This is a genomic window from Phocaeicola massiliensis B84634 = Timone 84634 = DSM 17679 = JCM 13223 (genome assembly GCF_000382445.1).
In the GTDB taxonomy this organism is placed as follows: domain Bacteria; phylum Bacteroidota; class Bacteroidia; order Bacteroidales; family Bacteroidaceae; genus Phocaeicola; species Phocaeicola massiliensis.
Map to the genome: position 1 here is coordinate 2,333,944 of NZ_KB905472.1, position 224,658 is coordinate 2,558,601.

The following is a 224,658-nucleotide window of genomic DNA, read 5'->3' on the forward strand; positions in this document are numbered from 1 at the left end:
TTTATTAGTGATAAGTACTCCATCGTGTGAAATATAACCAGCAGATAAACGATAACGTAGTTTATTGGTTCCACCTGTCATAGAAATATTATGTGTCTGCTGGAAACTTGTTTCAAGCATATTCTTTACCAAATCTTTTTCATTCATATAATATATCCCCCCATCTGCATCTTTATAAATGCCATCACCTACAGTCGGAATAGAAGACGGATTATTACGATATTGTTCCAAATATCCTAACCATTTGGTTACACTTGGTGAGCCCATTGTCCAAAATTGATCTCCTGCAGCATCTGAATAGGCCTTCAAGTACTCTGTCAAAGGCGCCTGTTCGGGCAAATTCATAGCTGAAGCAAATGCAAAATTATTGTTATAATTCAATTGGAAGGTAGTCTCACCTTTCGGGCGTTTGGTTGTTACCAAAATTACACCACCGGCAGCGCGCGCACCATAGATGGCTCCCGAGGCAGCATCTTTCAATACGGTAATAGTCTCAATGTCTTCTGGATTTATCATATCCAAATCTCCCTCCACATTATCAATCAAAACCAAAGGTTTAATTGTTGCACCATAAGAGCCATCATCATTTTTAATACCCACCGAATATGCGCCACGAATCTGAAAAGATTTACTCTTTCCGGGAGCATTACCGTTACTGGAAACCAACAATCCGGGAACAGTTCCCTGCAATGCATCTGCAGCTTTGGAAAGGGGGCGATTAGCAATCACTTCATCCATCTTTACAGAAGCAACAGCACCGGTCAGGTTGGCTTTTTTCTGAGAGCCATAACCGACAACAACTACCTCATCCAATGTTTCGGTATCTTCCTGAAGAACAACCTGAACAGTTTTAGCATCACTGACAGTCACTACCTGCGATTTATAACCGATATAAGTGATTTGTACCTTTACCGGCAATTGTGAAACCTCCAAAGAAAATTTTCCGTCAAAATCCGTGATACAGCCGTTGGTTGTGTTTACCACTACGACAGAAGCCCCGATAATCGGTTCCTGAGCGGCATCCACAACAATTCCGGAAATTGTAGTCTGTCTGGTCTGTTGAGGCTTATAAACAGAAATACGTTCCCCTTCTACTTCATAACGTATATTCTTACCGGCAAATAAAATCTCCAAGACTTCCTTGACACTCTTGTTCTTCACATCAATGGAAATCTTCTGATTCGTATTTATATCATTATTACGAACCAAAAAAGAATACCCCGTTTGTCTTTCAATTTCACTGAAGACTTGATTCAAGGATACCGAACGATGCTGCATGGAAAGTCTTGCCTCCTGAATAGGCAATGCAGCGAAAGCAACATTTCCCCATAAAAGGAATGAAGCTGCCCATGCCAGAGGGACCCAATGTCCCCTGCGAGTCTTGCAAAAAGTTTTTTTCATACTTAGAATTATTAGTTAACAAAAATATTTAAGGTATATCCATAGGGATACGGTTTTACATCCTATCTGTCAGCAATAACCACGGTTTTTCCCTTCCTTCTCCAAACAAACTTATTATCTACATCCAGATAAGAAAGAATCTCATCCAAAGTCAGGTCTGCATCTATACTACCGGAAAAATATTCAGTATTCATCTTCCGGGATTGGATTAAAATCTGAACATCATATTTTTTCCCAATCGTTTTCAGAATATGAAATAAGGTTTCGTTGACAAAAACAAGACGTCCTGTTGTCCAGGCTACTTGAGAGCCTGCGTCTACAGCCCTTACAGACAAAGTCTTTTTTGCCTTGTCATACACAGCCTGCTCATTGGGAGACAGATAAAATTTATCAACTCCATCCGAAGCCGCGGACACTTTGACCCGCCCTTCCACAAGGCTGACTTTTATGTTTGGCTCGTCCGGATAAGACGATACATTGAATTTGGTACCAAGTACCTTGACATTCAAATCAGCCGCATGAACAATAAAAGGCTTTTCCGCATTTTTAGCCACTTCAAAGTAAGCTTCCCCATTAAGATAAACCTCGCGTTCAGCCTTATTCTGAAATGACGCATCATACTTTATAATGGTACCTCCGTTGAGGTAAACCGATGTGCTGTCCGGCAATATCAATTTGGATTGCGCACCCTGAGGAATTTCTATCCGGCAATAGGAAACAGGTGGAACAATCACTTCTGCCGGATGGTTATTCAAATAAATAAAACGAATGCCAAGGCCAATCAATAATGCTACCATTGCCGCAAAGCTCCCAACTCTCACCCTTCTAACCAAGGTGCGTCCGGGCGAGGAACGGAGGTCTAACTTCTCTCGCAGAAAATCAAGGTTCTGCTTCTTTCTCCGTTCAAACCAAGGCACAGAAGCAATGGCATAAGCACGTGACATCTCACGATACTTCTCCCGGCAGGAAGCATCCTTATGTAATAATTCGGTCATTCTCTGCCTATCTTCAGGTGTTATATCACCTTTCAGATAATCCAGCATCAACCTGTCAAACTCATGTATTGAATTACTCATTCTGTCGGTCTTGTATTATTAAACTAATAATAATACACGCACAACCTTAAAAGCATTTAATAAAAAAGGGACTTTTTTTATTATTCATTTAAAAAAGAAAAAATAAGAGAATTCCGATTCGTGAACCCAGCTTCTCCTTCATCTTGTCCATCGCATTTTTAATATGCACACGCACGGTGTTGACAGAGATTCCATTCTTCTCGGCAATTTCCTGCGGAGTAAGTTCAGAATAAAGATATTGTTCAAAAACAGTTCTGCACTTATCGGGCAGGGAAGTAATTACGGTCTGTACCTGACGCTCCAAATCAGCCTGTTCCATTTCTTTTAAAGGATTGCATTCACTCATGCAATATTCTTCCTGATATTCAAGCAATGTTTCGCGATATTCATCTGCCACACGCTCCCGGCTATGAAGTGAACGCAAATAATTCAAACATCCGTTTTGCACACTGCGCACCAGATAAGGATGAATAGGAAAAAATAAATCACCACGTTTATACCACAATTTCATAAAGACTTCATTCACTATGTCCTGAGCTTCCTCGGCATTGAAGATATAAGAATTGGCACAAGCACATAAATAAACGAAATAGTCATTATAAAGGCACTCGAATGCCTTTACATCACCCTGATTTATTCTGTCAATTACTGCTTGATCTATCATTTTTCGTTCTTCATTTTCTATCACAAAGTACAAATATACAGCTTTTTTAATGACTTTTAATTATATACGATAATTATTTTCCGAGAAGAAGAAGCGAATGAACAGCAATTGCAAGAAATTTGAAATTAACCGGAAGAAAGAAGTTGGAAATCAAAAGCAAAAGATTACATTTGCATACAAACCAAGGCTTAAACACCATGAAAGAAATCAAACTGGAAATCAATATTGAGGCACGCAAGTATAACGAACTCACGGAAGAAGACCGTAAATTGGTGGATGCTGCGTGCAAGGCAACACAAAGAAGTTATGCACCTTATTCGCATTTCTCGGTAGGAGCTGCTGCCCTGCTGGAGAACGGTGTTGTGGTAACAGGAAGCAATCAGGAAAATGCAGCTTATCCCTCCGGACTATGCGCCGAACGCACTACCCTATTTTATGCCAATTCCCAATATCCCGACCAAGCGGTAAAAACACTTGCCATTGCTGCACGAACCGAACAAGACTTCCTTGACACTCCCATCCCACCCTGTGGTGCCTGCCGACAAGTGTTGCTGGAAACTGAAAAGCGGTTTGGAAAACCAATGCGTATCTTACTTTACAGCAAATCGGATATTTATATCATGGAAGGTGTAAGTGCTTTGTTGCCTTTGTCTTTCGATGGAGATTATTTAACAACGAATTAATCCCCTCATTTTCCATATAAAGTAACATACGTACGTACAGGCATATGCGTACGTATGTATAGCTTCATACGTACGTATGCGTAGGGCTACGCATACGTACGTGTAGTTCTATGAGGACATACGTGTAAAAGCATGCTTTCTGTCAGGCTGAGTCTGTTTTGGATATACAGACAAAGGAACGTACTAAGCTTAATCTGTAACCTTTTTATTATAATACTCCAAAAACACCACTTCCTTTGCCATCAAAAAATTAGTGAGAGAAAGCTGATTCGCCTTGCGCTTTTGTTCTTTTTCTACTACATAACCTTTTTTTTCAAAGAAAGGGCGGGCAGTCAAGCTCACTTCGGATGTAATCCGCGTAATCCCGGCTGTAATTGCGTAGCGTTCTATTTCTTCCAAAAGCATCGTAGCAATACCTTCACCTTGAAAATCCTTGTGGACAAACATAGAATGTAAATAGCCTTGAGGCGTAATAGATGAAAAACCAACGATTTGTGACTGTTGATTAACGGCTACAACAAAATAGTGGGTCTCTATCCTCTCTTTAATGTTAGAAAGGTTATTTCCGCAGGATGCCCAATCCTCAACTTCTGCCTGTGAGTAATCACGTCTGTTTATCACAAGAACAGTATTTTGAAATAACTCTTTTAGCGCAACCGCATCCGATTGTTGAGCTTGCCTGATTGTAAAGTTCGTTTTCATATCTATTTATAATGTTTTTTTCTATCCTTCTTATCTTACACCGGTTATTTCATCTCACTCTTTCTCTTTTTCCACAGTTGATAACTATTAAAAATATTTTGCCACACCACATAGCTACCGGGACCGACAGACGATAAAGGATTGAGATAAGTCACTGCCATCCAAATGGCAAGCACCGTATTCTTCTGTCCCAAAGCCTGCCCCGCGCTGATTCGGTCATGATAAGCACTGCCAATTCTTTTACCAAAATAAAATTGCAGACAGCAAGTGGCAAGTCCTGCCAAAGCAATCATTATCTCGATGGAAACATCGGCAGCAGCGGTAACCAGTGAGCGCACGGTTTGTCCTGTCACAATAGTCAGTGCAACCGCCCACAAATAAAAAGCGACCCCATGATATTTCGACAACAGTCGATGTACAGATGGGATATAATAACGAAACAACAATGCAATAAAAAAAGGAGCCAGTAACAGAGGAAACACTTTACTCAGTATTTTAAGAAAAGCCACCACAAAGGTGATGTTGGCATGAGGCTCCACAAGCGGAAACACAAGCGGCACCGCTATTGCCGCCAATACATTCGAAAGTAAGGTATAAGTAGTAAGCGTGGAAGCACTTCCTCCCAGTTTTCCTGTAATGACAGCCGCTGCCGTGGCCGTGGGACAAATCAGGCAAACCATCGCCCCTTCAAAAATATCCCTGTAAGCCTCCTCCATGGGGCAGAAAATCAGCAACAAAGCAATAATGCCGCTTGATACAGCCTGAATGGACAATAGCCATACGTGCCATGCCTTGGGTAGTAATTCCTTGGGCTCAATCTTACAAAAAGTAAGCAGCAACTGTGCGAAGATAAGAAAAGGAGTCAAAACGGCAATCAGCCAATTCACAAAAGGTTTTGCCGGCTCCAAAATAGTGACGTTGGCCAACAGGAAATATCCGATAGCTCCGGCAAACATTGCCAAAGGCAGCGTCCAATTCTTCAGAAATTTAAGCATATTATAGATTTTTTGGGGATGCAAAGTAATAGAAAATCAACCAAATACTCGTCTGTTTTTCGGGTTTTATGGCATCTTTCTACTAAAAAACACAAAACTTGAAGGTAAAAGCCGAGTTTTCATTAAAAATCGCTACATTTGCACCTTAATTAATATGAGAACCGATAGACTTAAAATAATAATTCTGTTGTGTAGCCTTGCGCTAGTCTTGCCCTTTCTTTGTCTTACAGCCGAAGGAAAGGACTTCACTGTTGTCATTGACCCCGGTCACGGAGGCCATGACCCCGGTGCCATCGGCAGACGCGGAAAAGAAAAGAATATCAATCTGAATGTGGCATTGAAAGTAGGACGCCTGATACAGAACAACTGTAAAGACGTAAAAGTCATATTCACACGCCGCAGCGATGTGTTTATTCCTTTGGACCGCCGGGCACAAATAGCCAATAACGCCAAAGCAGACTTATTCATCTCCATCCATACCAATTCGGTAGCCCGCGGACGCAATGTCAGAGGTACGGAAACCTACACCCTCGGTCTCCATCGGACAGAAGAAAACCTGGAAGTCGCCAAAAAGGAAAACTCTGTTATTTTAATAGAGGACAATTATCAGCAACGTTATGCCGGTTTCAATCCGAACTCTTCGGAAAGTTACATCATCTTTGAATTCCTGCAGGACAAAAACATGGAGAAGAGTGTCAAACTGGCAACTCTGATACAAAAACAATTCAAGACTTCGGCACGCCGCATAGACAAAGGCGTGCATCAGGCAGGATTTCTCGTACTTCGTGAAACATCCATGCCCGGTGTATTGGTAGAGCTCGGCTATATCTCTACTCCCGATGAAGAACAGTATCTTCTGTCCGACACAGGCAGTGAAGCATTGGCAAACAGTATTTACAAAGCTTTCTTAAACTATAAACGCGAACACGACGCACCAATAGACCGTAGCAAAGTGCAGCAACCGGAAGTGCCCGAACCGGAGGAATCTGTAGCGGAAACACCGACCGATGAACCCGACAGTGCACCCGAACCGGTAAGAAGCAACAGAAAGCCGGGTACACCTAACATCAAGACAAATAAGAGCAACCCTGAAGTTGTACATAAACCGATATTCAAAATACAAATATTGGCATCCGATAGGGTATTGCCCAAAAACAGCAGACAATTAAAAGGACTTTCTCCGGTAAGTTATTATAAAGAAAAAGGGCTATATAAATATACCTATGGAGAAAGCACCGACTATAATAAAGTATTACGCATGAAGCGCGAAGTTACCGCTAAATTTAAAGATGCATTCATCATTGCCTTTAAAAACGGAGAAAAGATGAATGTAAACGAAGCCATCAAAGAATTTAAGAAAAACAGATAATTATATAAAAGAAATAACAGAAATGACGAAAGAGGTAAAAATAGGATTAATAGGCATCGCTGCTTTAGCCATGCTAATTTATGGTATCAATTACCTGAAAGGAATCAACATGTTCCAATCAGCAAACTATTATTATGTAGAATATACCAACATAAACGGTCTGGCCGGCTCCAGCCCCGTATTTGCCAATGGTTTTAAAGTGGGTACTGTGAGAAGTATCAACTATAATTACAAGAAACCGGGGCATGTGACGGTAGAGGTAGAGGTAGACAAAGAAATGCGCATCCCCAAAGGAAGTAAAGGAGAATTGGTTACCGAAATGCTGGGAACGGTAAAAATGAACTTACTCTTGAATGATAAAACCAACGAATTTTTCCAGCCGGGAGATACTTTGCCCGGAATAACCAACAATGGTTTGATGGGGGTAGCTGAAGAAAAGTTGGTTCCCCAAGTGGAACAGCTTCTTCCCAAAATGGATTCCATTCTTCAATCATTGAACAAACTCCTGGCAGACCCGGCACTGACGGCAACCATACACAATGCTGAGAGACTGACAGCCAACTTGGACGTTACTACACGCCAGCTGAATTCATTAATGAATAATGAATTACCGCAGATCACCGGCCGATTGGTGACCATTACCGATAACTTCTCTGTCATCAGTGAAAACTTAAAAGGCATTGACTATGCAAGCACTTTCAGCAAAGTAGACTCTACATTATATAATGTACAATTGCTGACCGAAAAACTCACCCGCAAAGATAATACCATTGGCTTATTGTTCAACGACCCGACATTCTACCAGAACTTAAGTACAACAACAGCCAATGCAGCTTCCCTGCTGGAAGACCTGAAGGCACATCCCAAACGGTATGTACACTTCTCGCTGTTCGGCAAGAAAGATAAGTAAGGCTTCCGCTTAAAATAGAAATATTCTAAATAAAGCCATATTTCCTTTTTTTCCCTGTTGGCTAGTAAAAGGCTGTCAACAGGGAAGAAAGGCTTAAAGAAGCGGAGTTAATCACCAATATAGCGACACAAGAAAAGCTCAATAGAAAGCTAAGAATCAAGAGCTTACAAATATGCAACTTTCATTCCGGACTGACCTCAGAGTGCTTTTTATAAGTCACTGAAACTAAAGAGATTACTTTTAAAATATAAAAAGCAAGAAAAAAGCGATTTGTTTTTTCAGATTTTCATTTCGAAATTTGCATTGTAGAAGTTTCGCTTTTTATAATAAATGTCTTATATGATTGAAAACGATCACGTCGTTTTATGGAATCGATGTCTCAATATCATTAGAGACAATGTTCCTGATACGACTTATAAAACTTGGTTTGAGCCTATCGTACCTCTGAAGTACGAAGACCACGCCTTGACCATTGGAGTCCCGAGTCCTTTCTTCTATGAATTTTTGGAAGAAAAGTTCGTGGATTTATTGCGTGCAGCCCTTTATAAAGAAATCGGGGAAGGTACGCAGTTGATGTATTGCATATTAACAGACAAGACCAATCATATAACTGTAAATATAGAGGGTACCAAGCGTTCTTCGGCATTACCCGCACAAACAGTTATAAAAGATGGCAATAAGGCTCCCAACCCGATGCAGGCTCCGGCTCCGCAGGATTTGGATCCGCACTTGAACCCGAACTACAATTTCGAGAACTTTATCAAAGGAAACAGTAACGAGTTTTCGCGTACTGTAGGAGAAACCGTGGCAAAGAACCCTGCCCGGACATTCAATCCGTTGTTTTTATACGGACCGTCAGGTGTGGGAAAAACCCACTTAATCAATGCCATAGGTACACGCATCAAGGAACTTTATCCGGAAAAACGAGTATTATATGTATCGGCACATTTGTTTCAGGTACAATATACCGACTCTGTACGTACAAACCATTTCAATGATTTCATCAGTTTCTACCAGACAATAGATGTGCTGATTATCGATGATATCCAGGAATTTGCCGGTGTTACCAAAACTCAGAATACCTTCTTCCATATCTTTAACCACCTGCACCAAAACGGTAAGCAACTTATCCTGACTTCCGACCGCGCACCGGTGATGCTGCAAGGTATGGAAGAACGCCTCCTGACCCGTTTTAAATGGGGTTTGGTAGCCGAACTGGAAAAGCCTGATGTGGAACTGAGAAAGAATATTCTCCGCAACAAGATTCGCCGTGACGGACTGAATATTCCTGAATCTGTAATAAACTACATTGCCGAAAACGTCAACGAAAGCGTACGTGAACTGGAAGGTATCATCAACTCTCTGTTGGCACAGTCCATTATCTTTAAGCGTGACGTGGACATCGATTTGGCAGAACGGATTGTTCGCAAAGCGGTTCGTTGCGAAAGCAAACCGATTACCATCGAGGACATTATCGCCAAAGTATGCAGTCATTATGAGATAGAAGAATCGGCAATCCACACTAAAACGCGCAAAAGAGAAGTCGTGCAGGTACGTCAGGTTGCCATGTTCCTTGCAAAAAAGCATACAGACGCCTCCTCTTCCAAGATTGGTCAGTTAATTGGAAATAAAGACCACGCTACCGTATTGCATGCTTGCAAAATAGTGAAAGATCAGGTAGAGGTAGATAAATCATTCAAAGCTGATATAGAAGAAATTGAAGCATTACTAAGAAGAAAATAAAAAGTCTCATTCTGTAGAGACTGCTTTTTAGGCACAAATAACACAGATAAACACGGATTTTTCATCTTTTCCGTAAATCGTGTGTTATTCATGCCTAAAAATAAATACAAACGGATTATTTTTCAAACCCCTGTTTCTTTAATGTCGCCTTCAGGATACCCGACATATACTCGTTATCAGCCTTCTTATAACGTACGTCAGTAAACACCTGAGCCAATGTCTCCTTCTGATTCTCCTCTATAAATCGATGATTCTCCGGCAATGATTCTTTATAAGCATAAATACGGTCGATGTCTTCAACCGAATAATCATGATAAACCTCATCATGCAACAGCCCCTGAACAGGAAGACGGTCGACCTGTGAAGGACATTCGTCAGGATATCCTACCGTTATGGTAGCTACCGGCATCACCAGTTCCGGCAACTGGAGAATCTCAACTATCTGGTCCGGGTTATAGATAGTAGTACCCAAATAGCAAATACCCAACCCATGTTCTTCCGCCAATGTGCAAAAATTTTGTGTAACCAGCAATGCATCTGTCGCCGCATTCAAAAAAGAGATAGGATTATCATATCCCGGTTCCGCTTTGCGTGCCCGACACCATTTACTAAAGCGGTTAAAGTCGGCACAAAAAGTAAGCACCACCGGTGCACCCGTTACCATAGGCTGATTAAAATGAGCCGGTGCCAATTTTTCCTTCATCTGTTTATCACGAGTGACTACCACACTATATAGTTGCATATTCCCCATAGTAGAAGCACGAAAAGCCTCTTCAAGCAAATCATTTAACAAAGAAGCGGGAATTTCATCCTGCTTGTATTTACGGATAGACCGTCTGTTCTTTATTGAATCCATATTCTTTTTCTTGCAAAGATAAGAAAAGAAAAGCGTATTCAATAACCTTTTTTGCAAAATAATCCACCCCAAACATTTGGAGTTTTCAATTATTTCATTACTTCACATTTTACTCAAATTTTCCAAATAGAAAACTTTAGCAGCTCACGCATCAACAACCTATATTGAAAATCAAATAATTAACAGACCGTTTTGGATAACTTTTAAATTGTTGAAAACTTATTCGATATTTATTTTGTTTATTCAGAAAACATATATAGCTTTGCCGACGCTTTTGTTATAAATGAGTTAGGACTTCTACATCTTAAGCTTATTAATAATTATAGTAAATCTGAACAGAAAAGTGGAAAAACGAATTTACTCCTACGACGAAGCCTTTGAAGCATCTTTACAATACTTTAAGGGCGATGAACTTGCTGCCAGGGTTTGGGTAAACAAATACGCAGTAAAGGACTCTTTCGGCAATATTTACGAAAAGTCACCGGAAGACATGCATTGGCGTATTGCCAATGAGGTGGCCCGCATTGAAAGCAAATACCAAAACGGGCTGGACGCACAACAACTTTACGAGTTATTGGACCATTTTAAGTACATCGTTCCACAAGGAAGTCCGATGACAGGCATCGGCAATGATTACCAAGTAGCATCATTGTCCAACTGTTTTGTTATCGGAATGGAAGGTGCAGCCGATTCCTATGGTGCCATTATCCGCATTGATGAAGAACAGGTTCAGCTGATGAAACGTCGTGGAGGAGTAGGACATGATTTGTCTCATATCCGTCCGAAAGGTTCACCTGTCAAGAACTCAGCACTGACTTCTACAGGATTGGTTCCTTTTATGGAGCGTTATTCAAATTCCACCCGTGAAGTAGCTCAAGACGGCCGCCGTGGTGCATTGATGCTGAGCGTATCTATCAAGCACCCCGATTCTGAAGCATTTATCGATGCTAAAATGACAGAAGGCAAAGTTACAGGAGCCAATGTCTCTGTAAAACTTGACGATGCATTCATGCAGGCAGCTGTTGACGGTACTCCATATACACAACAATATCCCATCGATGCTGCCACACCTTCGACAACCAAAGAAATAGACGCTTCGGCTTTATGGAAGAAGATTGTACACAATGCGTGGAAGTCGGCAGAACCGGGTGTTCTGTTCTGGGATACCATCATACGCGAATCCGTACCCGACTGTTATGCAGATTTAGGTTACCGCACAGTATCTACCAACCCTTGCGGTGAGATTCCCTTATGCCCTTACGACTCCTGCCGTTTGCTGGCTATCAATCTATATTCTTATGTAGTCAATCCCTTCACCAAGGATGCCTATTTCGATTTTGAGCTGTTCAAAAAACATGTTGCTTTAGCTCAACGCATCATGGATGACATTATCGACTTGGAGCTGGAGAAAATCGAAAGAATTATGACCAAGATTGACTCCGACCCTGAAAGTGAAGAAGTAAAAGGGGCAGAAAGACATCTGTGGGAAAAAATATACAAGAAAAGCGGTCAGGGACGCCGTACCGGTGTAGGTATCACTGCCGAAGGAGATATGCTCGCCGCCATGGGACTACGCTACGGAACTGAAGAAGCAACCGAATTTTCGGAAAAAGTGCATAAAACGATTGCCTTGGAAGCATATCGTTCTTCTGTAGAAATGGCAAAAGAACGCGGTGCATTCGCTATCTATGACAGCGAAAGAGAAAAAGACAACCCCTTCATCAACCGCTTGAAAGAAGCTGATCCGAAATTGTATGAAGACATGCTCAAATACGGACGCCGTAACATTGCCTGTCTGACAATTGCTCCGACGGGAACCACCAGTTTGATGACTCAGACCACTTCGGGCATTGAACCCGTATTTATGCCGGTTTACAAGCGCAGAAGAAAAGTCAACCCGAATGATCCGCAAGTACATGTTGACTTTGTGGATGAAACAGGTGACGCCTTCGAAGAATATGTGGTATTCCACCATAAGTTTGTAACATGGATGGAAATAAACGGCTACGACCCCGCCAAGCGTTATACACAGGAAGAAATAGACGAATTGGTAAAAAAATCACCTTATTATAAGGCAACATCAAATGATGTAGACTGGCTGATGAAAGTAAAGATGCAAGGACGTATCCAAAAATGGGTTGACCATTCCATCAGTGTCACCATCAACTTGCCAAACGATGTGGATGAAGACCTCGTAAACCGTCTTTACGTAGAAGCATGGCGTTCGGGCTGCAAAGGTTGTACCGTATATCGTGACGGGTCACGTTCCGGTGTATTGATTTCCAACAAGAAGAAGGATAAGAAAGAAGAAATGCCACCTTGCAAACCGCCTACGGTAGTCGAAGTCCGCCCGAAAGTATTAGAAGCCGATGTCATCCGTTTCCAGAACAACAAGGAAAAATGGGTAGCCTTTGTCGGTCTGCTGGACGGTCACCCATACGAGATATTTACCGGTCTGCAAGACGATGAAGAGGGCATCTTATTGCCGAAGTCTGTCACTAGCGGACGAATCATTAAAAATGTAGACGAAGACGGCAACAAACACTACGACTTCCAGTTTGAAAACAAGCGCGGATACAAGACCACCATCGAAGGTCTGTCCGAGAAGTTTAATAAAGAATACTGGAACTATGCCAAACTGATTTCGGGCGTCCTCCGCTGGCGCATGCCTATCGACCGCGTCATTAAGTTGGTGGACTCACTGCAATTGGACAGCGAAAGCATCAACACATGGAAAAACGGTGTAGAACGTGCTCTGAAAAAATATGTTACCGACGGAACGAAAGCCGACGGTCAGAAGTGTCCGAATTGCGGACATGAAACTCTCGTTTATCAGGAGGGATGCCTTATCTGCAAAACCTGTGGAGCGTCAAGATGCGGATAATGGTTTATTATATAATGTAATCACAAAAGAGAAGAAAAGAGGAACTGCCTGTATCGAATGGCAATTCCTCTTTCTTTTAGCATTTTTTCTGCTTCTCTTTCCCATAAGGAAAAAGTACCTTATATTTGTCCGTCCAATAAAAACAAAAACATGAAAGCAACATCAATGTATATATGCCTGGAAGGTCTTAAATTCTTTGCCCGTCATGGAGTAGCTCCACAAGAAACGGTTGTGGGAGCCAACTTTACCATTGACTTGAAATTAAAAACAAATTTTATCCATGCAGCCCAGACAGACAGACTGGAGGGAACCGTAAGCTATGCCGACGTACATATCGCGGTAAAAGAAGTTATGAAAACGCCTTCCAGGTTATTGGAACACGTATGTGAACGCATAGCGGAACGGCTGTTCCATGATTTCCCTGTCATCGAAGAAATAGATATTCGTCTATACAAAGAAAATCCGCCTATGGGGGCGGATTGTCAAAAAGTAGGAGTCGCAGTACACTACGACCGATAAAATACACTTTACGCCATTGGATAAAATAATTATTTATTCTTTCTGCCTTTACGTTTATTGACCCGTTCCACTGCCTCAGATACTACCGGCTTATTGGCAAAGCGCTGTGTATATCCGGTATAATCCGGATGAGTGCGCTCATATTCCGGGTCAACAAACAGAGGGCTGGTTATGATATGATCAGCCGTAGAGCGGTTACAGCAAAAAACAATATTCTCCACACCCGCCAAACGAGTCAATGCTTTTACATCCGTATCATGCGGCTGGAGAGTCATCGGGTCGGTAAAGAAAAAAAGATAATCGATTTCTCCTTCCACAATGCGCGAACCAATCTGCTGGTCACCACCCAGCGGACCTGATTTCAGAATAGTAATATCCCATTCCACATCAGGATGTTTCTCTTTCAAAGCTTCCCGGATAAGTGTTCCTGTGGTTCCCGTGCAATAAAACTTGTGACCTATCAACCGTTCCGAGTTCCAAAGAACCCATTCTATCAAGTCCTTCTTCATGGCATCATGTGCCACCAAGCCAATTTTTCTAACCAATTTGCTCATAGTCGTTTTTTTTAATATACTAAATTTAGTTTACCCACATCAGGCAGTCAGCCCTTTCACAAAATTACGCAATTGTGAAAACCTTTTCTTGCCCAACGCATGATATTTCCACAAAATACTATACTCCACTCTTTCGGGAATAGGCTCATCGGTAGCTTTCATCATATTCTCCACGCGGGCAGAAGCAAAGCTATAACGGGTACGCTCAAAATCTCTCCTTGCCTGAAAGACAGCTTTGGCACTCTCCTTATCCTTCTTAAGATAGAAAACCATAGCAGCAATCCTATCCAAAAAACTACGCACACAAAGCACCTTATTCAGTTCCTTTTCAGGCAAATTCTTATAAAGCATCAATAAATTATTCCGAAAGTTCAGATATATTTTCCGCGGACTTTCTTTTTTCAATGTAGCCGCACCTACATGATACACCACACTTTGCGGAATACATACCAATCCTCTTCCACGACTGCGAAAACGCCAGCAAAGATCAATTTCCTCCATGTGAGCAAAGAAACGCCCATCCAGACCTCCTGCCTCACGATAATCTTTCAAGCGGACAAAAAAGGCAGCTCCACTAACCCAAAAAACAGGCATCACCGTATCATACTGCCCATCATCCTTCTCTACCGTTTCAAAAATCCGTCCGCGGCAAAAAGGATACCCATAACGGTCGATATACCCCCCCGCAGCACCCGCATATTCAAAAAACTCCTTATTGCGCTGACTCAGAAGTTTGGGTTGACAAGCAGCCACTTCGGGATGAACTTCCATAAAATCCCGCAAAGGCTCCAACCAATGAGGTGTCACCTCGATATCACTGTTCAAAAGAACCACATATTCCGCATCCACCTGCTGCAAGGCACGGTTATACCCTTCGGCAAAGCCATAATTTTCCTCCAGTTCAATAAGGCGCACAGCAGGAAACTCTTTCCTCACCACGTCACACGATGCATCCGAAGAAGCATTGTCAGCCACACATACCTCCACTCCTTCCGCCTCAGAATATGCTATCACCGAAGGAAGAAATTGCCGCAACATAGCTTCCCCATTCCAATTCAATATGACAACTGATATCTTTTTCATATAATTGTACCTTTCAAGGCAGTACCGTCTTCATTAAAATCACCCAATTTTACGCGCACCAACTTATTGTCAAGCGCATCATCATGTTCCAGTTCCACCCGGATATAATTGTCCGTAAAGCCATGCATCGGCATTCCCGCCTTCGATTTTTCGGCAAGCACGATAGCCTCTTTGCCAATATGTCTGGCATAAAAAGCCTTTGTCTTTTCGTCCGAAAGCGCCAACAAACGCTGGCTCCGCCGATGTTTCTCCTCGGGAGAAACCACATGATCTATTTTCAACGCCTGAGTACCGGGACGTTCAGAATAACTGAACACATGAAGTTGAGTCACCTCAAGCCCTTCGATAAAACGATATGCATCTTCAAAATACAGTTCTGTCTCCCCCCTGGTTCCCACAATCACATCCACACCGATAAAAGCATCGGGCATCATTTCTTTTATCTTGCGAATCTTAGAAGCGAACAATGCCGTATCATAACGACGGCGCATCAACTTCAACACATCGTCACTGCCACTCTGCAAAGGAATATGGAAATGAGGCATAAAAGCACGCGAACGAGAAACATATTCAATAATCTCATCCGTCAGCAAATTGGGCTCGATGGAAGAGATACGATAACGTTCGATACCCTCCACTTTATCCAGTTCCTTCACCAAATCAAAAAATGTTTCGCCTGTCGTCTTTCCGAAATCCCCGATATTCACCCCGGTAATAACTATTTCCTTTCCGCCTTCCCCGGCTGCCCGACGAGCTTGCGCCACTATGTCCTCAATCCGTCCGTTACGGCTGCGTCCACGGGCAAACGGAATCGTACAATAAGAGCAAAAATAGTCACACCCATCCTGCACCTTCAAGAAATAACGGGTACGGTCACCCCGCGAACACGAAGGAGAAAAACTGCGAATATCTTTGGTAGCCGTCGTAATGGCTTCTCCCTTCTCATGCTTCTCCAGATTTCCAAGGTAATTCATCAGCTCCCCTTTCTGCTCCGCACCGAGAACAAGGTCTACCCCTTCAATATTCGCTACCTGTTCCGGCTTCAGCTGAGCATAACATCCGGTGACAACAACAAAGGCACCCGGATGCTGTTTAGTCAACCGATGGATGGCCTGCCTGCACTTTTTATCGGCAACCTCGGTAACCGAACAAGTATTTACAACACAAATATCGGCTTTCTCTCCTTTACGCGCAGTACGGATACCGGCTTCTTTCAGAATTCTGCCAATTGTTGAGGTTTCTGAGAAATTCAATTTACAGCCCAATGTATAATAAACGGCCGTTTTATTTTGGAATATTGTCGTATCAATCATACCTATTTATCTATATTAGGCAACAAAGTTACACATAATTCTCCTTAATTCTTTTAGAATACCAATAATTATGCTTATTTTTGCACATTACATCAAAAATTGTGCAATGATAAAAGAGAACTTTATTAAGCTATACGAGAATAGCTTTAAGGAGAACTGGGATTTACCGTGTTACACAGATTATGGTGAAGACAACGCTTTTACGTATGGACAAGTGGCAGAAGAAATAGCCAAGTTACACCTGCTGTTTCAACATTGCAGTCTCCGACGCGGTGATAAAATTTCAATCATAGGTAAGAATACTTCTCGCTGGTGCATAGCATATATGGCAACAATTACCTATGGCGCCATCGTTGTACCTATTCTTCAAGACTTTAAGCCGAATGACGTTCATCATATCGTCAATCATTCCGAATCCACATTCCTGTTTGTCAGCGATAATATCTGGGAAAACCTGGAAGAAGAAGCATTGGGCAACTTACGTGCTGTCTTTTCTTTGACAGATTACCGTTGTCTGCACCAGCGTGATGGAGAGACTATTCAGAAATTCATGCGCAACATAGATACGGCCATGAAAAAAGCCTATCCCAAAGGTTTCCAAAAGGAGAACATCATCTATACCGAATTGTCTAATGATAAAGTGATGTTGTTTAACTATACCTCGGGCACCACCGGCTTCAGCAAAGGAGTGATGCTGACAGGCAACAATCTGGCAGGCAATGTCACCTTCGGTATCCGAACAGGACTGTTGAAAAAAGGAGAAAAAGTACTTTCTTTCCTACCCTTGGCCCATGCTTATGGTTGTGCTTTCGATTTTCTGACCGCAACGGCCGTGGGAACCCATGTCACGCTGTTAGGCAAGACACCTTCTCCAAAAATTCTGATGAAAGCCTTCGAAGAAGTGAAGCCCAACCTGATTATCACAGTCCCCCTGGTAATAGAAAAGATATACAAGAATGTCATTCAGCCACTTATCAATAAGCGCAGCATGAAATGGGCATTGAATATCCCTTTGCTGGACAATCAGATATATGCGCAAATCCGTAAAAAACTGATTGACGCCCTGGGCGGACGGTTCAAGGAAGTCATTATTGGCGGTGCAGCCATGAACCCGGAAGTAACAGATTTCTTCTACAAAATAAAATTCCCCTTTACCATCGGATACGGTATGACAGAATGCGGCCCGCTCATCAGTTATGCCCCCTGGAATACCTTCATCCCCGGTTCTGCAGGAAAAATTCTCGACATCATGGAAGTGCGTATCGACTCGGATGATCCCTACAATACGACAGGCGAAATTCAGGTGCGCGGAGAAAACGTAATGAAAGGATATTATAAAAACGAAGAAGCAACCCGCGAAGTATTTACCGAAGACGGTTGGCTGAAGACCGGTGACCTGGGAACCATTGACGCAAACGGCTTCATATATATCCGCGGCCGCAGCAAAACCATGCTGTTAAGCTCCAACGGACAAAATATCTTTCCGGAGGAAATTGAAGCGAAGTTAAATAATATGCCCTTCGTTCTGGAAAGTCTGATTATAGAACGCAATAAAAAACTTGTGGCTTTGGTTTATCCCGATTACGACAGTCTTGACTCTCTGGGATTGAACACCCCCGACAATATAAAAACGGTAATGGACGAGAACCTGAAAAATCTGAATAAACTGGTAGGCAATTACGAACAAGTAAGTACTATTCAGCTTTATCCTACCGAATTTGAAAAGACTCCCAAAAAGAGTATAAAACGCTTCCTCTACAACAGCATTGCAGAGGAATAACAATATGTTTTAAAACATACTATAAATCAGTAAATTAAGTTGCACAACATAAAAATGTGGAAAAAAAGTCGGTTTCAGGAGTACAACATATTGAAAAAGTGTATACCTTTGCAACGTTTTAATAAAGCAACTATTTAGTATTACAGATTTAAAAAGCAAAGAAAATGAAAAAATTAGTATTTTTGTTCGTAGCATTTGCAGCTGTTTCTTTCGCATCTTGCGGAAACAAAGCTGCTAACAACGGAGCTGAAAACGCAGATTCTACTACAGTTGAAACAGTTGAAGCAGCTGTTGTTGAAACAGTTGACACTGTAGCTGCTGTTGATAGCACAGCTGCTGACTCTGCAGCCGTAGCTGAATAATATTCAGAACGAACATTAGAGAGAATTGAAAGTCTGCCGTGCGAAAGCACAACAGACTTTTTTTTATTTATACACCTCGTCAATGGCAGCCAACGTCTCGTCTATCTGTTCCATATACCGTCCATACATTTTTCTTGGATAACTATGTATATAAGAAATTTGCTGCACAGCCTGCACCCCTTCCGGGATAGTGAAATAAAAGTCCCACTCCTGCATTTTAGTCCTGAGCTTATTCTTTGCCAATGCTTCTCGCACTTCCGCCTTATCAGTCAATTTCTCAATACATTTCAGCTTTATATCCATAAAAGCCCCAAAACTGCCATAAGCGGTTTTTATCGTGTTGTATGTTTGAATAATCCGGGTAGCAAGTTTTTTATTTTCAATAGCAGAGATAAGCGATGAACTTTTGAGCATCTCCATTGCATCATCAATATAAATAGGATTGAATGACTGGAATGGCGAATAGCCATATTTCTCAATTGAATCCGGCGATGCCTTATCTATGGAGTCTTTATATTGAAGCAGATAACACGCCCCCCGCTGTTCAAACAGCTCCTGCTCCATCAATTCTTCTATAGTCTCCCTGTTGAGTAATATTTCATCTTTGACCAATGACAGAGCATCTTTCACTTCATTTCTTATCTTACGTTCTTCTATCAGGTCACTGCCGGCAAAGGTAATAACAATACCCAGCACCACAGCAATGAAGTTGCGAAAGAAGTCACCGAATCTATACTCTGTGCTCATGCGCTTCACTTTCTCTATCAGGTTTGTTTTCATAGTAGTTCATTCGTGTATGAAAAATTATCATGCTAAAGATAGACAAAATTTATATACCGGCAAGCCAAAAACGATTTAATATAGTCCCTTTCCACAAAAAAGAGGAATCTCAAGAAAAAGAAGAAGCCCGGCTCTAGCGAACCGGGCTTCTTCAGCATATACTTTAAAGTATTTACAGATTATTCAGCAACTACTTCGAACGGAATTTCTACAGAAACTTCCTTGTGCAGTTTAACGATAGCCTTGTAAGAACCAACTTCTTTCACAGTATCCTTCACAACGATAATCTTTCTGTCAACCTTGTGGCCTAATTTTTCCAATTCTTCAGCAATCTGGATGTTGGTAACAGAACCAAAGATAGTACCTGTAGCACTCACTTTGGTAGCGATAGTCAAAGTTACACCCTTCAACTGTTCTGCCATAGCTTCAGCATCCTTCTTAATTTTTTCCAGTTTGTGAGCGCGTTGTTTCAATTCTTCTGCCAACATTTTCTTTGCAGAAGGTGAAGCAATCACAGCTTTACCGGTCGGAATAAGATAGTTACGACCGTAACCAGACTTTACAGTTACAATATCATTCTTGTAGCCTAAGTTTACTACGTCTTCTTTCAAAATTATTTCCATACTTATTCCTCCTTATTATTTCATCATATCAGTTACAAATGGAAGTAACGCCAAGTGACGTGCTCTCTTAACAGCCTGCGCGATACGACGTTGGAACTTCAAAGAAGTACCTGTAATACGGCGAGGAAGGATTTTGCCCTGTTCGTTCAAGAATTTCTTCAAGAATTCAGGATCTTTGTAATCGATGTACTTAATACCGCTTTTTTTGAAACGGCAATATTTTTTCTTTTTAACGTCTACTGAGGGCGGAGTTAAATATCTGATTTCTGATTGTTGCTGTGCCATGATTAATCCTCCTTTTTAGTTGATTTAACATTTCTTCTCTTAGCAGCGTATTCAGCAGCGTATTTATCCATTCTGAAAGTCAGGAAACGGATAACACGTTCGTCACGACGGTAGTTTATTTCCAATTTTTCAATTACCTTCGGTTCTACTTTAAACTCAATCAGCTGATAGAAACCAGTTGATTTTTTCTGGATGGGGTAAGCCAATTTCTTCAAGCCCCAGTTTTCTTCATTGATAATCTCTGCACCCTCTGCAGTCAGAATACCTTTGAATTTCTCTACCGCTTCCTTCATCTGAACATCAGACAAAACGGGAGTCAAAATGAAAACGGTTTCGTATTGATTCATACTACGTTAATTAAATTATTAAATTAAAATTTTAAATTGCGAGCGCAAAGGTAGATATTTTCTCTTAATCTACAAAGACTTACAGGCATTTTCTTTCAAAAATATAGTTTCATTTCGCAATTAATCTTGCCTTTTAGTATTTTTTCATCCTTAAAATCTGCGTTATTCCCACAAGAATCGTATCTTTGCAAAGTTGTTTAAACAATAATTATATGATAGAACAATTTAGTTTTGATATCCAGCTGATATTCGCTATTTTGAACGGTAAAGTGTCGGCAGCCATCAATAGGAAACTGAGCCGCAACTTCCGTCAGAACGGAGTAGACATTACTCCTGAACAATGGACAGTGCTTTTGTTTCTGTGGGAACGGGACGGAGTAACCCAGCAAGAACTGTGTAATGCCACTTTCAAGGACAAGCCCAGCATGACTCGTCTGATAGACAACATGGAGCGTCAGCACTTGGTAGTCCGTATCTCGGACAAGAAAGACCGTCGCACGAATCTGGTTCATTTAACCAAAACAGGACGTGAACTGGAAGAAAAAGCACGGTTTATCGCCAATAAGACATTAAAAGAAGCTTTGCAAGGATTAACATTAGAAGAGCTGAAAGTTAGTCAGGATGTACTAAGGAAGATATTTACGAACACCAAAGATTAAAGAATTTCTGCTATTTCATCTTTTTTTCCTAAAATAATTTCCTTCATAACAGAATTATGCTTTAATTTGTGCACAAGAAAAATAATCTATTAATAAAATACACACATGAAAAGCTTACTTAAGAATTTAGGTCTGATACTTATGATCATTGGTGCCGCTATTTTGGTTGGTATCTTCTGCGCAGGAAGTTCTGCTATTAATGATAACGCAGTTTTAGGTGGTTCAGCTGCTCTTATCATTGTTGGACTGGTTGTTTATATCATAATGAACAAGCGCATAGTCGATTAAAGTATACAAGAAAAAGAATGAATAAGGTTGTGTCAAAAATATTGGCACAACTTTTTTTTATGTTTCAACATAACCAAGGCAACCACCGTCTTTCAACTCCGCCAATAGTCAAAAAACGAAGAAAAAGCACAAGCTATCCCAAAAAGAAACAAACCGGTAAACAAATAAACTTCATCCGAACTTTTAAGATTAACTTAAAGAATGCACATCTAAACAGAGAATATACATTATTTAATTAATAAAGAAAGAACGATGAAAGAAAGACCTAACCTAACCCAATTTATGGAACAGCTCATTCGGGCATTAAAAGAAGAAGAACGCTTCAGCACCGCCCACATTTACCAAAGTACACTGAATGCCCTCAGGCTCTTCTGTAAGGCCGATGTCATCCGGTTCAACCAAATGGACCGTTCCAGACTGAAACAATTTGAAAGCCATCTGCGCAACAAGGGATGTGCCTGGAATACCGTTTCCACTTACATGCGTACTTTGCGGAGCACGTACAACAAAGCTGTAGACGAAGGCCTGGCAGAAGAAAAGCCCCGCCTCTTCCGCCACGTATATACCGGAGTAAAAGCCAACACCAAACGCGCCCTCGATGCCGGAGACATGAATAAGTTACTGAAAGCACCTCTTCCACAATCCTTATCGCAAAGCCTGGAAAAAAGCCGGGCATGGCTCACCTTAATGTTCCTGCTACGCGGAATGCCCTTTGTGGACTTGGCATATCTGCACAAAAAAGACCTGCAAGATTCCGTTATCTCCTATCGCCGGCACAAAACGGGGACCCTGCTCACCGTAGAAGTACCTCCCACAGCCATGAAGCTTATTCAACAATATAAAAGCATGGATGCCGACTCTCCTTACCTGTTCCCCATCCTCAGTGGAAACCGAGAAAACAAAGAAGAATACATCGAATACCAACATGCCCTGCGGAAACTGAACTACGACCTGAAGCAGCTGGCTGTTTATTGCAGCATCAAGTTCAACGTCAGTTCCTACACAGCCCGACACACCTGGGCTACTTTAGCCAAATATTGCCATTTCTCAGAACAACTGATTTGTGACGCTCTCGGACATTCCTCCACGAAAGTGACCGAAACCTATTTGAAAAGCTTTAAGAATGATGAATTAAACAAAGCCAATAAGGTAATAATTAAATACATTAACTTTTCTATATAAGCAGTTTTAAAACTTCACATTATATTATAAAACAAAGAATTACAATACAGTTACTTTAGAAGTAACGGAAGATATTTTGGAAGCAAAAGTATACAAACTTTAGATATGATGCAAGATTTATACACTTTTTTTTCGTTTCTAGTTTAAAAAATCTTTTTCCTACACATACACCTCTCCCTCCCCACATACTAATCGTTAACATGGGTTAATACTTATTTTAAGCGCTTTCCTTCTCCTAACATCCACAAAATCCACACTTTACCTCTGTAGCTATGGATTTTTCCCTTCCTCCGCCTCTTCCGTTACTTCTAAAGTAACAGAAAAATCATAAAATAAAAATATTGACAATGCGACATTCTTATTTATTGATAATAGCAATCATGTTGACAGTTATTTCTTCGCGTACAGCCTCGGCCCAAAGTATTGCTGTAAAAAGCAATATTCTTTATGACCTTACCGGCACCCTCAATTTGGGAGGAGAAATAAGATGCGACGACACTCACTCATTCAGTCTGAGTGTCAATTACAACCCCTGGAATCTGGGCGAAAACAAAAAGATGAAACATATTCTGGTCCAGCCCGAATATCGTTGGTGGCTCAATGAAACCTTCATCGGAAGTTTTTTCGGAGTGCAAGCCCACTTCGCCCAATACAATTTCAGCGGAACCACCCCTTTCACCACAGTCAAGAACAACCGTTACCAAGGTAATCTGATAGGCTGCGGAGTGACCTATGGACACCAATGGCTGCTCAGCACATTCTGGAGTCTCGAAGCAAGCATATCCGTCGGATATGCCCACCTCACCTATGATAAATACGGCCCTGCCAAAGGAGATGCACTCATCAAGCAATCACACTCCAATTACTTCGGGCCAACCCAAATAGGCATTTCATTCATTTATTTCATTCAATAAATATATAAAAGCAACATACACCCCAATTAGTCATGAAACTTAAAACAAACATACTATTCAGTCTTTTATTATGCGGCACATTCGCCACTGCACAAAATCTGAGACTTGACATTTTACCTCCGTCTGTCACTCTCCGGCAAGACTCTGCCGTAATATCCATGAAAATGACATTCGGTGCTTCCCAAATGGATTCCAAAAGTCATATCTGCCTCACCCCTATCCTTACAGATGGAGAGCACAGTGAGGAGCTTCCCCGGATTCTGCTCAATGGAGAACGTGCACACCGGTTGTACCGCCGCACTTCGGCGCTCAACAAACGGAGAGGCAAAACAGATGTCCCTCCCGTATTCACTGCCATCGCCCTCGACGAGGGCAATCAAAGCATCGATTACCGTGCTTCACTTCCTATGGCGGAATGGGTACAGCAAGCCAGCCTGAATATAAAAAAAGAAGTTATCAACGGCAATGGGAAAAAGACACAAAGTGAAAATATCCCTATCCCGGATAAAGCAATAAAAATAATAAGAGCAACAAAAACAGAAAGTGTTTTCGTTCCCCGACAGGACAGGACCCGGGAGGGAGATTTTGCAGCATCCCCTTCTGCATCTGTCATCTCGGAATCCCGTCCTGTTTCTTCCGGCAGACAGCACTTCAAGGGAAGCTATGTATCTCCCGAAAGCGATGCCACCGATGAACGCAACCAGAAAGAGTTGAACTTCAGTCTGGACGAAGCACGTGTCATAGCCGAAATCAATCCGCAGATGCTTTCGTTACGCGAGCTTTACACCGTAGCCATCAGCTACAAGAACACTCCGGAACAGTTCTACAAAATCATAGACATCAGTGTCAAGATATATCCGGCAAGCCCCGTTGCCAACCTCAACGCCGCTGCCGCCGCCATCGAACGGGGCAACACACAGGCAGCCGGCCGCTATCTGCAAATGGCTTCCCATGAAACGCTTGCCTACAAGAACTGCCGTGGAGCCTACGAGCTGTTGTGCAACAACACCTACGAAGGCATCCGCCTGCTGAAAGCCGCCAAAGCCGAAGGCTCGGAAGAAGCCACCTATAACCTGAAAATATTCTTTGAATCCAATCAAACCAATATACAATAAAACATGAAAACCCGGTATATCCTTTCTTGTCTTCTGCTCGGCAGCGCCCTTTCCGTTTCCGCACAGAAAATGGCTGTCAAAAGCAACCTGCTTTCCGCCGCCAACGGTGCGCTGAATGCCGGTGTGGAATATGCCTTCGGTCCCAAATCCACATTCGATTTGTCCGGCAGCATACGCCCATGGAAACGCACGGAAGGATATGTCAACAAATATTGGCTCATACAACCGGAATACCGCTACTGGACTTGCCAGAAATTCAACGGCAGTTTTTGGGGAGCCTATCTCAACGGAGCGCAGTTCAACGTAGGAGGGAAAAAGATGCCTTTCGGACTCTTCCCCTGGCTGAAAGAGCACCGGTATGCAGGCTGGCTGGCAGGTGGAGGCATAAGCTACGGATATCACATCATGCTCAACCGCCACTGGAATATAGAAGTTTCCGTCGGTGTAGGGTATGAATATATCGACTATAAGAAATATAAATGCCCCGACGTGTGTGCCGAGCTACTGGAAAAAGGCCATTATCACTATTTCGGCCCCTCCAGAGCATCCCTGAGTATAGTTTACATATTTAACTAAAGAGCCATGAAATACTTATTCTATTTTATATCATTTATTTTTCCTGCGCTTTGCTCATCGGCGCAGCCGGCAGAACGGGACAGTTCGATTTACATCGCCTCCTCCCGGCTCTACCGGATGGGAGAAAGTCTGGTAGTGTCCATGCAAGTAGACATTACCAGACAGATTCCCTCCAACGAATCAGTCATACTGATTCCCCGGCTCAGCGACAGCCTGGACAACTTCATCCAGCTTCCCGCCATCTATGTGAACGGTCGTAAACAGCATATTTTCTTCCAGCGTGAAACCGGCAGACAGGAAAAAGACTATGAAGAGTTACGCCGCCGCAATGACCGCAAACAAAGCGTACACTACTTGCGCAGCATCCCCTTCACCCACTGGATGAAGCATGCCTCCTTGCATCTCATCGAAAAAGAATGCGGATGCGGAGTCCCCCATCATACAGACTCCACCTATCTGACCCGCCTGAACATCCTTCCCGATATCCATCCGCACGTAGCGTTCATCACTCCGCAGATGGAAGAAAGGAAAGTGCGCGAAGAAAGCGGACGTGCCTATCTGGACTTCCCGCTCAACGAAACAACCATCTATCCCGAATACAGAAACAATCCGGCCGAACTGGCAAAGATAAAGCGCAGTATCGACCTGATAAAAAACGATACCAATGTAGTCATTTCGCATATTGACATTCATGGATACGCCTCTCCCGAAGGTCCCTACTCCAACAACGAGCGTCTGGCGCGGGAACGGACCCGGACCTTGAAAGACTATGTATGCAGCCAATATGCTTTCAATGATACATTGTTCACCACCCATTACACTCCCGAAGACTGGGACGGATTTGTCAAGTTGCTGACCGACACCGTTATCACCCATCGCGAGGAACTGCTACATATTGCAGAAAGCAAAAGCAGCCCCGACGAGAAAGAACGGAAAATACGGAAACGTTATCCCGAAGAGTTTCGTTTCATCCTGCAACATTGGTTCCCCGGCCTCCGCCATTCAGACTACACCATCCACTATGTGGTACGTCCGTTTACGGTAGAGCAGGCCAAGCAGGTATTCCAAAGCAACCCCAAGAATCTGAGTATTGAAGAGATGTTCCGCATAGCCCGGACCTACCCTGCCGGCAGTCCGGAATACAATAAGATTTTCATGACGGCCGTTCTGCTTAATCCGGAACACCCCGTTGCCAATCTCAATGCAGCCTGCATCCTGCTCTCGCAGGGAGATACCAAAGGCGCCTCGCTCTATCTGGACAAAGCCGATGAGACTCCCGAAAAGACCCTTTTGCAAGGCATCATGCAAATGCTGAACGGGAATTATACCGAAGCGGAAACCCTGCTGCGCAAAGCAGAAGAAGCAGGACTGCCCCAAGCAGGCGAAAACCTGAAGATATTACATGAGATTTATTAATCACATTTTTTACTAAAACTATTTTACATTATGAACAAAAAATTATTATTATCCTTCGTTCTTGCAGCCGCAATGACAGGATGTATCAATGATTCAGATGTTCCCTCAGAAAACGGAGACAATCCCGCTCCCGAAGTCAAAGGAGGAAACATGGAGATTTCATTTGTAGTTCCCAACTCTTCCAACGGCAGCCGTGCCGCTTCTGCCGAAGATTCCGGAATCTATGACCAAGGTACCGCCGAAGAATACAAGGTGAGCAATGTAACCCTCTATCTGTTTGACTCTTCCAGCAAGAATCTGGTTACTACCATCAATGTAGCTCAAAGCGATCTGGGTGCAGGCACTTCCAGCGGAGAGAGCAACAAAGAAGGACAAACCATTGTCTATCCTTGCAACAAGGAAATCACAGTAAAACCGGGCAACTATGACATCCTTGCCGTAGCCAACGGTTCACAGACCTTCGAAATAGGTCAGGAATCCACATTATTGGGACAGATTGATGCCTCCACTTATGGAAACGGTATGATAACCAGCGTACCCGGAAGCGGTTTCATCATGTCCAACCGCGGCTCTGCCAATATGAACATCACCGTAGAGTCTCCCGAAGAAAGCGACACCAAAACACACGTCAGAATCAATCTGGAACGTGCCGTTGCCAAACTGATGGTCAGAAATGACAGCAAGGAAATCTACACGCTGAAGAATCCTGCCGGAGTGACTTACGCCACAATCCGTCTGAACAACTACAAATTCATCAACCTGGCAAACAAGTTCTACACCTTCCGCCATGTCGCTACACTGGATAACGCTCCCGAGACTCCGTCGGCTCCATCATCTTACAGCGTAGAAGCAGGAAACTTCGGTAACATCGCCGACAACAACGGTTACCTTATCGACCCCTATTTCTTCGACAAGACCGTAGCCGGAGCCACTACCGGTTTCACAGGCGGTTCATTCTACACCAACCACCTGTCAAAACAGACAGACAGCAACTGGTCGGGCCTGGCCGATGCAGGAAAGTACGTTTCCATGTACTGTCTTGAAAACTGTATGTTCCGTCCGGCACAGAACACAGTATACACCACCGGCATCATGCTGAAAGGTACATTTACCCCCGAAGCTTCACAGACCATCGGTGACAACGGTAATCCGGTAGAAGACCCGCTTGTGTTCGACAAACTGTATTATTTCAACTATAAGTTCTACACCACAGTGGCTGCCGTGGGTAAATATGGCGATGCCAATATTGATGGTTTGACAGAAGAATCCGATGATGCAGCACTGGCTGCCAAGCAGATTACCCGTTTCACCAAGAACGGAGGTAATTTCTCTACCTTCTACAATTACTGGATCAAACACCTTGACAACAACAACCCCACCGTCATGGGCGTCATGGAGTTCGGTATTGTACGCAACAACATCTACTCTGTCAACATAACCAGCATCAAGAACCTGGGTCCCGGCACCCCGGACACCAAACCCGACCCGGATGAAAACAAAGCATTCTTGGACGTAGAATTCGGAGTATATCCGTGGATTGTCCGTGACCAAGACGCCGACCTTGAATAAAACAGTCTCAAAATAGAAAAACAATGAGTAAAACTGCTACTATCCTCTTCGCCCTATGTACTCTTCTCTGTAGTGCATGCTCCTGGGTAGACGATGACCGGTCTGATTGTCCCACAGGCTGTTGGCTAAAGTTATCCTATACCTACAATATGCTGAATGTAGATGCCGTGACCACTCAGGTAAAAGATGTCACGCTATTTATTCTCGACCAGGAAGGCAACTATATAGCCCGGGAGGAAGTAGACAGTCTTACATTCCATCAAAATGAATGTACAATCCAAGTCCCCTCCCTGCCTCAGGGAGATTACACCTTTCTGGTCTGGGCAGGATTGGCGGACTCACTTTACCGGCACACTCCCACCTCACTGACATTATTGCGCAATGAGGCGGGAGAACAGTCCGGACGGCTTTCATCTCTATTCCACGGGCGGCTGGACAATGTGCATATCAGTGGCGAATATCAGTTTTTGGCTCTCTCTCTTACCAAAAACACAAATGTTCTGAGCTGCATATTGCAAAGTCAGTCGGCCGCTCCGCTGGAAAAAGATGATTTTCGCCTGGAGCTGACAGCCCGCAACGGATGCATGGATCACCGGAACACTCCGACAGACTCCGTTTTCACCTGTTATCTCCCCTTCATGCAAGAGAGCGCCAACTTGGAAGACATACAGGTAGTGCATGCCGGAATGAATACATTACGACTGATGGAAAATGATGACACCCGCTTACGTTTGATTTATCAGCCTAGCGGAGAAACGTTGTTCAACATTCCACTGACACAGTACTTACTTTTATCAAGCAATGTAGAGGCAGCAGCCATGTTCCCACAAGAGTATCTGGACAGACAAGACCGATATAATCTGATATTTTTCCTTGAGCCTACAAATAATCCGTCAAAGCCTTACATGTGCTTGCAAATGCAAGTAAACGGCTGGATAATACGCATAAACAATGCAGAATTAGACAAATAATTTTTCTAATTCAAACATTTCGATTTATATTCGATTCCGTTATGAGAATTACTTATTTTGTAAAATCTATAAAAAACGGAATCTCTATGAGAAAGAAGAAAAAATTCAACGAGTTTATAAACAAAACTATTGAAGAGCTGAAAGAAGAGAAGCGTTACAGCACGGCACACATCTATCAAAGTGCCTTAAACGCTTTCTGCGAATTCTGCGGATGCAAGGTTGTTTACTTCCACCAACTCAACAGAAGCACGCTGAAAGAATTTGAGACCTACCTGCGCAACAAGCAACTGAGCTGGAACACAGTCTCCACCTATATGAGAACGCTGCGCGGAGCTTACAACAAGGCAGTGGACCAAAGAATAACAGCAGAAAACTCCCGCTTGTTCAATCACGTCTACACCGGAGTGAAAAACAACATCAAACGTGCGCTGGAAGTGGAGGAGATAAACAAGCTGCTGAATGAAATTCCCTTGAAGAAATTATCGAAAGAGCTGATACAGTGCAGAGTGTGGGCAAACCTGATGTTCCGGCTGCACGGAATACCTTTTGTCGATTTAGCCCATCTACATAAAAGCGACCTGAAAGGCAATATACTTTCCTACCGCCGGCATAAGACAGGCAGACAAATGATAGTGGAAGTGTCGGAAACCACAATGACACTGATAAACAAGTATCAGAATACCAATCAGAACTCTCCCTACCTTTTCCCTATCCTCAGCGGAAGCAAAACCGGAGAAGAGCTGTATACAGAGTACCAACAGGCACTACGAACCATGAATTATAATTTAGACAGGCTGGCGAAAAAATGCGGCGTATCAGCCAAAGTCAGTTCATACACCCTGCGCCACACCTGGGCCACCCTTGCCAAATATTGTAATTTCTCCGAACAACTAATATGTGAAGCCCTTGGTCATTCGTCAGTAAAAGTGACAGAGATATATTTAAAAGGATTTAAGAACGAGGTTATAAAAAAAGCGAATGACGCAATCATGTCATACATTTCAAAAAACAGCAGGAAAAGGGTATAAAAAAATATTAGGAAGATAACTGCCATTACCTCCCTAATATATAACTGACCGGCTTATGCTTACTTCCCGACCGGTCACAAAAATTAATACAAACTACAGTTTACTCACCACCACCTGTGTGCTCACGATTGGAAGTAGCAACCTCAATTGATACATTACCATGGCGTGTACCTGAAGCCGACTTACCGAGTGCACTTGCCGATACACCCCATTCTTCCTGCACACCACTGATTTCCAACATAGTACCTACCGGCAATGTAACATTGATAGGATAAGAGCCGTTGAGTGTAGTCGCCGTTGCACCGAAACGCTGTGCCAACTCTTCTATCAAAAGAGCAGTCAGTTTGTCTGCATTACCTTCAGTGCTGATTTCAGTACCTGCCTTATAGGTATAAGCAGCCTCACCCACAGACATATCCTTAGAACCATACAGGTTGTCCCATTTGCTTTGTTCAAACTCTACAGCTTTCGTACTCTTCTTCTCAGAGAATTCCACACCGAGGAACAGACCATAAGAAGCGAACTCACTTGCAGCAACGATTACATGGCTGTCTTCGACACGGCTGTCCGCCTTCACCCATTCACCGTTCTTATACTGCTTGACTTCCACCTTACCTGCCAGTTCGGTATCCAGTTCGAAACTCAGCTCGATAGCCTTTTTCAAAGAAACACCCTCCTTGTTACAAGAAAGAACGGCACCGACCAACATGGTCTCATCGGTAGCACGCGCAGCACGTGCCACTACATCTTCCTCCTTATAAAGCGGAGAGATGATAACCTTCACATCTGCATCTGTATCCACGGCACCGGCAGCGATTTCAGCCTTCACTTCCACCTTGGCTTCCTCATTGCCTTTCAATGTTTCCGTTTCCACTTTTCCCTCACTTGGTGCATCAGCCGATACACTCACTTCCTTCTTCACGTCAGAAGCAAGTGCCGCATTCCACACCAGATTCTGAGTCTTCTTCACATCCGCAACAGTCAATGTTCCTGTATGTGACAACTTACCTTCGGCTTCCGCTTTCAGTTGGTAAGTACCCGCCTTGACATCCTTAAACAGATAAACACCGTTGGCATCGGTCGTGGCAGAATTACCCTCTCCCAATGAAACCTTCGCACCCGAGATTCCCTCACCGTTCAGACTTGTGATAACTCCGGTCAACGTATTGGAAGCAACCTCAACCACAGGCGGAGTCACATGGTCATAATCAGGATCATCGTCACTACAACCGGCAACCCCCATGGTCAAACCGGCAATCAGAAGCATATAAGCTCCTCTTCTTACAAAATTGTACATAGTAAAATAATTAAATTTAAAAATTATGTTTAGTTATATCATTTACAACAGATTGATGCAAAAGCACACCCCTCCGGAAAAATATTTGCCGTTTTGCAGCGAAGACTGTACCAGCAAGTGCTTCCACAATTTCCAGTCAAAGCCCACGTTCACATCATCGCCCGTATACTCCGCTATCAACCGGAAATTCTTCTGAAACGAAGGGCTGAACGTAATACCGCCCACCGGTCCGTTCCATTTCGAGTTCAGACTCCACCGCCAGTGCCGGTAAGCCATGTGCACACCCAGCACATTCCCTTTCAGCCGGAAATGCTTGGACAATGCCACATAATAATTGGAAAAATAGCTGTTTACCACACGCGATACATCCGTCTCATGCTGCGTTTTCAGCCAGTTTACACGGAAATCCAGGTCATTGACCCCTATCGCCACACTCGGCCACCACTTACCCGGCTTCTCACGAACCGGCTGTAGCTTGAGCGAAAAATAACGGTCCTTGCGGTGCAGCCCCGGATGTTCCTTATCTTCCACACCGTCAACAATCTTCGTCGATTTCAAAAGCGTACAAGTATACGCAATCTCCATCCACCTGAACGGCGTGATACTCAGGTAATAACTCATCGTATGATATTTATCGCCTTTATACGTCAGCACATTCGGAGTAAACTCCCGATTCAGGAAATGCACCCCTGCGCGTGCCTCCCCCTCTTCACCCATGTCCGCCGAAGGAACATGTATCAAACCGCTCATGCCCGTATACTGCTGTGCCACGGCCGGCACCGAAAACAGCAATGCCATGAAGCACCCCATTATATATCTCATTTTCATTCAGTGCCTCCTTTCTGCCGAACAGTAAAATCAGGCGTCATGCCATTCGCACCCCAGTCCGACTGGCTGCGGTCAAACCATCCTTCCCGTTCATTCTCTTCGGGGTCGGTCGTATACATTTTACCCGCATAAGCATCCGCCTCCTGATTATACGTCAAGCGGAAATTGGATGCCGGGCGGAAACGTACCCTCCTGTTACTCCGTTTATAAGGAGGAATCATCATAACCACCTTAAAACCGAAATTCTCTTTTCCTTTATCGGTATATTGGGCAAACACCCCCACCGTGCAATGCCGGAAATGCCTCATCGCTTCTCCCTGCACACCGCAGTCTTCATACAGAAAACGGCCGCCGCGCACCCGGAATTCCGTATTCACCCCATTCAGATAAGCACGTACCCCGGCAAGAGCCGTCAAACGCTCCATCGGACTACATTCCCATCCTGCCGCCATGGAACAAAAACCCGTCCATCCCGCCTGTGCGTCCAAGGCAAGCCAGTCCGTAGCCGCATACATCCACTTCACATCCAGTCCGTAGCGTTCCATCGCAAACAGTCCTCCGCTCACTTTCAGAAAATGCTTCCGGTGCCAGTCCCATTCCTTGCTAAGCACAGCCATGTTCAGACGGACTTTCTTATAACGATCGCCATAATCATTATAAACAGGCACAATGACCTGTCCCGCCAACTGCCAGCGGTTTCCCATATACCACTTCACTCCGGGTGTCAGGTTCACCAGCACCTCATATACCTTATTGTGAAAAATATCACGATAATGCAATTCGGCTCCCATAAACACATCCACCCGCGTGTTCTCTGCCGATTGCGCCCTTCCGGTACAAACAAACAATACCGACAGGCATAACGGCAAAAAACATCGATACCCAATTCTACTTATCCAAAACTTCATACACCGAATGTTTACTCTTGAACTCGGGAACCATTTCCTTCATACGTTTTACAATCTCCATATCATCCTCTTCCACACTGGAAGCCACCAGCTCATCCACCTGCCGGCACACATCGGCATAATCATACTCACGCACCTGCGCAATCTTGATTTTAGGATGAAAAGTAGGCTTGGTCGTCTCTTCTTCATTCAATACCTCCTCATACAGTTTCTCACCGTCGCGCAATCCTGTAAACTTAATCTCCACATTCTTGGCTCCGCTTAACTGAATCATACGCCGGGCAAGATCCACAATCTTCACCGGCTTACCCATATCAAACACGAAAATCTCACCGCCATTGCCCATCGTTCCCGCCTCAAGCACCAGCTTACAAGCTTCGGGAATCAACATAAAGAAACGGATAATATCGGGATGCGTCACCGTTATCGGTCCGCCCTGCTTGATTTGTTCCTTAAACAGCGGAATAACCGAACCGTTCGAGCCCAGCACATTACCGAAACGCGTAGTGACAAACTGAGTGACTCCCTCCACTTTGCCATCCTTCTCCGCCTTATCCAGACTCTGCACATAAATTTCGCAGATACGCTTGGAGCACCCCATCACATTGGTGGGATTCACCGCCTTGTCCGTAGACACCATCACAAACTTCTTTGCCCGATACTTCACAGCCAAGTCTGCAATGATACGCGTACCCTCCACATTATTACGCACACTCTCTCCCGGATTATTCTCCATCATAGGCACATGCTTATACGCCGCCGCATGAAACACATAATCGGGACGATATATACCGAAAATCTCCTCCATGCGTTCCTTCATGCAAATATCACTCACGATGGTTTCCGCCTCGATGTCGGGCCGTTTGCGTGCCATCATCAGACGCACATCATGCAAAGGCGTCTCCGCCTGATCTATCAGAATAAGCTTTTGCGGAGTAAATTTGGCAATCTGGCGCACCATCTCGCTTCCGATGCTGCCGGCAGCTCCCGTTATCAGAATACTCTTTCCGGTAAGCAATTCCTCCACCGCTTTCAAGTCGATTTCTATCTTGTCGCGAGGCAGCAAATCTTCAATATCCACCTCCTTAAGCTGACGATGGTCAAGATCACTCTTACCGTCCCACTCCTGCGCGGCAGAAATCATATAGATTCGTATACCTGCCTTTATCAGCCTCTCCACCATTTCGGGGTTATTCCGAATCGCCTCATTCTTCAAGGGAGAAACCAGCAAAGTATGCACTCCGAAGTCCTCCATCTTCTCCACCAAATGCTCATCGTTGGAATAAACCCGCTTCCCCATCAGGAAGCGGCCCTGCATATCCTGCCTGTCCGAAACGAAACCGCTCACGACATATCGGGAGTCAACCTGGTTGCGGATACTCTTCGCCAGTCCCACTCCGCCGGCTTTCACCCCGTAGATAAACACACGTTTTCCGCGTCGTCTGTTAAAAGTAGAGTCATACAGATATTTCACAAAAACCCGCACGCTCCACATCATCAGAACAGCCAGCAATGCGGCAATTCCGATATCCTTCATACCGACTGCCATCAACCAACAATCCTCATTCAGCAGATACCTGACGCCTATAATCATCAGCAAGCCCGTAATCATGGCAAAACCCATCCGCTGCAAATCGATAAACGAAGAATAACGAATCACCCCCGAATACGTATGAAACATCCGAAAGCTCACAACATAGAACAACAAATAAAAGCAGAAAGCCCCTGTCAGTTGTACAAAGTTCTGCAAAAAAGAAAGTGTTCCGTTATTCAAAGCATAAACCAACACATCCGCGCCCAGCACTATCAGGCAATCCAAAACGAATATACACCAATACGGCAGTGCATCTTTCGAAAAATACCAGTTTGATAATTTCCAAATCATATCCAAATACCGATAATAATCCATTATCCTTTTATACAATCCTTTATTGTCTGCACAATGTATGCCACATCCTCGTCACTTACACAAGGGCCCGCAGGAAGACACAGTCCGGTCCTGAAGATTTCCTCTTCCACCCCGTTGGTATAAACAGGCGCATCCGCATACACCGGCTGCTTGTGCATCGGCTTCCACACAGGTCGTACTTCAATCTTTCCGGCGAGCATGAAAACACGCATTGCTTCCACATTCTCATTAGGCTGGCAATCCGTGGTGGCACTGTCCACCGCCTTAATCACCCCGGCAGCTCCTCCCACCGCAGTCTTGACCACTTCCTTATACGCATTCTCCTGACCGACAATCTTCACATCAGGATTGATGGTAGCCGTACACAGCCAGAAGTTGGCATCATAACGCGCATCCTCAGGCTGCTTATGCATACGGATGCCCTTCACATCCTTCAACAGTTCTTCATACAAAGCCTGCACATGCTTATGATGAGCAATGTGCGCCTCCGCCACGGTCATCTGTCCGCGACCGATACCGGCACAAATATTACTCATACGATAATTGTAGCCGATTGCCGTATGCTGATAATAAGGATAAGCATCGCGTGCCTGAGTAGCATACCACATAATGGTATTTTTATCTTCGGCATTCCGGCAAATCAAAGCACCGCCGCCCGAAGTGGTAATCATCTTATTGCCGTTGAATGACAACACGCCAAACTTGCCGAAAGTGCCCAGCACCCTGCCGTCGAACTTGGAACCGAACCCTTCCGCCGCATCCTCCACCACAGGAATGTCATAGCGGTTTGCAATCTCCATAATTCTCTCACAGTCGTATGGCATACCATAGAGCGCCACCGGAACAATCGCCTTGGGCTTCTTTCCCGTTTTCTCCATACGGTCTTTGATAGCTTCCTCCAGCAACACCGGGTCCATATTCCACGTATCTTTTTCAGAGCCGACAAACACAGGCTTTGCACCCAGATAAGTAACCGGATGCGACGAAGCACAAAAGGTAAAGCTTTGTACCAAAACTTCATCACCCGCCTGAACGCCACAGCCAATCAATGCAAGATGCACCGCTGCCGTTCCCGCCGAAAGTGCGACAACTTCATTCTTTCCTCCGACAAAGTTCTTGAGGTCTTCCTCAAAAGCATTTACATTGGGACCCAAAGGCACTACCCAGTTGGTATCGAATGCTTCCTTCACATATTTCTGCTCTATTCCATCTTCACTCATGTGAGCAAGACAGAGGTAAATTGTTTTTTCAGGAATGTAACTCATAATTTTTATTTAATCTATTTATATAATAGTTTACCATACTTTTTCCAATAATAGCAGAATTACTAATGAACACTCCTATTATATCGTGAGGGAAAAAGAATAGACATTACAGTATAGAGAAATCATCATTAACCAAGTCCGATTTCTTTCGTATCACCACATCATCATACATCAACATCAGTACATCTTCATCATACTGTCCTATCTGCGAGTTATTTTCTATCCCATTCATATTGTTCCAGATCAGAGGGAAGAAATCGACACCCGCACCATATGCATGCAGATAGGCACCACCGAAACGCGGATTCACTTCTGATAAATAATACTGACCGTCTTTTATGAAAAAGTCCATATCAAGCGGACCACAGAATTTGAACACCGATGCTATTTTCTCAATAAAAGCAAACAATTTCTGGTCTTTATAGGAAATTGTCTTACTTGCTCCACCAATGCGGGTTTCAATCTTACGTTTAGAAAAAGCTGCGACAGCTTTATGACTGATAGCATCTACATACACATCTGCATCACAATCTCCCCCGGTCATCAGTTCCTGAATGATATAATCATGTTCACCGGAAAACCAATCAGCCTCAGCTTGCTCCATTGTATTCACTTTATGAGCCCCTACACTGCCACTGCCACACACGGGTTTCATAAACACAGGAAAAGAGATTTTACCCTCATCCACCCCCTTCTTAAACTCATCAAAATCATGATAAGTCAGTGGAGTAGGAATACCTTTCTCTGTAAGATATTTAAACATTTCATACTTATCAAAACAGCAACGGGCAGTAATCTCGTCAGCAGGACAAAGAGGCAGTACACCCTCCTTCAGAAATCTCTCACGGTTTGCAGAGAGAATCTCAATCTCGGGATCAATGAGCGTGGTTATAGCCTTTACATTGGCTTTTTTACAGATGTCGATTACCGTGTCAACATACTCGAGAGCATTAATGCGCGGAACAACATATTCATTTGTCGCAAAATAAAGTGCGGGGGCTGTTGCATTATTATCGGTTGCATTGATATCACATTTTGAGCCGATTGATTCTTGTGCATTACGAAGCAAGCGACCACGCCGCCCTGCACTACAAAACAAAATACTAGGTTTCATTGAATTTATATATTTGATTTTTGCATATATTCTTTTGCTGTCCATTTATCACGAATCAGCTTCATACCATCGGAAGAAAGTGAATACACCCTTGGGAAATAGTTGATAAACATCGGTGTCAGCGTTAAGGTATAGGCACCCACATTCTTATATTCAATCATATCGCCTACACACAGCTCCGGTTGGTTTTCCAATCGGAACAATTGGTCGTACTCCAAGCAGGTCGCACCCGCCACTATTTGTAACGGCACAACTTCCGCTTCCTCTTTTTCCCTGTGTATTTCTGTCATATACCGTTCTTTTCGAAAAAAAGGATCTACATCATTGCGACTGCCATCTGTCGTAAGTAGAATACAATCGGGCAAATGCTTTGTGTCAATTACCCTCGAATAATAGCTGAAAGCAGCAGCAGTCAGCGCATTACCCGGCTCTACGATAATAGTCAGTTTCTCCAATCCTTGCTTCTGTAGAGATTCATAGATAGCTTCTGCGTACTCATCGAAGGTGGGAGCATTGTGAAAAATACCATAATAGCCACCGCCTACATCAAGATAATCAAGCTCCAATTGATACTTCTTGATTACACTTGCAGCATAGGCAACAATGTTTTGATAAAATCGGACACTTCTGCTATGACTGGTTCGATGAATATGCAATCCTGCCAATCTTACCTGAGGAATACTTCTTATTGCTTCAAGAGCATTAGAAAACTCTTCCGTTACATCATTAAAACCAAAACGACTAAAATCATTCTCACCTTCAGCATCTTCAGGGGAAATATCCGAAATATTCACACTGAGCCGGATACCAACCTTATAATGTCCATCAGCCGGCAGTTCCTTCAGCCAAGCTATTTCTCGATGAGTTTCAACATTAACCACCGCACCGTTCATTACAGCTTCAAGAAACCGGGATTTCGATTTCATCGGTCCATTAAAGATAATCTCTTTCATCCCATAGCCGCACGCCAAAGCAAGTTCCAATTCATCATCCGAAACGACCTCAGCAAAGCAACCGAAATCCTTTGCCTTCGCTACAGCATACGGCAGAGAATTTGTCTTTACTGAATAACTAATAATATGATGAAGAAAATGATGGCTCAATGCTGCGTCAAACTCATGAACTCCCTGCTTAAATTCTTGTTCATTTAGGACGAAACAAGGGGATTGTATTCTTAGCAAATTTAAACCTTCAGACATTAGTATATTGTTTTAACGATATTTTTTAGGAGCATATTTAGTCATAGCTGTAGGGTCATAATTAAGATAACGTCCTTGATTCATAGTATCTATTATCGTCATTTCCTCGGTTGTCAGTTCAAAATCAAAGACAGATATATTCTCTTTCATGTGTTGAGAATACCATGTTTTGGGAATCACAATGATATTCTGCTGTATCAGCCATCTAAGGACAACTTGAACAATAGACTTATTGTACTTCTGCGCAATAGGTTTAATCAGTTCACTTTCTGTTATTTCCTTACGAGGTTCGTTAGATCTAAAGTGGCTGAAGGTAGACATTGCCTCAACAGCTACACCATTATCTTGACAGTATTTTATCAGTTCCTTTTGGGTATTTAAGGGGCTGATTTCAAACTGATTTACAGCAGGAACAACATCTGAAACTTCATGCAGAGCCTTAAGATGACAAGGCAAAAATGAACTAACACCAATTGCCCTTATTCTTCCCTGCTTGTAGAAGTCCGTCAGAACCTCATACATTTCCATGAAGTTATGGTATGGATGATGAATTAGGAACAAATCTATATAATCCATTCGCAGATTATCAAAAGACTCCTGAACAGCCTTCTTTATTGACTTAAAATTACGCCAATTCTTCAGTCTATCAATACCATAATGATAACCCCAAAAATAGAGAGAGTCCAAATTAATCTTTGTCGTAATAAAAACATCTTCTCTTTTGACATTATAATCGCGCAACCAATCGGCAATAACAGATTCATTACCATATTTCCAAGCAGTATCAAACTGTCTGTATCCCAATTGATATGCCTCATTTAATACTCGAGGAAGAATTTTATTATCTATGCGATAGGTACCAAAACCAACTTGTGGCATTTGCACGCCATTATTTAATTCTATATATTTCATTGTTAGATAAGATTAAAGCCAATTACCTAAGAAGTCTGTAAATCTAAGATTGCTGTAGTATTTTTGAGCGTAAGCTAACACTTCGTCTGCTCTACCATTAAAGATAGAACGTCCGGATGATAGCTGTTCTGAAACAAGTCCAGGCCATCCTAAATTTACCTCAATAAAAACCGGAGTATTCGTTTCAGACAGTGCAAAATCCCATGCGGCATGACCTATCATTGGTAAATACCGCCGATGTGCCCTTATTGCGTAATCAACAATCATGGACGTTTCCGGAATAACAATGTCGCAATAGGAAACTCCAAAAGGAGATTTATCATAATTATTTAAAGATGCATCTATTGCCCGACCTATAAAAGTTCCATCGTTATTGACACCACAGCAAACTCCGCCCAAACCAAAATTATCTACAATCGAATTATTACGACCGTGACGAAACATAATGTTCTCTACAGTAATCTTACCATTAAGATTCAGCGTATTAATTCTAAATGTATTCAAGGAAGTCTTATTAAATTGAGCTGTCAGTTTACTCTGCTCCAATACTTCTTGACAGATATAAGAATGCCCATAATCTTTCAAGATCTTGGAAATATCCTCCATGGAGCAACTATAAGGAGAAATTATTTTTATGCCATCTCCGCCACAGCTTCCACTCGTTGGTTTGATAATTAGTTTGTCGACTGATTTAATAATATTCAGAGCTTCTTTCTCGGATAATATATTTTGTTCACTATCATATAAAACTCCTCTTATTCTATTTATCAACACTTTAGGTTGCCTTAATTCTGTAAATAATATTGGATATATATTCTTTACATGCAAGCTTTGAGAGTAACATAAAGGGTTCAATACTCGCAATATAAACCTTGTATAAAGATCATCCGGCACTAAATCCGCACTAAAGAAACCTGCCTTTTTATAGAATTTCCAATAACTCCAATTTATAGGGTAACCTTTCCAAAATGTACTAACAGCTTCTTTCTCGGATGCAGTCAATTCTGGCAATTCCATACCTTTTGACTTACTATACAACTCAGCTCGAGTTGCAGCCTCTCCCATACGTTTCGAGAGAATCTGATGCAAAGCGTCCTTTGACTTATATATAAAGCTATGTATCATATCTACAAATACTTTTTAAGATTACCATACCAACCAATTTCCCCGAAATACTCCATACTCACATATCCCGGATTATGATTACCTTCAATTAACTCCACTCCATCCTTTGTAATCGCAATATCCCAACCAACGAAACGACATAATGGAAGTTGTTTCGATGCTTCTGTTATACAGAAGACTACCTTATCCCAATAAGGAATATTAAATCCCGGCATTACTTTATCTGACAATGGATGATATATACACTGTAGTTTATTATCATGGAAGCCCAAGGATGAAATAATACCAGTCTCAATATCTATCGGATATTCGACACCACCCGCATTATAATTATCTACAACAGAGTCTCCAATACCTACTCTTAATACAGCTTTAAAAAGATGTACATTACCTTCCTTATCCAATAAAGAATTAACGCGAATCGTATTTACCGACACATTCGAGAAAAATAAAGCAGGATGCTGTACTAAGCACTCTTCAATCAATAAATCTTGTTTTAAAATTCTTCATAGACCTGATTACATTCTTCCTCTGTATGCTTTAAATCTAAGGCATATATTCCCTTACCTTCGCATTTGTCTAAGGGCTTTACAATCAATCTATCACAGTGATTATACAAATTTTCAAACTGGTTACGACTCATTTCGGTTGAATGAAGCCATTTACGACTGATCCATTTTGAGAATTTCCGATTAAATTCAGTTTTATTATTCAGCAATTTCACCTCTTCGGGCTTATTGCATATACGGATGAATTCACATAAACGACGATAAGTCATTATCCGCTTACGAACATTTCTCCTATACATATAGAATCTCCCATCTACATAATGATCTATTAAACAGCCATGACTCACAAATGCACTTATATAATCAAACCATATTGAGAAATATCCCTCCCTATTAGCTTTTGCTAACTCTTTTATTCTTCTATTACACTTGGACAAATAATTGAATACTTGTTTTGCTCTCATTGTTAGTATTATTTAGTTATCACCATTAAATTCCGGAATTGTCACCTGCTGGTTTTCATCGTTAACATTCTGACCATCAGATTTGATATCCTCTTTCAAAAGCACTTTCTTAATAGTAGTAAAGATTACCACCAAATCTGTTTTCAGACTTATATGATCCACATACCACACATCCAATTCAAACTTCTTTGTCCATGACAAATTATTACGTCCGTGGCACTGCGCCCAACCGGAAATGCCGGGACGAACATCGTGACGACGCATCTGCTCTTTACTGTAAAGAGGGAGATATTTTACCAACAACGGACGTGGACCAATCAATGCCATGTCGCCTTTCAGCACATTGAACAGCTGTGGAAGCTCATCGATAGAAGTATTACGTACAAACCGACCAAATTTCGTGATACGCTGCACATCCGGAAGAAGTCTGCCCGATGCATCCTTGCGCTCGTTCATCGTCTTGAATTTTATAATCTTAAATATCTTTCCATGCAAACCGGGACGTTCCTGTAAGAAAAATGCTCCGGCTCCCTCATTGAAAACATAAAGAAGAATGGTGATTACCAACAAGACAGGACTAATGGCCAAAAGAACCATCAATGCTATCGAAAAATCTATAATACGTTTAAAAAAATGCGCATACATCTCATCTATTTTTTACAGTTCTTGGGATAATCGGTCTTTACACCCCACAATTGAGCCATAGGCTCCTCTTCCATTTCTTTCTTAAAGTCGCGAAGTTGGTCAATATAGCTGAACTCTGGCTTATAATCAAGTTCGCTGAACGTTTTGCTCACATCGAAAGCATTCTCCAAAGGGTCGGATTTCTCAGGGCAATAAATCATCTGGGAAGGTTTGTCTTTGGGAGAAAATACCTCGATGATACCCTTTATCTGTTCCTCAAGCGATACCTGCCATCCATTACCCACATTGTACATACCGCCTTCAAGCGGAGATGACACACACTTTTCTACCACCCGTACAAAGTCTTTGATATAAACCATCTCTTTGGCCTTTTTGCAGTTTCCCCACACTTCAATCGGAAGACTTTTTGAAGCCCTGTCCATAAGCATACGATAGGGCATTAGATGAAACTGGAAATCACGATAGTGGTAAGCGTTGGGATGATACTGATAGATGGTGAAAAAACGCAATATGAAACGGCTGAATCCATACTCGGCATGATAATGCTCGATGAGATCCACCGCTGCATTTTTAGCAATAGTATATACACTATGATCACCGGTAAGCGGAAAATGACGAGGAGCATCCACCGGTATCACAGAACCATTATTATGATATTTGCACATATCCGAAGGTGTTTGCGGAAAAATGATTTTCTTGCAACCACACGAACGCATATATTCGAGTACATTAAGCGTTCCAATGGTGATTGATTTCACTAATCCGGCTGCATCGAAAGAGTAACGAGAAGGCAATTCTCCCGCGAAATGAGCCACACAATCAATGTGTTCTGAAGGCAATTGCTTAAACTCTTCCGGATTCATTATATCCACCGAATAATATTTCATACCTTTTGAAGCGAAAAAGCCATTATCATTCTTACGATGACCCACAGCAATTACGTCATATCCTACAGCTTTCAGGTGGAGCGCAACATAAGCACCCAAGTTACCAGTCGCTCCAAAAACTATTACTGTTTTCATTCTTTAATATGTTATTTATTATTTTTATACCACACAAGGTGACTAAAACCAATATCGAACAAATGACAGCCGGCACACAATACAATAACAAAATCAAGCCAACGCTTTAAATACTTACGATACATGGTCTTTCTTCTTTTTTATCTACTTTTATCTACCGTTTTTAACTCCCATTCATTCTCCATTACCACATTCCACCATTCACGTTTCACCGCTTCCATCTGAGTCTCCACACCGCAATCACGGCAGTTGATAATCAGAAAATGAATAATAACAGCATAAAAACTCAAATCATCAGTTTACCTTTAAGAGTCCTGTAGTAACAAGAGGGACTCATACGAACGTCTTTACAAACCTCTGAATTACGCAATCCGGCAGCTTTAACAAGCACTTTGATGCTTGCTGCCAACTTCTCTGTATCGAACTGTCTGTTCTTCATCTTACTTTCTTTTATTAATTGTTAATTATATACAACAAACGTGTCTTTACTTCTCCCTAGCGGGAAGTAATACCAACTTATTCTTTCCTAACTTCGCAAGAATTAACTTAAAACAATATCTCTTATGGCTATAAAAGCACTGAAACAAAACGTATCCATCCGTGAAATACAGAAAATGATTCACCAATGGAAGGCATGGGGAGTCAGCGACTCTGCCTGTCTGAAATTACTGGATCTCTATCTGGGTATGCCCCATTTCATGAATGAAGATGGAGTATACCCCATCAACAACCTCTATCAAATTTGTCTGGCACTAAAAACCATACATACTTCGGACATATTGGAATACATCAAAAAATGCAAATCATTCGAACTGGTATGGAATGAAAACCGAACTGAGATTCTCGCATTCTTCACTCCCTTATGGCATCATCAATCGACGAATTCTATTTCTGCTCCGGTTTCTCCGGCGGTTTCTCCCGCAGTTTCTCCCGCAGAAACAAATTCAAAAACTAATATTAATATATTATATAATATAAATAATAATATATCTCCTTCGGAGAATTCTTCTGAAAATCCTGCCGGAACGCCTCACGGCGATGAAGCTCCAAAAGCTTCTTCATCTGCCAAAGAGTTCTTTCACAAACTCAATGCCACTCCTGAAGAGAAGCAGGCAGTACTGGTGCCGATTATCGACCGTATCGTTGCCGGTTACCGCTACACCCGACCGCGCGCACTGGATGCGCTGGTCGTTCTGGTGAACGAATTCCTGATTCCTCACTTCGATGCCCAGTCCAATTTTGCCAAAACACCGCACAACGGACGCATCATCTGGCTGCAAAACCTTATCAAGACCCGCCACGGGGAGAACCTGATACAGCAAGCCACACAAAAACTGGGCGAAACACTGCTGAAGGAACTGGAAGAACAACGCAAAAAACTCCGTGAATTCCGTCCCGTCTCGCCATTCGAATGGAAGGATGCCGACAAAGATATCCGATACTATGACGACCCCATAGACGGAAAAGTGGAAATACCGGCGGATGCACCGCCACGGTCCTCCGATGAAGCCATCTGGAACGTCCTCTCACAAAAATGGGTGGACATCGACGGTCAACACTCCGGGTCCTGAAGCAGTTCCCTGTCAACCATGATTTTTTATTTTTTACATTCTAATTTTAAAATTGATATGAAGCCTTATTATTCTCTTTCAGACTTCCCCGACCGCAAAAGCGCGGGAAAGAATTTTGTTGCCGTATGCCCCAAATGCGGAACACCCCATCTGTCCATCTCCAAAGCAAAAGGTGTGTACCACTGCTTCTACGCAGGATGTAACTTCAACGGCATACTGACCGACTTCTGCAAGGCAGACCGCCCCATGTTTCCGCAATATGCCGCGGGAGCTGCCGGATATGCCCCGACCCGCAGCGGCAACAGATACAAGACCGCCCGAAACGACGCTCAAAGCACGTTGGGCGAAGTGCCCATGCTGCCCTCGGACTACAAGCCCCTGACCGCCGAAGTAATGCAGAAAATCAAACCCCTCACCGACTCGCCCGACTGTACCGACCCCGACCAGCTCGCCGCGCGCCGCTACCTCCTGGACCAAGGCATCTCCCTCGCCACCGCCATCACAGCCCGGATAGGCTGCCTGCGCCATTACTGCATCACCAAGGACAGCGAGAACAAGAGCGAACAGGCATCCAACGTGTTCCCCTGCATCGCCTACGTGAACTATGTGGACGGACACCCCGTCAACGCCAAGTACCGCTCGTGCAGTCCATCGCCCTCGGCCAGGCAGGAAGAGGGAAAACCCACCGCCTACAGCAAGTTCTGGGGACAGGACTCACCCACCACGCCTTGCGCCCCTTACAACATCGACTGCCTCAATCCGCTGCTCGTGGAGGAAGAAACCATTCCGCGGGTCATCGTGGTGGAAGGCGAAAAAGACACGCTGGTGCTGGCAGAAGCCGGCTACCGATATGTCATCAGCGTACCGTCGGGAGCCGCAAGCGACTTGGGCAAATCCTTCGAAGCGTTTCTCCCATGGCTGGAACAGGTGGACCACATCGTGGTCTGCGGTGACACCGACCTGCCCGGCCGCATACTCACCAAGCGGCTGTCGGACTACTTCAACGCCCGCTGCCTCTTCGTCACCCTGCCCGGCGGATGCAAGGACATAGGCGACGTGATGCTGCAATACGGCATCGAAGTGGTGCGCAGTGTCATCGATGGAGCAAGCGTACGCCACACCACCGATATCATCACCGTGGCGGAGCGAAGGGATGAAGTCATCCGTGTGCTCCACGGCGAATACGACCACGGTTACAGCGTGGGCTACGGCCCGCTGACCGACCGCATCTTCCATCCCACCGACATCGGCGGGCTCATCATCGTAACCGGCATGCCCAACAGCGGCAAGACCGATTTTCTAAACGACCTGACCTGCCGCATCATGCAGCAGACCGACCGGTTTGTATGCTATCTTTCCTTTGAGGTTCCCGACAAGAACAAGCACATCGCCCGGCTGGTGAGCCTGATGCTGGGCAAAGCCAACACCACCGCCTATACCGACGGACAACTGACGCCCTATCTTGACTTTCTGGATACCCACATGATTCATCTGGATATGCACGAAGTACCGCCCACGCCCGAAAACATCCTGAACCGTGCCGACCGGGTGCGCCGCACACATCCGTTGAAATATCTGGTGGTAGACCCCTATCTTTTCATCGAAACACAAAGCGGCAACGGCGAAACCGAAACGCAAAGCATCAAGGCGATGCTCACCAAGTTTCAGACATGGGGACGTGTAAACCACATCTGGGTGGTCATCGTGGCGCATCCGCGCGGACTGAAGACCGTGAACGGCCGGAACGAACTGGAAGCCATCAATATGTACACCATATCGGGCAGTGCGAACTGGGCAAACCTGGCAGATTTCATTCTCACCGTCTCGCGTATATCGGAGCCCGACCGCGCCTTTACGCGCATAGACATGCTGAAGGTACGCGACCAGGAGCTTTGCCGCACAGGAACCGTGTATTACACCCGCCGTCCCTGCGGACGCTATGAAGAGCACGAAAGCGAAGAGGAATGCCGCGCGGAATAAAGGCCGTCCACACGAACGTATGCATCGCCTCATGCGAACGTATGTGTGGGGCTGCGCATATATATGTGTGAGGCTGCACGTATATACGTGTAAGCTCATGCATACGTCCGCGTTGCCAACATACGGAAAACCGACATGCGGACAGACACCGGGTCTGTCCCTACGGCCTTCCCAAATACCGGAAAATCAGCTCCACCTGTACCGAATTGAACATCCGCTGCCGGTCGGTATACCCCGAATCCGCCAAAGCACGGTAAAGCACCTTGTGGTGATGCACCCATGACGACAGACGGTTAAGTGCAGCCACCGGAGTGATATCGGGAGCGTATGCCACCGCCAAGTCTCGTTTGTAATAAGGTTTCACCGGCCATCCTTCCCTCTCGTCTTCTCTCTGATTCATATCATTTTTCTATTTGATTAATAGAACAAATGTAATGAAAATCAACCGTATAGCCAACTATATAAAGTGCTTTAATTCATCTTAATTCATACTCTGTCATACTTTGCCACAGCACTTCACAGGCATTCATAGCTTTTCATTTTTCCGTTCCTCCGCAATGCTATCTTTGTCATGTTCAATTAATATTAATCTTTAAAAAACAGTAACATTATGGCATTAAATTACAGTGTTTCATTACGCCCCAATCCGTTGGAAAGGGAAGCATCTCCAAAGGCTTACGCCACAGCTCAGATGAACGGTGAACTTTCGTTGAAACAGCTCAGCAGACGTGTGTCCTCACAGACCACCGTGAGCCGCGCCGATGTAGTGGCTGTTCTTACCGCCACCGTAGACAATCTGCTGGAAGCCCTGAAAGAAGGCAAACAGGTAGACTTCGGCGATTTAGGCAAGTTCCGTCTTCAAATCACCAGTCGCGGAGCCGACAGTCTGGAGAAGTTTACCGCCTCGTGCATCACCGGCATCAACATCCAGTACGTCCCCGGAGAAGACCTGAAGACCATTTTCGGCAATCTGGAATTCCAGCCCGTTGCCAGCCGTTCCGCACAAGCAGCCGCACTGCGTGCCGAGAAAGAAGGCAAAGTGGTGGAAGACCTGCTCAAGTCCAAGGAAGAACCGGCTGTCTAGACCGTAGGGGGCGGACCCGTGTGTCCGCCCTAATACAAAAAATTATGTATCATTTTAAACCCCACTGTTATGGAAAAACCAAAAGGAAAATCAACCTGGAGCATCATTATCAAAGTAATTATTGCAGTAGCCACCGCCATAGGCGGTGTGCTGGGTATTCAAAGTTGTATCTGATTTTTAATCCTTACTAAAAATGACTTACGACAACATCAGTTCACAGTATCAAAACTACCGGCGCATTGCCTTGATAGTAGTTCACTGTTCTGCCACGCGCGCCGACCGCAGCTTCCCGGTGGAAGCTCTCCGCCGTTGTCACGTGCAGGAGCGTGGATTTGCCGATATCGGCTATCACTTCTACATCACCCGCGACGGTATCACCCATGTCTGCCGCCCGATAGACCATATCGGCGCCCATGCCCGCTGTTTCAACGACCACAGCATCGGAGTGTGTTACGAAGGCGGTCTGGACGAACAGGGACAACCTGCCGACACACGGACCATGGAACAGAAAATCGCGCTGATAGCACTGTTGCGGCAACTTCGGTTGGATTATCCCGAAGCCCGCATTGCGGGACACAACGAACTCTCTACGAATGTTCACAAGGCATGCCCTTGTTTCAAGGCAAGCCGGGAATATAAGGATTTATAAAATTGTTTCTATTAGTGGAAGGCTTCCGGTGTATGCCGGGAGCCTTTATTTTTTAAAGGCAAGTGATGTTCCCGGTGCATGCATCATTCCAAATTCCAGCAGAAGTTCATCTGCCAAATATTCGTCACTCATACAATGCATATCCGCCACTCCCTCACTGATAATCGTATATGTATCAGAGTTGTAAAACTTATCCATGGCATCCTCATAAGTAAGATGCCCCTTTTCGGCAAAGAGTTTTATTATCCTTGCGTATTTCATTTGGAGTATCGTTTTATTTGCCAACATTTTATAGAGATAATTTAATAGCTTCTTTAAAAAGCAAATTTTCAGTAAGCAGTTTTGAACTGGTTATACAAATTTGTTGATTAGGTTTTTCATATACCAATCGATGTAAAGCCTCATCTTTGCTTATCATATTCGCAAAATACAAATCTATCGTATTAAAGACTTTATCATCAGCAATTCCGCCGGATATCCAATCAAAAGATTCCACTTGATGACCTTGACGGCACTTCATAACGTAGTCTAACCACTCTTCATTATAAGCCGTAAACTCTTTTTTCTTGAAACCGGATAAATCACCGCAAACTTCATATATATTGATGTAAGCCTCATTTCCCCTACGAAGAAAACGCTCGGCATACTTTTCAGCCTGTTCACGAAATATAGTCAAATAGAATCCTCTGCCAAAATCTAAACAATCACGAGAATGCAGTATGTCCGGCAATTCAATGACGGAAGTAGAAGCATGATACAATATCATGGCAACACCCCTTTCTCTTTCATCAAAGAAACAACATCCTCAACTAGATATTCTTTACTGAATGTATGTAAAACATCATAGCTTGGAATAATATAATTATTTAGAATACCAGAAGTTTTCAACAACTGATGTACCTTTCGTGCATTCATTTTTAATGCATCAGCAACACTACCAATACAATATACAACAAAATTCAATTGTTCAAAGCTCATATCCATTATTCCCGATTTTATCTGAATATACAAAGAAACGAATTCCTTTTCAGATTTCCTATCACAACAACATTTTTTAATCAAAAGAGCTTCACAGTCAGCATCTAAATAACTGTCTCTATCCTTATAAGCTTATGAATAGACTGCCATCCATTTCTTACTTGTAGTGCCCATACACCGATAATACGAGGACTGTCACTACCTCATCTTTAATACGATAGACAAGCCTATGCTCATCGTTTATTCTCCGCGACCAGGTTTCCTCCTTATAGTGTTTTAGGAGCTCAATCTGTCCGGTGCCCGTTGTGGGATGCTGCTTTAGTTCCCCCAGCAGTTTCTCCAATTTCTTGAGCAGGGGTTTGTTCCCGCTCTTCTTATGCCTTTGAATATCATCCAACGCATCTTGAGTAAACTCCAGCTCATACTCAATCATAAAGCAACTTTTTAAGGTCATCATCTGATGATACTCTTAATACTTTGCCTTCTTTTGCCTGCCGGATAGAACGGTCTATCTTTTCGTAGAACTCTTCCTCAGTCATACAGACATCACTATCCGTGACAGGAACAAGTTTGTACGAACGGTCTTTCCCTCTCTGGACAATCACCTGCTCACCATTATCAACCAAATCGAAATACTTCTTCTGGTTGTCTCTGAATTCTCTACTGCTTATAATCAACATAGCATTATGTATTTTAATTTAAAACAAAGATAGTGAACAACACAATCGCGTACAAATTTGGTATATATCATTATTGATATTTAAGAGAATGGTGCGCATGCCCTTGTTTCAAGGAAAGCCGGGAATATAAGGATTTATAAAATTGTTTCTATTAGTGGAAGACTTCCGGTGTATGCCGGGAGCCTTTATTTTTTATAAGCAAGTGTCGTAAAAGAACGATAATATTCCATATAGGCCTTTAACACCTTAGGATGATCAAAACGATCAATAGCATAAGCCCTGCATTGCTCTTTTATGGAAAGATAGAATTTCTTGTCATCTAAGAGTCGAGACACACATTCATAAAGGGACTTCTCGTCACGCGGATTACATAGCAGACCATTCACTCCTTCCGACACTACATTTTTGCAACCGACAATACGCGAGGCTACCACCGGAACTCCCAAAGAGTTTGCTTCTACCAAAACCTGTCCAAACCCTTCCCGGTAGGAAGGCAACAGCAGTAACTTTGATGCTTTTATAAACGGACGTACATCCTTTTGTTTACCACATTCCACAATATAGTCCGATTCCTTAATCAATTGCTCGGTATAATCAGGCAATGCATCCAAATTATCTTCGCGACCACCTACCAACAGCAACTTCACCGGAAAACCCTCCTTGTGTAACCGCACTACTGTATTAACCATCTCTACCACTCCCTTATCACGAACCATACGTCCAATAAAGAGACAAGTCCAATCCTCATTTCCTATTCCGTATTGCATCCTTACAGCAGATTCATCCACAATATCAGGATTAAACCATTCTGTATCTATACCGTTAGCACTGCCATGCAAAATCACCTTCGACTTATTCAGTGAACAAATGCCATCCTCTGCCAACTGCTCCCGTACTCCATTGCTCACACATATCACCCTGTTGGCACAGAAACAAGAAATACGCTCCATTGTCATTAATAGTTTCCGCTTCATGCCCATACAACCCTGATAACGCAATCCGTGACACATATATATGCGTATGGGACGAAACGTAATCCACGCAGCAACCATTGCCAGCAACGATGCCTTGGGAGTATTGGCATGTACTATATAAGGGCGCTCTCTACTTAGTAGAAAAATCCACTTTAATAGCGACAGTAAGTCACTGAAAAGTGAAATTTCTCTTTCCATCTTCAATGCAGTACATCGAATGCCTTCCTGCTCGGCAAAAGCCGTCAGTCTTTTGTCCGGCGACGACACTGCACATACATCATACAACTCGTTCAATGCACTACACTGCCCTCTGAAAAATCCTAATGTAGCAGGAATAGTGGTAGTGATAAAGAAAGATTTCTTTCGATTGCACCAATCTTGTCGAATCGTCTTATTCATTTCTTTCTCTTATGCAAATATTCATACAATCTATGGGGCATCGCAGCCAATACCAAAGGACGCAAGCAGTACACATATGTCCACACAGGTAAACCTAACATTTTATAACCGATGTAACGCACATAAGCTTCATTCCTTCGCGTCAACCAATTTCTTCTGACGGTAGCATTCCTGTCATCACGCATTTCATAAATAGGTTCCTTGAGCATATATCCCTTATATCCGGCAGCGTACATCTTAAACCATAAATGGTAGTCCTCTACTCTTAAAAGCTTCTTATCCTCCGAATATCCCCCTACCGCTTCATAGGCTTCGCGTCGCACCAAGCAGGGCGCATGACAGAAAGGCGAACCCGCTATAAAACTCCGTTTGGTCACCTCACCATGACCTCTCCCCTTCATAAATACGCCATTCTCATCAAAGTAGAGCATCGGACCACTTACAATAGCGAACTCCGGATGTTCATCAAGGAAATTCACCTCCTGCTCAAAGCGGTGTGGAAGTGACCGATCATCTCCGTCCATACGAGCCACAAACTCAGTATCGGCATACTCCAAACAACGGTTTAATGTGGCATTCAATCCCATATTTTTCTCGTTCCGTATCACCTTATAACCAGGATGCGTTTCCGCCCACTTTTTTGCAACCTCTAACGTATTATCTTTTGACCCATCATCGCAAAGAATTACCTTAAACTTTTTATAAGTTTGAGCTTCTAAAGACTCCAACGCCTCTACCAAAGTATCTGCACAATTGTAGATGCCCATGATGATCGTGATGCGTGGTATATCATTCATTATATATGTCTTTTTAATATACGACTTATTTTCATTATCCATTTCTCACCAAATAAACCTATCAGCTTGTTTTTAAGTATATGTAAACGCCAACTGAAAGTATTATGGTCTATCCAAGAGCAGGAATAATGATGAATAGAAACTGTATTGTCTGTCAGAGTGATAATCCCCGTAGTTGAATCCATCGGGCAAAAGTAATCTACAGGATATATCGTCACGCCCGCCACCTGTTGCAACCGATGTTCTTCCACTAATCCATGTTTCCGAAGCAGAGCTGTGGTGTAATCCACCACCGTGCCGTCTTCCACCGCAAAATGCTCTTTCGCCTGATAAAACTCGAGCAATTCATGCAGCAGGCCAAGGCCCGGGGCAACCCCGAGGCCAAGGCCCGGAGCAACCCCAAGAGCAAGACCCGATTTTACACCTACTGCTTTTACAGTCGATACAGAACCTTCTTCCTGCAACTTAGTAGCCAAACTCTTCTCAAATGCCATAAAGTTTCCGGCAGCTACGATATGATCCATATTTCGGATAACTTCCACATCCGTATCAAAGTATAATCCTCCTTCGCGATAAAGCACCTCAAAACGTGCATAGTCACTTACAAATGCATATTTCTTTGCTTGATACGCCTCACTCACATAAGGACAACAATTCACATCGAAATTACTCTCATTCCACTCTTTTATCTCATATCCGGGCAAATACTTTTTCCATGATGCAATACATTTTTGTGCATCTTCGGGAAGGGGATTACCGCCAAACCAACAATAATGAATTATTTTAGGTATCATATTAAGCATAATAAATAAAAGCCATAAACAAGGTGAAAGCCAAATGTAGCAATACCACTTTTTTTCGTACCAACACCAATGGATGAGTTTCATCTCCAATGGCATAGCAAGGATAAACCAACAAAATCGGATATATGAACCACGACAAATAGGCAATACGATTAGTGAACTGCGCATACATGCAAAGCATCCATATTCCATTACAAGTTAAATATATATTTAGCATTGTATCATATAGTTTATCCTCCAGTTGATATTTAAACTTCACATAGTAACCCATAATAACAGGCATTGCACTATATATCACAAAGTCTAAACGGAAACCACTTTTTCCTCCCCAATCCTCGTTAGGATTCCAATTGAGATAAGCTGCACCCGACTCATCTGTCATCCCGGCAAACAGATTCTGAAAGAAAGAGACATGCCCGACAGCCATTAACAGACAGAACAGCCACCCATAGAAATACCATTTCTCGTTCTTAAAAATCAATGTCAGCAAATAAGCAGCTACCGGCATTTGCATGGAATGGTGAAAACCCAACGACAAAAGCAAAAACAAAATAGAAACCACAAGCTGTTTCCGATATGCCAATGCTACCAAAAATAAAGAAGCAGCTGCCCCTGCCTTAATACCATTCGTACCATACGAAAAGGTAGAAAATGCAGCCAAACAAACCAAGAATACAATTAATGTATTGGATGGAAACAACTTACGACAGGCAACAAACATACCTATAAAATAAATGGCAGCTATCAAGCCAAAGAAAAAGGTTGCATCAGGAAAAACACTTCCCATGTATTGATAGAGATTATCAAATAACAGATTTTCCGTATTCCAATCAAAGCCTTGCCAATCTCCTCCCCACCAATGGGCATAATTAACCATATCCACAAAAAGCCCTGATACAGGACGGAATCCTATAAAAAACACCATAAATAAGCATAGGAACAAGCTACCCAAACTCCCCTCTTTTTCGTTTAAACTTCTTAAACGCTGCACTTCCGACAGTGTCAAAACAGTAATAATCAGAAAGTAGATATATTTATATAAAAATGCGGGAATCATAATTTTCACTTATCATGTATCAACGAATAAATTTTCTCCACCTCTATTTCATTACCGAAATCATGTGTGTGAAGATGCGACACTATCTTATTTCTCAGCTCGCCGTTGTTTATAAAATCCACTATCCCCATAGCCGTCTGTACCTCATCAAGCGGCACAATCACTCCATCCACACCGTGTGTTATCTGGCTTTTGGCAGTGGGATAGTCAGTGATGACCACCGGCTTGCAAAGTATTTGCGCTTCACGAACAGTAACACTCTTTCCCTCATAGATACTGGGCTGCGCATAAATGTCGCATGCCTTGATATAGGGATAGGGATTGCTCTTCTTCCCCAACAGTTTCATGCGGTGGCGCATACCATACTTGTCAAGAGCTTCCTGAATTTCTCTGTCGGGGCCATAGCCAATCACGTACCACCGAAAATCTGCTCCCAACCGTTCCATCTCAGCGCAAATGTGTGGAATACCCTCTATTTTTTTGGGGGGAGAAAAGCGACCTATCGTGAGTATCTTCACCACGTCCGGTTCGTCGGGCATTTCTGCTTTCACCTCGTACAAATCTGCCTGCTGACGCACAAACAATGGCGAGAGAATATTTTCTATCAACACTATCTTATCCTTCAATTCAGGAAATGTCTGTACAAAAGCACGAATGCAATCATTACTGATGGAAACCACATAATCGAAAGCATTCCACACAGGTAACTCCAAATCATGATTTATATGGATGGTAGAATAATCAGTATGTATCCAGCATATCTTCTTTTTAGCCTTTACTTTATTGAGAACAATGTTGTGAGGCTGCAAAAAGCTTATCGCCAAATCATATTCACCCAAATGAGCCAAAGAAGGCAAAGCCCCTTCCACCGCATCTGCCACATACTGGAATACACTGGCATCATGTTGCCGCTGTTCGACAGTCAAAGTGTTAAGATATTGTTTGTGCTTATGCTTTGCCCATATACGGCGCAAAGCAATCCCCACATGTCCTTCCTTGACAATGGTAGTAATAGGACGCTCAATACAAGTATATTCCGAAATTTCGGGCAGCAAATTCACCCATTCAGGAATAAGTGGCATAAACTCACCGGTATGCTGATTGACAAACAGGTCTATATCTACTTTATCAGGATTGAGAGACGAGAGTAAACCCAGCAGAGCACGTTCTGCTCCTCCAATCTCCAAATAGTGAATATTAATAAATATTCGTTTCTTCATTTATGTTTTATTATTCTTTTCTTCGTACAGTATAACCAATGATGTATTGCGACAGTGGCAACCGGGATAGTAAATAAACAATTACAAACGACCCCATAAATGTGAGTACTATTATGATAAAAGTCTGTAAATAATAATTCTTTATCGAGTATATGAATGACCAGTTCCACAACAACGTGCGCATCACAAAGATATGAACCAAATAGATACCGAAAGACAGGTTACTGACCACCGTTAACGCTTTTGTTAATGAACTCAATCTCATACCAACAGTTGAAAAGAAACGTTTAATACAGCAAAACCAAGACGCTGTCAGAATAGCAACAGGAGCAGACAAATACCAAAAAGCAGTGTAAAAGTCAAGTCCCCATCCCAACAGTTTATTGAATAAAGGTAATGGCAATACGAACAAAGACACAGGAAGCAAGACTTTCAAAGGCAACATGTTTCTACTCAAATAATGCCCCAGTAGGAAATATCCCACATAACCTGAAAAATAGTACAACACTCCGGTATTGCCTGTATTACATTGTAACAGAAGCCCGATGTAAGGATACAGCAGCGTAACAAACCATAAGACTAAATAGAGTTCTATTTCATGCTTAGACGCCCGTCTTATCCAAGGAGAAAGAATAGGCACAAGCAAATACAATCCCATCAATGTATACATAAACCAAAGGATACCATGCCCCTGTGCGCTAAATGGTATTGACAATAAATTTAGTAAAATTGTTTTACCCCCCCCTATTTCCATTTGTCTGATATTCAACACTATATAAAACAACGAAAAGCACACCGTAGGACCTACTATCTTCCCTATCCGTTTAGCCAAATACGCTCTTGCCGTTATCCCTTCTCTACATGGTAGCAGTAAAGCTCCGCTTACCATAAAGAACAAAGGTACACAAGGGGCTGTCAAATAACTAGTGAACACAAGAAAGGACCCGTGAGTCATCGCTCCATCTCCGGATATAGGGGCATGCATGACAATAACCATCAAACAAGCTACTACACGAATAATATCAAGATACTCTAATCTCTTATTTATCATGTTATTTTCTAATTTTATTCAACACTTTAGCCACTGCTACTTTCCAATTGATAAATGTTACATTTTTAAAATAAAATACTTTTTCATTCAATGTCTCACATAGGTGAACAATAAAGCTGTTACTTGGTTGATTCCATTTTTCAAGTTCTTCAGCGTCAAATATTACTTTAGCTATTTCCCTGGATTCGCCCGCATTGTCTGTGATATGAATAGAATGTTTCTCACTTTGAAAACGTTGTCGTACCTTCTCTTTAAAAGCTATTATCTCAGCCAAACTATCAGCCTCAAAAAGGGCAAAAACGATCTGTTTGTTGGAAGCAAAGCAGTTTAAAGCCTTGTCGCGCGCACCGGCATACTGATTAGCTTCGTTACCCACCCATGACTGCTGTTCATAAACCTTGGCAATAAAATGTACAAATGATTCTAGACTAGTAGAAATAGCCTTGACATAACACAATGGATATTGCCTGGTTATCATTTCTAACGTTTCCTTCTTGGCTTCCATTCCACCCATACGAGGCCATAAACAAGCTATCAATACATTCGGCAACCAAAGCACCATTTCACCAGCTATGATGTCAGCGGTTTTCCGACTCAACCCTCGTTTCAAGAAATACTCATAATCAAAGCGTCCATTACTAGTCACTTGCTTAAACTTTACTATGCGCACTTGCTTATCAGCAAAAGCCAACGCGCAGAGGCGGTGTGCCCCATCAAGAATAATTCCGTTTTCATCAATAGGAATCAATGACTTATCCGGGTCGAATCCATTGACAGTTAAATCATCTATAAGCGCATCAAACGCATCAATAAAATCGTCATAACCATTTTTATCTTCACGTCCAGGTTCTTTCAAATCAGGATTAAAGGCTTTAATGTGTTGGTTGTAAACTTCACGTGCCATCACATTATCTGTTTGACGATGACGAATGTAGTAAAGTTTTGCAAAAAGATCAAACCGGCTGCCCACTAACAGTGACCTTGCCGGAACATCCTGCACTTCGTACTCTTTACATTCAAGATTATACAACTTTACAGTATGAGGCTGTAACAAACTGAAATTTATCTTCTGCATATCGTATGCTTTATTTTTACCAATAACGCTATCAAATTCACATACATTTCAAACTTCAAATGTGGTAATCGGTCAGCCCATGTGTAACAGCAAAGCGACTTATCGTGCATACAAAGACGCAACGGCACATAAAAATCCTTGCAATAAACATATTTATAACCCTGTCGGACCATGTAATTCTCCAATATATCTATCAATTTTTCTTCTGTTTGCAAACCTTTTCCCCACATTTCAGACAAACGCAACCGATATTCATCGCTCAATGCAGACTTCTGAAAGATAGCATGATATATTAACGAATAGAAATGATTTTCCTCATTCATCACATAAAAACATTCATGTGGAACACGCTGCTTCAATATCGCATCTTCCCACTCTTCGCAATAATACCCATCACCTACACTGCGTATATCCACACTCACTTGTCTGCCTTGATAAATAATGTAAAAATGTACATTATCCCCCATCTCTCCATACTGAGGTCTATATGGCTTAGCATGAATAGCTGATACAACTTTTTTTACATCACGGCAAAGCATATCAATATCACCATGACCAGCCATATAGATCTCATCCTCCAGCAGGTTATCATAGTTCCTCAATACCACATATTCACACCCTGCTTTATTCAAGCGGTCGAACATGTCGGCAATATGTGTATATTCCATTTTTTATTTCAGTATTTTCCTTATAATTTTATCAAGAATTGTACTACATTTATACATCAGCATACTTTTCATTATCATTTGTAACTTCCTTTTCTGCATACTATTCAGCAGAGCGTTTTCTTGTAAGTTACAGTCCGCTACGACGCAACGCAATCGAGCTATAGCTGTCTTTTTTTCGTCATTTTTCAAATAGCGGCATATCATCCACGAGTGATCAATGCAGGTCTGAGCCATTAGACGTTTATGACTATCTGCTAACACCGGATAGTACGTCAGCAAAAAATCAAGACGTTCGGCATATCCATCCAGTATATCAAGGTTCTTTAGCTTATACTGAAATGAAATGCTACCATCCCTTTGTTCGTAATACACCACCGGGGCATTTACAACAGTCACCTTACGAGCACTGTGCAAAATACGATGAAACCAATAGGTATCTTCAAACAACCGTCCTTTGGGAAAGAGATACTTCTGCGCCAACTCGCGCCTTATCAGTTTGCCCCAAGCGAAGTTTTGATAATATTTACCCTCGATAAGCAGTCGTAAAGCCTCTTCGCCCCCTTCTACGGTAAATGTCTGATAGGGCTGGTCATTAAATAATGTAACATGATCGGAATAGTTGTAATAAAAGTTACCACACACCACATCGCTCCCAAGCTCTTTCGCTGCTTCCATTTCCGCTCGCAAACCATCTTTTACCAAATAGTCATCACTGTCGAGATAGAATACATATTCACCGACAGCATGTGCCACGCCGTAGTTGCGGGCATCTGATAATCCTCCATTGGGCTTATGTAAAACCATCACATGAGATAACCTCTCGGCTATCTCATCGCACAAACGTCCACTACCATCGGTGCTACCGTCATCTACCAACAATACTTCATAGGTAATATTGTCACACTCAGCAATTACGCTGTCTATACAACGAACAAGGTAATCACGAACGTTATAAACGGGAATTACTACTGAAAGAAAGGTCATACTAACTGTATTTATTGTTTCAGATTAAATAAGTCGACTAAAACATATTCGCAACTAATACTTTGCAGTTTGCATTCAAGGTCTGTTATATACTCCCCTATTAATATGAAGCTTATATACGCTCAAACATCCATCAAACACTTAGATATAATCAAGTTACGAATTATATTTCGTTTAAGCCGTGATGCTACATACGCTGCATAACCTACACCAAATCAATATCTAAACAACATTATAACTAATTTTCTAAGCCAGTATCATCTCCATCACTTTCTTCGCTTCGGTGACGGATGTGGTATTCACCTCGCTACCAGCAGCTTGCGCCAAACGTTGTGCAAGAGCCTTATCCTTTATGAGACGCTCCACCCCATCGGCAATCTGCTGTGCTGTCATCTCTACGATAAGTCCGTTTTTTTCATTTTCCAACTGATTGAAAGCCGTAGGAAAATTAGTACACACAATGGCACGCCCCAATATTTTAGCCTCAGTAACAGTCAGACCAAACCCTTCATAACGTGAAGATTGAACATAAACATCCGCTGCTTGAATATAAGGATAAGGATTAGGTTGCATACCTACCAAACGTATTTCTTTATCTACTCCGCGCTCTTTTGCCAACCGTTCAATTTCCTGCCGGCTAGGACCGTCTCCCACAAAAAACCACTGGAATCTGTAACCTTTATTTTGTAGTATTTTCGATGCTTCAATACAAAGGTCTTGACCTTTATTTTGAAGCATCAAACGTGCCACTGTCACAATGGTCACCACATGTTTGTCGGGCACCTCACCCCCGAAAGGCTCACTACCTTGCCTGCGAATTAAATCTTGATTTAATATGTCATACACGCAATGAAGACGTTTTTTATCAACAAGCCCTATCTTGAGTATAATTTCATACAATGCATTGCTCACGGCAATCACTCCATCGTAACGGTCATAAAACCGTTTTACATAACCTAACCGAAACTTGGTTTTCGTTATATCTACATTAATCCAAGCATACTTCTTATCTGCACTCACCTTTTCCAACACATACCAACATGGAAATCCCTGCTGATAAGCAATAGCTACATCATAATGCTCTTTGTGCGGACGGATGGCAGTACTACAAGTCATCCACTCCATAGTAGGAGAGTTTAGCGGTTGATGGCGATACTTGTTCACCCGCAACAAGATTGAGAATGCCATGCGACAAAGACGCAACCATGCTTTTTGCAGCAATGTCTCTGCACCCGGTGTATAAGTTATCACCCTCACCTGTCTTGGCACGTAGCTCTCAAACACTCCGCCACGCCCCACAAGCATCAGTGTAACATCCACCTTGTCGTAGTTGAGCAACGGAAGCAGGCTGACTAAACTTTTCTCTGCCCCACCACATGTGAGGCTATCTATCATGAACAGAACTTTCTTTTTCATTTGGAATATATCGTTGCTTTCAATAATCGGTGATAAGCATAAGCCAGCAAGATACCCACTGGTAAATTGAGCAAAGCACATATCACTGCTTGCGCATCTAAGAGATAGGTGATAAACATTTAAGCAATCCCTTTACCCCTCCTGCTATTTCTCGAGCATTATATTCAACAACAGCATGCAAAGGAAGATAATCTTGTAACTGCTCAAATGCTCCTGTAAATGAAGTTGAAACAATGGGAAGATTAAAGATTTTCGCTTCAGCTAAAGTAATGCAAAATCCTTCGTGAGCAGAAGGTTGTACATAAATATCACAATGTTTCATCCAAGGATAAGGATTGGTTTGCAATCCGGCAAAGGTAACACGACTTTCCAATCCTAGTTTCATTACCTCCTCTTTACATCTCTTTACATCTGTACCCGTTCCGACAAAGCACCAATGTACATCTGCTCCACCATCCACCAGTTCTTTCAACGCATGGATAGCAGTTAACTGCCCTTTTTCGCTACTTATACGCCCCACCGTACAGATGATAATCTTTGCTTTTATATCTTGATAAGGATTGGGTATAGCATTAGCTAAAGACTCTATACTTTCCCTATCAATAATATTATAGACAATAGAAGTACGCTGAGCAAACATTGGAAATTGCAAATCAAAGTGACGCTTACCTTCTGCCGAAACCACATTTATTTTATGGAAAGCAGAATAAATATTTTTTACTACCTTTCGGTCAACCGGAAACCTATCTACATCAAAATGAACCCACGTCCATTTTTCTTTTGCCTTCACTTTCTTCGCTACAAAATTAGCGGTAAACGCTGTAGGTCCGGCATAATCAATGGCAAGATCGTATTCACCGGGATAATCACTCAGTAATGTTTGCACATAATTATGGAGAGGCTGATATGATCTCCGCACTTTAGTCTGTATAAATATCAACAGCAAACGTAAAGCCTGCAAAAATCGTCCTGATTTCATAGCATTTAAAGCGGATATATGAACAGGATTACGCACTAAGTTGCACACTCTCTTCCATTCTTCATGTTCCACTACCTTGACGTGCTTAGGCAAAAAAGCCAAATAGTCACCACACTTCTCCTGTAACAACAATGTCACATCACAACTTTCAGGCGGATATTGGGTCAGTTGTCCCAACAAAGCTTTTTCTACTCCGCCTACAGTCATCTTCAAAGCATATATAAAAATTTTCATTTAGGCATTTTACTTTTCAACACTGACTGCATCTTATTCCAAAAGAAAAGCCGTTCGTCCTGCGAAAGACCAAAAATGATACAACACCCCCCTGTCCACAAAACAGAGACAGGAACCATGATAAAGAATCGCACTCCTCCTTGCTCCATGAACTGCGCCAGAATAACAGGCAGAATAAATGAGGTAACAGAGACTATCAGGCAAGGATAAATGCAATCACGCAGATGTTGCTTCACTGAAAATGTCATCAAGCATTTGAGATCGTAAAAACGGACAAAATTAAGCAGAAAAAAAATAACAATATAGAAAAGGTAACCCGACCACACCGGAGCCCCCATACGATAGGCAATCCATGTCAACGGAAAAATCACTCCCATAAACAGCGTGACATGAATATTATATTGTTTCACTCTACCATCTGCCTGCACCAACTTAAATAGATTTTGTCCGGACGAGAAAGCTAAAGACTCAAACATAGCAAACCGTAGAAACAACGGAGCAAGCACAGGTACCTGCCCCAACCAAAGTTGCAATAAGGTTTCGGCTTCCATACAAACCGGAACGATGAAAATATACATCATCAGCCAAGTAAACTTGGTGCCTCTGTTTGCCAAAAGAATGGCATAAGCTTTATCACCCGCTGCATAGCTTTTGGTAATTTGTGGCGAAAATGCCATAGTAAAATTACCCACAAAACCCTGTACAACTCCGTTCACCGTCAATGCTACCGAACGGGAAGCATTATAAACTACGCCAAAAAATACATTGACCAGCATACTAACCCCTTGCGTAGAAAACACATAAGCACCATGGTTAAGCAGATTCCAACCGCTAAACACAGTGAGTTCGCGCAATAATCCCTTGTCAAACATCGTAGGACTGTAATGAGCCTCCTCGAAATGGCGCGCACAATACCATCCGTAGAACACACGCATCAGCAAAGCTACCGCCACTTGCAACAGTGCAAGCAATATCAATCTGTCACCACCATACATCATAATCAGAAAGCAGATAGCGAGTTTGAACGTAACATTCACAATGCTCATATATGCATAGATAGTCATATGCTCATGAGCCACTATTAAAGCACTAAAAGGAGTGCTGACAAGCGAAATCATCAGACTGATAATGGAGCAATGGAGCACCCAATTAGCCGCTATCATACGTCCTTCGGGAATGTTGGCTTCACTATTGAGAAACCAGACCCCTGCCACTTCAAGCACCACAGCTGCCAAGACTGCCATCACGATTTGCGCATTGATAGAAGTGGAGAACATCACTTGCAGCCGAGCACGATCGCCCTTACCCAGTGCATAAGTGATATACCGTCCGATAGCTGCCGACATAGTAGAAGTAATGAGTGAACTCATTGCCACTATCCCCCCTACCACTGCATTAATACCATAATTATCAACACCCAATGCCTGAAGCATCACACGACCGGTGTACAGTCCCACAATCATCGTTATGAATGTGCGAAAATACAAAGCAAGAGTATTTTTAGCTATACGTTTATTATTTTGAGATATATCGCTTGACATTTACTTCAATTATTGTTATTTTCTGATTTTCTCATTCAATAAATTCTGAAAGAAAATCAACGAATGAGTGTCGTTACCACGCAAAGTATACATGCCTGCCTCTTGCAGGGCTTCCGCTTTTCTCTGCACATGCTTACCATACATGCCTGCCAACGAAGGTATATTCAACTGAAATGCTACTCCTGCCTGCTGTAAAGCTTTATAATCTGCCATCTGCATATATTCGTAGCGTTCGGGATGTGCCAGCAACGGATGATAACCTTTCTCCTGAATATGCTTCAACATAGAAAGCAATCTCATAGGAGGATTGAAATAGGAGGTTTCCACCAACAGATAACGTTTTTCTTCGTGTAGAGGAAGAATATCGTCTGCCTCCAAACGCCGGACAAAAAGATTGTCCAGCATATATTCCGCTGCCAGTTCCAGCCGGATATTTCCCCGATAACTTTCGCACAACGTTCTGAAACGGGTCTTTAAAGCATCGGTGGTATTGGGAATATCTTCCATGATATGGGGGGTGAGCCATAGCTTACGAATGCCCTGCCGTTCCATCTCTTCCAAAATACGGAGAGACTCTTCGGCAGTGCGCACACCGTCGTCCACCCCCGGAAGGAGGTGGCTGTGACAATCGGTCATACCCTGCAGGATACCTTTAGAAGATACGGATATGTATCTGGAGAACGGCCACATAAAAAACTATTTACCGCTATGATAGTAAGAACCGTAGTGATAGCCGTAACGGTAACTGTAACGACCGTGGCTGCGTTCGGTTCCATTCAGAATCATGGCAAGATTCTTGAAACGCTTTTCGCGATAAATATTTTCCAGTTCGGAAAGCATGGAGCGTTCCAGTAAGCCGGCACGAACCACAAAGAGAGTACGGTCTGTCGCTTTCTCGATAATCTGTGTATCTGCCACAATGTCTATGGGAGGACAGTCCACAAAGATATAGTCATAGCTGGTGCGGAGCTGTGCAAGCAGTCCGGCAAACTTTCCGTTTTCCAACAACTCTGTGGGATTGGGAGGCACGGTACCTACCGGAATCATCTTCAGATTGGCATATTTATCGTGTGACACCAAAGTTTCTTCCCAATTGCCGATACGTCCGCTCAGGTAGTCACTCAGTCCCAGTTGGGGAGAGTTGATATAGGCAGAAAGGGAGCCGTGACGCAAATCGCCGTCAATAAGCAGTACTTTTTTCCCTTTGAGGGCAAAGCTGATTGCCATATTTGCCGACAGATAAGACTTTCCGCTGCCCGGATTGAACGATGTGACAGCAAATGCTGTAGCTTCCGGAGTATTGGATACCATAAAATCAAGATTGGAACGCAACACACGGAAGGCTTCGTTAATGACGTTCCGATTTCCTTCTTCCACCACAACGACACGCTTATTACGAAGCGGTTTCCGTCCGAAAATACTCTTCTTTTCACAACCGTACAAAGGAATTTCACCGACCAGCGGAAGACTCAGATGCTCCAAGTCCTTTCGTCCGCGCACCTTGCTGTTCATATTTTCTTTCAGAAAGATGACACCTGCAGGCACTGCCAGTCCAAGCGCAAAAGCCATCAGCAATATGTTCATTTTCTGCGGAGAAACCGGTGCCATGCTACCGCGGGGAGCAGTGATGACACGGGTGTTGTAAGCAGTGAATGCCTGTGAAAGTTCGTTTTCCTCACGTTTTTGAAGCAGGTAAAGATAAAGCTCCTCTTTTACTTTTTGCTGACGTTCCACACTGAGCAGGTATTTCGCCTGACTCGGATTGGAAGCCAACTGGCTGGTAGTGGTTACTTCCTGCTGACGGATGCTGCGTATCTGGGTATTCAGAGAAACTATCAGATTGTCTACCGACTGAATGATGGTGCGCTGCATACTCTGCAAAGAATTGGCAAGGTCTTTCACCAACGGATTCTTCTCGCTACTGTTGGCTATCAACCGGTTGCGGTTCAACACCATATTGTTATACTCGCTTATCTGATTCTCAATATTGGAATTGGCGATGCCCGAATTGGTAGGCAACGGCTGACTCAGACTCTTTTCTTTCAGCTCTTTCAGAATATACCGAGCAGTGGAAAGCTGGGTATTCAGCGTAAGCAGTTCTTTTTTGTTCTCTGCCGACTGAGCCATGTAAAGGCTGGATGCCGCCTGAACATCGGGTAACAAGTGTTCGCTTTTGAAGCTGGAAATATTCTCGTCCACATGTCCCAACTCGCTTTCGATTACACTCAGGCGGTCACCTATGAATTGAGAGGTACTGACGGCAATCTGGTTCTTGTCTTGTATCCATTTTTCGTTGTACACCTCTATCAGGGTATTCAGTATGTCTTCTGCCCTGGCTATGGATGTATCGTTGATGCTCAGATTAATGATGGTGGCTTCCTTGCTGCCCAATTCGACACGCAATGCATTAAGATAACGGTCGGCGGCACCATCTGCTTTGCCTATGGCATAACGGATGGAAGTGCCGATGCAGGCATCGCTATAGAATTTAGTAGGAGAAATGAACAAAGTTCCCGCTGCAGTCTGTATGGAGTCGCCCATCCTGCCGGCAAAGCTATTTTCCGATTCCACTCCGGCAACCTTCAGACCGGAAATGGTGAAGGCGTCCTTGGAATCAATCCGAATGGTGAAGCTGACCGGTTTTTCCATCACCTCACCAAATGTCACCGCCACGGGATTTGCCTTATATAAATCTACATTTTTAAGTCCTTTGCGCACAGTGTAAGTTTCGTTCAGCCTCAACCGGCGAACCACTTCGGTCATCAATGCGGGAGACTTTAACGTAAACAGCTCGTTATTGATATTGGTATTTGACCTGAATATACCCATATCGGAAAACTCGCTCATGGCTCCACCCGAAGAACCGCTTTTAGAATCGTCTTTTACCAAAATTGCCGCACTGCGGGTATAGATGGAAGGAGTGCTCATCAGACGTAGCACTGCCACAGACATGGTGACAAAGAGAGAAAGAACAAACCAGCGCCATTTGGGAACAAACAGTCCCCACAGGTCTTGTATCCGTATAAAATCGTCGGCAGGCTTGCCGGCGGCAGCTTTTTTTTCTATCATATATAATACAATGTAAAAGATTACTTAAATATCAACACGCCCAATGAAGTGAGGAAAGAAGCAATGGAAATCCACATCGAAACAGACTTCACACTGTTCTCGTTCAGAGTAGACTGTCCGGCACGCACCTTGTTGGGCTGTACATAAATCACATCATTCTGTTTCAGATAATAAACGGGAGAATTAAACACCTCTTTCGAACGAAGATCTGCCCAATGAGTGACACGCTCTCCGTTTTCTTCACGGATAACGAACACTGCATCACGCTTTCCGTAAATACTTAAATCACCTGCCATACTGATGGCTTCAAGCAAAGTGATTTGGTCTTTGGTAATGCTATATTTACCCGGTGACTTGACTTCGCCCAACACCGAGAAATAAAGGTTCATAAATTCAACCGTCACAACAGGGTCTTTTACCAAATTCTCGTCTATCAATTTCTGCTTCACCAAAGCGGCAATCTGACTCTTGGTCATACCGGCAATATGAAGTGTGCCCAATACGGGAAAGTCAATGTTTCCTTTGTCATCCAGCGTATAACCAGATACCTCTCCCCCACTGCTTACCCCTCCTGTTCCCACACGTGCCTGAGCCCTTGTCAGATTGAACAATGCCGCCAACTGCGGGTCCTTACTTGACACAAGAATGGAAATCTGGTCTTTGGGCTGCACGGTAATGTCTCGTGCGCCACTGATAACCTCAGGCTGATTTACATTGATGTCTTGAAAATAGAGAATCTCCTTGGAAGTGTTGCAGGACATCAACAACACTGCCATAAGAAGCATGCTTAAAAAATGTTTTTTCATAAATTATATATTCTGTACAGTTTTATTTCCTAGATAAAATTTAATTATCATTCAAAAAATGATAGTTCTATGATTTAATTAAAAAAGTTCAATGAAAAATTATATTCTTTCCAGATAGGATCCCGGAATGTAAGTAGTAGCTAAAGAAAATGCCCCTTCCAGACGCACCACAACCCGCTTATGCCCTTTGATGCGAATCAATTCGCCTTCTATACCCGCAAATTCGCCTTTTATAACGCGCACCCGGTCACCCTGACGAAGGTTTTCATTAAGCACTTGAACTGCATCTTCCGAAAAATCAAGCAAAAACATAAAATCCTGCATCTGCTTGTCGGGGACCACCAACAGTTGGCGGGTCTCCAAGTTCAGGAGATAATTCATGGATAATTTATATTCATTAACCAATGAAAGACAAGTGTTATAATCTGAATGGATAAATATTAAATTGGGTATAACGGGCTTTTCTACTTTGACTTTCTTCCCTCCTTTTTCTTTTATAACGGTTCGGAAAGGTATATAATGCTCTATACCCAACCGCTCCAAGAATTGCTTGATTTTCTTTTCTGCAGAAAATTTTGTTTTCGCTGCGAACCATTTGATCAGCTGCACTTTTTCTTTGTTTGTCGTCATGTTCAAGTACGCTTCGCGTCATCACCCCTTTGGAAGGCAATTTTATAAAAGATTCAATAAAATGAATCAAACTTTTTGTATCACCTCTTACACAGAGGAAGTACAATAAGGTTTAAAATTCGCTGCAAAGTTAATATTTATTTCTATAAAAGAAAGAATGAAACCAGATGTTTTTTCTAAATAAAGTGAGTTTTCTTTATTGAAAAGCCATTTATAAAGTAAAGATAATTTAATCTACAGCTTTAAGTTAAAAATTGAATAAAATCTATATTTTCTCTATATAAGGAGCTTAGAAAGGCTTTTCATGCCCCTCAGAAGGTGTTCTGAGGCCCGTATCACCTCTGTGTAAGAGGTGATACAAAGTCCATAAGTTTCAAATCGATGATAAAACCTTATGGTTAGCTTCATCCATCACTACTTGACTCAAAGAAGCTAAATAAATACGTGTTGTTTTTTCTGAAGTATGTCCCATGCCCTCACTTATTACAGATAGTGAAACACCATTTTCACGAGCGATGGAAGCCCAGGCGTGGCGCGGCACATAAGTCGTGAGATGCAGATGAGGAATATCCAACAACTTTTCTATTTTTTTAAGCTGTATATTCTGATAGCGTAATGCATTATAATATTGCACCTGTATGTTTCTAGGATTATCCGAATGAAGAATCGGTAATACATAATCGGAATCTTTAGTGAACGAACTGTATCTTTCTATAATTTCTGCCATGCAAGATTCAAGTCCGATAACCAGCTTCTGCCCCGTTTTTTTACGGTGATAAGTGATGGTACCTTCTTTTATATTCTCTTTACACAGATGGGCCATATCTACGAAAGCCATGCCACGTGTATAGAAGCTGAACATAAATAAATCACGGGCGTAAGCCAGCTTCTTCTTGTGACTTAAATCCAGGTTTCTGAGCAGGCGTAATGCTTCTATCGTCAAAGCACGTTTTTGAGTCTTATCAATTCCTGTATATACCTCTTCAAAAGGACGTTGCTGCACTGTCAAGTTTTTCTTAACAGCCTTATTATATACAGCACGCAATACACGCATATAAAAAGAAGAGGTGTTTGCCACCACACCACGCTGTTTCAGCCAAGACTGATAACTCTGTATCAGTTCTGAAGTAACCTCTTCGATGCCGAGGTCTTTCCCTCTACGGAAGTTGAAAAAACTGTTTAAGGTACATGAATAGGAAACGGCGGTCTTAAACTGCCCGTTTTGCAGCAGAAGCTCTTTCTGCTCATTCATAAAAGAAAAAAATGAATTGTTACACATAAAATTATTGATTTTAATAAACAACACCGACATGGTGCTGCGGAATTAAATGTATAACAACGATTGCGGTAAAAAAAAGATTCGTTTATTTAAATTCTTAACAATCAAAAAAGTCCGAAACAAGTGTTTCGGACTTTTTATATGTATGACCTCATTACTCAACTTCCGGGGTTATCAGTTTATAACCTTTGCCGTGAATATTGATAATTTCGATAGAGTCGTCTTCCTTCAAATGCTTACGCAATTTAGTGATATATACATCCATGCTTCGGGCATTGAAGTAATTATCATCAATCCAAATAGTTTTCAAAGCAAAGTCACGTTGCAGAATTTCATTGGCATGCGCACAAAGCAAGCCCAACAATTCGGATTCCTTAGTGGTAAGCTTGGTATTCTTGCCATCAATAGACAGAATTTGTTTCTGAGTATCGAAAGTAAAACGGCCAATCTTATAAATGTTACTCTCCTTATTTCTCTTACCACGCACACGACGCAGGATAGCTTCAATACGGAAAGTTAATTCTTCCATACTAAACGGTTTGGTGATATAATCATCAGCACCGATTTTAAAACCTTCCAGAATATCTTCTTTCAATGTCTTTGCAGTTAAGAAGATAATAGGAATTTCAGCATTTGCAGCACGAATTTCCTGTGCCAGAGTGAAACCATCCTTTTTAGGCATCATCACATCCAGTACACACAAATCATACTTGTTCTTCAGGAAAGCCTTGTAGCCGGCATCACCATCCGGGCAAAGTTCGGCCGAGTAGCCTTTTGCCTGCAAATATTCTCTCAAAAGCATGCCAAGATTCTCATCATCTTCGCATAACAAGATACGCAATTTCTCGTCCATATTATTCATTTTTTAATAAAGGTAATACAATTATAAATTTTGTTCCTACATTCAGTTCACTTTCAGCACGTATAACGCCCTTGTGGTCCTGAATTATTTTCTTCACGTATGCCAAGCCCAAACCGAAGCCTTTCACATCGTGCAAATTACCGGTATGTACCCGATAAAACTTATCAAATATCTTTTTCAGGTTTTCTTTCTTGATGCCGATACCGTTATCCTGTATCGAAATGTAAAGTTTACCCGATTCGTTCCATGTACGGATGTTCAGCAGCAATTCTCCTTCCGGTTTCTTATACTTCACTGCATTGTCAAGCAGGTTGAAGATTACATTCGTAAAGTGCATTTCGTCCACAAATATATCAGGATTCTCTGCATCCAAACTGGAAGTTATTTTTCCGTTATACTTTTCTACTTTCAACGTAAAAGTATTAACGACTCCCGCTATCAGCTCATTTGCATTCACTTCCTTCATCTTGAGTGTTGCCTTCTGTCTTTCGAACATTGACATCTGCAATACTTTCTCTACCTGAAAACGCAAACGTTTCGTCTCGTCATTGATAACTCCCGAAATATGCTGGAACATAGCCGGAGACTTACCCACCGCCGGATCTTTCAACATCTGTGCTGCCAACGAAATGGTAGAGATAGGTGTCTTAAACTCATGTGTCATATTGTTGATGAAGTCATTCTTTATCTCTGTCAGCTTCTTCTGGCGGAAGATGATGTAGATAGTAAAGATGAATGTCACAAGCAATACAAACGTAAAAATGAGTGACGGTATCATAAATTTAACAGAACTGAATATGTAACTGTTCAAATCAGGGAAGTGAACATTTACCATTCCCATTCGTGCAGGCGGATCATTTTGGAATATGACCTTGCGGTACATGCTCTCGCTACCCTCGTTCGTATAGTCGGGGCAATGATAAGCCTCTGTTCCCTCACGATCTGTCACTGTAAAATGATACGGAATATCAATGCCGTTATTTAACAGTTCCGTCTTTATAAACAAATCCAACTGCTTAAAGTTAACACGCTCTTTAAGCGGTTTATCACTGGCTGTGCGCAAAATAGTATAAACCACTTCGTCCAACAATGCCCGTTGGTATACATATCTCTCCTTTATGATTTCCTGCAATGCCCTGGCTGTTTGCGGGATATTTTTACCGGTAGAGATAATTGCCTTGGGAACATTGGCCGGACGGTTTGTACTAATCTTCATCTTGAGTTCGAAAGTGGAATACCCGTCCAACCCGTCCGAAGATACAGCATAATGCTGTGTATGTGCGACCAATTCGTTTTCCTCTTTTCCTTCTTTGGCGGCCTGCTGCCGGTATAATTGGGCAGCTCTTTCGGTAGCAACAACATCATCCTCCAGATATTTCTTTGTTTCCACCAACTCAATATTCCTGCACGCCTGATCCAAACTGCGCCGAACCGATTCATCAAATTGTTCCCTGCGCATCTTCACCATTTCCTCAATATAGCTCACTTGCAAGTAAAGCAAACTCAGAAATGAGAGCCCCATTACAATTCCTAATATCCAAATAGTAGACTTTTTCATGCCAGCAAAATTAAAAGCGTTAAACCTTATTACATAACGGATTAACCAAATTTAAACGGCAATTCTCTATAATTAACCGAAAAAGTCATTTAAACTAATAATCTGACTACTATAACAAAATTAACGCCGCTTGGTTTGCAAAAATAATAAAAAATTAAGTTCAAAACCAAATAATAAACCTAAAAGTTTAAGGTTACTTAAATAAAAAGGAACGCTTTTTTAACGAAAAGCGTTCCTTCTAGATATCATTTCTTACAGTTTACGTTATTCATCCTTATTTTCATTCGCCTCAAATTCTTTCATTAATTTATCCTGAACATCGCCCGGAACAAGTTCGTAGCTGGCAAATTTCATGATGAATGAAGCGCGCCCGCCGGTAAGTGAGCTCAAGGAAGTGGAATAAGAAGACATTTCCTTCAAAGGTACTTTGGCAACCAATTTCTCATAACCGTTTTCGCTGCTCATACCCATAATCATACCGCGACGACCTTGCAAATCGCTCATTACATCGCCCATCTTATCACTTGGAACGAATACTTCAACATCATAAATAGGTTCCAGAATCTTCGGACCTGCATTCTTGAATGCTTCACTGAAGGCATTACGTCCGGCAAGCATAAAGGAGATTTCGTTGGAATCTACCGGGTGCATCTTGCCATCGTAAACAATCACACGGACATCACGTGCATAAGAGCCGGTCAACGGTCCTTGCTCCATACGGCTCATAATACCTTTCAAAATAGCCGGCATGAAACGGGTATCAATGGCACCTCCCACTACACTGTTAATGAATACTAATTTACCGCCCCATTCCAATGGAACTTCTTCGGTACCCTTCACATTTATCTTGAATTCCTGTCCGTTGAACTTATACGTATCGGGAACAGGCATGCCTTCATAATAAGGTTCTACGATAAGATGAACTTCACCAAACTGTCCGGCACCACCCGATTGTTTTTTATGGCGATAATCGGCACGGGCTGCTTTGGTAATTGTTTCACGATAAGGAATCTTCGGCTCTTCAAATTTAATCTGCAACTTTTCGTTGTTCTCCAAACGCCATTTCAGCGTACGCAGGTGGAATTCACCCTGTCCGTGAACGATAGTCTGTTTTAACTCCTTAGACTGTTCGATTTCCCAGGTGGGATCTTCTTCACGCATACGGTTCAGTACGACCATCATCTTTTCCACATCCGCCTCATTCAGCGGCTTGATAGCGCGAGAATATTTAGCATTGGGATATTTAATGAAATTGAAACGGTTATCGCAATCTTTACCGTTCAGTGTGTTACCGGTTTTTACATCTTTCAGCTTCACCGTACAACCGATATCACCGGCACGCAGTTCTTCAACGGGGATACGGTTTGCACCGGCGCATACAAAGAGCTGTGCCATACGTTCCTTTGAGCCACGATCCGCATTTGTCAAATCATCACCTTCATGCACGGTTCCGCTCATCACCTTGAAATATTGAACTCCTCCAATATGCGGTTCAACGGCTGTTTTAAAGAAATAAAGTGAAGTAGGACCTTCAGCATCCGGTTCTACCACCTCACCTCTGGTATTATGTACTTTGGGCATTTCATCTACAAACGGTACAACATTTCCCAAAAACTCCATCAGTCGGCGAACACCCATATCTTTACCTGCACACACACAGAATACGGGGAACATGCCACGTGCCGCCAATCCTTTACGGATGCCTTCACGCATTTCATCTTCAGTCAGTGATTCCGATTCAAAGAATTTCTCCATCAACGTTTCATCGTGTTCGGCAGCAGCCTCAACCAATGCTTTGTGCAGCTCCATCGCCTTTTCTTTTTCCGAATCCGGAATTTCTTCGATGGTGGGTGCACCACCTTCAGGACCCCATGAATATTTCTTCATCAGCAGCACGTCAATCAGCTCGTGGAAATTAGGTCCGGTCTCAATCGGATATTGTACAGGAACTACTTTAGAACCATAGATGGTTTGCAACTGTTCCAATACATTATCATAATCACACTTTTCATTATCGAGTTGGTTCACCAGGAAGATGACGGGTTTACCCAGTTTTTCTGTGTAGCGGAAATGGTTTTGTGTACCTACTTCAGGACCGTATTGTCCGTTCAGCAAAAGAATAGCAGTATCTGTTACATTCAATGCAGTAAGTGCGGCACCTACAAAGTCGTCACTTCCCGGACAGTCAATTATATTAAGTTTCTTTCCGTTCCATTCTACATGATAAACGGTAGAGAACACTGAATAACCATATTCTTGCTCTACCGGAAAATAATCACTAACCGTGTTTTTGGCAGTAATTCTGCCGCGACGTTTTATAATACCACTCTCAAAGAGTAATGACTCTGTGAGGGTGGTTTTACCTGATCCATCATTGCCAAGGAGTGCAATGTTCTTAATTTCGTTAGTCTGATATACTTTCATGATATCTAAGATTTAATTATTAACAAACGGATATGTGTCTCATATCTCCTTAAAAGTGGAGCGCAAATTAGGAAATAAAGACAAAAAAAACAACCTCAAGGCAGGTGTTACTAAACTATGTTTTACGGCAGAGTTATCAGGTCCTTAAACGTTATGTCCTCTTATTCTTGGCCTTAATTCCATATATTCTTCCGATAATCCCTCAAATAAATATAAATATCAGTTCGATACCGCAAAAAGCAATGATAGTTTTCGTAGTTTTGCACATTATTTTAATATATGGCCGGACTCTATTTACATATTCCCTTTTGCAAACGACGTTGCATCTACTGCGATTTCTTTTCCACCACCCAAAACGAAAAGAAAACAGCTTATGTATCTTCCCTGTGCCGGGAACTGGAAATGCGCAAAGATTATATCGGAGGAGAAACAATAGAAACCATCTACTTCGGTGGGGGGACTCCTTCACAACTGTCACAAGAGGACTTTATCAGCATATTTTCCCATATATATAAGGTATACAATGTGGAGCCCGATGCCGAAATCACACTCGAAGCAAATCCTGACGATCTGACTCCGGAATATATCACCATGCTCCGCAGCCTGCCATTCAACCGCCTGAGTATGGGAATCCAGACTTTTAACGAGGATATGTTGAAACTATTACAGCGTCGTCACACTGCAGACCGGGCTATCCATGCTTTTAACAACTGCCGCCGGGCAGGATTTCATAACATCAGTATCGACCTGATGTACGGACTCCCCGGTGAAACACTCGATTCGTGGCAAAAAGACTTGGAGCAGGCAGTAAAGCTGCATCCCGAACACATCTCCGCTTATCATTTGATATACGAAGAAAATACTGCTTTGTGGAAACTCCGCGAACAACACAAAGTAGCCGAAGCAGATGAAGACTTAAGCGTTTCTTTGTTCGGTACACTCATCGACAGCCTGAGTGCCGCCGGATATGACCATTATGAAATATCCAACTTCTGCCTGCCCGGATTGCATTCCCGCCATAATTCCAGTTACTGGACCGGAAAGAAATACCTGGGTTGCGGACCGTCGGCACATTCCTACAACGGCATCTCGCGCCAATGGAATATTGCTTCGCTGAATGAATACATCAAAGGGATAGACGGCGGGATACCGGCATTCGAGATTGAAGAGCTCGATTTGTACACCCGCTATAATGACTTTGTAATCACCGGTATCCGCACCAAATGGGGAATGCCGCTATCCAAGCTTCGCAGAGAATATGGTGAAGAACTGTACGCCTATTGTCTGCGCATGGCACAGCCTTATCTGAAACAAGGAACACTGGAAATAGTCAATGATACGCTAAAACTGACACGCCCGGGTATTTTCATTTCAGATGGCATAATGAGTGACATGCTCCGTGTAGAAGACTAGATGTAAGGTATCATTCTTTTTCATAATATCTCACCCAATCGACCAGCATCTCCACCGGCAAATCCTTCGGGTCCACGCCTCCTACCCATGAACCACCCAGCTGCATATCTATCAGCAAATAATAAGGCTGATAAAAGGGATACTGCCCTTCTTTGTCAGTACTTATCCGCGGATAGGTGAACGTGTAATCATGGTTAATGGCAAAGACCAAGCTGTCAGGATAAATATCTACCGAGTAAATGTTATATTCATCAGGATTTATCTTATTGATACCACCATGAGGAGGAGTGTCCTTAAACCCCAATTTATAGGTATAATAGGAATGTACGGTTTGATAAGCGATGGTGTCGCTATTCAAGCGCTCCATGATATCTATCTCACCTCCATCGGGCCATTTTGCATTTTCGGGCAGCATCCAGATAGCGGGCCATGCACCGCGAGCTCCCTGCAACTTGGCTTTTATCTCTACCCTTCCACCGGTAAAAAGCTTTTTACCTTTGGTATAAATGCCACCGGTAAGATAGGGTGCGGTATCATTCTTTTGCGTATAATTCACAATGCCGCGCAAGACCATATTTCCATCTCTCATGGCGTAGCATGAATCAAAATCAGACATATAGTTATTCCAGTCTGCCGTTCCACGAGGTATCTTGCTCCATGATGTGGTGTCAAATCCGGCTTTGTTGTCAAATTCTTCCTGCCAAACCAGCTTCCATGTTCCTTTCTTCCCCGAAGTCTGACCGACAGTGGTCAATGCCATCAGTCCCAGGCATACCAATGCCATAAATGTTCCTTTTTTCATCGTATTTCTTTTAATGGTAAAAAAACATTTGCCATATCAAGAAGACAACAAGAGTTGCCGCCCGATATGGCAAATAAAAAATTAAAGTATTTAATATCTTATTTTGCTAAGCTGTAAACAACATCCATGATTTTCTGTCCGATTTCATCAGCAGCTTCCATAGTAGACGCCTCTGAATACACACGGATAATCGGTTCTGTGTTACTCTTGCGCAAATGAACCCATTTATCGGGGAAATCAATCTTCACACCGTCAATGTCATTGATTTCTTCATCTTTATAAAGTTCTTTCACCTTTGCCAGAATTGCGTCGACATCGGTTTCGGGAGTCAGGTCAATGCGGTTCTTTGCAATAAAATAAGAAGGATAAGAAGCACGCAACTCACTTACTTTCTTACCTTCATGTGCCAAATGACTCAAGAACAAAGCAATGCCCACCAAAGCATCACGTCCGCAATGGCTTTCCGGGTAGATGACTCCACCATTACCTTCACCACCGATGACTGCATTTGTTGCTTTCATCTTTGTCACCACATTTACTTCACCTACGGCAGAAGCATTATATTCGCAACCATATTTGCGTGTTACATCACGCAAAGCACGGGTAGAACTCAAATTGGAAACTGTATTTCCCGGAGTATGTTTCAATACATAATCAGCAACAGTTACCAATGTATATTCCTCACCGTACATCTTACCATCTTCACAAATCATAGCCAGACGGTCAACGTCAGGGTCAACAACAAAAGCCACATCACAGCCGCCTTTTGCCATCAATCCCATGATATCACCCAAGTTCTTTTCAAGAGGTTCGGGGTTGTGCTGGAAATTTCCGGTAGGTTCACAATATAGCTTTTCTACATGTTTCACACCAAGACGTTCCAGTAATTCGGGAAGGATAATTCCTCCCACAGAATTCACACAGTCGATAGCTACATGGAAATCAGCTTTGCGGATAGCCTCCACATCAACCAACTTCAATGCCAATACACTGTCAATATGCTTTTGATTGTAAGTATTGTCTTCACGATAGCTGCCCAAATGGTCTACATCAGCAAATTCAAACTCTTCAGCTTCAGCGATACGAAGAACTTCATTTCCTTCTTCCTTATTCAGAAACTCTCCCTTTTCATTCAGCAGCTTCAGGGCATTCCATTGTTTAGGGTTATGGCTTGCAGTCAGAATAATACCGCCACATGCGCCTTCCATAGTAACAGCCAGTTCGGTGGTCGGAGTAGAAGCCAAGCCGATGTTCACCACATCAAACCCCATCCCCATCAGGGTTCCGCATACCACGTTCTTTACCATCTCACCGGAGATGCGGGCATCGCGTCCTACTACAATTTTATTACTCTTTACAGTTGTTGTTTTACGTATCAGCGTTGCATAAGCTGATGTGAATTTTACAATATCCAGCGGGTTCAAACCTTCCCCCGCATGGCCACCAATAGTGCCACGGATACCTGAGATTGATTTAATCAGTGTCATCGTCCTAATTGATAAGTTATTTCATAGTAACAAGGATAAACGTAAGCAGAGGCATTCTTTTGTCCCTCGCTATGAGGAACAATCAATCTAACCTTTGCCCGACCGGAAATCTCGCGGCCCGTTCTGATATAATTAAACGGAATCAACCAACCACTGGGAACAAACGTGCTGCCGTATACAGAAGCCATTTGCCCTGTAGTGAAAGAAGCCGAAAAATTCTTTCCCGACTTAGTTAACATAAATTCATCGGGATGTGGTGCAAGATTACCAATAGTATTCAAAGACAGAGTATCCCCTGTGCCATCTGCCGTTATCTGCTCTTCTACATAACGGGCCAGCACTTCATAACGTCCGTCTTTCAGTACATTCCCGTTTCCTTTTTCTACAATTTGCATATACACACCATTGTCCGAGAAAAGAACAAACTCATTATCCTTCACATTCGTAGTTGAGTCTTGTTCCTGAAACTGCTCAAAGCTAATTACCTTGATATCTTCTTTCTCAATAAACCGCTTAATAGCTTCTCTTTCCTCTTCCTTCATCTCAGCATAGGATTTTTCATTGTTACATGACTGGAAAAACAATCCTAATAGAAACACTGATGTGAACAGTATACTTAATTTCTTCATTCTGATTCTGTTATAATTTCGGGCAAAAGTAATAAATCACCCGCAAACTTTTATATTGTTTTTAGGCAATTATACTAAAATAACTATTTTTTTGCCAACAATAGCTCTTCGTACTTCAATAAAGCTTGTTTAAACAAGCCGATAGCTTCTTCCATTGTGCCATAAAACTCACCTCCCGAAGCGTTCAGATGCCCGCCTCCGTTGAAAAAATCAGCAGCAACTTTATTACAAGGGAAGGTTCCGACCGAACGCAAGGAAACTTTAATCATGTTTTTCTCCGTATCCTCGCGCAAGAAAACAGAGAAACGGACATTCTTGATAGAAAGGGGAATGTTCACAAAGCCTTCCGTATCTCCTTTCACATATTGAAATTTGCCTTGTTCCTCTTTGGTCAACCAAATTAACGCCGAATTGAATTCGGGAAAAACCTGCATCTTATCATACAGCACATACCCCATCAGGCGCAAGCGTCCTTCGGAATACGTATTATATACATTGCGGTAAATCTCATCCTTGTCTATGCCTTTCGAAAGAAGCTCACTGATGATGAAATAAATTTCCCGGTTATTCGAATTATAAGTGAAACCGCCTGTATCTGTCATCATTCCCGTATAGATGCATTCCGCTCCTTCTTTGGTGATATCTTCAAAATACCCCAAACGGCAAATCAAACGGAATACGAGTTCGGAAGTGGAGGAGATTTCGGGATGAGAAATGACAATCCGGCAGAAATCACCGGGGTAAAGATGATGGTCTACCATCATCTTACGTCCTTTTGACGCAGCAACAGCATCTGCCATGGCATCAATACGCGACAGGGCATTGAAATCCAAACAGCAAATAACATCCGCCTCAGCTATCAACTTATCGGCAAACTCTTTATATTTGTCATAACGGATGATATCTTTCGCCCCGGGCATCCAACGTAAAAAATCGGGGAAAGCATTGGGAACAATCACGTTCACATTCTTCTCTTGAGATTCCAGAAAATGCCATAGTCCCAATGAAGAACCTATCGCATCTCCGTCGGGAGATACATGGGTGACAATTACTATTTTTTCAGCTCTCTCAAACCATTTCTCCACATGGTCAATATTAGCTTGCGAAATTACTTTTGATAACATATATATATCTTTTCTTTTGAAATGGCAAAAATACAAATTTATTCTTTATTCACAGAAGAATACGGAAAGAACCTTTCTCCGAAATATCAATATAATCCAAACCCAAGGTTTTACACTCCTCTTTATAGGCTTTTAACTTATAATCACCGAGCGATGCATCCAAGACTATTCTCTTTATATGAAACAGTTTTTGCAACGGAGCAATCTCTCCTTTATATCCTTTACACAAATACATATAATCGATATCCAACAGATTTGTGGCGGATTTGTTGCGCCAATACCCATCAGTCACCATACAAATATTCATGCCCCTCCAATGGACAATTCCTTTATGGCTCCATACATTTCTACCTTCATAATCGGATAACAGCAAATGGGGGATCGGCATCTTCTTCCGTTTCCAATAGGTTTCAGCTATGTTTTTCATATAAATATAGGTGCTGTCTTTCCTGTCTGAACATAAATAAGAAGAATTATCAGCCTCTATAAAATGAACGGCAGCACAATTATGCAGATTATAAAACACTATCGAAGGAACGGTTGCCCGGGGAAAATGAATGTAGAGCAAAAGTACCAGAATCATATTTATTCCTGCAAATACCTTTATCAACGCTTTTCTGCTCCCGGTACTCCAATAATACAGTCCCAACATAAAAAAAGCATAAAGCAAGCATACTTCCAAGGAAGATAAATACAACGAGTCTATAAAAGCCGAAGGCAATCGGCTGATAGTCCATGTACCCCAATTCAAACATTTAATGACTTCTTCCAGCATGAACAGAATGCAATGATGAAGTTCTGCGACCGGTGCAAAGACAAAAGCCAGCAATGCCAGATAAATAATAACAGGAATCAATGGTGCCACCAGCAGATTTGCCAATAAAAAGTAAAGAGAGAAACCGGAAAAATAATACATTACCAATGGGGCCGTACCTAATTGTGCCACCACAGACACAATCGTTGTTCCCCATATATATCTCAAGAAACGATTACGGATAAAACGGATACGGTAGAATTCTTTATAACACAGAGAAATGGCTAAAACTGCCATAAAAGAGAGTTGAAAACTTACATCAAACAAATAAAAAGGAGAATACAACAACATAGAGAATGCCGCTATTGCCAATATATTCAGAGGTTTCCCTCGTTTCCCTCCCAGTGTTCCGAGCTCAACCAACATACACATGATGACGGCACGCACCACCGAGGGCATCAGCCCTGCCACAAAAGCAAAACTCCACAGCAACAGCGTAACGACTATCCATTTCAGGATACGCATTGCCCGATTACGGCAAAACGGCCGCAACATATACCCCAACAGAAACCAAAGTATTCCGACATGAAGTCCCGACAATGCCAGCACATGGCTAATCCCCGCCACCGAATAAGACTCCCGCAACTCATCGCTCAACTCTTCTTTATATCCCACCGTCAATGCGGAAAGTACGGCAAATTCCTCTCCTTTAAATCCCCATTGCCGATAACACCCGACAATCTTATCTCTGCAAGCCAAAGCCTGTTGCTTGATACTGAGCACACGCGGTTTGTCCATAACACGCCAATATCCGGCATACACATAAGCAGTCCCGCTAATCTGTTTCCGCAACAAATAAGAAGCATAATCAAACTCATACGGATTACCTGCATTGTGCGGAGAACGAATTTTACCATAGAACAAGATATTATCTCCGCTTTGCAAGGTTTGAGACAAACTGTCCTTATAAACAGAAAGCAGCACCTGTCTGTCCTCTGTCTTTACTTTGCATACCATGACTTTCTCCTTTTCAACAGGAGTTTCCTGAACGACACCTCGGTACACTTTCTTTTCCGATGACCAATCGCAGTTTATTTTATCCCACTGTATTTGCGTCACCGTACTTCCCAAAACCAGCAGAAACAGGCTGACCGCTCCTCCAAAAAGCCACCGATAACGGTAAGCGCATGTTCTCAGCATCCACAGAAGAGCAACAAAAAGCACAGCCATCACTCCAAAGTGCACAGACAACAAATTCAAAGACCGAAAGCAGGTATCGGATAAAAAAATTCCGGCTACCAATGGGATGGTCAGCCGGAGTATAGAGTAAGGCTTCAAAGCCGAAAATAATTGCACTGCCGAATAATCAAAGATTCTTCAACTTATGAATCATTTCTCCCATATCGGGAGCTTTGAATACCGCATTTCCCGCCACGAGGACATCGGCTCCGGCTTCCACCAACAGCTTACCGGTTTCCAGATTCACACCTCCGTCTACTTCTATCAAAGCCTGCGAACCGGTACGGGCTATGAGCTCGCGCAATTCCCGCACTTTATCCAATGTGTGTGTTATAAACTTCTGCCCTCCGAATCCCGGATTTACACTCATCAACAAAACCATATCCACATCACGGATAATGTCTGTCAACATGGCAACAGGAGTAGAAGGATTGAGCGTTACAGCTGCTTTCATGCCCGCATCCTTTATCTGTTGCACTACCCTGTGCAAGTGTATGCATGCTTCATAATGCACATTCATCATCATAGTGCCCAAGTCTTTTACTTCCTTTATAAACTTCTCAGGGTTGACAATCATCAAATGTACATCCAAAGGTTTTTCTGTCAGTTCCGCTACATATTTCAATACGGGAAACCCAAAAGAAATATTAGGAACAAACACACCGTCCATCACGTCAATATGCAACCAATCGGCTTCACTGCGATTGATTTGCTGTATGTCTGCCTGCAAGTTAGCAAAATTGGCAGACAGTAAAGAAGGAGATATTAGAGGTTTAGCCATAATTCACTGTTCTTATTTCTTAGCATATAGGTTACAAAAGTAGTACAAAAAAATGGTTTATTTGCGAATACTCGGTAAAATTGCAAACAGAAGTCATTTATTTCAAAGTAAACCGCACTCCCAATTGAATATTAAAATTAAAAGGATGCTCTTTGCGAATAGTCTGCCATTGACTACCATCATCAAAATAATAAACCACACCGGGTTCGGCGTAAATACCGACTTTCTCTGTAATCTTGAACTGTGCACCGGCAGCAGCCGACAACGACCATTGCAATGGCTTCACATTTATCTTTTCATCTGTTGCATCTTTGTCTTGCTTATTCACAATGCCCACCTTGTGCATCGTGCCCGAAACACACTTTTCGACCATTCCCCCTGCCGAAGCATAGATTTCAAAACGTTTATTACTCCACAAACGACGATCTACCTTCAAAGGAATTCCGACATAATGCAAGCGTTGCTCTTCTTCAAAATAAGAATCCTGAGAACCTGAACGTAAATCAGTGGAAAGCAACGTATAGGTTACTCCCGTCTCGATACCCCATTTCTCATTCAACTCAAAACGGAGAGACGCACCGAATGTGACAGGCATGTGATGTTCCACCTTCGTATTATTATCCTCATTCAGATTAGCAAAATAAATAGGCTCGTTCAGTTCATTCCTTGCCTCCAAAGAAGCATAAGGTGAATTTTTCTTCGGTTCTTTATTCAATGGAGCCAGACTTCCATATCCCGAATAATTCATATTGGAAGAAAAAGGAACGTTACCGGTAGAAACACCAACCGACCACTTCCTTTCTTTTGTCTTCCGGGGGGTGGCGTATGCATAATAATTATTACGCCGGGCAGTTCTTGCAGCCGGTTTCTGCACAGGCTCTCCAGTCTTCACCTGTTCCGTTTCTTTGCTCTTTTTATCCGTCTTATCTGTTTCCTCCATCGGCTTCTCTTCTGCTGTTTTTTCTGTCATCACCTCATTATAAAATGCAGATACAGCTTTCTGCATAACAGCTTCCACATTGTTCACTTTCTTTTTTACTGACGTAATTTCGGGAGCGATATGTGCCACTGACGGATGGGTAGGAATTATCTCATTCATATCCGCCGAAGGAGAAAGAGATGCTATTTCAACAGATTTTCTTTCTACATATTCTGCCGAAGGAGAATGCCAGAACCATACGGTCACTGTCGATATGACCACCAGCAAGGCAATTGCTGCTACTGCCTGCCAGCGACGCCACAACGGAATAATTTTGGGAGTACTATTAAGCTCCTTCTCCAACTGATTCCAAAGATCAGCAGGAGCCGGTTCGGAATAGTCCTCCATCCGATGGCGTAAATTCTTTATCCATTTATCTTTCTCTTCCATTCCTATATCCTCTTTCTATAATCATTAATCTTCTTTATAAGTAAACTTTTGGCACGATATAATTGCGATGAAGAGGTATGCTCGGTGATTCCTAACATCTGAGCTATTTCCTTGTGTCCTTTCTCTTCAAATACATATAGATTAAAAACGGTGCGATAGCCTTCCGGCAATTCTTTTATAAACTGCATCAATACAGACTGAGGAATCTGTTCCATCGTATCATCATCTCCATCCACCATATCCGGCAATTCTTCCACTACTATTTCCTGATTGGCTGAAGACTGTTTGCGCAAATAACCCAAAGCTTCATTTACCATCACACGCGCAAGCCATGCTTTGAGTGACCCTTCTCCTTTGTAAGTAAACTTGTCGAAAGAACGAAAGATATTCAAAAAGCCATCATGCAAAACATCTTGTGCCGTCTCTCTGTCACCAATATAACGAATACAGATAGCCATCAATTGTCCGGCATAACGCTCATACAACTGCTTGCGGGCAAGGTTATCTCCCTTGCCGCATCGTTCGGCCAACTCTGCTTCATTCATTGTTTGTGACACTATTTTATTCTATAAATGATGAGATTGCAAAAATACTGCATTAACGAAGCAGATTTTTTTTGCTTAAGCAGATTTAACACTTTTAGAAGCAGTAAACATCCTGTCTGTACATTTACGTCATAGAAACATTCAAAAAGAGATAATGAAATGAAGCATATAAAGAATATAGTACTCCTACTCTTTCTGTCGGTCGTGACCTGCATGACGCAAGCATGCAGTCACGATGAAGACATAGATGACCTCCAAAGCAGTATGGATAATTATAATGCAGACATGGCCATCATTGTCAATCCCATTACGCTATCGGGGGCTACTTTGATAGATACTGACTTAAACGGATATACTTATATAGCCAACCCGCAAATCTTGTCTGACAATAAAATAAACCAAAAAGGGCAACGCATATTTTATACTTACACTGCCATTCCTCAGAGTACAGGTGCTGACAGTATTCCTTATATCACTATTATGCAAGTGAATAAAGTGCTGACCAAAGAACCTGTCTTCGTGGAAGACAATGATGCAAAAGACTATGGCACAGACCCGATTGAGATTAGCGGGCAAAGTATAAGCAAAGCGCATCTCAACTTACGCTACACCTTTTTAAACGGAGGGAACCATCTTATACCACATTCTATCAGCTTACTCATAGCGAAAGATGCCCAACCGGACGCACGCGGATATTTAAGTGCCGAGTTGCGTCATGATGCGGCCGATGACCTGCAACTCAATGCCAACAGTGGTTATGTCTCATTTACATTGGAAAATATGCCGGGATTTAAAGAAGGTACATTGAAAGGATTTAAGATAAAAACAAAAACAATTAAAAATGAAACCGATATCGTAGAAGTCACGATGAACAATAACAGAAAAAGCATGAATTTCAATATCTAAACCATAACTCAACCCAAAAACTAAACGACCGTTATAATATAATGTCTCATTTATTATAACGAAAGGCGCAGGACGGCATTCACCGGCTGCGCCTTTTTACTTTGTTTCTGTTCTTTGTGTGATTACTCTACACGGTTATCATTAGCTGTCCTATAACCTCTCAAGAAATCCGCAACATGCATACGTTTCTTTCCTGCCAGCTGCAAAGACAATATATTAATGAAACCATCTTTTACCGCTATCCGGAAGTCAGTCTTTAAATCTGTACGAATCTCCCCTATCTGCATATCATGCTGACAGAAGATTTTCTCAGCTTCATAAATCTTCATCATCTGCTTACCGGCTCCCCCCATATACAATTCTGTCCATGCAGCCGGATAGGGAGATAAGCCGCGAATAAAATCATAAATCTGTTTCACTCCCTTATTCCAGTCAATGCGACACGTTTCCTTAAAAATCTTAGGAGCCGGACGCAATTCTGCTTCCGACTGAATCAGTTTTTCCTGCGGAACAGGCTTCACCGTACCGGCCAAAATAGCATCTACCGTTTCAAGCACCAGCTCTCCTCCCAACATCATCAGTTTATCGTGCACAATTCCCACATTGTCTGTATCGGCAATAGGCACACGCACCTGCTGTATGATTTCTCCGGTATCAATTTCATGCTTCAAAAAGAAGGTGGTGATACCCGTTTCTGTATCTCCATTGATGACTGCCCAATTGATGGGGGCTGCTCCTCTGTACTGAGGCAACAAAGAGGCATGAAGATTGAACGTTCCCAGGCGAGGCATATTCCAAACCACTTCGGGTAACATTCGAAATGCCACCACAATCTGTAAATCCGCCTGCAAAGAACGAAGCTCTTCAACAAAAGATTCATCTTTCAATCTTTCCGGTTGAAGCACGCGCAATCCCTGCGACACAGCATACTGCTTTACAGGACTGGGCTGCAACACACTTCCATGACGCCCCATCGGTTTGTCGGGCATCGTTATCACACCTACTACATTATAACCTCCTTCAACCAGACATTTGAGACTCTCTACCGCAAAATCAGGAGTACCCATATATACAATTCTCAAATCTTTCTTTTCCATACTTATAACTATTAATCTGCTGAAAAATCTACCAATACCTGACGGTATGAGTTGAATATCTTCGACTTGGAAACAAATCCCTTATATTTGCCGAGCTCATCTATCACAGGAAGATTCCAAGCTTTCGTATCATCAAACTTCCTCATAACCTCTTCCATCGAATCGTTGACATAAATTCTGGCGGCAGGAGACACCATAAACTTTTCCACTTTGAAACGATGATACAGCTCCTGACGGAACATAATGTTCCTGATATCGTCCAATGCCACAATGCCCAGTAACTCTCCATTCACATCCACAACAGGAAATAAATTACGTTTTGCCTGGGAAATGACTTTTACCATTTCGCCCAAATCCATATCGGGACGAACTTTCTCAAAGTCGGTTTCCACCACGCTTTCGATATTCATCAAGGTCAATACCGCCTTGTCCTTATGATGAGTCAACAATTCTCCTTTTTTAGCCAAGCGCATGGAGTAAATGCTATGCGGTTCAAACACCATGATAGTGAGGTAAGAGCTGACAGACACCATCATCAAAGGCAAGAACAAGTCATAGCCTCCGGTCAGTTCCGCAATAAGGAAGATACCTGTCAAAGGTGCATGCATCACCCCCGACATCAATCCCGCCATTCCCAATAAGGCGAAATTCTTTTCAGGAATATACGGACCGAGATGAAATTCGTTACAGAAATGGGCAAAGATAAATCCGGTGATACACCCTAAAAACAAACTGGGTGCAAAGATACCGCCACAACCGCCACCGCCATTGGTGGCACTGGATGCAAAGACCTTAAATAACACAATCAATGCCAGATAAACAAGCAGCAAACCGCCATATCCATAGAAGATAGAGTTGTTCATCACCGTATCCCAATCCTGATTGGATACCCCATTGAGCAATAAATTTATCGTATCGTACCCTTCACCGTAAAGAGGCGGAAAGAGGAAAATCAAAACACTCAGCATGATGCCGCCAATGGTCAACTTCACATACGGATTATTATAACGACGAAATACATTTTCTACAGAATTCATAGCACGGGTAAAATACAAAGAGACCAATCCGCAAGCAATCCCCAACAAGATAGCCGATGGGATACGCTCCATCAAAAACGGCTCATCCATGTGAAACTTGAACATAGCCTCCGAACCGGTGAGAATATAAGAAACCGTAGCAGCCGTCACACACGACACCAGCAATGGCAAAAGAGAAGCCATCGTCAGGTCTATCATCAAAACTTCCAAAGTAAATACCAATCCGGCAATAGGAGCTTTGAAAATACCTGCCACTGCTCCCGCTGCACCACATCCCACCAAAAGCATCAGCGTCTTATGTTCCATCTTAAAGGCACTGCCCAAATTAGAACCGATAGCAGAACCGGTCAGCACGATAGGCGCCTCAGCTCCCACCGAACCACCAAAACCGATAGTAATGGCACTCGCAATCACCGATGACCAGGTATTATGCCGTTTGATACGGCTCTGACGCCGCGAAATAGCATAAAGAATCTTTGTCACACCATGGCTGATATCATCCTTCACAATATGACGTATGAATAAGCCTGTCAAAAAGATACCCACCACAGGATACACCAAATATAACCAGTTCACCCCTGTTGAGTCAAAATTCTCTGTCAGGAATTCCTTAATCCATTCTACCAAAAACTTCAGGAACCATGCTGCCAGTGCAGTAAAAATACCTACCAGAAAGCTCAGTATCAGAATGAAATGTTTTTCCTTTATCCTTTTTTCGCGCCACAGAATAAAGCGCTGCAATAAGCTCTTCTTATCTTCTATTAAAGCATCCATTCTCTCTTTCTTATTCTCTTATAATCTTCACTTCTCCTCCTTTACCCAACTTAATAATACCGGAAGGTTTCGGATGTCCGACTTCATCTTGCCTATAACCGACAATATAGTCTACCGCTTGTTTTATTTCCTCGCTTATTTCACTGAAATTAGCAGGTGAAGGCTGACCGCTGATGTTTGCGGAAGTAGATACGATTGCTTTGCGAAAACGGAAACAAAGCTCTTTTGAGAATGCCTCACCTGTTACACGAATGCCAACGCTGCCATCTTCCGCCAACAGATTTTCGGCCAAATTACGAGCACCGTCATAGATAATAGTCAGCGGTTTGGTAGCATAATCTATCAAATCCCACGCAACTGCCGGTACATCCCGTACATAAAAATCGACTTTCACCGAACTGTCTACCAGTACCAGCATTGCCTTGCTGTCTGCTCGTTTCTTGATATCATACACACGCTTCACAGCTTCTGCATTGGTTGCATCGCAACCTATTCCCCAGATGGTATCCGTAGGATAAAGAATTATCCCGCCTTTCTGCATTACCTCACAGGCTTTCTTCACGTCTTGTCTAATCGCTTCGTTCATATCGATTTTATTGTTTGAGTTTTCAATTCTACAAATTGCAAATGTAGTAATTTTCCCATTGATTATGACTACTAAAACTAAAAAAGATGCCTAAACAATTACTTCGAACTGTTTAGACATCTTCCCTAAAGTATTTAAAAAGTATATTCAGAACAATGTATTCGTTCCTTCTATCAAATTGCCCATTGCCCATGCAGCACGGATATTCAAATCACGGTCTAGAACCAACAAATCGGCATCCTTGTCTTTTTGCAATGTTCCCTTTCTATCATCTACTCCCATGATGCGTGCCGGCGTTTCCGAAACCATATTGATGGCATCACCCAAAGGAATGCCTGCTTTGACCATCGTACGTACCAATACATCCATTGTAGCAATACTTCCGGCAAGCGAAGAACGGTCTGCCATCTTGCATACACCATCCTCAATAATCACATTCGGGTCAGTTATTTCAACTCCTTCGGCAGCAGCATAAGCCAGCGCATCGGTTACCAGGCAGGTATGGCTCACTCCTTTCAGCTTATAAGCCAACCGCAAGATAGTAGATGGTAAATGAATTCCGTCAGCAATAAGTTCGATAGTCATTCCATCTGTCAGATAGACACTTTCCACCGTTCCTTCATACTTATATTCACGGCGTTTATGAAATCCCGGCATTGCATTGTAAAAATGAGCCGCATGAGTATATCCGGCTTCATAAGCAGCTTTGATACCGTCATATTCGGCTTCGGTATGAGAAATGGCAGCCACTATCCCTTTGGATCTCAGGTAGCCGGCAAATTCCAAAGCACCCGGCAACTCAGGAGATGAATCCCAGCGCTTGATACAATTTGTTTCATCCAACAATGAAGTATATTCTTCTTTATCCGGATTTTTCACCTTACCGGAAAACTGCCCACCTGCCATCTTAGGATTCAGGTAAGGTCCTTCCACATGAAGTCCCAATACCGGACTGTCTTTTTCTTTCATCAGCTTTTCGCATATACTTACAGCTTTACGAATCTCTGAAAAAGGAGAAGATGACAATGTCGGGAAAATACTGGTGGCACCGTGTCTCTGATGTGCTTTAACAGCTGTGCGGAATGCCTCTTCCGTACACTCTGTAAAATCGTGACCACCGCCCCCATGAGCGTGCATACATACAAATCCGGGGACAATATACATGCCTTTGGCATCAATCAGATTGGCGCCAATCAGCGCTAAATCACAGTTGGTAACTTCCAGTATTTTATTATCCCGCATCAACACCGAACCTTCGTCCAGCCAACCCTGCGGGGTAAATATCTTACCATTGATAATTTGAGTTAACATGATATGTAAGTATTAGAATGTTTATTGACCTGCAAAATAAAACATTTTATTTTATTCCTCTTTATAAAATTGAGATTTCTTTCTACTTTTTCCATAAATGTATGGCATCAATCTCCTGAATAGTACAAATAAAACAGGAAGGGAAAGCATCGGCTTTCCCTTCCCACACTTTAACCAAACGTGTATTCTTCCCCTTTTCAGCCTCTTTACAAGTAAAAAGAAGACAGAAAAACATGAAGAGAAGTAATGATGAGCTTACATGCTTCACTTTGTGGTTATTCAATTCTGAATAAGCCACTTAAATACGTACCTCGCGGTGTCGTTATAGTTATAATACTCAAGTTTCGCAAGTACTCAAATAATGTAATAAAAAAAGGCTAAAGAGTTTGATAATTCAATGATTATCACTATATTAATGTCGCCAAACAAACATATAGCACCCTTTAGCCATGAACAAAAATAGACATATTATCGGTGAACTCCAAGAGTTTTTTGCAAACAATGACTCCAGCAAGGCAATAAACAGCATATCAACCATTATGAACAGCATAAGGATACAAAGCAAAGTTATCGGGTCAGTTAAGAATCCGAATTGCAAATTCACCTGTCTTCAGGTGTTACAACTGCTTGTTCTGTTCCCGTTCTTTTCAATTAAGAATGCTGCCAACTATTCGTCTTCTGCCCTGGGTAAGATATTTGTCTGCCACAAAGATATGTTCTATCGTTTCATGAACGACGGCAACATCAATTGGCGACGTATAATCTACTCGGTTTTCAGGCAGTTGTATTCACGTGTGAAACGCAGAACGACATTGAAGTCGGACATCAGATGCGTCATCATCGATGATACAGACCTTCCGAAGACCGGATTCAAGACCGAGAAGATTGGCAAGGTATTCTCTCATACCCAAATGAAGCCTATACTTGGATTCAAGGCAATGTTCCTCTGCTTTACGGATGGTGTATCCCAGTTTCTCCTTGACTTTTCTCTCCATGGAGAGGAGGGAAAACGAAGCGATAAGCCACAGGGGTTATTCAAGAAACAGACGGAGGCTCGCTATTGTAAGGAACACTCAGGGGATGAGCGTATTGCCAGGCGTAGCGCTGAGTATTTTGCAAGTAAGATTGAGACGGCCATCAGCATGCTCAAGCGCTCAATCATAGAGGGTGTACGTTTCGATTATCTTCTTGTTGACAGTTGGTTTACCTGCTCTGAACTTTTGAAGTTCGTGGTCTCAAGGCACTTTGGATGCCACCTTATCGGAATGATAAAGATGGGCAAGACAAAGTATGAGACAGATCTTGGAAACAAGACAGCGCCTGAACTTATCAAGGCTCTCCAAAAATCCAAGAACGTAAAGTATAGCCGCTCAATCGGTTACTACACAGCAACTGTCTCTGCTAAAATCTCCAGCATTAAGGTCTGCCTGTTCTTCTACAGAAGAGGCAAGAACGGCAATTGGAATGCTCTGCTTACCTCGGATTTGAAACTTGATGCGAAAGAAGCCTTCAGACTTTACTCAAGAAGATGGGTTATCGAAGTGGCTCACAAAGAGATGAAGCAAAATCTTAAACTCGGAAAGAACCAGTGCAGAGACTTCGCCGGACAGATTGCAGGCATATCATTGTGCGTACTGCAATACAATATTCTCAGTTATGTCAAACGCTATGAGTCATACGAAACTATCGGAGGACTCTTTGCTGAAATTTCAAAGAACTCTGTTGAACTTTCAGTAGCAGAAAAAATCTGGCTGCTGATTGTAGAAGTTATAAACGTCATTGCCGAGGTACTTAACTGTGATGCAATGGTTCTGACTGAACAAGTAATATCAAACGATAAACAAATCAAAGCTGTGAAGCAGGCTTTCGACAGGCTGACACCAGCCGCCTGAGGAGCTACACTTTACTTGCGAAACTTAAGTTATAATATAAGTACCTTTTGAGTAACCACTTATATTAAAAACCTCCGGAGCGGAATCAATAAATGAAATAGTACGTTCTTCCATTTCCTGATTATTTTCTTCTGATGCAATCGTCACCGTGGCATCGGAAAGGTCCACATAAAAAGTAATGACAACTTGTGTATCTTGAAGATAAGCCTCTATCGGCAGAGAAGCAGATCTGGCATCGTCCATAATAAAACTTCCCTCAAAATCAATTTCCTTTTCAGGAACTGTTTGCGCAAACATAGGTGCAAAAGACAAGATAAAAAAGATAGTTATCAATACGTTTTTCATAACAAATGTTTTTATTACATTGCGAATTTAGAAAGAGCCCCACAATAATCCAAACAATCGTCCAACTGATTTGCGACATTTACTTTCACTGATTATCAGCATTATATTTCAATGCAGCACTCTTTTTTGCGACAAAACCTGAATAAAACACCTATCTTCTTTTCTTAAAATCTGCAATATAAGCAGCGAAATCATCTTTACTACCTTTGGGAAACCCGAATTTCTCACATATACGATAAATCCATCGTTCTTCCGAACGCAATTGTATCTTTAATAATTCAGAGATTTCATCATCGGAAAAATCCAAAGCTTTCAAATAACACACATCCCTTTCCCGCCCGGTCAACTGATACTTTTCCAGCAAACGGCCGGCAAAATCATCATAAACCAAATCCAACCAAATATGCAATTTCTCCCTATCCACTGCCGGATTATAGGAAGCCTGTTCTTTAGACTTCAGTTTCATTATCATTTCCAAAGCTTCAATATACTCCAACGGAATATCCTTATCTTTCGATTTGCAAATGATTTCCAACCGACGAATACTAATATCTTTTTGCTCTTTTTCCGCTTCCAATTGAGTGATCTGCATCTGCAATTTTTCTTTTTCCTCATTGTGCATCGTTTCATCCTCCGCTATCTTAGTTTGACAGGCATCAATCTTTTCTTGCAGCTCCACTTTTTCCTGTTTGCTTTTCAATAATAACTTTTCTTTTTTCTTTCTATTTATAGACAACACCAAATAATGTATTCCAATCAGCGCAACAATTATAACGGTCGATATTATAATAGTAAGATACCAATGATTATGTATCTCTACATTCTTATTCAATAATACTACTTGATCATATTTCTTTTGTATTTCCAAATATTCAGACCGATTTATTTGAGAACGCAAAGTATCCGACAATAATACATAATGCGATAAATAGGTAACAGCATCTTCGTATTCCTTTCTTGCCACATTTTCCTCATACAAGAAATAATAAATGCGAGCCTTTACTGCCGGCTCCGATGTTTTTAATGCATACTGACACAAGCTATCAACTTCCCCGTCACGTCCTGTCCGGCTATATAAATTGGCTAATAAAAGCATAGCTCTATATGATACGTCTCCCGACGCATTATCTAACGCCTTACGCACATACTTCTCAGCTTCCGCCCATTCTTTTTCCTTACTTTTATAGATTCCATAATTATAATATATTTTTGTCTGAAGCATAGAATCGACCAAAGGTACCATATCCAATAATTGAGAATAATACAAATCAGCATCATCTCTATTTCCCCAATAATATGATATATTAGCAAGATTCATTATACTGCTTACTTTCCATGACAATACCTGCTTTGGAACAATGTTAACCGCTACAGACTTCTTAAAATAATCGATTGATAAAGCATAGTTTCTATTCTTTTGATTCAAATACCCCAATCCCATGTAAATTAATGTCACAATCCTATTATCTTTTATTCTTGGAATATAACTTTCCGCTTCTTTATAGACCAACATAGCCTCTTCATCTTTACCCATATCTTTTAATACTCCTCCTTTATATAATAATGAGGCCGTTCTTTTTTCCACATCTTTATCCTGATAATACCCGACAGCGATATTAATCAATGAATCCGAAGTAGCGACAATATTGGAACGATATTGCGCTTGTGTCAACAACAATGCATAATCTGCCAGCTCTTTTCCCTCCAAATCTTCCGGCATAACGATAGACTCCAATACTTTTAAAGCAGAATCCGGTTCATCCCACATTCGTTTTTCTGCCATATCCAATGCATATCTTGCCTCTTTATGACCACAAGATGCACAAAAACACAGGACGAACAACAACATAATAAGAACTATACGACATAACAACTTGCCGCTCTTCTCTACCATATACATAACTTTTGTTTTTTTATAATAAGCTTAAACGCATACAATATTACAACTACCCGATAATACCACCAAATAATTTCATACTAATCTTCTTTCCGATTCGTTGTGCCACACGGACGTATGCATAACTCCATGCATACGTATGTATAGCCCTACACATACGTATGTGTAGCCCCATGCGAACGTATGTATAGTTCCGTGCAGACGTATGTGTTTGAAATGGGTAAAATTTATTAACACTAAATATAAGAAGAAGGCATTACGTCTCTTATTCTACAATAAGTAATGAATTGCAACAACCATACAATATTATTTTTATTTCTTCATTTTATTCAGACTTCATTCTTTTTTTCTGTTTCTTCAAAGAGAATATAGGCAAAAACATGAAAATGCCCAATATAGAAGCAATCAATCCTCCAATCGTTCCGGCTGCTAACGGAAACCAAAAGGCCTCTTTTCCCTGACCTATCATGAAAGGAATAAATCCCAAAATAGTAGACACAACAGTCAGGAAAATAGGAATAATCTTTGAATTCCATGCTTTAGTATACGCTTGCACATCCGAAAGCAGCGGATAACGTTTGCGGATGGAGTTATACTCATTCAATATATAAATACTTGCATTCACCGTTATACCGCATAACAATACGAAAGATGCAAAACCACCCTGGTCGAAGTTTAAGCCAAAAAGATAGAAAGTCAAGAACACACCAATATACGAAATAGGAATCACAAAAATAATAGCCAACGGTTGTTTGAGCGAATTAAACAAAATGCCGGTGGTAAAGAAAATGATTGCAATCACAATCAAGAGCAATGCATATTGTGCATTGTCCTTCTTCCCCCATGACCACCGTTCCTGCTCATCCTCTGCCGTATATCCCATCGGCAATATCTTATTAAAGGCTTCCAAATCCTTCTTCAACAACTTTCTTCCCTGCTCGGAAGAACCTATATACTCATATTGCAGACACAAACGATACTGCTGATTTTCTTTTGCCACCTTCTGCGGAGACTGTCCTTTCTCTACCGTTGCAAAATCAGCTAATTTATAAGAGTGTCCGTTTATCATCAAAGGAACATTTACCAGCCCCCACACATCATATTGCTGCCCTTGCATGGAAGACAGCTTCAGCCATTCAGCCTGATTTTCAAACAAAACACTTCCGCAATAAATATCACGCCCGAACACAGGTCCCAAAGCATTGAATAACTGTGTAGCCGTAATATTCTCCTTGGCCATCCTTTCCCTGTTTAAGTCAAGGTAGAATTCGCTGTAATCATCCTTCCACCATGAGAATTCAGAATTGATAATAACCTCTTTTATTCGACGATGCTCCAAAAGTTTCTCTTTCAAACGGTCTCCCCAATAAGCCAACTCATCATAATTATAACCATACATCTTCACCCGGAAACTTCCGGCACTCTCGCGCACATCATTGTTGAAGCCCTGGTCTTGCAAACCATATACTCCCCAGCTTCCTCCTCCCAGCGTCAAAGCTTTACTGATAATATTAGACTTCAATGTATAAGGGAAGCCACTGTGTTCCACTTCTTTCGTAAAGTAAATCTGTAAGTTTGCCTGCCGTGCGCTATATATAGCTGTCTGGAACTGCCTGATTTCCTTAAAATCGCTCAAGTAAGTTTCCATCTTCTTGACCAATGCATTCATTTGCTCCAATGTACTTCCGTTAGGCAGATTGGCATTTACATACAATACCACTTCTCCCTCGTCACGATTAAAGTAACTGCCTTCGTATACTTTCTCGACAAACAGACGCAAACTGCCTCCCAATGCCTTGTCGACTATCGGTTTTACTTTCTCTTTATAAGTGGAGTTGCCGAATACCTTATTATAATATTCCGCAAATGTCCCCTCCCCTTCCATCTTATCGGGCAACATAAAGACAGGCAGGCCAAAGCCCAATACCAATAAAATACAGGCCGGCACCCTAAAGCGGCACAAGTAATAAATAAATCCCTGATAGAAGCGAGTAAAATAAACCGCAAAACGCTTCATCCAAGTGCGTCTGTGCTTCTTCGTCTTTTTCTTCTCCAACTTAATCTTGTCAATCATGGAAGGAACAAAGAACAAGGCTACAAACAATGAAACAGCCAGATTTATAATTACCACAGCCGCAAAATCCTGCAAGTTCAACCGAATCTTTTCATCAAGGAAGAAAATAATAACCAATGCTCCGATGGTAGTTAAAGTAGCAGCCAGCACAGAGACAAATGCTTTCAGATTCCTACGATGCAAAATATGATCGGTCATGACAATAGTATTGTCTATCACCAAGTTGAGAGAAATGGTAATACCGGCCAAAGAATAAAGCTGCATTTCCAGTCCGAAGATATAATAGAAAATAGCAGCTACGGCTATGTTGATAGTCAAGCTGGTTACTATCAGAAACAGATAACGCAAATTGCGGGTAATCAATGCAACAAACAGCAATAAAATCAGCACAGTCAGTCCGGTACGGAAATAAATTTTATCCAATTCCTTTTGAATATACTCCGTGGCATCATAACCGATATGTACCTCATATCCGGCCGGCATCTTTGCCTGCAATTCCGCCATACGGTCTTTTACCTGACGGCTCAGTTCCAGCTGATTTGCCGTTTCCTCAGCCGTAATATAAAGATAGATGGAATTCAGTCCGTTGATGCGGTAATAGCTCTGTGGCTGTTCTTCCACATGCTTTACTTTTATCAACTTATCCAATGTGACCACCGTTCCATCTCCTGTCTCCAGTTTGATGGCATCGGGCTCAAACTCCGTTTCCTTGCCTGTAGCAGTGCGCACCACCCGAATCCAGTCCTTATCATCCGGCCCCTTCTCTATAGAACAAATACCCAGAAATTCTTTCTCGTAATGGCGGTTGATGGCAACCTGCACGTCTCCCAGTGTTATTCCCAAGCGAGACAACTGTTCACTGTCATATTCCAATTGCCACTCCATCGGAGTAGCCCCATTCAATTCTACTTTATATACACCCGCCAATTGTCCCAGCACCGGTTTTATGTTCTCTTCGGCATAGTTTTGAATCAAGATAGGGTTAGAGGGCGCATTGAGAGTATATGTCATAAATGGCCTCGATGCTTTATCATCCGAACGGCGGGTACTAATCTGAGGATAGCTGACTCCGTCAGGCAACTGCGCCCACGTTTGGCGGATAATGGTTGACACCTCAAAACGGGCAGCATCAATATCCGCATGCTTATCCAGTTCCAGCGTTATACTTCCTCCTCCATTATCAGAAGTAGATATTACATTTTTTATTCCGTTTACCCTTGCCAGCATCGATTCCAGTTTGCTGGTCACCTCAGCCTCTATCACCCGCGATGAATTACCCGGCATTCTAAATGAAATAGTGAGCCCCGGCAAAACACGCGACGGTGCCAGTTTGACCGGCAATAACGGAACCAAAGCCAAACCTATCAACGCCAAACAGACAAAAGTGACTATCAGCGTAAACGAAGATAAAGTACGAGAGTTGCTCATCGATACATACCTACATTAAAATCAAACTTATCAGATAATGAAAATCCCGAAGCAAAGTCGTGCAATGTCAGTTTCCGTATCTTATAATAATTCAACCAATAATTCTGTAAAGCCGAAATATAATTCTTCTGTGCTTCTTGTTGGCGATTTAATGAAAGAGTCAGACTGTTTACATCCGCTTTGCCGATAATGAATCGTTGGCGTGTCTGTTCATACGCCATCACCGCCAAGTCCAATGCTTCTTCGGCACTGGCAATCAGGCGCTGCTGGATATTGAAATCACTTACGGTCATTATCACCTCTTCTTCCACACTAAGCTCTTCCTGACGTGCGGCAATCTTTACCACATTCAGGTTATTCTTTGCCATATTGTATTTTCCTTTTCTTACTCCCCAGTCCACCAATGGAATAGAAACACTCACCGACACCAAATCCTGTTGCAAAGGGTGGCGGTAGGCATCTCCGAACTTATCTGCTACCTGATTGAATCCGACACTGGCATTCAGGCTGGCATTAAAACGAGATTCCACCTTGGTCTTATTCACATTCTGTTCTGCTTCCAAAATATTCTGGCGTTGCTCCAAGAAAGACGGATTGTTCTCTTTTGCTTTAGCCAGAGCCACATCTACCGGAATCTCCATGGCGGCGGGGCGACCGGGTAAAGACAATTCGATAGTCGTATTCTTATCCAGATTTAGAAAAGAAGCCAATGAGAACATAGCACGTTTCAGCGCTATCTGTGCATTTTCCAAAGTGTTATGCGCATTCACTTTATCCAATTCAAGGGTCAATAAATCCGCACGTGAAATGGCTGCTATTTTATGGCGTTGCAGTCCGATACTATACAAGGTATCACTGGAAGACACATTCTCTTTAGCCAATTGATAGTCGGCTTGAGCCATTGCCAATGCAAAGAAGTAAGTGACAGCCTCCTCTGACACGGTCTCCGTATTATAAATGAATTGTTTCTTTACCTTTTCATATTTCAGCGGTTCAATCTTACGGTCCCAACGAAATGCATTATACCCCAACAAGCTCTGCTGATAGCCCACCCGGATAGGCACACTGGAATATTGGGTAGATTTCGTATCACCGAAGTTGCGCATAAAGTCAAGTTGCGAATCTATATAGAAAGTACCGCCTGTCCAATCCAGATTCTGCCTGATGCTCAGTCCGCCACCGGCACTGAACATCTGCTGTTCACGATATACGTCCATATCCTCATTAGAGTCATAACGCTGAGTGATATACCGGTAATACTTTGCCGGAGTCAGGTCGAGTGTCAAACTGGGAAGGCGATTTGCTTTATAGGTTCTGAATTCCCAATAACCCGATAAATACATATTTTGATATCTGAATGCCGACAACGAACTGTCATTCGCAATCTCTATCGTATGCTGCAAATCCAATTTCACCGTCTGCTGTGCCTTTACGCCAACCGATAAAAGACAGCCTATGATCCATATACTAACGTACTTCATTTTTATCATGTTTTCTATAAATAAACCAATATATCAAAGGAATAATGAACAAACTGACCAATGTTCCCACTACCATCGAGCCAATCATGGCAATAGACAATGGCTTTTGCAATTCCGATCCCATATCCGAAGTAAACAACAATGGCACCATTGCAAAAATAGTAGTCAACGACGTCATGATAATAGCTCTCAAACGTCTCTTACCGGCAATATGGATAGCCTCAACCAAAGGTATTCCGGTTTTACGCAACTCGTTAATAGTATCCAGTTTCAGAATAGAGTCATTCACCACAATACCGCAAGTTACAATAATACCGATAGCCGACATCAAATTCAGCGTATGTCCAAACACCCATAAGGTAATCAATGCAAAAGCTGTATCTACCGGTATCTCCAACAGCACGATGAACGGCTGCAAGAAACTCTCGAACTGTGCACACAAGATAAAGTACATCAACAAGAGCGACACAAACAGAATAACAGTCAGTTCTCCCATCATCTTTTCATTCGAAAAGAAACTGCCTGAGAAATCCACTTCCCACTCATTCTTTTCTTTAACCGTTTCCTTCACTTCCTTCATAAGTCGTGTAGGGTTTTCAACATCATAAAAACTCAACGGAATATACTCTCCGTTCTTACCGGCCGTAATACTCTTCAAATCCTCAGCCGGAACAATCGATACCAGCTCACTCAGCGGAATATAATTCACCTGTCTGTTCTTATCAGGCTGAGTTTGAACCAAAGTTTCATTCAGAATACGGTTCACGCTTTTTTCTTCTCCGGCAATGCCGATAGGCAAATATTGCTGGTAAGAACGCAAGGTAGACACTTTGTTTTCTTTAAAAGCAGTGCGCAACACCCTGGTCAGTTCCTCGTAAGCAATGTTATACAACAGCAACTTTTCCCGGTTCACCACCAAATTCAACTGATTACGGAAAGCAATACCCGTCGGAGTCATTCCCGTTGCCTGAATAACGTTCTTTTCCAACTGCTGTAATTGCTCGGCTTCGGGAGCTTTTGATTTATTGGCAGCATGAAGCTCTGCCACGATATCTGCCTCCCCTGTCACAAACAACTTCTCAAAAATAGTTTCGGGAGGAGAAAAAGATATCACAGCCAAAGGATATTTCTCTTCTACTTCCTTCGTCAACAAATCCTGCAATGGAAGTATCTCTGTGGGTGTCCCGGTCTTAAAATAAAGTTCCGCTTCGGTTGAAGACAACTCACTTCCTCCATTCAATATGTAATCCTGCATACCCACATAAGCCGTATGTTCAGTCACCTTATCATCTGTCAGTTTCATCAGCTCATCCACCCGCCGATTATTCTCGTCCACGTGAATATTTTCATTCCATTCGATACGCATTATCAGTTCGTTCTGGTCTATCTCCGGCATCCTTTCCTTTTCCATAAAATAAAAGAAGAACACACAAACAGGCAAAGTGGCCAAAGTGCCCAACAGACTAATTTTCTTATGAGAAAACACCCAATCGATACCTTTATCATAAAAACCCTCCAGCCATTCGTTTTTCAACAGATTATCAAATCTCTTGGACAAGAAGCTTTTGCTCCGTATGCCTAATCTATAGAATAACAGATAAAGCACAGGTAAAAGCATAATACCGGTGACATACGAAATCATCAATCCCACTGTGATGGAAAAAGCCTGGTCCATAAAGATAGCACCTGCAATCCCGCTCATAAATATCAACGGCAGGAAGACAGCAATGGTAGTCAGTGACGAACTCAACATCGGAGTAATCATTTCCGTAGTTCCCACAGCACATGACCGCTTCAATGAATATCCCCGTTCCCGATATTGAGAAATATTCTCCGTCACAATGATAGAGCTGTCAATCATCATACCCACAGCCAAAATCAAGCCCGACAATGAGATAACATTCAATGAAACATGGCAGAAATAGAAAAAGAAAAAAGTAATGACAATAGAGGTCACCATACTGATACCGATAACCAACGGCGAGCGGATATCTCCCAAGAACAATATGGCAACAATGAAAATAAACAAGAATCCTAAAGACAAATTCTGTTGCAAATTGGAAATGGTATAATCCAACAATTCCGTCTGGTTACGGCTTATACTGAACTCAATATCAGGATAAAGAGAAGCAAAATAATCGGTCGTTTCTTTCAACTTCTCCTTCATTTCATCCATATTCTCGTCACTCTGCTTTATGATAGCCAGAGTAACCGCTTTTTTACCTCCGGCAACGGATAGCCCGCTTTCTTTTTGTGATACGACATCCACTTTGCAAAGTTCCTTCAATTGCAAAATACGGTCTCCCTTACGGATATATATATTCTTCACATCTTCGGTGGTACGGAGCAACGTAGCAATACGGATATTATATTCATAATACCCATCCCTTACCAACATACTTCCCGGCTCCACATTATTGGAAGCCAATGCATTCTCGATATCCTCCACCGTGATACCCGTCATGGCCAGTTTATCTTTATCGGGAACTATCTGAAGTAATTTTCCGGGGACACCGGTAATATCAGCCATCGCTACCTCAGGCAACTGTTCGATGCGGCGTTTGACCACATTTTCCGCCAGTTCGCACATATCCAGAAACTGTTGCTCATTCGTGCCCTCATAAGGCCGGTCATTCTTCAGTGTCATGTTCAGATAGAAAACCGGAATATCCGTTGCACTTGCCTTTATTGCTTTAGGACGCGCCACCTCTTTGGGCAGGCTGTTCATGGCAGCATCAATCTTTTCATTGACCTCTATAAACGCCAAATCCGTATTGACACCAAACTCGAACTCCATGCGGATAACACCTGCACCGTCACGAGTCTCACTTTTTATTTCTCTCAATCCCGCCACCTGCAATAATTGTCTGCGCACCGGTGTAACGACTGTATTCTCCAACTCACGCGCCGAAGAGTTTTCTCCCGACACCTGAATGGTAATTTGGGGAATAGCGATGTCAGGCAACAAAGACACCGGCAATGAGAAATACGTCACCAGCCCGATAATAAAACAGGCAGTGAACGCCATCAGCACGGCTATAGGGCGTTGTAATAAGAACTTTACCATTTGCTAATTCTTTTCAGATTCTTCAATTCATTCAGAATGACAATTCTCAATTCTTAATTACCTTGACAGGAGCTTCATGAGCCAAATTTACATTACCGGTGACTATCACTTCCATTCCTTCCTCCAGACCGTCTGTGATGGTATACTCTTCCATATTTTCCAGCCCTGTATGCACATAATTCCACATAGCCTTACCGTCTTTCAGCGTAAATACCACCTGCTTGCCCGAACGCAGAACAACAGCCGTTTTAGGAATCACCAACTGCTCTCCTACCGAACGCTTCACACTGACTCTGACATTCATCCCGTCAAAGAGTTTATTGCCTCCATTCACCCGCGCCTTTACACGCACCATACCATTTTCATCCACCAGCGGATTGATTTCACTGATACTTCCCTGACGTACACCGGCAGCGGAAGCATAAGGAGTCACTTCCACTTTATCCCCTACCTTAATCAGAGGCAACTCACTTTCAAGCACAGTAAAATCAACTTCCATCGTACCGGCGTTAATTACCCGGCAAAAAGCTTCTGACGTTTTTGGAATGTTATGTTCTTTTTCGAAGAGATTGGCAACAACACCATCGAAAGGTGCCACCAGTGTAGCTTGTTCCACATCATATTTGGCAGACTCATATTGGGCTTTACTTTGCTCATAACCACTTTTTACTTTTGCCAATTCCAATACATCGGCCGGCACAGCTTTCAAATTATCGGGTGCATACCCCTGTCCTATCAATACATCCTGCATCTCCAGTGTGGACTGGGCCAATCCATTTTTCTGCTGTGCCAACGTATTATTCAACTTAAACAAATCAAGTTCTGCTATTTTCTGCCCTTTACGCACCACATCTCCATTTTTCACCCAAACATGGGCCACTACTTCTGCAGTGCGAAAATACAAGTCGGCATAATCCTTTGCCGTAACCTTCCCATTACTGATCAGTTCATGATTGAATACTCGTTTTTCCAGCGGCACCACCGTCACCTCATTGGGCAATGAGGGCAATACAGTTTCCACACCTTCTTTTTCCTTAGAATCTTTTTTTTCATCAGAACAAGCTGCCACTGTAGTGGCCAGCACCAGCCCATAAGCCAATATGTGTAATTTCATAGTCATGTTATTCTTGTTTAAAAGACAAATAAAAATATTATATTTGAATAAAACTCATTTTCCCTCTTCTTTTTTTGTTAAATTTTCTTTTTTAGGCATTTATACAATTCAGTACAAATAGGAATATCAAAGTAATTTCTTTATTTCCTCCCTCATTTGCCTGATGGCCGTGGATTGCACCTTCGGCTCTTTCTCCATTACCATCCTTGCGGCCTGTTCCAGTTTTTGCCGTTGATAAAACCCCGGTTCCGCATATAGCTTTGCCAACAGAAAATAAGGATAGATTCTGCCCGGCAGCCGATGGGTGGAACGAATCAGCCAATATTCCGCCTCTGCATAATTACCCGCCTCCTGCTCGTTCTTGCCTATTATGTTCAGTATCATCGGGTCGCCGCTCACCTTCAACGCCTCCTTCATAACCACATTCGATTCCTCATTTCTGTGCAGTTTGTGCAGGGCATGACCGTATTCAAACAGATAGCGGGCATTCCATTTCATGTCTTCGTATATCTCCGCATAGACTTCCGCCGCCTGTTCATAAGCCCCCGAACGGTAAAACATCTGTTTCCGGTGCCATGCCGACGAAGCCGTCTCACGCACCTCCTTCCACCGATACACCTGGTAACACCCATAGCCCGCCGACAACAATAAGAACACGGTTCCCGCCATGCAAACCAATGGGCGTCGGGAGGAAAGGGTCTTTATTGCGCACCCTGTTACCAGCAATGCCAGGGCAACGACAAACAGAAGGAACTGGAACGGATAGGAAGAAAAGGAGAACACGGCCAAAGACAGCAGTGCACCGCACAGCCCGTACTCCTTCTGCCTGTGCCCGGCATAACCGCTTCCGCCCACCACCAGCAACGCCATCAGGAGCACGGGAACTCCCCATGCCATCGCCACCTGAAGATATTCATTGAACACATATTCGGGTGACCCCGCCACCCGTTCCTCGGTTTCCGTGTAGTTGCCCGCCGAGAAATAATCTTCCTGCGCCTGCCCATAGGCACCGGGGACGCCGTCCCATCCGTATCCGCGCCACGGTTGTCCGGCTATGGCGTGCACGGACACCTTCCACATCAGCAGCCTTCCGTCTGCCGAGTCCTTCTTCATCAGGTAAACACCGGCAAGTATCCCTCCTGCGAGCAATATCAGCAGAATTGTTCCCGCTTTCGTCCGTCTCGGGTGACAACGGATGTAGGCGTGAATCTCCTTCCGGTAATGCATATATGCGATGTATGCCGACGAGACCGCCCCGGCCATCCATGCCGAGCGGCTCATTCCGGCCGGCAACACACAAATAAGGAGTAACAGCACGGATAAGGCTACATAATAGGCCGTCGTTTTCTTTTCCTTCCTGCGCTTCAGCCATTCATACAGACAGACCGGAAGCGTCATGGCAAGGAAACCGGAGTAAGGCCCCGGATTGTAGAAAGAGCCGGTAAGGGCATAGAGCGAGTGGTTGGAGGCGGTAAAGCCATATACCTGTGCAAGCCCCCATACCGCTTCTACCGCACCGGCAAGGATGAAGAGCCAGGTGATAAATAGACAAATCCCACTTGCCATTATTTTATTTATATGTTTCATTTTATTCCTTTCCACACCCTGTCCCAACGGATATGTCCGTCGGCGGGATCTTCCGATTTCCATATTCTTGTTGCCTTTCCCACTATGTAGCTTTCGGGCAGCAGTCCCCAATACCGCGAATCGCGGGAGTTTTCCATGTTGTCGCCCGATACGAAGTAATAGTTCTCCCTAAACCGGTATTCCCTTATCAGGCTGTCGCCCAAGTAAACAAGTTTATCCCTCAATGAAAGTTTCTTTTTTTGTTCGTACCTTATGATATGTTGATAAAATAATATTGAGGTGCTATCCAATGATACCACCTGCCCTTCTGCCGGGACAGGCAGGGGACCGAATTCCTTTATCGTCCATCCCAACCGTTTGCTCCACGGAAAACTCTCCATGACCACTCCCCGTAAATTGTTTTCCGTCAGGCCGGAGATGCGTCTTTGGGCGGCTATATTTCCCAATTCTTCCTCTGTCCCACGTATCCGATAGAATCCGTTCCTTATTTCCAGCGTATCTCCCGGCAGGGCGATACAGCGTTTTACATAATACAGCATGACATCCATCGCCAGGGAGTCTTGCTTGGCAGGATAAGGGAAATTGAAGACCAGCACATCATTGCGCTTAACCTTTCCGACTCCCGGCAGCCGGTGAATCTTCACCTCCTTGTCTTCCAATGCATCCCAGATATTGAAGATGCGGGCTCCCATTATCCATTTGTTCACCAATATGCGGTCGCCTGCCTGCAGGGTGGGAGCCATTGAATCAGACGGGATGGTAAAAGTCGTGAAACAGGTTGTTTGTAATACCAGCCATCCTATTATCAATATGCATATATAGAAAGCGACCGACAGCAAGCAGTCCGTTATTTTTTTCAGCCTTTTCACCTTTCCTACCATTTGTTTAAGAATATTTGTTGCCCGTTTTGCATATAGAACACCTGTTCCTCCTTGCCGGCAGATAGGTTATGCAGCCAAAGCAGCGCGTTTTTGGGAACATTGTTGTAAACCAACCGGGGTTCCGTTGCCGTTTTCCTGCCTAAAGACACCCAGCCGTCAGGTCCGTTTTGGTAGAACAGTTCATATTCATGTCCCATACTGATAAAATTCTCATCATTGCGTGGCACATAAACTATCTTTTTTATCCATTCATCTTTGCCGAGGTCTAAAGTTACATAGCCTCCTTTTTCATCTGAAAGGAAATAGGTCAGATAGTTTCCGTCACAAATATTCTCTTTTACTTCTTTCTCATTTCCTTTACACGGCTCACTTCCGTTTATAATCTTAAAAGGCAGATTTACCGTGTCCTCTTCTGAACGAAATAACATTAGCTCTGCAATGCGTGCAGGTTTATCTGCAGCTGCTTGATATCGCACATACCTGTATTTTTTTTGAGGATGGCATATCACTTGATTATAATTCACTCTCGGTGTGTCAGCAACCATATAGAGTAACTCACTCTGTCGAAAATCCAAAGAATTTGAAACATCCAAGTGGCTTCCTATGATTTCACTGATATGGAAACGCGTCCATTTTCGTAGCGGATATTTTCGGAATAATTCAACGGTTTCTACTTCTTTCTCAGGCTGGAAATATTTTAATCCTTTATCTGTCAGCCAAAAAGGAAATCCTATTGTATGAAACAGACTTCCATTATGATTAGAAGCCAAAGGTACATAAATGACACCAGGCTCTATATTTTTCATATTGGCTTTACCATTTTGGTGTAACGCCATATCTATAGCCTTCCAGCCCGGAAAAGAAAAGACTCCCAAATAGGCATATTGTCCACATTCAGTCTCATCTATTTCTACTTCCACACTGTTTTCGCCAAAATATTCACCGGTGACATCCTTTATGTAGGGAGACTTTAAGACAGCGGGTACCTCCGGCTTGTCCATTATTCCCGTTATATCCTTTTTCTGCTTGCCAAAACATTGTCTGTATATTTTGCCTTTTAAACGTTTGTCATCATATCCTTGAGTAACCTTTCCCTCATCATATTCAAAAGGGATTATTCCGGTCCCATCCTTTATGACATTCCAGGAATGGCCGCCTTGGGCTTCGGGAGCACTTATAATGAAATCCGTGGCAACAGGTATGCCTACCGAACGGAGGACATATACAGACAAGTCACAACTCTCCCGACAATATCCGACACAGTTCTTTTGCAAAAACAGGGCTCCCAGATGAGGCAGGCTTAATTCATCAGAATATACATAGCCGCTTTCTCGTTTTACAAACCTGATTAACGAGTCTGCTGCTACCATCATATCATTGCCTTTATATAAAGAATCAAGTACAGCCGAATATTTTTGATAAAAAACCTTTCGCCAGTTTTCCAACGGCTCGTCCCCTATGCGATAAGGCAATATCCATTCACAGAACTCGTCAAATGAAAGAGAGTGCCGCCACGGTCTCTTCTGCCAGGCAGCAAAGGCCAAGTCTATATTTTCAATTAAATACTCAGCCTTTATAACGTGGCAGTCATACACCTTGGGCGTGCTCTTGTAGGAGAACTTACTCCATTTGTCTTGCAAATCACGAGGAAAATGTTTTTTATGGAATATGACGGATTGTATTTTTCTCAAACTGTCCAGACCGGAACTTTTTGCATACGAATAATATCCCGGCATATTCTTTATGAGAAAACATGCAGCATCATATTTAGGACCACTATCTTTATAATGTTCCAGTACTTTCTCCAGCTCTATTCGGTTCTTGCCTGCGGCATTCAGGGAATACTTTAAATCCTTTTCCCGGCAGCACGAATAAATGCTCAACAATATCATTAAATAGAAATATATTTTTATATTAAAATGTAACATATTTAAAACTAATTATTGAAGATTATCTAATCATACTATTGTTTGATTAGAAAAGTACGATGTGAGTTTTGGAGTAAGTTATAGCTATTTTTGCATACTACATTTATATCTTATTTAGTATTTTCTTCTATTAAATTATTTAGTCCAACAAGATCTGGAGCCTGAAATTCAATATGAGTTATTAATCCCTGATTTAAATGAATAATAGAAGGATAAATAAACTTCTCATAAAAAAAGGGAGGAGTGAATTTATTCAAAGAATCAATGAATACATTTGGACTATAAAAGATGCTATCTCCTATTTTTTGTTTCAAAATTTTTTTTGAAACTATTTTAGTTAAAATGAATTTAACAGAATCTAATTCTGAATAGTACATTTTTAGAAAACCTTCGCTTTCACTTATACATCCAGCACATCCCTGATTGGGTATAATTACAATTGCTTTAAATGAGCACATAGTATTTTTAAAGTTCTCAGATAATGTATTCTGCATAAAATCTTTATAATTATCACTACCGCATGATATTAACAAAATGGGAATAACCAACAAAATTATTAGATTCCTTTTCATATCTTTTTTAGTTTAAAAATGCCAAATTTAATTTCATCTTCATTATCATTATGTTCTCTAAGTAATAGTCCTTCTTCTGTTACAAGAAAAGCATTTGATGATAATCTGTATTTGAAATCAACTAATGTTTCTCCTATTCTATTCATATTTTTATCAAAAATAATAATGGACAAGGGTTTTTCCCATGGTTTTCTTTTGATTTGGGGATTAATCCATGGATGTTTAACAAATCTATAATACACATTACGATATTTGTCATATACAATTGTAGAGTAAAAGTAAGATTCCAAATAGTGTAAAATACGTTTTTCTTTTGGCATCGGGAAGGCACTAGGGTGGTCTATGGATTTTATGACATCCGCATATTTACTTCCTCCAGGTTTAGATTCTGTTTTATTTAAATCTGTTAAGTATATGTTATGGTCATTAGGAAAACTCAGTATAAATCTTTTGATAGAATCGTTATAACACCAAAACAGTTCTCTATAATAAACTTCACCCCAATTGCCTCGTCTGTAAGACTCTGGATAACCAAGTTTTAGATTAGAACTTTTTGTTTTCATATCATAGATAATTGATAAAGGTAATTTTATGCTATCTTCTCGGATAAATTCTCCATGAATATATCCTGATATATATAATTTATCATTAATTAAATAAAGAGGTCTTCCTGTTCCCAGCCTCATTGTTGGACGATAAATATCAGATGGAACATTTGCTAGTAAATCATATGTTTCTTTTATATTGCCATCTCTGTTAAGGAGAAATATTTTATCCACATACATAGAATAAAAATAAATAGAATCTAAAGTTTTAATATGATATCCTGATGCATATGGATAAACTCCATTGGGTCCTTCTTTTTCTAAATGAATAATTTGATAATTTTCTGGTTTATGATAATTATATAGATAAATAGAATTATTGTATTCATTATAAAATGTGAAAAGGATAGAGTCGGAATGAGGTTTGTGGTATATTTGCATACACTCATTTAAGGGTTGAGATTCCGCATCTAATGGGAAGCTAATACTATCTATAAGTGTTAGTTTGTAGGTTTCATGAAATTCCTTATTTGTGTTGATGTTTTCCACAACACTGTTGCATGCAGACAAGGTAATAATAATAATGTAACAAATAATATTTCTCATTTTTTTTAATTTAGAAAGAGAGCGGCAATACCGCTCTCTAATTTAAACACTAATGATTAACGATAACAATCATGCCAAAAAGTAGATTGATCGCATCTTGTAACTCCATCATTTTCAACACAATCACCATTGTTCTTGCTCGGTATGTTTTCACACGCGGCATTGGCAGAAGTCATAGACTCCAAATCGGTTATAGACAGACATCCTTTGTTCGCTAACACTGTCTGTATATTTGTTATACAAACATAAGCGAAAGCTAGTGCAGCTGGCACTTTGAAAAATAAACTTCTTTTTTTCATCGTTCTTGTTTTTTAATTAATAATATATCAATAATTATTGACTTGTGCGCTTGTGTGCAAGGCAACCTCCGGTACAATAAGTATCAAAGAACTGACAATCTATACATTTATTCTTTAAATTGAATATTTTTTTGTTCAGATTTGCTATCTTTAATAAATTATTTAGCCTTATAAATGATATAGTTTTATCGTTTATGAATATAGGAGTAATTACCTCTTGAAATTGATTGCAATGCAATAAATTGAATTTTGAATCAACTAATCCAAAATCAGTGCCTCGGCATGTAGCTTTGTAATAACTTAAATTGTATTTGTTCATTAAATTAATAGATTCTTCTTCCCAAAAGCATAAGGGAATTGTATGATCAAATGATAGATGGTTAGGGTATTTACTCAATATAAAAGAGATAATTTCCCTAAATTTTCGATTAATATCTTCTTTCTTTATGAAAATTTGCTCAATACAATTTAAAGTAATTTGAAAATAGTACTGTTGTATTCTTTTTTTTGATAATTCTTGTTGCGTATGTTGTATCTCATTTTTTAGTTTTTGTATATCTGTATTTCCATCAATAACGATTTCAAAGATTCTAGCGAAATTTGATGAAGGAAGATACTTATTAGAATCAAACTGTCTGTTGATAAACAAGAAATTATATATTATCGCATCTGTATTTCTTGGAGTTATTTTAGTTATTTCTGCATTCAAACCATTGGTAAATAGTGCTACAGAATCGAATTTTTGCTGAGATAAATTATATAATGTTAGAAAATCAGGATGAACTGTTGGTTCACCTCCCATTATCTTTAGATTTTTAATGCCATTGCTTGCAAAGTAATTAAATAACATTTCAGCCTTAGCTGTATCCATATGTCTATCTTCTCTAATTCCTTTATTAAAACAATGATTGCAGTTTGCATTACATGATTCTGTTAAATATATACGTATAGAATTAATTAAACCATTATTTTGATTCACGGTTTGTAACTTCTCTTTTAATATTTTGAAGTCGTCAAATGACTTGATTATATTTTTAATTAATCTCATAGCGAATTATTTTTTAATTACTGTACCTTGTATTCTAAATAAAATAGGAGACTGCTTTGAATTACAAGTTATCTTTATATTTTTATTAAAATATCCTATTTCAAAACGTCTTATTTTTAGCCTTATTTTCGTTTCTTTATTAGGGCTTATTGGTTGCTTCTCCCATGAAGCAACAGTACAACCGCAAGACGATTCGATGTTATAAATTATCAAAGGTTCATTTCCTGCATTTTTCAGGTTAATAAAAGTATCTTTGGAAGCCCCTAGATGCATTTCTTCTATTTGAATTATAGAGTCTAAATAATCAACATAGGTTCTTCTATCCTTCAAGCCATTTGTCTTATTTTGGGGAACGCATGCATGAATGATTAGCATTAATATGACATATAATAGTTGCTTCATAACAATGTGTTAATAGTTTGCTTTTTAGATTTAGCTAATTAGACCGTAATATTGAATATATACCTTATCATTATTTATTTTGCATTTCCTGCTATCATTAACCGAAGCGGGGATGCCTTTGTGTTGCAATACACGGTTATCATCTTATTGAAATGACCTTTTTCTTCTGCCTCATACGTCACTGTCAGTTCCAATGGCGCGCCGGGACGGACAGGTTCCTTGCTGTAACTCACCTTGGTGCAGCCGCAAGATGTAGTGACATCCTGAATGACCAGCAGATTGTTGCCTTCATTGGTCAATACAAACTTGTATTCCTGCTTTTCCGATTGTGGGAAAGTCCCGAAATCCATATTGGCCGTATTGACGGAAACGTCTGTCATGGCAACTGACGAAGAAGGCATTTTGCCATTGGTCAATCTCTGCAGATAGAGCTCTTTCACCTTCGGGTTATGAACCGGGTTGCCTATCGCTATCACTTTATTTTCCCGGTTTAATAAAAAAGATTGAAATGTCATTTCACCGGGAAAACGGTTTAATGCATTAAAATCGTCCTTTTCATCGAAACAAACCGGATAAGTGAAGGCATCCCTCCGGGTAATGTAACGCAACTCTTTTACATCCTTGGGGTGGAAATAGAACACAAAGGGCACTTTCCCCTGAGCCAATGAATCTACTTCGTGCATGAATTCCTTCCAACGAGGTAATTGCAACTTGCAACTGGTGCAACCTACAGAGTCTATATAAGTAATTATCTTATACTCAGCATCTGCGAAAGAAAAATCAACCGTGTCTTTCCCTTGAATGGTGAAAACTGAATGGGAAGGAAAGGAAATCTCTTTCCCATCCCATTCCCTCACCAAACGAGCGATTTTCTCTTTCGCTGATTCCTTGCAAGAACATAGTAAACAGAGAAAAAACAGTAAATAAATGTGTTTCATGTGCTATTCTAAACCATAAAATCTGATTACTGCTTCTACTTTGATACCAATAGGGCAATCTACTGTTCCTTCTCCTATGCATTTTATACCATTTTCCTGTTCTCCATTTGCCAATGCTTCTATATTATCTAATAGTAAATCATTAGTATTATTATTAGAATAGGAAGAACCTATAAAACTCATTACTGTTGCTACAACAATAAATGAAAAAATCATTTTCTTTTTCATACTTTCTATCTTATTAGTTAGAGGTAAAATTAGGTTTTTATTTTTAAATTTAAAGCATAGAATACCTCACATTTACCTTACGAAAGCCTTATATTTATCTTGCCGAAACCTTATGGAAACCTCACCGATGCTATGAATAGATATATTACATCTACAATCATCTCTTTTTTATTATGTTTTTATCCATATTTTTATTTTTGTTATCTTTGCAGAAAAAAGTATGGCTGCAAGATTCAAAAGTACAATTGGATTAATTATTCTAATCGTGATTGGAATAATTGGCATTTTCTATTTTTTAGTTCCGTCTGCAGAAGAGGATATCCACATGTTGGCTGAACGCGTTTTGCAAGAAACTATAATAGAGGATTATCATGTCAGAAGCAATACGAAATCAATCTATTCTCGACCAGGAGGAAGGAAGATTAAAAATTATCAAATAGAGACAGAAAAAGGAATAGAGACTTTTTCTTTTAAAGATAGTATAGATGAACATAGGGCTAATCAATTAGTGACCCAATACCTCTTGGCGGAGTACTCTCCTATAAATCCGGATACGTTTATGGCTATCTTTAATGAAAAGATGAAAAAGAATGGCATAACGGATTCAATGGGAATTATTTATCGATATAAGGGACAGACCCAGTATAGTAATAATGATTCTCTTTCTCCCCGAACGGCATATTGCACAACGATACAATTTCTGGATGCAAGAGAAACTGTCAGTGTGCAGGCATGGGTGAATTACAATATTTGGACAATAATAAAATATATACCCCTATTGATTATATTCTATGTAGTTTGTGTATTAGGATTAGGGGCCTTATTAATACTCATATATACCTACTATAAGAACAAGAAATTTAATGCAAAAGATAATTTTATTGCTGCCGAAGTTAAAGCGTCGGAGAGTGAAGGAGAAGCGGCAGAAGGGAATATTCGATTGGAAGATATAATTTTGGATACGAATAAGACAAAAGCATATATGGGCTCAAAAGAGTTGGATATTTCCAAGCAAGCTTTTCAACTGTTACTGCTTTTTCAGAAAGGAACTGAACATTTTGTTTCTAGGGACGAAATAAAAAAAGGACTGTGGACAAATGAGTACGAGACATTGGGCGAAATGAATTTGGATAGAAGAGTTGACTCAAGTATTAATAGGTTAAGGAAAGTATTACAAGATTATCCGCAATATAAAATAAAAAGAATAAGAGGTGCCGGCTATCAATTGGTTGTCAATTCCAATCTATGTAAAAACGGTTCCGTTGGTCAAGTTGACCATTATAAGATTATTGTTGAGAAAATTTTGAATAGGCTTAGAAACTGCTTCAAATGTTTGTAGCGTGTGTTCCCATACAAACATCTTATTTAAACGATGGGTAGCCATCGACTTTATATAAGCATCCGGCTTCTTTGCTTTGAAATAATACCAAGCGAAGAAACGGTGGCCGGTTTCCAATGGTATATAACTCAAGGAGTCAACCTCCTTTTGACTAAAGTTGATATCGAGTTTTCTATTTTATGAAAATACAATGTGTATTTTATCGGATGCTTACCACACATCAAGCACATCCGTGAAGCTTTAAGAAATTCTCCTTACGACATTGCGACAGTAAGAGGCAAGGGTTTTAAACTGTTCTTAAAACCCATCGACTCCAAAGCAACCCAACCATAGCTAATCAAATATATACTTCACTATCTGAGTATCCGTATTTACATCCGTTGCCCATAAACAATGGCCGGCTTCGTCTACATAGATACCCGTAACCGGACGGTCCAGCATGTATTCCTTACGCAGCTTTCCATCAAAGTCAAACACCCGAAGCTGTTTTGCACCCTGCTTATATTCCTTTTCCTTCATGATATCACTAAACTTGCGTCCATCATAAATGGCATAAATATAATGCTCTGTCACTTGAACATCATAATAACACATCCGTCCGGCCGGAATGCCATATCCTTCTGAAGTGACATGAAACTCCGGTTCACCATCTTCTCCCTTATAGTTGATGTGTCGGCCGTTCTCCATATTATAAATATCAAGCACATCTCCCAATTGAGTTACTGTCACCAAAAGTTTCTTATCCGGGCTAAACGAAATAAAGCTACGCCAGCCTTGTGCCACAGCAGGTGCGCTTTCTTTCAATTGTTTCTCGTCAGTTATTGGTATACAGTCGGACTTATGCAATAAGTTCCCCGACATGTCTGCCCAACTAAAGCGGTTTTCTCCCGAATAATCGGGAATAACAAAGGAATCCGCACCCGATAAATCAAAGTCTAAAGGACGCATGAACGCCTTGTCCAACGAAATGTTTTCCTCCAGTTTCGGTTCTTGTCCCGGTGCAATGCCGCCATATCGAAACAAACGATTCTTTGAGCCATCCAACACCCATGCTGTATTATCTCCTCCCCAACGAATATTTTCAGCCGAAATCATCTCCTCAGGACCCTCACCCCGTTTACCGAAAGATGAAATATACTTAAAGCCGGGATATGTGAAAGCATGATAATAATAATCCACATTATGAAGGTCAAAGACTACGGCTTTATCTCCTTGTACCCTAATTCGGTATGCATATCGGAACAGGGCTGTATCAACAGGCATCTCTTCTCCCTTTAACTGAACATTCCGGACTTCCTTTTCTTCCTGTTTCTTTTGTCCGCCACATGAAGTTATTAACACTAGAGCGAACAACAATATAACCACATTCTTCATTTCTTTATTTTTTAATTTTATCATCCCTGTACAATATCAAAGACAACGACTTTGGTATTCTAAGCCTTTTCGTCCTTTAGATCAAGCCTTTCTGTAAGTTTGTTTATTACGTCCTACTGCAATGGGACGTATATCCTACTGCAATGGGACGTATATCCTGCTGCAATGGAACGTACGTCCTACTGCAATGGGACGTACGTCCTGTTACAGTAGGACGTAGCACTCTTCCGCTCAGGAGCTCTTAACCGATAGTAAGCAACGACTTAACCCTCCCTTTCTTACAGTAAGCAGCGATGAGGGATTTATCTTCCACATCGGCTGTTGCATCCGAAAACACGAAGGTGTATCAACATGAAAACAAGCCATCATCCTGACACACCCTCGGCATTTCGGTTCATTAAAGCAATATCCTTTACTTATAAATAGCTTTTTTACCGGCTAACAATGTGTTTTTCATTAACGAAACGATGGTCATCGGCCCTACCCCTCCCGGCACGGGAGTAATATAAGAACATTTCGGAGCCACTTCGTCAAACTTCACATCTCCTGTGAGCTTAAAGCCCGACTTCTTACTTGCATCCGGCACACGCGTAGTACCCACATCGATTATCACAGCCCCCTCTTTCACCATGTCGGCTTTTACAAAGTTGGGCTGACCGAGAGCAGCAATGATGATATCCGCTTCCTGACATTCTTTAACCAAATCCTTGCTACGGCTATGGCAAACCGTTACTGTAGCATCACCCGGATAAGATTTCTGCATCATCAGGGCTGCCATCGGCTTGCCTACAATGTTGCTACGGCCCAACACTACGCACTTTTTACCTTGCGTTTCGATGTGATAGCGTTTCAGCAGTTCGAGGATTCCGTTCGGGGTAGCCGATACATAACAAGGAAGTCCGATTGACATACGTCCCACATTGATGGGATGAAAACCGTCCACGTCTTTACGATAGTCGATGGTCTCAATCACCTTTTGTTCCGATATGTGCTTTGGCAATGGAAGTTGAACGATAAAGCCGTCTACATCGGCATCTTCATTCAGTTCTCTGACTTTAGCCAACAACTCTTCTTCCGTCACATCAGCCTCATAGCGAATGAGGCTCGATTTAAAACCGCATACTTCGCAAGCCTTTACCTTGGCTGCCACGTATGTTTCACTTCCTCCGTCATGGCCGACGAGGATAGCTGCCAAGTGAGGACGCTTGCCTCCTTTGGCTACGATTTCGGCAACTTCAGCAGCTATTTCCTGCTTCACCTGTTCCGAAATGGCTTTTCCGTCAATTAATTGCATAATCTCTTTGTTAAATGATTCTTTCCAACAAATGTAGTATAAATCAGTCAGTCGGCATAATAAAAAAAGGAGAAAGTTTTGCACTTCCTCCTTTCCTTATATATAAGGTATTACTTCTTCATCTTCGGCATCATCTTACCCATCTTGCTGCTTGTGACCATCTTCATCATCTTGCGCGTCTGGTCGAACTGTTTCAGCAGACGGTTTACTTCCTGAATAGTGGTACCGCTACCCTTGGCAATACGTGTACGGCGTGTTCCGTTCAGAACCTCGGGATGTGTACGTTCCTCCGGAGTCATGGAATAGATAATAGCCTCGATACTCTTGAAAGCATTGTCATCGATGTCGATATCCTTGATTGCCTTGCCCACACCCGGAATCATAGAAGCCAGTTCTTTCAGGTTACCCATCTTCTTTATCTGGTGAATCTGAGCCAGGAAGTCGTTGAAGTCGAACTGGTTCTTCTGAATCTTCTTCTGAAGACGCTTGGCTTCTTCTTCATCGTATTGCTCCTGTGCACGTTCTACCAATGATACGATATCACCCATACCGAGGATACGGTCTGCCATACGTGCCGGATGGAACTGGTCAATAGCATCCAGCTTTTCACCTGTACCGACAAACTTAATCGGCTTGTTTACTACCGTACGAATAGAGAGGGCAGCACCGCCACGGGTATCACCATCCAACTTAGTGAGTACGACACCATTGAAATCAAGACGTTCATTGAACTCGCGGGCAGTATTTACGGCATCCTGACCGGTCATTGAATCAACAACAAATAACGTTTCATCGGGATTGATAGCTTTCTTAATGGCTTCAATTTCGTTCATCATCTGTTCGTCGATAGCCAAACGTCCGGCTGTATCGACAATCACCAGGTCATAACCTTTTGCCTTTGCCTCGTGAATAGCGTTCAGTGCAATCTGCACCGGGTCTTTGCTGCCCGGTTCGCTATATACGGGGACTTCGATTTGTTCTCCCAAAACAGTCAACTGATCGACAGCAGCAGGACGATAGACGTCGCAGGCCACCAACAAAGGTTTACGGTTCTTCTTCGCCTTGAGCATACGTGCCAGCTTACCGGAGAAAGTTGTCTTACCCGAACCTTGCAAACCCGACATCAAGATGATTGCAGGACGACCGTTCAATTCCAGTTCGGCTGTTTCGCCACCCATCAACGCAGTCAGCTCATCATGCACTATCTTTACCATCAACTGGCTAGGCTTGACAGCTGTCAACACATTCTGTCCCAGCGCTTTCTCTTTCACCGTATCTGTAAAACTCTTGGCTACCTTATAGTTGACGTCGGCATCAAGCAACGCTTTACGAACATCTTTCAGAGTCTCTGCGACATTGATTTCGGTGATTTTTCCTTCACCTTTCAGGATTTTAAAAGACCGTTCCAGTCTCTCACTTAAATTATCGAACATATATCTTTAATTATAAATTACGGATTATGAATTATAAGTTACTGAACTTTAATCACTAACCTTAAACAGCTTTTGAGGTGCAAAAATACAAAAAAGTTAATTACCTCATATCTTTTTATTCTGCCATTTTGCTTTTTTCAAGTAAATAACGCTGCAAATCAATAACAGAGCATAGTAAATTACTTCGGTGGAGAAACAGACAGATACGGGAGCTTTCACAATATATCCTATCCAAAAGATATAGGAAGTATAAATGACAAGAGTCACAGTCTCAAGTATCAAGGCAGCCTGTGTGTTGCCCGTGCCCGAAATTCCATTGAAATAAATATTGGCAACCGATGCAATCAGCATGGCACCTCCTATGACATAAAGAGAAGGTACAGACTCTATCAGCAAAGCCTCCTCATTGGTATAAACAGAAAGCATTGCCTGCGGAAACACAACCAGAACAGCAACACATACCACCATAATAATAAAAGACATACGGGCAATACGCCCCATCAGTTGCATGACGTGACTCACCCCTCCGGCACCAATCAAGTTACTTACTAACGAATTGGCGGTGGTAGACAAGGACTGGACAGGTATCAGCATTACCACATAAATGCTTCTCACTATATTTGCAATGGCCAGTTGACGCTGTCCTAATCTCTCTACAGCCACAAAAAAAACAAACCAGGTCGCCATTGCCAAAAAATACTGTACCATCGTAAAACAAGAAATGCTCAAGATGCGTCCCAGCAAAGTGAAATCAAAACGCGGCCAATGATTCAGCCCATATTTTCGGAAGTCGATTCTTGCCCAAGTATATAGAAGGAAAAAGACCAATGAAGAGGCCTCAGCAATAACCGAAGCAATGGCAGCCCCTTTCAACCCCAAGGCAGGCAAACCGAAATGACCGAAAATCAGGGCATAATCCAACACGACATTCACCATAGCCATGACAATGGCATTCAAGGTCAGTACCTTCGTACGCGTGATACCTATATAAAGAGCACGGAACATGACATTGACAAACGCAAAAAAGAAACCGAAAATACGCCAGTTCAAAAATTCTTTGGTAGCATCGAATATGGCATCCGAAGAAATAAGCAAGCGTATCAGCGAAGGAGCAGCCGCATGAGTCAGCCCAAAAAGACCGACCGCCAATATCAACAGAAAAGCACACCCCTGCATCATAACAGGCCCTACATCTCTGAATCTGCCTTCTCCATTGCGCCGGGCTATCATAATCTGCGAACCTGTACTAAAGCCAAAGGCTATCGTAAAAACGCAAATGTAAAACAATCCACCCATGGCCGAAGCACCGAGTTCCACTTCACCCACTCTCCCCAAAAAGGCGGTATCTGTCACATTAATAATGTTTTGTGCCAATAATCCGAGGAATATCGGATAACTGACGTTCCATATTTCTTTGTTAGTATACATACTTACTTTTTGATTGCTTAAAAGAGTTACAAAGGTAGGAATATTTATTCTGTTTTACATTGTTTCGTGACTTAATAACTGTTATACCATTTATTGCAAGTTCAAATAGTTTCTTCTGAAACAGTTGAAATATTCATCTAAAAGCGCAATTAATTGCACAATTCCTTTGCTTGTGTGTTATTTTATCCTACCTTTGCGCCCGAAAATCAAAAAACAAAATAATTAATGAAGAAAATTCTACTGATTGGCGCAGCGACGCTAATGGTTTCAAATCCAACTTTTGCAGGAGGTATCCTGACTAACACAAATCAACATGCTTCTTTTCTGAGAATGATTGCCCGTGGTGCTTCAATCGATATCGACGGTGTTTATTCCAACCCGGCAGGTTTGTCTTTTCTGACCGAAGACGGATTTTATCTTTCTTTGACCGGACAGAGTGCTTACCAAACCCGTGAGATAACTTCCACTTTCCCATTATTTCAGGCTGTCGACGGTGAAGGCACATCACGTCTTTACAAAGGTACGGCTTCTGCTCCTTTCATCCCCAGTTTCCACGGAGCTTACAAGAAAGGCGATTGGACTATCTCTGCCAGTTTTGCCATCACCGGCGGTGGCGGCAAGGCTTCTTTTGATGACGGTTTGCCCATGTTCAGTGCTGCTGCAATGGGGTTGCTTGCAACCAAAGGACTGACTCCCGATAAGTATATTATTAACAGTGCCATGGACGGACGCCAATATATTTATGGTGCGCAATTAGGATTAAGTTATAAAATCAATGACTGGCTGTCAGTATTTGCCGGAGGGCGTATGAACTATTTCAGCGGAGGTTATGAAGGTTTTCTGGATGCCAAACTGATTCCCGAACGGGGTGGTTCTCAGCTTGCCAATATTGAGCTGGACTGCGACCAGACAGGTTGGGGACTGACTCCCATTATCGGAGCAGACGTTAAGTTCGGAAAATGGAACTTTGCTGCCAAGTATGAGTTTAAAACCAACATGAATATCGAAAACAAAACACACAAGATAGATGTAAACCCGGTAGAAGCCGAGCCGCTGCTTGCTCCTTACAAAGACGGCGTAAATACTCCCAGTGATATTCCTTCTTTATTAACAATTGCTGCCGGATATGAAATCCTGCCCACTCTGCGCGCTTCCGTAGAATATCATTTCTATGATGATAAATCGGCAGGCATGGCAGAGGGAAGACAGAAATACTTGACTAAAGGCGCGAATGAATACTTGGCCGGCATCGAATGGGATGCTACCAAACAACTGACAATCAGTGGCGGTTACCAGAACACAGACTATGGATTGTCCAACAACTTCCAGACTGATACAAGTTTCTATTGCGATTCTTATTCTCTGGGCTTTGGCGCCAAAATCAAAATGAATTCGCATTTGAACCTGAACATCGCTTATTTCTGGACAACATACGATGATTACACCAAAACTTCAGAGAACTACAATAACACAACCATAAAAGGAACAGATGTCTATGCCCGTACCAATAAAGTATTCGGCTTAAGTGTAGATTATCATTTCTAAAAAGAATCTTACTCTTTAAGGTAGAGGCGGGCTTAAAACCTGCCTCTATTCATTATACATAAGTACTCCTTATTTTGAAAAGTGATGGGTAGTAACGACACGAATCAGATAAAACTTATCCTTTCCCGCTTTCGTAACTCTCTTTGCGCCAATAAACTGAAAAGAATAGAAAACACCCTCTTTATCACATAAATAGCGTGTATCCGAATCATGTGTTATTTCCAGCTCTTCTTGGTTCCTGGCTTCTATTTTCTCATTCAAATCAATCAATCTGTCACCATTAAACCGGTCTCTAATTGCTTTGGCTTCCTGTTCCGTAGGAAAACGCCAGTTCTTTATATTATGAACAGAATAGCCTTCGGGAACAGACCGGGCAGTTGCTATTTGACTTTCCCATTCTTCCAAACTCATCAGTAACAAATCTGTTCCACTTCCATCGCTACTTTTACTGGAAGCGGCTACAATACAATCATTCCAAATGCTTCCAACCTCGGGAACTCCCGATATATCCTCATCCACATCTTCATCATTGGAGTTGTCTTCATCCGTTTCAAATTTAAACTCGACATCTATCGCATCCTCCCAACCTTTGGCTATCAGGCTTCCATCGATAGAAATATCTCCTGTATAGCTGCCACCTATATTATAAGGATGATTGGCTTGAGGAACAACTTTACTGACATATCCATACGTGTGGCTTCCTTTTGAATCGTCCAGCGTGATGGACAAAGTGGTTTGAGAGCCGGAACCGGGAAAGATATAAACAGGTCCCGCAGTCCATCTCCCATCTGTCCCTAACGCACACTCTATTTCCAGTTTCTTTTCCTCACCTCCATATTTTCCTTCAAAATTAAGAGAAGAATGCAAAGGCGATATGCCTACTTTCACCTGTTTAACCTTATCCGCTTTTGTCAGAACAACATTAAGAGAAGCCACCATGTAAGTAAGCAGAAGATTCACCGTTTTATTCTTTCCTTCCAATGAAACGTCAGCCATTCCCATCATCATTGCTTTTGAAGCACAACCACCTTCTTGCATAGTGATTACATCGCTGATTTTGGGATTATCGGACATCACATATCCTTTAGATACTCCCGAAAGAGCCACCACCTTAAAATTTCCCGAAGGTAACTGCAGATTCATTTCCACCTCTTCCGAAGTTATCTTCTGCTTTGCCGCACAGTCTCCTTTCTCATTAAAAGCATACAGATAAACCGGATATTCAATAGATGTATTTCCGCCGGAACGGGCCATTATTTTCAATGCTGTCCCATCAGAAGACGACACATCGTCTTCTTCTCCATCATCCATTACACGCTGACACGAGAAAGAGAGTGTCAGAAACAATGACAAAAACAATATAAAACGAAACTGACCTTTATTTATTTTCTTCATCTCCGGTCTTTACATCAAGGTTAATATCCCCCATTTCTCCGCCGTCATTCCAGCTGCCAATCTCCCCTCCCGTTATTTGTATTTCTTTTCCATTGACCGCAATATTATACTTTTGATGAGTACCTTCCTTAAATGCATTATCTTTGGCAAAAGTAGAAATGGAAGCGGCATAAGACTTACCTGCAACCGAATATTCCAACGTCAATGAAACGGGAGTATCGGATGTTTTCTGATTCAATATGAAATAATAAGAAACACCTTCCTTTTCATCCGCCATTGAATGGTTATTCAGGGAAACGCTCAACAAATCGGAATCACCTTCCTGCGTAAGAGTAACCTTCTCTGTCTCAAACGAATAAGTAGCAGAAGAAATAATATTACCACCTTCCAGCGACAAGTTAGTCAGAACCGCATCAGATAATGTACCGGCAGCTTTTATATCAAATTGCACCAAACAAGAAATATGGCGAAAAGAGTTATTGCCGGTAAAAGCAACGGTTCCATCCTCTCCATAAGCCTGAGTCACCTCTGCCACCATAAAATCATACTTCTGGATATTTTCCCAACTACCATCCTGTCCCTTCAAAGATGGCAGACATACTTTTGTTCTATCAGTAGTCGCATCATTATATGGATAAAAGGCAGAGAATGTACTTTCAGTCACCAAATCATCCCAATAAGCTTTTGGAGAAGTCCATTTCAAGGAATAAGTCCATTCCGTGACCGGATTATCATCTACGAACATACCGATTTTATCACCTTCTGCAAAAATAGCACTCCCCACTTCTCCCGAATAACGGGGAGTCGGCTCATTATGTATAACCCCTATTTGAGCTATAACAGACATTGGTAACTGTTGACCCTCCTGCCTTTCAGAGTCTTCTTCAAATTGCTCTTGACAAGACAAAAATAGAATACTGCCCAAACAACAGACAGCAACACCGTTCAAATACTTCATTGTATCTAATTTATATTTAAAGACATAAGATATGCATTATCACATATCCCTTAATAATACCAAAAACAGGTCAAGCTGATTAGTCGTCGATACAGAAGTTTTTAATTAGTGCATTAATGGCTATTATTCAGTTGTACACTCATGTGAAAGTACTTTTTATCTCTTTACAGTCAAACATTTAATTAACTTTTGTTCATAAGCTTTCGTTAATAAACTATTTATGAGAATCTTAACACGGGAAAAATATTTCACCCTTTATAACAGGGCTATCAAGGACACATTATTATATTTAGAAATATGCTTTCTGCAAAAAAGAAGAAAAATATTATGTCTCTAACACTCTGCGAACAAAAAATATTAGTAACTTTGCCACACCCTTAATAAACGAGATTATAATTATACACTATAAACAAATTAAGAGATTATGCAAACAATTGACAATTTCAACTTTGCCGGTAAAAAGGCGATTGTCCGCGTGGACTTCAATGTACCTTTGGATGAAAATGGTAAAATCACTGACGATACCCGTATCCGTGGTGCTCTTCCTACACTGAAGAAAGTTTTGGCTGATGGTGGTAGTTTGATTATCATGTCACACATGGGTAAACCCAAAGGAAAAGTCAATGCTAAATTCTCATTGAGCCAGATTACAGACGCTGTTTCTGAAAAATTGGGCGTACCTGTTCAATTTGCTCCGGACTGTGCTAAAGCAAGTGATGCTGCAGCAGCTTTGAAAGCGGGAGAAGTCCTGTTATTGGAAAACTTGCGTTTCTATCCTGAAGAAGAAGGAAAACCTGTCGGAATTGATAAAGAAGATCCTGCATACGAAGATGCAAAAAAAGCGATGAAAGCTTCTCAAAAAGAGTTTGCCAAGACATTGGCTTCATACGCCGACTGTTATATAAATGACGCATTCGGTACTGCACACCGCAAACATGCTTCTACTGCCGTTATCGCTGATTACTTCGATGCTGACCACAAGATGTTAGGCTATCTGATGGAGAAAGAAGTAAAGGCCGTTGATAATATTCTGAAAGACATCAAACGTCCTTTTACTGCTATCATGGGTGGCTCTAAAGTTTCTACCAAAATCGGTATTATTGAAAACTTGATGGACAAAGTTGACAACCTGATTCTTTGCGGTGGTATGACTTACACTTTCGCCAAAGCACAGGGTGGAAAAATCGGTAACTCTATCGTTGAAGACGATAAACTGGAATTGGCACTTGACATCATTGCCAAAGCAAAAGCCAAAGGTGTAAATCTGGTATTGGGTACTGACTGTGTAGCAGCCGATGCATTCTCTAACGATGCTAATACTCAGATTGTTCCTTCCAACAACATTCCTGACGGATGGGAAGGTCTTGACGCAGGTCCTGAAACTCAAAAATCATTTGCTGCCGCCATCGAAAATGCCAAGACTATCCTTTGGAACGGTCCTGCAGGTGTATTTGAATTTGACAACTTTACTGCCGGTTCACGTGCTATCGCTGAAGCCATTGCAAAAGCAACTAAAAACGGAGCATTCTCATTAATCGGTGGTGGTGACTCTGTAGCTTGTATCAACAAGTTCGGTATGGCTGACCAAGTATCTTACATCTCTACAGGTGGTGGTGCTTTGCTGGAAGCAATCGAAGGAAAAGTTCTTCCGGGAGTTGCAGCTATCAAAGGTGAATAATCAGTATATATCCCCTGATACAAAATAAAGAAAAGGAGTTGTGTCAAACCGCGGATAATGCTGTCGTTTAGTTCGTAGGGGCGAGGTTCGCCCGCCCGAAAGCAGTTTGCTTTGTGTATTCGGGCAGACCCTGCCCCTACAGCTGACGATGGGATAGCCCGGTTGAGTTTTGACATAGCCCTTTTTGAGTTTTCATTCCTACACTCCCATATCTCTTCTTTCCAAGACAAGCACAGGTACAAAGTTTGAGTGGTAGCAAAAAAATTTTCAAGGAATAAGTATAATCAAAGCCACACGTAACACAAAGGTTCAACGACATTTCCTTCTCTTTCATTCGCGTTTTTCTCAGTTTTTATATAATTTTGCAGGCTATTAAAACAAACTCGATAAATTATGAGAAGATATTCACTACTATTCACAATTTTGCTGCTATCGTCAACAACAAGTTTTGCACAACTAAAAGATTTTAGTTATAAATTCTATGGCCAAATCCGCACCGACTTATTTTACAACAGCCGGGCAAACGAAGAAACGGTAGACGGGCTTTTCTATATGTATCCCAAGGACAAAGTATATGATGCCGACGGCAAAGACTTGAACGCGACAGCCAATGGTAGTTTCTATGCTTTATATACCCGGATGGGATTGGACGTGCAAGGTCCTAAATTAGGCAATGCAAAAACTTCCGCCAAAGTAGAACTGGACTTTCGTGGTTCGGGCACTACATTTTCGGTGGTTCGCCTGCGCCATGCTTATCTGAATTTGGATTGGGGCACATCTGCTCTATTACTGGGACAAACATGGCATCCCCTGTATGGTGATGTTGCTCCCCAAATATTAAATCTGAATATGGGAGCTCCTTTTCAGCCCTTCAGCCGTGCACCGCAAATCCGCTACCGCTACAAAACCGGAGATATACAAATAACAGGTGCAGCCCTTTGGCAGTCACAATACCTGTCTCAAGGTCCTGAAGGCAAAAGTCAGAAGTACATCAAAAACAGTTGCGTACCCGAAATATATGCCGGTATTGACTATAAACACAAAGGTTTATTGATAGGAGCAGGTATCGAAATGGTATCTTTGACTCCCCGTACACAAGCCACTGTGGAAGACAAGATATACAAAGTGAGCGAACGTATCACCAGTCTGTCATACGAAGTGCACATGAAATACAATTCTGAAAAATGGTTGGTTGCCGCCAAAAGCGTATTAGGTTCCAATCTTACACAAACCTCTATGTTGGGAGGTTATGGTATAAAATCAATTGACCCACGTACAGGCGAACAGGAATATTCACCTAACCGCAACAGTAGTTCATGGATTAATATCGTATATGGCAAGACATGGAAACCGGCTATTTTCTTCGGTTATATGAAAAATCTCGGAACAAGTGATGCCGTGACCAATATGTATGGAACGGGAACAAACGTAGACCAACTGCTCAGCGGAACAGCCGAACTGACTTACAATGTTCCTCATTGGAAATTAGGAGTAGAATACAATCTGACTTCTGCATGGTATGGTTCTCTGAACCACTCCAATGGAAAAGTGGTTGATACTCATTCTGTATCTAACAACCGTTTGGTGGCAACTGCATTATTCATGTTTTAAGAGAGCATGAGTACAGCTTCGTGCTATCTTTTCCCATATTAATGGCGGTCAAAAGAAAGCTGATAAATTGCTTTCACAAAAAATGCCCATGAATAAAAGGTTTCAAGTCCTGTTATGCGTGAAAGGAGATTGTGTCTGTCTCCTCAGTGGATATTACCCCATTGCACCACGTTACTTCTGCTACCACCCAAGGCATTGACCACCGAAAATTTGCAGGATTATGATTGCAACGATTTTTTGCCGATAAAAAGAAGCGTCAAGGCGGAAAGCAATATTGTTTTTCCGTCTCTTTTATTTATTCCATGGAGATATTTCACAGGATTTATAGAAACTCATTTGGATATTAACTCTCACTACGTTACCTTTGCATGCAGAAACAAATAATCACAACCTATGAAAAAACTCATTATTCTAGGCGCTTTTTTATTTTCAATAAACAGCCTAAATGCTCAGACTTCAACAAACTACGAAGAAGCAAGTAATCCAATTTCAACCAACCCGTCTTTATGGGTTAAGGTAAGTGCTCCGCAAGTCAGTTGGGGCAGCACAGACATCAGATACAAAAAAGAAGAACCTGCTCCGATTGCCCGACTAAAAAAAGACATTAACCTCACTGCGTGGAAAGGTGAAAGAGTTTCGGCACAGCTTGTTGTATGGACTCCCGAAGCACTCGACAACTTATCTTTTATAGTCAGTGACTTAACCTCCGGCAAAGAAACAATTTCAAAAGATAATGTCCGTACCGGTTTTGTACGTTATGTCATGACCGACGAATTGAATAAAGACGGAAAAGGCGGATGTGGCTACCGTAAAAGTTCGGATTATGACTCTACACTTGTAGCAGACCCTATCGACCATATCGCCTCCACTTTGACAGTACCCGCCAATGCAACACAAGGCGGCTGGATCAGTGTCCGTGTACCCCAACAGGTAAAAGCCGGAAAATATACCGGTACCGTTACTGTAAAAGATGGGGATAAAGTTTTATCGGAACTGAAATTAGCAGTAAATGTAAAGAACCGCACTTTACCGGCTTCCACAGAGTGGGCTTTCCACCTTGATTTATGGCAAAATCCGTATGCCGAAGCACGTTACTATAATGTAGAGCCATTCAGCAAAGAACATTTTGACCGTATGCGTCCCGATATGCAAAACTATGTAGACGCAGGCGGAAAAGTCATCACTGCCTCTATCATGCACAAGCCTTGGAACGGACAGACTTATGATCCTTTTGAAAGTATGGTGACTTGGTTAAAGAAAGCGGACGGAACCTGGTATTTCGATTATACCGTATTCGACAAATGGGTGGAATATATGATGTCATTGGGAGTGAAGAAACAAATCAATTGCTATTCAATGGTGCCTTGGAGACTTTCTTTCCAATATTTCGACCAGGCAAGCAATTCATTCAAATACCTGGATGCCAAACCGGGCGAAGCTGCTTATGATGAATTCTGGGGCAACATGCTGACCTCTTTCGCCAAACATCTGAAAGAAAAAGGATGGTTCGACATTACACATATCTCTATGGACGAACGTCCGATGAAAGATATGCTGGCCACATTAAAAGTAATTCGCAAAGCCGATAAAGACTTTAAAGTTTCTTTAGCAGGAACCTATCATGATGAATTAGTGAAAGAATTACATGACTATTGTATCGCCATAGGCGAGAAATTCCCTGCCGAAGTGATTAAATCACGCAAAGAAGCCGGACAGGTTACTACATATTATACTTGTTGTACCGAACCCCGCCCGAATACTTTCACTTTCAGTGCACCGGCTGAAGCAGAATGGTTAGGTTGGTTTGCTGCCAAAGAGAATTTGGACGGTTATCTCCGTTGGGCTTTAAACAGTTGGGTTAAAAATCCTTTGCAAGACAGCCGTTTCACAGCATGGGCTGCCGGAGACACTTATATGATTTATCCCGAAGGACGTTCATCCATCCGTTTCGAACGTTTGATTGAAGGTATCCAATCTTACGAAAAAATCCGCATCTTAAAGGAAGAGTTCGAAAAGAAAGGAAATAAATCAGCAATCAAGAAGATTGACAAAATATTAAAGGCATTCGATGAATTCAGTCTGGAAGAGATTCCGGCTGCTACGGTTGTCACTAAGGCTAAAGAGGCTATCAACAAATATTAAAAAAACATTTAGTGGGAGGATGTATCAGAACTTTTCAGAGGTTTTGACACATCCTCCCTTATTTAATGTAATCTGACACTTTCAGAATAAATGAAACTCATTGATGAAGAAAAGCATTATAATTAATATAATAAGTTGGCTAGGTATAAGTCTGCTTTTATTTTTTTATTTAGAACGGCAACTTGCATTCCACTATTTTTATATCGAACAATTTCGTCTGTTCCGTTTTAACCAAGACTACGCCCTCCAACTCTTTTCCCATCCCGGAGGAATTTCAGAATACATCGCTTCTTTTCTTATTCAATATTTCATCCATCCGCATATCGGACCGCTGATTATGACCTGTCTGTTTCTCTGCATCGGCATCGGTGTGCAGAACATCTGGCGAAAGCTGTCTCCCAACCTGGAAATGCCATTGGCTTATCTGATGCCGGGCATCCTGCTATTATTGGCCGATATGGATTTCAATCATCATCTGGAAGGTATTCTTGCTTACGCATCAGTAGTGTGGATACTCAATTTATACATCCGCATCCGTTCCCCCTTTATTCGGATTCCATTCATGGCCATCGCCTCATGGCTGCTGTTCTACTTTGCAGGTCCGGCATTCGAAGCGGTCATACTCTGTGCTATTTTCTATGAATTCTACACTAAATCATCTTTCAAATGGTACTCCCTCCTATTACTTCCTTTGGGTATTTTTCCCGCTTGTTGGTGGTATCAGACAGGATTGGGAGGAGAAGCGCGCATTGTATTCTCGCCTGATGCTTATTTCAATCCCCGATTGGTATTGCAACCTATCATTTATTATGCATGGGGAGCATTATTACTCATATTCATACTAGCCTGCCTATGCGGAAAATTCAAAGGATTTAAAAAGAAATGGATGACCTATACCTCTCCTATTCTTCAGATTATCCTGGCAGGATGGTTCCTGCACAACGAAACAAAGACATACAACTCCCCCACATTGTACTTAGTAAAAGAGCTCGATTATTACGCCAGAACCGAACAATGGGACAAACTCCTTTCTGCTCCCCTTCGTTCCGATAAAAACGCCATGCACGCCTGTTTCCAAAATCTGGCATTGGCACAAAAAGGTATTTTGGCCGACAAAGCATTATCGCTCAAACAAGTAGGAGCAGACGGTTTATGGATTGCATGGAATCGTTCCACCACAGCTTCCACCTTATTAAGTGATGTTTATTATGCAATGGGAAATGTGGCCCTTGCCCAACGAATGGCTTTCGAAGGAATGATTTCTTCCGAATGGACTGTAAATCCCCGTCTGCTAACCAGACTGGTGAAGACAAATTTGATTTATGGCAATCATGCCGTTGCCGGAAAATACATCAGCATGCTGGAAGACACGCATGCTTATAAAGAACAGGCAGTTGCTTTAAAACGATTCCTGAACAATGATGAAGCCATTGACAAGGACCCTGAATTGGGATTCAAACGACGCTGCATTGCCAAGACCGACGGCTTGGCCCAGATAGAAGGAGTTCCCTACGATTTGCTCCAAATCATCGCTTCTAACCCCGAATGTAAAACAGCATTCGAATACTTGGGCATATTCTGTCTAATGAATAAAGACATTATTCCGTTTAACCAACTTATAGAGACTTATCATAATGCCAAAGGACTGTCGCCTATGCCGGTAAGTTTCCAAGAAGCCATCATTCTTGCCCACGAAGGAGACACAGCAGCGTGGACTCGATTGGGAGTGACTCCACAAGTGGCAGAACGTTTCCGTACCTTCAAGCAAACGGTACTTCAGAATAGAGGAAGTGCTGCATTGCCCAACAAACTACATACCGGTTTCGGTAATACATACTGGTATTATTATATGTTCAAAAAATGAAACAACCATGAAGAACGCTATCTTATTCCACATATTTTTGCTTTGTATCTGTTGCATGGCTTGCACCGGCACAACTAAAGAACCGGTTGCCGATGTAACACTGGACGAACTGCCGTCTATCTTTCCCGATTACGCCGATGTCACCATTCCCCCACATATCGCTCCCTTACGCTTCCGATTGTCGGAGCCGGGAGACGAAGCAATAGCCGTGCTCAGCTGCGGCAATGAAAAGATGATAACGGCAGCTTCCACCGACGGGCAATTTCTCTTTCCGGAAAAAGAATGGAACAAATTACTGGACAAAGCCGTTGGAAAAGATATTGATGTAAAAGTCTATCGAAGAGAAAAGAACGAATGGCAAAGCTATCCCACTTTTCTGTGGCATGTATCTGCCGACCCGATAGACGAATATCTGGTCTACCGATTGATAGAACCGGGATATGAACTGTGGAATAAAATGGGAATCTACCAACGTCATATCACCGATTATGAACAAACCCCTATCATCGAAAACAGCCTGACCAACCATAACTGTATGAACTGCCATTCCTTCTGCCGGCAAGACCCGGAAAAAATGCTGTTCCACATGCGTGCCGAACTGCCGGGTACTTACATTATAAATGGAAAAAGCGTAGAAAAACTGGATACAAAAGCCGGTGAAAAGGTACAATCATTGGTTTATCCGTCATGGCATCCTTCGGGCAATTTTGTGGCTTTCTCCGTCAACAATACCCGCCAGGCTTTCCACATGAACGATAAAAACCGGATTGAAGTCTATGATTTATCTTCAGACGTGGTGGTATACGATGTAAATAAGCATGAAGTAGTGACCGACTCACTGATATTCTCCGATAAAGCTTTTGAAACTTTCCCCACTTTCTCACCGGACGGAAAAACACTTTATTTTTGCTCGGCACAAGCCAAGGAAATTCCCAAAGACTTCAAATCAGTGAAATACAGTCTTTGTTCTATCAGCTTCGACCCTGAAACCCGACGTTTCGGTCATCAGGTAGATACACTTTACAGCAGCGAACAAGCCACCGTCCAGATAACCGGAGCAGAACACAAAAGTGCCTCCTTCCCCCGGGTCTCTCCCGATGGAAAACAGCTCGTTTTCACGTTATCCGAATATGGAAACTTTTCCATTTGGCACAAAGATGCAGATTTATATAGAATAGATTTGGATTCGGGTGTCATGCACCGTATGGATGAAGTAAACAGTGATGATGTGGAAAGCTATCATTCATGGAGCAGCAACAGCCGTTGGCTTGTTTTCAGCAGCCGGCGCATTGACGGTCTTTATACACGTCCATATCTGGTACATATTGATGAAAACGGAAAAACAGGAAAACCTTTTGTCCTCCCGCAAGAAGACCCTGATTTCTACTCACACTTCATGTTCTCATATAATATTCCTGAATTTGTAAAAGGTAAAGTAGAAGCCGAAGTACATACTATCGCAGACACTGCACGCAAGCCGGGAAACAGAATCAGAATGGGGGAATAATACTGACCGTCAGAAAGCATGTGTGAACAGATACTCCTCCTATTCACAGAAGCATTCTCATTACAGGCGTTTCTGCGAGATAGGAGGAGTTGCAATAGTCCCAATTGCAGACTATTACTTTTAGAACTAAGATTGTATTATAAAAACTCTAAAAAAGGATCAGAAATTAAAAGGGGTACTCTTTACATAAGCCTTATACTTCTTTATCATACCCGGATACGACTCTTCAGCACGCGGCAGATAACGGAAACCGGATACTTTTACGTCTTCTCCCAAGTTTATTACAAACCGGTGAGGATATTTATCCCCATCACGAGTACTCCAATAGGTAGATTCCTGCAAGTCATATATTTTATCGGCAGTAAAGTTGCCCCAACTTGTGCTTTCACTATCGGCATATTCAATCTTCCAATGCTGACGGGGAAGCGGCTTGCCATTTTCATCCAACAAATAGAACTCGGCTACGGCAGCATTGTCTTTTCCATCTTGTGCACTCAATGCCTCCAGACAGAAATAACGTCCTGCAACAGTTTTTCCGAATTTAACTTCCTGCCAACCGTTGCCTGCTGTCAATTCGCCAATAGCAACCGACTTCTCACCCTTTAGATTAAGATTTTGCCCTTTAGTGCGATGGGTGGCGGGAGCCTCAGCACGTAACATATCAAGAATAGGTTTCTTTAATCCCGATACCGTCGCTTTCTCAGGTCCCAGCAAATCAAGAACAATAATTTCATTCTTACCTTTCTTCAGCCAACAGCCGGGCATGAACAAAGTTTGTTGCGGTCCGATTTTCCAAAAACGTCCCATTGCCTTTCCATTAACCCAAACCATTCCTTTTCCCCACGTTTGCATATCCAGAAAGACATCCCCTACCCGGTCTAACTCAAATGTTGCACGATAGTAGGCAGGTGCATCAAGTTTTTCACCTTCCGCATATTTCTTTGACTCTGCAAAGTCATAATCAACCGGGAAACTATAAACTTCCCAATTCTTTAATTCCTTCTTATCAGTCTCGGTCAGCAATTCGACCTTGTTCGTAATTCCTTTACGGTCATGGATAGCCACATCAAAATTAACACGCCCCATCGCTTCAACCAGAATATCAAGTCGGGTACCTTTCTGCAACGAAGGAAGCACCAATGAATTCTGTCCTCGTCTGCGATCCAGACGTCCCAACAATTTACCATCGGCATATACTTGTGCCCAATCGTGTACTTCGTCTATTAACAGAGTAGTGCCTTCTTTCACTTCCGGCAAAGAAGTGCGATATAAAATCGTTCCCCAACCTTGGTCGAACTGTTCCATCGGTTTGATATCCTCTGAAAGCTTCGGCTCGGGCAGATTGTCAAATAACGGAGCCACTTCCTTCAGTTCAAATTCGGGAATCTCAATTACCGGATAGGCAGCCGGAACATCGGGTATCACTTGTGCAGAGTCGGCATACTGCATCATCATCTCCCGCAACTTATAATATTTAGGAGTCGCCCAACCCGCTTCACTGATGGGAGCATCATAATCATAAGAACTGCACATGGCAGAATAAGCAGGACTATTTGCTCCTCCCCAATGTCCAAAAGTAGTTCCTCCATGCGTCATATACAGAGAAAAAGAGATATGGCGGTCAAGCATATCTTTAATACCCGAAACCATTGTTTCGGCATCACGGGTTTCGTGTTTGCGCCCCCAATGGTCGAACCATCCGCTCCAAAACTCGCTACACATCAAAGGTGCATTCGGACGAGCTTCTTGCAACTTCTTAAACTGTGCATCAATATTGGCTCCTGTTCCGAAATTAATTGTCCAAACCAAATCATCCAATCCGTTACGCTGAAAAGTAGAACTCCAGTCACACTGAAACAGAGGTACATCGGTAAAACCGGCTCCTTTGACTATATCACGTATATTGGCTATATATTCTTTGTCGGTAGCATAAGCTCCGTATTCATTTTCCACCTGTACCATAATGATATTTCCTCCGCGGCTCACCTGCAAATCCGCCAATTCCTTACCAATCTCATTCATAAAGAGTTTTGTCCTTTCAAGGAAATAGGCATCATTGGTGCGGAGCTTGATATCTTTCTTTTTCAACAACCACCAAGGCAATCCGCCCATTTCCCATTCCGAACAGACATAAGGACCGGGACGCAACATGATGTACATTCCATGTTTCTGTGCCAAACGGCAAAATGCAGCAATGTCATTCTGCCCTTTAAAATCAAACTCGCCCTCTTTTTGTTCGTGTATGTTCCAAAAAGCATAAATACAAATGGTATTCATGCCAAGTGCCTTACACATCTGTATACGATGTTCCCAATACTCGGCAGGAATACGGGTATAATGCATCTCGGCTGCTTTTATCAGAAAGGGCTTGCCATCCAACAAAAATGTTTTATCACCAATAGAAAAAGTATGTTTCTCCTTTTGTATAGGACTACACCCCATAAACATCAAAGAACAAAGGAAGAAAAACAAGACAAAGAGTTTACTTGATTCTTTCATAATACGACATTAATAAGCTGATTATTGTAAAGTACAAAGATAAAAACAACTCTTCTTTCCAAATTCAACTTGCCGGAAAGAAGAGTTGTACAAAACGGAACTAATAAATAAAACTCTATCAATATAAGGTAGTAAATATACTGTTTTATTCCACTCTTAATTTCACTTTACCTTTTATTATATCATTGCTTTTAATCGGTTTACGATAAGGAGCATAATATCCATCCAAAAACATTTCGTTGCCGGCAGTCACAAAGTCGGCAACAAGAAAACAGATTTTATCTTTTCCCAGCCAAGAACGCCAATGCTGCTCGCCATTTGAACAAGCCGTTACTTTATGCCCGCTTCCGTCACACAATCCTGCATACCAAATATTTCGGCGGGTAGCCCGAAAGTCATTGCTGCCCAATTCATTAAAATCCTTGCTCCACGACCACGAAGGTTGTATTCGCGGATTTGTTTGTACAGGAAGACCCTGATAGAATAAATCGGCAGTACCTGTCGGGCGGCTAATGTGGTCATCAGGATACACACTCCACATTCCCTTACGACGCCAAAACGTCCGGTCATAGTCTTGCGGTGCTTCGAAGACCAAGCCCCATTGTCTCGGATTGACGTTCTGCAAAGCTTTAAATTGATACTCAACTGCCAATTCACCATTCGCATTAACCGTCAAACGATAACTGCCTTCAAACTCCTTATAGCTTCCTGTTACAGTTACTATCACATTACTTTCTTCCTTATGCGCCTTTACTTCCACTGCCTTCCAGTCTGAACATAAATCGTTATAAACAGGTGTATTGGCATTATGATTGGGATAGCATCCACCTCCGGTCAACGGAAGTGCCATCAACCACGGACCTCCTTTCAATACTTCTTTTCCTGCCTTCTTCAGAGACAAAATCTGCCCATTCAATCTGCTGATTTCACAGCTGAAGTTCTTTCCACTGATTACATAAGCTTTTTTACCGACTTTCAGCTTAGTCGGCTGCGACAACCATTGAGGCAACTCATTTTGTTTTTGTTCTCCTACCGGTATCAGATATTCATCAACAACAAATCCACGAGGATCAGTAAACGACAAATAAAGCTCGTTTGCCTTATCGGGGTTGGCTATTGGAATCCGTATCTTCCCATCTCCCGAAGGAGGAATGGAAGCAGAAACCGTTCCCTTCTCCTTGCCATATTGCCAAGCAATCTTTATCTCATCCATATTCAGATAAGTATATCTGTTCTCCACATCCACAACCAATTCATTGGCTGGGGAAAGAGCTTCGGTAAGTACTTTGACCGGACTATAAATTTTCTTCATATCCCAGTATTCCGGTTTGGGACGACGCCAGCCGTCGATAGGTCCCCAAGCTCCATACCCGACAGCATTCCCGTCAGGCAATTGAAAGATATCATCAATGCCCGACCAAATAGAACCGCCCAACACGCCTCGGGTCTGATACATATTTTCCCATGTGGGAGCCAAGGCCAATGCCCAATCACTGCGTATGCCCGGGTCGGTCACCAGTTCACTACGATTATAAACATTCAAGTGGCAATACTCTCCATAAACCATGGGGCGATTGCTCTTTGCAGCTACCTTATAGCCATCAGGTCCGGGATAATGAATATTTGCAATAGGAGCCGTACTTCCCTGATTATTAAAGCCTCCATACGCCTGGTCGTGAAACGTATGCGGACGAGTAGAATCAGCTTTATACACATATTCTTGTATTTGGGCAAATTCTTTATTCCAATAAGACTCATTGGCCATAGACCAAAACAAGACAGAAGGATGATTACGATAAAAATGAATCGTCTCCATATTCGCCTGGAGTATATAAGGATAGTATTGGCTATCCTGATAATTGAGTGTTTTCCAATTTTCATTGGCATGATGTCCCACCCAGCAAACCGGAGATTCTACTTCGACAAACATTCCCAGTTCATCACAGATATCCAGCATTTCCTCACAAGGAGGATAATGTGAAGTACGGACAAAATTACAATTGGCGGCACGATAAAGTTCAATATCCTTTCGTTGCCACATTGCATCCACGACACGTCCCGTCAAAGGGTGCATCTCATGCCGGCATACCCCCCGCAACTTAACGGCGCGTCCGTTTACAAACAACTCGTTTCCACGGACTTCTATCTCACGAAAGCCAAAACGTTTCTCCACGGTTTCTATCACTTCGTCATTTAAACAAAGTTCCATTCTCAACGTATAAAGATGAGGCTGTTCATTATTCCATAACAGCGGAGCGGTAACGGTATCCGAAAGAATCCCCTTCCAAACCTCTCCGACAGCCAGTTTCGGAAGACGCTGCTCTATGACATTAGGCAAACCATTGACAGACAATCGCAATGTCAATCCATTCTGTGCGTAAGTTGCCTTATTCACTACAGCAGTCTCTATCTTCAGAGCCGCATTCCGATACTCACTGTCCAAATCTGTCACAATACGCACATCCGACACATGAGTTTGAGGAACAGCCATCAGTGTCACCTTTCTGGTAATACCTCCCAACTGATGAGCGGCATACTGAGTCAGACTGCCCAGCATATCAGCCAAAGACTCACTTCTCACAGCAAGTGCCAACTCATTAACACCCGGTTTTAAATGCTTGGTCACATCTATTTCATATACAGTCATCCCCCCTAAATGATAACCTGCTTTTACCCCATTTAGATAAACATAGTATTCACTATGCACTCCGTCAAAACGTAATTTGACATTCTTATCTTTCCAATCTTCCGGCAAAACAAACGACTTACGATAACCTGCATACGCCATCGAGTCTACCTTAAATCCTTGCATCGACCACTGACCGGGAACAATAACAGACTTCCAGCCGGAAGAATCCGAGTGTTTATAAAACTCTTTTTCAGGCTGAGGATTAAACTGCCATGTTCCATTCAAAGACAAAACAGGCCGGTAAGTACCCGTAACACTTTTGGGAAGAACCGTATAAACCGGCAATACTTTTTCCACATCCACATCCGTATCAATATGATAAGTCAGCACATTTCCCAATGCCTCTTTCTCTGTACCTTCAAAAGGAACCGGAGCTTTAGAATTGGAGGAATAAAGATTCAATTCGGATACAATGGCATTTGCACCTTTCCCGGCAACTTCAAACACCAATACCAACTGGCTGTAAGCATAAGCTTTACGTGGTAAGTCCAACAAATATCTTTGCTCCTTTCCGGCTTCCAACGTTACATTTTGGATTTCATTTCCATCTACGACAATGCGTTGTTTACGTTCATGGTCAGCCAGATAAACCACTTCCAACTGATAGTCGGCATGAATATCCAACTGATTAAAAGCATAAATCACTTTTCCACCGAAATTGCAGGTTATAGCTTCCTTACTGCCTTTCACCTCCGAAGGCATCGTATAATTCTCTCCTTTTACCAAAAAAGGCTGTGCACCGGGTACACCACAATCATTGGCTGCGACCCTTGTCAATGAACTTTCCTGGGCAAGTGCCGGCAATGCCCCTATAAGCATTGCTCCGGCTACTGCCAGGAAACGGTTCAATCTTTTTGTTATATTAATCTTCATCATAGAATGACACACACTTCTTTTATTTGATTATTTCATTCTCAGATTTATCTGTCCATAGCAGGGCAGAGCTTCCAATGTCTTACAATAATTTCCCCATGCTATCTCAGGATAATCCCAACGATTATTTGTGTATAAAATCAATTGCTCGTCGGCACGTTTGTTTATCCGGCAAGCCACAGAAGCATCTTCTGAAACAACCGATACCCGATGTTTGGAATCTGTTTCCGTAGAAAGTGAATAATAGTAAATATTCTCTTTCATACCTTTTGCCATTTGTGTAAGCGGCTGCTTACAATTGGCACCGGCATCTGCCCAATAATAATAGTTGTGCGTATCAGCCTGCCAAGCTTGAACCGGTTGTTCGCCGTATGCAGCCTGTCTGGACTGATAAAGGGACGTACGACCTTCATTTCCGGCAAACTCACCTTCCGGATAATAATTCCAATACCCTTTACGCTTCCAATCCAAGTGCTGGATAGCATCCGACAAATAGAAAGACAAACCTGTCTCACGTAAGAAACCATTGGGTACACCGGAAGTTTGATAATTAACCGACAACTCTCCTTTAGGAGATATCAATATATCAAACTCTGCTACAACGCCCCGGTAACTGCCGACAAGCGCTACTTTGACTGTTCCGTTTTCTTTCTCAGTGTAACTGAATGATGTTTTTTTCCAGTCCGAATCTGAAATCGTAAAATGATTGGCCATTTTACGAACCTCTGCACCCGTCAAATGATTCAGGTTCACATAAAGATTAAGGAACGGACCTTTTTCTATGATCACTTGTTCGCCGGCTTTAGCATTGACAATCAATCCTGTAGCCTTATCGAAAGGAATTTCAAAACCCTCTCCTCTTATCATCAGTTTATCACCATTATCGGTTACAATCAGTTTTTCTCCGTCAATCACAGCAGGATAGTCCACCTTTTCCACTCCCAACACAGGACGATAAGCATCAATCAAATCTCCTTCTGAAGTAAAGAACTCTACCAATAATTTCTCACCCTCTTCCCATTGCTCGGCAGGAATAGTCAAAAGTCCTTTCTGATGCGGTTCTACAAATCCTAGCCTTAAAGCTTTTTTCATACCTTTATAAGTATAAAAAGCTTTTATCTCATTCAAGTTGGTATGATCAAAACGATTGTATACAGTCAACATCAGTGGTTGTCCGGCAGTAAAAGAAAGATTGTCATCTGCCAGTAAACGCACAGGTGAATACGCTTTCTTGGTAGACCAAAATTCCGGTTTCGGACGTCTCCATACATCTACAATTCCCCATTCTCCGTATCCGACACAGTTCCCTTGATAATTTTCAGGTTTGGCAGTACGGGCAAACTCTTTCCAGAATGCGGTTCCAACCTTGGGCTGAGGCAATGCAAACACTTCATCCACATACCCCCAGATAGCTCCTCCCAATCCGCCCGGCGCATTGTACAAGCCATCCCACATCATATCAATAGATTTCCCCCAGAATTCACGGATATTAGGATCGGTCTGCAGAGTGGCATAGGTGTAACACGCCGGATGAGCCCACTCATCATATAATGCAGGTATACCATGCCCCTGAAAATTACGGGTAGACATCCCCCATTGATTGATATTGCCATATACATTCTGATAGTGCATACTGAGGATATCAAATATTTTAGCTTTCTTTTCCACTGCCGAACCGGGATAACTGAAAATAACAGGACGCGTGGTATCCGTAGCCTTCACCCAATCCCAGCAAAGTTGGAAATTTGTACCATAAACACTTTCGTTACCGATACTCCAAAACAAGACAGAAGGATGAGAACGGAAAGCTTTCACCATTTCCTGACATTGTCCCAAGTAACGGTCGGTATAAGCCGAATCACTCTGTGTATTACCCGGAGCATAATTCTTCTGCCGATAAGTATCAACAAAGCAAACAGCCGTCTCACTTTCCACATAGATGCCATAACGGTTACAAAACTCCAAGAAGCGTTCCGAAGGAGGATAATGGGAAGTACGGACAAAGTTCATATTAGATTGCTTAAAGAGCAATACATCCAGACTATCCAAGTCGGCAGTAGTGGTTCGTCCTAATGTAGGATGTATATCATGACGACAAGCTCCACGCAATTTCACCTGACGACCGTTTACCAACATACGATCCTTCACAATCTCCACTTCCCGGAAACCGATGCGGCGGTCAAAACGGGAAAGTTCCTTGTTATCTCTGTATACAGCCACTTCCAACGTATATAAATTAGGATGTTCCGCATCCCACTTCAAAGGATTTGCCACAGGCAATAAGAACGTGTTTTTCCCCTTCGCCAACTTAAAACGACTTTGCGGCAACTGTACATTTCTCCCTTCTTTATCCTTCAACTCCAATCTTGCTTCCGCACCTTCTTTACCGATAAACTCACAATCAAAACGCAACTCGGCATCTTTATAAAGTGAATCCAAATGTGTTTCCACACTCACATCATACAAATGAGATTCAGGCAAAGCGAACAGTGTGACATCACGGAGTATGCCGCCGATAGGATGATGTGCGTATCCTGAAGCATAAGAAATTTCGTCTAAACGGTCTTCTACTTCCAATTGGATTTCGTTCTTCTTCCCTACGCGTACCAGCGAAGTAATATCAGTTTCCCAACGGGTAAAACCACCATGATGCTCACGGACAAACTTACCATTTACACTCAACTTTGCATGACTGTATACACCATCGAAGCGCAAAATAATTTGCTTTCCCGCATAGTCGGCAGGTATGGTAAATGTCTTCTTATAAAAGAACGGTTTATCATGTTCGATGGCAAACCCCTGCATAGCCGCTTCGCCGGGTACCTGAATAGTAGTCCACCGACTTTTGGGAGAGTACTTGAATGACCACGTTCCACTTAATGACATGACAGGTTGCCGCACTCCTTCCAACCGTGAAGGTAATATATAAGTTCGTCCCGAACAGACGGCACCGGATGCCGCATTCAAAGAAGAATATGAAAGCAGGCAGACACCTGCTATTAATAAAGTCTGTTTTATCGTTATCATAATTATATGAATAAGGTTAGCATTCCTTTACCACCAAAGCCAATAGAAACCAATCAGAATGGCAATGATGATGCAAGAAAAAATATTAAACAACTTACTTGTATGAAATAATGAAGCATGAATAGTGGAGCATTGTTCCAATGACCGACTACGGTTGCCCAACAAAATAATAAGACCGCAACACAACAAGAAGACGATTCCCATTCTATCCATCCAAGGCAAAGCCGGACAAAGAACTTTCAGTAAAGTAGAGAACACAAATGAACCCAATGCCGCCGAAAGCGCTCCATTTGCCGTTGCTCTCCGATAAAAGAAGCCGGCAAGAAAAATCGCCAATGCACCGGGACTCACAAAACCTGTAAATTCCTGAATATAATGAAATGCCTGATCCAATCCCGAAAGCAAAGGAGCAATGCACACCGCTATCAACAACGAAATAAAACTCGCCCAACGCCCTGTACGCACCAACTCACTCTGCCCGGCTTTGGGGCGAAGATAGGAACGATAGATATCCATTGTAAAAATGGTGGAAATACTGTTCATCATCGATGCCAGCGAACTGACAATCGCTGCCGTAAGAGCAGCAAATGCAATCCCTTTTACTCCCACAGGCAACAGGTTGCTCAGCAGCCAAGGATAAGCCTCATCCGATTTTTCCAAAGGAGCATCCAAAGCAAATGCCGCAATGCCCGGAATAACGACCAGCAACGGAATCAACAATTTGATGAAACCGGCAAACAACATACCATTTTGCGCCTCACTTACCGATTTGGCAGCCAACGCACGCTGAATGATATACTGATTGCATCCCCAATAATATAAATTGGCAACCCATAACCCTCCTATGATAACCGATACCCCGGGAAGATCCATATACCCGGGATGTGATTTATCAAGTATAAGATGGAATTTATCTTCCGCCTGATGACAAAGATTAGTAAATCCGGAAATAGCACCTTCCCCATTGCCAAGCATATCGAGCGCAATGTAAGTTGTTATCAATCCACCGCCTATCAAAAACACAACCTGAATAACATCGGTCAATGCCACGGCTTTCAATCCTCCATAAATGGAATAAATTCCGGCAAAGGCCGCCAGTCCTATTATCCCTGCCAACATAGGAACTCCCATAACATTCTCAATCGTCAACGCTCCTAAATAAAGAATGGAAGTTAAATTGATGAATATGAATACCGCCAACCAGAAAAAAGCCATTACAGTCTTCACCCGGCGGTCAAAGCGTTCCTCCAAAAATTGTGGCATCGTAAAGATTTTCTTCTCCAGGAAAATAGGAATAAAAAACTTAGCCACAATCAGCAGCCCCAATGCCGCAATCCATTCATACGTCGCCATGGCCAGCCCGATGGCATAACCGGAGCCCGACATGCCGACAAACTGTTCTGCCGAGATATTGGATGCAATAATAGAAGCCCCTATTGCCCACCAAGCCAAGCCTCTGCCGGCCAAAAAATAGTTACTGGCATCTTGTGTCTCTCCTTTGCCTCTACGCGAAACGAAGAGTCCTACCAACAAAATAAGCAAGCAGTAGGCGATAAAGACTATTAAATCAATTGTTGATATATTCATATTGCCATTTTCTTAACGGATTATAAACGGATAATGATTCTCTCCGGAAACAACACCGGGTACATCGGCCACAAACAAACTTCCACTCAAAGGATAAGCCTGTATCTCAGCTTCCGACAAGCCATCTACAGCCGTTGTAATAAATAACCGATTACGCTCCTTGCCCCCAAAAGTACACGAAGCTACATTAGGAACCGGAACTTCTATTTTATCGACAAGCTGCCCGGTTGACGGACTCCAAACGTACACACCGAATCCTCCCCAATGAGCCACCCACAAAAGTCCGTTGGCATCAATGGTCATTCCATCCGGCACTCCATATTCCACGGGAACCTGTACTGCAGTACGGATAAAATAAATAGCCCCGGTCAAATAATCATAAGCATACTCTTCAATACACCTTCTGCCGGAATCAACATAATACATACGGTCTCCTTTCCGGTTCCAAACAATTCCATTAGGAATACTTTGTTGTCCCAAAACAGGCGTCAAAGATAAATCATTATCTACACAATACAGACTTCCGTTGCCATTATGTTCGCTGCAATGCATCACTCCACACCAAATGCGTCCCTCCGGTGATGCCTTGCAATCATTGGTACGCCACTGCGGATGCAGACATGGAAATTCTATCAGTGTTTTATAAGTCTTTTTCTCCAAATCATAAGCAATAAAACGATTTTTCATTGCCAGAAGCACTTCATCCCCGTGCCCCTTCCACGGAATAACGGAAGTTATCATTTCCGGAAAAGTATGCTCTTTCACCGTACCTTCGTCAGGAGTATATTGATATAAAATTCCATTATCAATGTCTACCCATAACAAACATTCCAAACCGGGCATCCATGTAGCAGCCTCACCGGTCCGATTATAACAACGATGTAATAGAGTTGCATTCATCATCATATATTTTAAAATACCAATTGAAAACTCATTTTAAGAATCTTGCATCAATGCCGATCGTCCACCATCCATCAAAATGGTTGTCCCGCTTATAAACCCTGCCATGGGAGAAGCAAGATAAACACATAGTGCACCGACTTCTTCTACCGTACCGATTTTTTTTACCGGATGAAGATTAATCGTACGTTGACGTTCGGCCATAGCATCCGGAAACGAATTGAACCAAGTATCGTTTCCCGCCGTATCTATAAATCCGGGCGCTACGCCGACTGTCCGTATCTTCGGTCCCCACTCTATGGTCAGACTCCGGACAAGCCCGGTGATAGCTGTCTTTGTAACGTTATAAGGGAAACATCCCGGAATGGAGCAAAAAGCATGATTGGAAGTCATCAATAAGATAACCCCATTGCCGCTTTGTTCCAAATAAGGTTTGGCAATCCTGGCCAAACGCCAATGGGAAGCCAAGTTCAAATCCAGATTGTACGCCCACCGGCTTTCCGAACATTCCGCCGCACCTTCAAATACATTCATTCCGGCATTGGAAACAACAATATCCAGCCGCCCGAAAGTGGCTATCACCTCTTGCACCAGCTTTTCCAATTCCTCTTCCTGTGTGACATCTGCCTGGACATAGAGTGCCTTGCAACCCTCTCCTTCCACAGCTTGCAAAAATGCCGAAACGCTATCGTCACTTTCCGGTTTACGCGCACATCCTGCCACACAAGCCCCTGCACGGGCAAACTCATGTGCGGTGCCCAGTCCGATACCGGAGGACACTCCGGTTATCAGGACCACTTTTCCTGTTAAGTCTATTTGAAACGGCATACGCATTAAATATAAAAGTTCTCAGGAGGATTACTTGTAATACCCGGATGCTTTTCCATCTCTTCTTCCACCAAATCGACTCCCAACCCCGGGCGATCCGACAAATGTAAATGCCCGTCATAAACCATATCGGCAATGGAATGGTCAATCACAGTATCTCTCCAGGGAACATCATTGAACATAAACTCCTGACGGAAGAAATTGGGAACGGAAGCACATACATGCGATGAAGCAAGAGTAGATAAAGGACCATTGGGATTATGAGGAGCCAACAAAACCTGATAAGCCTCGGCCATAGTAGCCATTCGTTTCATCTCCGACGGACCTCCACACCGAGTAATATCCGGCATGATGATATCACATACATGTTTTTCGAGCAATGAGCGAATGCCAAAACGAGTATAATGACGCTCACCCACACAAATAGCAACATCCGAAGGTATACGTTCACGCATGGCACGCAATGTTTGAGAACTTTCCGGACCTGCCGGTTCCTCATACCAGGCAATATCCAATGTTGCCAAACGCTCTGCCATCTTCACGGCAATGCGGTAATTAAGCATGGCATGAGTTTCAATCATGATATCCACCTCCGGCCCCACTGCCTCACGAACTGCCTTTGAAACATTGAACGCCAAGTCCTGTTGTGCAGGAGTCAGTGTCAGATTGGATGCCAAATCTTCACCATAGAAATAATTGGTATGTGCAAACGGATCAAACTTCAATCCCGTAAATCCGGCAGCCTTCACCGCACGTGCCTGTTCTGCATAATCAGCTTCATTGTGCCCCCCCTTCGTAAACCAGTAATTGGCATACAAAAGAATATCCTTACGGTAAGCTCCTCCCAAAAGTTCATAACACGGCACGCCCAATACCTTTCCTTTCAAATCAAGCAATGCCATATCAATGCCACTAATGGCACACATACTGGCACCATAGGGTCCTACCCAGTTTAAGTCACGATAAAGTTTTGTCCAGATAAAATCCGTCTTCATCGGGTCAAGTCCGATAATGCGACTGCCTATATGTTTTGCCGCCTCGTATACGATGGGGCTTCCCGGCCAGTTGGTAGCCTCGCCTACACCTGTATAACCTTCGTCCGTATATATCTTCAATAAAGTCCAATTGTACTTGATGCCTTGCACCAACCATACTTTTACATCTGTTATTTTCATCTTTTCCTGCTTTATAAATTACATAATACCAAATTTATCAAATGCATCCCGGGCTTTCATGCCTTCCTGTATCTTCTTCAAGACAATGCGTTCGCCACGCGCTTTCTCCAAAGCACGAGTAAACACCTCTTCTTCTATTTGACGCGGCACCACACATACACCGTCAATATCTCCCACCAGCATATCACCATCGTTTACCAACACGCCTTCAATTTCGATAGGTACACGATAGTCAATCACCTTTCCGCGCGGAGCCTGATCCTGAGCATAAGGACCGTAAGAAAAACAAGGAAAATTTAAAGCCAGAATTCCTTTCGTATCGCGAGAGTAACCATTCACCACCGCACCGGCAGCTTTACACTGCATAGCGCGCGCACTCATCAACTCTCCCCATAAAGCATAAGAAGGAGAAGAGCCGGAACAAATATAGATTTCACCTTCTTTCAAGTCATCCAATGCTTCGAGCATCAAACCGAAAGAGCGTTTCAGAACCGGATTTGTCCCGCTTGTTCCCTGATTATCATATACATCGGCCTCCAATACAGTCATGGCACGTCCCGCAACAAACATATCATCGCGAAGCGGACGAATATGAGGCGGCAGGAATTGATGGGTATACCCCATCTTGTCCATAATATCTCCGACAACTGCCGTATAGAGTTCTCCCTTTATCAAGGAAACCAACTCTTTGTCATCGTTCCATTCTTTCATTTTTTTGTTCTATTAAAAGATTGTTTTTACTCTGTTATAGTAACAGCAAAGGTAGTCTGCTTTTAAAAAAGAAAGAACTTTTCAGGACTATTGCACTTATGTAAAAAGGCGAAAATATAACCAAAACATATACAAAACGGAAGTACTATTTTGCCACATCGCGCGGAGATACCCCCATCTGTTGTTTAAAGATGCGTGAAAAGTATTGCGGTGACTGAAAACCACACTGAAAGCATACTTCTTTTATGGACATTTCCGTGTTTCTTAAAAGTTCCACCGCTTTATTGATTCTTATCTGATTCAGATAATCCAACGGAGAAAGATTCAAATACTGTGAAAACAGGTTTCTGAGATAACGTTCACTGATGCCTACTTCTTCCGCCACCTTATTTATATTGATATCCGAATGATAATTCAACCGGATATAAGCAATGGCTTTTCTCAACGAGTCATTGGTACAGATAGGTAAATAAGCTTCATCCATATAGCGATAGATAAGCACCAGCAACTCTGCATAGTACATCACGACCAAGTATTGATAATACACACTTTTTGTCTCCAGCTCATTCACAATGCGCTGCACTACCCGCATGATACGGACATTATTCACAATTTTAATCAGCCGGTTCTCTTCAGAAAACAAGAATACGGAAGTAGGTACCGAAGCATCTTTGCCCACCCGGGAGTTCAAGTTAAAGTTAGAAAATATTTCGGGCAAAAACTCCAGCTGCATTAAAGTTGTCCCTTCACTGCCCGCCTCAAACAAATGATTGACGTCTGAAGTAATGACCATTATCTCTCCTTCCTTGAAAGTCACGCTTTCATTATCCAAATGAAGAATACAATAGCCTTTCTTCACATAGTTTATCTCAATGCGCAAATGCTTATGCGGACCATACGTTTCCGAAGGATAAAACGAGATAAAGCGAAACACATCCGCCAGACGCTTACTCTTTAAATTTTCGGTTATCTGCTCCAATATCTCCCAAAGGGAAGAGTGTACGGCACATGCATCCATAATCTTCTTTATTTCTTTGTAATACAAATATAAAACGATTTCTTCATTTATTCCACTGCTAAGTCTATCCGACTGCCCGGCTGAGTATCATATTCCACCACTTTATGCTCAAAAGGAGAAAAGACTGCAAGACGGCCCCCTTTTTCAGCGTAAATTTCCAGTCGGACAACCTTTCCATCCTTGAGAGCCGCCGAGACAAGAAAACCTCCCATGGCCCGCAGGTTGTTAAAAGATACATTCTTCCAACTTTCGGGAACTGCCGGAAAGACCCGTATCACTCCCGTATGGCTCTGCAATAACATTTCATGTATGCCTGCAGCAAAAGCAAAGTTTCCCTCAAGCGTAAAAGGGCGATATGTGAACTTCGATTTCCCGCTGGCAGACTGGTCACCATTGGCATGGAACGTATTTTTCAAGCAGAAGCATTCGGCAAAAGTTCTCAATGCTTTTGCTGCTTCTTCACCGTTGAATGCACGCGCCTGCATATTGGCAAACCAACTATATGTATATCCGGTCCAATAATCCGGTCCGTAATCATTCATTTTCTTTAAAGTGGCACGAATGATTCGTTGCGCCTTTTCGCCGTCGCTCCAGTCTATGATGCCCAGCGGATGAATGGCCAATGCATGAGAGAAATGACGATGAGATGCATTATAAGGAAATCCTTTGGCAAACGTAAGGCTTCCCTCATTATCCAAATCAAAATCAGGCAATTGGCTTTTCAATTTATTCCAATGCGCTGCTTCGGTCTTTATTCCCAGTTCATTTGCCATCTCCGCCCCCGCACCAAACAGGAAATGCATCAGCGATAAATCATAATTTGTCATATCCTTGAACCATGCCTGCAATGAATTATCATAAATTTCGGGACTTGAGCTGAACTCCAAGCGACGAAATCCTTTGCTGTCGACAATCGAATTTTGCTCCATGTATACAGCTACATCCTTCAAGAAAGGATAAGCTCTTTCTTTCAAGAACTCCTTATCGGCAGAATATTTCCAGTGCAAATAAAAATGCTGTGCCAACCAAGCTCCCGCCGTTTGAGACATGGCATACTGAATCCATCCTCCCATAGGTTCTCCCGTCAGGGTGCAAACCCCGGGCACATTCATACCCTCTGTTTCAAAATATTGGCGAGTATAGCGTTTGTAAGTGTCACGCTGATTCCACAATGTATTCAGATATCCCAACCCCTCAGACAAGTGATTGCCCGCATACGCAGGCCAATAACTGAGTTGTGTATTCAGGTCGTGATGATAATCCCCCTTCCATGGTGGTAATTTACCGTTATCGGCAGTCCATACAGCCTGCAAAGAAATAGGATAAGAATTTTCACGAGTTGCCGAACCGAACTTATACATCTCATTATAATATTGTTTTTGCAAAATACTGTCCGGAAGAGAAACAGACGACTGTGCCCAATAATGTTCCCAATAATCAAGATGCGCTTTATAGTCCTTTGCCAGGCCACGGAGCATAGCAGTCGACGTCTCTTCTTCTGCCTGTTCTCCGCTCAAGGAAGACGTAATGCTCCACGTTCCATACAGTGTATTTCCCTGCCGTTCCCATTTCACCACCACATCGTAAGAAAAATCTCCATATCCTTTCTGATGATACACCAATTCATTGTCTTTACGGATTACACTTCCCTGCTCATATCCCAGTCGTTGCAAATCCTGTCCCGAAACCGGACTTGCTTCGGCACTGCTCCCCTCTTGCCTATATCGAGGAGCCACCAACACAGGCTCCAGCTCCGTAGTCAGATTTTTAAAAACAAACCACCCCACCGGTTCTGTAGCATGAACAAATGTTTGCATTTGAGTACCATTTGCCCAAGTAGCTTCACACAAAGCATTATCCAGATACAAACGTACTTGTACAGGCTTTCCAAGTTTCGTCAACGGAAACTCCAAAGCCGCTCCCGGTATTTTGGAAGGAGCAGGCATCCTATCATAGGGTTCGTCGAATTTCTTCTGCACAGGCCGATAATCACCCTTACGGATATGTTCCTTGACCCATGCAAAGCGATAATTATTCCCCGACAGACTATCTGCCGGACGCAAATCCCACAAATCGGTACGGTCCAAGGAAAAGCGCAAGGCGGTATCTTTCTCCCATACCAACGCACCTACCGTGGCGTTTCCCAATGGAATGCCTTCATCCCAACTTTGTGCCAAAGCCGGAAAGACCAAATCATTACCTGATGCCGTAACGGGACAATAATCTGCCGGAGTGCTGCAACTCATCATTCCCGCCACCAGACCTAGTACAAATATCGTTTTCAATTTCATGTCATTCAGTATATCAAATTCAAGAATCTTTTGCAAACATACACAAATCAAATGAAAACAAGGCTCTAAATTCCAAACTTACTTTTAACAAATTCGGAATAAATGGAAAGAAAACATGTAGAAAATGGACAGCAACAGACATGCTTGGCAATCCGGAACGGACTCCTAAGCTTTTTCTTACTTCACACTAAGGCTTTATCTGCCAACAACCAGTACGTCCCACTGTAGCAGGACGTATGTTCCATTGCAGCAGGACGTACGTTCCATTGCGGCAGGACGTACTAACATGGCAATCAGAAAACGTTAGTCCGGCGGAGGAAAAGCTTTAATGTTACCGTTCCATCCTTCTGCCCTTATATAATAATGTATAGCTTACACACTCATAATGAGCACATTCCATCATATCCGTTTTTTATAATTATCTTTTATGCAAGTACCGAATTCTCCAATTCATACCATTAACTTCTTTTACGTCTTTATTTCATTCATTGTAACTTTGCCGTCATCAAAACAACTTCTCAGAAAGAAATATTTTTAATCTTAATTAAAAACTAATATTATGCTAAAGAAAAATCAAGCTATGAAGCTTATTCTGCTAGCCGGAGCCTTAAGTTTTCCGGTAACCGGTATGGCAGAACAGATGCCTAATCAGCCTAGAACAAGTATTTCCCAACAAAACGGGAAAGTTACAGGTACTGTAGAAGATGCCTTGGGAACTGTTATCGGAGCTACGGTTGTTGTTAAAGGAACAACAAACGGAACAACCACCGACATTGACGGACGATTCACCTTGGAAGGAGTAAAAAAAGGAAGTATCCTACAGATTTCATTTGTAGGATATACTACGAAAGAAGTAAAGTATACCGGACAATCCGTCCTTAAAATCATGCTACAAGAAGACACCAAGACCTTGGATGAAGTAGTAGTGGTAGGTTTTGGTACACAAAAGAAAGTCAACCTGACCGGTTCCGTAGGTACCGTAGACTCAGAAGCACTCGCATCCCGCCCCGTACAAAATGCTGTACAAGCCCTGCAGGGTGTAGTACCGGGATTACAAATCACCACTACCAGCGGTGCATTGGATAATAAGATGAGCATGAGTATCCGCGGTACAGGAACTATCGGCGATGGTTCTGATGCAAGTCCGCTAGTGTTGATTGACGGCATGGAAGGAGACATCAACTCCATCAATCCACAGGATATTGAAAATATCTCTATCCTGAAAGATGCCGCAGCCGCTTCTATCTATGGTTCGCGTGCACCCTTTGGTGTAATTTTGGTAACCACCAAAAGTGGAAAGAGCGGAAAAACGACCATAAACTATAATAATAACTTCCGCTGGGGACAGCCCGTAAGAATTCCCAAGCAAATGGATTCATATACATTTGCCACTTTCTACAACGATGCAAATATCAATTCGGGAGCAGGAGCTTATTTTAATGCAGAACACCTGCAACGCATCAAAGACTATCAAGATGGTAAAATTACCGACGGAGTTCTAGCTGATGCCAACAATAAATACTGGCTCGACGGATATGCCGGCGGTAATGCAAATACAGACTGGTATGATGTGATATATCGCGAATGGACATCCTCACAAGAACATAACCTGAGTTTCAGTGGTGGTAATGACAAAGTCAATTATTATATATCCGGTAACTTCATGGATCAAAAAGGATTGATGGAATTCAACCAAGATACCTACAAACGTTATACCGGTACCGGAAAAATCAATGCACAACTGACTGATTGGGCAAAAGTGAATTATACCAGCCGCTTTACACGCGAAGATTTTCATCGTCCTGCCTATCTGACCAATGCATTATTCCGCGACTTGGCACGCCAAGGCTGGCCCACACTGCCTGTATATGACCCCAACGGATACATGTTCCACTCTCCTTCTCCGGCACTCCCCCTCCGTGATGGTGGAAAACACAACATTCAAACAGACAATATATATCAGCAAATATCTCTTATTCTTGAACCGATAAAGAACTGGATTACCCATGTGGACTTTAACTACAGAATCAATACTGTGAACAACCACTGGGATACACAGACTTTGTATAATCACGATGTACAAGGAAATCCATACCCCATCGGCTATTATCAAGACACAGAAGCTCATGAAGACCAAACCAAAGAGAACTATATGAACTTCAATGCTTATACGGAATATTCGCACAGCCTTGAATCGGGAGATAACTTTAAAGGTATGATTGGTTTTCAAGCCGAAGAAATGAAACAACAAACATTCGGTGCGACCCGCAAAGGTATTATCGTACCCGAATTACCTGAAATTGATATTACCACCGGACTGGATTATACCGGAAAAGTAGTAACTCCTTCCGTAAACGGTTCGCGCGCAGCTTGGTCTACCGCCGGTTTCTTCGGACGTATCAATTATGACTACAAAGGCAAATATCTGGCAGAAGTCAATATCCGTTATGACGGTACCTCACGTTTCCGCCGCGAACAACGCTGGAACTGGTTTCCTTCATTCTCTCTCGGTTGGAACATTGCCCGCGAAAACTTCTGGGAATCATTGAGCGAATATGTAGGGACCTTGAAATTACGCGGTTCTTATGGAGAATTAGGTAACCAGAATACCAAATCATGGTATCCCACTTACCAAACCTTAGGTGTTTCTGCCGGTGGCGGCGGTTGGATACAAAACGGTATCAAGCCCAATACAGCTACAGTTCCCGGATTGATTAGTTCTACCATGGGCTGGGAACGCATACGCAATTGGAATATCGGTCTTGACTTCGGTGCCTTCAATAACCGTCTGACCGGTTCGTTCGATTATTATACCCGCGAAACACTAGACATGATAGGCCCTGCCCCCGAACTTCCGAGCATCCTTGGCTTAAGCGTACCCAAGACCAACAATACCGACTTGAGAACTTATGGTTTCGATTTAGAAATAGCTTGGCAAGATCGTCTGAGAAACGGACTGGGTTATGGAATCAAATTCGTTCTATCAGATTCGCAAACAGAAATCACCCGTTACCCGAATCCTACCAATACATTGGACAAATATAGAAAAGGTAGAATGCTGGGAGACATTTACGGTTATGAAACTATCGGTATAGCTAAATCTGACGCAGAGATGGAAGAACATCTGGCTTCTCTTCCCAATGGAGGACAAAACGCCCTTGGTTCCAACTGGGAAGCCGGCGACATCATGTATAAAGACTTAAACGGTGACGGTAAAATAGACGGCGGAGGCAATAAGTATGATGACATGGGCGACAGAAAAATACTCGGCAACAACAAACCTCGCTATCAATTCGGTATTGACCTGAATGCAGATTGGAAAGGTTTCGACTTCCGTGCATTCTTCCAGGGAGTAATGAAACGCGACTACTGGCAAGGCAGTGCATACTTTTGGGGAGCCACCTCATTGTGGCATTCTACCGGCTTTGTAGAACATGCCGATTACTTCAGAGCCGAACCTTCAAATGATTTGCCGACCAATCTGGATGCCTACTATCCGCGCCCCATCTTTGGTTCCGACAAAAACAAGCAGACACAATCCGGTTACTTGCAGGATGCCTCTTATATCCGTCTGAAAAACCTTCAATTCGGATATACCCTGCCGGTATCTCTCACCAAGAAATTTGCCGTATCTAAATTACGCATATTCGTATCAGGTGAGAACTTGTGGACCGGAACCTCACTAACCAAGATATTCGACCCTGAAACAATCGGCGGTGGAGACGAATACAATGGAAATGCATATCCGTTAAGCAGGACATTCTCTGTGGGATTGAACGTAACCTTATAATCATTAAAAAAAACAATAATTATGAAACATAGTAATATATTCAAATATGTAGCCGGAGTCGCCGTTTTGGGCTTCATGACTTCCTGCAACGATTTTTTGGACCAAGAACCGATGTCTTCCGTTTCACCGGAAAAATATCTGAAAGATGAATCCCAGCTGGAAGCCTATGCCAACAAACTCTATACAGACATACTTCCCGGACATGCCTACGGATACGGACTTTATGGAGAAGACAACCACACAGACAATCAAGCGGGTTTCGGTTATAACAACCGATACATTCCCGGACAATGGAAAACTTCTCAATCTTCGGGAGGCTCATATAGCTTTGGAAATATTTATAGTTGTAACTACTTCTTTGAAAAAGTATTGCCAGAGTTTGAAGCCGGCACCATTTCCGGAGCAGAAGAGAAAATACGCCAATACATCGGAGAAATGTATTTCATGCGCGCATACGAATATTTCAAACGCCTCCGTTCATACGGTGATTTCCCTATTGTCAAGGCTACCCTACCCGACCAAATGGAACCGTTGGTAGAAGCCAGCAAACGCTCACCACGTAACGAAGTGGCACGCTTCATTCTATCGGATTTGGATTCCGCCATCGAGATGATGTCTTCGGGAAAGGGAACAGAAAAAACCCGAATCAACCGTGAGTGTGCACTGCTGATGAAATCACGTGTAGCTCTATTTGAAGGTACTTGGCTGAAATACTTCAAAGATACTCCTTTCGTTCCCAACGGACCGGAATGGCCGGGAAAAAGTAAAGAATATAATGCTAATTATCAATATCCGACAGGAGATATCGATAAAGAAATCGACTTCTTCCTGACAGAAGCCATGAACGCAGCCAAGGAAGTGGCCGACGCAACCCAACTGGTTGAAAACACCGGAACAATACAACAGGCCATCTCCGAACCGGCCAACCCCTACATGGATATGTTCGGAGATGAAGATATGTCGGACTACAGCGAAGTACTCTTGTGGCGTCCATACAGCAAAGCATTGGGATTGACACACGGTGTCGCAACAGCCGCCCAACACGGGAACTATGGAATAGGTGTTACACGCGGCATGGTAAACGGATTCCTGATGGCAAACGGCTTGCCCGTCTATGCAGCAGGCAGCGGATATCAAGGAGATGAAACTATATCCGATGTCCGTAAAGGTCGCGACTCACGTTTACATATCTTTTTAAAAGAACCGGGACAAATAAATGTTTTATTCGAATCGGCAGAAGGTGATATGGCAGTGCCTATCGAACCATTCCCGGTAATCCTTAACAATAATGCAGAAAAAGGATATTCTACCGGATATGCACTCCGCAAAGGAAATAATTATGACCAAAAATATTTAGGTAACGGGCTATGCTATACCGGCGCACTGATATTCCGTGGCACAGAAGCGCTGCTCAACTATATAGAAGCATGTTATGAGAAGAATGGTTCTTTAGACAATATTGCCCAAAGCTATTGGACACAGATAAGAAAACGTTCTCATGTAGATACAGACTATAATAAAACCATCGCTGCCACCGACATGGCTAAAGAAGCGCTTAATGACTGGGGAGCTTATTCGGCAGGCAAACTGATAGACCCGACCCTCTACAACATCCGTCGCGAACGCCGCTGCGAACTGATGGCAGAAGGTTTACGCTATATGGATCTGATGCGTTGGAGAGCTATGGATCAGATGATTTCCACTCCATATCACATTGAAGGTTTCAAATTATGGGGAAGCATGCAGCATTGGTACGATAATGAAGACGGTACTTCGCAACTGGTTTATGGTATGGATAATCCTAAAGCCAATGTTTCTGACCCGGCTATCAGTCCATACTTGCGTCCTTATGAAAAGAATAACAACAACCTGGCTAAAGACGGCTATCGCTGGGCTATGGCTCACTATCTGGAACCATACAGAATTCAAGATATGGATATCACGTCAGGCGGCGGTTCCATTGAGAACTCACCCATCTATCAAAATCCATATTGGCCAACAGAACCCAATATGCCTCCATTAAAATAATAATACGAGGAAATAATTTTCTATACTCAAAAAAGGGATTGTGTCTAAACGTTGATAATACTGTCATTTTGTTAGTAGGGCGAGGTTCGCTCGCCCGAAAACAGTTTGCTTTGTGTATTACTCCCAAGGTCGTGGTCATCGGTAGGGGCAGGCAAACCCTGCCCCTACAGTTGATGATTTGATAGACCGGTTTAGTTTTGACACACCCTTTTTAATTTCTAAAAAGACATTTCTTGATAAGCCTCAGCCAATTGCTTCATCGCTTGCTCAATCACAGAACGCGGACTTGCCACATTCAGACGCATATATCCTGTGCCTTCCTTTCCGAACATCGCTCCGTCATTCAATGCCAGATGCGCTTTATCTGCAAAGAAATCGTTTAGTGCTTCCTGGTTTAATCCCAGTTCACGGCAATCAAGCCAAACCAAATAAGACGCTTGCGGACGAATGGCTTTAATCCTGGGTGCATGAGTTTTCAGGAAATTGTCAACATAATCAATGTTTCCCTGTATATAAGCCAAACATTGGTCAAGCCACTCCGTTCCGTGTGTATATGCCGCTTCCACGGAAAGGAAAGCAAATACATGCCCCATGTCCAATTCACCGGCATCCATAAATTTACGGAATCGCGCACGCAGGTCCTCATTAAAGATTATGGCATGAGAAGCAGCCAGCCCCGGCATATTAAACGCCTTACTGGGTGACATAAATGTCACCGAATTCATCTTTGCCTTTTCACTGATAGTAGCAAAAGGACGGTGTTTGTAAGGAGGAAGAGTTAAGTCTGCATGAATTTCGTCAGAGAACACCAACACTTTTTCTTCGTAACAGATTTCTGCCACTGTGCGCAGTTCGTCTTCTGTCCACACCACGCCACCGGGATTATGAGGATTGCATAAAATAAACAGTTTACAACCTTTTACCTGTTCGCGAAAGGCATCCAAATCCATTCGATACATGCCATTCTCCCATTTCAGGGGGTTAGTAACCAATGTACGCTCATTGCGGGTCGTTACCCAAGCAAAAGGATGGTAGACGGGCGGCTGAATCATCACCTTATCTCCCGGTCGGGTGAAGCTGTTCATTGCCATACCGATACCGGGAACAATGCCGGGAACAAAGTTTATCATCTCTTTTGTGACATCCAAATCATAGCGTTGTTTCACCCAATTAATGATTGCCCGATAGTAACTGTCAGGTTTCCCCGTATAACCCAACACTTCACATTCACAGCGTTTACGAATGGCATCCACAATAAAAGGAGCTGTACCAAAATCCATATCTGCCACCCACAAAGGAATCAAATCCGCACGTCCCCACACTTCCTTCGCCTCTTCCAGCTTAACGGCGGCAGTACCGTTGCGGTCTATTACTTTATCAAAATCGTATTTCATTATTTGTATCTTTTAAAATCGAATTCAAATATATAGAAAAAGTCCGCAACAATCCATATAAGGACGGAAGATTTTCCGTCCTTGTTCATCAACTTCATTATTTAAGCACCTTCAATACTTCAGGCATCATTGTCCATACAAACTTTTCATCTTGTGCAGTAAAAAGATTGCCATCAACCACAGATTTATCGTCTGTTGCCTGCCCCTTGGTGATGGCCGGCTTTGCCAACGGATGCACTGCCAGTTTCTTACCTTCCGTTACTCCTGCAAAATCAAACAACATACCTGCCGCACAATGACCTATCAATATTTTACCTTTTTCACCAAAAGCCTTCAGTACGGACATCAAATCAATGTTATAAGGTTTATCTGCATTCTGTGCAAACACAGGAACTGCATCTCCGCATGAAAATACCACAGCATCAAATTCATCTTCGTGTCCTACCAAATGCGCAATTATATCATCTGCCACCAATTCAACACCCGAATTCGTTTTAATTTGCTTTGTTTCCGCCACTGCATATACCTTATAAGATATACCATTCTCAAAAAAGGCTTCCAAATACTGGAACAAACCGAATCCATTCACCGGATTCACTGCCAAAACTGCTACTTTCTTTGCCATAATCTTAATGCATTAAATAAAACAATTAATATATCTGTTAAAACAATAGTTATCTTTAGTAAGTTTATTACTTTTGTGCCACAAATGTAACGTGCCTCTTTCATAAAAACAAGAACGCACTTCAGCATAAGCTGGTTACACAGAAGTAACCGTTATTGAACAACAAGAACATACAAAAGATTAAAAAATGCAAAACTTCCATCCTAACGGTAATTGTCCCATACGAGACGTGCTCAGCCGTCTTGGAGACAAATGGTCCATGCTGGTTCTTATCACACTACATACCAATGGAACCATGCGGTTCAGTGATATTCACAAAACGATAGCCGATGTATCACAACGAATGCTCACCGTCACTTTACGCACACTGGAATCTGACGGTCTGGTAAAACGAAAGGTATATGCCGAAGTTCCGCCACGAGTTGAATACTGCCTGACGGAAAGAGGACTGAGTCTGATACCCCACCTTGAAGGACTGGTCAATTGGGCTTTGCAGCAAATGCCGGGGATTATGGAAAGCAGAGAAAAAAATGATTCAGTTCAGAAACCCATGTAAAGTGACCGGGAGAAAAGAATATACCTCCATAACCGGACATGGTTCATTTGCAGAATAGGGCAAGAACTGTCCCTATTAATAAAACAATACCTGCAAGCAAAGTGATGAAAACCAATTTACCTTTAAGAAAACTGTTGCGCTCCTTTTCTTCCCATTCCCGGGTTTCATGGGCAATATGCTCCAGTTGCTCATAAGACACATTACACTCCGAACGTTTGCCCTTCACATCAAGCAGACGATTCCTTGTCTCATTCAGCCGTTCGCGACTCGCCCGGCGAAGCTCCCTGTTTTCCTTATCACGCCGCATCATGTCATTGATGCATCCCAGAGTTCCCATACACCCTACTTTATTTAATGAATAATGATAGCCGACAATGCAGACCTGTCTATTCACAAATATACTTTATTTATTCCAGAATACAAGTTATTGAGACAAAGAAAAAATATTTTTGAAAAAAAACTTCTTATTTATTTGTTTTTGCTAGAAAAGTATTACTTTTGCAGCGTATTCAATAACAATGAGAACAAAATGAAAGCATTATACAATACATACTTCTTTTTCTTTTATTACTTTTACTTTAGCAACAAAGTGAAGCGGGAGTTTGTATGTGTACGTTAAACAATGATTAAAACAATGCGATAATAACAACGAAATCCCGCTTCCGGCAGAAGCGGGATTTTTTTATAATATATATATACGAATGAAAAAGATAGCAATACAAGGTGTACCGGGCTCGTATCACGACATTGCCGCCCACAAGTTCTTCCCCGGAGAAGAGATCGAACTAATCTGCTGTTCCACGTTCGAAGAAGTCTTTGCGAACATAAAGCAGGATAGCAATGTAATTGGTATGCTCGCTATCGAGAACACCATTGCAGGCAGTTTGCTGCACAACTATGAGTTACTGCGCGAAAGCGGCATGACCATTGTCGGCGAACACAAACTACGCATCAAACACAGCTTCATGTGCTTGCCGGATGACAATTGGGAAACACTGACAGAAGTCAACTCCCACCCTGTTGCCTTGGCACAATGCCGTGAATTCCTGATGCAACATCCCAAACTGAAAATAGTAGAAACGGAAGATACGGCAGGAAGTGCGGAAGCCATCAAACGGGAAAATCTGAAAGGACACGCCGCTATCTGCTCCAGATACGCCGCCGATTTGTACGGAATGAAAGTATTGGAAGAAGGCATCGAAACAAACAAACACAACTTCACGCGTTTCCTTGTAGTGGCCGACCCATGGAAAGCCGATGACTTACGTGAACGTTCGAAAGTAAACAAGGCCAATATCGTCTTCTCCCTCCCCCACAACGAAGGAAGCCTGTCGCAAGTGCTCTCTATCTTTTCTTTCTATAAAATAAATCTGACCAAGATTCAATCATTACCGATTATAGGCCGCGAATGGGAATATCTGTTCTATGTAGACGTAATTTTCAATGATTATTTAAGATACAAGCAGTCTATCGACGCCGTTTCACCATTGACTAAAGAACTTAAAATATTAGGAGAATATGCAGAAGGAACATCAACCATATAATATTCAGCCGGCAGACCGTCTGGCGAATGTTAGCGAATACTACTTCAGCCGTAAACTGAAAGAAGTGGCACAAATGAATGCCGAAGGTAAGAATGTAATCAGTTTGGGTATCGGAAGCCCTGACATGCCTCCTTCGGAAGAAACCGTCAATGTATTGTGCGAACAAGCAAAGCGTCCTGATGCGCACGGATACCAACCTACTGTCGGCATTCCTGAATTACGCAAAGCCATGGCCGACTGGTACAAGCGTTGGTATCATGTAGAGCTTGATCCGGCAACCGAAATCCAGCCGCTCATCGGTTCCAAAGAAGGTATCCTGCATGTGACGCTGGCATTGGTCAATCCGGGTGATCAGGTATTGGTTCCCAATCCGGGGTATCCTACCTACACCTCTTTAAATAAAATATTGGGCAGTGAGATTGTGAACTACAACCTGCGCGAAGACAATCATTGGCAACCCGATTTTGATGAACTGGAGCAGATGGACTTGAGCCGCGTCAAGATTATGTGGACCAACTATCCCAATATGCCGACCGGAGCGAACGCCACGATGGAACTGTATGAAAAGCTGGTAAACTTTGCACGCCGCCATAATATTGTGATTGTAAACGACAACCCATACAGCTTTATCCTGAACAAGAAACCACTGAGTATTCTCAATGTGCCCGGAGCCAAAGAATGCTGCATCGAGTTCAACTCTATGAGCAAGAGCCACAACATGCCCGGCTGGCGTGTGGGAATGCTCGCCACCAATGCGCAGTTTGTACAATGGATATTGAAAATAAAGAGTAATATTGACTCAGGAACTTTCCGCCCCATGCAACTGGCCGCCGCACAAGCTTACAACAACAGTGTGGAATGGCACGAAGAAGCGAACGTCAATGTATATAGCCGTCGCCGCCAACTGGCAGAAGAGATTATGAAAGTACTCGGTTGTAGCTTTGATCCCAATCAGGTAGGTATGTTCCTTTGGGGACGCATTCCCGAATCTTACAATGATGTAGAAGAACTGACCGAAAAAGTGTTGCACGAAGCACGTGTGTTCATCACTCCGGGCTTCATCTTCGGCAGCAACGGCAAACGCTATATCCGCATCTCCCTCTGTGCCAAGGAGGATAAACTGGCAGAAGCACTGGAAAGAATTAAAAAGATAATGTAATAAAAAACAAGATAGATTTATGGAATTAGATTTAAAACCCATCGAACTGGCGGGAATTGAAAAGAAACGCCCGATGATTATCGCCGGCCCATGTAGTGCCGAAACCGAAGAACAAGTAATGGATACAGCCACTATGCTGGCCAATAAAGGCATTAAGATTTTCCGTGCCGGCATCTGGAAACCGCGTACCAAACCGGGAGGTTTCGAAGGCATCGGTGTAGATGGCCTGGCATGGCTGAAACGTGTGAAACAGGAAACCGGTATGTATGTTGCCACCGAAGTGGCTACTGCCAAACACGTTTACGAATGTTTAAAGGCAGGTATTGATGTGCTTTGGATTGGCGCACGCACCACTGCCAACCCGTTTGCCGTGCAGGAAATCGCTGACGCTCTGAAAGGTGTGGATATTCCTATATTGATTAAAAACCCTGTCAACCCTGACCTTGAATTGTGGATTGGAGCTTTCGAGCGCATCAACAATGCAGGTTTGAAGCAACTGGGTGCTATCCATCGCGGATTCTCTTCTTATGATAAAAAGATTTACCGTAACCTACCCCAATGGCATATCCCTATCGAATTGCGCCGCCGCATTCCCGAACTGCCTATTTTCTGTGACCCCAGCCATATCGGTGGCAAACGCGAGTTGGTAGCTCCCCTCTGCCAGCAGGCGATGGATTTAGGTTTTGACGGTTTAATCGTAGAATCACACTGCAATCCCGACTGTGCATGGAGCGATGCCGCCCAACAAGTCACTCCCGATGTGCTGGACTACATCCTGAATCTGTTGGTCATCCGCAAAGAAACCCAAACAACTGAAAATCTGGGTGAACTGCGTAACCAAATCGATGATTGCGACAATGAGATTATCGAGGTATTGGCAAAACGTATGCGTGTCTGCCGTGAAATCGGTACATTCAAGAAAGAACATGATATGACCATTCTACAGACAGGTCGTTACAATGAGATTCTGGACAAGCGCGGTGCACAAGGTTCATTGTGCGGCATGGATTCAGAATTCATTAAAAAAGTATTCGAAGCCATCCATGAAGAAAGCGTAAGGCAACAAATGGAAATCATAAATAAGTAAACCGATGAGAATATTAATTTTAGGAGCCGGTAAAATGGGCTCCTTCTTTACCGATGTATTGAGCTTCCAGCACGAAACCGCTGTATTTGATGTAGACCCGAAACGCCTTCGTTTCGTTTACAACACCTACCGATATACCACACTCGAAGAGATTGAAGAATTCAAGCCCGAACTGGTTATCAATGCGGCAACCGTGAAATATACGCTGGATGCTTTTCACCAAGTATTGCCCGCTCTCCCCAAGGATTGCATCATCAGCGATATTGCCTCGGTAAAGACCGGACTGAAAGAGTTTTATGACCAATGCGGATTCCGTTATGTATCTACCCATCCCATGTTCGGTCCCACATTTGCCAACCTTGACAAACTGAGCACCGAAAATGCCATCATCATCAGCGAAGGCGACCATCTGGGTAAAATCTTCTTCAAGGACTTATACCAAAACCTTGGTCTGAACATCTTTGAATATACCTTTGAAGAGCACGATGAGACAGTGGCCTATTCGCTGTCCATCCCTTTTGTCTCCACTTTCGTTTTTGCGGCAGTGATGAAGCATCAGGACGCTCCCGGTACTACTTTCAAACGTCACATGAAGATAGCCAAAGGAGTATTGAACGAAGACGACTACCTGTTGCAGGAAATTTTATTCAATCCCCGCACCCCTGCACAGGTAGAAGGTATCCGTACAGAATTAAATGAGCTGTTGGATATCATCAACAAGAAAGATGCTGCGGGGATGCGTGCCTATCTTAGCAAGATTCGAGAAAAGATTAAATAACGCATCGGTATAACATAGAAGAGGATGTCAAAGCTTCAACAAGACTTTTGGCATCCTCTTTTTTATTTCATCCGTAAAGATGGCTTATCAACATGCGGCACAACACGTCACCGCCCAAGATGCCGACAAGTACCACTGCCCACAAATGCCACCCCTTCAGGTTGCACGACACTTTCAGAGCATTGAACAACCACACAAGGGTGAGCAACAGAAACGGAATGCCCAACAACGACAGAATCACAGCCGGCAAGATAAAAGACTGTGCCAATAGTTCCTGAGGAGACATACTCATATCCATGTTTGCCATCATCTGCATGGGAGGCGTCAGATAGATTAAAGTCATGCCGAGCAAAGGCAGCTCTGCAAACAATACGGTTCCCAACACATCGATTGCCCGAATGCGGGAGTGCGAGAATACCTTGCCGCCCAAATAAAACAACAAAGCAGGTATCAGCCACACAATCAGATGCTCTGCTGCATAGCACCACCACGCAGGATTGGACGCCGGACCGAAATGAAGCAACCCATGATAATGATAGCCGGCATAATAACATATCACAGTAGAAACCAGCAATCCCAACGCTCCCCATGCCAATGCCCGCGCACCGGCAATCTGTATAAACGGATTCACCGCTTTGTCTATCATCTTATTTCCCATTACTCATTCATTTTAGAAAGTTTATCAATTAAATCGTCCAAGATATTTCTCACCGTAGGATAACTGACACCCATACTTTTCGCCATGTCCTTCAAGCTTCCGCTCGATTTGACAAAAGCAAGAATAAACTGCTGCTCTTTATCCGAAAGCCGTGCCAGCACAGGCAGTTCAAAATCCCCGCACACCTCCGTGCGGCACTCTTCGCAGAAAAGCCTGCCCACCCTCAACGGTGCATCACACGCAGGGCATTGCAACGGCAAACGTTTCTTTATTTCTCCCATATCATTTCAGTTTTTCCACAAATGTACTGACAGAAGCTATCAAAGTACTGTTCACCGGCAGAGAAGGATTCCCGTAAGTAAGCATCTGCTGCTGTACGGTCTTTGATTCACAATCTTTCAGCACATGGTTCATCTTATCAATCAAAAGCAGTTCGGCAGTCGGGCAACCCTTCTTCAGAAATTCGGCATCCTCCACCGATACCTGAATATCATTTTTACCCTGAACAATGAGGACCGGCACTTTGACGGAAGCAATCACCGTCCGGGGATTATACTTGAACCAGGAAATCATGTAAGGCTGGACAGAAGCCCGATACAATGATTGCAGATAAGCCGGCACGTCACTCACTTCCTTGCCGTTTTTCAAGGACTCGTTAATGGATGCCACCTCCTTCCGCACCGCTTCCGGATTCTGTTGAGCAGCCACTTGCGCCTCTATAATCTCGTAGGCAGGACGACCCGCACCGGCAATCGAGATATAGCCTTTCACCTTCGGCCGGTTCTGACAGGCCAGCATTCCAATCAGCGCCCCTTCGCTATGTCCTGCCACCGTGATTGTTGTAAAACGTTTCTCTTTCGCCAGGTAATCAATCCAGCCCGTCACATCATTCACATAATCTTCAAAACAAAGTTTCGCTTCCTCCTTACCGGCCGATGCACTGGTTCCTATCCCCCGCTTGTCAAAGCGCAAGGAAGCGATGCCGTTTGCCGCCAAGCCTTCCGCCAGAAACTTCAACGAATTATTTCTCAAATTGCCAATGGCTGAATTACCATCCATATCCGTAGGTCCGGAGCCGGCTATAATAAGCACCACCGGACAGGTCTTCACTCCACCGGGCAAAAGCAGTTTTCCTTTGATTTGTCCTTCCTTGGTGTTCAGCACCACATTTTCTTCCAAAGGAAGTACCTGTGCCCGACAACAAAGACCGCACAGGAAAAATAAACCGGTTAAAATAAAATTCAAATGTTTCATCTATTACATATTTTAAGATTATTCACTTGACAAATATAGTGATTATATTGAATAAAACAAATCATTCTTTGAATATTATTTAGTACTACTTTAATTATATTCAAATAAATCTGATTTTATCTTCGGCATAAACAAAAAGTAAAATCTGCTCGGACAACCTGTCACGACAAGTATTCTTAGCGTTTCAGCCGGATTAAAACAACGAAGATATTTTAATATCCCGAACAAGGACTTATTATTAGACTGACCAAAATTTGTATATATCCCATTTTATTGCGAATATTGCAACCGCAAAAGAACTCGATAAAACTATGATTACACCCCGAAAGACTCGCATACCCTATTTGGATTTCTTGAAATTCTTCGCCATCGCCAGTGTATTGCTGGGGCACTCTGTGGAACAAACCACCGGAAATGATTTTTGGGACAACCCCATCTGGAGTTTCATTTACACCTATCACATGCCCTTGTTCATGCTGCTGTGCGGGTACTTCTTCGGCTCCTCGCTCAACCTATCTTTCGGTGAGCTGGTGAAGAAAAAGTTTGTCCAACTGGTCATCCCCTCCCTTTCCGCTTTCGCCATTATGTATGCGTTTGTCATGCTCACCGGATACAATCCTTGTCCCGAGCTGATGGACTTCAGTTGGTTCGGGTTCTTCAATGCGGTATGGTTCCTGAAGTGCGTCTTCTTCTGCTACCTCATCGGATACATCGCCCTCAAATCCTTGCGTAGTTTTTGGGCGGCAGCCTTGGTTTCCATTGTCCTCTTCACCATCCTGCCCATCGGCAATGTAGATAATATCAACTTCATGTTGCCCATGTTCTGGCTCGGCTACTTCTGTCAGAAAGAACAAGAGGTGATTGACCGGCATCGTCGCCGGCTACTGATTGCAAGCCTCGTCGCCTTTGCCGCCCTGCTTCCTTTCTGGTCAGGCAGGCTCACCGTGTATATGGTCCCCATCCAAGTGGTGGACTGGACCAACGGCACCGTGGACTGGACGAACTTAAATATCACCGTCTACCGCATGGTTATCGGCATAGTGGGTAGCATGGTCTTCTTTTTATCGGCGCCGTGGGTGTATGGCAAGATAGAACACAGGCGCCTCACCCCTACATTAAACAACTTGGGAAAATGCACTTTGGGAATCTACTGGACACAAACCTTCCTGCTGGAGTGCACGCTGCACGGACTGGGCTTCTACGTCGGCACCGCCGGAAGCTTTATTGTAGGTCCCGTGGTGGCGACAATAGAACTGATTCTTTGTTATCAAGTAGTTTTGCTGCTGAAAAAGCACCGCTACACCCGACTGCTCTTGCTGGGAGAGAAATAAACCTGCAACGGATTAATTCATAAGAGAAAGTAAATTTTCATCATTTTCCTTTTCTTATTCATCCAAACAAACTATCTTTGTCACGTTTTGTTCCGCACACCTCCGACAGATGCGAGGAAGCGGATGAAAAGGGAATCAGGTGCAAGTCCTGAACAGTCCCGCTGCTGTAAGCTCCATCTACCTATAAGGGATAGGTTTACTTATCACTCACGCCACTGCCTGTATATATAATAAGGTGGGAAGGCAAGTAAACAGGAGTAAGTCAGAAGACCTGCAAAACGTAAAGTCATACTTTAAACTTTCGAGGAAAGAGTTTAAAGAGTTAAAAATAAAATACTCACTCATTGTTTTGAGCAAAAGGTAACAAATTAGCTAGGGTTAATTATATCTTTTTGATTATGTTGGGTATTCGATTTAAAAAAGCAGATTTATTATTTACATAAAGAATAAAACATAATGAAGAAAGTAAACTTATTATTTCTTTGCATGATAGCCTTTATATCATGTAATGAAGAGCAAGACCTAGACCTAAGTGTTAATCAAAACGATGCTGGTAAAGAGATCGTATTAAAAGAACGAGATAGTCGCTATCCGTTAATATTATCTCAGAGAAAGACGAAACCAAGAAATACCAAATCTATACCGACACTATCCTTCAGTGATTATTTAGGTAGATCTTTCACTTGCAGTCATTTCCCATTAGGGGACCCTGAAGATATTAAAATTCAAGTCATTAATACAGAAAAGCTAATGAGAGATTATCCTAGCTATTTTTGGAAAAATGAAATAGGAAAAGGTGAAGCACAAAGTTTTGCATACACTGGTTTTGATAGATATACAGAAAACTCAAGTACTACAAAAAAAATAAACAATGCTGGCTTCACCTTAAATTTGGGTTTATTCTCTTTAGGTGCACATAAGACAATGACAGAAGTATTCACAACCTCCAAAGTGGAAGAAAGCAAAAGAATATTTGGAGAATTGAATATCCAAATCAGAGATGCATCCTATTATATGCAAACAAGTTCTAATATTATCAAGAAAATAAAATTGGATTATTTGACAGAGGACTTCAAGGAAGAACTTTATAATCTTACCCCAAGTGAATTTTTCAATAACTATGGAGGCTTTGTTTTATCAAGTTTCATCACTGGAGGACGTGCGACAGCACTTTATACCGGAATCTATCGAAACAATGAATCTACCGAAACGAAAGAAAAGAATATGAACACAGATATATCTGCATCTTATGGGTTTAAGTTCCAGAAAGATAAAGACGGTAATGTATCTGCTGAGGGAGGTATTGGTAAAGACTACAGCCATGCTACTACATCAACAAATAAAATAGAAGCAATGGAAACTTCAGTAAAAACAATAGGAGGATCTCCTTTCTTCTCTAATTTCTCAATACCAACAAAAGTCGATAATGCAGATATAAATCTTTCTCAATGGGTTAGCTCTTTGAATGATAAAAACACACATAAAATCATTGATATAGCAGATGAAGGTTTAATTCCTATAACAGAGTTTATGTTAGAAGAGAATATGAAAAAGGATTTTAAATATTTCATAGAAAATGGAGTTCCTTCCATAACACAAATACGAGAACCATATTTGGAAATCAATCGTGCTATTTTAAGTGGTACTTTGCTTTCACAGGTAACAACAACATTAGTCACTCGATTTAATCAACGAATTAGAATAAAATGGCATATGGGAAATCCACATGACACTCACCCCGAATATATAAAAAACGAGGCAAAAAGATTAAGTAAAATATATGGGCTAAAGATTATCCAAATAATTAATCCAGAAAGTTTAGATATTTTCGCTAATGATAAATATACTAATATAAAAGACCTAGATGAAACAAAAATGAAGAAATTCGTAGATACTAAGCATAACACAACTTACTTGCTATACTCAGAAGGAGAGAAAAAATATGCTTATGCTATTCATTATGATTATTTATTAGACACTTATGCTATCAGAGATTTTGTCAACAGTCTTCCAACCATACAAATTGACCCACAAGATTTATTTAATTATACCATTATAGCTTTATAAAAATAGATAAGATGAAAGAGACTGATATTTTTTACAGACTTAAACTAAGTTATTTCTTGCTTTATAGCATTATCCTATTATTACCCAATATTACTCAAGGGCAAGAGATAGGAGATACTATTATCGGAAAAGTACATAAAATAACAGATGTTATAGTAACTGCTGAACGTACCAAGCAACAAGTAAAAAGTATTAGTCCCTTCCAACAACTCAACAAGAAGCAATTGCAACAACAAGGCATTACGGATATTGCTGATGCTTTACGTCGCTTCTCAGGAGTCAACATAAAGGATTATGGGGGTGCAGGAGGAATGAAAACTATCTCCGTTCGGAGTTTAGGAGCCAAACATACAGCCGTAGTTTATGACGGGGTGACACTCAGTGATTGTCAAAGCGGACAAATAGACTTGTCTCGTTTCTCTATTGACAATATCCAGCAAATTTCACTGACCATTGGGGACAATGAAGATATTTTTGTACCGGCACGTACAGTTGCTTCTGCTGCCGCCTTAAAATTACAAAGCATATCCCCGGATTTTTCAAACAAAAAAAATCACTTGACGGGACAGATAAAGACAGGTTCTTTCGGGATGATTAATCCCCTTATCCGCTACGAACAAAAGTTTAACGAAAAGATTTCAGCATCTACCACTGGTGAATTTATGAGGGCAGACAACCTATATCCTTTCACTTTAGTCAACGGAGATTATGTTTCCAAAGAAAAACGCTATAACAACAACATTCAAACCTACAGAGGAGAACTGAATCTTTACATCAGCCCTAATAACAGAAGCACACTGAACGGAAAGATTTATTATTACGACACAGATCAGCAATTACCCGGTGCAGTCATTCTTTACAATGCGAAAAGCCGTGAGAAGTTACGCGAACGAAATTTCTTTTCACAAGTACATTACCGTACTTATTGGGAAAATAATCTTTCTTTGTTAATCAATGGGAAATTTAACTGGAGCCAATCTCATTACCACGATGAAGGAGGGAAATACCCCGGAGGAGAATTAAACGACCGTTATTTCCAACGAGAATACTATACATCAGGAGCATTACTATATACTCCGACTAGTCACTGGAGCATGGTTTATGCGGCAGATTACATATATAATAACCTAAATGCCAATACTCCTAACAATACAAGCCCTTACCGGCATTCTATATTACAAACAGTAACTCTCCGATATCAAACTGATAACATAACAGCTGTTGCCATACTACTCGGATCGATATATCTTAATGGTGCAAAAGAAGGAAACGGAGCTGAGAACCGACGAAAATTATCCCCTTCCTTCTCCTTTTCATGGAAACCTTGTACGGACGGACAGCTATACCTTCGGGCTTCCTATAAAGACATATTCAGAGTGGCTACTTTTTCTGAGAACTACTTTGACCGGATGGGCAGCCGTGACCTTCGTCCCGAAAAGGCCCAACAATATAATGTAGGCATCACTTACCAGAACAACTTTACAAGCTGGCTACCAGCAATCAGTCTGACATTGGATGGGTATTATAATAAGGTAAAAGATAAAATTGTGGCAATGCCCTATAATATGTTTATCTGGAATATGGTAAATTTAGGCAAAGTAGAAATTTGGGGAGTAGATGCCAATATAAACACCACTTTCCAACTTGCAAAACATTATTCCTTACTATTGACTGGAAACTATACCTATCAATATGCAGTAGATAAAACAGACCCGGAAGTCGTATATTACAAACATCAGATTGCATATACCCCACGTCATAGCGCAGGTGCTTCTTTAGCCTTGGAAAATCCTTTCATAAATGCTTCTCTTCATGCTACAGGTGTGAGCAAACGATATATTGCTTCCGAAAATCGTCCAAGTAATGAAATGGATGGATATATAGAATACGGACTTTCATTATACCGCAGCTTCAAGATAAAGAAGTTTACATACAATCTTCGGGGAGATATTATTAATTTGGGAAATAAACAATATGACATAGTGAAAAGCTACCCGATGCCGGGTAGAAGCTATAAACTAACTTGCAGTATTCATTTTTAAAAATTATATAAGTATGAAATTCAAACATTTATTTTTTGCAGCAGCCTTATTTAGTATAGCCCCGCTGTTCTGTGCTTGTAACGATGATGACAATGAGATCGAAGTTCCTAGAGATCCGGAAGAAGACCCTTCTTCACAACCCGACACGACTCCTGAAGCAACTTCGCCAACCGAGGCAACAGGCTTGTACGTTATTAATGCAGGTAATCTTAGCAACAATGTTAATGGAACACTTTCTTTTATTAACTTTGAAAAAGGAACAGCAAGCAACAATGTATTTTTTGACATAAACAAAAGAAGTTTGGGAGGTACCCCTCAAGATGCAATAGTATATGGTTCGAAAATGTATATTGCCATATATGGTTCAAATATTATAGAAATAGTAGACAAAAATACAGCTAAATCCATCAAACAGATTGTTCCGACATCCACTCAAGGGGAAGGTCCACGTGATATTATAGCTGCTAATGGAAAAGTATATGTTTCTATGTATGATGGATATGTTTCTCGTATCGACACTCTTAGCCTAACTATTGATGCTACATTAAAAGTTGGTCCAAATCCAGAAGAGATGACAGTGGCCAACGGCTACCTGTATGTTGCTAACTCAGACGGAATGAATTATGGTGCAGATTATGCAAATGGAAAAAGTGTTTCTAAAATAGGCCTAAAGACATTTACAGAAGCAAAAAGAATACCCGTAGGACTAAATCCCACTAAAATTTGTTCTACTACGGAAGGAAACGTATATGTCTTAGCAATGGGTAATTATAATGACATATCAGCTAAAGTACAAAAAATTGACAATATGAATATTGTTACAGATGTAACGGAAGCAACATTAATGACTGTAAAAGATAATACCCTTTACCTTATCAATGCTCCTTATGGCGCAACGGAAAATACTTATTTCAGTATAGATACAAAAACAGGAAATGAAACAAAAAATTTAATAGATCAACCTGTTGATAGCCCTTGTGGCATCGCAGTCAATCCATTTACCGGAAATATTTATATCAGTTCTTACAATATGGTTGGAGGATGGCCAAGTTATACCACTGATGGCTATGTAAACGAATATTCGGCAAACGGCAAATTTACAAACAAATACAATGTAGGGGTAGGTCCATGCGGATTAACCTTCTTACTGAAATAATAAAATATAGTTTTGCTTCTCTTCACTTTTGGTGAAGGAAGCAAAACTATATTTCCCTCATAAATTAAATAATCTCATAAAGCTTCCCTCACTTTTTGATAACCGTGTAGAGATTATCAGCCCGGGATGCCTTCCCGATGGGCTGACTGTGGAAAGTATCAAACTGGGAAGCGCCGTAGTACGCAATCCTTTCATTGCCAATTTCTGTGCTAAAACGATGCCTTATCGTGGTCTGGGCTCAGGGATTATACGTGCACTTCAAGAAGAACCGAATATAAAATTCATCAATGAGCCGGTAGGAATGCAGTTTATTTCAGTAATAAACAGAATCGCTGATGAGGGAGTAAATGAAGGTGAGGGAATAAACGAGGGAATAAACGAACTTGAAAGCCTTATCCTCACCTTCTTGAAAAAGAAACCCGGTGCAAAAGGATATGAAATTGCAGAATATATCCAAAAAGGAGCTGCTACGACAGAGCGTTATTTAAAATCACTGAAAGATAAAGAATTAATAGAATACAAAGGTTTCCGTAAAACCGGCGGATATTATAAAAAATAACATGAAACAAGTAATCCTATTTATCTTCTTGCTTGCCCTTCTTTCCGCCTGCGGCGGAAAAAGCAAGACTGCTTCTGTAATAGAAGCAGAAGAAGCAATCCCTTTGCGTTATGCAGAAAACTTCAGCCTGTCTGCAACCGAAGACTATACCATCGCCCGCCTGCGCAATCCATGGGATACGACCCGGATACTGCATACCTATGTCTTGGTTGACAAAGAAAAGTCCCTGCCTGCCGACTTGCCCGAAGGGACACTTGTCCGCACGCCATTGAGCAAGGCCGTTGTTTACTCATCCGTACATTGCGGATTGCTCAACCAGATTGGTGCTTTGAAGAGTATTGGAGGAGTCTGCGATTTGAAGTATATCAAACTGCAAGAAGTGCAGGATGGCTGCCGCACAGGAAGCATCGCCGATGTAGGGAATGGCATGAACCCGGATATAGAAAAGATAATCGACCTGCACCCCGATGCCATTATGCTCTCCCCTTTCGAGAACAGTGGCGGATACGGACGGGTGGAGAAACTCAACATCCCCATTATCGAATGTGCGGACTACATGGAAACTTCGGCATTGGGACGTGCCGAATGGATGCGTTTTTATGGTCTCCTATTTGGTCAAGCACAAAAAGCGGACAGCTTGTTTGCCGAGGTGGAAAAAAACTATAATGAGCTGAAAGCATTGGTTGCTCCCCTTTCATCTGCGCCGAGCGTTATCAGCGAACTGAAAAACGGTTCGGCTTGGTATGTTCCGGGAGGTAAAAGCACCTCTGCACGCATCTATGCGGATGCCGGGGCCAATTATGTGTTTGCCGATGACGAGCATAGCGGTTCTGTTCCCCTAGCCTTCGAAACCGTGTTTGACAAAGGTCAGAATGCAGATTTCTGGCTCATCAAATATAATCAGGCCATTGACAAGACTTATAAGGAATTGGAGCAGGACTATGCTCCATACACCGGTTTCCGCGCATTCAAGGAACGCAACATTTATGGATGCAACACAGGGAAGGTAGACTTTTACGAAGATTCCCCTTTCCATCCCGACCGATTACTGAAAGATTTGATAAAAATATTCCATCCTACGCTTTTAGAAGGGTATGAATTAAAATATTTCACTAAATTAGCGGAGTAAATCACCGTAGGGTTATGTCAAAACGTGGATAATGCTGCCCCTACAGCTGACGATGGGATAGGCCGGGTTAGTTTTGACACACTCCCTACAGTGGGCGTAACCCCAAACAGTATCAATGAATAACAAAGGAACGAAATACGGTATCATACTGCTCCTCCTCATCCTTGCATTGACAGGAGCCAACCTGTTGTTCGGCTCGGTAAACATCCCTGCCGATGCGGTGTGGCATATCCTTACAGGCAATGAAGTAGAAAAGGCGAGTTGGAGTTTCATAGTCTGGGAATCCCGTCTGCCGCAAGCCATTACCGCCCTCCTTTGCGGAATGGCACTCGCAGCATCGGGACTGATGTTGCAAACCACATTCAATAATCCTTTGGCCGACCCTTCCATACTGGGAATCAGTTCGGGAGCCAGTTTGGGAGTTGCCTTGGTCATGTTGGCAGGCGCAGGTACGATTACTGCCGGAGTATTCACTTTATCCGGATTCCTGTCCGTCATTATCGGAGCATTCATAGGCTCCATGCTGGTGATGGGAATCATCCTGTTCTTCTCCACCTTGATAAAAAACAGCATCATGCTGCTCATTATAGGTATCATGATAGGGTATATCACTTCATCTGCCATCTCCCTGCTCAACTTTTTCTCCACGGCAGAAGGGGTGCATTCCTACATGATTTGGGGAATGGGAAACTTCGGAGGAGTATCTTTGCAGCAGCTTCCCTTTTTCTCCTTGGTCACAGCGGCGGGGCTGCTGATTACCATACTGCTGATAAAGCCTCTGAATGCCCTGCTGCTGGGAACACGCTATGCCGAAAACCTGGGAATCAACATCCGCCATACACGTAACCTGCTGCTTGTTGCCACCGGATTACTGACAGCGACGACCACCGCTTTCTGCGGCCCGATTTCCTTTATCGGACTGGCCGTGCCGCACATTGCCCGCCTCATGCTGGGAACCTCCAACCATAATTCCCTGCTACCTGTCACCATGCTGACGGGAGGAGCCATTGCCCTGCTCTGCAACTTCATCTGCATTCTGCCGGGCGAAGCAGGCATCATTCCGCTGAATGCCGTCACTCCGGTCATCGGTGCGCCCATTATTATTTATGTCATTGTGAACCAACGTAAAATCCAGTACTTCAACTGATGGAAAAGCAAGCTGTCATCACCGCCACAGACCTGTGCATAGGTTATCGCACCCACAAAGGAGAAAAGAAAGTGCACGAACACCTTTCTTTCGGACTCTATCCGGGAGAACTGACCAGTCTGCTTGGAGCAAACGGGGCCGGAAAGTCGACTTTGCTCCGCACCCTGTCCGCTTCGCAACCTTCCCTGGCAGGAGATTTGCAATTGCTGGGCAAGCCTTTGCAGCAGTATTCGGAAAAGGAACGTTCGCGCACCATCGGTGTGGTCCTGACAGACAAGACACAAGCCGGAGGGCTGACCGTGTATGAACTGGTAGCTTTGGGACGCCAGCCGCATACAGGCTTCTTCGGGCGACTCCATCCCAAAGACCATCTCATTATCAAAGAGGCATTGGATGCCGTAGGCATTGCCCACAAAGCCGAAAGCTACACCGCCGAACTTTCGGACGGAGAACGGCAAAAGGTAATGATAGCCAAAGCATTGGTTCAGGAATGTCCGCTTATCATCTTGGATGAGCCGACCGCTTTTCTGGACGTGGTGAGCCGCATAGAAATCATGACTTTGCTGCATCAGTTGGCGGTGGAGCAAAACAAGGCCATCCTGTTATCCACCCATGACATAGAACAAGCCCTGGTACTGTCGGACAAGCTTTGGCTGCTGTCCAAAGAAACAGGACTGCAATGCGGAGTGACGGAAGATATGATTCTGAATCATCGGATGGACACGCTGTTCTCACACAGTAATATCCGGTTCGATTATAATCATGGCATCTACTATCCCACTGTAACCGGAAAAAAAGAAATCAGGGTGGAAGCCGAAAACGATACGTTGCTGCACTGGACCATCAACGCCTTAAACCGACACGGCTATACTTGCCTGCCGGCAAACCAAGGGAACCGGTTCCTACCTTATCTGCAAGCACTCTCCGACCACCGGTTGATACTCACGCAAAAAGAAGAAACGCATACATATTCTTCCTTTGAAGAAGTGCTGGCACAACTCATTTAAAAAATTCACCCTGCTTAGACAGACTTAGTCACAGGAATAGGAAGATTAAACCTTTTCATACTGAAGGCTAAGGACTTACTTACCGTCTGTTACTACGTCCTGCTACAGTGGAACGTACGTCCTGCTGTAGTGGAACGTACGTCCTGCTGTAGTGGAACGTACGTCCTACTGCAATGGGACGTATATCCTGCCGTAGTGGGACGTAATAATCCAGCAAATAAAAAGCCTTAGACAACCGATAAAAAACCGTTAGCCCTATAGAAAGGAAGATATATGAAAGCTTTGCTTTTATCTGATGAACAGAAGGAAAAGTATCTCACGCTTTGCTCAAAGAGAAAAAGAATACCATCCGGCAATCTTCCTTGCAAGAGGAATTGACCGGAATGCTTTCTCCCGACAAGGATGCTCCCGCCGACTGATATCCGGTCCGGGCCCCGTGCCTTGTGTAAATAGGATTGTGTCTAAACGTTGACAATGCTGTCGTTTTGCCGGTAGTAGCCAGATTCGCTCGCCCGGGAACAGCTTGTTTTGTGCATTACTTCCAAGGTCGTGACCGTCGGTTCGGGCAGGCAAACCCTGCCCCTACAGTCGACGATTTGATAGACCATGAAAGAGCTATTCTTTCATCAAATAAGCCTTAAAACTTTCAAAATCCTTATTCATCGGAATGCTCTGCTTGACTCCCTTCATGAACTCTTTCAACTTGGCAGGAATCTCTACTTTGTTGCCAATGATGTCCTCCACTGTTTCCAGGAACTTTGCCGGATGAGCCGTTTCAAGGAAAACACCGGTCTCTCCCGGTTGCAAACTTTCCGAAAGGGCACGATAACCGCAAGCTCCGTGAGGGTCGAGCAAATAGCCTGTTTCCCGATAGGCTTCCTTCACTGCTTCACGAATCTGTTCATCTGTATAGGTCGCACCCGAGATTTCCATTGCAATGGCAGCATGATTGTTGTCATACAATGCCAGTATACGAGCAAAATTACTGGGATCGCCCACATCCATCGCATTGGCAATGGTAGCAATGGAAAGACGGGGATTATACTTTCCGGTCTGCAAGTATTGATAGAATATGTCATTGCGGTTGTTGGCCGCTATAAAACGCTTCACAGGCAAACCCATGCGCTTGCCGAACAGACCGGCCGTTATATTGCCAAAGTTACCGCTAGGCACACATACCACCATATTATCCGCCTTACCTTCTTTCTTCAACTGTGCGTAGGCATAGAAATAATAGAATGCCTGAGGCAGGAAACGGGCCACGTTAATAGAATTTGCCGAAGTCAGTTTCATGTGCGCATTCAAGTCAGCATCCATAAACGCATTCTTCACCAATGCCTGACAATCATCAAACGTACCGTCTACTTCCAAAGCCGTAATATTCTGTCCCAGCGTAGTGAACTGCTTTTCCTGAATTTCGCTGACCTTTCCTTTGGGATAAAGCACATACACATGGATACCTTCCACTCCCAGGAAGCCATTGGCTACTGCACTGCCGGTATCTCCCGAAGTAGCGACCAGGACATTCACCTGCTTCTGCCCTTCTTTTTTAATGAAGTAACCCAGCAAACGAGCCATGAACCGTCCGCCCACGTCCTTAAAAGCCAAGGTAGGACCATGAAACAATTCCAATGAGTATATATTATCCTTCACCTTTACGGCAGGAACATCAAAACTCAACGTGTCATAAACAATTTGTTTCAATGTATCGGCAGGCACATCTTCGCCAAAGAAAGCATCGGCTACCCGATAAGCTATTTCCTGAAAAGACAGGTGCTCGATGTTATCATAAAACTCTTCCGGCAACATTTTAACAGCTTCGGGCATAAATAATCCTTTGTCGGAAGCCAGTCCCTTCACTACAGCTTCTTCTAATGAAGCAACCGGGGACTGATGATTGGTACTGTAATATTTCATAATATAGATTGGTTTTTAATCGTTATGCAACGCAGAGGCTGTCATAAACTCGTTCATAAACTCATCTTCTTTCATCACTCCGTAACTGCCTTCCACACAAGCCACCTCGTCGAAGTTCTGTACATTGTCCGGCTCTATGCCCGGATAGTAAATGAGGAAAGGCACCGGCTCAGCAGTATGTGTACGCAGTTCGCAAGGTGTGGGGTGGTCGGGAAGCACGGCAATAGCCACAGGCTCGTCCCAATCTTTCACTGCCTCATAAACAGGCCCTACAACCCGCTTATCCAGATTTTCAATAGTGAACTGTTTCAACTTAAAATCCCCCTCATGCCCCGCCTCGTCACTGGCTTCGATATGCAGATAGACAAAGTCATCCGTCCGAAGTGCTTCCAATGCAGCAGCAACCTTGTTTTCATAATTTGTATCATAAAGTCCTGTTGCCCCTTGCACGGTGATGCGACGCAATCCGGCATAATATCCGATTCCGTTAATCAAATCGACAGCCGAAATGACCGCACCTTTCCTGATAACCGGATACTTCTCTGCCAATGGCTCCATCTGCGGACGATAGCCCGGACTCCACGGCCAGATGCTGTTGGCAGGATCTTTACCTTCGGCTATACGCTTCTTGTTAATGGGATGTTCAGCCAGTAATTCTTGCGACTTCAGGATAAGGGCATTTATCAGTTCGGCCGTCTCCTGAGCTTCCGGCACCCCGGCTTTCACCATCAGCGGACGGAAAGGTTTCAACGGAACATCGTGAGGAGGCGTACAATCCAACTGCTTATTGCCCCCTTTTATCACCAATAAATGACGGTATTGCACCCCTGTATAGAAATGAATACGGTCTGTGCCCAACTTCTCTTCCAAATATTGAATCAACACATCAGCTTCTTCGGTGGTGATATGACCGGCAGAATGATTCTTTATATTATCTCCTTCGATACAGATAATATTGCAACGCATCGCCATGTCTCCCGGTTGCAGCTCTACGCCGATACTCGCCGCTTCCAACGGACCGCGTCCTTCATACACCTTCGGCAGATTATAGCCCATAACAGACATATTCGCCACTTCGCTGCCCGGATGAAACCCCGGTGCAACAGTCATCAGCCTTCCGGTACGTCCCATACGGGCAAGCTTGTCCATATAGGGTGTAGCAGCATATTGCAGCAATGTTTTATTTCCCAATGATTCAGCCGGCCAGTCGGCCATACCGTCACCCAGAATAATAATGTGTTTCATAAGCCTAAATGTTTGCGATACTCATGATATCGGCAAATACTCCGGCAGCAGTTACACTGGCACCGGCACCGTATCCTTGTATCATCATTGGATATTCTTTATACCGTTCGGTAGTAAGCAGAATAATATTATTACTGCCCTCCAATCCATAGAACGGATGTTTGCTGTCTACTTCCTGCAGAGACACACTACCTTTACCGTTTTCCAGTTTCGCAACGAAGCGCCAACGTTTGTTCTCGCTCTCCAGTTTCCGGCGACGTGCCTCAAAATCGGCATCCAGCGACGGGACTTTCTTCCAGAACTCTTCCAAAGGTCCTTCGAAGAAGTCACTCGGCACGAAAAGATGTTTTTCCACATCTGTCTGTTCCAACTTGTATCCGGCCTCGCGCGCCAAGATAACCAACTTGCGGATTACGTCTTTTCCACTCAGGTCGATACGCGGGTCGGGCTCCGAATAACGTTCTTCCTGTGCCATCTTGATGGTTTGGCTGAAAGGCACGTCTGCGCTGATCTTATTAAAGATATAGTTCAAAGTTCCACTGAGTACCGCTTCTATCTTCAGAATCTTATCACCACTGTTTATCAAGTCATTGATGGTATTGATAATCGGCAGCCCCGCACCTACATTTGTCTCGAACAAGAACTTCACCCCCCGTCTGCGGGCTATTTGTTTCAGCTCGCTATAAATGGAATAATCCGATGAAGCGGCAATCTTATTCGCAGCCACTACAGAGATATTATGCATCAGGAACTCTTTATAAAGAGAGGCTACTTCGGCACTTGCCGTACAATCCACAAAAACAGAATTGAAAATATTCATGCCGATAATCTCGTCATGCAGCACAGCGGCAGAAGACGGGATTCCTTTTTCTTCCATCTCTTCCCTATAAGAAGCAAGGTCAATGCCCGCACGTGTGAAGAGTGCACGGTGCCCGTCGGCAATGCCCACCACCTTCAACTTCAAGCCGCGTTCCTGCATCAACTTTTGTTGCTGGCAACGGATTTGTTCTATCAGGCTGCCGCCCACCGTACCGGTACCACAGATAAACAAGTTCAATACTTGATACTCCGACAGGAAGAATGAATCATGAATGACATTCAAAGATTTGCGAAGCGATTTAGCCTCTACCACAAAAGAAATGTTGGTCTCCGAAGCACCTTGCGCACAAGCTATCACACTGATGCCGTTACGTCCCAATGTTCCGAAAAGCTTTCCGGCAATGCCGGGTGTATGCTTCATATTCTCGCCTACAATCGCAATGGTGGCCAAATTCATCTCAGCCACCACCGGACTGATTTCACCCATTTCTATCTCTTTTGCAAATTCTTCATTCAACACCTCACAAGCCAATGCAGCATCCTGATTACGGACACCGATGGAAGTGCTGTTCTCCGAAGAAGCCTGAGACACCATGAACACACTGATGCCATTCTGCGCCAATGCCTTGAAGATGCGGAAGTTTACGCCGATCACTCCCACCATGCCCAAACCTGTAACCGTAATCAGAGTGGTGTCATTGATAGAAGAAATACCTTTAATGGCTTTTGAGCCCGAATCAACTTCCTGCTTGATAATGGTTCCGGGAGCCTCGGGGTTAAAGGTGTTTTTTATCAGAATGGGAATATTCTTGTGACACACCGGATAGATAGTCGGCGGATAAACTACTTTCGCACCAAAGTTGCAAAGCTCCATAGCTTCTACATAACTCAGCTCGTTTATGGTATAAGCAGTGCTGATGACACGCGGGTCGGCGGTCATAAAGCCGTCCACATCCGTCCATATCTCCAGACTGGCGGCATTCAAAGATGCGGCAATGATGGAAGCCGTATAATCCGAACCGCCACGTCCCAAGTTTGTCACTTCTCCGCTGTTCTTGTCGGTAGATATAAAACCGGGCACCAGTGCTACCTGCGGAATTTCATCAAATGTTTCTTTCACCAACGAAGTTGTCAGTTCCGAATCCAGAATATGTTTGGCATGTTTTTTCTCGGTCTTGATGAAGTTGCGCGAATCATACCACACCGCTCCCTTTATCAGCGTTGCCGCAATAATAGACGACAAACGTTCACCGTAGCTCACGATAGTTGCAGAAGTTTTGGAAGACAAATCCTTAATCAGATAAATACCTTGAAAGATATCTTTCAACTCACTCAACAGTTCATTGACCTTATCCAGCAATACGGTGCGTCCTTCGCCCGCCGGAATAACGGTATACACCATTTCGATGTGACGGTTTACTATCTCACGATACTCTTTTTCATACTCTGCATCGCCGTTGGCTGCCATTTGTGAGGTATTGATTAACTTGTCAGTGATGCCGCCCAAAGCAGATACCACTACGATTACAGGCTCTTCGGCAGCCTCTACTATCTGTTTGACTTTTAAAATACTGTCTACGGAACCTACGGATGTTCCGCCGAATTTCATTACTTTCATGCAATTACCTATTTTGTTCCGGCTCTTTTCCCCTGCATTATCATCTCCTTATTTAGTTCAGGACACTATATAACACGTCTTCAGTAACGGAATAAGCCGTATCTGTTTACAATAAAATAAAATTAAATGCTGTTTTTGCTTACGTCCGTAAGCGTGTATCACGTAGAAACACTATATACTATCCTTAACCCCGAGGGGTCATTGTTGTGGATGCAGACATGGAGGTCATCATGCTCCCCATCCCAAAAGTGGTTGTATGCAGATAGTACATTGTCATTTTATAACCGTTCTTTCCTTTTTGTTTGAACGATGCAAATATAAAAACTATTTCTTACAATCTATCACGAATCTCGTTTTTTTTGAGAGAAACAGTAAGAATTACTCTTTCAATAGCAGAAATAAGACAAAAAGAAGCAAAAAAACCGCCTTTCACAAGCGTTTTTATTGTGAAAGACGGCTATTATAACCAAGCAATAGTCAAATCACTTCTTCAGTTTACCGATAAACATGACATTGTTATCATTTTCATCCAATGATTCAAGCAAGCCTTTCAGCAATTCTTTGTCTTTGTCTGTACAATCGGATGCAGCCATACGCTTTTCTATGTTTTCCATCAGCACTGCCGGCTCATACATAGCAAAAAACCAACCGTTAGTGAAATTCATCGGTGCAGGAAGACCGCCAAAGTAGTCATTAACCAACTTCACATAGTGTGAATTATTGTTCTTGTTGTCTACCACAATAGTTCCTTTACCCCAAACCGTAGCAAGATATTTACCGGGAAGCTCATCGTAAATCAGGAATACGTCTTCTCCCACAGGAGGATTGGACAAGGCAAACTGCGCTTCCATCTTGTTGGCAGCAGCATTATAATTATATAATGTATCGACAGGCATCATCATGTATTTGAAGCCTTCCACATTATTATAGCTCCATATCTCGTTATTAAAGCCAACGAAACGACCGTTTTTATCACGGGGATTTATAGCCTGACCGGGGGCAGGTATATACTTGGTGATAGTGCTATCCGGCGTAATAACAGCTCCCATCATTTCACTCATACCCTGAAAGCAGAGATGAACGAGCGATATACTTCCATCGGGGTTGAGAGACAGTTTGGGTTTGTTGAGTCTTTCCCCCAAATCATAGTCAGTCACAAAGGTTCCGTCCAGATTATACTTCAATACCTTAGTGCTTCCGGCAAACGGGGCAAGGTATATCACCTTATTTTTCTCATCAATCAATTCGCTATACAACGAACCTGCATATTCACCGGGCCCCTGTCCCATCGCTCCTATGTCATGCAGAAATTTTCCTTTATGGTCAAACAGCTTAAACACACCTCCGCTTTGACGGATTCCGATATAGTTGTCGGTAATAGCCGGCCACCACATTTTAAACAATGCCGTATCGGTATTTTCAAACCTCACCAACCGGCAATCTTCCACCCACTCGCTCAGAGGCACATTCAGAGTATCCTTTACTTTCGCAAAATCACATACTGTGAGTGTATTGCCATTCTGCTCTAATCTTGTAATGGTGCCATCATCTTTCGATGACGGTCCGCAAGCTGCAAGAAAGGCAGTCGCCAGTATTGCAGTACTCATCAACAACATTGTCTTTTTCATTATAGTACGATTTTTAAGTAGATTGTCCAAATGTAAAAAACATATTCCGAAGAAACAAACAATTATGGCTTTTTCTTCATACATTTAATTATAAAAGCTAAAACAAAAAGTTCTCTGATTGAATAAATTATCGTAATTTTGTGTGCCATATATAAGACCAACTTCTGATATCTATAATCATTAACACATAAAATAAGAAAATGAAACACTATTACTTTATTTCTTTATGGCTTATCGCAACAGTCGTGTCACTGCTATGCACCGCCTGCCATTCCAACCATCCGCAGATACAAGCCGCGTATGACTTGATAGAACGTGTCACACCGGGATATGGCAACCAGTTCCAACTGGAACTTATCGATTCCGAAAACGGAAAAGATGTCTACGAAATAGGCAGCCAGAACGGAAAGGTGTTATTGCGGGGTAACAATCCGGTAGCACTTGCCACCGCCTATAACCAATATTTAAAATATACTTGCCATGCACATGTTTCCTGGTTCGGCGATCAACTCAACCTGCCGCAAACGCTTCCTCTCCCTGCCGAAACGACCCGTAACATCATCAACGGCAAGTATCGTGTTTACATGAACTATTGCACCGTGAGTTACTCGGCAGCATGGTGGGACTGGGAACGATGGCAACGCGAGCTGGACTATATGGCAATGAACTCCATCAACATGCCCCTCTCTGTTGTCGGTCTGGAAGCCGTGTGGTACAACACGCTGCTGAAACATCGTTTCACGGATGAAGAGGCACGGCATTTCCTTGCAGGACCGGCGCATGCCGCCTGGCAATGGATGCAAAACCTGCAGGACTATGGCGGACCGCTTCCCAAATCATGGATAGACTCTCACATCCGGCTGGGCAAACAAATCATACAGCGTGAGCTGGAACTGGGCATGCAACCTATTCAACAAGGTTTCTCCGGCTACGTACCACGCGAACTGAAGGCTAAATATCCCCATGCTAAAATACAGCAACAGCCTTCATGGTGCGCTTTTACCGGCGTTGCCCAGCTCGACCCCACCGACTCGCTGTTCCAAGTCATCGGGCATGACTTCCTGGAAGAGCAAAAGAAGCTTTACGGTGCCCACGGGGTATATGCCGCCGACCCGTTCCATGAAAGCACTCCGCCGATAGATACTCCCGAATACCTGTCGGCGGTCGGAAAGTCCATTCACAAGCTATTCAAGGATTTCGACTCATCGGCTGTATGGGCTATGCAGGCATGGAGCTTGCGCGAACCGATTGTGAAAGCCGTTCCCAAAGAAGACTTGTTAATTCTCGACCTTAACGGGGCTAAGTGCCGAAAGGACAGCGCCTTTTGGGGCTACTCCGCCATTGCCGGTAATCTGCACAACTTTGGCGGACGCATCAATCTACATGGCGATTTACCTTTGCTGGCGTCCAACCAATACGCCACCGCCGCAAAACGCTCGCCGAACATCGTCGGTTCGGGCCTCTTTATGGAGTCCATCGAGCAGAATCCGGTTTATTATGACCTTGCATTTGAAATGCCTTTGCACCGTGACAGCATTGATGTGGAAAAATGGTTGGCAGACTATGCGCGTCGCCGTTACGGAGCTGTCTCTCAAAATGCCGAGACCGCATGGACTGTCTATTTGCTCCGGTCGGCATACACACGGGGCACGAACGGTACGGAATTCAGCTCCATCATTGCCGCACGCCCCGCGCTTGATGTGAAAAAGTCGGGACCGAATGCCGGCTTTGCCATTCCTTATCATCCGACCGATTTGATACAGGCAGAAGCTCTTCTCCTGCAAGATGCAGACAAATTGGGAGATTCCCGCCCCTATCGTTTCGATATTATCGACATACAACGCCAAATCATGTCCAATCTGGGACAAGCCATCCACAAACAAGCGGCAAAGGCATTTAAAGAAAAAGACAAGACGGCCTTCCGACTCCACAGCCAACGCTTCTTGGAACTATTGAAGGATGTGGATACCTTATTACGCACTCGTCCTGAATTCAACTTCGACAGATGGCTCACTCAGGCACGCCGTTGGGGAACGACTCCCGAAGAACAAGACTTATATGAGAAGGATGCCACTGCCCTGTTCACGATATGGGGGGCAGACAAAGACCCTTTCATCTTTGATTACGGTTGGAAAGAATGGGCAGGACTGATAGACGGTTATTACCTGAAACGGTGGGAAAAGTTCTATGCCATGCTTGAAGAACATCTGGATAAAGGCACGGAATATTCGGAACAGGGCTTGCCGCTCACGCATAACCGCGAAGCTTTCCGCGCCAATGACTTCTACAGTTCGCTGGGTGATTGGGAACTTCAGTATGTGTCGACTCCCGGAAAGGCACGCACCCCCATCACCCAAGGTGATGAAATAGAAACCGCACAGAGGATGTACCGCAAGTATGTTGCCCTGGCCGATGAGTATTATCGGGAAGGTGTTCAGAGAGATGAAGTGAAAGAAGAAAACAGATTTGAGAATTTGGGAAAGAAATAAAGAAATATTTCCATACCTTTGCTGTATGAAAGAAAAGACTGTATATATATGTAGCAACTGCGGACAAGACTCTCCCAAATGGATTGGCAAGTGCCCTTCTTGCGGTGAGTGGAACACGTATGTAGAAGAGGTGGTGCGCAAGCCCGTAGCCGGAACCCGTCCTCTTTCTGGATTGGAACCGGTCAAGAGCAAACCGGTAATCCTCAGTGAAATAACGGGTGGCGATGAGCCACGCATCGATATGCACGACGAGGAGTTAAACCGTGTATTGGGCGGCGGTCTGGTTCCCGGCTCGCTGGTGTTGCTGGGTGGGGAACCGGGCATCGGCAAGTCCACCCTCGTGCTACAAACTGTTCTGAGATTACCCGAAAAGAAGATACTTTATGTGTCCGGCGAAGAAAGCGCACGGCAGCTGAAGCTGCGTGCCGACCGCATCCGTCACAACTCATCGGACTGCCTGATAGCATGCGAAACATCTTTGGAACAGATTTACGTAAACATCAAGAACACGCAACCCGACCTGGTTATCATCGACTCCATACAAACGATATCAACCGAGACAATCGAGTCTTCTCCCGGAAGCCTGGTGCAAGTGCGCGAATGTTCCGCCTCCATCCTTAAATTTGCCAAGCAGACCAACACGCCCGTTATCCTGATCGGACATATCAATAAGGAAGGAAGCATAGCCGGACCAAAGGTACTGGAGCACATTGTCGACACCGTTTTGCAGTTCGAGGGCGACCAACATTATATGTATCGCATCCTGCGCAGCATCAAGAACCGTTTCGGCAGCACTGCCGAATTAGGCATCTACGAGATGCGGCAGGACGGATTGAGGCAAGTGAGCAACCCCTCTGAGTTACTGCTGAGCCAAGACCATGAAGGAATGAGCGGCGTAGCCATCGCCTCTGCCATCGAAGGGGTTCGTCCGTTCCTCATCGAAACACAGGCACTGGTCAGCTCTGCCGTCTACGGCAATCCTCAACGCTCCGCCACAGGCTTTGATCTGAGAAGAATGAACATGCTTCTTGCCGTGTTGGAGAAACGGGTCGGATTCAAGCTGGCACAGAAAGATGTCTTTCTCAATATAGCCGGCGGACTGAAGGTCAACGACCCTGCCATCGACCTGTCTGTCATCAGCGCCATCTTGTCCAGCAACATGGATGCGGAGGTGGAGCGCGACACCTGCATGGCAGGTGAAGTGGGACTGAGTGGAGAGATACGTCCGGTCAACCGCATCGAACAGCGAATCGGTGAAGCCGAAAAGCTCGGATTCAAGCGTATCCTTATCCCCAAGCATAACCTTCAGGGAATGGATACCAAGAAACTGAAAATAGAACTCATTCCGGTCAGAAAAGTGGAAGAAGCGTTCCGGGCCTTATTCGGATAAGATACATAAAACTGTTTTAAAACTAAAGAATCGACATCAATGACTAAAGACAATTCATATACCCCAAGTTGTGTGGACTGCGGAACACAGAACTGCAAGTTCAAAGACCGTACATATCCCGAATTCTGCCTGACGACCGGTTTGGATACAGAAGATTTGGAGTGGGCACTGGAACGCTATGACGAAGGACAAAACCACGATGTTATGGTAGCCAGCGCCGAAGTGGAGTTTGAAGGCTATTGCCGGCTCACCCGCGTGGAAGAAATCATGACCTTTGCACGCAAGATGGGATACAAGAAAATAGGAATTGCCAATTGCATCGGATTAATCAATGAAGCACGAATCTTTGCCCGGATTCTGAGAGCCAACGGATTCGAAGCTTATTCCGTGATATGCAAAGTGGCGGGAGTGCCCAAATCATCCGTTGGTATCCCTCAGGAATGTGAAACCATCGGAGCTGCCATGTGCAACCCTATCCTTCAGGCGCGCCTGCTCAACCGCGCGCATACAGACCTGAATGTAGTTATCGGACTTTGTGTGGGACATGACAGCCTGTTCTATAAATATGCAGATGCCTATTCCACTACCTTGATAACAAAAGACCGCGTCACCGGACACAATCCGGCTGCTGCCCTTTATACGGCCAATTCATATTATCGCAAGAAACTCATGCCCGACAATAAATAAAAAAGATATGATACAGGAATTCCAACTGCGAGCATTGCCTGAACAGGCAATCAGTGAACAAGCACTCAAACAATTTATCGGACGTGAAAAAGGACTGGACATCCGCACCATCCATTCCATCCGTGTCTTGAAAAGAAGTATTGATGCCCGCCAACGTACTATTTATGTCAACCTGAAAGTGCGTCTCTATATCAATGAAATTCCTCATGACGAAGAATTCGTCCGCACGGAATACCGTAAGGTAGAGAACAGCCCCCAGGTAATAGTGGTGGGTGCAGGTCCCGGAGGACTGTTTGCCGCACTGCGGCTGATAGAGTTGGGATTGCGTCCCATCGTGGTGGAAAGAGGAAAGAACGTGCGCGACCGCAAAACGGATATCGCACGCATCAGCCGTGAACATAAAGTCGACCCGGAGAGTAATTACAGTTTTGGTGAAGGAGGAGCAGGTGCTTACTCGGACGGTAAACTCTACACACGAAGCAAGAAACGTGGCAACGTAGATAAAATATTAAACGTGTTTTGTCAGCATGGCGCCAGTTCCTCGATTTTAGTAGACGCCCATCCCCACATCGGAACGGACAAGCTGCCGAGGGTTATCGAGAATATGCGTAATACCATTATCGATTGTGGAGGAGAAGTACACTTCGAGACACGCATGGATTCATTGATAATAGAAAAGGAACGCATTATCGGTATCGAAACGAATACCGGAAAAATATTCAAAGGTCCTGTCATACTGGCTACAGGGCACTCGGCACGCGATGTTTATCGCTGGCTGCACAGTCATGGAGTGCAGATAGAAACCAAAGGAATTGCAGTCGGCGTGCGCCTTGAGCATCCTTCAATGCTGATAGACCAAATTCAATATCACAACAGAAACGGACGCGGTAAATACCTTCCGGCAGCCGAATACAGTTTTGTAACTCAAGTAGACGGACGCGGTGTGTATAGTTTCTGTATGTGTCCCGGAGGATTTGTCGTACCAGCCGCCAGCGGACCTCATCAGATTGTGGTCAACGGAATGAGCCCAAGCAATCGCGGTTCCAAATGGAGCAACTCGGGCATGGTGGTAGAGATACGTCCCGAAGATCTGCAAAACGATGAATTGAGAATGAAGAACGAGGAGCTGGGATTTGCCGATGATACGGATTCTGTATTGTCGATGATGCACTTTCAGGAAGCACTGGAAGCTGCCTGTTGGCAACAGGGAAACATGCGGCAAACAGCTCCGGCACAACGGATGGTTGACTTTACCCGAAAAAAACTGAGTTACGATTTGCCCGAGAGTTCGTATAGTCCGGGGTTGGTTTCTTCTCCTCTTCACTTCTGGATGCCACCTTTCATAGCCAACCGTTTAAGCAAAGGTTTCCAACAGTTTGGCAAGACCAGCCACGGCTTCCTAACCAACGATGCGGTGCTGATTGGAGTAGAAACGCGCACTTCGTCGCCTGTGAGAATTGTCAGAGACAATGAGACCTTGCAACACATCACGGTGCAGGGATTGTTTCCTTGCGGAGAAGGGGCAGGATATGCAGGCGGTATCGTATCAGCAGGCATTGACGGTGAGCGATGTGCCGAAGCGGTGGCAGCTTACTTCGGACTCTCTGTCCCGCAAAACTGTTTTTAGCTTCATCATCAAAATGAAGAGGACGTATCAATACTAAAAAACATCAACTGTAGGGGCTGTCTGCCCCTACAGTTACGACCTTGGAAACTATACACAAAGAACTGTTTTCAGGTGAGCAAACCTCCCCCCTACGAGCAAAACAACAGCATTGTCAATGTTTTGACACCCTTATAAAACAAGTATGCCCATATCACGGGCTAATACAGAAAATATCCGGCAGAACCTCAGCCGATTATTGTCATATCATACTTCGGTATGCTAAGGTTTCAAGTTATATTATTGATATACTAATAAATAAGAAAGAGAGTTAGTTATACCAATTCAGTCTCTCCAAATAACATTTCTGCCATTCACATATTATTTTAACTAAAAGATATGTATCTTTGCAGCAAATAAAGAATATGCACCATCCCGAAATAGCTATAATAGACCCTAATACCCTCACTTGCCTGGGGTTACAGAACATTCTGCAAGGAATGATTCCGACGGCTGTTATCCGTATCTTCCATTCCTTTGGCGAATTGGTGGACGATACACCGGATATGTATGCACACTATTTCATCTCTGCTCAAATTTACTTTGAACATACTTCCTTCTTTCTTCCCCGCAAGCCTAAAACAATTGTATTGGCAGGCGGTGACAGTCAGCCCCAACTGGCCGGTGTACCTAAGCTGAACATCTATCAAGATGAAGAATCGCTGATAAAAGACATCCTCCAACTGCGTAAGTACGGTCATCAGACAAGAAACCATGCCGAGTATTCGGGAGCACAAACACCTAAAACGGAGCATGAACTATCCGCCCGTGAAATTGAGGTGCTGATACTCATCACCAAAGGGCTTATCAATAAAGAGATAGCCGATAAACTGAACATCAGCCTGACCACTGTCATCTCTCACCGCAAGAACATAACAGAGAAACTGGGCATCAAGTCTGTATCCGGACTCACCGTCTATGCCGTAATGAACGGTTACATAGAAGCCGACAGAATTTAAAATCCTAATAAATGAGGATTGTACAAACCATCCGTTTGCCCTTACTTTGCAAATGAATTACAAGACTACTCAAACCAAACAATAAATATGAAAAAAAAACTTTTACTGGCAACGACTTGTTTCCTGTCTGCGACAGCGCTCGCAGAAGACATTAACACACTTCCCAAAGATACAACCAAAGTGATTGATATAGAAGAAGTGGTAGTCATTGCTTCACCCAAAGAAACCGGTAAACTAAGAGAGCTTCCCAATGCAGTATCTTTGATTTCACAGAAAGATATGCAAATCAATCAGATTACAACGCTGAAAAATGTAAGTGCTTTAGTTCCGAATTTCTTTATGCCCGATTATGGCTCAAAAATTACTTCCGCAGTCTATATCCGCGGAATCGGTTCACGCATCAACACCCCGGCAGTAGGGTTATACGTAGACAATATTCCTTATATAGACAAATCTGCGTTCGACTTCAATTTCTATGATATAGAACGTATCGACATTCTTCGCGGACCTCAAGGTACATTATACGGACGAAACACGATGGGCGGACTGATAAAAGTACATACCCGTTCACCATTCTCCTATCAGGGAACCGATGTAAAATTGAGTTACGGTAGCAAAAGCAATTACCGTAGTGCCTCACTGACGCATTATCACCGTTGGAATGAACGCTTTGCTTTCTCGGCAGGAGGTTATTATGAAGGTTCGGACGGCTTCTTCCGCAATGCATATAACGGAAAGAAAATCGATAACATGGAAGCCGGAGGCGGACGAATCCGTGCTATCTGGCTGCCTTCAGACAATTTGAAACTAGACTTTACGGTCGGTTATGATTATAGCGATGAGGGCGGCTATCCTTATTACTATACAGGAGCCTTGGACAAAAACAAAGAAGAATACCAAGAGCATATCGGAAAAATCAGCTATAACCGTGACTGCGGTTATCGTCGCGGATTATTCAATACAGGACTGAACATAGAATATCAGGGAAACAAATTCATTATGAATGCCGTGACAGGCTATCAGAATCTGACCGACCGTATGTATCTGGATCAGGATTTCCTGCCTGTCGACATCTACAACATAGAACAAAAACAACGCATCAATACCTTGAGCGAAGAGATTACCTTCAAGAGCAAAAAGAACCAACGCTGGATTTGGGTAACCGGTGCAAGCGGTTTCTACCAATGGTTGCACACCGATGCTCCTGTCACTTTTCAACCTGAAGGTATTCAATGGCTGGAAAATAATATTAATAAAGGGATGGCCTCATCGGGGATGCCCGTCAACTTGAAGATATTGAGCGAAACAATGCCCGTGCCGGGAATCTTCGACACTCCGGTGCTGGGAGCAGCCGTTTTCCATCAGTCCACCTTCAACCATTTATTATTCGAGAACCTCTCTGCTACCGTTGGTTTGCGTCTGGACTACGAAAAGAATAAGATAGACTATAATTCTTCGGCAGCCATGAACATTCAGATGTATATGGCGGGAAAACCAATGGGCAAACCGATGGAACAGGCAGCTGAGTTTACAGGCAAGCTGGATGATGACCATGTGCAGTTGTTACCTAAATTCGCTTTGAAATATGACTTCAACAAGCAGAACAACATCTATGCAACTGTCAGCCGGGGCTTCCGCAGCGGCGGTTACAATATACAGATGTTCTCCGAGTTATTGCAAAGTGCATTAAAGCAGCGTCCGGGTGCAGGAAGTGCTGTCAGCGACGATGAAATAAAAAACCTCGTAACCTACAAGCCCGAATATAGCTGGAACTACGAAATCGGTTCACATCTCAGTTTATTCGATGGTAAACTGAAAACCGATCTGGCCGCTTTCTATATGGATACCCGCGACCAGCAGATTGCCAAGTTCGTGGAAAGCGGGTTGGGACGTATGATGGTCAATGCCGGAAGCAGTGAAAGCTATGGTGCGGAAGTCAGCCTGACAGCATCCGTCAATAGAAATCTCAGTTTGAACGGAAGCTACGGATATACTCACTCTACCTTCAAGAAGTATGATGCCGGAAAGAGCTCGTCAGACGAAAACATTGATTATAGCGGCCATTACGTTCCGTTCGTTCCACGCCACACCATGAACGCAGGTGTCAATTACAGTTTCTTCTTTAATGAAAACAATTGGGCACAGAGCCTGACTGTCGGCCTCAACTATACCGGTGCCGGAAAAATTTACTGGACAGAAAAGAACGATGTATCACAAAGCTTCTACGGCACCTTGAACGGACGTATCTCTTTACAGGCAAAAGCTTTGCAAATAGACTTTTGGGGACGCAACCTCACCAATAAAGATTATACCACATTCTATTTTGAAAGTATGGCGAGAGGCTTTGAACAAAGAAGCAAACCATTACAGTTCGGTGTAGACGTGCGCTATCACTTCTAAAAAGTTTTCAACAGCAAAAAGATAAAAGTCCACCTTCCGGTAAAGTGTATCCATTTACCGGAAGGTGTTATCTCATTCATTGATAGCGCCACAATGGGGACAGGTACCTTTCGATTTCATTTTTGCACCACAATTTCCGCAACTGAACTTATAATGAGAAGTACGTTTGATGCTTCTGAATACCCATACGGCATAAAGCACCAGACAAGGATATCCAATGTAATAATAAGCGGTAAACGTAAAAAATAAGTATAGAAAGATGCAACAAGACATCAATCCCAATAAATAAAAGAAAGCCGCCTCTACACGGACCTGATGAAATAAATCGTCCAACGTTGCCAGCCCGACCAGAACAATGCCCCAGACATTAAACATGAACAACGAAAGAATAAACGGTAAATCCAAAGGATTAAGAGAAGGGTTATAATAAAACCGCTCCCATATATCCGGCACGAAATGCTGAATGCTGCTATAAAGAGTAGCAGCTGTAGCCATAAGCAACGTCAGTATATTGGGAAAAATACTATCAATATCATTAAACCAGATGAGTTGCAAACGCTTCTTACGCACCGCCCGATACAAATATCCCATGCCGAACAAAGCCAGAATAACAAAAAAAGCTACCGTATGGGAACTGCTGAACAAGTGAATAAACTGTGAAATCGGATCAACCGGAACCACTTTCTTGAGTAATTCCCCCTCACGAACCCATCCCATTGTCTCTTGGTCACGAGCTACCTTTACCCAAACCGAGTCCACCGTATCGGCAGCCTGAACCATAAACTCCGCCACCACCAGCTTTTCTCCTTTATAAACCGGCAGCACATCTATCAACGGCAATTGCTGCAACAACAAGGAATCCGAAGTAACTTCGAAATTACTATTCAAAGTATAATAATGCTCCGGCAAATAGTCCACAGAATCTTTTGTCTTCTGCGAAACAGCTTTTAATGAAGATTCAGGAACCTGATACCGGCAAGAAAAGAGAAAAGAAAAAAGCACCGGCAAAAGAAGCAGGCTAAGCTTGAAGCCCACTTTCTTCTGATTCGGTTTATGGTGGAAGATGCTCATAGTCATGCTTGATAATGAGAAGAAGATAGTTTCGGCTCATCCGAAGCAGAAAGCACTTTCATTTGACAATGCTTGCAATCAAACTCCAGACGAAAACGTTTTCCGTCCGCACTGACCAAATAGTAAGGTTCCTTATAAGGAGAACGCACTTTATGATAAGTGGGGCACCATCCCATACTATATCGCAAACAGTGTTTGCAGAACATCAACACCGCATTGTCTGCCGAAACTTTCTCAAAAGCGGGAGCAATGCGCTGCACTCCATGATTCTGATAAAAAGAATAGGCCCGGTCATTCATCACATTGCCCAGATAAGTAAGCTCGGTTGCCGGAAAAGAATGATGCGTCTCCGGCAGTTTGTACAGTTCACGGCGATAATTGATACGACGGACTTCCAGCAACTTCTCCACTCCCGAACGGCGCAATTCGGCAATGGCAGAAGCAGGAATAAACCAATTCTCACTAAAGTCGATATCAATGCGCGCCGGTTCGAAAGGCGTATTTCCCAATTTGCCCAACTGAGTACGAAGATTATCGGTCTGCGGAGTACGTGCCAGTTCCTTCCCACGCTCCAATACCACACTGACACTGTTATCATCTTCATCCGTCAATGTCAGCGTAAAGCCGAAATTATTCTCTGCCAATACCAAGGCAACCGACAACTTGCGCTCGGCAGACTTGCGTTGCATCTGTCTGTCAAACTCCTGGTCAAAGTTACGGTAAAGCAGCGTGCGAGGCTTGATACGAGGCATCTCCTGCGGAAAGAGTTTGTTGTTCTCCACCCTGTTGATGCGAAATCCCTGCAACTTTCCGTTTTCATCCAGATAGCACACCCCATCACCGTTGTTGAACGATTTCACTCCCGCTACGGTCAGATAGTTTCCACGGATTTCCTTTACCGTGCCCATCTCTTCGCCCAGCGATTTCGGAGTATCAAAAGAAAAGATATCCTTGTTGCGTTCAAACAGGAAATAATTGGTAAACCCACGGCTGAAACTCTTGTCCAACTGCGGCTTAAAGTCCGTTTTCACCGTTCCCGACGAAGCACGGATATATTCAGTACGGCGTTTAAAGACAGCATCCAGCTTCTTGCGATAATAAGCCGTCACATTCTTCACATACGAAATATCCTTCAAACGCCCTTCTATCTTCAGAGAAGAAGCACCTGCATCCAGCAGTTGTTCGAGTTCTTCACTCTGATTAAGGTCTTTCAGTGAAAGCAAATGTTTGTTGCGCACAATCACCTTTCCGTCCGCATCCACCAAGTCGAACGCCAAGCGGCAGAACTGTGCACATTCCCCCCGGTTGGCACTGCGCCCGAAACACGACTGGCTGACATAACACTGTCCGCTATAACTGACGCATAGTGCTCCGTGCACAAACACTTCAAGCGGCACTTCGGGAATTGCCTCATGTATCTTGCCAATCTCAGGCAATGAAAGTTCACGCGCCAGCACAATCTGACGAAATCCCGCCTCTGCCAGAAACTTTGCCTTTTCGGGAGTACGGTTATCCATCTGCGTACTGGCATGAAGAGGAATGGGCGGCAGATTCAATTCCAACAGTCCCATGTCCTGCACAATCAGTGCATCCACCCCGGCACGATACAACTCCCATATCATTTCCTCCGTATCCTTCAACTCTTCATCGCGAAGGATGGTATTGACAGTTACATAAATGCGCACATTATACAAATGAGCGTATTGCACCAATGCCGCTATGTCTTCCAAAGAATTTCCGGCCGCCGCACGTGCACCAAAACGGAGAGCACCGATATAAACCGCATCGGCTCCATGGTCGACAGCCGCCATGCCGCACTCCAGATTCTTGGCAGGAGCCAGCAATTCTATCTTTCGTTGTTTAATCATCGTATCTGAGTTATATCAAACGGAGTTTCCTGATACACATAATAGTTCAGCCAATTGGAGAACAACAAGTTGGCATGTCCGCGCCAGCGCACCAATGGCGCATTGTCCGCATTGTCTTCTCGATAATAGTTCTTCGGCATTTCAATGGGAAGCCCTTTTCCCAAATCGCGTTTATACTCCGTATCGAGTGTATAAGGCGAATATTCGGAATGTCCGGTGATAAAGAACTCACGTCCGTTACGTGCCATTGCCATGTAAACACCCGAATCATCCGACTCGGACAGCAAGGTGAGGTCTTTCACCTTCAGGATATCTTCCCGACGCACTTCGGTGTGACGGCTGTGAGGCACAAAAAACACATCATCGAACCCACGGAAGATAGGCAATCCCTGCACATTGATATGGTGTTCAAAAATGCCGAACATCTTTTTATCCAGCGGATACTTAGGCACTCCATAGAAGTGATAAAGTCCGGCTTGTGCTGCCCAGCAAATATAAAGTGTGGAAGTGACATGAGTACGCGCCCAGTCAAAAATGGTCGTGATTTCGTTCCAATAAGTCACCTCCTCGTAAGGCATCTGCTCAACGGGAGCGCCGGTCACAATCATGCCGTCATACGTTTCATTGCGCATCAGGTCAAAATCGCGATAGAATGCTTTCATGTGCTCCACCGGCGTATTCTTTGAAGTATGGCTTTTGAGTTTCATAAACGAAATCTCCAACTGAAGCGGTGTGTTGGAAAGCAAACGCACCAAATCCGTCTCTGTAGTTATCTTCAACGGCATCAGATTCAATATCACAATCTTCAGCGGACGGATATCCTGCGCATTGGCACGCGAATTATCAATAACAAAGATATTCTCTTCTTTCAATAATTCGATAGCAGGTAGTTTATCGGGTAAATTTAATGGCATTTTCTTATCTGTTAATTAGTTGCAGGTGCAAAATTAAAAAAATATAGCAGAAAGTCCTCACAAGATTGCCCCTGTTATTCATTTTTTTAATACATTTACGACGAATACCTTTTAAGGATAACCAATCCGCCGAAATCTATCATGAATGACATTGAACAACAAGAATTAAAAAAAGAGAACGAAAGCCTTAAAGAAGAAATAAGACTGCTTAAAAAGAAAACCGAGTTACTGAGCATCACTCAGCCGCTCAATAAATTGTCTCAGTTCTTGATAGACCACCGGATGGATGCCATCATCTTCATCAAAGATGTCACAAACGATTTCCGGTATTTCATGGTCAACCAAAACTTCTGTATCCTGCAGAACACCCCTCACCACAAAATCATAGGAAAGAACGACTACGAGATATTCACTCCGGACGTAGCAGAGAAATACAGGAGGGACGATAAAATCGCCATTAATAGAAAAGGAGAATATACCTTTCAGGAAGAGATATGTGTTCCCGGTCAGAAAAAAGTCATTCTGCAAACCACCAAATCTTATGTGAGCACTTCCGAGGGCAACAAGCTTCTGGTATGTATCGGATACGACATAACAAAAGCCGTTGAGAAAGAAATAAAGTTGAAAAATGCCATTAAAGTGGAACAGGAGGCACATCAGATGATGAGAGCCATCTTCCACGAACTGCCTTCGGCCATTCTCATCAAAGACATAGAAGACGATTACCGCTTCTATATCATCAATAAGAAATTCGAGCAAATGTGCAATCTGCCCAAAGAGCTGTTGATAGGCAAAACCGACTATGAGGTATTCCCTAAAGATGAAGCCGACAAATACCGGAGAGATGACACGGAAGCCTCCAGGTACTCTGAAGATGCTCCACTGATTATCAACGAAATAGTAACCTCCCCCGACCGCGATGTGAGCACTCACTTGCAGACTGCCAAGTTTTCATTCTCATTCAAGGGAAAGAAATTGCTGGTATGTGTGGGAAATGATGTTACCTTGCAACACCAGATGATGGAGCAGTTAAAGAATGCATTGGACAAAGCCGAACAAGCCGACCGCCTGAAGGCACAATTCATATCCAACATGAGCCACGAGATAAGGACACCGCTGAATGCCATTGTGGGATTCTCACAACTCATAGCCGATGCCACAAGCAAAGAGGAGCAGGAGGAATACCAGCGCATTGTTATGCTGAACAATAACTTACTGCTGACGCTGATTGAAGATGTTCTGAATCTTTCCGTTCTGGACTCAGGCAAAATGACATTCAACAATACCGTGTTCAACTTATCCGAAATGTTCGGTGACCTTGCCATTCAGATGAAAGACAAAGTCAAGCTGCCCGGCAGGGAGTTCATCTACGAAGTCCCGCTTCAGGAAGTGCAGGTCAAGGCGGACAGGGAACGTCTTACCCAAATTGTAACCAACCTAATCACCAATGCCGCCAAGTTTACCCGGCAAGGATATATCAAAATGGGATATGCCCTCAAGGACAGCGGAGTGGAGATTTATGTGAAGGATACAGGCATGGGCATTGAAGAGAAGAATCTGACCGAGATATTCAAGCGGTTCAAGAAACTGAATTCCTTTATCCAGGGTACGGGTCTGGGATTGCCCATCTGTAAATCCATCACCGAGCAGATGGAAGGCAAAATATGGGTGGAATCCGAATACGGGAAAGGTTCCGTCTTCCACGTATGGTTGCCTTGTCTGGCCTAGCATCTCAGCCGGCCTCTGCACAGAATCAAAAAGAAAGAAGGCCCCCCCCCTTTAACTTATTTTTCCTGTCGGATTAATCGTTTTTCTCCGTATGATTAAGTACTTTTGTACGGAAGACCAGAACGTCCCACTACAGCAGAACGTACGTCCCATTGCAGCAGGACGTACATCCCACTACGGCAGGACATACGTCCCACTGTGGCAGAACGTAATAACCTGCCGCACAAAAAGCCTTAGCCGTAGGTAAGAAACGGCTTAATGTTCCCTTAAAACCCCATTAGACATGGCAACAAAATTTGATTTCAAAAAAAGTCCCGATGTAAACGGGACAGCAGACAAGACTACGTTATATCCCAAAATCGTGGTGGCAGGCACTAAAAACCTGGAAAACATTGCCGATGATATCGCCAAACGGTCCGGCTTCAAGGCAGGCACGGTCATTGGACTGTTCAGTGATTTGGAGAATCTGCTGACGGATTATCTGGCAGACGGATACAATGTGAAACTGGGAGAGATAGGAACCTTTTCGGCAACACTTACCAGCCGAAAGGTGACGGACAAGAAGGAGATACGCTCCGGCTCGGTGCACTTCGACAGTGTCAAGTTCAAGCCGGCACGCCACTTTGTCAAAGAGGTATGCAGAAAGGGCGAAATGGAACTGGAACGCGCAGACCCTGCATACGGCTTCAAGACATCTTCTCCCAAGCACACTCAGGAAGAGCGATTCGGCATGCTGATGGAATACCTGAAGGAATACACCTTCATCACCCGACAGGAATACTCCAATCTGACGGGAGTGCTGAAAACCAAGGCTGCCCATGAGCTGCGCCAATGGTTTATGGAAGACAAAATCAAGAGAAGCGGCAGAGTGCCACACGTCATTTATATGGCCGTGGACACTGAATAAGGAGGAATACCCTGTCTCTTATATCCTATGATAGATTTCATCGAAAGGAACCCTGCCCCGTTCTCCCCAAATGCCTTTGTTCCCATCCCGTATGCCGCAAGGTATAACCATATTGATGCCTGCCCCATGGGGCAGCTTCAATAGTTTCTTCATCCGCCTGCTGTCAAAACCTTCCAGCGGACAAGTGTCATAGCCTTCGTTTGCCATGGCAATCATAAAGGTTTGGGCAGCAAGGGCACAGGATTTATTTACCGTCACACGCATATCGCATTCCGAAACTTCCAGCATCATAGGGCGGAACAGGCTGATGGTTCTCGCCAATATCACCCTGAAAAACCCTAGAAGCCCGAAGAACCTTGCATAAATGAAAGGCATCAGTTTACCATAATACAGCTTCCTGTCCCTAATACGTTTTTCCTGACGCTCTTTCGGACTATTGCGCCTGATATTTCCTTCTTCAAAGTCAAGCACAAATTTAGCACGCTTTTTATACAAATCCTGACGAGTAACAAAAACAACAATTTCCGAAGCCGTAGAAGCAGCCGACTGCCCTAAACAAGCTTCTGAAACTTTCGCCATCAGTCCGGGATTCGTTATTTGATAAAATTCCCACAATTGCATATTGGAACTATTGGGAGCCAGCGTAGCCAGTTCAAGACAATGTTTCACCTTTTCCGGGTCTATCGGTTTATTTTTATCATACCTCCGCACAGACCGGCGGAAGTTCAATACCTCTTCTAAATTCATCTCCTAATCATTTTTTATATTTTACTTACTGAACCGACAAGATAAGTTTTAGGGGCGATGTCAACTATAACATCCCCCCCTACACTACTATATCTCAGCGGATATTAACATCCTACAGGTTGTTCTTATAGATATTCGCCATCACCTTCTGATATTGGTTCTCAATCTGCATATACGCCTGAAGATTCTTATAAATACTTTCCGTTTCCACAAAATATTCAATCAATGAAATTTGTCCTTCGGTCAATGCCTGCTTCAATAAATCCAGCGAACGGTACATCAAAGGGACATCATACGCATTCATGGCATCCTTCAACTGCTGCATCTCATTGAAAAGAGACATCAGGGAAGCCTCGACCCGGTCTTTAGCACTTTCTTGCATAAGCTGAGCGCTGATAGCCTGTGCCTTGGCTATCTTTACCTTTTTACGATTCTGAAACAAAGGCAAGGAGCCCCCTACCACAAAACCATTCATCGAAACCGCATCATCCGTGTTACGGCGAAAGCCGGCTTCCAGCTTCGGCAACCATCCTTGGCGGTCTACCGAAACCTGCTTCTCGGCGGCACGGGCAGTGGCGGCGGCGGCCTGCAAGTCAAGGTCTGACGCCATCACTTCATCCCTCATAACATTGTAATCATTGATTTCCTGTATGGCAGGATACGTGGTTTCAGCAAACTCCAAAGGCATGTTACCGTTCATGGCAAGCAGAGACTGCAAGGCAGTGCGGTGAGCTGCGCTGTTTTGGGCAACTTCCGTCTGCACGTTCATACGCTCCATCTTGATTTTGTTGACTTCCAGTATATTCGCATCACCGGTAGTCAGACGTTTTTCATAAAGTGCCTGTAATTCATCCGCATTTTTCATACGGATATCCATCAATGTCTTTTCCTGATTCAACAGAATAAGGTCCAGACAGAGATTCTTCGCATTCAGCAGAATATCCCGACGGGCAGCCTGTTGTTGCTTGTCCACCGCTTCGTTCTGCAAAGTAGCCTGCCGGTTGCGGGCAATATACTGAGTAGGAAAGTCAAAACCTTGCGAAGCAACGAACTCCGTACCGTGACCACCTTCGGCACCATTACTGTAAAAAGAGCTGTAGCTCACCGTAGGATCAGGCAAGTTGTTGTTTGTCCGGTTTTCCATCTTGGTCGCATCGGCGGCATGTTTCTGTGCCTTGAGCTCTTTATTGTTCTGCTCGATGCTTTTCAAAATGTGCTCAATACTCTGAGCCTGCATCAGCAAGGGAGAGCAGAGGGCTATTATAACTAAGATTCGTTTCATATTATTTCTATTATTTCTTCTTTCGGTTCATCAGTTCATAAACAATCGGAATAATGAAAGCGTTCAGGAAAGTCGATGTCAAAAGACCTCCAAGAATAACTTTCGCCATCGGGCTTTGTATTTCATTACCCGGCAAATCGCCACGGAATGCCAAAGGTATCAAAGCCAGCGCGGAAGACAACGCAGTCATCAGGATAGGGTTCAAACGGTCTAACGAACCGTGAAGAATGCTTTCTTTCAAATCCATACCTTCTTCGCGCAACATATTGTAATGACTTATCAACAACATACCATTACGGGTAGCAATGCCAAACAACGAGATAAAGCCGATAATAGCCGGAATGCTTATCTCACCCGTTGTTATCATCAATGCAAATACCCCACCAATCAACGCCAAAGGCAAATTCAACAAAATGACTCCACTTTGGGCTGCATTCTTAAACTGGGTATAAAGCAACAGGAAGATAACCACGATACTCATAAACGAAGTGAGCATCAGCGTACGGCTGGCCGCCTGCTCGCTTTCAAACTGACCGCCATATTCCACATGATATCCTTCGGGAAGCTTGATTTGCGCATCAATCCGTTCCTGTATATCATTCACCACGCTGCGCAAATCACGACCGCTGGTATTGGCCGAAATCACAATCTTACGCTTCACGTTCTCACGGCTGATGGTATTCGGTCCCATGGCAGAAACCACATCGGCTACATAGTTGACAGGGATTTTCTGACCGTCACCGGTATCAATCATCAGGTTGCGCACCTTCTCCATCTCATCACGCACCTCATCCTTGGTACGGACAATAAGATTAAACGCTTTGCCTTCTTCATATACCTGTGAAACGACTTCACCCGCCATGTTCACTGATACAAACTCGGCAAACTCCGGTAAAGAAATACCGAATTTGGCAAGCATCTCGCGTTTGGGAACAATCTTGAGCTGCGGACGTTCGATTTGTTGTTCCACATTCAAGTCGGCAATACCCTCCACACTGCTGATGGCATCCTTTATCTGATTACCGATGGCAAACATCTTGTTCAAATCATTACCAAACAGTTTGATGGCAATGTTGGCCTTGGTACCCGAAAGCATGGCATCGATACGGTGGCTGATAGGTTGGCCTATTTCGATATTCGCACCGGTAATGGTAGATAACTTGGCACGCACATCGGCTACCAGTTCCTGGCGGGAACGGTCTTTCAATTCAAACGGAGCCTCAATTTCACTCACGTTAACCCCTAATGCATGCTCATCCAGTTCGGCACGTCCCGTTTTACGGGCTACAGTCTGTATTTCGGGAATAGACATCAGCAACTCTTCTGCACGGTGTCCCATCTTGTCCGATTCTGCCAAAGAGATTCCCGGCAATGAACTGATATTAATGGTGAACGAACCTTCATTGAAAGATGGCAGGAAACTGCGTCCTAATGTAAAAAACATAACCAATGCCACCGCAAACAGTCCACCCGTAAAACCCAATACTGCGGATTTATGATTCAAGGACCATAACAAGGCATTGCGGTAATGCTTTTTCATCCATACGGCCACAAATGCCTCTTTGGGCAATCCTTTGCTTTTATTATTACCTAACAGATAGCTGCACAGTACCGGAGTCAGTGTCAAAGCCACTACCGTAGAAGCAAACAACGCCACAATAAAGGCAATGCCCAACGGAACCAGCATACGCCCTTCCATTCCTGTCAGGAAAAACAAAGGAACAAAGCTGACTACAATAATCAAGGTAGAGTTCAAGATAGGCATACGCACTTCCTTCGAAGCATTGAACACGACTTCAATCACGCTCTTACGTTCCCCTTCGGGCAACAAGCGATTCTCACGCAAGTGCTTCCATACATTTTCCACATCCACAATGGCATCATCCACCAACGAACCAATGGCAATGGCCATACCACCCAAACTCATGGTATTGATGGTGAGTCCCATATAGTGAAGAGTCAATATAGAAACAATCAATGACAACGGAAGGGTTACCAATGAAATAACCGTGGTACGTACATTGGCAAGGAACAGGAAGAGAACAATCACCACAAAAACAGCACCTTCATACAACGAATCCTTCACATTGCCGATAGAGCTTTCAATAAAACGGCTCTGACGGAAAATATCTGTAGAAACGTGTACATCAGCCGGAAGATTCTTCTGCAAATCCTTCAATGCGGTTTCCAACTGCTCTGTCAGTTCAATAGTCCCGGTCTTGGGTTGTTTGGTAACGGTCAGCAGTACGGCAGGTTTTCCTCTTTCCGAAGCAGTACCCAGTTTGGGTTCCTGCGAACCAATCTTCACATCGGCAATATCCTCCAATGTAACGGGCACCCCTTCCACCGTCTTGATGACGGAACGTGACAACTGAGCCACATCATGGCTGGAAAGCACCCCGCGAACAATATATTCGTTTCCATATTCATAAATCACTCCGCCATTGGCATTCTGATTCATGTTACGGGTAACGTTCATCACCTCTGCCAACGTAACATTGTAATGTTTCATGCGGGCAGGGTCAAGCAATACCTGATATTCCTTGATATCACCTCCCAGCACGGCAACCTGTGCCACACCTCCCGTAGAGAGCAGGCGCGGACGGATAGTCCAGTCTGCCAGTGTACGGAGATCGAGCATGGAAGTAGTATCCGAAGTCAGACCGATAATCAGCAACTCACCTAAAATAGAAGACTGAGGTCCCATGGTAGGTTTACCTACATTCTCGGGCAGCTCCTCGCTGACCAAGGACAATTTCTCACTGACAATCTGACGGGCCAGATAGATATCGGTATCCCATTCAAATTCCACCCACACAACGGAAAAGCCATTGGTGGAAGATGAACGCACCCGGCGCACATGGGTCGCACCGTTCACGGCAGTTTCTACAGGAAAGGTTACCAATTGTTCCACCTCTTCGGCGGCCATACCATTCGCTTCGGTCATAATCACTACAGTCGGTGCATTCAAATCGGGGAACACATCGACTTCCGTATGAAAAGCCGTGTAAGTACCGCCGATAAGCAGCAAAACCGACGCCACCAGAACCAATATACGGTTCTGAAGGGAAAAATGTATAATCTTATTTAGCATAGGACGGCTGATTAATGTTCATGACTATGAGCCGGAATCGCATTGCTGGCCGACGCTAATTTCACCTGATAAGCTCCCTTTGTTACCACACGGTCACCGGCTTTCAAACCGGTCAGAATCTGCACTTTCTTTCCGTTGCTCGCTCCCAAAGTTACCTCCTGTTTCTTATATCCTTCCTCATCCAGTTGCAGATAAACAAAGTACAAGCCTTGTTCTTCGGTCAGTGCCGTAACAGGCAAGGCCAGCACATCGGGCATTTCCGACGAGAGCAGATACACCTCCACATACGAACCGGGAATCACATCTCCCCGATTATCAAATTCGAAAGTTACAGGCACATAAAAAGAAGTACCACCGGATGCTTTACCATAAGAAAGCAAACGCCCTTTCAACTCACCCAGCTCATATACCTTATTATCGTATGGAGTCTTGAAGTTTGCCGACTGGATGCTATGCAGATAACCATAATATTTCTCGGAAACATCTGCACGAAGGAACAGACGACGGTTCTGAGTGATACTCACCAAAGGCTGGCCTACCGACACATAGTCACCTTCCTGCACCAGACAATTCTTGATATAACCACCTAAAGGAGCTGTGACGGACACACCTGTCTTGGTCTGGTTCTTTGAAATAGCCTCGTATGCCAATAATGCATTTTCATAACTCTCCTTAATGGCATTGAAATCTTTCTGCGATATTATCTGACTTTTTACCAACTTGGCAGCACGTTCATATTCTTTTTTGGCGGTTTCATATGCGATACGGGTACGTTTTACAGGGTCTCCGTCCGGCATATTCTCAGCAGAGATATTCAGAATGGGAGCCCCCTTGCTCACACTCATACCGTCCGTTACCGGATGGCGGAAAGAAACCACACCGGCTACATTGGCGACTACTACGCTTTCATCGCCTTGCGCTGCCTGCACCTGACCGCTGGTCGTTATCACCTGACGGAATGATTCAGGCCGGATTATTTCCGATTCTACCCCGGCTGCTTTCGCTTTTTCTGGAGCCAGAATTATCTCATCGGAATGTCCGGCTGCAGAAGCTTCCGCTTCATGATTATGCCCTTCGTGACCTTCATTCTCATGGTCGTGGTTTTCTTTTTCATGGTCATGCCCTTCGTGATCATGGTCATGCCCTTCGTGGTCGTGATTATGTGCTTCCTCCGTTCCATGATCGTGTCCTTCGTGATCATGACCCGATTTACTGTTGCAAGAGCCTAAGAGGAACAAGCCCAAGACTCCCATAAAGATAAGTTTCTTCATGATGATATTATTTGTTCTTACTTTTTTAATCTGATTACAAAATTAGGATAATAAAGATGCAACAAAGTTGCGGATAAAAAGGTCGTTTCTATCTGTTAAGCAAGAACATAGGGAGGAGCACGCAAACCCTTGACATGGGGCAGGCATGTAGAATGTAGTTTTTCTAAATAATAAGTATCAGGAATCGTATTGCGTTCGGTAAGTCGCAATGAAAGCAACAAAATATCCGGCACTGTGTAAAGCAACGAACAGAAGGAATAGTCCGGCGAAACGCTATTCTGCACCTTCTCGGGAGTAATAGTCTTGAATTTAGTCACACAACCGGCATTACACGTATGCTTGTCATGCGATACATCGTGATTATGCTGTTCCCCCGAACACTGACAGCCACAGACTGTAATATCATGTTGCAAACAAAGTATTTCACGGTGATGATGGTGCGGCAAGACAGATGCCGTTAACATAATGATGCTAACAAGTATCAAAAACCATGCTATATACCTTCTTTGTTTCATCGCCTGCAAAAATAACGGTTTATTGATTAAAATCCAAATAGAAAGAGAGTTATATCAAAAGAAAAAATATCCACCGTAGAGGATAGATTCCCAACTTCACTGTTTTCCGATTAAATTTGTGAAATTCCAAACCTACCCTCTACCGGCGGATACCAAAGAATATCTTACCAAATAGAAACCCGCTTCTCCGGTGCCAAATACATCGGATCGTTTTCGGTTATGTTGAATGCCTCATACCATGCACCGATTTGAGGAAGCGCTCCATTAACACGCCATCTGCCCAAAGAATGAGGATCGGATTTTGTCTGTAAACGGATCTGTTCATCACGTACATTACCCGCCCATACTCCGGCGTATGACAGGAAGAAGCGTTGTTCGGGTGTAAATCCGTCCACCACTCCCAAAGGAGCGTCTTTGGTTGCATTTTTAAATGCCTGGAAAGAGACCTGCAAACCTCCGTGGTCGGCAATATTCTCACCTAAAGTAAGAGAACCGTTCGCATATAATCCCGGCAATACCTGAATGCTGTCGAAGAAGTTCACCATTACCTGAGCTCGTTTATTGAAACGTTCCGCATCTTCCGGTGTCCACCAGTCTTTCAAATTACCATCTTTATCGAATTGACGTCCCTGATCATCAAATCCATGAGTCATTTCATGTCCGATAACCACACCGATAGCTCCGTAATTGAAAGCATCATCGGCATTCATATCAAAAAACGGATACTGAAGGATACCGGCGGGGAAACAAATTTCATTGGTAGTCGGATTGTAATAAGCATTCACAGTTTGCGGAGTCATTCCCCACTCGTCACGATCTACCGGCTTACCGGCCTTTGCCAATTCATAATCGAGTTCAAACTTAGTGGCACGTTTCACATTTGCCCAATAAGAGTCTTTTTCAACATCCAAAGCCGTATAATCTCTCCACTTATCGGGGTAGCCCACTTTCACATAGAAAGAATTCAACTTCTCGATGGCTTTGGCTTTAGTACTGTCGCCCATCCATTCCAAGTTTTGGATGCGTTCGCCCAACGCCGTCTGCAGGTTCTTGACCAGCTGCACCATACGTTCTTTGGCGGCAGCGGGGAAGTATTTTTCCACATACATCTGTCCTACCGCTTCACCCAACATGCCGTTCACTGTGCCCACCGCACGTTTCCAACGAGGTTGGTTTTCTTTTCTTCCCGATAAGGTTTTGCCATAAAAATCAAAGTTCTGTGCTACAAACTCATCACTCAAGTAACTCGCTGCCCGGTTGATTAACTTCCATTGCATATAAGCAACTTGCTTTTCTACAGGTATGGTATTGATTATCTTTTCCACTTCCTTGATGGGTTCCACCTGAGACACGCTCAGTTCCGTAACACCTTTTACTCCCACCCCACTGAGAAATGCATCCCAATCGATGCCCGGAACAGATTTCTTCAGTTCATCCAACGTCATCTTATGATAATTGGCAGCAGGATTACGCTGTTCCACAGCACTGAAAGAAGCTTTGGCTATGCGTGTTTCAATTTCAAGCACTGCCTCCATATTCTTCCGGGCAGCAGATTCATCAAAGCCCGCCAGCCGGAACATCTTTACAATATGTTCCTTATATTTATTACGAATATCTGTTGTAGCCTCATCGGTATCCAAATAATATTCCTTCTCACCCAAACTGATACCTCCCTGATATAATTGGAACAAATTACTCTTACTGTCCATGATATCGGCATCAACAAAGAAAGTGAAATAAGGACGTATGCCGATATGAGACAATTCAGCCATCAACGGAACGATCTCCGCCTTGTCTTTTACCGAAGCGATTCTCTCCAAATCTGCTTTGATAGGCTCTATTCCTTCTGTATTCAGTTTGGCACTGTCCATCGCCAAATTATAAATATCGGCAATCTTTTGAGCTACCGTGCCTTTCTCATTTTCCTGTCCGGCAATTTCCGCAATCAATCCTTTTAACTGCTCGCGATTGTTCTCTGCCAGCATATCGAATGAACCGAAGCGTGAATACTCGTCTGTCAACGGATGTTTTTTCATCCAACCGCCACAAGCATATTGAAAGAAATCCGCACCTCGGACCACAGTTGTATCCAAGTTGCCTAAATCTATTCCTGAAGCCATCACAGCCTCTTTCTTGCTTTCACAGCCGGCAGCTATCGTCAGCGCCAGTGCAGCCATAGGTAAATAATGTTTTGCTTTCATCTGAATCTATATATAAAATTATATTTGATTGTCAGCCCTGTGCTTCTTCCAGCTCTATGGAAACACTCTCCCATTCCTCTACCACAGCATCCAAATCTTTCTTCAACTGTTGGTGCTGCTCGTAAAGACTCATGTCCGATGCCCCTTCAGGAGTTGCCATCTTAGCTTCGACTTCGGCTATCTGCGCTTCCAGCTTTTCTATTTTCTGCTCGCAGTCTGCCACTTGTTTCTCCAATTTACGCAATTTTTTATTCAATTCTTTCTGAGCCTCGTATGAGAGTTTATTCTCACTTACCGGTTCTTCTTCTTTTTTCATCGCAGAAGCAGTAGGAGAAGAAGAAAGTTGCAGTTCATTCAGGTTCTCTATCTTCTTTTTCTGCAAGAAATCATAAATACCTCCGATATGTTCTTTCACCACACCGCCGCCAAACTCAAAAACTTTAGTCACCAACCCATCCAGAAACTCACGGTCATGGGATACTACCACTACCGTACCGTCAAACTCTTTAATCGCTTCCTTCAGTACATCTTTCGAACGCATATCAAGATGGTTGGTAGGCTCATCCAAAATAAGAAAGTTAACCGGTTCAAGCAGCAATTTAATCATAGCCAATCGGCTACGCTCTCCTCCCGAAAGTACTTTTACTTTCTTGTCCGATGCTTCGCCTCCAAACATAAAGGCTCCCAATATATCTCTGATTTTTAAACGGATATCTCCTTTAGCCACATAATCAATTGTGTCAAACACTGTCAGATTCTCATCCAGCAGCTGGGCCTGATTTTGAGCAAAATATCCGATTTGTACATTGTGTCCGATGGTCAGCTTGCCTTCGTATGGAATCTCGTCCATAATACATTTTACCAACGTAGACTTACCTTCACCGTTCTTTCCCACAAATGCAACCTTCTCACCACGATTAATGGTCAGAGTCACATCATGAAACACAACATGATTGCCATAGGCTTTCTTCACTCCTTCACAAATCACAGGATAATTACCCGAACGCATGGCGGGCGGGAACTTCAGACGCAATGCAGAATTATCTTCATCGTCAATCTCAATAGGAACAATTTTTTCTAATTGCTTGATGCGGCTTTGCACCTGTACAGCTTTAGTAGCTTTATAGCGGAACCGTTCTATAAAATCTTCCGTATCCTGAATCTGTTTCTGCTGATTCTCGTATGCACGAAGTTGTTGTTCCCGACGTTCTTTGCGCAACACCACAAACTCATCATATGCCACCTTATAATCATAAATGTGTCCACAGGATATCTCAATGGTACGATTAGTCACATTATTAATAAAGGCGCGGTCATGGCTGACCAATACCACAGCTCCGGCACTCACCTTCAAGAAGTTTTCCAACCATTGGATACTTTCAATGTCCAAATGATTAGTAGGCTCGTCAAGAAGCAATACATCCGGGCGGCGCAAGAGCAACTTAGCCAACTCGATGCGCATACGCCAACCACCGCTAAACTCGGAAGTAGGGCGGGTAAAGTCTTCACGGCAAAAACCCAATCCTATCAACGTGCGCTCTATCTCAGCCTTATAGTTAGTACCTCCCATCATCAGGAAGCGTTCATTGTCGTGAGTAAACTTCTCAATCAAATTATGATATCCCTCCGAATCATAATCCGTGCGGTCGGCTAATTCTTGATTCATTTTTTCAAGGCTTTCCTGCATCTCGAAAATATGTTCAAATGCCATCTCAGCTTCTTCCATCACTGTATGCTTATCACTCAGTATCATTACCTGAGGCAGATAGCCTATACTTACCTCTTTTGGAACAGAAACCATACCTGAAGTGGGGGCTTGCAGACCGGCCAAAATCTTCAACATGGTAGATTTGCCTGCACCGTTTTTTCCAACCAGCGCAATGCGGTCTCTTTTATTGATTACGTATGATACATCCTCAAACAGGGGTGTAACTCCAAATTCTACCTTTAAATTATCTACTGAAACCATTCGTTTTTATCCTTTTGCAAAAGTGGTAACAAAGATACGGTTTTATATGCAAAAAAGATAAAAAAAAACAGATAAATAGCTTCTCGGATTTAACAAATAGAGCAAATCTCTTAAAACGTGTTAGAAAACATACTTTTTTACTTGTTTTATTTGCATATTTCGCTAAAGTCCGTACCTTTGCAATGTGTTTTTCATAGTATTAGATTTAAGGTTAACAAAGGTTGGAGCAAGGCGTTGCTCCTTTTTTATTTTATACCCCCTTCCCCATATAATCTTCATTACTTAGAAAGAACAAGACTTCCCTATTACAATGAAAGGAATTATAACATTTTCTGATTATTTAGAACCCGGCTTGTTAATAAATCCGACAACGTAATAAACCGTGTTATAATACGCACTGATTTGACTCTAAAACTTGTATTTTCAATAAATGTCCGTATATTTGCAACGTGTTTTTCATAGTATTAGATTTAAGGTTAACAAAAAGATTGGCTGTCTGGGAAGATAGCCTTTTTTTATGTCCACATACGACCTATATCCAATCTTCTTCTTTGGATATTCATATAAAAAAAGCGCAACCGATAAAATTGCGCTTTTTCTTATTATGGATATCCGACTAATTACTCTTCGGTATAGCGTTCGATGGTTTGTTCACGGTCGGGACCTACAGAAATAATCTTGATAGGAGTCTCCAACTGATCTTCCAGGAAGCTGATATAAGCATTAAATTCTTCGGGAAATTCATCCTCACTGGTCATTTTGGTCATGTCTGTCTTCCATCCCGGCAGTTCGGCATAAACAGGCTCTACTCCATCTGTAATATCATACGGGAAATAATCTATCTCCTCGCCGTTTACCTTATAAGCTACACACGCCTTGATGGTATCAAAATCATCAAGCACATCACTCTTCATCATAATCAGTTGAGTTACACCGTTCACCATGATAGAATACTTCAAGGCTACCAGATCAATCCATCCGCAACGACGTTCACGCCCCGTCACAGCACCATACTCATGACCCAAGTCACGAATCTTCTTGCCTGTCTCGTCAAACAATTCAGTCGGGAAAGGACCTGCACCGACACGCGTGCAATAAGCTTTCATGATACCGTAAACATTACCGATTTTATTCGGACCGATACCCAAACCGGTACAAGCACCTGCGCAAATGGTATTTGAAGAAGTAACAAAAGGATAAGAACCGAAATCAACATCCAACATAGTGCCTTGCGCACCTTCACACAAGACCGTCTTACCGTCTTTCAACAAGTTATTGATTTCGTGTTCACTATCTACCAAATGGAATTGTTTCAGGTATTCGATTCCTTCCAACCATTGTTTTTCCAATTCCGTTATATCATATTCATAGTTCAGACTCTTCAAGATTTGTTCGTGACGAGCCTTTGCCTTTGCATATTTTTCTTCAAAATTATGGAGGATATCTCCCACACGTATACCGTTACGGCTAACTTTATCAGTATAAGTCGGACCAATACCTTTACCGGTAGTACCCACTTTTGCATCACCTTTAGCAGCTTCGTATGCAGCATCCAGAATACGATGGGTCGGTAAAATCAGATGTGCTTTCTTCGAAATGTGCAAACGTTCCTTCAATGGATGACCACTGGCTTCGAGAGCTTCCGCTTCTGCTTTGAACAACGATGGGTCAAGTACCACACCATTACCGATTATATTTACCTTATCACCTTGAAAAATTCCCGAAGGAATAGAACGGAGTACATATTTTTGACCTTCGAATTCCAAAGTGTGACCGGCATTAGGTCCTCCCTGAAAACGAGCTACTACATCATAACGGGGAGTCAATACATCGACAACCTTACCTTTGCCTTCATCACCCCATTGCAAACCTAACAAGACATCTACTTTCATGTTTCTTCGTTTTATTGTTACTTATTTTTTTTCTTTTTGCGTTTTGCCCAAGTACATTTGCTGCATACACCATATATATATAAGGAGTAATTGGAAGCCGTAAACTTTTTCAGCTTCGTACTGGCAATAGCCTGCTTCAGACTTTCATTCTGAAACTCTGTAACTTTGCCACATTCCGTACATATCATGTGATGATGGGTTTCATTATTGTACGCACGCTCGTACTGGGAAGAGTTACCAAACTGATGTTTTATGACCAGCTTTGCATCAATAAACAAAACAATAGTATTATAAAGAGTGGCACGGCTGACGCGAAACTTGCCATCAGTTGCCATATAATTATAGAGCGTATCAATGTCAAAGTGCCCTTTGATGGAATAGATAGTATCGAGTATAGCATACCTTTCGGGCGTCTTTCGATGCCCGTTCTTCTGCAGGTACTCAGTTAAAACCTGTTTTACAGTATCTTTCACATTTTCTTCCATCGCAGATTTCAGTTCAGCCGTCAAAGTTAAACCTTTTTGTGATAACATGAAAGTTTAATGCCAATATTCTGCCTCTAATTTTATTTCAGAGGCCAAAACTGCCACTCCGGGCTTGTCTGATTTGACGATAGGGGCAAGCAATCTGTTTATCTTCTTGCTATTCTCCCGGCTTTGGACAGCAAACTTACGCAAAGCTGTAGCCGCTGCTTTTTGCGGCAGTAGCTCTTCACTCTGCAAGCTTGTCAATGCCTGATCAAGAAATTCGGCTTCCGCACGTTCATTCAGTTGATTGCCTTTCATCAATAGTCTTGCCATCAGCATAAAACCGCATAACTGAAAATATTCGCGGTCGTCAGCCATCCATTCAAATGCTTTTTCCGAAGCATATGGCAGTTCTTGAAACAGTGTCATACAAGTGAGTTCTGCAATTTCGGGATAACGCATATCTTCTACCCAAATATCTGCAATTTCGGGATAAAAGGTTTCCACAGGCTGCAACATGCCGGCCAGTATTTTACATTCGCGTATGTTTTCTTTCCACAATGCCTGAGCCACATCATGGTTCTTCTCATAACGGGCAGCTATTTCTTTCAGGCGCGGGAGTTCAATACCAAAATTCAATTTATAATCCAGTCCTTTTTCACGCATACTTTGAGAAACAACTCCATTCATAAACAAACGAAATTGTCCCTTGATATCTTTTATTATTTCATGTACATCCATAGTTTTCCTTTTTTATTCATTTAGATAAGGTAGATTTGAATACTCTCGGCTATATCGCAACATTTGCTCGGCATAACCCTCTTGATAAGAAACCTTCACATCGATTATACGACCTTTTTCATCGGTCACGGCCTCGTATACAGGATTGATAAATCCTTTGTATGGAGCCAAATGCAACTTTTCATAGCGCGACAGGACTTCTGCATGCAGTTGCGGGTCAACCTTCACGGCATATTTCTCTACCAGTTGACGGGCTGCCTCATAATCTCCTTCGCTCTTGATACGTTGTATTTCGGCTAACAGAGTACCGAACAGATCACGCAGTTTTTTATAATCATTGATTTTCACATAAGTTTTCTCCTCTTTCTTCACCAGTTCAACAACTTTTTCGGAGGCTCCTTTTTCATAAGCCCACTTAGCTATCAACTGACGATTGCGCATGTGTGCCTCCTCCACCGAATGACCATACTCAATGCGGACAAGCTGAGTCATCAATCCATTCATCATATATATATAATACTCAGCCTTAAATGCATCTTCATTCGGAGTCAGACCAAGTTCTATCATCTTTTGATCGGGCAAATAATAAAGGCCGAACAAGTCGGCACGCGCTTCTTCGATGGTAGAACCATATGCTTTCAAAGCATCTTGATCTATGCCGGGCAACAATTGTCCCGAACCATGCCCCAAACATTCATGCAAATCGGTATGAAGGTCACCCGTCAAATCCGCGTACTTGTCTATCCATTCTTTTTCTTCCGCACCATATACAAACTCATCCATAAAACCGTTACCATGAGCAGCCTTATTATAAGCATCTGTCAAATTGCCAATAGTTACGGATTTCGATCCGTGAACACTACGAATCCAATTCGAGTTAGGCAGATTGATGCCGATAGCTGTTGCCGGATATAAATCACCTCCCAGCATTGCTGCCGTTATGACTTTTGCAGATACGCCTTTCACTTTCTTCTTTTTAAAAGACGGATTTACCGGTGAGTGATCTTCAAACCATTGCGCATTGGCACTGATTGTCTCCGTACGTTTGGTTGCTTCCAAATCCTTAAAATTGACAATGGATTCCCAACTTGCTTTCATCCCCAACGGGTCACCATAGCTTTCTATAAACCCATTGACAAAATCAACACGGGAATCCAAATCCTTTACCCAAAGGATAGAATATTCATCAAACGTATGTAAATCTCCCTCCTTATAAAAACGGATAAGCTTTTCAATCACAGCCCTCTGCACTTCATTTTCTGCCACTTCGAAAGCCTTCTCCAACCAACAAATTATTTTATCGATGGCCGCCCCATACAATCCGCCTGATTTCCATACTTTCTCCTGCACTTGTCCGTTTTCTTTTACCAAACGACTATTCATTCCAAACATGACAGGCTGGTCATCAGCCGGATTTTTCAGAGCATTGTAAAACTCTTCCGCTTCTTGCTGGGTTACCCCATCATAATAATTCGCAGCCGAAGTCAATACCAGATCTTCCCCGTCAGCCTGATTTACGCGTTTAGACATAACCTTAGGATCAAAGATAACCGGAAAGATTCTATCACAAAGCGTATCTACCGTCTCGCCATCCGCCAAAGGCAATTTAGCAGCATCGACATTTTTCAATGCCGTTCTGAAAAATTCGGGAGTAAACGCCGGAACAAACTTGTCTGAGGCATAATGATGATGAATGCCATTTGAAAACCATACCCGTTTCAAATAAATCTCCAGATTGACAAAATCTGCATCCGCACGGTTTCCCTGATAATCCGTATATACTGTTTCAAGCATCCTACGGATAACCAAATTATATTTTCCATTTTGGTCAAACAAAATATCACGACCTTCCAAAGCTGCCTGTGATAAATAATAAACCAATTCTTTTTGCTCCAACGACAGGTCCTCAAAACCATGTACTACATAACGAAGCAATTGCAAATCCGCAAACTGCTCTACTGTGTAATCAAACGTTTTCTCTTCTTTTATTTCTTTCTCCATACTACTTGCAACTTGCTAACATAATCTCTCTTACCAATATCATAAATAAGTGTTTTCCCAATAGCGCCATGTCAGTTTCATGTTGAAACAAAAAAAGGAAAACTATTGTTTTCCTTTTTTACTAAATCATATTTGATACTAATATTTTATTTTTCCATATTTCTCTTACGGAAACCATTAGGAGTTTCTCCTACATTTTTATAAAATGCTGCATAGAAAGACTGACGATTAGCAAAACCTACCATCGAACTAATTTCTTCTACATTCTTATCTGCATAACGTTTATCAACCAACAGATGCTTAGCATCCTTGATACGATACTCATTCAAAAGACAAGAATAATTTTTACCGAAACGAGAATTTACAACAGCAGACAAATAACGAGTGTTTGTCTTCAACTCTCTCGCTAAATCTTTAGCAGAATAATTGGGATCCTTATATTTCTTCTGAACCACGATGATATTCAAAATTTTATCATACAGTTCATCAGCAAGTTCTGCTCTGATCAATGATCTATAAGCAGCCTTTTTGTCTTTTTTCTCTCGCAGGTTATAAGGTCTTTTCTTAGGAGCCTCTTCCTGAACTTCTACTTGTTTTTCTGCGTCGCTCATCACTTAGTTTTTTTGTTTGGTTAGTTAATAAGATTATAATGATTAAATTTTGTACAAATGTGGGGATTCTTTTTGGCTTATGCAAATTTTTTTGCTAAATTCTATTCTTAATTAATCACAACACAGCATTCAAATTTCTTCAAAAAACTTTATTAAGACTTGAGATATCAGACAAAAAACTATCAAATGAAGCAGTGTCATCCTGAATCAGTTATCTACAAAAAGTCCTCTCTCAAATTAATTACCAATATAGAGAGCATCACATCTTAAAGATTTTACTACCTTTGCTCTCCATTATCTTTTAAAATAATAAACAGAATATGCTCCATATCCTCAAAACATACTTCGGATACGATACGTTTCGTCCTTTGCAACAAAACATTATCCAAAACATACTGGATAAAAAAGACACCTTGGTTCTTATGCCCACCGGAGGTGGAAAATCAATTTGTTATCAACTTCCTGCTCTGATGATGGACGGAACGACCATTGTCGTATCTCCGCTTATTTCATTAATGAAAGACCAGGTAGAAAGTTTGAGAGCCAATGGTATTGCGGCTCGTGCAATGAACAGCACAAATGACGAAACGGAGAATTTCAACCTACGCCGGGAATGTATGCAAGGGAAAATCAAATTACTTTATATTTCCCCCGAACGATTACTAATGGAAATGAACTTCTTATTAAAAGATATCCACATTTCATTGGTTGCCATAGATGAAGCTCATTGTATCTCACAATGGGGACATGATTTCCGACCAGAATACACTCAACTCAAGACAATCAGAGAACAATTCCCTAACGTTCCAATCGTAGCTTTAACTGCCACAGCCGATAAAATAACCCGTCAAGATATTATCAAACAATTATCTTTACGTAATCCTAAAATATTTATTTCATCCTTCGACCGTCCTAATCTGAGTTTGGAAGTAAAAAGAGGATACCAGCAAAAAGACAAGACACGCACCATACTTGAATTTATAGCACGCCATAAAAATGAATGTGGAATTATTTATTGCATGAGCCGAAGCAAAACGGAAAACGTGGCAGAAATGCTAAGAAAACATGGAATACGCGTAGCTGTTTATCACGCCGGACTGAGTGCGACTGCACGCGATGAAGCCCAAAATGACTTTATTAATGACCGCGTACAAGTAGTATGTGCCACCATTGCCTTTGGTATGGGCATAGACAAATCAAATGTTCGCTGGGTCATCCACTACAACCTCCCCAAAAGCATTGAAAGCTTTTATCAGGAAATCGGTCGTGCAGGACGGGACGGAATGGAAAGCGATACATTACTTTTTTATTCTTTAAGTGATTTGATTCTGCTATCAAAGTTTGCTACCGAAAGCAATCAACAGGAAATAAATTTAGAGAAACTCCACCGTATGCAACAATATGCAGAAGCGGATATTTGCCGTCGGCGTATTCTTCTTAACTATTTCGGAGAAACGATGGATCATGATTGTGGTAATTGTGATGTATGCCGTAATCCCCCGGAAAGGTTTGACGGTACTATCATCGTCCAAAAAGCATTGAGCGCTATCGCACGCACCAATCAACAAATCGGTACACACATGCTGGTGGACATCCTAAAGGGAGCTGCCGGACAAGAATTGATAGAAAAAGGATACGACAAGCTGAAGACTTATGCTGCCGGACGAGATATCCCTGCCCGTGACTGGCAGGATTATTTGCTGCAAATGCTTAACTTGGGTTATTTTGAAATTGCATATAATGAAAACAACCATCTGAAAATAACAGAAAGCGGGCATAAAGTCCTATTCGGAAAAGAACCGGCGATGCTGGTTGTCATAAAACGGGAAGAATTCACTCCGAAAGAACGTCGCAGGAAAAAGGCTCAAGAACCGGAAGCCCTCTTCTCTACGCCAACAACCTTCGGTGAAGAAAATAAGGATCTATTTGAAGAACTTCGTCTATTAAGAAAGAGATTGGCAGACCAACAAGCCATCCCTGCCTATATTGTATTATCTGATAAAACCTTACATCTGATAGCAACACAGCAACCTACCAGTATTGAGGCTTTTGGAGAAATCAGTGGTATCGGAGAATACAAAAAAGATAAATATGGAAAAGAATTTGTCGAACTGATCAAAAAGAAGATTGGGAAATAAAGAATTAAAGACCAGATATTATTTACTGGCCTTTAATTTATCTTGCAGTTCTGGACGGGGAACGCCTAATTCTATTGCTTTTTCAAAAGCAACATAAGCTTCCCTTTTTTTCTTCTGGCTCAGATATATTTCACCACACATGACGTATATTTCCGCATCTTTAGGAGATAACTTGGCGGCCGATTCCAAATCCAGTAATGCCAAGTCGGGAGTGTTCATTTCTATCTCTAAATTGGCACGTGCTTTCAATAAAGAAGCATCATTAGGATAATCCGTTATCATACGATTAAATTCTTCCAATGCTTCCCGAAACTTTAACTCTTTCTGATTCAGCAGAGCCATTCCCAAACGCCCCATCTTGTTTTTAGGCTCTTCTTGCAACAAAGTATTATAATCTATTCGGGCTTCTTTATAGTCCCGACGCTGCATATAAATGTAAGCGCGATATAGTAAAGCTTCCTGATTTTTTCTATCAATATCTATCACATTGCAATAATCGAGATATGCTTTCTCATAAAGGTTTTTCTCTAAATACAGAGCAGCCCTATTCAATAAAATAGTAACGGAATAAGGAGCTAAATTAAGTCCTAAAGTATAGGATTCTATCGCTTTATCGATTTTCCCCAACCGATGTTGCACTGTCCCCAAATTTGAAAACAGCATAGAATTGCGCATATTTGCCGGTTCCAGCTTTAATGCCTCTTCAAACAGTTTTTCCGAAAGTTCCAAACTATCTCGCTCCGCCGCCTCCACAGCACGAGCTGCCAATTGATCATACGTCTGTGCCTGCATATAAATGCAAACACAAAAGAAAAGAAAATAACACAGTATTCGTTTCATCTATAATAGATTTTGTTGCAAAAGTACGGCAATCTGCGAAATGATTCCTTTAGTTAAATAAAAAAAAGTATAAGGTTCGTTTTTTTCCACCGCAACCTTATACTTTTGTATTCTGTTTCACCTATTTTCATGCCTGCAAAATTGTTATTTCATTAATATGAAACTGTTGTTTCAACAGCATGAAAAACTTATCTCATCAGCATAAAACCGGATTACGCCTGCTTGATATAGTCCACAATCCAAGCACCAACTTCTTTTGTTCCGTATTTAGCACCTCCTTCTACCTGAATTTCGGGTGTCCGCACATTTGCATCCAAAGAAGCATCTACCGCCCGGCGAATTAATGCACCTTCTTCTTTGCAATTGAAATACTCAAACAACATCGCTACTGATAAAATTTGAGCCAGCGGGTTAGCAATATTCAAGCCTTTAGCCTGAGGCCATGAACCATGAATCGGCTCAAAAACAGGAGTACTCTCACCGGTTGAAGCAGAAGGCAGCAATCCCATGGAACCGCTAATAACAGAGCCTTCATCAGTAAGAATATCACCGAAAGTATTTTCTGTTACCATCACATCAAAGAAACATGGGTCCTGAATCATTTTCATTGCCGCATTGTCTACAAACATATAGTCCGTAGTTACTTCCGGATATTGAGGAGCCATTTCCTGTGCTATTTGTCTCCATAAGCGGGAAGAAGCCAATACATTTGCCTTATCGACTACTGTCAAATGCTTGCGGCGCTTCATGGCATATTCGAATCCGACTTTCAGAATACGTTCTATCTCGGGACGAGTATACATATTTGTATCGTATGCCTTATCATTGTCCTGATATTTCTCTCCGAAATACATTCCACCGGTCAACTCACGGATACAGATAAAATCTGCATTTTCTACCAGCTCTGCACGCAATGGCGATTTATGAACCAAACATTTAAAGGTTTGTACCGGACGGATGTTAGCAAACAATCCCAATTTCTTCCGCATAGCCAACAACCCTTGCTCCGGGCGTACCTTTGCCGTTGGGTTATTATCAAACTTAGGGTCACCTACAGCCGAGAACAATACGGCATCCGCATCCTTGCAAATTTCATAAGTCGCTTCGGGAAACGGATCGCCCACCTTGTCTATCGCATCTGCACCACAGATCGCATATTTATAACTTACCTTGTGTCCGAACTTCTCACAAACGGCATTCATCACATCAACGCCTTGTACTGAAATCTCCGGTCCGATACCGTCACCGGCTAATACTGCAATTTTAAAATCCATCTTTTCTTTTATTTATTTACTTCATTTTTATCTGTTTCTCCTCCGACAATTCCTTAATCGATGTTTTCATACTCACTCTCTATGATATTCAACATCTTCAGGGTAGCTTTAATTGCAGCTTCCGTCTGGTCTGCATCCAACCCTCTGGTACGGAAGACTTTATCTTCAAAGCTCCAGGTTATCACAGTCTGCACAAAAGCATCGGTACGTCCACCGGGAGGAATAGTTACCGCATAATTAGTCAGCATCGGAAACTTACGTCCCAATGTCACTTTATATATTTTTCGCAATGCACGTACAAAGGCATCGTATTGACCGTCACCATTGGAATTTTCCTCGAATTCCTTTCCATTGATTTCCATCCGTACAGTAGCCATCGGCTTCAAACCATGAGCAAGTGTCACAATGTAACTCTTCAGCTTCACCTTTTCACTTACCACACCATGTTTCAATACATCGGAAACAATATAAGGCAAGTCTTCCTGAGTGACCAATTCTTTCTTATCACCCAACTCGATGATGCGTTCCGTCACTTTGCGCATAGAGTCTTCATCGAGTTCTAGTCCAAGATCCTCTAAGTTTTTACGAATATTCGCCTTACCGCTTGTTTTACCCAATGCATATTCACGTTTGCGGCCAAATCGTTCCGGCAACAGGTCATTGCAATAAAGATTATTCTTGTTGTCTCCATCGGCATGAACTCCTGCTACCTGAGTAAATACATTTTCGCCCACAATCGGCTTATTGGCCGGAATTACAATGCCCGAATAAGACTCGACCACACGACTTACATCATTCAATCGGCTTTCGTCAATGTTCGTCAGCGCACTAAAATGGTCTTTTAGAATAGCCTGAACACTAGCAAGTGGTGCATTACCGGCTCGTTCTCCCAATCCATTGATGGTGGTATGAAGTCCTTTCACTCCGCTGAGTACAGCAGCCAGCACATTGCTCACGGCAAGGTCATAGTCATTGTGTGCATGGAAATCGAAATGCATATCGGGATAATGTTTTTTCATTTTCCGCATATACTCGATAACCTGCAAAGGGTTTAAAATTCCCAAAGTATCAGGCAACATATAGCGTTTGATGCTAGTGGCTTTCAGACCGTCCATCAATTGGAATACATATTCGGGAGAATCCTTCATACCATTACTCCAATCTTCCAAATAAACATTAACGGCAATATCCAATTCATCGGCATAATGCACTACATTAATTATATCTTCGATATGTTCTTCCGGCGTTTTTTTCAGTTGGTGAGTACAATGTTTCAACGAGCCTTTGCAAAGCAAGTTTATTACCCGGCAACCGGTACTTTGTATCCAATCCACTGAAGTGTGCCCATCCACAAAGCCGAGCACTTCTACCTTATGAAGCAGGTTGCGCCGTGCGGCCCAGTCGCATATCATTTTCACAGCTTCAAACTCACCATCCGATACACGGGCCGAGGCAACCTCCACCCGGTCTACCTTTAAATCTTCCAACAGCAAACGGGCAATCATCAATTTTTCATGGGGTACGAATGACACTCCGCTGGTCTGCTCACCATCACGAAGGGTTGTATCCATGATTTCTATTTTGACGCGTTCTCCCATGCTTCTATTTTATCTTTATTGGTCAGCAAAAAGTCGATATCATCCAAACCATTCATCAGGCAATGCTTTTTATAGCCGTTAATCTCGAAAGATTCACTCTTTCCTGTTGCTTTGTTGGTTATTGTCTGTTCGGGCAAGTTTACCTCTACTTCTGTTTTCGGGTCCGCGTAGATAGAGTCGAACAGTTCTTTCAAAAAACCTTCACTTACCACTACCGGCAAAACAAAGTTATTCAGCTCGTTATTCTTATGGATATCAGCAAAGAAGCTAGAAACGACCACACGAAAGCCATATCCCGCAATTGCCCATGCAGCATGTTCACGGCTAGATCCCGAACCAAAATTTTTTCCGGTCACAAGGATTTCCCCCCCATAAATGGGGTTATTCAATACGAAATCTTTATTTAAAGAACCGTCAGGATTATAACGCCAATCACGGAATAAATTATCACCAAAGAATTTCTCTTCGCGTGTGGTTGCCTTTAAAAAACGGGCAGGGATGATTTGGTCTGTATCCACATTTTCCAGAGGAAGAGGGACACAAGTACTTGTTATTATATTGAATTTCTGTTTCATATTCACTCTTTTTTTTTAGACTTGTATTCTTTATACCAATTAAAAACCGAAACTGTCAGAAGTATATAGATTGCCAATTCGCGAAACACATTCCCTTCCGGAAAAAAGAGAGCGACAATGCATAATAGCCAACCAATGCCATAGCACATTCTTATAATAGCTCCTAAAGTTTTCATCTGTTTATGACAATATTTTTTTGTCCTGACAAAAGGACTCATTTACATTAATTCTCTCGGATCGGTAATAACTCCGGTTACTGCTGCTGCTGCTGCTACCAACGGACTGGCGAGCAGAGTGCGTGCCCCCGGTCCCTGACGCCCCTCAAAATTACGATTACTAGTCGACACAGAATATTTACCGGCAGGAATCTTATCATCATTCATAGCCAAACAAGCAGAACAACCCGGCTGACGAATAGCGAACCCGGCTTCTTCCAACACTTTATCCAATCCTTCCTCTCGAATCTGCGCATCTACCATCCACGAACCCGGAACCAGCCAAGCAATCACGTTGTCTGCCTTCTTCTTTCCTTTCACTATGGAAGCAAAAGCACGGAAATCCTCTATACGACCATTGGTACAAGCTCCTAAGAATACATAATCAATTTTCTTACCCAATAATGATTCTCCGGGTTGGAATCCCATATAGTCCAATGATTTTTTATAAGAAGCGCTATGATTATCAGCAGGAATATGCTCAGTTATTCCCATACCCATACCCGGATTAGTACCATAAGTAATCATAGGTTGGATATCAGCAGCGTCAAATCTTACCTCTTTATCAAATACGGCATTTTCATCACTCTTCAAGGTCTTCCAATAAGCCATGGCTCTGTCCCACTCTACACCTTTTGGAGCATATTCTCTACCTTTGATATATTCAAAAGTCACTTCATCAGGAGCAACCATACCCCCACGGGCCCCCATCTCAATACTTAAATTACATAAAGTCAAACGTCCTTCCATGGTCAAATTACGAACTGCAGAACCGGCATATTCCACAAAGTATCCGGTAGCGCCACTGGTTGTCATCTTCGACATCATATAAAGAGCAACATCTTTGGCAGTTACTCCTCTGCCCAATTCTCCATCTACAGTAATACGCATCGTTTTAGGACGAGACTGAAGAATACATTGCGAAGCCAAAACCATTTCAACCTCGCTTGTGCCTATCCCAAAAGCAACAGCTCCCATTGCTCCGTGAGTAGAAGTATGCGAATCACCACAAACAATAGTCATACCCGGCAAAGTTAATCCCCTCTCAGGACCTACGACATGAATAATACCATTTCTCTTATCCATCATCCCGAAATGTGCCAAGCCAAAATCAGCAGCATTCTTGGCCAATGTATCTACCTGAGTCTTAGAAACAGGATCTTCAATTGGTTTATCCTGATCATGAGTCGGGGTATTATGATCCGGCATACAATAAATATGGTCAGGACGAAATACTTTTATTCCACGTGCACGCAATCCTGAAAAAGCCTGCGGACTAGTTACCTCATGACAATAAAGTCTGTCAATATAAAGCTGAGTGGGCCCATCCTCCACTTTCTGTACTACATGGGCATCCCAAATCTTATCAAATAATGTGTTAGCCATTTTTGTATTTACGTATTATTATCTTTTAAACTTATTGATACAATCGATATATGCTTCTACTGATGCAGCAATGATGTCTGTATTCGCTCCAAAGCCGTAATACATCTGTCCGTCATATTCTACCTGCATGTGTACTTTACCCATATCATCACTACCTTTACTGATAGCCTGAATAGTAAATTCTTTCAATACCATGTGGCGGTCAATAATCTTTTTCAATGCAGTAATAGCGGCATCTACAGGACCATTACCACTGGCAGCAGCTTCAAAATGCTCGCCTGCTATATTCAGCCCAAGACTGGCAACGGAACGAACACCAACGCCACTCGTCACTTGCAGATAATCTAATTTAATATGATTATTGACACTTCTGTCGGCTCCTGCCAATACAAGAATGTCATCATCGGTGATATCTTTCTTCTTATCGGCTAGCTTCAAGAAATCTTCATATACATTATCCAATTTATCCTGTTCCAATTCCACACCTAAAACATGAAGACGATGTTTCAATGCCGCACGTCCACTACGAGCTGTCAGCACGATAGCATTATCATCAATACCCACATCCTTGGGATCAATGATTTCATAAGTCTGTACATTCTTCAACACACCATCCTGATGGATACCTGACGAATGTGCAAAAGCATTACGACCTACAATAGCTTTATTAGGCTGAACCGGCATATTCATAAGACTAGATACCATACGGCTCGTCGGATAAATTTTTTGAGTATTAATATTAGTTTGAATATGAATGTCATTATGGCATTTAATAATCATTGCCACTTCTTCCAAAGAAGTATTGCCGGCACGCTCACCAATACCATTGATTGTCACTTCTACTTGACGCGCTCCGTTCAAGACTCCATTAATAGTATTAGCTGTCGCCATACCCAAGTCATTATGGCAATGAGTAGAAATAATTGCTTTATCAATACCATCCACATGATCTACCAAATATTTAATTTTCGCACCATATTCTTCGGGTAAACAATATCCTGTAGTATCAGGAATATTCACTACCGTAGCACCGGCCTTGATCACCGCTTCAACTACGCGTGCCAAATACTCATTATCAGTTCTTCCTGCATCTTCTGCATAGAACTCCACATCATCTACAAAACGGCGGGCATATTTCACGGCTGCTACCGCACGTTCTATAATTTCTTCACGAGTAGAATTGAATTTATATTTAATATGCGAATCAGAAGTACCAATACCGGTATGGATACGTTTATGCTTAGCAAATCTCAATGCATCTGC

186 protein-coding genes and 1 riboswitch (2 of these 187 cut by a window edge) are annotated in these 224,658 nt (G+C 42.7%); of the genes, 57 read left to right on the top strand and 129 right to left on the bottom strand.

The window, feature by feature from the left end; all coding sequences use genetic code 11:
* The 3 genes from HMPREF1534_RS09195 to HMPREF1534_RS09185 form a co-directional block, all read right to left on the bottom strand.
* Positions 1 to 1,401, bottom strand: the start of a protein-coding gene (locus HMPREF1534_RS09195) for a TonB-dependent receptor (RefSeq protein WP_005940463.1). Its footprint begins 2,115 nt before the window's first position; 1,401 of the gene's 3,516 nt are visible here — the first part of the coding sequence; the start codon lies at positions 1,399 to 1,401; its stop codon lies off the left edge, out of view.
* 62 nt (positions 1,402 to 1,463) lie between these two features.
* Positions 1,464 to 2,477: a FecR family protein gene (locus tag HMPREF1534_RS09190; protein WP_005940466.1), complete on the bottom strand. Its 1,014-nt coding sequence runs from the start codon at positions 2,475 to 2,477 to the stop codon at positions 1,464 to 1,466.
* An 88-nt stretch (positions 2,478 to 2,565) separates the two neighbouring features.
* Complete coding sequence (locus HMPREF1534_RS09185; RefSeq protein ID WP_018452393.1) at positions 2,566 to 3,141, bottom strand: RNA polymerase sigma-70 factor; 576 nt, start codon at positions 3,139 to 3,141, stop codon at positions 2,566 to 2,568.
* Positions 3,142 to 3,338: 197 nt separating this feature from the next.
* Between HMPREF1534_RS09185 and cdd the strand changes: the two genes are divergently transcribed.
* Positions 3,339 to 3,824 (top strand): cytidine deaminase, encoded by a 486-nt coding sequence (gene cdd / locus HMPREF1534_RS09180; protein WP_018452392.1) that lies wholly within the window; start codon positions 3,339 to 3,341, stop codon positions 3,822 to 3,824.
* Between the two features lie 189 nt (positions 3,825 to 4,013).
* Here cdd and HMPREF1534_RS09175 read toward each other — a convergent pair whose 3' ends face one another.
* The gene (locus HMPREF1534_RS09175) at positions 4,014 to 4,526 is read right to left on the bottom strand and encodes a GNAT family N-acetyltransferase (RefSeq protein ID WP_005940473.1); all 513 of its coding nucleotides are present in this window, start codon (positions 4,524 to 4,526) and stop codon (positions 4,014 to 4,016) included.
* 44 nt (positions 4,527 to 4,570) lie between these two features.
* A complete protein-coding gene (locus tag HMPREF1534_RS09170) occupies positions 4,571 to 5,521 on the bottom strand; it encodes a hypothetical protein (protein ID WP_005940475.1) in 951 nt (316 codons plus the stop codon).
* A gap of 154 nt (positions 5,522 to 5,675) precedes the next feature.
* On the opposite strand from HMPREF1534_RS09170, the gene HMPREF1534_RS09165 reads away from it, so the two are divergent.
* The 3 genes from HMPREF1534_RS09165 (at position 5,676) to dnaA (ending at position 9,543) form a co-directional block, all read left to right on the top strand.
* Complete coding sequence (locus HMPREF1534_RS09165) at positions 5,676 to 6,890, top strand: N-acetylmuramoyl-L-alanine amidase (protein ID WP_005940477.1); 1,215 nt, start codon at positions 5,676 to 5,678, stop codon at positions 6,888 to 6,890.
* Positions 6,891 to 6,912: 22 nt separating this feature from the next.
* Positions 6,913 to 7,800 carry an MlaD family protein gene (locus HMPREF1534_RS09160; RefSeq protein WP_005940478.1) on the top strand — a complete coding sequence of 296 codons (888 nt, stop codon included), beginning with the start codon at positions 6,913 to 6,915 and terminating at the stop codon, positions 7,798 to 7,800.
* A 339-nt stretch (positions 7,801 to 8,139) separates the two neighbouring features.
* Complete coding sequence (dnaA, locus tag HMPREF1534_RS09155) at positions 8,140 to 9,543, top strand: chromosomal replication initiator protein DnaA (RefSeq protein ID WP_005940479.1); 1,404 nt, start codon at positions 8,140 to 8,142, stop codon at positions 9,541 to 9,543.
* Positions 9,544 to 9,658: 115 nt separating this feature from the next.
* Here dnaA and HMPREF1534_RS09150 read toward each other — a convergent pair whose 3' ends face one another.
* The gene (locus HMPREF1534_RS09150) at positions 9,659 to 10,399 is read right to left on the bottom strand and encodes an NADPH-dependent oxidoreductase (protein WP_005940480.1); all 741 of its coding nucleotides are present in this window, start codon (positions 10,397 to 10,399) and stop codon (positions 9,659 to 9,661) included.
* A 343-nt stretch (positions 10,400 to 10,742) separates the two neighbouring features.
* Between HMPREF1534_RS09150 and HMPREF1534_RS09145 the strand changes: the two genes are divergently transcribed.
* Positions 10,743 to 13,283, top strand: coding sequence for an adenosylcobalamin-dependent ribonucleoside-diphosphate reductase (locus HMPREF1534_RS09145; RefSeq protein ID WP_005940482.1), 2,541 nt, complete (start codon positions 10,743 to 10,745; stop codon positions 13,281 to 13,283).
* 150 nt (positions 13,284 to 13,433) lie between these two features.
* Positions 13,434 to 13,802 carry a dihydroneopterin aldolase gene (gene folB / locus HMPREF1534_RS09140; RefSeq protein ID WP_005940483.1) on the top strand — a complete coding sequence of 123 codons (369 nt, stop codon included), beginning with the start codon at positions 13,434 to 13,436 and terminating at the stop codon, positions 13,800 to 13,802.
* A 29-nt stretch (positions 13,803 to 13,831) separates the two neighbouring features.
* Here folB and HMPREF1534_RS09135 read toward each other — a convergent pair whose 3' ends face one another.
* Genes HMPREF1534_RS09135 through mtaB form a run of 3 tightly spaced genes read right to left on the bottom strand, consistent with a single transcriptional unit; the run spans position 13,832 to position 16,752 of the window.
* Complete coding sequence (locus HMPREF1534_RS09135; protein WP_005940484.1) at positions 13,832 to 14,356, bottom strand: methylglyoxal synthase; 525 nt, start codon at positions 14,354 to 14,356, stop codon at positions 13,832 to 13,834.
* Between the two features lie 39 nt (positions 14,357 to 14,395).
* Positions 14,396 to 15,439 (bottom strand): glycosyltransferase family 2 protein, encoded by a 1,044-nt coding sequence (locus HMPREF1534_RS09130; protein ID WP_005940485.1) that lies wholly within the window; start codon positions 15,437 to 15,439, stop codon positions 14,396 to 14,398.
* Positions 15,436 to 16,752, bottom strand: a complete 1,317-nt coding sequence (gene mtaB / locus HMPREF1534_RS09125) for a tRNA (N(6)-L-threonylcarbamoyladenosine(37)-C(2))-methylthiotransferase MtaB (RefSeq protein ID WP_005940486.1) — start codon at positions 16,750 to 16,752, stop codon at positions 15,436 to 15,438. The genes HMPREF1534_RS09130 and mtaB overlap by 4 nt, the downstream gene beginning before the upstream one ends.
* 106 nt (positions 16,753 to 16,858) lie before the next feature.
* Here mtaB and HMPREF1534_RS09120 point away from each other — a divergent pair, with 106 nt between their 5' ends.
* Together HMPREF1534_RS09120 and HMPREF1534_RS09115 are read left to right on the top strand one after the other, a co-directional pair.
* Positions 16,859 to 18,532, top strand: coding sequence for a long-chain fatty acid--CoA ligase (locus HMPREF1534_RS09120; protein ID WP_005940488.1), 1,674 nt, complete (start codon positions 16,859 to 16,861; stop codon positions 18,530 to 18,532).
* Between the two features lie 164 nt (positions 18,533 to 18,696).
* The gene (locus HMPREF1534_RS09115) at positions 18,697 to 18,894 is read left to right on the top strand and encodes a PG1828 family lipoprotein (RefSeq protein ID WP_005940489.1); all 198 of its coding nucleotides are present in this window, start codon (positions 18,697 to 18,699) and stop codon (positions 18,892 to 18,894) included.
* Positions 18,895 to 18,957: 63 nt separating this feature from the next.
* Here the strand turns inward: HMPREF1534_RS09115 and HMPREF1534_RS09110 are convergent, their stop codons facing one another.
* From HMPREF1534_RS09110 to rpsF, 4 genes are all read right to left on the bottom strand, one after another.
* Entirely contained in the window at positions 18,958 to 19,674 is a 717-nt protein-coding gene (locus tag HMPREF1534_RS09110) for a hypothetical protein (RefSeq protein WP_005940492.1), read from the bottom strand.
* 179 nt (positions 19,675 to 19,853) lie between these two features.
* Entirely contained in the window at positions 19,854 to 20,297 is a 444-nt protein-coding gene (rplI, locus tag HMPREF1534_RS09105; protein WP_005940495.1) for a 50S ribosomal protein L9, read from the bottom strand.
* Positions 20,298 to 20,312: 15 nt separating this feature from the next.
* Positions 20,313 to 20,582, bottom strand: coding sequence for a 30S ribosomal protein S18 (gene rpsR, locus HMPREF1534_RS09100; protein WP_005841178.1), 270 nt, complete (start codon positions 20,580 to 20,582; stop codon positions 20,313 to 20,315).
* 2 nt (positions 20,583 to 20,584) lie between these two features.
* Positions 20,585 to 20,929, bottom strand: coding sequence for a 30S ribosomal protein S6 (gene rpsF, locus HMPREF1534_RS09095; protein WP_005940497.1), 345 nt, complete (start codon positions 20,927 to 20,929; stop codon positions 20,585 to 20,587).
* Positions 20,930 to 21,141: 212 nt separating this feature from the next.
* Here rpsF and HMPREF1534_RS09090 point away from each other — a divergent pair, with 212 nt between their 5' ends.
* The 10 genes from HMPREF1534_RS09090 (at position 21,142) to HMPREF1534_RS09045 (ending at position 30,647) form a co-directional block, all read left to right on the top strand.
* Positions 21,142 to 21,588: a MarR family winged helix-turn-helix transcriptional regulator gene (locus tag HMPREF1534_RS09090; protein WP_005940499.1), complete on the top strand. Its 447-nt coding sequence runs from the start codon at positions 21,142 to 21,144 to the stop codon at positions 21,586 to 21,588.
* Positions 21,589 to 21,693: 105 nt separating this feature from the next.
* Entirely contained in the window at positions 21,694 to 21,876 is a 183-nt protein-coding gene (locus HMPREF1534_RS09085; protein ID WP_005940501.1) for a hypothetical protein, read from the top strand.
* 252 nt (positions 21,877 to 22,128) lie between these two features.
* Positions 22,129 to 23,058 carry a tyrosine-type recombinase/integrase gene (locus HMPREF1534_RS09080; protein WP_005940503.1) on the top strand — a complete coding sequence of 310 codons (930 nt, stop codon included), beginning with the start codon at positions 22,129 to 22,131 and terminating at the stop codon, positions 23,056 to 23,058.
* 347 nt (positions 23,059 to 23,405) lie between these two features.
* Positions 23,406 to 23,972 (top strand): DUF3575 domain-containing protein, encoded by a 567-nt coding sequence (locus HMPREF1534_RS09075; protein WP_005940505.1) that lies wholly within the window; start codon positions 23,406 to 23,408, stop codon positions 23,970 to 23,972.
* 32 nt (positions 23,973 to 24,004) lie between these two features.
* Complete coding sequence (locus HMPREF1534_RS09070; RefSeq protein ID WP_005940508.1) at positions 24,005 to 25,087, top strand: DUF3868 domain-containing protein; 1,083 nt, start codon at positions 24,005 to 24,007, stop codon at positions 25,085 to 25,087.
* 3 nt (positions 25,088 to 25,090) lie between these two features.
* Positions 25,091 to 25,663 carry a DUF3575 domain-containing protein gene (locus HMPREF1534_RS09065; RefSeq protein ID WP_005940510.1) on the top strand — a complete coding sequence of 191 codons (573 nt, stop codon included), beginning with the start codon at positions 25,091 to 25,093 and terminating at the stop codon, positions 25,661 to 25,663.
* 6 nt (positions 25,664 to 25,669) lie between these two features.
* Positions 25,670 to 27,079, top strand: a complete 1,410-nt coding sequence (locus HMPREF1534_RS09060; protein WP_005940513.1) for a DUF3868 domain-containing protein — start codon at positions 25,670 to 25,672, stop codon at positions 27,077 to 27,079.
* 30 nt (positions 27,080 to 27,109) lie between these two features.
* The gene (locus HMPREF1534_RS09055) at positions 27,110 to 28,648 is read left to right on the top strand and encodes an Mfa1 family fimbria major subunit (protein WP_005940517.1); all 1,539 of its coding nucleotides are present in this window, start codon (positions 27,110 to 27,112) and stop codon (positions 28,646 to 28,648) included.
* Between the two features lie 23 nt (positions 28,649 to 28,671).
* On the top strand, positions 28,672 to 29,619 hold the full coding sequence (locus tag HMPREF1534_RS09050; RefSeq protein ID WP_005940520.1) for a FimB/Mfa2 family fimbrial subunit: 948 nt from the start codon (positions 28,672 to 28,674) through the stop codon (positions 29,617 to 29,619).
* Between the two features lie 86 nt (positions 29,620 to 29,705).
* A complete protein-coding gene (locus HMPREF1534_RS09045) occupies positions 29,706 to 30,647 on the top strand; it encodes a tyrosine-type recombinase/integrase (RefSeq protein WP_005940523.1) in 942 nt (313 codons plus the stop codon).
* 100 nt (positions 30,648 to 30,747) lie between these two features.
* On the opposite strand, the gene HMPREF1534_RS09040 is transcribed toward HMPREF1534_RS09045, so the two are convergent.
* The 15 genes from HMPREF1534_RS09040 to HMPREF1534_RS20680 form a co-directional block, all read right to left on the bottom strand.
* A complete protein-coding gene (locus HMPREF1534_RS09040; protein ID WP_005940527.1) occupies positions 30,748 to 31,944 on the bottom strand; it encodes a carboxypeptidase-like regulatory domain-containing protein in 1,197 nt (398 codons plus the stop codon).
* A gap of 42 nt (positions 31,945 to 31,986) precedes the next feature.
* Complete coding sequence (locus HMPREF1534_RS09035; RefSeq protein WP_018452385.1) at positions 31,987 to 32,772, bottom strand: YjbH domain-containing protein; 786 nt, start codon at positions 32,770 to 32,772, stop codon at positions 31,987 to 31,989.
* Complete coding sequence (locus tag HMPREF1534_RS09030; protein WP_005940535.1) at positions 32,769 to 33,680, bottom strand: YjbH domain-containing protein; 912 nt, start codon at positions 33,678 to 33,680, stop codon at positions 32,769 to 32,771. The genes HMPREF1534_RS09035 and HMPREF1534_RS09030 overlap by 4 nt, the downstream gene beginning before the upstream one ends.
* Positions 33,661 to 35,589, bottom strand: a complete 1,929-nt coding sequence (locus HMPREF1534_RS09025; protein WP_005940538.1) for a polysaccharide biosynthesis protein — start codon at positions 35,587 to 35,589, stop codon at positions 33,661 to 33,663. The genes HMPREF1534_RS09030 and HMPREF1534_RS09025 overlap by 20 nt, the downstream gene beginning before the upstream one ends.
* Positions 35,589 to 36,854: a DegT/DnrJ/EryC1/StrS family aminotransferase gene (locus HMPREF1534_RS09020; RefSeq protein WP_005940541.1), complete on the bottom strand. Its 1,266-nt coding sequence runs from the start codon at positions 36,852 to 36,854 to the stop codon at positions 35,589 to 35,591. The genes HMPREF1534_RS09025 and HMPREF1534_RS09020 overlap by 1 nt, the downstream gene beginning before the upstream one ends.
* Before the next feature lie 106 nt (positions 36,855 to 36,960).
* On the bottom strand, positions 36,961 to 37,968 hold the full coding sequence (locus HMPREF1534_RS09015) for an ATP-grasp domain-containing protein (RefSeq protein WP_005940543.1): 1,008 nt from the start codon (positions 37,966 to 37,968) through the stop codon (positions 36,961 to 36,963).
* Positions 37,969 to 37,973: 5 nt separating this feature from the next.
* Complete coding sequence (locus tag HMPREF1534_RS09010) at positions 37,974 to 39,167, bottom strand: type III PLP-dependent enzyme domain-containing protein (RefSeq protein WP_005940546.1); 1,194 nt, start codon at positions 39,165 to 39,167, stop codon at positions 37,974 to 37,976.
* Between the two features lie 12 nt (positions 39,168 to 39,179).
* Positions 39,180 to 40,079: an aldo/keto reductase gene (locus HMPREF1534_RS09005; RefSeq protein ID WP_005940548.1), complete on the bottom strand. Its 900-nt coding sequence runs from the start codon at positions 40,077 to 40,079 to the stop codon at positions 39,180 to 39,182.
* A gap of 12 nt (positions 40,080 to 40,091) precedes the next feature.
* The gene (locus HMPREF1534_RS09000; RefSeq protein ID WP_018452381.1) at positions 40,092 to 41,144 is read right to left on the bottom strand and encodes a sugar-transfer associated ATP-grasp domain-containing protein; all 1,053 of its coding nucleotides are present in this window, start codon (positions 41,142 to 41,144) and stop codon (positions 40,092 to 40,094) included.
* 62 nt (positions 41,145 to 41,206) lie between these two features.
* Positions 41,207 to 41,689 (bottom strand): sugar-transfer associated ATP-grasp domain-containing protein, encoded by a 483-nt coding sequence (locus tag HMPREF1534_RS08995; RefSeq protein WP_005940551.1) that lies wholly within the window; start codon positions 41,687 to 41,689, stop codon positions 41,207 to 41,209.
* 11 nt (positions 41,690 to 41,700) lie between these two features.
* Positions 41,701 to 42,177, bottom strand: a complete 477-nt coding sequence (locus HMPREF1534_RS20335) for a hypothetical protein (protein WP_005940553.1) — start codon at positions 42,175 to 42,177, stop codon at positions 41,701 to 41,703.
* A 12-nt stretch (positions 42,178 to 42,189) separates the two neighbouring features.
* Positions 42,190 to 42,822, bottom strand: coding sequence for a sugar transferase (locus HMPREF1534_RS08990; protein WP_005940555.1), 633 nt, complete (start codon positions 42,820 to 42,822; stop codon positions 42,190 to 42,192).
* A gap of 5 nt (positions 42,823 to 42,827) precedes the next feature.
* Positions 42,828 to 43,844, bottom strand: a complete 1,017-nt coding sequence (locus HMPREF1534_RS08985; protein ID WP_005940557.1) for an NAD-dependent epimerase/dehydratase family protein — start codon at positions 43,842 to 43,844, stop codon at positions 42,828 to 42,830.
* A 140-nt stretch (positions 43,845 to 43,984) separates the two neighbouring features.
* Positions 43,985 to 44,134, bottom strand: a complete 150-nt coding sequence (locus HMPREF1534_RS20340; RefSeq protein WP_018452378.1) for a hypothetical protein — start codon at positions 44,132 to 44,134, stop codon at positions 43,985 to 43,987.
* Positions 44,131 to 44,283, bottom strand: a complete 153-nt coding sequence (locus tag HMPREF1534_RS20680; protein WP_005940561.1) for a hypothetical protein — start codon at positions 44,281 to 44,283, stop codon at positions 44,131 to 44,133. The genes HMPREF1534_RS20340 and HMPREF1534_RS20680 overlap by 4 nt, the downstream gene beginning before the upstream one ends.
* Positions 44,284 to 44,407: 124 nt before the next feature.
* On the opposite strand from HMPREF1534_RS20680, the gene HMPREF1534_RS08980 reads away from it, so the two are divergent.
* Positions 44,408 to 45,415, top strand: coding sequence for a hypothetical protein (locus tag HMPREF1534_RS08980; protein WP_005940563.1), 1,008 nt, complete (start codon positions 44,408 to 44,410; stop codon positions 45,413 to 45,415).
* Between the two features lie 57 nt (positions 45,416 to 45,472).
* Positions 45,473 to 47,395: a bifunctional DNA primase/helicase gene (locus HMPREF1534_RS08975; protein ID WP_005940565.1), complete on the top strand. Its 1,923-nt coding sequence runs from the start codon at positions 45,473 to 45,475 to the stop codon at positions 47,393 to 47,395.
* Between the two features lie 160 nt (positions 47,396 to 47,555).
* Here the strand turns inward: HMPREF1534_RS08975 and HMPREF1534_RS08970 are convergent, their stop codons facing one another.
* The gene (locus tag HMPREF1534_RS08970; protein ID WP_005940567.1) at positions 47,556 to 47,795 is read right to left on the bottom strand and encodes a DUF4248 domain-containing protein; all 240 of its coding nucleotides are present in this window, start codon (positions 47,793 to 47,795) and stop codon (positions 47,556 to 47,558) included.
* A gap of 210 nt (positions 47,796 to 48,005) precedes the next feature.
* Here HMPREF1534_RS08970 and HMPREF1534_RS08965 point away from each other — a divergent pair, with 210 nt between their 5' ends.
* The 3 genes from HMPREF1534_RS08965 to HMPREF1534_RS08960 all read left to right on the top strand — a co-directional run bounded on the left by HMPREF1534_RS08965 (position 48,006) and on the right by HMPREF1534_RS08960 (position 49,128).
* Positions 48,006 to 48,479, top strand: coding sequence for an HU family DNA-binding protein (locus HMPREF1534_RS08965; protein ID WP_005940569.1), 474 nt, complete (start codon positions 48,006 to 48,008; stop codon positions 48,477 to 48,479).
* Between the two features lie 69 nt (positions 48,480 to 48,548).
* Positions 48,549 to 48,653: a smalltalk protein gene (locus tag HMPREF1534_RS20345; RefSeq protein WP_005940571.1), complete on the top strand. Its 105-nt coding sequence runs from the start codon at positions 48,549 to 48,551 to the stop codon at positions 48,651 to 48,653.
* A 19-nt stretch (positions 48,654 to 48,672) separates the two neighbouring features.
* Complete coding sequence (locus tag HMPREF1534_RS08960) at positions 48,673 to 49,128, top strand: N-acetylmuramoyl-L-alanine amidase (RefSeq protein ID WP_005940574.1); 456 nt, start codon at positions 48,673 to 48,675, stop codon at positions 49,126 to 49,128.
* 45 nt (positions 49,129 to 49,173) lie between these two features.
* Here the strand turns inward: HMPREF1534_RS08960 and HMPREF1534_RS08955 are convergent, their stop codons facing one another.
* From HMPREF1534_RS08955 to HMPREF1534_RS08835, 25 genes are all read right to left on the bottom strand, one after another.
* Positions 49,174 to 49,389, bottom strand: a complete 216-nt coding sequence (locus HMPREF1534_RS08955; protein ID WP_005940577.1) for a DUF3791 domain-containing protein — start codon at positions 49,387 to 49,389, stop codon at positions 49,174 to 49,176.
* A gap of 28 nt (positions 49,390 to 49,417) precedes the next feature.
* The gene (locus tag HMPREF1534_RS08950) at positions 49,418 to 49,894 is read right to left on the bottom strand and encodes a DUF3990 domain-containing protein (RefSeq protein WP_005940580.1); all 477 of its coding nucleotides are present in this window, start codon (positions 49,892 to 49,894) and stop codon (positions 49,418 to 49,420) included.
* Entirely contained in the window at positions 49,891 to 50,106 is a 216-nt protein-coding gene (locus HMPREF1534_RS08945) for a DUF3791 domain-containing protein (protein WP_025066784.1), read from the bottom strand. The genes HMPREF1534_RS08950 and HMPREF1534_RS08945 overlap by 4 nt, the downstream gene beginning before the upstream one ends.
* A 157-nt stretch (positions 50,107 to 50,263) precedes the next feature.
* Entirely contained in the window at positions 50,264 to 50,539 is a 276-nt protein-coding gene (locus HMPREF1534_RS08940) for a Txe/YoeB family addiction module toxin (protein ID WP_005940587.1), read from the bottom strand.
* Positions 50,532 to 50,786, bottom strand: coding sequence for a type II toxin-antitoxin system Phd/YefM family antitoxin (locus tag HMPREF1534_RS08935; protein ID WP_005940590.1), 255 nt, complete (start codon positions 50,784 to 50,786; stop codon positions 50,532 to 50,534). The genes HMPREF1534_RS08940 and HMPREF1534_RS08935 overlap by 8 nt, the downstream gene beginning before the upstream one ends.
* 185 nt (positions 50,787 to 50,971) lie before the next feature.
* Positions 50,972 to 52,159, bottom strand: a complete 1,188-nt coding sequence (locus HMPREF1534_RS08930; protein WP_005940593.1) for a glycosyltransferase — start codon at positions 52,157 to 52,159, stop codon at positions 50,972 to 50,974.
* Positions 52,156 to 52,956, bottom strand: coding sequence for a glycosyltransferase (locus HMPREF1534_RS08925; protein WP_005940596.1), 801 nt, complete (start codon positions 52,954 to 52,956; stop codon positions 52,156 to 52,158). Before HMPREF1534_RS08925 ends, HMPREF1534_RS08930 begins: the two co-directional genes overlap by 4 nt.
* Complete coding sequence (locus HMPREF1534_RS08920; RefSeq protein WP_005940598.1) at positions 52,956 to 53,759, bottom strand: glycosyltransferase family 32 protein; 804 nt, start codon at positions 53,757 to 53,759, stop codon at positions 52,956 to 52,958. Before HMPREF1534_RS08920 ends, HMPREF1534_RS08925 begins: the two co-directional genes overlap by 1 nt.
* On the bottom strand, positions 53,752 to 54,816 hold the full coding sequence (locus HMPREF1534_RS08915; RefSeq protein WP_005940602.1) for an EpsG family protein: 1,065 nt from the start codon (positions 54,814 to 54,816) through the stop codon (positions 53,752 to 53,754). Before HMPREF1534_RS08915 ends, HMPREF1534_RS08920 begins: the two co-directional genes overlap by 8 nt.
* A gap of 5 nt (positions 54,817 to 54,821) precedes the next feature.
* Complete coding sequence (locus HMPREF1534_RS08910; RefSeq protein WP_005940605.1) at positions 54,822 to 56,036, bottom strand: glycosyltransferase; 1,215 nt, start codon at positions 56,034 to 56,036, stop codon at positions 54,822 to 54,824.
* A 10-nt stretch (positions 56,037 to 56,046) separates the two neighbouring features.
* Positions 56,047 to 57,087 carry an acyltransferase gene (locus HMPREF1534_RS08905; RefSeq protein ID WP_005940607.1) on the bottom strand — a complete coding sequence of 347 codons (1,041 nt, stop codon included), beginning with the start codon at positions 57,085 to 57,087 and terminating at the stop codon, positions 56,047 to 56,049.
* 1 nt (position 57,088) lies between these two features.
* Complete coding sequence (locus HMPREF1534_RS08900) at positions 57,089 to 58,162, bottom strand: ParB N-terminal domain-containing protein (protein WP_005940610.1); 1,074 nt, start codon at positions 58,160 to 58,162, stop codon at positions 57,089 to 57,091.
* Positions 58,150 to 58,830: a hypothetical protein gene (locus tag HMPREF1534_RS08895; RefSeq protein WP_005940614.1), complete on the bottom strand. Its 681-nt coding sequence runs from the start codon at positions 58,828 to 58,830 to the stop codon at positions 58,150 to 58,152. The genes HMPREF1534_RS08900 and HMPREF1534_RS08895 overlap by 13 nt, the downstream gene beginning before the upstream one ends.
* Positions 58,831 to 58,833: 3 nt before the next feature.
* Positions 58,834 to 59,814, bottom strand: a complete 981-nt coding sequence (locus tag HMPREF1534_RS08890) for a glycosyltransferase family 2 protein (RefSeq protein WP_005940617.1) — start codon at positions 59,812 to 59,814, stop codon at positions 58,834 to 58,836.
* A gap of 246 nt (positions 59,815 to 60,060) precedes the next feature.
* Positions 60,061 to 61,230, bottom strand: coding sequence for a glycosyltransferase (locus HMPREF1534_RS08885; RefSeq protein WP_018452374.1), 1,170 nt, complete (start codon positions 61,228 to 61,230; stop codon positions 60,061 to 60,063).
* Between the two features lie 97 nt (positions 61,231 to 61,327).
* Positions 61,328 to 62,443 (bottom strand): glycosyltransferase, encoded by a 1,116-nt coding sequence (locus HMPREF1534_RS08880; RefSeq protein WP_005940623.1) that lies wholly within the window; start codon positions 62,441 to 62,443, stop codon positions 61,328 to 61,330.
* On the bottom strand, positions 62,440 to 63,984 hold the full coding sequence (locus HMPREF1534_RS08875; RefSeq protein WP_005940626.1) for an MATE family efflux transporter: 1,545 nt from the start codon (positions 63,982 to 63,984) through the stop codon (positions 62,440 to 62,442). The genes HMPREF1534_RS08880 and HMPREF1534_RS08875 overlap by 4 nt, the downstream gene beginning before the upstream one ends.
* A 15-nt stretch (positions 63,985 to 63,999) precedes the next feature.
* Entirely contained in the window at positions 64,000 to 64,674 is a 675-nt protein-coding gene (locus HMPREF1534_RS08870) for a tyrosine-protein phosphatase (RefSeq protein ID WP_018452372.1), read from the bottom strand.
* A gap of 6 nt (positions 64,675 to 64,680) precedes the next feature.
* Complete coding sequence (locus tag HMPREF1534_RS08865) at positions 64,681 to 67,053, bottom strand: GumC family protein (protein ID WP_005940631.1); 2,373 nt, start codon at positions 67,051 to 67,053, stop codon at positions 64,681 to 64,683.
* Positions 67,054 to 67,073: 20 nt separating this feature from the next.
* On the bottom strand, positions 67,074 to 67,859 hold the full coding sequence (locus tag HMPREF1534_RS08860; protein ID WP_018452371.1) for a polysaccharide biosynthesis/export family protein: 786 nt from the start codon (positions 67,857 to 67,859) through the stop codon (positions 67,074 to 67,076).
* 99 nt (positions 67,860 to 67,958) lie between these two features.
* The gene (locus HMPREF1534_RS08855) at positions 67,959 to 68,489 is read right to left on the bottom strand and encodes a UpxY family transcription antiterminator (protein WP_005940635.1); all 531 of its coding nucleotides are present in this window, start codon (positions 68,487 to 68,489) and stop codon (positions 67,959 to 67,961) included.
* A gap of 373 nt (positions 68,490 to 68,862) precedes the next feature.
* Positions 68,863 to 69,768: a tyrosine-type recombinase/integrase gene (locus HMPREF1534_RS08850; RefSeq protein WP_229031840.1), complete on the bottom strand. Its 906-nt coding sequence runs from the start codon at positions 69,766 to 69,768 to the stop codon at positions 68,863 to 68,865.
* Between the two features lie 154 nt (positions 69,769 to 69,922).
* Entirely contained in the window at positions 69,923 to 70,621 is a 699-nt protein-coding gene (gene rprY, locus HMPREF1534_RS08845; protein WP_005940641.1) for a response regulator transcription factor RprY, read from the bottom strand.
* Between the two features lies 1 nt (position 70,622).
* Positions 70,623 to 72,188 carry a sensor histidine kinase gene (locus HMPREF1534_RS08840; RefSeq protein ID WP_005940644.1) on the bottom strand — a complete coding sequence of 522 codons (1,566 nt, stop codon included), beginning with the start codon at positions 72,186 to 72,188 and terminating at the stop codon, positions 70,623 to 70,625.
* A 264-nt stretch (positions 72,189 to 72,452) separates the two neighbouring features.
* Positions 72,453 to 74,612, bottom strand: a complete 2,160-nt coding sequence (locus HMPREF1534_RS08835) for an elongation factor G (RefSeq protein ID WP_005940646.1) — start codon at positions 74,610 to 74,612, stop codon at positions 72,453 to 72,455.
* A gap of 279 nt (positions 74,613 to 74,891) precedes the next feature.
* Between HMPREF1534_RS08835 and hemW the strand changes: the two genes are divergently transcribed.
* On the top strand, positions 74,892 to 76,025 hold the full coding sequence (gene hemW / locus HMPREF1534_RS08830) for a radical SAM family heme chaperone HemW (RefSeq protein ID WP_005940647.1): 1,134 nt from the start codon (positions 74,892 to 74,894) through the stop codon (positions 76,023 to 76,025).
* Between the two features lie 10 nt (positions 76,026 to 76,035).
* Here the strand turns inward: hemW and HMPREF1534_RS08825 are convergent, their stop codons facing one another.
* The 8 genes from HMPREF1534_RS08825 to HMPREF1534_RS08790 all read right to left on the bottom strand — a co-directional run bounded on the left by HMPREF1534_RS08825 (position 76,036) and on the right by HMPREF1534_RS08790 (position 84,755).
* Entirely contained in the window at positions 76,036 to 76,827 is a 792-nt protein-coding gene (locus HMPREF1534_RS08825) for a glycoside hydrolase family 16 protein (protein ID WP_005940649.1), read from the bottom strand.
* 98 nt (positions 76,828 to 76,925) lie between these two features.
* The gene (gene glmM, locus HMPREF1534_RS08820; RefSeq protein ID WP_005940653.1) at positions 76,926 to 78,314 is read right to left on the bottom strand and encodes a phosphoglucosamine mutase; all 1,389 of its coding nucleotides are present in this window, start codon (positions 78,312 to 78,314) and stop codon (positions 76,926 to 76,928) included.
* The gene (locus HMPREF1534_RS08815) at positions 78,311 to 78,943 is read right to left on the bottom strand and encodes a DUF4827 domain-containing protein (protein ID WP_018452368.1); all 633 of its coding nucleotides are present in this window, start codon (positions 78,941 to 78,943) and stop codon (positions 78,311 to 78,313) included. Before HMPREF1534_RS08815 ends, glmM begins: the two co-directional genes overlap by 4 nt.
* Before the next feature lie 83 nt (positions 78,944 to 79,026).
* Positions 79,027 to 80,067 carry a DHH family phosphoesterase gene (locus HMPREF1534_RS08810; RefSeq protein ID WP_005940658.1) on the bottom strand — a complete coding sequence of 347 codons (1,041 nt, stop codon included), beginning with the start codon at positions 80,065 to 80,067 and terminating at the stop codon, positions 79,027 to 79,029.
* Positions 80,068 to 80,116: 49 nt separating this feature from the next.
* The gene (locus tag HMPREF1534_RS08805) at positions 80,117 to 82,051 is read right to left on the bottom strand and encodes a ComEC/Rec2 family competence protein (protein ID WP_005940661.1); all 1,935 of its coding nucleotides are present in this window, start codon (positions 82,049 to 82,051) and stop codon (positions 80,117 to 80,119) included.
* A gap of 136 nt (positions 82,052 to 82,187) precedes the next feature.
* Positions 82,188 to 82,841, bottom strand: a complete 654-nt coding sequence (gene rpe, locus HMPREF1534_RS08800) for a ribulose-phosphate 3-epimerase (RefSeq protein ID WP_005940664.1) — start codon at positions 82,839 to 82,841, stop codon at positions 82,188 to 82,190.
* Positions 82,842 to 82,938: 97 nt separating this feature from the next.
* Positions 82,939 to 84,210, bottom strand: a complete 1,272-nt coding sequence (locus tag HMPREF1534_RS08795) for an outer membrane beta-barrel protein (RefSeq protein WP_005940668.1) — start codon at positions 84,208 to 84,210, stop codon at positions 82,939 to 82,941.
* A 2-nt stretch (positions 84,211 to 84,212) separates the two neighbouring features.
* On the bottom strand, positions 84,213 to 84,755 hold the full coding sequence (locus HMPREF1534_RS08790; protein ID WP_005940671.1) for an RNA polymerase sigma factor: 543 nt from the start codon (positions 84,753 to 84,755) through the stop codon (positions 84,213 to 84,215).
* 159 nt (positions 84,756 to 84,914) lie between these two features.
* Between HMPREF1534_RS08790 and HMPREF1534_RS08785 the strand changes: the two genes are divergently transcribed.
* Positions 84,915 to 85,661 (top strand): NigD1/NigD2 family lipoprotein, encoded by a 747-nt coding sequence (locus tag HMPREF1534_RS08785; RefSeq protein ID WP_005940674.1) that lies wholly within the window; start codon positions 84,915 to 84,917, stop codon positions 85,659 to 85,661.
* A gap of 122 nt (positions 85,662 to 85,783) precedes the next feature.
* On the opposite strand, the gene fmt is transcribed toward HMPREF1534_RS08785, so the two are convergent.
* The 4 genes from fmt to nagA all read right to left on the bottom strand — a co-directional run bounded on the left by fmt (position 85,784) and on the right by nagA (position 90,466).
* On the bottom strand, positions 85,784 to 86,758 hold the full coding sequence (fmt, locus tag HMPREF1534_RS08780; protein WP_005940676.1) for a methionyl-tRNA formyltransferase: 975 nt from the start codon (positions 86,756 to 86,758) through the stop codon (positions 85,784 to 85,786).
* An 11-nt stretch (positions 86,759 to 86,769) separates the two neighbouring features.
* Positions 86,770 to 88,569 (bottom strand): chloride channel protein, encoded by a 1,800-nt coding sequence (locus HMPREF1534_RS08775; protein ID WP_005940679.1) that lies wholly within the window; start codon positions 88,567 to 88,569, stop codon positions 86,770 to 86,772.
* Positions 88,570 to 88,579: 10 nt separating this feature from the next.
* Positions 88,580 to 89,155, bottom strand: coding sequence for an L-threonylcarbamoyladenylate synthase (locus tag HMPREF1534_RS08770; RefSeq protein WP_005940682.1), 576 nt, complete (start codon positions 89,153 to 89,155; stop codon positions 88,580 to 88,582).
* Positions 89,156 to 89,302: 147 nt separating this feature from the next.
* Positions 89,303 to 90,466, bottom strand: a complete 1,164-nt coding sequence (gene nagA, locus HMPREF1534_RS08765) for an N-acetylglucosamine-6-phosphate deacetylase (protein WP_005940685.1) — start codon at positions 90,464 to 90,466, stop codon at positions 89,303 to 89,305.
* 449 nt (positions 90,467 to 90,915) lie between these two features.
* Between nagA and HMPREF1534_RS08760 the strand changes: the two genes are divergently transcribed.
* Positions 90,916 to 92,358: an IS4 family transposase gene (locus HMPREF1534_RS08760; protein WP_005936442.1), complete on the top strand. Its 1,443-nt coding sequence runs from the start codon at positions 90,916 to 90,918 to the stop codon at positions 92,356 to 92,358.
* Positions 92,359 to 92,382: 24 nt separating this feature from the next.
* On the opposite strand, the gene HMPREF1534_RS08755 is transcribed toward HMPREF1534_RS08760, so the two are convergent.
* The 16 genes from HMPREF1534_RS08755 to HMPREF1534_RS08685 form a co-directional block, all read right to left on the bottom strand.
* Positions 92,383 to 92,703 (bottom strand): DUF3244 domain-containing protein, encoded by a 321-nt coding sequence (locus HMPREF1534_RS08755; protein ID WP_005940687.1) that lies wholly within the window; start codon positions 92,701 to 92,703, stop codon positions 92,383 to 92,385.
* Positions 92,704 to 92,854: 151 nt separating this feature from the next.
* Positions 92,855 to 94,597 (bottom strand): tetratricopeptide repeat protein, encoded by a 1,743-nt coding sequence (locus HMPREF1534_RS08750; RefSeq protein WP_233513260.1) that lies wholly within the window; start codon positions 94,595 to 94,597, stop codon positions 92,855 to 92,857.
* Between the two features lie 328 nt (positions 94,598 to 94,925).
* A complete protein-coding gene (locus tag HMPREF1534_RS08745; RefSeq protein ID WP_005940693.1) occupies positions 94,926 to 98,102 on the bottom strand; it encodes an efflux RND transporter permease subunit in 3,177 nt (1,058 codons plus the stop codon).
* Positions 98,099 to 99,583, bottom strand: a complete 1,485-nt coding sequence (locus tag HMPREF1534_RS08740; protein WP_025066934.1) for a TolC family protein — start codon at positions 99,581 to 99,583, stop codon at positions 98,099 to 98,101. Before HMPREF1534_RS08740 ends, HMPREF1534_RS08745 begins: the two co-directional genes overlap by 4 nt.
* Complete coding sequence (locus tag HMPREF1534_RS08735) at positions 99,570 to 102,650, bottom strand: efflux RND transporter permease subunit (protein WP_005940698.1); 3,081 nt, start codon at positions 102,648 to 102,650, stop codon at positions 99,570 to 99,572. The genes HMPREF1534_RS08740 and HMPREF1534_RS08735 overlap by 14 nt, the downstream gene beginning before the upstream one ends.
* A 46-nt stretch (positions 102,651 to 102,696) precedes the next feature.
* Complete coding sequence (locus HMPREF1534_RS08730) at positions 102,697 to 103,764, bottom strand: efflux RND transporter periplasmic adaptor subunit (protein WP_018452597.1); 1,068 nt, start codon at positions 103,762 to 103,764, stop codon at positions 102,697 to 102,699.
* Positions 103,765 to 103,890: 126 nt separating this feature from the next.
* Positions 103,891 to 105,351, bottom strand: a complete 1,461-nt coding sequence (locus HMPREF1534_RS08725; RefSeq protein ID WP_018452598.1) for an O-antigen ligase family protein — start codon at positions 105,349 to 105,351, stop codon at positions 103,891 to 103,893.
* A complete protein-coding gene (lepB, locus tag HMPREF1534_RS08720) occupies positions 105,348 to 106,232 on the bottom strand; it encodes a signal peptidase I (RefSeq protein WP_005940704.1) in 885 nt (294 codons plus the stop codon). Before lepB ends, HMPREF1534_RS08725 begins: the two co-directional genes overlap by 4 nt.
* Positions 106,226 to 108,124 (bottom strand): transglutaminase domain-containing protein, encoded by a 1,899-nt coding sequence (locus tag HMPREF1534_RS08715; protein WP_018452599.1) that lies wholly within the window; start codon positions 108,122 to 108,124, stop codon positions 106,226 to 106,228. The genes lepB and HMPREF1534_RS08715 overlap by 7 nt, the downstream gene beginning before the upstream one ends.
* Before the next feature lie 146 nt (positions 108,125 to 108,270).
* Positions 108,271 to 108,732, bottom strand: coding sequence for a hypothetical protein (locus HMPREF1534_RS08710; RefSeq protein ID WP_005940709.1), 462 nt, complete (start codon positions 108,730 to 108,732; stop codon positions 108,271 to 108,273).
* Positions 108,729 to 109,883, bottom strand: coding sequence for a DUF4221 family protein (locus tag HMPREF1534_RS08705; protein ID WP_005940711.1), 1,155 nt, complete (start codon positions 109,881 to 109,883; stop codon positions 108,729 to 108,731). Before HMPREF1534_RS08705 ends, HMPREF1534_RS08710 begins: the two co-directional genes overlap by 4 nt.
* A gap of 56 nt (positions 109,884 to 109,939) precedes the next feature.
* The gene (locus tag HMPREF1534_RS20845) at positions 109,940 to 110,182 is read right to left on the bottom strand and encodes a hypothetical protein (RefSeq protein WP_005940713.1); all 243 of its coding nucleotides are present in this window, start codon (positions 110,180 to 110,182) and stop codon (positions 109,940 to 109,942) included.
* A gap of 34 nt (positions 110,183 to 110,216) precedes the next feature.
* A complete protein-coding gene (locus HMPREF1534_RS08700; protein ID WP_005940716.1) occupies positions 110,217 to 111,230 on the bottom strand; it encodes a radical SAM protein in 1,014 nt (337 codons plus the stop codon).
* Positions 111,231 to 111,236: 6 nt separating this feature from the next.
* On the bottom strand, positions 111,237 to 111,632 hold the full coding sequence (locus HMPREF1534_RS08695) for a DUF1573 domain-containing protein (RefSeq protein ID WP_005940719.1): 396 nt from the start codon (positions 111,630 to 111,632) through the stop codon (positions 111,237 to 111,239).
* A gap of 74 nt (positions 111,633 to 111,706) precedes the next feature.
* Positions 111,707 to 112,570, bottom strand: coding sequence for a DUF1573 domain-containing protein (locus HMPREF1534_RS08690; RefSeq protein WP_005940721.1), 864 nt, complete (start codon positions 112,568 to 112,570; stop codon positions 111,707 to 111,709).
* 3 nt (positions 112,571 to 112,573) lie between these two features.
* Positions 112,574 to 112,798: an NVEALA domain-containing protein gene (locus HMPREF1534_RS08685; protein ID WP_005940723.1), complete on the bottom strand. Its 225-nt coding sequence runs from the start codon at positions 112,796 to 112,798 to the stop codon at positions 112,574 to 112,576.
* A gap of 220 nt (positions 112,799 to 113,018) precedes the next feature.
* Between HMPREF1534_RS08685 and HMPREF1534_RS19505 the strand changes: the two genes are divergently transcribed.
* The gene (locus tag HMPREF1534_RS19505) at positions 113,019 to 114,137 is read left to right on the top strand and encodes a winged helix-turn-helix domain-containing protein (RefSeq protein ID WP_005940725.1); all 1,119 of its coding nucleotides are present in this window, start codon (positions 113,019 to 113,021) and stop codon (positions 114,135 to 114,137) included.
* A gap of 333 nt (positions 114,138 to 114,470) precedes the next feature.
* Here the strand turns inward: HMPREF1534_RS19505 and HMPREF1534_RS08680 are convergent, their stop codons facing one another.
* The 4 genes from HMPREF1534_RS08680 to HMPREF1534_RS08665 all read right to left on the bottom strand — a co-directional run bounded on the left by HMPREF1534_RS08680 (position 114,471) and on the right by HMPREF1534_RS08665 (position 119,666).
* Complete coding sequence (locus HMPREF1534_RS08680) at positions 114,471 to 115,511, bottom strand: BF3164 family lipoprotein (RefSeq protein ID WP_005940727.1); 1,041 nt, start codon at positions 115,509 to 115,511, stop codon at positions 114,471 to 114,473.
* 412 nt (positions 115,512 to 115,923) lie between these two features.
* Positions 115,924 to 116,805 carry a bifunctional methylenetetrahydrofolate dehydrogenase/methenyltetrahydrofolate cyclohydrolase FolD gene (gene folD, locus HMPREF1534_RS08675; RefSeq protein ID WP_005940729.1) on the bottom strand — a complete coding sequence of 294 codons (882 nt, stop codon included), beginning with the start codon at positions 116,803 to 116,805 and terminating at the stop codon, positions 115,924 to 115,926.
* A gap of 110 nt (positions 116,806 to 116,915) precedes the next feature.
* Positions 116,916 to 118,238 (bottom strand): signal recognition particle protein, encoded by a 1,323-nt coding sequence (gene ffh, locus HMPREF1534_RS08670; protein ID WP_005940730.1) that lies wholly within the window; start codon positions 118,236 to 118,238, stop codon positions 116,916 to 116,918.
* Positions 118,239 to 118,343: 105 nt separating this feature from the next.
* Positions 118,344 to 119,666: an MATE family efflux transporter gene (locus HMPREF1534_RS08665; protein WP_005940732.1), complete on the bottom strand. Its 1,323-nt coding sequence runs from the start codon at positions 119,664 to 119,666 to the stop codon at positions 118,344 to 118,346.
* 225 nt (positions 119,667 to 119,891) lie between these two features.
* Between HMPREF1534_RS08665 and HMPREF1534_RS08660 the strand changes: the two genes are divergently transcribed.
* On the top strand, positions 119,892 to 121,211 hold the full coding sequence (locus HMPREF1534_RS08660; RefSeq protein ID WP_005940735.1) for an OmpP1/FadL family transporter: 1,320 nt from the start codon (positions 119,892 to 119,894) through the stop codon (positions 121,209 to 121,211).
* A gap of 69 nt (positions 121,212 to 121,280) precedes the next feature.
* Here HMPREF1534_RS08660 and HMPREF1534_RS08655 read toward each other — a convergent pair whose 3' ends face one another.
* Both HMPREF1534_RS08655 and HMPREF1534_RS08650 read right to left on the bottom strand, forming a co-directional pair.
* Positions 121,281 to 122,606, bottom strand: a complete 1,326-nt coding sequence (locus tag HMPREF1534_RS08655; protein ID WP_005940738.1) for a FimB/Mfa2 family fimbrial subunit — start codon at positions 122,604 to 122,606, stop codon at positions 121,281 to 121,283.
* Positions 122,590 to 123,564, bottom strand: a complete 975-nt coding sequence (locus HMPREF1534_RS08650; protein WP_005940741.1) for a fimbrillin family protein — start codon at positions 123,562 to 123,564, stop codon at positions 122,590 to 122,592. The genes HMPREF1534_RS08655 and HMPREF1534_RS08650 overlap by 17 nt, the downstream gene beginning before the upstream one ends.
* A gap of 424 nt (positions 123,565 to 123,988) precedes the next feature.
* Between HMPREF1534_RS08650 and HMPREF1534_RS08645 the strand changes: the two genes are divergently transcribed.
* The 5 genes from HMPREF1534_RS08645 to HMPREF1534_RS08625 all read left to right on the top strand — a co-directional run bounded on the left by HMPREF1534_RS08645 (position 123,989) and on the right by HMPREF1534_RS08625 (position 132,366).
* Positions 123,989 to 125,242: a phosphoglycerate kinase gene (locus HMPREF1534_RS08645; protein ID WP_005940744.1), complete on the top strand. Its 1,254-nt coding sequence runs from the start codon at positions 123,989 to 123,991 to the stop codon at positions 125,240 to 125,242.
* Between the two features lie 393 nt (positions 125,243 to 125,635).
* Positions 125,636 to 126,853, top strand: coding sequence for a hypothetical protein (locus tag HMPREF1534_RS08640; protein ID WP_005940748.1), 1,218 nt, complete (start codon positions 125,636 to 125,638; stop codon positions 126,851 to 126,853).
* 393 nt (positions 126,854 to 127,246) lie between these two features.
* A complete protein-coding gene (locus tag HMPREF1534_RS08635; protein ID WP_005940750.1) occupies positions 127,247 to 128,995 on the top strand; it encodes a DUF4091 domain-containing protein in 1,749 nt (582 codons plus the stop codon).
* 103 nt (positions 128,996 to 129,098) lie between these two features.
* On the top strand, positions 129,099 to 130,859 hold the full coding sequence (locus tag HMPREF1534_RS08630) for a DUF6057 family protein (protein WP_005940752.1): 1,761 nt from the start codon (positions 129,099 to 129,101) through the stop codon (positions 130,857 to 130,859).
* 7 nt (positions 130,860 to 130,866) lie between these two features.
* Positions 130,867 to 132,366, top strand: a complete 1,500-nt coding sequence (locus HMPREF1534_RS08625; protein WP_005940754.1) for a TolB family protein — start codon at positions 130,867 to 130,869, stop codon at positions 132,364 to 132,366.
* A 159-nt stretch (positions 132,367 to 132,525) separates the two neighbouring features.
* Here the strand turns inward: HMPREF1534_RS08625 and HMPREF1534_RS08620 are convergent, their stop codons facing one another.
* From HMPREF1534_RS08620 to HMPREF1534_RS08575, 10 genes are all read right to left on the bottom strand, one after another.
* A complete protein-coding gene (locus HMPREF1534_RS08620; RefSeq protein ID WP_187327028.1) occupies positions 132,526 to 134,808 on the bottom strand; it encodes a beta-galactosidase in 2,283 nt (760 codons plus the stop codon).
* A gap of 202 nt (positions 134,809 to 135,010) precedes the next feature.
* Positions 135,011 to 138,430 (bottom strand): glycoside hydrolase family 2, encoded by a 3,420-nt coding sequence (locus tag HMPREF1534_RS08615; RefSeq protein WP_005940759.1) that lies wholly within the window; start codon positions 138,428 to 138,430, stop codon positions 135,011 to 135,013.
* 27 nt (positions 138,431 to 138,457) lie between these two features.
* The gene (locus tag HMPREF1534_RS08610; RefSeq protein ID WP_005940761.1) at positions 138,458 to 141,454 is read right to left on the bottom strand and encodes a glycoside hydrolase family 2; all 2,997 of its coding nucleotides are present in this window, start codon (positions 141,452 to 141,454) and stop codon (positions 138,458 to 138,460) included.
* Between the two features lie 27 nt (positions 141,455 to 141,481).
* The gene (locus tag HMPREF1534_RS08605) at positions 141,482 to 143,041 is read right to left on the bottom strand and encodes a sodium/sugar symporter (RefSeq protein WP_005940763.1); all 1,560 of its coding nucleotides are present in this window, start codon (positions 143,039 to 143,041) and stop codon (positions 141,482 to 141,484) included.
* Positions 143,042 to 143,053: 12 nt separating this feature from the next.
* Positions 143,054 to 143,947: an SMP-30/gluconolactonase/LRE family protein gene (locus HMPREF1534_RS08600; RefSeq protein WP_229031818.1), complete on the bottom strand. Its 894-nt coding sequence runs from the start codon at positions 143,945 to 143,947 to the stop codon at positions 143,054 to 143,056.
* Positions 143,948 to 143,977: 30 nt separating this feature from the next.
* On the bottom strand, positions 143,978 to 144,769 hold the full coding sequence (locus tag HMPREF1534_RS08595) for an SDR family NAD(P)-dependent oxidoreductase (RefSeq protein WP_005940767.1): 792 nt from the start codon (positions 144,767 to 144,769) through the stop codon (positions 143,978 to 143,980).
* Between the two features lie 5 nt (positions 144,770 to 144,774).
* Entirely contained in the window at positions 144,775 to 145,944 is a 1,170-nt protein-coding gene (locus HMPREF1534_RS08590) for a mandelate racemase/muconate lactonizing enzyme family protein (protein ID WP_005940769.1), read from the bottom strand.
* Between the two features lie 18 nt (positions 145,945 to 145,962).
* Positions 145,963 to 146,655 (bottom strand): RraA family protein, encoded by a 693-nt coding sequence (locus HMPREF1534_RS08585; RefSeq protein ID WP_005940772.1) that lies wholly within the window; start codon positions 146,653 to 146,655, stop codon positions 145,963 to 145,965.
* Positions 146,656 to 146,800: 145 nt separating this feature from the next.
* The gene (locus HMPREF1534_RS08580; protein ID WP_005940773.1) at positions 146,801 to 147,673 is read right to left on the bottom strand and encodes a helix-turn-helix domain-containing protein; all 873 of its coding nucleotides are present in this window, start codon (positions 147,671 to 147,673) and stop codon (positions 146,801 to 146,803) included.
* Between the two features lie 47 nt (positions 147,674 to 147,720).
* Positions 147,721 to 149,922: a glycosyl hydrolase family 95 catalytic domain-containing protein gene (locus HMPREF1534_RS08575; protein ID WP_372588038.1), complete on the bottom strand. Its 2,202-nt coding sequence runs from the start codon at positions 149,920 to 149,922 to the stop codon at positions 147,721 to 147,723.
* 601 nt (positions 149,923 to 150,523) lie between these two features.
* On the opposite strand from HMPREF1534_RS08575, the gene HMPREF1534_RS08570 reads away from it, so the two are divergent.
* Positions 150,524 to 153,754, top strand: coding sequence for a SusC/RagA family TonB-linked outer membrane protein (locus HMPREF1534_RS08570; RefSeq protein WP_005940776.1), 3,231 nt, complete (start codon positions 150,524 to 150,526; stop codon positions 153,752 to 153,754).
* Positions 153,755 to 153,775: 21 nt separating this feature from the next.
* Positions 153,776 to 155,782, top strand: coding sequence for a RagB/SusD family nutrient uptake outer membrane protein (locus tag HMPREF1534_RS08565; RefSeq protein WP_005940777.1), 2,007 nt, complete (start codon positions 153,776 to 153,778; stop codon positions 155,780 to 155,782).
* Between the two features lie 218 nt (positions 155,783 to 156,000).
* On the opposite strand, the gene HMPREF1534_RS08560 is transcribed toward HMPREF1534_RS08565, so the two are convergent.
* Positions 156,001 to 157,176, bottom strand: a complete 1,176-nt coding sequence (locus HMPREF1534_RS08560) for a MalY/PatB family protein (RefSeq protein WP_005940778.1) — start codon at positions 157,174 to 157,176, stop codon at positions 156,001 to 156,003.
* Positions 157,177 to 157,273: 97 nt separating this feature from the next.
* Positions 157,274 to 157,801: a DJ-1/PfpI family protein gene (locus tag HMPREF1534_RS08555; protein ID WP_005940779.1), complete on the bottom strand. Its 528-nt coding sequence runs from the start codon at positions 157,799 to 157,801 to the stop codon at positions 157,274 to 157,276.
* 187 nt (positions 157,802 to 157,988) lie between these two features.
* Here HMPREF1534_RS08555 and HMPREF1534_RS08550 point away from each other — a divergent pair, with 187 nt between their 5' ends.
* Positions 157,989 to 158,357: a winged helix-turn-helix transcriptional regulator gene (locus tag HMPREF1534_RS08550; RefSeq protein ID WP_005940780.1), complete on the top strand. Its 369-nt coding sequence runs from the start codon at positions 157,989 to 157,991 to the stop codon at positions 158,355 to 158,357.
* Between the two features lie 43 nt (positions 158,358 to 158,400).
* Here the strand turns inward: HMPREF1534_RS08550 and HMPREF1534_RS08545 are convergent, their stop codons facing one another.
* Positions 158,401 to 158,694, bottom strand: a complete 294-nt coding sequence (locus HMPREF1534_RS08545) for a hypothetical protein (RefSeq protein WP_005940781.1) — start codon at positions 158,692 to 158,694, stop codon at positions 158,401 to 158,403.
* Positions 158,695 to 159,058: 364 nt separating this feature from the next.
* Here HMPREF1534_RS08545 and HMPREF1534_RS08535 point away from each other — a divergent pair, with 364 nt between their 5' ends.
* From HMPREF1534_RS08535 to HMPREF1534_RS08520, 4 genes are read left to right on the top strand one after another with little or no spacing between them, the layout of a single operon-like run.
* The gene (locus tag HMPREF1534_RS08535) at positions 159,059 to 159,901 is read left to right on the top strand and encodes a prephenate dehydratase (protein ID WP_005940783.1); all 843 of its coding nucleotides are present in this window, start codon (positions 159,059 to 159,061) and stop codon (positions 159,899 to 159,901) included.
* Positions 159,876 to 161,060 (top strand): pyridoxal phosphate-dependent aminotransferase, encoded by a 1,185-nt coding sequence (locus tag HMPREF1534_RS08530; RefSeq protein WP_005940784.1) that lies wholly within the window; start codon positions 159,876 to 159,878, stop codon positions 161,058 to 161,060. Before HMPREF1534_RS08535 ends, HMPREF1534_RS08530 begins: the two co-directional genes overlap by 26 nt.
* Before the next feature lie 19 nt (positions 161,061 to 161,079).
* A complete protein-coding gene (locus tag HMPREF1534_RS08525; protein ID WP_005940785.1) occupies positions 161,080 to 162,147 on the top strand; it encodes a bifunctional 3-deoxy-7-phosphoheptulonate synthase/chorismate mutase type II in 1,068 nt (355 codons plus the stop codon).
* Between the two features lie 4 nt (positions 162,148 to 162,151).
* Entirely contained in the window at positions 162,152 to 162,925 is a 774-nt protein-coding gene (locus HMPREF1534_RS08520) for a prephenate dehydrogenase (protein WP_005842565.1), read from the top strand.
* Between the two features lie 67 nt (positions 162,926 to 162,992).
* On the opposite strand, the gene HMPREF1534_RS08515 is transcribed toward HMPREF1534_RS08520, so the two are convergent.
* From HMPREF1534_RS08515 to HMPREF1534_RS08505, 3 genes are read right to left on the bottom strand one after another with little or no spacing between them, the layout of a single operon-like run.
* Positions 162,993 to 163,583 (bottom strand): hypothetical protein, encoded by a 591-nt coding sequence (locus HMPREF1534_RS08515; protein ID WP_005940788.1) that lies wholly within the window; start codon positions 163,581 to 163,583, stop codon positions 162,993 to 162,995.
* Positions 163,583 to 163,864: a DUF2089 family protein gene (locus HMPREF1534_RS08510; protein ID WP_005940791.1), complete on the bottom strand. Its 282-nt coding sequence runs from the start codon at positions 163,862 to 163,864 to the stop codon at positions 163,583 to 163,585. Before HMPREF1534_RS08510 ends, HMPREF1534_RS08515 begins: the two co-directional genes overlap by 1 nt.
* A gap of 1 nt (position 163,865) precedes the next feature.
* The gene (locus tag HMPREF1534_RS08505) at positions 163,866 to 164,837 is read right to left on the bottom strand and encodes an alpha/beta hydrolase (protein ID WP_005940793.1); all 972 of its coding nucleotides are present in this window, start codon (positions 164,835 to 164,837) and stop codon (positions 163,866 to 163,868) included.
* A gap of 311 nt (positions 164,838 to 165,148) precedes the next feature.
* Here HMPREF1534_RS08505 and HMPREF1534_RS08500 point away from each other — a divergent pair, with 311 nt between their 5' ends.
* From HMPREF1534_RS08500 to HMPREF1534_RS08470, 8 genes are all read left to right on the top strand, one after another.
* Complete coding sequence (locus HMPREF1534_RS08500; protein WP_005940796.1) at positions 165,149 to 166,168, top strand: acyltransferase family protein; 1,020 nt, start codon at positions 165,149 to 165,151, stop codon at positions 166,166 to 166,168.
* 70 nt (positions 166,169 to 166,238) lie between these two features.
* Positions 166,239 to 166,461: riboswitch (cobalamin riboswitch) on the top strand.
* Positions 166,462 to 166,624: 163 nt separating this feature from the next.
* On the top strand, positions 166,625 to 168,235 hold the full coding sequence (locus HMPREF1534_RS08495) for an MAC/perforin domain-containing protein (RefSeq protein ID WP_005940799.1): 1,611 nt from the start codon (positions 166,625 to 166,627) through the stop codon (positions 168,233 to 168,235).
* Positions 168,236 to 168,246: 11 nt separating this feature from the next.
* The gene (locus HMPREF1534_RS08490; RefSeq protein ID WP_005940802.1) at positions 168,247 to 170,277 is read left to right on the top strand and encodes a TonB-dependent receptor plug domain-containing protein; all 2,031 of its coding nucleotides are present in this window, start codon (positions 168,247 to 168,249) and stop codon (positions 170,275 to 170,277) included.
* 13 nt (positions 170,278 to 170,290) lie between these two features.
* Entirely contained in the window at positions 170,291 to 171,433 is a 1,143-nt protein-coding gene (locus HMPREF1534_RS08485; RefSeq protein ID WP_005940805.1) for a YncE family protein, read from the top strand.
* A 31-nt stretch (positions 171,434 to 171,464) separates the two neighbouring features.
* Positions 171,465 to 171,992, top strand: coding sequence for an ATP-binding protein (locus HMPREF1534_RS19835; RefSeq protein WP_005940808.1), 528 nt, complete (start codon positions 171,465 to 171,467; stop codon positions 171,990 to 171,992).
* Position 171,993: 1 nt separating this feature from the next.
* Positions 171,994 to 173,121 carry an ABC transporter substrate-binding protein gene (locus HMPREF1534_RS08480; RefSeq protein ID WP_005940810.1) on the top strand — a complete coding sequence of 376 codons (1,128 nt, stop codon included), beginning with the start codon at positions 171,994 to 171,996 and terminating at the stop codon, positions 173,119 to 173,121.
* Between the two features lie 115 nt (positions 173,122 to 173,236).
* Positions 173,237 to 174,268 carry an iron ABC transporter permease gene (locus tag HMPREF1534_RS08475; RefSeq protein ID WP_005940813.1) on the top strand — a complete coding sequence of 344 codons (1,032 nt, stop codon included), beginning with the start codon at positions 173,237 to 173,239 and terminating at the stop codon, positions 174,266 to 174,268.
* Positions 174,268 to 175,275 carry an ABC transporter ATP-binding protein gene (locus HMPREF1534_RS08470; protein ID WP_005940817.1) on the top strand — a complete coding sequence of 336 codons (1,008 nt, stop codon included), beginning with the start codon at positions 174,268 to 174,270 and terminating at the stop codon, positions 175,273 to 175,275. The genes HMPREF1534_RS08475 and HMPREF1534_RS08470 overlap by 1 nt, the downstream gene beginning before the upstream one ends.
* 615 nt (positions 175,276 to 175,890) lie before the next feature.
* On the opposite strand, the gene thrC is transcribed toward HMPREF1534_RS08470, so the two are convergent.
* The 4 genes from thrC to HMPREF1534_RS08450 all read right to left on the bottom strand — a co-directional run bounded on the left by thrC (position 175,891) and on the right by HMPREF1534_RS08450 (position 182,502).
* A complete protein-coding gene (thrC, locus tag HMPREF1534_RS08465; protein WP_005940820.1) occupies positions 175,891 to 177,192 on the bottom strand; it encodes a threonine synthase in 1,302 nt (433 codons plus the stop codon).
* A 15-nt stretch (positions 177,193 to 177,207) separates the two neighbouring features.
* The gene (locus HMPREF1534_RS08460; protein WP_005940823.1) at positions 177,208 to 178,437 is read right to left on the bottom strand and encodes a cofactor-independent phosphoglycerate mutase; all 1,230 of its coding nucleotides are present in this window, start codon (positions 178,435 to 178,437) and stop codon (positions 177,208 to 177,210) included.
* A gap of 4 nt (positions 178,438 to 178,441) precedes the next feature.
* Complete coding sequence (thrA, locus tag HMPREF1534_RS08455; RefSeq protein WP_005940826.1) at positions 178,442 to 180,874, bottom strand: bifunctional aspartate kinase/homoserine dehydrogenase I; 2,433 nt, start codon at positions 180,872 to 180,874, stop codon at positions 178,442 to 178,444.
* Positions 180,875 to 181,356: 482 nt separating this feature from the next.
* The gene (locus tag HMPREF1534_RS08450) at positions 181,357 to 182,502 is read right to left on the bottom strand and encodes a 6-bladed beta-propeller (protein WP_005940829.1); all 1,146 of its coding nucleotides are present in this window, start codon (positions 182,500 to 182,502) and stop codon (positions 181,357 to 181,359) included.
* A gap of 200 nt (positions 182,503 to 182,702) precedes the next feature.
* Here HMPREF1534_RS08450 and HMPREF1534_RS08445 point away from each other — a divergent pair, with 200 nt between their 5' ends.
* The 6 genes from HMPREF1534_RS08445 (at position 182,703) to HMPREF1534_RS08420 (ending at position 192,090) form a co-directional block, all read left to right on the top strand.
* A complete protein-coding gene (locus tag HMPREF1534_RS08445) occupies positions 182,703 to 184,991 on the top strand; it encodes an alpha-N-acetylglucosaminidase (protein ID WP_005940832.1) in 2,289 nt (762 codons plus the stop codon).
* A gap of 25 nt (positions 184,992 to 185,016) precedes the next feature.
* On the top strand, positions 185,017 to 186,381 hold the full coding sequence (radA, locus tag HMPREF1534_RS08440; protein WP_005940835.1) for a DNA repair protein RadA: 1,365 nt from the start codon (positions 185,017 to 185,019) through the stop codon (positions 186,379 to 186,381).
* 39 nt (positions 186,382 to 186,420) lie between these two features.
* Complete coding sequence (locus HMPREF1534_RS08435; protein ID WP_005940839.1) at positions 186,421 to 187,068, top strand: DUF1847 domain-containing protein; 648 nt, start codon at positions 186,421 to 186,423, stop codon at positions 187,066 to 187,068.
* Positions 187,069 to 187,075: 7 nt separating this feature from the next.
* Positions 187,076 to 188,695, top strand: a complete 1,620-nt coding sequence (locus HMPREF1534_RS08430) for an NAD(P)/FAD-dependent oxidoreductase (RefSeq protein ID WP_005940841.1) — start codon at positions 187,076 to 187,078, stop codon at positions 188,693 to 188,695.
* 401 nt (positions 188,696 to 189,096) lie between these two features.
* Complete coding sequence (locus tag HMPREF1534_RS08425) at positions 189,097 to 189,690, top strand: response regulator transcription factor (RefSeq protein WP_018452022.1); 594 nt, start codon at positions 189,097 to 189,099, stop codon at positions 189,688 to 189,690.
* Positions 189,691 to 189,777: 87 nt separating this feature from the next.
* The gene (locus tag HMPREF1534_RS08420; protein ID WP_005940847.1) at positions 189,778 to 192,090 is read left to right on the top strand and encodes a TonB-dependent receptor; all 2,313 of its coding nucleotides are present in this window, start codon (positions 189,778 to 189,780) and stop codon (positions 192,088 to 192,090) included.
* 72 nt (positions 192,091 to 192,162) lie between these two features.
* Here the strand turns inward: HMPREF1534_RS08420 and HMPREF1534_RS08415 are convergent, their stop codons facing one another.
* From HMPREF1534_RS08415 to metA, 3 genes are read right to left on the bottom strand one after another with little or no spacing between them, the layout of a single operon-like run.
* The gene (locus HMPREF1534_RS08415) at positions 192,163 to 193,167 is read right to left on the bottom strand and encodes a zinc ribbon domain-containing protein (protein WP_005940849.1); all 1,005 of its coding nucleotides are present in this window, start codon (positions 193,165 to 193,167) and stop codon (positions 192,163 to 192,165) included.
* Entirely contained in the window at positions 193,164 to 195,029 is a 1,866-nt protein-coding gene (locus tag HMPREF1534_RS08410) for a peptidase U32 family protein (protein ID WP_005940851.1), read from the bottom strand. Before HMPREF1534_RS08410 ends, HMPREF1534_RS08415 begins: the two co-directional genes overlap by 4 nt.
* Positions 195,026 to 195,943: a homoserine O-acetyltransferase MetA gene (metA, locus tag HMPREF1534_RS08405; RefSeq protein WP_005940853.1), complete on the bottom strand. Its 918-nt coding sequence runs from the start codon at positions 195,941 to 195,943 to the stop codon at positions 195,026 to 195,028. The genes HMPREF1534_RS08410 and metA overlap by 4 nt, the downstream gene beginning before the upstream one ends.
* Before the next feature lie 141 nt (positions 195,944 to 196,084).
* Here metA and HMPREF1534_RS08400 point away from each other — a divergent pair, with 141 nt between their 5' ends.
* Together HMPREF1534_RS08400 and HMPREF1534_RS08395 are read left to right on the top strand one after the other, a co-directional pair.
* Positions 196,085 to 197,671, top strand: coding sequence for a sensor histidine kinase (locus HMPREF1534_RS08400; RefSeq protein ID WP_005940854.1), 1,587 nt, complete (start codon positions 196,085 to 196,087; stop codon positions 197,669 to 197,671).
* A gap of 283 nt (positions 197,672 to 197,954) precedes the next feature.
* Positions 197,955 to 198,578: an HU family DNA-binding protein gene (locus HMPREF1534_RS08395; RefSeq protein WP_005940856.1), complete on the top strand. Its 624-nt coding sequence runs from the start codon at positions 197,955 to 197,957 to the stop codon at positions 198,576 to 198,578.
* Between the two features lie 18 nt (positions 198,579 to 198,596).
* Here the strand turns inward: HMPREF1534_RS08395 and HMPREF1534_RS08390 are convergent, their stop codons facing one another.
* The 12 genes from HMPREF1534_RS08390 to HMPREF1534_RS08335 form a co-directional block, all read right to left on the bottom strand.
* The gene (locus tag HMPREF1534_RS08390; RefSeq protein WP_005940858.1) at positions 198,597 to 199,325 is read right to left on the bottom strand and encodes a nitroreductase family protein; all 729 of its coding nucleotides are present in this window, start codon (positions 199,323 to 199,325) and stop codon (positions 198,597 to 198,599) included.
* Between the two features lie 112 nt (positions 199,326 to 199,437).
* Positions 199,438 to 200,607, bottom strand: coding sequence for a TolC family protein (locus HMPREF1534_RS08385; RefSeq protein ID WP_005940860.1), 1,170 nt, complete (start codon positions 200,605 to 200,607; stop codon positions 199,438 to 199,440).
* Positions 200,608 to 200,617: 10 nt separating this feature from the next.
* The gene (locus tag HMPREF1534_RS08380) at positions 200,618 to 203,701 is read right to left on the bottom strand and encodes an efflux RND transporter permease subunit (protein WP_005940862.1); all 3,084 of its coding nucleotides are present in this window, start codon (positions 203,699 to 203,701) and stop codon (positions 200,618 to 200,620) included.
* Positions 203,702 to 203,712: 11 nt separating this feature from the next.
* Complete coding sequence (locus tag HMPREF1534_RS08375; RefSeq protein WP_005940864.1) at positions 203,713 to 204,972, bottom strand: efflux RND transporter periplasmic adaptor subunit; 1,260 nt, start codon at positions 204,970 to 204,972, stop codon at positions 203,713 to 203,715.
* A 95-nt stretch (positions 204,973 to 205,067) separates the two neighbouring features.
* Positions 205,068 to 205,487: a DUF6769 family protein gene (locus HMPREF1534_RS08370; RefSeq protein WP_018452025.1), complete on the bottom strand. Its 420-nt coding sequence runs from the start codon at positions 205,485 to 205,487 to the stop codon at positions 205,068 to 205,070.
* Positions 205,488 to 205,651: 164 nt separating this feature from the next.
* Positions 205,652 to 207,688 (bottom strand): M13 family metallopeptidase, encoded by a 2,037-nt coding sequence (locus tag HMPREF1534_RS08365; protein WP_018452026.1) that lies wholly within the window; start codon positions 207,686 to 207,688, stop codon positions 205,652 to 205,654.
* 31 nt (positions 207,689 to 207,719) lie between these two features.
* Positions 207,720 to 209,657: an ABC-F family ATP-binding cassette domain-containing protein gene (locus HMPREF1534_RS08360; RefSeq protein ID WP_005940871.1), complete on the bottom strand. Its 1,938-nt coding sequence runs from the start codon at positions 209,655 to 209,657 to the stop codon at positions 207,720 to 207,722.
* Between the two features lie 620 nt (positions 209,658 to 210,277).
* Positions 210,278 to 211,549 carry an adenylosuccinate synthase gene (locus HMPREF1534_RS08355; RefSeq protein WP_005940874.1) on the bottom strand — a complete coding sequence of 424 codons (1,272 nt, stop codon included), beginning with the start codon at positions 211,547 to 211,549 and terminating at the stop codon, positions 210,278 to 210,280.
* 17 nt (positions 211,550 to 211,566) lie between these two features.
* Positions 211,567 to 212,058: a Fur family transcriptional regulator gene (locus HMPREF1534_RS08350; RefSeq protein ID WP_025066812.1), complete on the bottom strand. Its 492-nt coding sequence runs from the start codon at positions 212,056 to 212,058 to the stop codon at positions 211,567 to 211,569.
* 30 nt (positions 212,059 to 212,088) lie between these two features.
* Positions 212,089 to 212,757, bottom strand: coding sequence for a DNA alkylation repair protein (locus tag HMPREF1534_RS08345; protein WP_005940881.1), 669 nt, complete (start codon positions 212,755 to 212,757; stop codon positions 212,089 to 212,091).
* Between the two features lie 12 nt (positions 212,758 to 212,769).
* Complete coding sequence (locus HMPREF1534_RS08340) at positions 212,770 to 214,758, bottom strand: dipeptidyl-peptidase 3 family protein (protein WP_005940884.1); 1,989 nt, start codon at positions 214,756 to 214,758, stop codon at positions 212,770 to 212,772.
* 146 nt (positions 214,759 to 214,904) lie between these two features.
* Positions 214,905 to 215,369 carry a helix-turn-helix domain-containing protein gene (locus HMPREF1534_RS08335; RefSeq protein ID WP_005940886.1) on the bottom strand — a complete coding sequence of 155 codons (465 nt, stop codon included), beginning with the start codon at positions 215,367 to 215,369 and terminating at the stop codon, positions 214,905 to 214,907.
* A 320-nt stretch (positions 215,370 to 215,689) separates the two neighbouring features.
* Here HMPREF1534_RS08335 and recQ point away from each other — a divergent pair, with 320 nt between their 5' ends.
* Positions 215,690 to 217,507, top strand: coding sequence for a DNA helicase RecQ (gene recQ / locus HMPREF1534_RS08330; protein WP_005940889.1), 1,818 nt, complete (start codon positions 215,690 to 215,692; stop codon positions 217,505 to 217,507).
* A gap of 18 nt (positions 217,508 to 217,525) precedes the next feature.
* Here the strand turns inward: recQ and HMPREF1534_RS08325 are convergent, their stop codons facing one another.
* The 6 genes from HMPREF1534_RS08325 to HMPREF1534_RS08300 form a co-directional block, all read right to left on the bottom strand.
* Positions 217,526 to 218,347 carry a tetratricopeptide repeat protein gene (locus HMPREF1534_RS08325; RefSeq protein ID WP_005940892.1) on the bottom strand — a complete coding sequence of 274 codons (822 nt, stop codon included), beginning with the start codon at positions 218,345 to 218,347 and terminating at the stop codon, positions 217,526 to 217,528.
* A gap of 212 nt (positions 218,348 to 218,559) precedes the next feature.
* On the bottom strand, positions 218,560 to 219,621 hold the full coding sequence (gene leuB, locus HMPREF1534_RS08320; protein ID WP_005940895.1) for a 3-isopropylmalate dehydrogenase: 1,062 nt from the start codon (positions 219,619 to 219,621) through the stop codon (positions 218,560 to 218,562).
* A 53-nt stretch (positions 219,622 to 219,674) separates the two neighbouring features.
* Positions 219,675 to 221,219 carry an alpha-isopropylmalate synthase regulatory domain-containing protein gene (locus HMPREF1534_RS08315; protein ID WP_005940898.1) on the bottom strand — a complete coding sequence of 515 codons (1,545 nt, stop codon included), beginning with the start codon at positions 221,217 to 221,219 and terminating at the stop codon, positions 219,675 to 219,677.
* Entirely contained in the window at positions 221,198 to 221,794 is a 597-nt protein-coding gene (leuD, locus tag HMPREF1534_RS08310; RefSeq protein ID WP_005940901.1) for a 3-isopropylmalate dehydratase small subunit, read from the bottom strand. The genes HMPREF1534_RS08315 and leuD overlap by 22 nt, the downstream gene beginning before the upstream one ends.
* Positions 221,795 to 222,012: 218 nt before the next feature.
* Positions 222,013 to 223,395, bottom strand: coding sequence for a 3-isopropylmalate dehydratase large subunit (gene leuC, locus HMPREF1534_RS08305; protein ID WP_005940907.1), 1,383 nt, complete (start codon positions 223,393 to 223,395; stop codon positions 222,013 to 222,015).
* Between the two features lie 18 nt (positions 223,396 to 223,413).
* Positions 223,414 to 224,658 carry the 3' portion of a 2-isopropylmalate synthase gene (locus HMPREF1534_RS08300; RefSeq protein ID WP_005940910.1) on the bottom strand. It continues 252 nt past the right edge of the window, so the window shows 1,245 of its 1,497 coding nt (coding positions 253-1,497); the start codon falls outside the window, past its right edge; it ends in the stop codon at positions 223,414 to 223,416.

Coding starts and splice junctions, on each gene's coding strand:
- HMPREF1534_RS09190 (WP_005940466.1), bottom strand. CDS start 2,477: ATGAGTAATTCAATACATGAGTTTGACAGGTTGATGCTGGATTATCTG.
- HMPREF1534_RS09185 (WP_018452393.1), bottom strand. CDS start 3,141: ATGATAGATCAAGCAGTAATTGACAGAATAAATCAGGGTGATGTAAAG.
- cdd (WP_018452392.1), top strand. CDS start 3,339: ATGAAAGAAATCAAACTGGAAATCAATATTGAGGCACGCAAGTATAAC.
- HMPREF1534_RS09175 (WP_005940473.1), bottom strand. CDS start 4,526: ATGAAAACGAACTTTACAATCAGGCAAGCTCAACAATCGGATGCGGTT.
- HMPREF1534_RS09170 (WP_005940475.1), bottom strand. CDS start 5,521: ATGCTTAAATTTCTGAAGAATTGGACGCTGCCTTTGGCAATGTTTGCC.
- HMPREF1534_RS09165 (WP_005940477.1), top strand. CDS start 5,676: ATGAGAACCGATAGACTTAAAATAATAATTCTGTTGTGTAGCCTTGCG.
- HMPREF1534_RS09160 (WP_005940478.1), top strand. CDS start 6,913: ATGACGAAAGAGGTAAAAATAGGATTAATAGGCATCGCTGCTTTAGCC.
- dnaA (WP_005940479.1), top strand. CDS start 8,140: ATGATTGAAAACGATCACGTCGTTTTATGGAATCGATGTCTCAATATC.
- HMPREF1534_RS09150 (WP_005940480.1), bottom strand. CDS start 10,399: ATGGATTCAATAAAGAACAGACGGTCTATCCGTAAATACAAGCAGGAT.
- folB (WP_005940483.1), top strand. CDS start 13,434: ATGAAAGCAACATCAATGTATATATGCCTGGAAGGTCTTAAATTCTTT.
- HMPREF1534_RS09135 (WP_005940484.1), bottom strand. CDS start 14,356: ATGAGCAAATTGGTTAGAAAAATTGGCTTGGTGGCACATGATGCCATG.
- HMPREF1534_RS09130 (WP_005940485.1), bottom strand. CDS start 15,439: ATGAAAAAGATATCAGTTGTCATATTGAATTGGAATGGGGAAGCTATG.
- mtaB (WP_005940486.1), bottom strand. CDS start 16,752: ATGATTGATACGACAATATTCCAAAATAAAACGGCCGTTTATTATACA.
- HMPREF1534_RS09120 (WP_005940488.1), top strand. CDS start 16,859: ATGATAAAAGAGAACTTTATTAAGCTATACGAGAATAGCTTTAAGGAG.
- HMPREF1534_RS09115 (WP_005940489.1), top strand. CDS start 18,697: ATGAAAAAATTAGTATTTTTGTTCGTAGCATTTGCAGCTGTTTCTTTC.
- HMPREF1534_RS09110 (WP_005940492.1), bottom strand. CDS start 19,674: ATGAAAACAAACCTGATAGAGAAAGTGAAGCGCATGAGCACAGAGTAT.
- rplI (WP_005940495.1), bottom strand. CDS start 20,297: ATGGAAATAATTTTGAAAGAAGACGTAGTAAACTTAGGCTACAAGAAT.
- rpsR (WP_005841178.1), bottom strand. CDS start 20,582: ATGGCACAGCAACAATCAGAAATCAGATATTTAACTCCGCCCTCAGTA.
- rpsF (WP_005940497.1), bottom strand. CDS start 20,929: ATGAATCAATACGAAACCGTTTTCATTTTGACTCCCGTTTTGTCTGAT.
- HMPREF1534_RS09090 (WP_005940499.1), top strand. CDS start 21,142: ATGATAGAACAATTTAGTTTTGATATCCAGCTGATATTCGCTATTTTG.
- HMPREF1534_RS09085 (WP_005940501.1), top strand. CDS start 21,694: ATGAAAAGCTTACTTAAGAATTTAGGTCTGATACTTATGATCATTGGT.
- HMPREF1534_RS09080 (WP_005940503.1), top strand. CDS start 22,129: ATGAAAGAAAGACCTAACCTAACCCAATTTATGGAACAGCTCATTCGG.
- HMPREF1534_RS09075 (WP_005940505.1), top strand. CDS start 23,406: ATGCGACATTCTTATTTATTGATAATAGCAATCATGTTGACAGTTATT.
- HMPREF1534_RS09070 (WP_005940508.1), top strand. CDS start 24,005: ATGAAACTTAAAACAAACATACTATTCAGTCTTTTATTATGCGGCACA.
- HMPREF1534_RS09065 (WP_005940510.1), top strand. CDS start 25,091: ATGAAAACCCGGTATATCCTTTCTTGTCTTCTGCTCGGCAGCGCCCTT.
- HMPREF1534_RS09060 (WP_005940513.1), top strand. CDS start 25,670: ATGAAATACTTATTCTATTTTATATCATTTATTTTTCCTGCGCTTTGC.
- HMPREF1534_RS09055 (WP_005940517.1), top strand. CDS start 27,110: ATGAACAAAAAATTATTATTATCCTTCGTTCTTGCAGCCGCAATGACA.
- HMPREF1534_RS09050 (WP_005940520.1), top strand. CDS start 28,672: ATGAGTAAAACTGCTACTATCCTCTTCGCCCTATGTACTCTTCTCTGT.
- HMPREF1534_RS09045 (WP_005940523.1), top strand. CDS start 29,706: ATGAGAAAGAAGAAAAAATTCAACGAGTTTATAAACAAAACTATTGAA.
- HMPREF1534_RS09040 (WP_005940527.1), bottom strand. CDS start 31,944: ATGTACAATTTTGTAAGAAGAGGAGCTTATATGCTTCTGATTGCCGGT.
- HMPREF1534_RS09035 (WP_018452385.1), bottom strand. CDS start 32,772: ATGAAAATGAGATATATAATGGGGTGCTTCATGGCATTGCTGTTTTCG.
- HMPREF1534_RS09030 (WP_005940535.1), bottom strand. CDS start 33,680: ATGAAGTTTTGGATAAGTAGAATTGGGTATCGATGTTTTTTGCCGTTA.
- HMPREF1534_RS09025 (WP_005940538.1), bottom strand. CDS start 35,589: ATGGATTATTATCGGTATTTGGATATGATTTGGAAATTATCAAACTGG.
- HMPREF1534_RS09020 (WP_005940541.1), bottom strand. CDS start 36,854: ATGAGTTACATTCCTGAAAAAACAATTTACCTCTGTCTTGCTCACATG.
- HMPREF1534_RS09015 (WP_005940543.1), bottom strand. CDS start 37,968: ATGAAACCTAGTATTTTGTTTTGTAGTGCAGGGCGGCGTGGTCGCTTG.
- HMPREF1534_RS09010 (WP_005940546.1), bottom strand. CDS start 39,167: ATGTCTGAAGGTTTAAATTTGCTAAGAATACAATCCCCTTGTTTCGTC.
- HMPREF1534_RS09005 (WP_005940548.1), bottom strand. CDS start 40,079: ATGAAATATATAGAATTAAATAATGGCGTGCAAATGCCACAAGTTGGT.
- HMPREF1534_RS09000 (WP_018452381.1), bottom strand. CDS start 41,144: ATGGGAGAGGCTGCAACTCGAGCTGAGTTGTATAGTAAGTCAAAAGGT.
- HMPREF1534_RS20335 (WP_005940553.1), bottom strand. CDS start 42,177: ATGAGAGCAAAACAAGTATTCAATTATTTGTCCAAGTGTAATAGAAGA.
- HMPREF1534_RS08990 (WP_005940555.1), bottom strand. CDS start 42,822: ATGTATGCGCATTTTTTTAAACGTATTATAGATTTTTCGATAGCATTG.
- HMPREF1534_RS08985 (WP_005940557.1), bottom strand. CDS start 43,844: ATGAAAACAGTAATAGTTTTTGGAGCGACTGGTAACTTGGGTGCTTAT.
- HMPREF1534_RS20680 (WP_005940561.1), bottom strand. CDS start 44,283: ATGAAGAACAGACAGTTCGATACAGAGAAGTTGGCAGCAAGCATCAAA.
- HMPREF1534_RS08980 (WP_005940563.1), top strand. CDS start 44,408: ATGGCTATAAAAGCACTGAAACAAAACGTATCCATCCGTGAAATACAG.
- HMPREF1534_RS08975 (WP_005940565.1), top strand. CDS start 45,473: ATGAAGCCTTATTATTCTCTTTCAGACTTCCCCGACCGCAAAAGCGCG.
- HMPREF1534_RS08970 (WP_005940567.1), bottom strand. CDS start 47,795: ATGAATCAGAGAGAAGACGAGAGGGAAGGATGGCCGGTGAAACCTTAT.
- HMPREF1534_RS08965 (WP_005940569.1), top strand. CDS start 48,006: ATGGCATTAAATTACAGTGTTTCATTACGCCCCAATCCGTTGGAAAGG.
- HMPREF1534_RS20345 (WP_005940571.1), top strand. CDS start 48,549: ATGGAAAAACCAAAAGGAAAATCAACCTGGAGCATCATTATCAAAGTA.
- HMPREF1534_RS08960 (WP_005940574.1), top strand. CDS start 48,673: ATGACTTACGACAACATCAGTTCACAGTATCAAAACTACCGGCGCATT.
- HMPREF1534_RS08955 (WP_005940577.1), bottom strand. CDS start 49,389: ATGAAATACGCAAGGATAATAAAACTCTTTGCCGAAAAGGGGCATCTT.
- HMPREF1534_RS08950 (WP_005940580.1), bottom strand. CDS start 49,894: ATGATATTGTATCATGCTTCTACTTCCGTCATTGAATTGCCGGACATA.
- HMPREF1534_RS08945 (WP_025066784.1), bottom strand. CDS start 50,106: ATGAGCTTTGAACAATTGAATTTTGTTGTATATTGTATTGGTAGTGTT.
- HMPREF1534_RS08940 (WP_005940587.1), bottom strand. CDS start 50,539: ATGATTGAGTATGAGCTGGAGTTTACTCAAGATGCGTTGGATGATATT.
- HMPREF1534_RS08935 (WP_005940590.1), bottom strand. CDS start 50,786: ATGTTGATTATAAGCAGTAGAGAATTCAGAGACAACCAGAAGAAGTAT.
- HMPREF1534_RS08930 (WP_005940593.1), bottom strand. CDS start 52,159: ATGAATAAGACGATTCGACAAGATTGGTGCAATCGAAAGAAATCTTTC.
- HMPREF1534_RS08925 (WP_005940596.1), bottom strand. CDS start 52,956: ATGAATGATATACCACGCATCACGATCATCATGGGCATCTACAATTGT.
- HMPREF1534_RS08920 (WP_005940598.1), bottom strand. CDS start 53,759: ATGCTTAATATGATACCTAAAATAATTCATTATTGTTGGTTTGGCGGT.
- HMPREF1534_RS08915 (WP_005940602.1), bottom strand. CDS start 54,816: ATGATTCCCGCATTTTTATATAAATATATCTACTTTCTGATTATTACT.
- HMPREF1534_RS08910 (WP_005940605.1), bottom strand. CDS start 56,036: ATGAAGAAACGAATATTTATTAATATTCACTATTTGGAGATTGGAGGA.
- HMPREF1534_RS08905 (WP_005940607.1), bottom strand. CDS start 57,087: ATGATAAATAAGAGATTAGAGTATCTTGATATTATTCGTGTAGTAGCT.
- HMPREF1534_RS08900 (WP_005940610.1), bottom strand. CDS start 58,162: ATGCAGAAGATAAATTTCAGTTTGTTACAGCCTCATACTGTAAAGTTG.
- HMPREF1534_RS08895 (WP_005940614.1), bottom strand. CDS start 58,830: ATGGAATATACACATATTGCCGACATGTTCGACCGCTTGAATAAAGCA.
- HMPREF1534_RS08890 (WP_005940617.1), bottom strand. CDS start 59,814: ATGACCTTTCTTTCAGTAGTAATTCCCGTTTATAACGTTCGTGATTAC.
- HMPREF1534_RS08885 (WP_018452374.1), bottom strand. CDS start 61,230: ATGAAAAAGAAAGTTCTGTTCATGATAGATAGCCTCACATGTGGTGGG.
- HMPREF1534_RS08880 (WP_005940623.1), bottom strand. CDS start 62,443: ATGAAAATTTTTATATATGCTTTGAAGATGACTGTAGGCGGAGTAGAA.
- HMPREF1534_RS08875 (WP_005940626.1), bottom strand. CDS start 63,984: ATGTCAAGCGATATATCTCAAAATAATAAACGTATAGCTAAAAATACT.
- HMPREF1534_RS08870 (WP_018452372.1), bottom strand. CDS start 64,674: ATGTGGCCGTTCTCCAGATACATATCCGTATCTTCTAAAGGTATCCTG.
- HMPREF1534_RS08865 (WP_005940631.1), bottom strand. CDS start 67,053: ATGATAGAAAAAAAAGCTGCCGCCGGCAAGCCTGCCGACGATTTTATA.
- HMPREF1534_RS08860 (WP_018452371.1), bottom strand. CDS start 67,859: ATGAAAAAACATTTTTTAAGCATGCTTCTTATGGCAGTGTTGTTGATG.
- HMPREF1534_RS08855 (WP_005940635.1), bottom strand. CDS start 68,489: ATGACGACAAACAAAGAAAAAGTGCAGCTGATCAAATGGTTCGCAGCG.
- HMPREF1534_RS08850 (WP_229031840.1), bottom strand. CDS start 69,768: ATGTGTAACAATTCATTTTTTTCTTTTATGAATGAGCAGAAAGAGCTT.
- rprY (WP_005940641.1), bottom strand. CDS start 70,621: ATGGACGAGAAATTGCGTATCTTGTTATGCGAAGATGATGAGAATCTT.
- HMPREF1534_RS08840 (WP_005940644.1), bottom strand. CDS start 72,188: ATGAAAAAGTCTACTATTTGGATATTAGGAATTGTAATGGGGCTCTCA.
- HMPREF1534_RS08835 (WP_005940646.1), bottom strand. CDS start 74,612: ATGAAAGTATATCAGACTAACGAAATTAAGAACATTGCACTCCTTGGC.
- hemW (WP_005940647.1), top strand. CDS start 74,892: ATGGCCGGACTCTATTTACATATTCCCTTTTGCAAACGACGTTGCATC.
- HMPREF1534_RS08825 (WP_005940649.1), bottom strand. CDS start 76,827: ATGAAAAAAGGAACATTTATGGCATTGGTATGCCTGGGACTGATGGCA.
- glmM (WP_005940653.1), bottom strand. CDS start 78,314: ATGACACTGATTAAATCAATCTCAGGTATCCGTGGCACTATTGGTGGC.
- HMPREF1534_RS08815 (WP_018452368.1), bottom strand. CDS start 78,943: ATGAAGAAATTAAGTATACTGTTCACATCAGTGTTTCTATTAGGATTG.
- HMPREF1534_RS08810 (WP_005940658.1), bottom strand. CDS start 80,067: ATGTTATCAAAAGTAATTTCGCAAGCTAATATTGACCATGTGGAGAAA.
- HMPREF1534_RS08805 (WP_005940661.1), bottom strand. CDS start 82,051: ATGGCTGTGCTTTTTGTTGCTCTTCTGTGGATGCTGAGAACATGCGCT.
- rpe (WP_005940664.1), bottom strand. CDS start 82,841: ATGGCTAAACCTCTAATATCTCCTTCTTTACTGTCTGCCAATTTTGCT.
- HMPREF1534_RS08795 (WP_005940668.1), bottom strand. CDS start 84,210: ATGGAAGAGAAAGATAAATGGATAAAGAATTTACGCCATCGGATGGAG.
- HMPREF1534_RS08790 (WP_005940671.1), bottom strand. CDS start 84,755: ATGAATGAAGCAGAGTTGGCCGAACGATGCGGCAAGGGAGATAACCTT.
- HMPREF1534_RS08785 (WP_005940674.1), top strand. CDS start 84,915: ATGAAGCATATAAAGAATATAGTACTCCTACTCTTTCTGTCGGTCGTG.
- fmt (WP_005940676.1), bottom strand. CDS start 86,758: ATGGAAAAGAAAGATTTGAGAATTGTATATATGGGTACTCCTGATTTT.
- HMPREF1534_RS08775 (WP_005940679.1), bottom strand. CDS start 88,569: ATGGATGCTTTAATAGAAGATAAGAAGAGCTTATTGCAGCGCTTTATT.
- HMPREF1534_RS08770 (WP_005940682.1), bottom strand. CDS start 89,155: ATGAACGAAGCGATTAGACAAGACGTGAAGAAAGCCTGTGAGGTAATG.
- nagA (WP_005940685.1), bottom strand. CDS start 90,466: ATGTTAACTCAAATTATCAATGGTAAGATATTTACCCCGCAGGGTTGG.
- HMPREF1534_RS08760 (WP_005936442.1), top strand. CDS start 90,916: ATGAACAAAAATAGACATATTATCGGTGAACTCCAAGAGTTTTTTGCA.
- HMPREF1534_RS08755 (WP_005940687.1), bottom strand. CDS start 92,703: ATGAAAAACGTATTGATAACTATCTTTTTTATCTTGTCTTTTGCACCT.
- HMPREF1534_RS08750 (WP_233513260.1), bottom strand. CDS start 94,597: ATGGTAGAGAAGAGCGGCAAGTTGTTATGTCGTATAGTTCTTATTATG.
- HMPREF1534_RS08745 (WP_005940693.1), bottom strand. CDS start 98,102: ATGAGCAACTCTCGTACTTTATCTTCGTTTACGCTGATAGTCACTTTT.
- HMPREF1534_RS08740 (WP_025066934.1), bottom strand. CDS start 99,583: ATGAAGTACGTTAGTATATGGATCATAGGCTGTCTTTTATCGGTTGGC.
- HMPREF1534_RS08735 (WP_005940698.1), bottom strand. CDS start 102,650: ATGGTAAAGTTCTTATTACAACGCCCTATAGCCGTGCTGATGGCGTTC.
- HMPREF1534_RS08730 (WP_018452597.1), bottom strand. CDS start 103,764: ATGAAATTACACATATTGGCTTATGGGCTGGTGCTGGCCACTACAGTG.
- HMPREF1534_RS08725 (WP_018452598.1), bottom strand. CDS start 105,351: ATGAAACATATAAATAAAATAATGGCAAGTGGGATTTGTCTATTTATC.
- lepB (WP_005940704.1), bottom strand. CDS start 106,232: ATGGTAGGAAAGGTGAAAAGGCTGAAAAAAATAACGGACTGCTTGCTG.
- HMPREF1534_RS08715 (WP_018452599.1), bottom strand. CDS start 108,124: ATGATATTGTTGAGCATTTATTCGTGCTGCCGGGAAAAGGATTTAAAG.
- HMPREF1534_RS08710 (WP_005940709.1), bottom strand. CDS start 108,732: ATGAAAAGGAATCTAATAATTTTGTTGGTTATTCCCATTTTGTTAATA.
- HMPREF1534_RS08705 (WP_005940711.1), bottom strand. CDS start 109,883: ATGAGAAATATTATTTGTTACATTATTATTATTACCTTGTCTGCATGC.
- HMPREF1534_RS20845 (WP_005940713.1), bottom strand. CDS start 110,182: ATGAAAAAAAGAAGTTTATTTTTCAAAGTGCCAGCTGCACTAGCTTTC.
- HMPREF1534_RS08700 (WP_005940716.1), bottom strand. CDS start 111,230: ATGAGATTAATTAAAAATATAATCAAGTCATTTGACGACTTCAAAATA.
- HMPREF1534_RS08695 (WP_005940719.1), bottom strand. CDS start 111,632: ATGAAGCAACTATTATATGTCATATTAATGCTAATCATTCATGCATGC.
- HMPREF1534_RS08690 (WP_005940721.1), bottom strand. CDS start 112,570: ATGAAACACATTTATTTACTGTTTTTTCTCTGTTTACTATGTTCTTGC.
- HMPREF1534_RS08685 (WP_005940723.1), bottom strand. CDS start 112,798: ATGAAAAAGAAAATGATTTTTTCATTTATTGTTGTAGCAACAGTAATG.
- HMPREF1534_RS19505 (WP_005940725.1), top strand. CDS start 113,019: ATGGCTGCAAGATTCAAAAGTACAATTGGATTAATTATTCTAATCGTG.
- HMPREF1534_RS08680 (WP_005940727.1), bottom strand. CDS start 115,511: ATGAAGAATGTGGTTATATTGTTGTTCGCTCTAGTGTTAATAACTTCA.
- folD (WP_005940729.1), bottom strand. CDS start 116,805: ATGCAATTAATTGACGGAAAAGCCATTTCGGAACAGGTGAAGCAGGAA.
- ffh (WP_005940730.1), bottom strand. CDS start 118,238: ATGTTCGATAATTTAAGTGAGAGACTGGAACGGTCTTTTAAAATCCTG.
- HMPREF1534_RS08665 (WP_005940732.1), bottom strand. CDS start 119,666: ATGTATACTAACAAAGAAATATGGAACGTCAGTTATCCGATATTCCTC.
- HMPREF1534_RS08660 (WP_005940735.1), top strand. CDS start 119,892: ATGAAGAAAATTCTACTGATTGGCGCAGCGACGCTAATGGTTTCAAAT.
- HMPREF1534_RS08655 (WP_005940738.1), bottom strand. CDS start 122,606: ATGAAGAAAATAAATAAAGGTCAGTTTCGTTTTATATTGTTTTTGTCA.
- HMPREF1534_RS08650 (WP_005940741.1), bottom strand. CDS start 123,564: ATGAAGTATTTGAACGGTGTTGCTGTCTGTTGTTTGGGCAGTATTCTA.
- HMPREF1534_RS08645 (WP_005940744.1), top strand. CDS start 123,989: ATGCAAACAATTGACAATTTCAACTTTGCCGGTAAAAAGGCGATTGTC.
- HMPREF1534_RS08640 (WP_005940748.1), top strand. CDS start 125,636: ATGAGAAGATATTCACTACTATTCACAATTTTGCTGCTATCGTCAACA.
- HMPREF1534_RS08635 (WP_005940750.1), top strand. CDS start 127,247: ATGAAAAAACTCATTATTCTAGGCGCTTTTTTATTTTCAATAAACAGC.
- HMPREF1534_RS08630 (WP_005940752.1), top strand. CDS start 129,099: ATGAAGAAAAGCATTATAATTAATATAATAAGTTGGCTAGGTATAAGT.
- HMPREF1534_RS08625 (WP_005940754.1), top strand. CDS start 130,867: ATGAAGAACGCTATCTTATTCCACATATTTTTGCTTTGTATCTGTTGC.
- HMPREF1534_RS08620 (WP_187327028.1), bottom strand. CDS start 134,808: ATGGGGTGTAGTCCTATACAAAAGGAGAAACATACTTTTTCTATTGGT.
- HMPREF1534_RS08615 (WP_005940759.1), bottom strand. CDS start 138,430: ATGATGAAGATTAATATAACAAAAAGATTGAACCGTTTCCTGGCAGTA.
- HMPREF1534_RS08610 (WP_005940761.1), bottom strand. CDS start 141,454: ATGATAACGATAAAACAGACTTTATTAATAGCAGGTGTCTGCCTGCTT.
- HMPREF1534_RS08605 (WP_005940763.1), bottom strand. CDS start 143,041: ATGAATATATCAACAATTGATTTAATAGTCTTTATCGCCTACTGCTTG.
- HMPREF1534_RS08600 (WP_229031818.1), bottom strand. CDS start 143,947: ATGATGATGAATGCAACTCTATTACATCGTTGTTATAATCGGACCGGT.
- HMPREF1534_RS08595 (WP_005940767.1), bottom strand. CDS start 144,769: ATGCCGTTTCAAATAGACTTAACAGGAAAAGTGGTCCTGATAACCGGA.
- HMPREF1534_RS08590 (WP_005940769.1), bottom strand. CDS start 145,944: ATGAAAATAACAGATGTAAAAGTATGGTTGGTGCAAGGCATCAAGTAC.
- HMPREF1534_RS08585 (WP_005940772.1), bottom strand. CDS start 146,655: ATGAAAGAATGGAACGATGACAAAGAGTTGGTTTCCTTGATAAAGGGA.
- HMPREF1534_RS08580 (WP_005940773.1), bottom strand. CDS start 147,673: ATGGATGCATGTGCCGTACACTCTTCCCTTTGGGAGATATTGGAGCAG.
- HMPREF1534_RS08575 (WP_372588038.1), bottom strand. CDS start 149,922: ATGATGAGTTGCAGCACTCCGGCAGATTATTGTCCCGTTACGGCATCA.
- HMPREF1534_RS08570 (WP_005940776.1), top strand. CDS start 150,524: ATGCTAAAGAAAAATCAAGCTATGAAGCTTATTCTGCTAGCCGGAGCC.
- HMPREF1534_RS08565 (WP_005940777.1), top strand. CDS start 153,776: ATGAAACATAGTAATATATTCAAATATGTAGCCGGAGTCGCCGTTTTG.
- HMPREF1534_RS08560 (WP_005940778.1), bottom strand. CDS start 157,176: ATGAAATACGATTTTGATAAAGTAATAGACCGCAACGGTACTGCCGCC.
- HMPREF1534_RS08555 (WP_005940779.1), bottom strand. CDS start 157,801: ATGGCAAAGAAAGTAGCAGTTTTGGCAGTGAATCCGGTGAATGGATTC.
- HMPREF1534_RS08550 (WP_005940780.1), top strand. CDS start 157,989: ATGCAAAACTTCCATCCTAACGGTAATTGTCCCATACGAGACGTGCTC.
- HMPREF1534_RS08545 (WP_005940781.1), bottom strand. CDS start 158,694: ATGGGAACTCTGGGATGCATCAATGACATGATGCGGCGTGATAAGGAA.
- HMPREF1534_RS08535 (WP_005940783.1), top strand. CDS start 159,059: ATGAAAAAGATAGCAATACAAGGTGTACCGGGCTCGTATCACGACATT.
- HMPREF1534_RS08530 (WP_005940784.1), top strand. CDS start 159,876: ATGCAGAAGGAACATCAACCATATAATATTCAGCCGGCAGACCGTCTG.
- HMPREF1534_RS08525 (WP_005940785.1), top strand. CDS start 161,080: ATGGAATTAGATTTAAAACCCATCGAACTGGCGGGAATTGAAAAGAAA.
- HMPREF1534_RS08520 (WP_005842565.1), top strand. CDS start 162,152: ATGAGAATATTAATTTTAGGAGCCGGTAAAATGGGCTCCTTCTTTACC.
- HMPREF1534_RS08515 (WP_005940788.1), bottom strand. CDS start 163,583: ATGGGAAATAAGATGATAGACAAAGCGGTGAATCCGTTTATACAGATT.
- HMPREF1534_RS08510 (WP_005940791.1), bottom strand. CDS start 163,864: ATGGGAGAAATAAAGAAACGTTTGCCGTTGCAATGCCCTGCGTGTGAT.
- HMPREF1534_RS08505 (WP_005940793.1), bottom strand. CDS start 164,837: ATGAAACATTTGAATTTTATTTTAACCGGTTTATTTTTCCTGTGCGGT.
- HMPREF1534_RS08500 (WP_005940796.1), top strand. CDS start 165,149: ATGATTACACCCCGAAAGACTCGCATACCCTATTTGGATTTCTTGAAA.
- HMPREF1534_RS08495 (WP_005940799.1), top strand. CDS start 166,625: ATGAAGAAAGTAAACTTATTATTTCTTTGCATGATAGCCTTTATATCA.
- HMPREF1534_RS08490 (WP_005940802.1), top strand. CDS start 168,247: ATGAAAGAGACTGATATTTTTTACAGACTTAAACTAAGTTATTTCTTG.
- HMPREF1534_RS08485 (WP_005940805.1), top strand. CDS start 170,291: ATGAAATTCAAACATTTATTTTTTGCAGCAGCCTTATTTAGTATAGCC.
- HMPREF1534_RS08480 (WP_005940810.1), top strand. CDS start 171,994: ATGAAACAAGTAATCCTATTTATCTTCTTGCTTGCCCTTCTTTCCGCC.
- HMPREF1534_RS08475 (WP_005940813.1), top strand. CDS start 173,237: ATGAATAACAAAGGAACGAAATACGGTATCATACTGCTCCTCCTCATC.
- HMPREF1534_RS08470 (WP_005940817.1), top strand. CDS start 174,268: ATGGAAAAGCAAGCTGTCATCACCGCCACAGACCTGTGCATAGGTTAT.
- thrC (WP_005940820.1), bottom strand. CDS start 177,192: ATGAAATATTACAGTACCAATCATCAGTCCCCGGTTGCTTCATTAGAA.
- HMPREF1534_RS08460 (WP_005940823.1), bottom strand. CDS start 178,437: ATGAAACACATTATTATTCTGGGTGACGGTATGGCCGACTGGCCGGCT.
- thrA (WP_005940826.1), bottom strand. CDS start 180,874: ATGAAAGTAATGAAATTCGGCGGAACATCCGTAGGTTCCGTAGACAGT.
- HMPREF1534_RS08450 (WP_005940829.1), bottom strand. CDS start 182,502: ATGAAAAAGACAATGTTGTTGATGAGTACTGCAATACTGGCGACTGCC.
- HMPREF1534_RS08445 (WP_005940832.1), top strand. CDS start 182,703: ATGAAACACTATTACTTTATTTCTTTATGGCTTATCGCAACAGTCGTG.
- radA (WP_005940835.1), top strand. CDS start 185,017: ATGAAAGAAAAGACTGTATATATATGTAGCAACTGCGGACAAGACTCT.
- HMPREF1534_RS08435 (WP_005940839.1), top strand. CDS start 186,421: ATGACTAAAGACAATTCATATACCCCAAGTTGTGTGGACTGCGGAACA.
- HMPREF1534_RS08430 (WP_005940841.1), top strand. CDS start 187,076: ATGATACAGGAATTCCAACTGCGAGCATTGCCTGAACAGGCAATCAGT.
- HMPREF1534_RS08425 (WP_018452022.1), top strand. CDS start 189,097: ATGCACCATCCCGAAATAGCTATAATAGACCCTAATACCCTCACTTGC.
- HMPREF1534_RS08420 (WP_005940847.1), top strand. CDS start 189,778: ATGAAAAAAAAACTTTTACTGGCAACGACTTGTTTCCTGTCTGCGACA.
- HMPREF1534_RS08415 (WP_005940849.1), bottom strand. CDS start 193,167: ATGACTATGAGCATCTTCCACCATAAACCGAATCAGAAGAAAGTGGGC.
- HMPREF1534_RS08410 (WP_005940851.1), bottom strand. CDS start 195,029: ATGATTAAACAACGAAAGATAGAATTGCTGGCTCCTGCCAAGAATCTG.
- metA (WP_005940853.1), bottom strand. CDS start 195,943: ATGCCATTAAATTTACCCGATAAACTACCTGCTATCGAATTATTGAAA.
- HMPREF1534_RS08400 (WP_005940854.1), top strand. CDS start 196,085: ATGAATGACATTGAACAACAAGAATTAAAAAAAGAGAACGAAAGCCTT.
- HMPREF1534_RS08395 (WP_005940856.1), top strand. CDS start 197,955: ATGGCAACAAAATTTGATTTCAAAAAAAGTCCCGATGTAAACGGGACA.
- HMPREF1534_RS08390 (WP_005940858.1), bottom strand. CDS start 199,325: ATGAATTTAGAAGAGGTATTGAACTTCCGCCGGTCTGTGCGGAGGTAT.
- HMPREF1534_RS08385 (WP_005940860.1), bottom strand. CDS start 200,607: ATGAAACGAATCTTAGTTATAATAGCCCTCTGCTCTCCCTTGCTGATG.
- HMPREF1534_RS08380 (WP_005940862.1), bottom strand. CDS start 203,701: ATGCTAAATAAGATTATACATTTTTCCCTTCAGAACCGTATATTGGTT.
- HMPREF1534_RS08375 (WP_005940864.1), bottom strand. CDS start 204,972: ATGAAGAAACTTATCTTTATGGGAGTCTTGGGCTTGTTCCTCTTAGGC.
- HMPREF1534_RS08370 (WP_018452025.1), bottom strand. CDS start 205,487: ATGAAACAAAGAAGGTATATAGCATGGTTTTTGATACTTGTTAGCATC.
- HMPREF1534_RS08365 (WP_018452026.1), bottom strand. CDS start 207,688: ATGAAAGCAAAACATTATTTACCTATGGCTGCACTGGCGCTGACGATA.
- HMPREF1534_RS08360 (WP_005940871.1), bottom strand. CDS start 209,657: ATGGTTTCAGTAGATAATTTAAAGGTAGAATTTGGAGTTACACCCCTG.
- HMPREF1534_RS08355 (WP_005940874.1), bottom strand. CDS start 211,549: ATGAAAGTAGATGTCTTGTTAGGTTTGCAATGGGGTGATGAAGGCAAA.
- HMPREF1534_RS08345 (WP_005940881.1), bottom strand. CDS start 212,757: ATGGATGTACATGAAATAATAAAAGATATCAAGGGACAATTTCGTTTG.
- HMPREF1534_RS08340 (WP_005940884.1), bottom strand. CDS start 214,758: ATGGAGAAAGAAATAAAAGAAGAGAAAACGTTTGATTACACAGTAGAG.
- HMPREF1534_RS08335 (WP_005940886.1), bottom strand. CDS start 215,369: ATGAGCGACGCAGAAAAACAAGTAGAAGTTCAGGAAGAGGCTCCTAAG.
- recQ (WP_005940889.1), top strand. CDS start 215,690: ATGCTCCATATCCTCAAAACATACTTCGGATACGATACGTTTCGTCCT.
- HMPREF1534_RS08325 (WP_005940892.1), bottom strand. CDS start 218,347: ATGAAACGAATACTGTGTTATTTTCTTTTCTTTTGTGTTTGCATTTAT.
- leuB (WP_005940895.1), bottom strand. CDS start 219,621: ATGGATTTTAAAATTGCAGTATTAGCCGGTGACGGTATCGGACCGGAG.
- HMPREF1534_RS08315 (WP_005940898.1), bottom strand. CDS start 221,219: ATGGGAGAACGCGTCAAAATAGAAATCATGGATACAACCCTTCGTGAT.
- leuD (WP_005940901.1), bottom strand. CDS start 221,794: ATGAAACAGAAATTCAATATAATAACAAGTACTTGTGTCCCTCTTCCT.
- leuC (WP_005940907.1), bottom strand. CDS start 223,395: ATGGCTAACACATTATTTGATAAGATTTGGGATGCCCATGTAGTACAG.